Origin of the sequence: Pantoea sp. CCBC3-3-1 (assembly GCF_007981265.1) — a bacterium.
Taxonomy (GTDB): Bacteria; Pseudomonadota; Gammaproteobacteria; order Enterobacterales; family Enterobacteriaceae; genus Erwinia.
The window spans coordinates 1,484,649-1,715,334 of sequence record NZ_CP034363.1 but is presented as its reverse complement, the minus strand read 5'-3'; the positions used below and the strand labels follow the sequence as shown (position 1 = coordinate 1,715,334).

The window sequence follows — 230,686 nt, the reverse complement described above, 5'->3', positions numbered from 1 at the left end:
AAGCCCGCATTGAACAACATATTGAAGAGACGCGTCAGCAGCAGGTGTTGGTTCAGTCCGTTATTGACCGTTACGATACCTCTCACTCCACCCTGAAAGATGCGGTAGGTAAATTAACCGCGCTTGGACAGGCCATGGGTGGCATGCTGGCCGATGATGAAGTCGTGAAAGGCGCGATCAGCGGTTACGTCTTCGAGAATTTCGAAATCGCCAACTACACCTCATTGATTGCGGCGGCCGAGCTGGTCGGCGATACTGAGGGGGCGAAGATCTTTGCACAAATTCGCGAACAGGAAGTGGCAATGGCCGACTGGTGCCTGACTCACTTGCCTGACGTTACCGAGCAGTTTATGGTGCGTTCGGCGGCACCTGGCGTGGAAGCGAAAGTCTAGCCGCCTCACGTAACTCTTTGTTGTTGACATAAAAAAACCGGGAACCCTTGTTCCCGGTTTTTGTTGCTGATGGCCCTTCACGGGCCAAAAGAACCTACAGTTTCGTTGACTGGATCGCCAGAGGATTCATTTTCAGCGACCGGTAATAATCAAACCAGTCGTGATACTTGTCGGCATTTTGCCACAAGCGGTAATGCATCCGCGACAACGTTACCGGGTCGCTGATCAGCGCCAGGCGACGATCCCGATCCAGTTTAGCTGGCGATTCGCTCAGCGCCTGTTCAACACGGCGATCGCGGGCAAACTCAAGAATCTCGCTTTTCAGGTGACGCGACGTTGCCATTGCGCTTGCCAGGGCGTTAAACGATGGGTTAAACAACGCATGCATAAAGCCATCTTTCAGCGCACGCTCGCGATTCAGCTGATTGTAACGCTCGGTATCAACCAGCTCTCTTGGCGGCTCAAACTCTTCCGGGATCAGGAACAGTTTTGCGCGCTTAGAGGCCAAACCGGTTGTTGACCGGCTGGAAAATACCGACACGAATGGCGACAGGATCAGTGAGAAGACGATCGGTGCCAGCCACCACAGGAAGTTCAGATCCAGCCAGCCCATGCCTGCGGCCCAAACAATGCCCAATGCCATCTGTGAACCGTGGCGTTTAAAAGCCTCGCTCCATGGCGTTGCATCATCATCACGCTGCGGAGAGTTCCAGACCACTTCCCAACCGAGAAACGCGCTGACCACAAACACGGTATGGAACAGCATACGTACCGGTGCCAGCAGGACTGAGAACAGGACTTCCAGGAACAGAGAAAGGGTCACGCGCAGGATCCCGCCATAAGGTTTTGCGCCCTTGAACCAGATCAGAATGATACTGAGCAGCTTCGGCAGGAACAGCAGAACCATGGTGGTGGAGAACAGCGCTATCGCCAGTTCCGGACGCCACTGCGGCCAGACCGGGAACAACTGTCTCGGCTGCAGGAAGTAGGTCGGTTCCATTAGCGTATGCACCACCTGTAAGGCAGTAGAAAGCGCCAGGAACATAAACCACAAGGGTGCAGACAGATAGGACATTACGCCGGTCAGGAACACCGCACGGTGTACCGGGTGCATCCCTTTTACCAGGAACAGACGGAAGTTCATCAGGTTGCCGTGACACCAGCGACGGTCGCGCTTCAGCTCGTCCAGCAGGTTTGGCGGCAGTTCCTCGTAGGAACCCGGCAGATCGTAAGCAATCCATACGCCCCAGCCAGCACGACGCATCAGCGCGGCTTCCACGAAGTCATGCGACAATATCGAACCGGCAAAAGAACCTTCACCAGGCAGCGGCGCTAAGGCACAGTGCTCAATGAACGGCTTCACGCGGATAATAGCGTTATGACCCCAGTAGTGCGATTCACCCAACTGCCAGAAGTGCAGACCCGCCGTAAACAGCGGACCGTAGACGCGCGTGGCGAACTGCTGGCAACGCGCATACAGCGTATCCATGCCTGACGCTTTTGGCGAAGACTGGATAATACCGGCGTTCGGATTGGCTTCCATCATGCGCACCAGACCGGTGAGACACTCACCGCTCATCACGCTGTCCGCATCCAGCACCACCATATAGCTGTACTGGCTGCCCCAACGGCGGCAGAAGTCATCGATATTACCGCTCTTACGCTTCACACGACGACGACGACGGCGATAGAAGATACGCCCTTCCCCGCCGACATCACGCACCAGCTCCATCCAGGCTTTTTGTTCAGCCAGGGCGATATCCGGATTGTAGCTGTCGCTGAGAATGTAGACGTCAAAGTGCTGCTGTTCACCCGTTCTGACCACGGATTCCCAGGTAGCACGCAGGCCCGCAAATACGCGCTCAACGTCTTCATTACAGATTGGCATAATCAGCGCGGTGCGGTGTTCCGGGTTAATCGGATCCTGATCGTTACTGTTATATGAAATGCTGTATTTATCTTTACCTATCAGCAGTTGCAGGAAGCCCATCAGCGCGGTCCAGAACCCCGCTGAGACCCAGCAGAACAGCACGGCAAACAGGAACAGGATCCCCGTTTGCAGCACGTAAGGCAGGATCTGCAATACGGATTGCTGCCAGTTCTGGTTGATCATTTCCATCGGATCGATCAGCGCCCAGCCCTGATAAGGCAAAATGGTTTTCATGTACCAGGTGGCGATCACCGTCTGTGCAATGGTCAGAAGCAGCAGAATATAGCGACGAATCGAACCGACATGACGCCATTTTTCTTCCGAACGCTGCTCTTCCGCATTGGCATAGCGAGGCTTCGATTTACGACCACGCAGGGAGTCCCAGGCGCGACCAACAGGGTTAGTGCGCCAGGCTTCCGGGTACATGGAAGAACGGGTGTGCTTCGGCATAGCCTTCAGCGTAGTGCGATGCAGCGGGTCTTCAGCGAACTGTTCCCCTTTGCCCACGGAGTCTGGCCACGTCATCTCAATACGTGATTTGACCGACTCCAGAGGCGCGTCGTCGGGACGCTCCACCGCCGAATCTTTTCCACTCAGCGACTGATGTAGCTCGCTGAAGGCATTATCCGACTGCGTGGACAGCGTCTCGCGCAGCGCCCCTTTCCGCGGCTCGGAAAGGGGCAACGCATCAATGTATTCAGTGGGTAGAGCAGTAGACTTATTCATTGGCAGGCAACTGATAGCTCCAGGTTTCCGTCAGCGTCTTGTCACCGTTAACCAGCGCAGCACGCATTTCCGTAGGCTGTTTGTTGTCTTTCACGCGCAGGCGCATGATCAGACGCCACCCTTTGGTAACAGGGTTGTAACGCACGCTGTTTTCCACCAGCTCGCCGTTGTTACCGATGCTCACCTGTGGCGTTACCGGCGTATTCTCCGGCAGTTTACTCATATCCTGACCGGTAAAGTCGACGACAAAGGCCACGGTGCCGTCCGGCTGGCGAACCAGGTTGGACTGCTTCACGTCGCCAGTTGAACGCAGCGTATCTTTCACAAAGGCGGTGTCCGCCGAGTGCAGCTGGTTCTCATCACGCGTGAAATGCAGGCGGTATTTGAAGTTCATCTCTTTGCCTGGTTCAGGCAGGGTTTCCGGCGTCCAGAAAGCCACGATGTTGTCGTTGGTTTCATCTGCCGTTGGGATTTCAACCAGTTCGATATGGCCTTTACCCCATTTACCCTGCGGTTCGATCCAGCCGCTTGGGCGCAGATCGTAACGATCGTCCAGATCCTGATATTTGGCAAAATCACGGCCGCGTTGCAGCAAACCAAAGCCTTGTGGATTCTCAACGGTAAAGGTGCTCACCGCCAGATGCCTTGGGTTGTTCAGCGGACGCCAGATCCACTCACCGTTACCGGCGTGAATAGAAAGCCCGTTAGAGTCATGCAGCGCCGGACGGTAGTTCACCTGCGTGGATGGCTGGCTTGGACCAAACAGGAACATGCTGGTGAGTGGCGCTACGCCCAGCTTGCCCACTTTATCGCGCAGGTAGACTTTAGACTGCACGTCAACAGTCGATTCTTTGCCTGGCGTGATGGTAAAGCGATAGGCACCGGAGGCACGTGGCGAATCCAGCAGCGCATAGATAACCAGATGCTTGTCAGACGGTTTAGGCCGTTCCACCCAAAATGCTTTAAAGCGTGGGAACTCTTCGCCGGACGGCAGCGCCGTATCAATAGCCAGACCACGAGAAGAAAGGCCATATACCTGACCCGCGCCGATAACGCGGAAGTAGCTGGCGCCCAGGAAGCTGGTAATCTCGTCGTCTTTCTTGTTTTTACTGTTTAACGGATAGAGAACTTTAAATCCGGCAAAGCCCAGATTTTTGACCGTTTCAGGATCGTGCTTAACGTTGCCGAAATTAAAATAATCCGGCGAGTATTTAATCTCGTGCACGCTGGTGGCGGTCACTTCATTAATTTGCACTGGCGTATCGAAATACATGCCCTGATGGTAAAACTCCAGCTTGAACGGGGTCTTCAGCTTACTCCACCAGGCTTTATCGCGATTGAACTGGATCTGCTGATAATCAGCATATTTCATATCGCGCAATTGGGAAGGCAAATTGCTTTTTGGCGCTTCGTACCCTTTCCCTGCCAAATCTTTCGCCTGTTTTGCGACGTCATCAATGCTAAAAGCCCAGCTTGAACTGGCATACATTGACAGCAAAACTGTTGCACCAAGTAAGCGCAATTTCATCAGTTCTGGCTTATTTTTCATTTTAATCAGCACATCCCCCCCTTTCGTGTGCTTAAATCAATCCCATCCATCTTAATGGATAATTCAGCATTCCGACAGCTCAACAACGTTTTTGTTCCTCTCATTTGTTGCTTTTAGCGCCCTGTTCTCAAGTGCTTAGCGGATACAGATTCCCCTGATAGTATACCCGTGTTTTCTCAACTAGAGTAAGCGGTAAGCTTTAGCGTGGCTCAGGGCGAGCAAACGCTGTAACACGTTGAATATGGGATGAATATGACGGAAAAAACACAGCAACGAGAATATTTTTTTGATTCGATCCGGGCTTATCTGATGCTTTTGGGCGTGCCGTTTCACGTCTCCCTGATTTATTCGAGCCAGGCATGGTCAGTAAATAGCCTGGCGTCCTCCGAATGGCTGACGTTGTTAAATGATTTTATTCATGCTTTTCGCATGCAGGTCTTCTTTGTCATTTCCGGTTATTTTTCCTATATGCTTTTTTTGAAATATGCGTCGAGGCACTGGCTGAAAGTGCGTCTGGAGCGTGTTGGCATTCCTATGCTGGCGGCGATACCGCTGCTGACAGTACCTCAATTTTTTATGATAAAAGCCTGGACGACGAAGATCGGCGACTGGAGCAACCTGACGCTTTATCAAAAGTTCAATGCCCTCTCCTGGGATTTAATTTCTCATCTCTGGTTTTTACTGGTGCTGGTGGTCCTGACTGTTGCCGGAATGGCGATGTTTAAATGGCTGCGGGATGCTCAGCGCCCGGCAAAAGATTATGCCGATATTAACTGGACCAAACTCAGCTTCGCTATTTTGCTTTGTAGCCTTGGCTGGGGTGCAGTACGTCGTTTTCTGTTTATATTCGAGCCGCAGCTGTTGAGTAATGGCTTGTTTAACTATGCCTTTATGCAATCACTGTTCTTCTTACCCTTCTTTGTACTTGGCGCAATGGCATGGAAATATCCGGCGATTAAAGCATTGCTGGTTAAACCTGTCCCCTGGACATTTATCGGCTCGGCGCTGGCTTTCGTTGCCTATGTGGCAAATCAGACCTGGAGTAAAGGAGAGGGCTGGCTGTATGAAATCGATGCGATAGTGTCGATGATGATGGGATTGTGGATGGTGAATGTGGTGTTCTCGTTGGGCCACCGCTTTCTGAATTCTCATTCACCGCGCGTAACCTATCTGGTTAATGCCTCGCTGTTTATCTATCTGGTACACCATCCGCTGACCATCCTGTACGGAATTTTCGTGGTGCCGCACATCGGTAATAACACGCTGGGCTTTTTCACTGGCCTGGCCTTTGTTTTCGGTATTGCCTTTATTCTTTACGAGATCCATCTGCGCATCCCGTTGCTGCGCTTCCTGTTTTCCGGGAAGCCGCAAAGGTAAAATACGGCACTCTGCTTCTGCCCGGTTCAGACCGGGCAGGATCAGAGCAGCCACTCTATCGGCAGTCGCCACACCAAACGCACGAGTAACCGCTGAATAAAACGGGTGCGGGGTTCATGCCGGTGTACCCATTCTTTTTCTCCTTCGCCCGGATACTCCACCCAGTTTACCCTTCCCCATTTGTCCAGCCGCAGCGTCCATGCACGATCGCGCATCCTGCTGACAAAACGCTGGTGAATGCTGGCGGCAAGTTTTTCACTCTCGATCACAAAGCCCATTTCGGTGTTTAACATCGCCGAGCGCGGATCGAAGTTGAAGGAGCCAATAAAAACCTTCTCGTTATCCACGCTGAAGGTTTTGGCGTGTAAACTTGACCCTGAATTACCGGTCAAGCCCCGGTCGTGTGGCGTATCGCGCGTGTCGGAATGGGGCTTCAGCTCGTAAAGCGTTACGCCATGGCGCAGCAGTTTTTTCCGCCACTTGGCATAGCCCGCATGGACGACTGAAACATCATTTGCTGCCAGAGAATTGGTCAGGATGGCAATTTTGACCCCTTTTCTTCTTAAAGCCAGCAGCTGCGCCACGCCCGCACGAGTGGGGACAAAATAGGCGGAAATAATGTCGAACTGCTTCTCGGGTTTGCCGATGACTTCCAGCATACGTTGCGGTAAGAGCGAGGAGGCTTTTGCACGGCCCAGCCCTTTACGCGGATCGTCGCTTAACAGGCGGGTGCGTGCCCAGGTCAGTTCCAGTTCGCCTTTCGCCAGCTGCGTGGCAAAAGAAGAGGCTTCAATACGCTGAAGATAGCGCTCGACCTGAGGATCGCTGCGCCACTCATCAGGCAGGGTAATCGCGGCGCGATCCGCTTTTTGCTCAATATCCACCACTTTGCTGAAGGGTTTTACGGCCCGACTTTGCCAGTAACGTTCAAAGTCGTCAGTCACTTCTTCAACCACCGGCCCAATGGCCAGCACGTCGAGATCGGAAAACAGCGGCTCTTCCCCTGCGCCAAAATACTCATCGCCGATATTGCGACCACCCACAATCGTCGCTTCCCGATCGACGGTAAAGCTTTTGTTGTGCATTCTCCGATTTAAACGTGCAAAATCAGAAAGATAACCTAACATTCGCAGCGTACGAAACGAGAACGGGTTAAACAGCCGCACCTGAATATTGCGGTGGCGGCTCAGTTCGCTCAGCGTTTTATCCAGCCCCATGGTGTTGTTGTCATCCAGCAGCAGACGCACTTTCACGCCGCGATCGGCCGCATCAAGCACGGCGCTGAATAGCAAACGCCCGGACATATCGTTCTGCCAAATATAGTACTGGATATCCAGGGTATGCTCCGCCATCGTCATCAGTTGATAACGGGCGGCGAACGCGTTCAATCCCTCTTCCAGCGGATGAATCCCACTGTCTTCAGGATGGTTTTGCACCAGCGAGGCGACAGCACGGGTCAGGGTTGTCTCTTCATCAGGGGTGCCGCCAACTTCTGCGGTAAAAGCTTCGGTCACATGGGATCCTTAGTGCATTCAACATTATTGGGCGTTCACCCGCTTCCGTCTTGAAACGAACGGCGAAGACCAGTCTACCGGATGCATTATCGTTCCGGTTGCGTTTAATTGTCATGCGACAGTTCTGATTGCGGCGCTCTTAACGTTTCTTTAACCAACCTGCCGGTGAAAAAAGGCCTGCGGGAGCATTTGGACTAGACTTAGCCCATATCCAGGCCGAGCGCCTCCGTCATGAGGAAAGCATCATGAAGCATCAACCGCATGAAATGTTGCCTCAAGGGCATCACGCACCGCTGTTTAAAAGCTTCTTTCAGGGCAGTTTCGCCTGCTCCACCGCCTGCCGTGGCGAAGGTAAACGGGTCGATCTGGTGATTAACAGCGGCCACGATACCCTGCTGGACAAAGACTACGCGCTGTTAGCGACTCATCAGCTGTTAACCGCCCGGGACAGCGCTCGCTGGTATCTGATTGAGCAAAAACCTGGCGAATACGACTGGTCGACATTTTTATCTATGCTGCACGCCGCCGAAAACAATGGTCTGGAGGTCATCTGGGAGCTGGCCCACTTTGGCTGGCCGGCGCAGCTTGATATCTGGCAGCCTGCGTTTGTCGATCGTTTTGCGCATTTCGCCCGGGCGCTGGCAAAACTGATGCGTGATGAGGGCTATTCTGCGCCCTTCTTTACGCCAATGAATCAAATCTCTTTCTGGTCGTGGGCGGGAGCGGAAGTCGCCCTGTTTAATCCCGGCGTTACGGCCCGTGGCCGGGAGTTGAAACTGCAACTGGTCAGGGCCTCGGTCGCCGCAATGCATGCGATACGTGAGGAACTGCCCGGTGCCCGCTTCGTACTGACCGATCCGCTGGTGCATATTGCTGCACCGGACATGATGAAAGAGCATCTGGCTGAAGCCAGCCGCCAGCATGAAGCGCAATATGAAGCCTGGGATATGATTGGCGGCCGTCTGCATCCTGAACTGGGCGGCAACGACAGCCTGCTGGATATTATTGGATTAAATTATTATCCAGATAATCAATGGTATACCAACGGCGACCCGCTGGATGAACAGCAGGCCGAATACCGCCCTCTTGCCAGCCTGCTGCTGGAAGTCTGGCTGCGTTATCAGCGCCCGATGTTGATTGCAGAAACCGGGGCTGAAGGCACGATGCGAGCCCCATGGCTGGGACGCGTAGTTGAACAGGTTAACCAGGCGCGCGCTCAGGGAGCGGATATTCAGGGTATCTCCATTTTCCCCGCCGTTGATTACCCGTCGTGGGCTGACGACCGACGTTTGCCTGGCGGCCTGTTTGGCCTGGCGGATGCCAATGGTAATCGCACTATCAACGAACCCTACGCACTGGAAATTCGCAGCCAGCAAATCAGGATGAAGAATGCGGTTGGGGAGAAGTAAGCGTTTGTGGGATACAGGTTTCGGACCAGTTTTCGGCCGGCGCGCGGCGAACGTCCGACAACCAGGTCAGGGTGAAAAGCACCACCACAGTAATCAGGCCAGCAGCCAGCAACCCAACCAAAGCCAGCAATCTGTCTTCTTTGGTTTCCATACTCGTCTTTCTCCCTTCAGGTGAAAACAGCAAGGCTCGGGACTACTACGTCATCAGTAAAGTAATGATGAGAACAAAGATTATAAGAGTAAAAGAGGTGACTGCAAGCACCACAATGGCGAAATGGGCGTCATCAAGGAGGTAACGTGAATCTTTTGGAATATCGTTTTCAGGACGTTCAGTCATCTTAACCACGGTCTTGCTGGCGAAACGTCCTGTCTTAAACCGCCAGTCTCAATCGGTCAAATCGCAGCGCTAAATCAGGCGCGGCGCAATAAAGCTGAATTCACATCGGGGCTAAGGTAATAAAATATATTTATACTTCGACCGTTCCTTGTCTGCCCGGCTTCCTGCACCTGAAATTCAGGAAAGCGCAATGATAGCACAGGCCCCTCTGAAAATATTGATTCTTATCCAGTTGCGGCAGATTTTTAATAATACTTTCGTCTCATCAAGTCGTCGGCGGAAACAGCCAATAACAGTAAACAATTGATCCCGTCCGGTCTGGACGGGATGCGTTTAAAGATGGCAGAGGTAACGATAGACTTCGGCATCCTGTTCGCCAAGATTAAACCGTTCGCTTAGCGTTTCCTCATGATAAAAAGATTTAAATTCGGCCAGTAAACCCAGTCCATGCAATATCCTGAGCCATCCTTTTGCGCCATAGCATTGCTGTTCGTAGATCTTTTCCCGCAGATTTTTCACATCGGCTCTGAGCAATGAAGCTTGCAGGTTACGGTAGTCGGGATGTGTTTTCGCTGTACCCACCTTTTCAAACAGCAAATTATTAATGTAAAACGAGGCGGTTTTTTCTTTGACCTGAATAAAAATATCGTCGACCTGTTCGATAAAAATGGCATGCATCATGATCGACAGGTAAAGCCTGAAGACAACATTTTCCGCGGCCGGCGTTTTTTTTACCGACAACGTTCCCACCTCAACAACCTTCCTGTTATGCAGATTCAGTGCGGCGATCTCTTGAGCAAAAAGTTTCTCACTGGGCATCGGGTTGTTGGTGCTGGAAAGCAGGCTAACCGTGCCAATGATTTCCTCACCTTTCCGCGCTAAAAACAGCGTGCTTTCTGTATCAATAAGCCCTTCGTTATAGAGAAAAGGCGCTCGGGTTTGCCGGGTTATCCCATTTCTGACGTATTCATCATTCAGCATTTCCATACCCTTGAGGAAATCAACAAATCCCTGTACCGGTGAGACTGTTGTATCCCCGCCAAAAGACCTTACCAAACTGCATATTTTCAAGATCCTCCTGTTCAATAACCCATCAGATACTGCTTTGTCTACGACCGATTTTCTTGTTACAGCCACGTGTTGCTCTCCCAGAGATAAACAAGAAAACATTAAATATAATTAATTATACAAATATTTTACATAAATAAAATTAATATTTATCATGGCGTATAAAATGACATATTGCGACGGCAGTCCCATAAGTCGTATAAAAATAAGGGTTATGCTGCATAAAAAAATGGCAATCAATAATAAATAAATAAAATCCTAATGCTTATCATGGCTTAATGTTAAATAAAATTTACTTTATGATGAGAGTAACCCTGTCATAAGAGCGGTGCGATGAGTGGACAGTGAAACAGTCAGAGATCGGGACAGGGGGAAAACCATTAAGATGTGGCAATGATGAAAAGAGATATTCTAAAAGCAACGGCACGGGAACCCGTGCCGTAAAGTGAGCAGGCATCGTGATAAAGCCTGCCTTAACAGTAAGAATGAGCGATTAAAAATCGTAAGACATTGACAGCTTCAGCTCACGCGGATCGCCCTGATAAATGTAGGTTCCGTAGCTTTCCACGCCTGACCAGTATTTCTTGTTGGTGACGTTTTCCACGCCGAGACGCCAGGTCATGTCGTTTTCCTGTACCTTCGTGCGGTAGCGCAGGCCCAGATCCAGCGTGGTATAACCGTCGAGTTTTTTGGTGTTCGCACTGTCAGCATATTGAGAGCCGGAATGGGTTACGCGGGCCAGTGCGGTTAATCCCTCAACCGGTTTGATGTCATATTCCGCACTCAGCACGGTATAAAAGTTTGCCACGCCGATGGCATTTTTACCGTCGTTGGTGCCGTTAACCGTTTTGGTCATTTTGGGATCCAGCCAGGTCGCGCTGCCGTTCAGCCGCACGCCGTAAACCGGCTCACCGAAGACGTTCAGTTCCACGCCACGGTTACGCTGTTCGCCATACATGCCAAACATACCCGTCTGCTGATCGATAATGCCTGCTGGCTTTTTGATCTCAAACAGCGCCAGCGAGCCGCCAATCCGGCCGGTGTCCAGCTTCATCCCCACTTCGTTTTGCTTCGAGAGCGAAATACCGGTGACTTTACCTACGTTCAGCGCGCCCGTTGAGGCGGTTTCACCCGGTTGCAGCGCTTCAATGTGGTTGGCATACAGGGAAACCGCTTCCCATGGCTTAACGACCAGGCCATAACCCGGCGTCCAGCGCGACTTGGTGAAGCGTGAGTCGGTATCCTCTACCGCCGTGCCGTAAGCGTAGTTACGCACCACCACTTTTTGATGACGCACGCCCGCCGTCAGCAGCACTTTATCATCCAGGAAGCCCAGCGTATCGGCCAGCAACAGGCCTTCCGTACGGATCCGGCTTGTGGGCTTAGGATTGTCAAGATCGCCGCCAAAATAGGTGTTCTCAGGTGCCGCGACAGCAGAAGTGTTGTAAACGTTGGTGCCGGCTGAAGTCAGTGCCATACCGTAAGACGTTTTCTCACGCTTAGTCTGCGCGGCATAACCCACATTCACGCTGTGGCTGACGAAGCCGGTATTGAACTTGCCGCGCACGCCGGTCTGGCCGCTAAATGCATCAACGATTTTGTTAGTATCCATGCGGCCAATCGTTGCGGAGCCGTCTGCACTGGTCAATTTCGGTGACGCATAGGCGCCCATTTCATGAGAGTGCTGTCCGCCCATACCGGCGTAAGCCGTCCAGTTTGGCGCAAAATCGTACTCTGCACGCGCCATACCAAACTCGCTTTCGATATCGCTGTAAACCCAGTTCTGGCTGTAGTTGCTGGTGGCGCGCGGCACTTCAGGAATGAAATCAACGCCGCTGACATTGATCCCCAGGCGCCCACCGTGATAAGCCTGTTTCTGATATCCCAGATCCAGCGAGGTACGCAACTTATCGCCCCGATAATCCAGGCCAAGGGATGCGACCGTTGCGCGACGCTTCTCGTTATCGACGGCGGTTTCGCCTTCACGGTGCAGCACGTTGGCGCGTACGCCCCACTGATTATTGTCACCAAAGCGACGCCCTACATCCAGCGAAGTGCCGACCTGAGAGGCAGACGTGTAATCCACCCCCAGCCGCGTCAGTGGCGTGTCATCCGCATGTTTGGGTTCCAGGTTGATCATGCCGCCAACGCCGCTGGCAGCAGAGCCATTAACCAGCGCATTCGATCCTTTAAACACTTCAACGCGATCCACTATCTGCGTGGAAACGACCTGCCGCGGCATCACGCCCGGCAGGCCGCCGAAGGTCATGTCGTCGCCATCAAGATCGAAACCACGAATACGGTAGGTTTCCGCAAAGTTGCCATAGCCCTGCACGTTCTGAACAGAGGCGTCGTTAGCGACAACCTCTTTCAGGGTGGTGGCCTGCTGATCCTGGATCATTTTTGCGGTGTAGCCGATGACGTTGAACGGCACATTATGCGCGTCCTGCTCGCCAAGCAGCCCCATCCGGCCGCCGTTGGCGATCTGGCCATCCAGATAGGCAGGCACCAGCCGATCGCCGCCCGGCGTGAAATTGTTTTCTGGCGTTGCAACAACCGTCATGGTTTTTTCGCTGGTGCTGGCCTCGGTGGTCGCAGCCAGCGCTGGCGCGGCGGCAGAACTAATCAGCGCGGCAAGCACGGTCATTTTGAAGTGCTGAGGGGTTGAAAGCAGGTGGCTCATTACGTTTCCCTGATAAAAATACAAGTGATAATCATTATTATTCGGATTGCGATTATCGACACGGTAACAGGAATTGCAAGCGCTATATTCGCCCCTTTCGCCGCAGGATAAGCAGGCAGACAAACGCCTCCTGCTACAGGAACAGATAAAAAGATGTGAAAACGTGAACTTAGCGCATCAGGGTTTACTGAGCGCGCCAGCCGCCGCCCAGGGCACGGTAAAGATCGATCTGCGCCAGCAGTAAATTATTTTTTACCTGAACCACATTCAGCTGAGTACTGAACAGGGTTCGCTGGGCGTCCAGTTCATCCAGATAAGACGCATAGCCGTTCTGATAGCGGTTACGTGAGATACGCAATGCTTCGCTGACCACCTGTTCCTGCTGCTGTAGTTCACTCAGCTGCTGCTGGTAGCGCATGATGGCATCCAGATCGTTATTCACTTCACTGAAGGCATTGCGTACCACTTTTTCATAGTTATAGAGCGCCTGGTTGCGCGAGGCCATGGAAACATCGACCTGGGCAGTCAGCGCTTCCCGATTAAGAATGGGCGCTAGCACGCTGCCGCCAATGCTCCATAAGCGAAACGGATTATCCACCAGCTGATGCAGCACGCCGCTTTGTACCGTACCGCTGGCAGTCAGGTTTAATGACGGCAAAAGCTTTGCCCTTGACGCGATCAGCGAGTCATCGGCGGCCAGCAGCAGACGCTCGGCCTGCACGATATCCGGACGACGCTGCAATAGTTCTGAAGGGAGCAGCGCAGGAAGCTGCTGTGGCAGCACATGTTCAAAACGGCTCTGGCGGGCAATTTCTCGTGGATTCATGCCGACCAGAATACTGAGCGCGTTCTCCTGCTGGGCGATCTGATGTTGTAATACCGGGATCTGCGCTTTCGCAGTTTGGTATTCCGATTGGGACTGCACCCATTCCAGTTTGGAGGTATAGCCGGTTTCAAACTGACGCTGAGCAAGCTTGAGTGAGTTTTCCCGGGACGACAGCGTTGCCTCCGTTACCCGCAGCTGTTCATCAAGGGCGATCAAGGTCATATAGCCCGATGCCACCGAACTGGCTATCGTCAGTTCAGCCGCAGACGCGGCCGCCTGCACCGCTGCCAGCGACGCTTGTGCGGCATCAATGCTGCTGCTGCGCGCCCCCCACAGATCGACATCGTAGTTAGCCTGCAACAGGCCCTGGAAAACCGCATATTCATAAGGCTGTCCACTGACCGAGGACAAAGCTCGGGCGTGTGAAGCCGCAACGCCTGCATCAAGCGTCGGGAAGTTATCGCCCTGCGCGGCGCGCAGTTCGGCGCGATACTGATCGACGCGTGAACGCGCGGTCAGGATGTCCAGATTATTGCGTAGCGCCTGCGCAACCAGCTGATTCAGATTTTCATCGCCGAACGCGCGCCACCAGCCGGCTTCTGGCGGGGCTGACGGCCCAACCTGATTACGCCACTGCACCGGCACCGGCAGCGAGCCGGGAGCTTTTTCAACCTGCGTGGAACAACCGGCAGCGCTAAGAACCAGCGCCAGAAACAGGGTCCGGCGCATCATTTTTTCTCCTGACGATCGTCTTTGGCAGAGGTGTCAATATTCACCTCAACGGACATGCCCGGCCGCAAATGTTGAACATTTTCGCTGGTGATATTGATCCGCACTGGAATACGCTGAGCGATCTTCACAAAGTTGCCGGTAGCATTGTCCGGTGAAATAGCGCTAAATTCCGATCCTGCGGCAGGTGAAATATATTCCACGACGCCATGAAACTGCTCATTATCCAGCGCATCAACGGTAAACGTCACCGGCAGGCCCGGCCTGATACGCGCCATCTGCGTTTCTTTCATATTTGCCACAACCCACATCTGCTGCGGTACCAGCGAGGTGAGTCGCGTGCCGGCAGTAACATATGCGCCCTGCCGCACGGCTATTTGCCCCAGCTGGCCGTCGCGCGGCGCAATAATTCGCGTGTTTTGCAGGTCAATCTGCGCCAGTTCCAGCGCGGCCTGCGCGTTGGCGACATCGGCTTCCATCGAAGCACGGTTGACGATGGCAGTTTGTAAATCCTGCCGGGAAACTTCCAGCGTCGCTTTTGCCTGCTGGACATCTGCCAGGGTCTGGCTGTTGCTGGCACGCGAAGCATCCCGCTCACGTACGGACAGCGAGCCGTCAGAAACCAGATTCTCAACTCGCTTCAGATCCAGAGCACTTTTTACCGCCTGGGCCTGTGCGTTTTCCAGCGCGGCCTGGTTCCGTGCAATGACCGCCTGCGCGCTGCGTCGCTGCTGAATATTATTCGCCAGCGCCGCTTTTTTCATCGCCAGCTGTGCCTGTGCCTGATGCACTCGCTGTTTATAAATACGGTCATCAATGGTCATCATCACCTCGCCTTTGCGTACCGGTTGATAATCCAGCACGTTTACCGCAGTAACATAACCGTTAACCTGAGGGCTGATAAAAGTGACCTGACCGCGCACATAGGCATTTTCGGTCGACTGAATTTGGCTGGTGAAGGGCGGCAGCTGCCAGGCAAAAAGAATGATCAATACGCCAACAATCGCAATGCCTGCACCAAAAGCGATGGAAATAATACGTAGCTTGTTGTTTCTTTCCTGGGTTTGAAGCTGGTTCTGTTCCTGCTGACTCATTGTTTCCCCGTACCGATCGGTGTTGTCGGTTGTTGCATTGCCTGTTGTTCTGCCAGCGCTTCACGCTTCGCCTGTTGCCAGTTAAGATAGCGCAGACGCGACAGGCGCCACAGCACCCAGATCAACGTGATAAAGGCCATCCCGGCCGTAAGAAGGTAGGTATCATTATATGCCAGCACGTTGGCCTGTAGCGTAGCGACCGTTTGTAACTGTGAGGTACTTTGCGCGCCAAGCAGGGTGCTGTCGCCAATGAAACTGTTAAACACACTGCTGTATTGTGCCAGCCTTTCCGTGACGTTCGGATCAAGATAAGAGAGCTGGTCGCCCAACAGGCTGGAGTGATATTTTTCCCGCCAGGTCTGGAACGTGCCCAGCAGCGCCGAGCCCATCAGGCCGCCGAGGTTCTGGCTCATGCCAAACAGCACCACCAGGCTTACCAAATTTTTCGGCTGCGTGACAACGCTACCAATGTTCAGCAACAGGGCGGGAGCGATAAAAAAGGTACTGCTGAATCCCAGCAGAAACTGGCTGAAGTACATATTGTTTGCGCGCGTCAGCGGACTGGAATGCGCATCCATTAGCGAAGCAATCATAATCAGCAGGAGCGACATCACTATTGGCCAGCTGAGATGCTTAACATTAATCGTTAAGGCGCTGGTAACAATGCCGGCGATTACGCCCGCCAGGATCGCCAGCGCCAGACCTTGCAGCTGATCGTTAAGTAATCCTACCTGCTGTAAATAACCAATGGCGCCAGTGTTCTGCTCGGCGAGGGTGACTCGCAGCATGATCATCACAATACCTAAGCGGAATATGGCCCCGGTTCGCAGCCAGCGGGTATTGATCAGCGGATTACTGCGGTTATGCTCCACCACTACGGCAGCGATCACCAGCACCAAACCTAAAGCAAGGCAAATCCCGAGCCACGGCGTACTGGTCCACCATTCTATTCGGCCCAGCGACAGCACGCCGCAGAACAGTGCCATGCCGGGTGCCATCAGCATAAACGTCAAAAAATCCTTCTTTTCAAAGACTTTCATGCGATCGCCGGGCGGTAGTTTCAGTATCAGAACCGCACCAAGACAGACCATCGCCAGGCCCAGCTCAAACAGGTAAAGCCCACGCCATTCATCCAGCTGGAGCAGCTCGCTGGAAAACAGCCGCGCCAGCGGAATTGCCAGCTGAGACGCACCCAGTCCAATGGTCAACGCTTTTAAACGATGTTTCGCGGGCCACGCCTGCACCTGATAATAGATGCCGAGCGAACTCAGCGCCGCACCCACCATGCCATGCGCGGCACGAACGATAATGGCCGAGCTAAGATCGTTAACCAGAAGATGAAAAAAAGAGACCAGCGCATAGAGGACGAGGAATGCTTCGGTAAACGCACGCAGCCCAAACTGCTGGCGGAATTTGACCAGCAGCAGGTTAATCGAAATATTACCCATAACGTAAACCGCAGGCAGCCAGGCAATTTCATTGGTATAAGCACCAAATACCCCCTGCAAACTGGTCAGATTAGCCGTTACCAGCGCATTGCTTAAGGCGCCCGTAATTGAGATCAGCAGCCCAATCAGCCCAAAAGCGATGCGTTTGTGGGTGGGATGAAGCGGTGTTGACGGCGAGCCGGGCAGCATCGGCTTTTCGCCTGGCCCCCATTCGCGTGGGACGAAAGGATCGGGACGGTTGCGCGGCACGCTATTTCGCCTCGGTCGCTTTCAGTAGCTTTTGCAGCACTCGCTGAGTTACTGCCAGTTCATCACGGCTAATATTAACCAGCAGTTCGTCACGCAGTTTATCCGACTCTACGGAGAGCTTCTTAAAGAGTTCGATACCCTTCGGCGTAATGAGGAGCAGCCGCTTGCGCCGATCTTCGGCTGGCTGAAAGCGCTCGACCAGCTGCTGTTTAACCAGGCGTTCAATGATTGGCACAACGGTAGCGTCTTCCAGGCCCAGTACCTGAGCGAGCTCTTTTTGATTCATCGGCTCACTTTGCCTTGCCAGCGTCGCCACGGCCATCCAGCTGCTCATACTCAGCCCGTCATCTTTCATACGGCGATCGATGGCCTGACGCCATGCCAACGCCGTCAGATGGAGCAGCCGCGAGAAGTTAAGTTCCTGTGAATTCAAGATTCAAAAGCCTGATAATTAGGTTGCTAATTAATTAGAGTCAGCGAGTATACTGAAGGAGCATAGTCGAAGGGAAGACGATTGCTAAATCCGCGTGACGAATTATGTCTTATTGCAAATTTACTTTATCGTGACGACGTGAGATTAACGTCCAGCCATCAGTAAAGCCATTGAGACAGGAATTTCAGGCACAAAAAAACCGCCCGTGGGCGGTTTCGACGACATTGCACAACGTGCTTGTTTTTATTCGTTTTAATCGGCAGTAAAAATAGGGTGCCCGGGGCGGGACTTGAACCCGCACAGCCATAAGCCGGGAGGTTTTAAAAAAATCAGTTATTCAATATGCAGACTCACTCTTTTACCCGTATTGCCCAGCATGCCAACCAGCGTATCCAGAGTAAATTTATCCGTTTTTTGATTAACTAAGTCCGAAATCCGGGGACGAGAAACATGCAGGATTTTGGCAGCGTCCAACTGTCTGTGACCGTTAGCCTTCATCCATCCGGAGATTACCTCCATAAGCTGTTTTTTCAATTCATCGGCACGGGCAATTTCGGCATTTGATTGCGCCAGAAGACGGGTTGCTTCTTCTGGTTCAAATCCGAGGTCAGCAAAAACGTTACCGCCTGCCCTGGTCACATGAGTTGTTCCGGTCTTCATTTTATCAATCATTGTTTATTCTCCGTTCATGCTCCAAATCTTTGTAGCGCTGCTTGATGGCCGTAACATCCCTGGGACTCGTTTTTTGAGTTTTCTTCTGGAAGCTGTGGAGCACATAAATAGCCTCCTCAAATTTTGCAACGTACATCACACGGTAGATGCCATCTTCGCCCCGAATCCTGATTTCAGTCACGCCCGGCCCCCAGTCAGTGATGATTTTGAAATCACTGGGATCTTGACCTTGCTGTACTTTGTGCAACTCAAAACCCGCCTGCCTGATAACATCCATCGGAAAACGCTTCAAATCAGACAAAGCAGTGCTACGCCACCTGATTTCTTTTTCTGCCATCCGTTAGCTCTCTCTGACCACTCCTGTGTATAAAATTTTATACCTCACTACAGGTGATATCAAGTCCGGTTAGCTTCAACCCAAATAAACCAGTCTGGAGATATGATAGCTGTACGTATGGCCCGCACCAAAAGTGACTTTTTAGTGCAGATAGTTCCTGTGGCAGGTAATGAAAAATAATAGCCAGGCACATACATAAAAATGATGCCAGCGGCATGTCAGGAAGGAATTTCAGGCACAAAAAAACCGCCCGTGGGCGGTTTCGACGACATTGCACAAAGTGCTTGTTTTTATTCGTTTTAATCGGCAGTAAAAATATGGTGCCCGGGGCGGGACTTGAACCCGCACAGCCATAAGCCGAGGGATTTTAAATCCCTTGTGTCTACCGATTTCACCACCCGGGCATGGGTGTAAATTGGAGGCGCGTCCCGGAGTCGAACCGAGGTAGGCGGATTTGCAATCCGCTGCATGGCCACTCTGCCAACGCGCCTTAATTCCGTCTGCATCAGATCATTCTGCTGACTAAATTTGGAGCGGGAAACGAGACTCGAACTCGCGACCCCGACCTTGGCAAGGTCGTGCTCTACCAACTGAGCTATTCCCGCTTTTTCAACTCGCTTCGTTGAAGCTGCTGATTTACTTTATCTTCTGGCAACCCAGCTGCCTTTCGATGCGTTGCATTCTACTGACCTGGAGAAATGAGTCAACACAAATATCCTCACTTTTCGTTTGTTTGCTGCTTTTTGAATCGTATCGATCACCCTTCGAACAGATCGCCCCGCGCAGCGCTCAAATACTGATACATAGACCAGAATGTCAGTACGGCAGCGATGTATAAAGCGACGATGCCGATACCCTGAATGAGGTCATCAGGACGCCACAGCAGAGCAAACAAGGCCAACATTTGGGCCGTTGTTTTCACTTTGCCGATCCAGGAAACCGCCACGCTGCTGCGCTTACCAATTTCAGCCATCCATTCACGCAGCGCCGAAATAATAATTTCACGGGCGATCATCGTTGCCGCAGGTAGCGTAACCCACCAGGAGTGAAAATGTTCTGCCACCAGCACCAGAGCGATTGCGACCATGACTTTATCCGCCACCGGATCGAGGAAAGCCCCAAAGCGGGTCGTTTGCTTCCAGCGGCGCGCCAGATAACCATCGAACCAGTCGGTAATCGCGGCAAAAATGAAAATTAGCGCGCAGGCCAGAGGTGCCCATTGGAATGGCAAATAGAACGCCAGCACAAAGAACGGGATCAAAAAGACACGAAACAGGGTGAGCAACGTCGGAATGTTAAAATGCATAGGTAGGCTAACTGTCTGGGCAGAGTAGAATTTGTCCCTATGTTCCTACAATGCCACGAGGGTTGCAATGCCTAGTGTTTCAGCGAATAAAAGATTTTCTCTGCCAGCAGCCGGGAAATTCCCGGAACTTTAGCGATTTCATCCACGGAAGCGTTCATCAGCGGTTGCAGGCCTCCCATATACTTAAGCAACATCTGACGCCGTTTTGGCCCTATCCCTTCAATCGCCTCCAGCGAACTGGTGTTCTTCACTTTTGCCCGTTTATTACGATGTCCCGTAATTGCATGATTGTGAGAGTCATCACGAATATGCTGAATAACATGCAGCGCAGGCGAATCTGGCGGCAGGGAAAAGCCCTCCCCTTCCGGTTCAAAGAACAGCGTCTCCAGACCGGCTTTACGATCGCTTCCTTTCGCCACGCCCAACAGGATCGGCCGGTCTTTGTCCCAGCTGACCTCAAGTTCAGCGAAAACGTTCTTTGCCTGTGCCAGCTGCCCTTTGCCACCATCAATCAAAATGACGTCCGGGATTTTACCGTCGAGCAGTTCTTTGCCATAGCGACGGCGCAACACCTGATTCATCGCCGCATAATCGTCACCTGGCGTAATGCCGGTGATGTTATAGCGTCGATATTCCGCTCGCAGCGGCCCGTTACTGTCGAAAACGACGCAGGAAGCGACCGTTTGTTCACCCATAGTATGACTGATATCGAAGCATTCCATTCGTTTGATTTCAGGAAGATCCAATACCTCGCTCAGCGCCTGCAAACGCTGATGAATAGTCGATTGCTGCGATAAACGGCTGACCAGCGCCGTGCTGGCATTAGTACGCGCCAGTTTAAGATATCGCGCGCGGTCGCCGCGCGGTTTGCTCTGAATCGTCACGCGACGTCCAGCCAGCCCGGTCAACGATTCGGCCAGCAGATCTTTTTCCGGCAGCGTAAAGTCCAGCAGGATATCGGAGGGCAGCGTACGAGCCTGACTGCCCTGCAGGTAAAACTGCCCAACAAAGGTTTGCACCACTTCAGCCAGCTCGGTGTCGCCCGGCACTTTCGGGAAATAGCTGCGGCTACCTAACACCTTGCCCTGACGGATGAAAAGGACATGCAGACAGGCCATACCGGAATCGAAGGCCACACCGATGACGTCCAGATCATCGCCGTTATTAGAGACAAACTGGCGTTCCGTGACGCGGCGAACCGCCTGCACCTGATCGCGCAGCCGGGCCGCTTCTTCAAATTTCAGCGCCTGACTGGCAGACTCCATGCGCGCAACCAGCTGATTTAGTACCTGATCGTCCTTGCCCGACAAAAACAGACGTACGTACTCAATCTGCTGGGCATACTCCTCTTCACTCACCAGACCCGCAACACACGGCCCCAGGCAGCGGCCAATTTGATATTGCAAACAGGGGCGAGTGCGATTGCGATAGACGCTGTTTTCACACTGGCGCACCGGAAAGATTTTTTGCAGTAGCGACAGCGTTTCCCGCACCGCATAGCCGTTTGGGAACGGGCCAAAATATTCCCCTTTCGCGTGTTTGGCACCACGATGGCTGGCCAGCCGCGGATGCTCATCGGCGCTGAGGAAAATATAAGGATAAGATTTGTCATCACGCAACAGCACGTTGTAACGCGGCTGATAAAGCTTGATGTAGTTATGCTCAAGCAGCAGCGCTTCCGTTTCGGTATGGGTCACCGTCACGTCAATTTGGCGAATGCTGTCGACCAACGCTTCGGTTTTACGGCTGGCCAGATTGCCCCGGAAGTAGCTCGATAAGCGTTTTTTTAAATCTTTGGCTTTACCGACATAGATGACTGTACCGCCAGCATCGTACATGCGATAAACGCCCGGCTGGCTGGTGACAGATTTCAGGAAAGATTTGGCATCAAAAACATCACTCACTACTGATTAACGACTCCGCATTGAACAGGCCATGCCGGATGGCCAGGTGCGTTAATTCCACGTCACCGCTGATGTTGAGCTTGCTGAACATGCGATAACGATAGCTATTAACGGTTTTAGGACTCAGATTAAGCTGTTCGGAAATTTCCGCCACTTTCTGACCTTTAGTGATCATCAGCATAATCTGTAATTCCCGTTCCGACAAACAATCGAAAGGCGAGTCGGTATTTTGCGGCTCAATCTGGCTCAGGGCCATCTGCTGGGCAATATCAGAAGCGATATAGCGCTGGCCAGCGTTGACCTGGCGGATCGCACTGACCACTTCCTGCGGCGCGGCACCTTTGCTCAGATAACCCGAAGCACCCGCCTGCATTACCCGAGTCGGGAGCGGATTTTCCGTGTGAATGGTCAGCATGATAATTTTGATATCAGGGCTGTAACGAACGATTTTACGGGTCGCTTCCAGACCGCCAATGCCGGGCATGTTCATATCCATCAGCACCACATCCACGCTGTTGCTGCGGCACCATTTTACCGCGTCCTCGCCACAGCTGACTTCACCGATAACCTGAAAACCTTTGATGTCTTCCAGTATGCGGCGGATGCCTGCTCGCACCAGTTCGTGGTCATCAACAAGAAGAACGCTAATCAAAAAGGTCTCTCCAAATGAGTAATACCGGGGTCGTTCGGGATGTAATTCTGACCCGCGATCTTACCTCTTTTTACCGGGGGTTAGAACAGAAATAAACAGCGACGCGGACATGAGGCATTCGCGTCCGCCGGTCTCCGTCAGGCCGATATGTGATATACTTGTAACTAAGTTACGTTTTCAGCGCTAAAAATTCAGGTGCTGTTTTGTCGATAAGGACCAAGGAGAAATTATGAGCAATACTGACTTTTCAACCAGCAAAGAGACGCAGACGCTTTCCGAAGAAATGGCTTGTATGAAAGCGCTGGTAACATTTATGTTGAAAGGAATGGGTCAGGCAGACGCCGGGAAAGTCATTATTAACATGGAAAAGTATATTGCCCAGCTGACCGACCAGCAGCAGGCTGACGTGTTCAGCAGCACGATTAGTCAAATCAAGCAGGCTTATCGCCAGTAATTCCTTCTTCTTTGCAACAAGCCCATTGCTTTTTTGTCACCAGTATCACATGGTCATGTTTTTATTCTGACCGGTTGACACAATGGGCTTACTTTTCAAAGCGGTACTTGGGGCATTCGTTGTCGTGCTCATCGGTATTCTGTCTAAAACCCGTAACTACTATCTCGCAGGCCTCCTGCCACTCTTTCCCACTTTTGCCTTAATCGCGCATTATGTTGTCGCCAGCGAAAGAGGGATTGAGGCATTACGCGCCACTATCGTATTTGGCATGTGGGCCATTATTCCCTATTTTCTTTACCTGCTGTCGCTCTGGTATTTTGTTGGGATGATGAGACTTTCTTTGGCGCTGGGCAGCGCCGTGGGATGCTGGTGCGTGGCAGCGTGGTTGTTAATCACGCTGTGGGCAAAATGGCAGGCTTAACGTCCTCTGGCTCCCCAACTGACGGACACACCCAACGTTGGCAAAACTTCTTCAGGGCTAAAGCGACGCGCCCCGCGAAACTTCTCGGCAAGGTTAGGCTGGGTCACCGGAATCCGGACGGCAAACAGGTTATCTTCCGACTGGATAACGCCAGCCGTCAGCGGTTCATAAGCAACAAGATGCTGTTCGAACATTTGTTCAAGCATCGGTGTCGCCGCACTGTATAGAAACTCGATTCCTGACTGTTCAGCCAGCTGTACGCTGTGCCAGAGAATACTGAGCGGCAATTCCGGGTCAACATCCAGTCTGGCGGAAAAGCGCGACATCTCCCATACAGGAAGCAGTTTTTTTTCTTTGGTCGCATTCGCCTCATCTGAGGTTGTCGTTTCAGGTGACTGCCATTGCATCAGGCGAGCACAGCCGCAGATGCCCTGCTGCGCGGTCCAGGCCAGCAGCCAGATCACATCGGAACGGTCAAAACGGTCATATTCCTGGCCCGGCGTACTTAAGCGGGACGGGATAGACCAGCCTTCGCCACGGGCGAAAACGCTGTAACGGTAACTTCCCAGTTCTGCCAGCAAAGAGGAAGGCATGTCTCTTAGCTTGGTCTGAATAATTTTCATCATTGATCCTCAGTCGCATTCCGTCGTGAATGCCCGTTCGCACGTCCAGATCAGGACTGTCACCCCGGGCGCAGGGTAGACAACTGATAAATAATACGGAACTACCAAATCTGGTAGTGGTTACTTACTCAAAGCATACCTGTTGCGGCTGCATAAGAGGCCACTTGCGTTTTATTGGGGGCATTGAACCTCTTTTGCATCTTTTTTTGGTGAAAATTTACAGTATTTTCCGAAATACCGAGAATCAGTGATATTTCCGCAGAGGTTTTCCCTTCTGCCGTCCATTTGAGAATTTCAGATTCTCGCTGGCTTAATGTCATCTTCATTATCGACATCGAAATATCATTCACCCGTTGCAACGCTTCCAAAGCAAGATCCGTTAAATACTGGAGCTTAAGGTGTTTTTCATGGGTTAAGCCAATCTTTTCAAAAGATTTACCTGATGCCATTGATAATATCCCAACGGCTCTGTTCGTCACCATCTTTGAGTATGAAAAACCCGATCTGATGCCATACTCTTTTGCCGCGACGAAAACCGGGTTGCTCTCCGGCACGCGCGGATCATTCCACAATAATAAGGTTCCAGGCGTCTGGCAATAACCGATAACCGGATCGGATTCCGCAAAGTTCTCTGCCTGCCAGATTTTAAGCCAGTTCTTAGGGTAATTACTGAAAACAAATATTTTTGGCCGGGTAAACGGCACCGGATGCCGAATATACAGTGCATAGAATGTTAACCCCAGCTTAATGGTTTGCTGCTCGAGAAGCAGGGTTATTTCTGCCGTCCCGGCGCACTGCAGAAAAGCAGAATGCACATCATTGCGCCAACTAAAATAATTTTCTGCAGTCATTAGCTTCTCGTCAGGATGAACCATCAGCCCCACCCTGTTTTCAGATTAATTGTTAATACAGAAAAAATGAACGGTTGACTTCAAAGTAATAACTCACATTTATTTTTCCGCTATCTGATAATAACAAAAAAGAAAGCTTTTTTTCATCTGGCTCTTTATCACATCGCGTCAACTGAATAAATTTTCGGTCAATTGATCAATAAACGGTCACACCTCGAAGGCGCATGGCAACCCAGCCTCAACGAGAAAAAACCGAAGATTAGAGAGGTTTTTTTGATGATAAGAATAGGATTTTTCCTGGAAATATTCAATGCATTTAAACATCGTATTATTTACTGAAATTTTACTTTAAACGGCTGCCAGATCCGATTAAATCGTCAACGGCAAACGCACGATATCCCTCACCTTATTGATTAAAATAATTTTTTCCCTCTTTCCTCCTCAATTTGCCTTTAACAAAATTGTTTAATTAAAGGAAGCATTATCGGCGAAAGCCTGCCCAATGGTCTTCAGATACAGAAGCGCCAGACAAGATGTTTTTCACCACCCATAAAGAGTGTGGATGATAAATTTCATCTGCCCTGTCGCCGGTTTTTATATGTCATTTTTTGGCAGGCTAGCCTGCCGACTGTTCACCCGAAACCCTGCCGAATATTTCGTTTCCTCAGCTAATGCTCCTCCGCCCCCTGAAATTAGAGCGCTTTTTCCACTATCTGGCAGAGCAGAGATTAAACCCGCGCATGCCCAGGTGAAAATGATTCGCATGCGCGCTGTTATAACCAGGTCCAAGAGCGTTGCCATAATAGTCACAACTTTGCTGGAAAACAGCCTGTAACCAATGGGACTGTGGTTGCTGCCGGGGCCAGTCTTGCAGTACGCTAATCCGTCTGCCGTTCTGTAACCTGAAACCCGCAATATCGAGCGCATCGGCTGTTGCATGTTCGCTTAATCGCCCCTGAGCGCGATGATAGATATTTCGGCAGGCATAACTCCCCAAATGATCAATCTGCGCTAAAGATGAGCCTAACTCCGCAGCCGCCAGCGGCTTGGCTACCTGCGTAACAAACATCGTGGTGCTCAGTGCCAGCGAACAGCTGGCCAGAAAGCTGGCGCTAAGGCGCACATCACCAAAACTTTGTACGCGTATGGGGACGGCAATTGGACAGGCGCCAGAAACGGGTGGCGGCTGGCTGAAGCGGATGTAGCCCGCCTCCCGGGCATTTTGCAGGATAGCAATGCAGCCAGCGGTATCTCCCTGCAAGCGTTTCAACTTATAGCGGGTGACGACTGTTGGTGCGTCCGTCACACGCAGTGGCGTAAACGGATTCCATTCAGACGGCAAATTTTTTTCCAGAAAGGGCGTTACCAGTAGTACCAGCAAAATGACCACGCCCACGGCGATCAAACCTTTCATCAGGAAGTTATCCTCCGCCTTTTATCGCTGTAACCATTTGACGCAAATACTGCGGGGTTCGGGATAAAAAAGTGTAGCGGTGTTTTTGCGCAGTCAGGCCTGCTTTCCATAACTTTACCTGTAAGCGTTGCGCTTTTACGTTAAGATTTGCGCCCTTAAGGCAGAAAGAGGCTTTACCGTGACGCCTTGTCACGCCCTCTTTCCCCCAATGAAAAAGCGTTAGCGGTAAGCGGCATAAGTGCACTATCTTATGCAGGCAAACATCTCCAACTCACTAAAAGCCTTCAGAGCTGACACAACATCACTACAGGACAAGAATTTCGTTATGGTTGACCAATCCAGTAACACCACTTCTACCGGACAAGCGCCGGGTGAGCTCCGGCGTAACTTACATAACCGACATATCCAGCTGATTGCTATCGGCGGCGCTATCGGCACCGGGCTGTTTATGGGCTCGGGTAAAACCATTAGCCTGGCCGGGCCTTCCATTATTTTTGTGTATATGATCATCGGGTTTATGCTGTTTTTCGTCATGCGCGCCATGGGCGAATTATTGCTTTCTAATCTCGAATATAAATCGTTCAGCGATTTTGCTGCCGATCTGCTCGGCCCATGGGCGGGATATTTTACTGGCTGGACCTACTGGTTCTGCTGGGTCGTTACCGGAATTGCTGACGTGGTGGCCATTAGCTCCTACTTCCAGCTCTGGTTCCCTAATTTTTCGATTGGGATGAGCGCCCTGCTCTGCATCGTGGTTTTCCTGTCGTTAAATATTGCGACGGTAAAACTTTTTGGCGAGATGGAGTTTTGGTTTGCCATTATCAAGATCATTGCCATCGTTGCGCTGATTGTCACCGGTATTGTACTGGTTGCAATGCATTATCCCTCTCCGGGCGGCGGAACGGCCTCGCTAAGTAATATCTGGGATCATGGCGGCATGTTCCCGAAAGGATTGAGTGGCTTCTTTGCAGGCTTCCAGATTGCGGTTTTCGCCTTTGTCGGCATTGAACTGGTCGGGACGGCAGCGGCAGAAACGCACGATCCTAAGAAGGTTCTTCCACGCGCCATCAATGCCATCCCGCTGCGTATTATTATGTTCTACGTGCTCGCGCTGCTGGTGATCATGGCCGTCACGCCATGGAATCACGTGGTGGCAGACCGCAGTCCGTTTGTTGAAATGTTTATGCTGATTGGCTTGCCAGCGGCGGCCAGTATTGTGAACTTTGTGGTGCTGACTTCGGCCGCTTCTTCTGCCAACAGCGGCATCTTTTCAACCAGCCGGATGCTGTACGGTCTGGCTCAGCAAGGGGTGGCACATCCTCGTTTCGGTCGGCTTTCACGCCGTGCGGTGCCAACAGCCGGGCTGTTTTTCTCCTGCCTGTGCCTGTTAGGCGGCGTAGCGTTGATTTACCTGATCCCTAACGTGATGAAGGTGTTCACGCTGGTGACGACCGTTTCCGCCATTCTGTTTATGTTTGTCTGGACGATTATTCTCTGTTCATATCTGGCTTACCGTAAGCAGCGTCCGCAGCTGCATGCAGAGTCCGTCTATAAAATGCCGCTCGGCAAATTTATGTGCTGGGTGTGTATCGCCTTCTTTGCCTTCGTGCTGGTGTTACTGTCCTTGCAGGAAGACACGCGCCAGGCGCTGATGGTGACGCCGCTGTGGTTTATCATGCTGGCGGTCGGCTGGTGGCTGCGCCAGCGTAAAAAAACGGCTTAATAAACTGAGAAACGGGCCTTTATGGCCCGTTTTTTTAACGAACGCGAATCCCCTCTATTACCATCCGCTGCACGTTCTCCAACGTCTGGTTAAAAAAGTCTTCGTCGCTGAGCGTCCGCCCCGTGACGGCTTCCACCTGCGTGGCAAAATCGGCATAGTGCTGGGTGGTAGCCCACAGCATAAAGATCAGATGATGCGGCTCAACCGCAGCCAGCTTGCCTTCCCGAATCCAACCTTCAATTACCGCCGACTTCTCATCCACCAGCGTCCGCAAATCCCCTTCCAGCTCGCCTTTTAATAAAGGCGCACCTTGCAGCATCTCCATGCAAAACAGGCGGGAAGCCTGGGGATGATCGCGGGAGACCTCCAGCTTTAAGCGTATGTAGTCCCTGATGGCCGTCAGCGGCTGCTGATCGTCTCGCAGCGCTCGCAGCGGCGCCAGCCAGACATCCAAAATATTTTTCAGGACGGCAATGTAAAGCGCTTCCTTCGAGGGAAAGTAATAAAGCAGGTTAGTCTTCGAGACGTCCGCACCTTCCGCCACCTTATCCAAACTGGTGCCGTGCATGCCGTACAGTGAAAACAGTTCCAGTGCCGCTGTGAGGATGGCAGTACGTTTGGCGGCAACAGCTCTTGTACGCCGTGAAGGCGCTTTTGCGGGTATTTTTTCGGCAGACTTCACCTTGACTCCCTGATCCATGTGGTGTGTCGGGATAATAACAAAGCTCGTGATAACAGCCTATGCACTTTTAGTGACCATCTCTGCATGCTTTTTGTGCACAAATTTTTTACCAAATGGTCTGTTTTGGACCAATTGCTCCACAGGATTTTAACACAAATTTTTCAACGCATTGAATAGTCATCATTTTTCAGGAGCTGGCACGCCCTTTGCAATGTCTTTAGCGAGCGCCGCCTCAATGGAACCGCAGGACGCACCGCAGCGCGGGAAATGTAGTCACCGACAATAATGAGGTCATCCTATGAAAATTGGTGTTTTTATCCCGATCGGCAATAACGGCTGGTTAATTTCAACCGCTGCGCCGCAGTACAAACCGACTTTTGAACTGAATAAAGCCATTGTGCTGAAGGCCGAGCACTATCACTTCGATTTCGCCCTGTCGATGATTAAGCTGCGTGGTTTTGGCGGCAAAACCGAGTTCTGGGATCACAACCTGGAATCCTTCACGCTAATGGCCGGTCTTGCAGCAGTCACCTCACGCATTGAGATCTACGCCACTGCGGCCGCGCTCACTTTGCCACCGGCCATCGTGGCGCGTATGGCCGCCACCGTCGATTCCATTTCCAATGGCCGTTTTGGCGTCAACCTGGTTACAGGCTGGCAGAAGCCGGAATACGATCAGATGGGGATCTGGCCTGGCGATGACTATTTCGCCCGCCGCTACGATTATCTCACCGAGTATGTTTCCGTTCTGCGTGACCTGTGGGGTACCGGAAAATCTGATTTAAAAGGCGAGTTCTTTACCATGAACGACTGCCGGGTCAGTCCGCAACCGCAAAAACCGATGAAGGTGATCTGTGCAGGCCAGAGCGATGCCGGTATGGCTTTCTCGGCGAAATATGCCGATTACAACTTCTGCTTCGGCAAAGGCGTGAACACCCCAACCGCTTTCGCACCCACTGCGGAAAGAATGAAAAACGCGGCCGACGAAGCGGGCCGTGATGTCGGTTCTTACGTGCTGTTTATGATTATCGCTGACGAAACAGACGACGCCGCGCGAGCGAAATGGGAAAGTTATAAAGAAGGCGCGGACGAAGATGCGCTGGCCTGGCTGACCACGCAAAGCCAGCAGGATAAGCGTTCCGGCAGCGACACCAATGTGCGCCAGATGGCCGATCCTACTTCTGCGGTGAATATCAATATGGGGACGCTGGTTGGCTCTTACGCCAACGTGGCGCGGATGCTGGATGAAGTCGCGACCGTGGAAGGCACGCAAGGCGTTCTGCTGACTTTCGACGATTTCCTGGAAGGCATTGAGAACTTTGGACAGCGCATTCAGCCGCTGATGACCTGCCGTAGCCACATTATTGATGCCGCAAAAGAGGTGGCCTGATGAATAAGAAAGAACCTGTCGTTTGTACTACTGCCTCAACGAAAAACAGCATCACGCTGGATGCGCGCCCGGAAGCCATTGCCTTTCCGCCGGAGCAGACCGCGCTGATTGTGGTTGATATGCAGAATGCCTACGCCACCCGCGGTGGCTATCTGGATCTGGCCGGTTTTGATGTTTCCGCTACCCGACCGGTAATCGATAAGATCAATATCGCGGTGAAAGCCGCACGTGAAGCCGGTATTCAGATTATCTGGTTCCAGAACGGCTGGGATGAGCGCTACGTCGAGGCTGGCGGCCCGGGATCGCCAAACTGGCATAAATCGAACGCGCTGAAGACCATGCGTTCAAACCCGGAGCTGGAAGGCAAACTGCTGGCGAAAGGCGGCTGGGATTATGAACTGGTCGATCAGCTTCAGCCACAGCCGGGCGACATCGTGCTGCCTAAACCTCGCTATAGCGGCTTCTTTAATACCCCTCTCGACAGCATGTTGCGTAGCCGCGGCATCCGTCATCTGGTGTTTACCGGCATCGCGACTAACGTCTGCGTCGAATCGACCCTGCGCGACGGCTTTTTCCTTGAATATTTCGGCATCGTGTTGGAAGACGCCACTTATCAGGCAGGTCCGGCGTTTGCGCAACAGGCGGCGCTGTTCAATATCGAAACGTTTTTTGGCTGGGTGTCCGACGTAACGACTTTTTGCCAAAGCCTGCAAACCACCGATGCGCCGCTGAAACAAACGGCATAAAACAGCCCGTCAGACTGGAGAAAGTGCAATGCCAAAAACGATCGTTACTCCACCCGGAACCAGTATTCCGATTGCGCCCTTTGTTCCGGGTACGCTTGCCGATGGCGTGGTGTATGTCTCCGGCACCTTACCTTTTGATAAAGATAATAATGTTGTCCACGTTGGTGACGCGGCGGCACAAACGCGTCACGTGCTGGAAACCATCAAAAGCGTGATCGAAACGGCCGGCGGCACAATGGACGATGTGACTTTCAATTCCATCTTTATCACTGACTGGAACAACTACGGCGAGGTCAATAACGTGTATGCCGAGTATTTCCCCGGGGAAAAACCGGCCCGTTTCTGCATTCAGTGTGGTCTGGTCAAGCCCGATGCGCTGATAGAGATCGCCAGCGTTGCGCATATCGGAAAGGAGTAAAGAATGCATATTGACGTATCGGGTCTGCCGCATCCGGGGGCGAGAACGCTGGTGCTTTCCGCCGGGCTTGGCGGCCTGGGCAGCTTCTGGCTGCCGCAGTTAGAGGCGCTGCGTAAGCAGTATCGGGTTGTCACTTATGACCAGCGCGGTACCGGCCGGAGCGCGGGCAGCGTGCCTGATGGTTACAGCATGCGCGACATGGCTGGCGAGCTGGCTGCGGCGCTGGCTGAAAAGGGCATCGATCGCTATGAAATCCTTGGTCATGCACTGGGCGGTATGATCGCCATGCAGCTGGCGCTGGATTTCCCCAAACGCGTCACGAAACTGGTGATTGTGAACGGCTGGCTGCGGCTAAATGCCCATACCCGTCGCTGCTTTAGCGTCAGGCAGGAACTGCTGCTGAACGTGGGCGTTGAGGCTTTTGTGCGGGCGCAGCCGCTGTTTCTCTACCCTGCCGACTGGCTGGCGGCGCATCAGGAACGGATTGAAGCAGAAGATAAACTGCATGCCGCACATTTCCAGGGAACTGAAAATCTCCTTCGTCGCCTGAATGCCCTGATGGCCTGTGATTTTACGCAACAGGCCGCCACGATTACTCAGCCGGTACTGCTGGTGTGCTCGCAGGATGATTTGCTGGTGCCCTGGACCTGCTCAGAAGCGCTTTACCAGGCGCTGCCAAACGCCACGTTAAAAAAGATGACGTGGGGTGGGCATGCCATGAGCGTGACCGACAGCGCGGGCTTTAATTCACTTGTACTGGACTGGCTCGCCGATACCACGGCGGCCTCTCTCACTGCTTAACTGGAGCCGTTATGGCAGAAGCCCTCAATTCACTGGCGTTAGAGACGCTGTTTACCGCAGCGCGCACGCACAATGGCTGGCAGGATCGGCCGGTTACCGATGACCAGCTCCTTAAACTCTATGAGCTGGTCAAAATGGGACCAACCTCGGCTAACTGTAGCCCGGCCCGATTTTGCTTTGTCAAAAGCCCCGAAGGCAAGGCCAAACTCCGGCCCACGCTCTCCAGCGGCAATCTGGAAAAAACCCTGTCCGCGCCGGTTACGGCAATCGTTGCCTGGGATCCCGCCTTCTACGACAGGCTGCCCGCGCTTTTTCCGCATGCGGATGCGAAAGCCTGGTTTACCAGTAGCCCTGCACTGGCCGAAGAAACCGCCTTTCGCAACAGCTCGCTACAGGCTGCCTATTTGATCGCCGCCTGCCGGGCATCAGGGCTGGATGCCGGCCCCATGTCCGGCTTCGATCGCGCGGCGGTCGATGCGGCTTTCTTTGCCGACAGCGGCTGGAAAAGCAATCTGCTGATCAATATCGGCTACGGCGATATGCAAAAAGTCTACGCCCGCCTGCCACGGCTAAATTTCACCGATGCCTGTACGATTGAATAAGGAAACAGTTATGTCACTGGATACGCTATTACCGGTTTCGGAAAGCCGTGTGGAAAAACAAGATTTCCGTAATGCGATGGCGCGCCTTGGCGCAGCGGTCAATATCATCACTACAGATGGCCCGGCCGGACGCGCTGGCTTTACGGCTTCTGCGGTATGCAGCGTCACCGATACGCCGCCAACGCTGCTGGTGTGCCTGAACCGTTCCGCTTCGGTCTATGAGATTTTTAATGCGAACCGCCAGCTGTGCATCAATACCCTGGCGTCGGGCCATGAAACGCTCTCCAACCTGTTTGGCGGTAAAACAGCGATGGCCGAACGCTTCCAGGCGGCGGACTGGTCAACGCTGGTGACCGGTTCACCCATCCTGACCGGCGCTATAGCCTCTTTCGACTGCAAAGTCACGCAGGTGATGAGCGTTGGCACCCACGATATTTTACTTTGCGAGGCGCAGGCGCTGGTTTGCAACGACGACACGCACGGTCTGATCTATTTCGACCGCGGCTATCATCAGCTGATGCGGCAGGAAGCCTGATCCCCCGCCCCGGCGGTTAATGACTCACTTCTCTGGAGAAGACGATGGCAATGTCCTGGTTTCCAAAATGGCGTAAACAGTCAGCCTCGGCTGAGGGTATAGTCGCACCTGATGAAAGGTTGCCGCTGGGTCAAACGATGATTATGGGGCTTCAGCATGCGGTGGCAATGTTTGGCGCCACGGTGCTGATGCCGTTGCTGATGGGGCTGGATCCGAATCTGTCGGTGCTGATGTCGGGCATTGGCACTTTGTTATTTTTCCTGATAACCGGCGGCCGGGTTCCCAGCTATCTCGGCTCCAGCGCCGCCTTCGTTGGCGTGGTCATTGCCGTCACCGGATTTACCGGCCAGGGCCTGAACCCGAACCTCGGCGTGGCGCTGGGCGGCATTATCGCCTGCGGGTTGGTTTATACCCTGGTTGGCCTGATTGTGATGAAGGCCGGTACGCGCTGGATTGAGAAGCTGATGCCACCTGTCGTCACGGGTGCCGTGGTGATGGCTATCGGTCTGAATCTTGCGCCTATCGCAGTACACAGCGTTTCCGCTTCCATGTTCGACAGCTGGACGGCGGTAATGACCGTTGTCTGCATTGGTTTGGTGGCGGTGTTTACGCGCGGGATGGTTCAACGTTTACTGATTTTAGTCGGACTGATCGTCGCCTGGGCGCTTTATGCGCTGCTCACTAATGGCCTGGGTTTGGGTAAACCTGTCGATTTCAGCCTGGTCACTCATGCGGCCTGGTTCGGCTTGCCGTTGACAACCGGCCCGGTATTTAACACTCAGGCAATATTTATGATTGCGCCCGTCGCCATCATTCTGATCGCTGAAAATCTCGGCCATATCAAGGCGGTGGCAGGGATGACCGGAAGAAATATGGATCCGTGGATGGGGCGTGCTTTCGTGGGTGACGGACTGGCAACCATGCTTTCCGGCAGCGTCGGCGGCAGCGGCGTCACCACCTATGCAGAAAATATCGGGGTGATGGCAGTCACCAAAGTTTATTCAACGCTGGTGTTTGTCGCCGCAGCCGCCATCGCAATTTTGCTGGGCTTTTCGCCAAAGTTTGGCGCATTGATCCATACCATCCCCGCGCCGGTGATTGGCGGCGCATCTATCGTCGTGTTTGGCCTGATTGCCGTAGCCGGCGCCCGTATCTGGGTGCAGAATAATGTTGATCTGGGCCAGAACGGCAATCTGATTACGGTAGCCGTTACGCTGGTGTTAGGAGCGGGCGATTTCGCGTTGAAAATCGGTAACTTCACCATGGGCGGCATCGGCACCGCGACATTCGGTGCGATCGCCCTCAATGCCCTGCTCAGCCATCGCCGCGCCTCGGCGCTGACCGGCGGCAGCGTGGCGCGGCAAGACAGTTAGCCAATCTCAATGTTCTCTGGCGAAGACGTTGTCTTCGCCTTCTTGCGTTTAAGTTTCAGTTCACTCACTAAAACGCCCGCCACAATCAGCGCACCGCCCAGTAACGCGACAGCGGGCAATCTCTCGCCTGCGATTCGCCCAACCAGCCCAGCCCATACCGGTTCACCTGAGTAAATGACCGTTGCACGGGTTGCCGAAACGCTACGCTGTGCCCAGTTCATTGTTACCTGAATTACCGCGCTGGCAAGGCCCAATCCCACGGCGCTACAAAGCAGATAAGGGGTGAGCGGCGGGACCGATTCGCCGTTGGGTAGCATCAGCAGAAACGCCATCAGCGAAGCAACGGCCAGCTGTACAACAGTTACCCTTTTAACATCCACTTTCCCGGCACTGGCGCTGATTAAAATAATTTCTGCGGCAATAGCGAGCGTGCTGAGCAGCGTAGCAGTTTCGCCAACGTTAAACGCCAGCGCGTTGCCCTCAGGCCCGGCCAGCAGCAGCAGCCCGCTGAAGGCCAGCACAATGCCGATCCACGCCATCAGCCCCGGCAGACGCCGTAAAAAAATCCATTGTAATAACGGCACCAGCGGCACGTACATGGCGGTGATAAAGGCGGATTTACTGCTGGAGATGGTCTGCATCCCCCAGGTTTGCAGGCCATAACCACAGGCAATAGCCACGCCTGTCGCCGCGCCTGCTTTGATTTCATTCAGCGTCAGGCCTCGCAAAGCGCGCCATGAAATGAACGCCAGCAACCCCGCTGCGGTAGCAAAACGCGCACCGACAAAAAAGAAGGGGCCGCTAACGGCCATCGCCTTATGGACGGCCAGAAACGTACCGCCCCAGACCATGGTAATCAGCACCAGAACCCGTTCCTGAGAACTGAATGAGAGTTTATAACGCGAGAAGAAAGCTGGCATAAAGAAGGCTCAGAGCAAAAGTTGGCGCTAGTGTGCAGGGGGAAAGGAATGGGGTCAACCGCCGGAACCAGCCCGGCGGTTTCAGGGACGTATCAGCTTATTCCGTCTTGTCACGACTGCCGCGGCTGTTACGTCCGCCCTTTTCGCCTGCCAGTGAAGCGCGCTGAGGGTCATTTTTAAAATTCCCCCCACTGGCTTTACCGCCTTTACGGCCCGCTTCTGATGCTCGCTTACGGTCTTCAGCGAAATTTCCAGATCCACCACGATGTTCTGCCATTTCTTACCTCCGAATAGTTAAGCTGTCATACTGTATTCTCGCAGTAAGCGCAGGGCTTACCGCTGCGACATTTTCGGAAACCCAGACTCCTGGCCGCGTTAATAAGCATAGATTACCCGTCCGGTCATGGTAATTATTTATGTCTGTCATTGCACTTTACCGCTCTCGCACTGTATGAAGCGGCTGAATAATAACATTATTACTACTAATACTTTTCGTAAAAAAACGTCATTACTGGCGATGTTTTAAGCAGCTAAAGCCACCTTCCCGGCAGGCTTCGTTAGCCTCATCTATACTTTTCTCTCAGGTCAATCTGGCGACGATCTCAAACCAATCAAGGAGTGACTGATGGCGAAAGTCTTAGTGCTTTATTATTCAATGTACGGCCATGTGGAAACCATGGCGAATGCCGTGGCCGAAGGTGCGCGTCGCGTTACCGGGGCAGAGGTGACGATCAAGCGCGTTCCGGAAACCATGGATGCCGAGCGCTTTGCGCAGGTTGGCGGCAAAACCCAGCAGACGGCCGCAGAGGCGACGCCGGATGAACTTCCGCAATATGACGCTATCCTGCTTGGTACCCCGACCCGTTTTGGCAACATGTCCGGTCAGATGCGTAACTTCCTCGATCGGACTGGCGGTCTGTGGGCATCAGGTGCGCTTTACGGCAAACTTGCCAGCGTCTTTTCCTCTACCGGGACCGGTGGCGGCCAGGAACAGACCATTACGTCGACCTGGACCACCCTCGCTCATCACGGCATGGTGATCGTGCCTATCGGCTACGGTACTAAAGAACTCTTTGATATTTCTCAGGTTCGTGGCGGCACACCTTACGGTGCGACAACGCTTGCCGGGGGTGACGGATCGCGCCAACCCAGCGAAGAAGAGCTGAATATTGCTCGCTATCAGGGCGAATATGTCGCCGGACTTGCAGTAAAACTGAACGGATAATCTCAATTCACAGGAGACAATTATGGCAACGCAACAATCGAAAGAACATCACGTGGGAGAATGGGCCAGTCTGCGTGGAACCTCCCCGGAAATTGCCGAAGCCATTTTTGAAGTGGCGAACTACGATGAAAAACTCGCCGAAGCGATCTGGGAGCAACAGGGCAATGACGACGTATTGCTGCGTGCTTTCGACAAAACGGATCAGGATGTGCTGACCTGGGACAACAAGGTTGTCGAGCGTAAAAACGTCTAGCTAACCGAGCGTATCAGGGCGGAAATTTCCGCCCTTTTTCATGCCTGCTGACATGTCCTGATAAAAGTTAAGCCTTTTCAAACGAGTGAAGCTTTCTCCAGGATTCGTCCGGTAAAGGCCTTCGTGCCTGGCTAATCTGCCGTCTGGCTGCCAGGCTTACCTTCACGTTCATTAAGCCTGACAATCAGGCCGGAGACTTAATAAGGAGTCCGCATGTCATATAAGACAATTAATCCCGCTAACAACAAACTTATTAAAAACTGGCCAGACCATAACGAACAGCAGGTCGAGCAGGCGTTAACCGTTGCTGACGATCTTTATCACTCATCCTGGTCGAAAGGCCCCATCCAGCCACGCGTTCAGGTACTAAAAAAGCTAGCCGACCTGATCGACAGTCGTGCTGAAGAGCTGGCAAAAGCGGCCAGCGTTGAGATGGGTAAGCTGATCGGTCAAAGCCGTGGGGAAGTAAAACTCTGCGCGCAAATTGCCCGTTATTATGCAGAAAATGCCGAGCGTTTTCTGGCGCCGACCCGTTATCCAAGCGAGCTTGGTGAAGCATGGGTCGAAAATCATCCTGTTGGCGTGCTGGTTGCCGTTGAACCCTGGAACTTCCCATTCTATCAGCTGATGCGCGTTCTGGCCCCTAACCTGGCCGCCGGTAATCCAGTGCTGGCTAAGCATGCCGCCAACGTACCGCACTGCGCCACGCTGTTTGAAGAACTGGTGCTGGAAGCCGGTGCACCAAAAGGTGCCTGGACCAATCTTTTCGTCAGTAACGATCAGATTGCGTCACTGATCGCGGATGACCGCGTACAGGGTGCGGCGCTAACCGGCTCCGAGCGTGCGGGCAGTGCTGTTGCACAGCAGGCCGGTAAATACCTGAAGAAAACCACTCTTGAGTTAGGCGGCAACGACGTGTTTGTCGTGCTGGATGACAGCGATCTGGATAAAGCAGTGAAAGCGGGTGTTGGCGCTCGCCTGAGCAACTGTGGTCAGGTCTGTACCGCTGCCAAGCGTTTTCTTGTTCATGAGAAAGTGGCCGACGCTTTCCTGGAGAAATTTACCCAGGCATTCCGTGAAGTCAAAATTGGCGATCCGTTGGATGAAAGCACCACCCTTGGCCCTCTTTCATCCTCAAGCGCGCGTGATACGCTGGTGAAACAGGTTGACGAGGCTGTGGCAAAAGGTGCCAAACTGCATTTAGGCGGCAAGGCAGTGGAAGGTGAAGGTTGCTTCTATCAGCCAACTATTCTTTCGGGTATCACTCGCGATAACCCGGCTTATTTTGAAGAGTTCTTTGGCCCGGTTGCGCAGATCTACATCGTCAAAAATGATGATGAGGTAGTGAAGCTGGCTAACGATTCTCACTACGGACTTGGCGGCTCGGTATTCACCCGCGATATCGAACGCGGCAAGCAGCTGGCCTCCCGTATTGAGACAGGTATGGTTTACATTAACTCGTCTACCGACACTTCCGCCGAGCTGCCGTTTGGCGGCGTGAAGCGTTCAGGTTACGGTCGTGAACTGTCCGATCTGGGCATTAAAGAGTTTGTTAACCAGAAACTGGTCGTCGTCAGCAGCGAAAGTTAATTTTGCCGACTGGTGATAAAAAGGCCGACGACTGTCGGCCTTTTTGCTGTCAAAAAAAGCCAACACAATGTTGGCTTGAAGTTTTAACACGGTGCTGGCGTGATGAGTGCGTTAACAGCCAGGAGCCAAAATAATATTGGCTTTTTACTACGCTGTTAAACGTTAACCCGCAGCAGGCTGAGGCTGAGCAGCATTGGCCTTCGCTTTTTCGGACTCGACGTTTGCAGCATTTTTGTCCGCTGCGGCTTTTGCCGCTGGAGCAGCTTTTTCTTTGCCGGCTTTTTCTTTAGTCGCTTTATCCGTAGCGGCTTTCTCTTTTGCCGCCTGCTCCTCAGCAGCTTTGTCTGCCGCGGCCTTAGCTTCCGCAGCTTTCTGCGCAGCCGCCTTATCCGCAGCGGCTTTTTCAGCTGATGCTTTTGCCTGAGCCGCCTTTTCTGCCGCAATCTTATCCGCAGCAGCCTTATCGGCTAAGGCTTTTGCTGTAGCACGGTCGTTTTCCGCCGGAGCGGCGACTGGCGCTGGGGGCGTCTGCGGTTGAGCAGCGGCCATCGGCGTTCCCGCAATCGCTTTATTCAGTACCTGAGTGAACTGATCCCATGGGCAGAAACCATTGGCATCCGTCTGACAGCCGTTCATCTGTAGCGTCACGCGTTTCGGTGGCGTATCCAGCGACAGCGGCGTGGCGTCACGAAGCTGTTCGCTGCTTTGATAAACGTACTCGACTTTTACCAGCTCCTGATTATTTTTCTTGTCGTGCCAGCGCTGGAACTGAATCATGCCGCCAATTGGCGTGCGCTCATTTTGATCGGGCAACGTGTACGCTTTGAAATCCAGCGCGGTAAGTAAGGAAGCAATATTGGAGTCGTGACCAACCATTAACGTGACTTTGGGTGCCGTTGCCTTGTCTTCATCCACCAGCATGCTGCGGATGTAGTCGACTAACGGTGCGGCGACATCACGGGCAACGTCAGGCGAGGTAAACAGCGTATCCTGATAGCCATTTTTGATGGCCGACAGCTCTTTCCACTGCTCTGGCGTCTTGATCTGCCCCCAGGCAACCTGCTCCATTGGCAAGCCTTCATAATATTGCAGGGTAAAGGCATCGACCAGCGAGTTACCGATTTTTAGCGGGCCAGTAACGCCAGGCTCTTTGCCGTTTTCGGCGCTAAACTGGTTCTGGTTATCGCTGGAGAGATCGCACTGTTTTTTACCATTACAGGCTGGCGCATTTTTATAGTCGATGATTTTTTCAAGACGCTGAAACGCTGGCTTCAACGACAGTTTTTCAGCTGCGCTGTTCATGGCCGTCAGCGCCTGCTTATTAAAGGCTTCACTGCCATCAGTGATAACGGGATTAAAGACCGGATCCATGGTTCCCATTTCATCCTGGTGAGAAACAGGGATATCACAGCCAGGGAAAGCGCCGGTGATAAAGAACTGCGCGGTCGCTACGGTGCGTTGCAGGCTGTTGGCATAGGCATAAATATCATCGCTGGTTGGGCATTCACCCTCTTTCACCAATCCCTGCTGCGCCAGCCATTCACGGGTATAACGCCCCATGTACACTTCCAGCACGCCGCCTTTCGTTGTGAGCTGTCCACCCGGGACATCCCACTGCGGCCAGTTTTTTTTCGTAGCCTGAGCAAGGACGCTGCCGTTATCAGCCAGGGGCGCGCGGAGATTATGGCGACTCATCATTAACACTTGCTCAAGCTGATAATTGTCGTCGGCTGCATAGGCTGTGATCCCGGAAAGTGCCGAGCAAACCGCTAACGCGCAGAGACTATACTTTTTAATCATGTGTTTTTTCCATTGATTCAAGGGTAAATCACCCGGCCTCGAAATGGTGATATGACAGGAACAAGGCCCACACCCACACTGAGACGGCAACGGCATGTCTGGAAAACAGGCCAGGTATAGGGTCAGTCATTAGTGTTGAGAATATAGCAGACTATCGCCTTTGCGGTTGAGACGCATCAGGAGTTTGAAAAGAAACAGGATGTTTAGGAATGCTCTAATCATCTCTCCAAACGAAGCCGGAATAAAAATGACTGGGCAGAAAGCAAAACGGGCCAGCTTTCGCTGACCCGTTAAATTTGATGGTGGAGGAGGAGAGATTCGAACTCTCGAACGGTTTCCCGTCGCCGGTTTTCAAGACCGGTGCCTTCAGCCACTCGGCCACCCCTCCACACTTTTATCAGCTACAACGCTTGTTGAAACGTCTTGGGTAACTGATGGCGCGCAGTATAGGGGATGGAGTGAAGCTTGCCAAGCAAAATATTACCTATTTTATTGAATTTAGGTGCTTTTATTCATTATTTGAGCAATTTGTTCGGAAACACGCCACCTGCGCTGAAAAAACGACCGGAACAGGCTGGAAAACGGATAAGTTTCAGAAGCAGAAGCAGAAGCAGAAGCAGAAGCAGAAGCAGAAGCAGAAGCAGAAGCAGAAGCAGAAGCAGAAGCAGAAGCAGAAGCAGAAGCAGAAATGTTATCAGCGAGTTTGCTGAAGCACAAAGCAAAACGGGCCAGCTTTCGCTGACCCGTTAAATTTGATGGTGGAGGAGGAGAGATTCGAACTCTCGAACGGTTTCCCGTCGCCGGTTTTCAAGACCGGTGCCTTCAGCCACTCGGCCACCCCTCCACAATGAGGCGAACTATAAACATCCTCTTTCACGATGTAAAGTGGGTTTTGATTCGACTGCTGAATAAACAACCAATTAAGATTCTTTTGCTGCTATTAACGCCAACTTACTCACAAAAGCAGCGGCATAACGAGTAAAGAAGGGTAAAACGTCTTCCCCCGCTCCGCCTCGCTCCTTATTCTCACTGCTATTCTGATGACCCTGAGAGGCATTTTATGGAACGCATTGTATCAAGCACACGCGAACGTTCGTTGCTTTCAACCCACAAAGTTTTGCGTAATACCTATTTTTTGCTGGGCCTGACGCTGGCTTTCTCTGCGGTCACCGCCACGCTCAGTACCGTATTCGCCCTCCCCGCGCCGGGCCTGCTTCTGATGCTGGCGGGCTTTTATGGCCTGATGTTCTTAACGTATCGTCTGGCTGACAGTCCGGCCGGTATTTTAGCGGCCTTCGCCTTTACCGGCTTTTTAGGTTACAGCCTGGGGCCCATCCTTAATACGCTGCTTTCAGCCGGGATGGGCGATGTAATTGGTATGGCGCTCGGCGGCACGGCGCTGGTGTTTTTCTGCTGCTCCGCCTATGTACTGACGACCCGCAAAGATATGTCCTTCCTTGGCGGGATGATGATGGCGGGCTTCGTTGTGCTGTTAGTTGCCGTCGTCGCTAATCTGTTCCTGCATATTCCGGCGCTGCACCTGGCCATCAGCGTAATGTTTGTTCTGTTCTCCTCTGGCGCTATCCTGTGGGAAACCAGCAACATCATTCACGGCGGCGAAACCAACTATATTCGCGCTACCGTTAGCCTTTATGTTTCTCTCTATAACATCTTTGTCAGTCTGCTGAGCATTCTCGGTATGTCCCGCAGTAATTAATATCAATCCTCACAATAAGGCTCCGTATAGCGGGGCCTTATTTTTTTGTAGCGGGGAAATTTGCTAGACTGGAAATCAAATGCGGTAAACGAGGCAACAAGGTGTTTTTTGACGGTAAAGAAATTGAACGCGACGCTCAGGGCTATCTGATGAACACGGCCGACTGGCATGAAGCGTTGGCGCCGCTGCTGGCGGAAGAAGAAGATATCGCACTGAGCGAGGCGCATTGGGAAGTGGTGCGCTTCGTACGTGAATTCTATCTGGAATTCAATACTTCGCCTGCCGTGCGCATGCTGGTGAAAGCAATGGCGAAAAAATATGGCGAAGAAAAAGGCAACAGCCGCTACCTGTTTCGTCTTTTCCCAAAAGGTCCGGCGAAGCAAGCCACTAAAATTGCCGGGCTGCCCAAGCCAGCAAAATGCCTTTAGCAGCCGCCTTCACTTTTCAGCCCGTCGTGAAGCCTGTAAGTTCTTCACGCGGCTGAAAAGGCTCAGCCAACACTTTTTCTACTTTTGCCGATCGTGGCCCGCCCGCTTTCAGCCAGGCAATCAACGCCTCAACCTCTTTTTCTTCCCCGTAAGCCAGGACTTCAACACTGCCGTCATCAAGGTTACGGGCGTAACCCTTCAGCCCCTGTGATTTTGCCTGCTGCTGAGTGTGGTAGCGAAAACCGACCCCTTGCACCACCCCGTGTACCCAGATTCGCTTTGCGATAGCCGTCATGATTTCCTCCTGCACAGACAGATTGCATTTTGCCGGTAGGCACCGGACAATAACGCCTGATTTTCTGACTTTAAGCATAGCAAATATGACTGTTCGTTTAATTCTTGCCAAAGGACGTGAAAAGTCCTTACTTCGTCGCCATCCATGGGTCTTTTCCGGTGCGGTCGCCCGCCTGGAAGGCAAAGCCCAATCAGGTGAAACCATTGACGTTTGCGACAGCCAGGGTAAATGGCTGGCCCGTGCAGCCTGGTCTCCCGCTTCTCAGATCCGTGCCCGCGTCTGGAGCTGGGAGCAGGATGAGTCAATCGACATTGAATTCTTTATTAAACGCCTGAAGGCGGCGCAGCAACTGCGCGACTGGCTGGCCGTGCGTGACGATCTGGACAGCTACCGCCTGATCGCCGGTGAATCTGATGGCCTGCCGGGCATAACCATCGACCGCTTCGGTAACTTTTTAGTCTTGCAGCTGCTGTCGGCCGGTGCCGAATATCAGCGCGCGCCGCTGATCTCCGCGCTTCAGAGCTGCTACCCAGACTGTGCTATTTACGATCGCTCTGACGTGGCGGTGCGTAAAAAAGAAGGCCTGGAACTTGCCCAGGGCGTGGTATTGGGTGATACGCCTCCGGAACTGCTGCCGATTACCGAGCACGGTATGAAGCTGCTGGTCGATATCCAGACCGGCCACAAAACCGGTTATTATCTGGATCAGCGCGACAGCCGTCTGGCAACTCGCCGCTATGCAAAAGGTAAGCGCGTACTGAACTGCTTCTCCTATACTGGCGGTTTCGCCGTCTCGGCTCTGATGGGTGGCTGCGAACAGGTTATCAGCGTTGATACCTCTCAGGCCGCGCTGGACGTAGCAAAACAGAACGTCGAGTTAAACGGGCTGGATCTGTCTAAGGCTGAGTTCCTGCGTGATGACGTTTTCAAACTGCTGCGTCGTTATCGCGATAGCGGAGAGAAATTCGATCTCATCGTTATGGATCCGCCAAAGTTTGTTGAAAACAAAAATCAGCTGATGGGCGCCTGCCGCGGTTATAAAGATATCAATATGCTCGCGATGCAGCTGTTGAATCCGGGTGGAACCTTGCTGACGTTTTCCTGTTCCGGCCTGATGCCGACTGAACTGTTCCAGAAAATCATCGCCGATGCCGCACTGGATGCCCAGCGTGAAGTACAATTTATAGAGCAGTTCCGGCAGGCCGCCGATCACCCGGTGATCGCCAGCTATCCGGAAGGGTTATACCTGAAAGGATTTGCCTGTCGCGTACTGTGACTTGAAAACGCTGTCCCTGCCCCCATCTTGGTAGCAGGGCAAGGTTTCTGAGGAGGTCACAATGATTGCCAGCAAATTTGGATTGGGCCAACAGGTACGCCACCAGCTGCTTGGTTTTTTAGGCGTAGTGGTGGATGTCGATCCTGAGTATTCACTTGAGGATCCACAAATTGATGACGTTGCTGACGGCGGCTCGTTACGCAATGCGCCCTGGTACCACGTCGTTATGGAAAACGAAGAGGGCGAAACGGTGCATACTTATCTCGCAGAAGCTCAACTGAGTTGGGAACTGCCGGGCGAGCACCCGGAACATCCCTCAATGGATGAGCTTGCGGCTTCTATTCGTGAACAGTTGCAGGCCCCGCGCCTCAGAAATTGATAAAACCCCGCAGAGCGGGGTTTTTTATTTCTTCTCCAGCCCCAGTCGTGGGATTTCAATTTTAGGACAGCGATCCATTACCACCTTCAGCCCCGCTTCTGCCGCCAGCACTGCCGCTTGTTCATTGATTACCCCCAGCTGTAGCCATAACGATTTTGCGCCGATGGCAATAGCTTCCTGCGCTACGCCATAAGCAGCTTCTGCATTACGAAATACGTCTACCATATCTACCGGCTCTGGAATCTGGTCCAGGCTGGCATATACTGGCTGGCCAAGCAGAGTTTGTCCGGCCAGTTTTGGGCTAACAGGCGTGACTTTGTAACCCTGCCCCAGCAAATAGGCCATTACGCCGTAGCTGGCTCTGGTCGGTTTATCACTGGCTCCGACCAGCGCGATATGTTGCGTAGTGCTTAAAACCTCTGCAATTGTTTGATCAGACATACCTTTTGCTCCTTACGACGATAATTTACTGACAGGATCCAGGTCAGGATAGAGACGGCTGATGCTAATAATGTCCGAAGCAAAATATTTAGCACGAAAAATATGTTAAAATGTTACTATGCTGCCATACTGAAAGACTTTGATACATTAGTTGTTTTCGCGTCCTGCGTCTCTGGAGAATGAATGAAGCTGGGTTTGGTCATAACAGGTTTGCTGACAATGTTGATGGCGGCCCCAGTCACGGCGACCACCTTAAAGCTATCGTCTGATATCGAGCTGTTGGTGCTTGATGGACGCAAAATTTCAGGTTCGCTTCTTAAAGGTGCAGAAGGTTTGGAGCTCGAACGTGGACAGCATCAGGTGTTGTTTCGCGTAGAAAAAAACCTTCTAAATAAACATCAACTAGCCTCTCCGTGGCTTTCTACGCCGCTGGTCGCCACTTTCACTGCGCGAGTACAGGCTATTACCATAACCTTGCCGGCATTAAATACGATGCAACAAGGGCACGCTTTTAATAAACATCCTGAATTTCAGCTTTACGACGAACAGGGTAATAAAATTGAAAGCTTGCAGGACCGATTAACGACCACCAGCGAAAACTACGAACAGGCGATGATCGCCTTCAATTTGCAGGGTAAAGCCGCATCGGTTCCCCGTTTTGCACAGCCTCATACGTCGGCCAATCCGACCAGCATTTCTGATTCTGCTGTTGCCCAGAGAAATTCGCCAGGCACGCGCGTTTTACAATTATGGTATCAACAGGTTGATTCTGCCACGCGCCAGCGTTTTGTTCTGTTAATGAGAGCGTTGCATACCAGCTGATCCCTGGCCGCGTCCACCGGTCTGTAAATAGCGGTCATGCAGCTTCAAGCGGGCTCTCCCATTCTCAACGTTATTTACCGCAATACCTGAAGTAAGGGATGCGCCGGTTTCAGGGCTTGCGTAACACCGGCACGCCGAGCCGTTTGAACTCATCAACGAAAACGGACGGGTTGTCAGCATCGAACAATAACCAGGCCTGCTGCTTCGCTCGGGTTATTGCTACGTAAGCCAGTCGCCGCTCTTCCGCATCCGGAAAATCTTCAGGTTCAGGCAGCAACGCCTGTTCCATTACTGACTCCCTCGCCGGTGCAGGGAAACCTTCTGCCCCGCACTGCAAGCCTGTCAGCAGAACATAGTCTGCCTGCTGACCTTTGCTGGCATGCACGGTCGCGAAATCGAGGTGTAGCCTGGGCCAGCGCGTTGCCGCTTTATCCAACAGAACCGGCCGCAGATGATGGTAGCGCGCGAGAATTAATATCCGCTCATCGGCAGCTGCATAACCGCTAAGTTTATCCAGTAGTGCTTCTAACTGCGACTGAGGTAACAGCGATATCGCTTTTTTGTTGCCTTTACGCAGGCTGTTCAACGATTTCTTTAACTGGTGAGGATTGCTCTGAACGAAGTTGCTCGCTATCTCGCCGATGCGATCGTTGAAACGATAGGTTGTGTCCAGTACACAACGATCCCCTTCCCCGAAATAAGGATGGAAAGCGGTAGTCAGGCTCATTTCAGCGCCGTTAAAACGGTAAATTGCCTGCCAGTCATCCCCTACGGCAAACAGCGATGTCTGACTGTTCTGCCGTCTTAATGCTGCAAGTAGCGCAGCTCGCTGAGGCGAAATATCCTGAAACTCATCGACCAGGATATGCTTCCACGGGCTGATAAAGCGCCCTTTCTCAACAAGATTCACCGCCTGATGAATCAGCCCTGAAAAATCAGTTGCCCCTTCTTCCTTCAATGCACTTTTCCAGGCTTTAAGCAGAGGCGCCATTAGCTTTACTCGTTTGGAAAAAAGATCGCGGATTTCTTCCGGGGCCGACTCAATCATCGCGGCCTGCGCACCACCATGCATACGCATTAACTCCAGCCAGCGTTCAAGACGACTGGCAAGACGTTTCGCCAGGTGCTCGTCTTTCCAGTAATCGCCTTCGCTCAGTTCCCAGCCCAGTTCGTCCTGCAACCACTGCTTCCAGCCATTTGCGTGCGCTTTTTTCTCACTGCACTGCTGCCGCCAGACGTCAATTAATAGCTTATGACGTAGCGAAGTGTCCGTTTCCAGCTTGCTGATGACAGGTGATTTGTTACTCGCCTGCTGGATAATACTCAGGGCCAGCGAGTGGAAGGTACGCGCCTCAATACCGCCGGTATCCAGTCGGGCTTTGATACGCCCGTTCATTTCCTCTGCGGCCTGACGACTAAAAGCTAACAACAGGATCTGTTCTGCCGAGGCCTGCTTACGCATCATCAGCCAGCCCGCCCGAGCAATCAGCACCGAGGTTTTACCGCTCCCTGCCCCCGCAAGGACCAATACAACATCTTCCCCATTGACGATAGCTTTAGCCTGAGAAGTATTCAGCGGCGAGCTTTCAACCTTAGTGAAAAAATCCGCATACGCCACCAGCATTTTTTCTGACCACTGTGCATTGCGTTTTTCCCGCAGGCTTTCGCTGTTTTCCAGCCATGACTGACAGAACAGCCACGCTTCACAGCAGTTATCAAACGCCTGAAGCCTCGCCACGGGCAAAGGAAGTGCGGAAAACGCATCCAGAATGGCCGTCCGCCAACCTGCGGTGTCGTTCTTTTTTAGCCAGCGATCTTGTTGCGATAAGGCTTCAAGCCCCGCAACCTGTTGCTGAAGAACCTGCGCTGAGATAACGCTCATCTCCTCACTCCAGGCCTGCCATGCCTGATTGAGATAATGAAAGAATCGCTGGGTCTCCTGCCACTCCGTGCCGTGTAGCCGCACAACTTTATCGTCTGGCAGAGAAAACTCCAGCTCTCCCCAAACTAAACCTCGCTTACAGCGAATCGCTAAGAGCTGATTAAACGGGATAAGGTATTCATGCTTTTCACCGCTGACTTCCACACCTGCGTTCAGCAACCGTACCCGGTTGTAGGGATGCTGCGCCAGATGCCTCCCCAGCGATGTTGCTTTCAGTTCCATGACCGGCCCCTGGCTCTGGTTATTTTAGTGCTGTCAGTTTAACTGCGAGCGATGTACCGCTCCAGCCTTAAAACACGGTACAATCAACACATTGACCTGTCTCTGATCCTTCGCACCGAGAGGAATAACTGATGCGTACCGTTTTAAACATTCTGAACTTTATTATGGGTGGCTTTCTTACCACGCTTTCCTGGCTTATCGTCACTTTGCTCAGCATTGTGTTTATTTTCACTCTCCCGCTAACCCGTTCCTGCTGGGAGATCACGAAGCTCTCTCTGCTGCCTTATGGTAATGAAGCGATGCACGTTGATGAGTTATATCCGGGTAAAAAGAATGCCCTGATGAACTCAGGCGGCACGCTGCTAAATATTATCTGGCTGATTTTTTGCGGCTGGTGGCTGTGCGTTATGCATATTATTGCAGGCATTGGACAATGTCTGACGATCATCGGTATTCCCACCGGCATCGCCAATCTTAAAATTGCCGCCATTGCGCTTTGGCCGGTGGGACGGCGGGTTGTCAGCGTTGAAGTGGCTAAAGCCGCACGCGAAGCCAATGCCCGTAGTCGTTTCAACTGAGTAAAATCATGCGATTAACGTTAACGCCTGGATTACGCCGCTATGCCTATAACAGCGCGGTGTTATACAACCTGCGCATTTTCTTTGCTCTGGCAGGCACCACCAGTGTGCCCTGGCTGCTTGGTCAGATAACCTGGACTATCCCGCTTACGCTGGGTGTCGTTGCGGCCGCGTTGGCCGATCTTGACGATCGCCTTAGCGGCCGCCTTCGTAATTTGCTGATTACGCTGGTTTGCTTTTGCGTAGCCTCGGTTTCCGTAGAGTTGCTTGTGCCGTTCCCCTGGCTGTTTATTTTCGGGCTGGCGCTTTCCACTTGGGGATTTATCCTGCTTGGCGCGCTGGGCCAGCGTTATGCCACTATCGCTTTTGGTGCTCTGCTGATTGCCATCTATACCCTTTTAGGCGTGCAGCTTTTCCCCCAATGGTATTTGCAGCCGGTGCTTCTGCTGCTCGGCGCGGTCTGGTACAACCTGCTGACGCTGACCGGCCACGTTATTTTTCCTATTCGTCCTTTACAGGAAAATATTGCTCGCTGTTTTGAAGGACTGGCGACCTATCTGGAAGCCAAGGCAAACCTGTTCGATCCCGATATAGAAGAAAACGACGATACGTCATTGATTGAAACAGCCATGGCTAACAGCAACTTAGTCGCTACGCTGAATCAGACAAAAATTTCTATTCAGTCTCGTTTACGGGGCGACCGGGGGCAACGAGGAACGCGACGCACGCTGCACTATTACTTCGTTGCTCAGGATATTCATGAGCGCGCCAGTTCGTCCCATGCGCAGTACCATGCCTTGCGCAAAGAATATCGTTACAGCGATATTCTGTTCCGCTTTCAGCGCCTTCTGACAATGCAGGCAAAAGCCTGTCAGCAGTTAGCAAACTGCATACTGATGCGGGAACCCTGGCAACATGATGCGCGTTTCGAACGGGCGTTTTTGCACTTACAGGACGCGCTGGATCGCCTGACGGCCGCTCAACCTCAAAGTAGCGAGGTAAAGGCTATGAAATATCTTCTGCATAATCTTAAAGCAATTGACGCGCAGCTGGCGACGATTGAATCTGAGCAGGTTTTAGAAGAAAACAGCGCGGGTAATAACCAGACGTTATCCAGCGAAGGGCTGACTGGCTGGGCGGATATTCGTCTGCGTCTGAGTCGTCATTTATCACCGCAATCGCCGCTTTTCCGTCATGCAGTACGTATGTCACTGCTGCTCTGCACAGGTTATGGTTTTATTCAGCTGACCGGTCTCGAACATGGCTACTGGATCCTGCTTACCAGCCTGTTTGTCTGTCAGCCAAACTATAACGCGACCAAACGACGCTTAGCGCTGCGTATTGTAGGCACGGTCGCCGGCATTATTATTGGTCTGCCGCTTTTGTGGTTGATTCCTTCGGTGGAAGGCCAGCTGATCCTGATGGTTGTCAGTGGCGTGCTATTTTTTGCTTTCCGGCAATCTCAATACGCCAACGCCACGCTGTTTATCACCTTACTGGTTCTGTTCTGTTTCAACCTGTTAGGAGAGGGATTCGAAATTGCCCTTCCGCGTATTGTCGACACATTAATTGGCTGTGGTATCGCCTGGCTGGCCGTAGCCTTTATCTGGCCGGACTGGCGTTTTCGTCGCTTATCAGCCGTTGCGGAACGTTCGCTTGATGCTAACTGCCGTTATCTGGATGCAATTCTGGTGCAGTATCATCAGGGTAAAGATAACCGTCTTGAATATCGAATCGCCCGTCGGGATGCCCATAACAGTGATGCAGAACTGGCTTCGGTCGTCTCCAACATTTCCGCCGAAAAGAATGCCACCCCGGGTCTGCGGGAAGATGCCTTTCGTTTGCTGTGCTTAAACCATTCTTTTCTCAGCTATATCTCTGCACTGGGCGCACATCGTGAAAAAATCGCTAACCAGACGGTTCTGTTACTTTTAGACGATGCCGTTTGCTATGTTGATGACCTGTTGCATACAGATACCGCTAATGACGAGAAGGCCGTGAGGCTGCTGAGCCAGCTTTCAGTTCGAATCGCCGCTATCGAAGCTGACCCGGCAACGAAAGAGCCTCTGGTTCTGCAACAGATCGGACTGCTTGTTGCGTTATTGCCAGAAATTGCCCTGTTGAAAAAAAAGGTCATGGATGCCGGTTAAGGCTTCTGTTGTTTCGCCTGAGCGCGCAGAGTTTCGCTGTACCAATGGCGCAACTCTGCTTTAACCGCTTCGGGCAATGCCTCATGATGTCGTTCAAGGATTGCTCCCTCCAGTGCGAAGAGCACGTTAATACTCAAATTTTTATTGAATTCTCGTAGTTTAAGCCAGGTTCGTCTGGCGCCCTGTTCTTTTAACATAGCAATGGTGCAAACCCCGACCTGTCTCAGCAACGTTTCCATACGGACAGTGAGATTCGGCAGATCTTTTAAACGGCGGTTTTGCTTTTGCAGCAGTCGATTCTGGCGAGCACCATTAAGACAAAGCTTCGACAGCGCCACCAGTTGCTCATGTTCATTCCATAACGGCTCGTCAACCCGATAATACTCAAGTTCAACCGGCAGTCCGCGTTTGTAATAGCACAGCGGCTCCATTTTCCGCTCCGCCAGGTAAGGTCTGACTTGCTCGCAGGCGCGCAGATAAAGTTCACCCTCAGAGACCAAAGCAAAAACCACCTCTTCAACCGAAAGGCTGTAACCGCCAAACTGACTTCTGCTGCCAATTTTCCCCAGTTCCGCAAGATGATGCTTCGCAGTTTCAATCCTTTTTTTCGAATCGTACATGATGCTATTCCTTTAAGAAAAACAATAGGTCGGATACTTTTTTTGCCAGAAGGAAAGCTATGCAATTGCGGTAACAGGTTCAATTAATAATTGCCGTTACGGTCAGTTGCATTCAGATTTTGCGAGGCGTTATCAGAAAAATAAGGTTGATCTTTATGCACCGCCCTTATACTGTATATCCATACAGTGACCTGCGAGCGACGCCAATTATGCATACTCATTTCCTGAAATCTCCTTCTGCTAACGCCAGTTTCCGCCAGGCTTCTGCCTGTACCGCATCGGCACAGGCCACAGGCTTAATCAGCGAACTGATTTACTGCGATGATCAGCCTGCCCTCACGCAAATGCTGTTATTACCCCTTCTGCAGCAGCTGGGTACCCAGTCCCGCTGGCAGCTATGGCTGACCCCGCCACAAAAATTAAGCCGTAGCTGGCTACGTCAGTCGGGTTTACCGCTCGATAAAGTGATGCAGGTACAATCGACTGAAGCCATTACGACTGTCGAAGCAATGATTAAAGCTTTACAGACAGGAAATTACAGCGTGGTGTTAGGTTGGTTGCCTGGCGAAATGACGCCGGACGAGCGTCGCAGACTTCAGGAAGCGGCATCTTGTGGCCAGGCTTTAGGACTGATCATGCGCCCGAATTCGAACAATATTGCCGGGCAGAGACCCTTTAACGGACTAAAAATTCACTCAAGTTTGTATCATTAAGTAAAAATAGGACCTTTCTCATGAGAAAGGTCTCCTGAGCACGTGATAACCGTCTGATTATGCTATGACGCGGCGGGACAACGGGTTAGCTCACTTCCGCAGTCACCTTTTTTGCCATTTAGTTCGTTGTGAATGTGTAAAATTGTGTATAAATCCCTGTTTTTTTGCTGGCGCCCCTCACATCTTACTTGTAAGTTTGCTGGTACGTTGTAGACTTTACGTCGCCAGGGTGCTCAATAATCTCCCTTTTTTGGATGAGTCATAATCGAGCGTCATAACCCGGCGAAGGATTAATCAAAGAGCTAATGAAAGCTCATTGCCTATTTGGATGATAACGAGGCGCAAAAATGAAAAAGACAGCTATCGCAATTGCAGTGGCACTGGCTGGCTTCGCTACCGTAGCGCAGGCCGCCCCTAAAGATGACACCTGGTACACCGGTGCAAAACTGGGCTGGTCTCAGTATCACGACACTGGTTACTACGGTAACGGTTATGCAAACAACGACGGCCCAACTCACGAAAGCCAGCTGGGCGCTGGTGCATTCGGTGGCTATCAGGCTAACCAGTACCTGGGCTTCGAACTGGGTTATGACTGGTTAGGTCGTATGCCTAACAAAGGCAACAACGTAAACGGCGCATTCAAAGCACAGGGCGTTCAGCTGGCTGCTAAACTGAGCTACCCAATCTATGACGATCTGGACGTGTACACTCGTCTGGGCGGCATGGTATGGCGCGCTGACTCCACGCAAAACAACAACGGTGTTCGCATCAGCGATCACGACACCGGTGTTTCTCCGCTGGCAGCCGTTGGTGTTGAATACGCAGTAACCAAAAACTGGGCTACCCGTCTGGATTACCAGTGGGTTAACAACATTGGTGATGCGAACACCGTTGGTGCGCGTCCAGACAACGCCATGCTGAGCGTAGGTGTTTCCTACCGCTTTGGCCAGGACGAAGCTGCTCCAGTAGTAGCGCCGGCTCCGGCTCCAGCTCCAGTTGTTGAAACCAAGCGTTTCACTCTGAAATCAGACGTTCTGTTCACCTTCAACAAGGCAACTCTGAAGCCAGAAGGTCAGCAGGCTCTGGATCAGCTGTACACCCAGCTGAGCTCCCTGGATCCTAAAGACGGCAACGTTGTCGTTCTGGGCTTCACTGACCGTATCGGTTCAGAGCAGTACAACCAGAAACTGTCTGAGAAACGTGCACAGTCTGTTGTTGACTACCTCGTTTCTAAAGGCATCCCTTCTAACAAGATCTCTGCACGTGGCATGGGTGAATCTAACCCAGTTACCGGCAACACCTGTGACAGCGTGAAAGGCCGTAATGCCCTGATCGAATGTCTGGGTCCAGACCGTCGTGTAGAAATTCAGGTTAAAGGCATCAAAGACGTTGTAACTCAGCCACAGGGCTAAGTTTCGCTTTGATAAAAAAACCTCGCTTCGGCGAGGTTTTTTTTGGTCAGGGCATGGGGAAATATTGCCGTAGCCCAGCTAATCTGGCTTACCTAAAATAGCCTGCAAATCCTGTTTCAGGGAAGACATCTGACTGGCATACTGCTCTTTACGCTCGGCATCTTCAATGAGCTGAACAATCGTTTCCGATAAGGTACTGTGTCGGCGCTGCGCAAGACCGGCCAGACGTTGCCAAACCAGATATTCCAAATCGATCGATTTTTTTCGCGTATGCTGATGTTCCGCATTGAAATGGCGCTTACGTCGAGCACGAATCGTTTGCTTCATGCGGTTTTCAAGAGCAGGATTCATGTGCTGGCTAATCCACTGCACCACCTCAACCGGCCGATTCTCTATTGCCAGCAGTTCCCCAACAGCAACCTCCGCAGCGCTGCGCTCGGGATAACGCGTAATCGCCTCACCTTCCCGGTGCTTTTTTACGAGGTATTTCCATTTCCACCCGCTTTCCAGATTTTCCAGTTGCTGATATTTCATCGGGATCTCATGCCGCTCACATAACTTATTTAGAATAACAGCTTTTTTATCGGTGCCGCACAGAAAACGGGGCTTATCTCATAAACTCTGTTACAGAGTGCAGGGTAATGCATGTCTGCGGTGCTTAACAGGCTGAAATCTTGTATAATGCCGCATTTACTCCTTTGAAGAATAATACGATAACTTTGACCAACAACCGACTTGAATGGCGCGCCCTGCAGCCCGATACCGACAGCATTCAGCCCTTTTTTTCACAGGTTCCTGAAGACGATTTCAATTTTTCTGCAGTACAGTCGAGGCTGTACAGCGGCCTGAGTTTATTGCTGGATACGCCAGCTAAAACCCCGCTAATGCTGGTAAAAATGCCAGAAAACGTGGAATACCAGGCGTTACTGCAAGAAGTGATGTCCGGCATCGATGACAGTGAAGACGTCACGCTCTACGGTGGTCATTATCTGATTGACGGCGCATCGATTAGCTGGCGACCTGCCACATCGTTGCAGGACAATTTTGCCAGCGAGGGCGGTATCCATCGCGCTGACTGGATTGAAACTGAACAGCTTTTTGGTTGTTTCCGTCAGTTTAATAACGTTATAACGCTGGAGCCTGGTCTGGTTCACAAAGCTAACGGCGGGACGCTGATCCTTTCGCTGCGAGCTTTGCTGGCCCAACCACTCCTGTGGCTTCGTTTAAAGAAAATCCTGACGACTCAACGCTTCGAGTGGCACTCTCAGGATGATACGCGACCGCTGCCGGTTGCTATTCCGTCTATGCCGCTGCAACTTCGCCTGATATTAACGGGTGAACGCGATGCGCTGGCAGATTTTCAGGAAATGGAGCCGGAACTCGCTTCGCTGGTGCTCTATTCAGAGTATGAAGATAACATCCAGATTGTTGATGGCGACGCTTTCAGCCTGTGGGTTAAGTGGATACGCACTATCGCAGCCGCGGAGGGTCATGGCGAGATTGCCGAAGACTTTTGGCCAGTACTGATCCGTGAAGCGGTGCGTTACACCGGCGATCAGGATACGCTGCCGCTCTGCCCTGCATGGATAGCCCGCCAGTTGCAAGAGGCGTCCATGTACAGTCCTGATGAGGCGATCGGCGGTGAACATCTGCAAACCGCACTGGAAACGCGCGAATGGCGTGAAGGTTTCCTTGCCGAGCGCGTACGGGACGAAATCCTGCTTGAACAGATCTTAATTGAGACTGAAGGCGAGATGGTTGGGCAAATTAATGCCCTGTCGGTAATTGAATTTCCGGGTCATCCTCGCGCCTTTGGAGAACCTTCAAGAATTAGCTGCGTCGTTCACGTCGGCGACGGCGAGTTTCATGACGTTGAGCGCAAGGCCGAACTTGGCGGCAACATCCATGCTAAAGGCATGATGATTATGCAGGCGTGGTTGATTGCAGAACTTGAATTAGAGCAGCAGCTTCCCTTCTCGGCGTCATTAGTGTTTGAGCAATCTTATTCTGAAGTAGACGGTGACAGCGCCTCTCTTGCGGAGCTTTGCGCACTGATTAGCGCGCTGTCAGGTCAACCAATTACTCAACAAATTGCTGTCACCGGCTCGGTTGATCAGTTTGGTCGCGTACAACCGGTGGGCGGCCTTAACGAAAAAATTGAAGGCTTCTTCCATATTTGTCATCAGCGCGAGCTTAACGGTAAACAGGGCGTTATTATTCCTGTAGCCAACGTTCGCCATCTTTCGTTACAGCAGGAAGTGGTGGATGCCGTACGAGAAGGTACCTTCCATATCTGGGCGGTGGAAAGCGTTGAAGAGGCCCTTCCGCTTCTGACTGGCGCAGAGTGGGATAAAGAAGAAGGTTCCTGTTTGCTACGATCAATACAGGAACGTATTACGCAAATTACTCAGCAGGACGGGCGCCAGCGTGCCTGGCCGCTGCGCTGGTTAAACTGGTTCAACCAGCGCTGATCGGACTTGTTCAGCTTACAGCTGTAAGCTAACCTTCGTGATTCATTAAAATAAGGCTTATTGAGAACATGGTAGATAAACGCGAATCCTATACAAAAGAAGACCTGATTGCTTCCGGTCGTGGTGAACTTTTCGGCGCTGAAGGCCCACCGTTGCCATCTGGTAATATGCTGATGATGGACCGCGTAGTGAAAATGACCGAAGACGGCGGCAACTATGGTAAAGGCTTCGTGGAAGCTGAACTGGATATCAATCCAGACCTGTGGTTCTTTGGCTGTCATTTTATCGGCGATCCGGTTATGCCGGGCTGTCTGGGTCTGGATGCGATGTGGCAGCTGGTTGGATTCTACCTCGGCTGGTTAGGCGCTGAAGGTAAAGGCCGTGCGCTGGGCGTGGGCGAAGTGAAATTTACCGGTCAGGTTTTGCCTGACGCGAAAAAAGTTTCCTACCGCATTCATTTTAAGCGCGTAATTAACCGTAAGCTGGTGATGGGTGTGGCAGATGGTGAAGTGCTGGTAGACGGCCATGTTATTTATAACGCTACCGATCTGAAAGTCGGTCTGTTTAAAGATACGACCGCTTTCTAAGTCGCTAAAACAGAAACCTCCGCTGCGGCGGAGGTCCTCGTCCTTTTTTACACTGAACAATCGGGTTACGCAGTAACCGTCCTGTCCTCCATAGCTTGTCGCCAACCTCCCAACCAGTGAGACCTCGCGTCTATCATTTGATAGGGACACATCTCTTTGGGACGCCCGGTAATACCGGCCTGATAACCTCGTGAATGTGCCCGTTCGAGCCGATCTCGTTTCTGTCTCTTCATCATGCCTGTAATCCCCTCTTCAGGTCAGGTGGAATCTGGTGGAAAGAAATCAGTGAGTGCATACGCAATCACAATTTAGTTCTAACGCCATTTGACATTAATTTCAATGCGCAAAATTCACGCCAATGTCATAAAAATGCATAAGCACCTTCACGATGCATTCTCTGAATTCACCCGAGGAATTTTGATAAGCTGCTGTAAAAGCATAAAAAAAGCCCCGATTACGCATAAATCTGAATTGCGATAATCAAGGGCTTAGCGGATAGATTAATTTTCCTTAATTATTACTGCGGACGGCGTTGGCCATCTCCCGGGCTTCCTGCTGCCACCCCTGAGCCAGCGTTTTGACCAGCGCATCATAGCCGTCCTCTTTCTGTGGGATATCCAGCGCAAAAGAACGCTTCAGGATTTGTCCCTGATGTTCCAGTACCCAGTCACCACTCAGAACGGCATGACCATCATAGCGTCCGTGAAAGCCCGTAACGTTTACGGTGAGCGTATCTTGCTGCTGCCCCAGCGGCGAAGCAGAGACCAACCAGCCCGGCAACGCCTCGCTGAGATTAGCCACTAAGGTCTGCTGTAGCTGTTGATCCAGCGGGCTGGCCCAGAGATTATTACTGGCAATCACATATTTCACTTCACTGGCCTGATACACCAGGCCGTTACCGGCCAGATAGTCAGGCACGGAAACATGCTGCACAAACACCGAAGGACGCAGCGCGTTGGCACTGCTGCTTGCTACCGTGCTTTTCGCAGCTGAAGGTAGTTGATAATAGGTCGTCTCAGGCGTGCTACTACAGGCGCTCAGCGCCAGCGCCAGGGCAACGGGGATCCATTTCATCATTATTTCGCCCTCTTCGGCTGTGGGTCCTGTCCGGGTTTCGCTTCAAACACCAGCGCATTACTTTTGGCATTCAGCGTTTTCAGGACCGGCTGAAGCTCCCGTAATACCTGATCCAGACGTTGCATATCGCCAACCAGTTTACTGTAAGCAGGCGCGCCAGGCTGGAAGCCCTTCATGCTGTTATTCAGCTCGCGTAGCGTTTTCTGCATATCCTGCGGCAGCTCTTTCATCGACTGGCTACCGGTAATCTGATTAATGTTATCCAACGTTTTTTGCAGCTCCCGAATAGTACGCTGGCTCTCTTTCAGCGTGCCGGTTGCCTGATTAATCATTGGATTCAGCGGCAGATTATTAATTTTATCCAGCGTATCCATTAGCTTCTGCTGAATCTGCGCCAGACCCCCGCTTGTCGTTGGGATGAGCTCATAGCCAGCAAACGATGTTGGGCCGGTAACGGGCTTCGCATTTTCATTGAAGTCCAGATCGATATAAAGCGAACCGGTGAGCAGGTTAGCTGACTTCAATGACGCTCTTAAACCGGCCTTAATACCGTCTTTCAGATGCTGTTCGATATCAAAGTCTTTGCCCAGCATGCTCTGGAAACGATCGGGCTCAATGCGGATCAGCACAGGAATACGATAATCGTTACCCAGCTGCTGTCTGACTTTGGTCGATTTAAACGGCACCTCTGCAACGGTTCCCAGACGGATGCCACGGAACTCAACCGGTGCGCCGGGTTGCAGGCCACGAATTGAATCGCTGAAGAACATCAGGAAGTCTCTGTGCACGGTGTAGAGGGAATCCTGGATGCTGCGCTGATCGTCAAACAGTTTATATTCAGATTTGTTGTCGGCGATTTTCCCGAGTTCCCAGCCGTCCGGCACGTCAAAACTGACGCCGCCACTAAACAGCGTGGTCAGTGAACCCATTTCCACACGCATTCCTGAGGCCGACATATCCACTGCGATACCGCTGTCTTTCCAGAAGCGAACGTTGGTGGTCACCAGACGATCGTAAGGCGCAGCAACAAACAGCTGATACGTCATCATGCGTTTATCCGCATCGAAATGACTGGTCTCCACTGAACCCACCCGGTAGCCACGGAACAGTACCGGATCGCCGGGATTCAGCTGGCCGGCTTTCGCGCTGTCGAGGGTAATCCTGATGCCTTTAGCATCCGGCGGGGCAAGAGGAGGCGCATCCAGCAGCTTATATTGCTCCGGCTTGTCACCTTTATTGCCCGGTTGCAGCTCAATATAGGCGCCAGAAAGCAAGGTGCCCAGTCCGGTCACGCCTTCGCGGCCGATAGTCGGTTTAACCACCCAGAATGCGCTGTCGCCTTTGAGCAGCTTTTCCATCCCGGAATTCAGGCGAGCGGTGATTTCAACATGATGCAGGTCATCGGTCAGCACCGCGCTTTCGACCACGCCAACATCGACGCTGCGGCTTTTAATCGCCGTTTTTCCGCCCTCAATGCCTTCAGCATTGGTGGTGATCAGCGTAACCAGCGGCCCCTGATGGCTGAAGTGATAATAAAGGATCCATGCACCGATCAATAAGGTGACAATGGGGATGATCCAGACGGGTGACCAGCGTTTGATTTGATCAACCTTCGCTACGCCGTGATTATTTTCCTGCAATGCTCGGCTCCTCAATACTGTTTTCACGTACACGATCCCAGGTCAAACGAGGGTCAAAGACCATGGCAGCAAACATCGTCAGGATGACTACCAGAGCGAAAAGCAACGCCCCCGTCGCGGGATAAATACTCATCAATTGCCCCATCCGCACCAGTGCAGAAAGTACCGCAATCACAAATACGTCAATCATTGACCAGCGGCCAACAAATTCCACTACTTCATAAATTTTGTGCATTTTTTCGCTGTCGTGATGCGGTGTGCCTTTGCCATTGGCATCCCAACATAACCAGCCTATGGCCAGCATTTTCAACGAAGGCACCATGATACTGGCAATAAAAATGACCAGCGCAATGGGATATGATCCCTCGCTCCACAGTAAAACTACGCCAGCCATAATCGTTGATGTCATCTTCGTCCCCAGCGATTCGGTAATCATGATTGGCATCACATTAGCGGGGATATAGAGCAATATGGAGGTCATCAGCAGCGCCAGCGTCCATTGCAGGCTGTTTTTGCGACGGACGTGGCCACCTGTACCACAGCGTGGGCAGGTAAACCGATCGGCTGAAAGAATGGCGGTGCAGCAACTACAGGAGCGCATACCCTGTCGAAGCCCACTGATTGCCGGCACCGGTTTGGCCGGCAACTCCGGAACCGGGGCTATTCGCTGCCACATCCAGCGCCTGTCCACACACTGAAAAGCCCGAACCTGTAACAGACAAAACAGGCACCACGGAATGAAACTGGTGCCGATGCCGACATCGCCATAGGCCATCAGCTTGACGAAGCTCACCAGAACGCCAGCAAGAAAAATCTCTGCCATTCCCCAGCTTTTAATTTGAAACAAAATACGTGCCATTACGCGTTTCAGCGGTAACGGGATTCTGACGGGATTCACCAACAGCAAGATCGCTACCATGCAGACGGCAGGCACGGCCTGCACAAACAGCATAAACAGCGTTGCCAGGCTATTGTAGTCCTCAGAAACCATCACCTGAGGGATCCGCATCAGGGTTATTTCACTGCTCAGCCCAGCCACATGCATATTGACGAAGGGAAACAGATTAGCCAGAACCAGCATAAACAACGCGGCAAGCGCATAGCCGGTTGGCCGCTTGCGCGGCTCATCCCAGTTAACCACCAGCGTGGTTTCGCAGCGCGGGCAGCTGGCTTTGCTGCCCGGCTTTAGTTCCGGTAACTGTGTCATCAGGTCACACTGCGGGCAGAGCATCCACTTGTCGGCCTGGTGCGATGAACACATACATTACCTCATGGTTTTAACCGTTTTTCAGCGATTCCAGATATTCCCAGCGCTCAAACGCCACTTCCAGCTCCTGCTCGGCGCTGGCTAAGGCATCCAGGACCGGTTGCGTCACGTCATGAGGCTGATTAAAGAAGCTGGCATCCGCCACTTTAGCCTGCAATGCAGCCAGCTGTGCTTCCAGCTGCTCCATTTTCTGCGGCAGCTGTTCCAGTTCCCGTTGCAGGTTATAACTCATTTTAGCGGCGGGACGTTTTGCCGGTTCGTTTTTTACGGTTTCCTGACGTTGCGATGCTGGCGTATTTTGCGCCGCACTACGGGTATGCTTGTAAGCCGTCCGTTGCAGCTGGGCATCGTGATAACCGCCAACAAAGGCACCGATTTCACCCTGACCTTCAAAGATCCAACATTCGGTTACGGTGTTATCAACAAACTGACGATCGTGGCTGACCAGCAGTACCGTGCCCTGATAGCCGTCGATCAGCTCCTCCAGCAGCTCCAGCGTTTCAACGTCCAGATCGTTGGTCGGTTCATCGAGGATCAGCAGGTTGCTGGGCTTCAGGAACAGACGCGCCAGCAGCAGGCGGTTACGTTCTCCGCCAGACAGCGCTCGCACCGGCGTCATCGCGCGTTTAGGATGGAACAGGAAATCCTGGAGATAACCCAGAACGTGACGCGGCTTGCCGTTAACCATCACTTCCTGTTTGCCTTCCGCGAGGTTGTCCATCACCGTCCGATCGGGATCCAGTTCGGTGCGGTGCTGATCGAAATAAGCCACTTCAAGTTTGGTACCAATATGTACACGACCGCTGTCCGGTTTCAGCTGATCCAACATCAGTTTCAGCAGCGTGGACTTGCCGCAGCCGTTCGGGCCAATTAGCGCAATTTTATCGCCACGCTGTACCTGGCGGGAGAAACCTTTTACCAGCTGCTTGCCTGCAACGCCGTAGCTAACGTCTTCCAGCTCAAAGACGATCTTACCGGAGCGGCTCGCCTCTTCTACCTGCATATTGGCTTTGCCCATCACTTCACGACGCTCGGCACGCTCGTTACGCAACGCTTTCAGCGCGCGCACACGTCCTTCGTTACGGGTACGCCGAGCCTTGATGCCCTGACGGATCCAGACTTCTTCCTGCGCCAGCTTGCGGTCAAACTCTGCATTCTGCATCTCTTCCACGCGCAGCGCTTCTTCTTTGCCCAGCAGGAACTGATCGTAATCGCCCGGCCAGGAGACCAGCTTGCCGCGATCCAGGTCGACAATGCGCGTCGCCATATTGCGAATAAACGAACGGTCGTGCGAGATAAAGATAATGCTGCCCTGGAACGTTTTCAGGAACGTTTCCAGCCAGTCGATAGTTTCGATATCCAGGTGGTTAGTTGGCTCATCCAGCATTAAAACGCGTGGATTGCTGACCAGCGCACGGCCCAGCGCCGCTTTACGCAGCCAGCCGCCGGAAAGCGAGGAAAGTGGCGCATCGCCGTCCAGGCCAATCTGTTTCAGCACGTCCTGGATACGCGTTTCCAGCTGCCAGAGGTTCTGATGATCGAGAATGCTTTGCAGCCTTCCCATCTCGTTCAGGTTCTTGTCGCTCGGGTCGCTCATGACCAGATGCGAGATGGCGTGATAGGCCTTCAGGTACTCGGCCTGCTCGTTAACACCTTCGGCAACAAAATCATAAACCGAGCCTTTCACATTCCGCGGCGGATCCTGTTGCAGACGCGCAATGACCAGGTCCTGCTCATAAATGATGCGGCCGTCATCCAGCGGCTGCTCGCGGTTGATGATTTTCATCAGCGTGGATTTGCCTGCGCCGTTACGGCCAACCAGACAGACGCGCTCGTTTTCTTCGATATGCAGTTCGGTGTTATCCAGCAGCGGTGCATCGCTGAAGGAGAGGTAAGCACCATGAATACTGATCAGTGACATAAAAACTTATTCCTTACCGGCGTGAGTAATCAGCCAGCAGTTATGAATTTGACGGTTGCGGGCAAAATCCTGCGACTGGGTTTTGGCGGTGATTTCCTGCGCAGCAAGATTCAGCTCAGCCAGCCCGTCGTGGTCCATTTTGAAGCCGCGTTTGTTGTTGGAGAACATCACGGTGCCGCCTTTACGCAGCAGCCTTTTCAGATCTTTCATCAACAATAAATGATCGCGCTGCACGTCAAAACTCTCTTCCATACGTTTGGAGTTTGAGAACGTTGGCGGATCGATAAAGATCAGATCGAACTGCTCGTCGGAGTCACGCAGCCAGCTCAGGCAGTCGGCCTGCATCAGGCGGTGTTGACGTCCGGTCAATCCGTTCAGGCGCAGGTTACGCTCGGCCCATTCCAGATAGGTGCGGGACATATCTACAGTCGTGGTACTGCGCGCGCCGCCGAGGCCTGCGTGAACGCTGGCGCTGCCGGTATAAGCAAACAGGTTAAGGAAATCTTTTCCTTTGCTCATCTGGCCCAGCATTTTGCGGGCAACACGGTGATCGAGGAACAGACCGGTATCCAGATAGTCAGTCAGGTTCACCCACAGCTTTGCGTTAAATTCGGAAACTTCAAAGAAGTCGCCCTTCTCGCCCAGCTTCTGATACTGGCTTTTGCCTTTCTGACGCTCGCGGGTTTTCATGACCAGCTTGTTTGCTGGCAGATCCAGCACGCTGAGCGTGGCGGAAATCACGTCGAACAGGCGCTGACGGGCTTTGGTTGGGTCGATGGTTTTTGGCGGCGCGTATTCCTGCACCACGACCCACTCGCCATAACGATCGACCGCGACATTATAATCCGGCAGATCGGCGTCATAAATACGGTAGCATTCGATGCCTTCCTGACGCGCCCATTTCTCCAGCTTCTTCAAGTTTTTACGCAGGCGGTTAGCGTAGTCTTCAGCGATCTGCCCAGCCGGGTTTGGCGAAGCGCTGACCGCCAGCTGGTAGTTTTTCTGCACGCAGTCCAGCGGACCATTTTTGGCTTTGAACTGGCGCTCTGCACGCAGTTGCAGGCAGCTCAACAGTTCTGGTGACGCGCTGAACAGCGACAGGTTCCAGCCGCCGAAGTGATTCTTCATAATACGGCCGAGCTGGCTGTGCAGAGCAATCAGCGCGGGTTCGCTTTCCAGACGCTCACCGTAAGGCGGGTTGCTCAGCACGGTGCCCACCGGCCCTTCAGGCAGTGGATTAGTCAGTTTCAGCACGTCCTGTACGGTGAAACCGATAATGTCCGCCAGGCCTGCGCGACGGGCGTTGGCACGCGCACGTTCAATCACGCGGGAGTCGTTGTCGTAGCCAAAGAAACGTGAAGTCGTTTCCTGCACGCCCCGGCGAGCACGAACTTGTGCTTCGCTGGTCACTTCACGCCACAGCGCGTCATCAAATTTATTCCAGCCGGTAAAGCCCCAGTGGGTGCGATGCAGGCCAGGCGCACGATCGCTGGCAATCATCGCCGCTTCGATCAGCAAGGTTCCCGAACCGCACATCGGATCCACCAGCGGCGTACCCGCCTGCCAGCCGGAACGCAGCACGATTGCCGCGGCCAGGTTCTCTTTTAAAGGTGCCTGGCCAGTCTGCTGGCGATAGCCGCGCTGATGCAGACCTTCTCCGCTCAGATCAAGCGCAATGCTCGCGGTGTCTTTATTCAGCCAGACGTTAACGCGAATATCGGGCTGCTCGCGATCCACATCCGGGCGCGGCAGGTTTTTACGCGTGAAGCTGTCCACGATGGCGTCTTTGACTTTCAGCGCACCGTACTGGCTGTTGCGAATCACTTCATTCAGGCCGCTGAAATGCACGGCAAAGGTTTTATCGCTGCCGAACATGGCCGGCCAGTCGATCGCCTGCACGCCCAGATAGAGATCCAGGTCGCTATAGACGCCACACTCGGTCAGCGGCAGCAGGATGCGGGAAGCCAGACGGCTCCACATCAGGCTCTGGTACATCAGACGATCGTCACCCTGATAATGTACGCCGCCCTGGACAACCTGGCAGGCTTGCGCCCCCATCGCTTCCAGTTCACTTTTTAACAGCTCTTCGAGCCCACGCGCCGTACTGGCAAACAGAGAATTCATACCGTCACTTATCGTCTTCAGAAAATTGCTGCGCATTATAGCTAATCGCAGGCACATGTCATAAAGTTAGCTTCTTTTCGTCAGCTCCCCCGGCAGTTTTTCGCGCTGGCATCCCTTTTTCTGCCCGGAGATCTTATGATCGGCCTGTCTCGTCTGTTTATTCACCCGGTAAAATCCATGCGCGGCACCCAGGTTTCCCATGCTCAGGTGCTGGCAAGCGGTCTGGCTTTCGATCGCGTGTTTATGCTGACTGACCCGGACGGGACATTTATCACTGCCCGCCAGTATCCTGAAATGGTGCTTTTCACCCCCGCGCTGACTCCTGAAGGTTTGTATCTGGCCGCGCCGGACGGCAGCAGCGCGACAATTCGCTTTGCCGATTTTGCCAACGTTGCTGCGCCAACAGAAGTCTGGGGCAATAGTTTCACTTCATCGATCGCCCCTGACGCTATTAATGAATGGCTGAGCGGCTTTTTTCCTCGCGCCGTGCAGCTACGCTGGGTTGGCCCGGAAATGACCCGCCGGGTAAAACGGTTTCAGCAGGTGCCGCTGGGATTCGCCGATGGCTTCCCTTTTCTGCTGGTTAATGAAGCGTCCCTTCAGGATTTACGCCAGCGCTGTCCGGCAGGGGTCAAACTGGAACAGTTCAGGCCCAACCTGGTGGTAACCGGCGCAACGCCCTGGGCGGAAGACAGCTGGTCACGGGTCAAGATCGGCAGCGTTGAATTTGATGTCCCCAAACCGTGCAGCCGCTGTATTTTTACGACCGTCAGTCCCGAGCGCGGCCGAAAACATCCCACTGGCGAACCTCTGAGCACGCTGCAAAAATTTCGTACCGCAGCGGATGGCAGCGGAGATGTCGATTTTGGTTTGAATCTTATCGCCCGCAACAGCGGGATTCTACGGGTGGGCGATGAGCTTGAGGTGTTGGAAACAAGCGCACCACGTGCCTATGGCGCGGGCGTGATTGCTGAAGCATTAGAAGTGGTTAATGAGGCGGCCGAGAGCGTGACGATCTGTTGGCAGGGAGAAACATTCCGCGGCAACAATCAACAGGTGTTGCTGGAGCAGTTGGAAATGCAGGGTTATCGCATTCCCTACTCATGCCGCGCCGGAATTTGTGGCAGTTGCCGCGTCAGGCTGGAAGCGGGCCAGGTTCGCGCTATGAAAAAAGGGGCGGTTCGTGAGGATCAATCCATCCTGACCTGTAGCTGCATTCCCACAGGCAATATCGTCATTAGCCAGCGATGACGCCAGCCCAAACGCTGTTACCGGGCGCGGATAACGATTCGGTTACACCGCGCGAGCAAAAGAGAAATGGTACTGCGAAATAGCCGGAAGCAGGCGATCGTTCATCACCTTGATGGCATCGCCAAGCATCATGGTGCGACCTGCCAGCGCCAGTTGCGGCTGCGCCAGCAGACAGAGCGCCGCGCTTTCTCCGGCTTCAACCACCAGCAGCGTCGCTTCTTCGCCGTTTTCACACAGGCGTACCGCTACCATCTCACCCTCAACAGGGGTTTTATTTTGCAGATGCGTTTCGAAATGCCAGCTTTTGGGCATCAGCGGCTTAAGAAAGCGTTGTGCCACCAGCGCGTTTAATATCAGCTCGGTACGCTGCTCATCGTTCAAATCGCCATTACGACTGTTCTCTTCAAAGCTGTTAAACAGCGCGGCATCATCAACACAGAATCCCGAAGGCGTGAAGGCATCTGGCGTGAGCATCTTACGCGGGAAGCGTGAGCAGAATAGCGTCCCGTCGGCCATATCCAGCATCATGCGGTCGTTTTCAGCATCGAAAAACCAGCGCCAGCTGTTGTCAGGTTTAATCCTCATAGGGCGTCCTGTAATGAATAAAGGTAAGCACGCTATATGTTGATGACGGCCAACGCCATCACAATAGTCTGAATAATGGGTAAACAGGACAAAATATAAACGAGCCAGAGGCGAAAATAAAGCCCCTGGCTAAGTTAAGTCGGTTTCAGATCAAATTCGTGACAATTTCTTTTATCAAAGGCGGCCCTTTATAAATAAAGCCGGAATATATTTGCACCAGCGACGCGCCAGCGGCCATTTTTTCTCTGGCAGAGACCAGGGAATCTATTCCACCTACGCCAATTATCGGTAGCCGTCCCTGAAGTTCATGTGAAAGTCGGCGAACAATTTCCGTACTGCGCAATTGCAGCGGGCGACCACTCAGCCCGCCCATTTCATCGCTGTGTTTTAAGCCGTTAACCAGAGAACGGTCCAGCGTTGTATTGGTCGCAATAACACCATCAATGTTGTGCCGCACTAAACTATCCGCGATCTGGATAAGTTCTTCTTCTGTGAGGTCCGGCGCAATTTTTACCGCAACGGGGACATATTTATGATGTAGTTTTTCAAGCTCTTGCTGTTTTTGTTTTATCGCTAACAGCAAATCGTCCAATGCTTCGCCATATTGCAGCGTACGTAATCCAGGCGTATTTGGTGAAGAGATATTAATCGCAATATATCCCGCCCAGGGATAAACCTTTTCCATACAGATTAAATAATCTTCTTTGCCCAGTTCGACCGGCGTATCTTTATTTTTCCCGATATTAATGCCCAGGACACCATCGAAATGCGCTTTTTTTACGTTTTCGACCAAATGGTCTACGCCGAGGTTATTGAAACCCATGCGGTTAATGATCCCTTCCGCCTCCAGAATACGAAACATTCTTGGCTTGTCATTACCCGGCTGCGGGCGCGGCGTTACCGTACCAATTTCAATCGATCCAAAGCCCATTGCGCCAAAGGCATCAATACATTCACCGTTTTTATCCAGTCCTGCGGCCAGGCCAAGGGGATTTTTAAATACCAGCCCCATACAGTTTACCGGTTTGAAAGGCAGCGTTTGACGAGCCAGATGAAGCAGTGGCGTACCGGTTATGCGGTGCAGCTGCTGTAAAGTCAGTTCATGCGCACGTTCAGCATCCAGCTGAAACAGCGCCTTACGGACCAGATTGTACATGTTCGCTCCTGAATGGCCGGCGATACCGGACCCGGGAAAAAGCTAACGGTGGTATCGCAACGATACCTACCCTGAAAATGCGTGCGGTACCCTGACCTTTCCCGCCTTTATTATGGACATGTTGCGGAAGAAGATACGGGTTGAAGACGACGCAGTGACGCTGCAGGCGCGGGGGAAAATGGTAAGGTCGTTTGACCGGAAAGTAAAACGTTTGCGTCCGGTTTCGCTGCTGCATCCTGCTCTTTTTTCACTGTTTCTCCTCAGGCCCGCCTTTCTTATCTAAAAATCGACTTAAATATGCCGGATAAATCATTTAAGCCTCTCTGCACACTCTGTCAGGATAGTTCCATCGGTTTGAAAATAAGCTTAATCAATAACTTTTAGTTATAAGGAGTGGTGATGCGCGTTATTACTTTGGCAGGAAGTCCTCGCTATCCTTCCCGGTCTACAGCTCTGCTGACGCTCTGCCAGCAGGCCCTTGAACAGCGCGGCGTCGAAGTCATACCCTGGAACCTGCATAATTTTCATCCTGAAGATCTGCTTTATGCGCGTTTTGATTCCCCTGCCCTGCTGGCACTGCGGGAGGATTTGGAGAACGCGGATGGCCTGATCGTGGCAACCCCGGTCTATAAAGCCTCGTTTTCCGGCGCATTGAAAACGCTGCTGGATTTACTGCCCGAGCGCGCACTGGAACATAAAGTGGTGCTGCCGCTGGCGACTGGCGGGACGCTTGCTCATATGCTGGCCGTTGACTATGCCCTCAAGCCGGTTCTGAACGCCCTGAAAGCTCAGGAAGTGCTGCACGGTGTCTTCGCTGACGACAGTCAGATCGCAAACTACGACCGGCAGCCGGAGCTTTCCCCACTCCTGGCGGACCGTATTGCTGAGTCGGTGGAGACGTTCTGGCATGCGCTTGCGCGTCGACACCAGCCACTGGCTACTGCCGTATAAGGAAGAAAGCATGAGTTTGTTTACGCGTTTCGTATCGGCACTGGCAGTCACTGGTTTGTTAATGGGCAGCACTTTTGCTGCCGAACCCGCCGCACCCAAAACTTTCCGTATTGGTTATCAGAAAGGTTCAGTCAGTATGGCGCTGGCCCGTTCCCACCAGCTGCTGGAAAAGCGTTTCCCCGGTACGCAGATCAAATGGGTTGAGTTCCCTGCTGGCCCACAAATGCTGGAAGCCTTAAACGTTAACAGCATTGATTTAGGCAGTACCGGCGATATCCCGCCAATCTTTGCTCAGGCGGCAGGTGCGGATCTGCTGTATGTCGGCTCTGAGCCACCGAAGCCGCAGTCCGAAGTGATTTTGGTACCGGAAAACAGCCCGATTAAAACCGTAGCTGACCTGAAAGGCCATAAGGTCGCCTTCCAGAAAGGCTCCAGTTCACACAATTTACTGCTGCGTGCATTGACGAAAGCGGGCCTGACGTTCAGCGATATCAAACCAACCTATCTGACACCTGCTGACGCGCGTGCAGCCTTCCAGCAGGGCGATGTGGATGCGTGGGCGATTTGGGATCCTTACTACTCCGCCGCGTTGCTTCAAGGGGGCGTCCGGGTGCTGGCAGACGGCAGCGGTTTGAACCTGACAGGTTCTTTTTACCTGGCGACCCGCTCGTTTACCGAAGCCAACGGTCCCTTTGTCAATGCGGTATTGGATACCTTTAGCCAGGCCGACGAGCTAACGCGCAGCGATCGCACGCAAAGTATCGCCCTCCTCTCTAAAACCATTGGCCTGCCTGAACCGGTTATTGCCAGTTATCTTGACCACCGTCCGCCAACGATTATTGGCCCGGTAAGTGAGAAAACGGCCAAAGCCCAACAGCATACTGCCGATCTGTTTTATACCAATCATTTAATGCCGGTAAAAGTCGACGTAGCCAGCCGTATCTGGCACGCCACTTCCGTGACTGAATAAGGAGTGACACGATGAGCCTTTCTGTTTTCTGGTTTCTGCCAACCCACGGTGATGGTCATTATTTAGGGACTGCCGAAGGCGCACGTCCGGTCGATCATGGTTATCTGCAACAAATTGCTCAGGCGGCCGATCGTTTAGGCTTTGGCGGCGTGTTAATTCCAACCGGTCGCTCCTGCGAAGATGCCTGGCTGGTTGCAGCGTCGCTGATCCCGGTTACGCAGCGCCTGCGTTTTTTGGTCGCGCTGCGCCCTGGCGTTATCTCCCCTACTCAGGCCGCGCGCCAGGCGGCAACGCTGGATCGCCTCTCTAACGGCCGCGCACTGTTCAACCTGGTAACGGGCGGTGATGCAGAAGAACTGGCCGGTGATGGCGTTTTCCTCGATCACAAAGAACGGTATGACGAATCTGCCGAATTTACCCGCGTATGGCGACGTGTGCTCGAAGGCGAAACGGTTGATTACGAAGGCAAACATGTGCACGTCCGTGGCGCACGTCTGATGTTCAAACCGGTACAACAGCCGCGCCCACCGCTGTGGTTTGGCGGTTCTTCTGAACCCGCGCAGGATCTGGCCGCTGAACAGGTCGACGTTTATCTGACCTGGGGCGAGCCTCCGGCGCAGGTTAAAGAGAAAATTGAACAGGTGCGCTCCAAAGCCGCCGCACAGGGCCGCAAGGTAAAATTCGGCATTCGTTTGCACGTTATCGTGCGTGAAACCAATGAAGAAGCGTGGAAAGCGGCCGATCGTCTGATCTCACATCTGGATGATGCCACCATTGCTAAAGCTCAGGCCGCGCTGGCGAAGACCGATTCCGTTGGCCAGCACCGTATGGCCGCGCTGCACGGCGGTCGCCGCGACAAGCTGGAAATCAGCCCGAATCTGTGGGCAGGCGTTGGCCTGGTGCGCGGTGGTGCGGGTACGGCACTGGTTGGCGATGGCGAAACGGTAGCAGCAAGAATGCAGGAATATGCCGATCTGGGCATTGAAACCTTTATTCTGTCGGGCTATCCGCATCTGGAAGAGGCTTACCGCGTGGGAGAACTGCTGTTCCCGCATCTCGATCTGAACGTGCCGGAAGTGCCCAGGCCGCATGCCATTACCGCGCATGGCGAAGCGGTAGCGCATGACTTCGCGCCACAAAAAGTTTCGCAGAGCTGAGGTCACTATGAAAAAACAACTTAACCGCATCGGAAATCAGCTTATCCCCTGGGCGTTACCTGTCCTGCTGATCGTGGTCTGGCAAATTGCCTCACAAACGGGTTGGCTTTCAACCCGTATCCTGCCGTCGCCGGAAGCCATTGTGGTCACTTTCTGGAACCTTTCCGCCAGCGGTGAGTTGTGGCAGCACCTGGCTATCAGCAGCTGGCGTGCCGCTATTGGTTTCAGTATTGGCGGGTCAATTGGGCTGATTCTGGGACTGATTACCGGTATGTCACGCCTTGGCGAACGCCTGCTGGATACCTCAGTGCAGATGCTGCGTAACGTACCGCACCTGGCGCTTATCCCGCTGGTGATCCTCTGGTTCGGCATTGACGAATCCGCCAAGATTTTCCTGGTGGCGCTGGGGACGCTGTTCCCGATTTATCTCAATACTTATCACGGCATCCGCAATATCGATCGCGGACTGGTAGAAATGGCGCGCAGCTATGGTCTTTCCGGCTGGAGCCTGTTTATTCAGGTAGTGCTGCCGGGAGCGCTGCCTTCCATTATGGTCGGCGTGCGTTTTGCACTGGGTTTGATGTGGCTGACGCTGATTGTTGCAGAAACCATTTCCGCGAATTCAGGTATTGGCTATCTGGCAATGAACGCTCGCGAATTCTTACAAACGGATGTGGTGGTAGTCGCCATTATCCTTTATGCCCTGCTCGGTAAACTGGCTGACGTCAGCGCGCTGTTACTCGAACGCGTCTGGCTGCGCTGGCACCCGGCTTATCAACTGAAAGAGGAAAATGCATGAGTGAAGTAAAAACCGCTCCGGCGCGTCTCAATGCCGGCACGCCTCTGGTGATTAACGGCGTCAGCAAGCAGTATAACGGCAGGACAGTACTGAATAACATCGATCTGCATATTCCTTCCGGCCAGTTTGTGGCGGTGGTGGGACGCAGCGGCTGCGGCAAAAGTACGCTTCTCCGCCTGCTGGCCGGGCTGGAAAAGACCTCAACCGGTGAGCTACTGGCCGGAAGCGCATCGCTGAGTGAAGCAAGAGACGATACCCGCCTGATGTTTCAGGATGCACGTTTGCTGCCCTGGAAAAGTATTATCGATAACGTCGGTCTGGGCTTAAAAGGCAAAGCCTGGAAAACCGCGGCGCTGGAAGCGCTTGAAGCGGTCGGCCTGGCTGACCGGGCGAAAGAGTGGCCTGCGGCGCTTTCCGGTGGTCAGAAACAGCGTGTCGCGCTGGCGCGTGCGCTGATCCACCGTCCGGGCCTGCTGTTGCTTGATGAACCCTTAGGCGCGCTGGATGCGCTAACCCGCATTGAGATGCAGGATTTGATTGAATCTCTCTGGCAACGCCATCATTTCACCGTGCTGCTGGTGACGCACGATGTGAGCGAAGCCGTCGCCATGGCCGATCGCGTCCTGTTAATTGAAGAAGGTCAGATTGGACTGGATTTGACGATTGATTTGCCGCGTCCGCGCCGTAAAGGTTCAGTGCGTCTGGCCGAGCTGGAAGCGGAAGTGCTGGATCGCGTGATGAAGCGCTCGCCGGTAGAAGTGGAAAAGCGTTACGCTCAACGATAGTTTTTTCTTATAAAATGGCCCGACGCCTTATCAGCGCCGGGCCATTTTTATGGCTAAAGGTTAGTTATTTAGGGCTTTAGCGATCTTCTCATACAGATCGCCGGAGAGGTTCTCCAGCCCTTTTAACTGCTCCAGCGCGCTGCGCATCAATGCCTGACGGTCGGCATCATAGCGTTTCAGGCGGATCAGCGGCTCAATCATTCGCGCGGCTACCTGAGGATTACGCGTATTCAAATCCGTCAGGATTTCCACCAGGAACTGATAGCCGCTGCCGTCTTTCGCGTGGAAAGCCGCAGGATTGCCAGACGCGAATGCGCCAACCAGCGAGCGGATGCGGTTTGGATTACTCAGAGTAAACGAGCGATGGCTTAACAGCGCCCGTACACGGCTAAGCACGTCGTCCGCCGGGCTTGTCGCCTGGAGGCTAAACCACTTATCCATCACCAGTCCGTCCCGATGCCAGCGCTCGTCGAACTCAGTTAACAGTTCATCACGGCAAGGCAACTGTGCCGCGACAGAAGCCACCATCGCCGCCAGCGAATCGGTCATGTTGTTGGCCTTGTTAAACTGGGAAACAATCAGTTTTTCCGCCAGCTTAGCGTCGCCAAATGCCAGATAGGTCAGGCAAACGTTTTTCAATGCACGCTTGCCGATATCCGCATGATCGATGCGATATTCCGTGCTGTGATGCGCGTGATAAACCGCCAGCCACTCATCAGCCAGTTCTGTCGCCAGCGTGCGCAGCAGCGACTCCCTGACTTCTGCAATCGCTTCCGGATCGATAACATCAAACAGCTCGGCTATTTCATTCTCCGTCGGCAATGTCAGGATCAGCGCCATCAACGCGGGATCGCTGTTCTCTTCCAGCAGCACCGCGCGGAAAGCATCCGCCACGTGCAGCGGCAGAGAGAGCGGCTGCCCCTGCTGGTAACGCGCCACGTTGAGTTTGATGTAGGTAGCAAGCAGACTCTGAGCGGCGTCCCAGCGAGAAAAATCATTGCGGGCATAACGCATCAGGAAGGTCAGCTGAGCATCACTCCAGTTGTAATCCAGCTTCACTGGCGCAGAAAATTCACGCAGCAAAGAAGGCACCGGCTGGAAGTAAACGTTATCGAAAACGAAGCTCTGGAACTCTTCCGTCACGTTCAGCACGTGATGCACAGGATGACCGTTGTGCTGCAAAGGAATCACGTTGCCTTCGCCGTCGTAAAGCTCGATATCAAGCGGAATATGCAGCGGCAGCTTCTGCTTTTGATCGGCAGTCGGTGGCGTCATTTGCGTGACGTGCAGCGTATATTGTTCCAGCTCAGGATTGTAATCATCCCGGATTGAGAGCACTGGCGTGCCCGACTGGCTGTACCAGCGGCGGAACTGTGAGAGATCGACATTAGAGGCATCTTCCATCGCCTGAACGAAATCATCACAGGTTGCCGCACTGCCGTCGTGACGCTCGAAGTAGAGCTGAATGCCTTTCTGGAAGTTTTCTTCGCCTAACAGCGTGTGCATCATGCGGATCACTTCCGAACCCTTTTCATACACGGTCAGGGTGTAGAAGTTATTCATTTCGATAACTTGTTCAGGACGGATTGGATGCGCCATCGGGCTGGCATCTTCCGCAAACTGCGCGCCACGCATAATGCGTACGTTATCAATACGGTTAACCGCGCGGGAACCCAAATCAGAGCTGAACTCCTGATCGCGGAAAACGGTCAAACCTTCTTTCAGGCTTAACTGGAACCAGTCGCGGCAGGTGACGCGGTTACCGGTCCAGTTATGGAAATATTCATGACCAATTACAGCTTCAATGCCGAGATAGTCTTTGTCCGTCGCGGTTTCCGCTTTAGCCAGCACGTATTTGGCGTTAAAGACGTTCAGGCCTTTGTTTTCCATTGCGCCCATGTTGAAGAAATCAACGGCGACGATCATGAAAATGTCCAGGTCGTATTCCAGCCCGAAGCGTTCTTCATCCCACTTCATGCTGTTTTTCAACGAGGTCATGGCCCAGTCAGCGCGATCGAGATTGCCGCGATCGACAAATATCTCCAGCGCCACATCGCGGCCTGAACGCGTTTTGAAACTGTCGCGTAATACATCAAAATCGCCTGCGACCAGCGCGAACAGATAGCAAGGTTTCGGGAAGGGATCTTCCCATTTGGTCCAGTGACGGCCATCTCCCACCTCGCCGCCATCGATCCGGTTGCCGTTCGACAACAGATAGGGGTAGAGATGCTTTTCTGCGATTAGCGTCGTCGTAAAACGGGCGAGCACGTCGGGCCGATCGAGATACCAGGTAATATGGCGGAAGCCTTCAGCTTCACACTGCGTGCACAGCGCTTCGCCAGACTTATACAGCCCTTCCAGCGCGGTGTTCTTGTCCGGATGAATATCGTTGACGATCTTCAACGAGAAAGTTTCCGGTAAATTGGTCAGGGTAAGCGCCCCGTCTTCCAGCTGATAATGCGACCACGCCTGGCCATCCACTTCCAGAGAAACCAGCGTCAGGTCGCCGCTGTCGAGACGCAACGGCGCGCCGGGGTTTCCTAAGCGCTTTACCCGGCTCTCAGCCGTGACTCGGGTGGTGGCGGCATCAAGGACAAAGGTGAGGTCAATATCGGTAATAGTATAATCCGGCGCACGATAATCATGGCGATGCTTGGCTTGCGGCAATTGCGTCATAAGTCCTTCTCACGTCGATAATTAGTTAACCGTTTCAAGTCTATTCCTGTTGTCGTAATGTTGCCACGGAGAATGCGGTTCTGCGGTGAATAATGCGGTTAAAATATACATTCCATTAACAAGCGCACAGATTGCCCTCGACCTGCCCTGCTGAATTGTGCTGTGATCGGGTTCAATAAATGAGTATTCAAGTTATACTCCTGCGTCTTTTCCTTTTTTTTAACCAGGGATAACGCTCTTCGCCAGAGGATGCTGAAACGCACCATGACACGACATGCTTCCCCGATACTGACCACATTGCTGGACACCGATGCCTACAAGTTGCATATGCAACAGGCGGTATTTCATCGTTATCAGAAGGTTTCCGTCGTAGCGGAGTTTCGCTGCCGGGGTGACGATCTTCTCGGCATCTACGCTGATGAAATTTCGAGTCAGATTAGTATGATGCAGTCGCTGGCGCTCACCAGCGAAGAAGCTGAATACCTTTCCGGGCTGCCCTTTTTTACGCCGGATTACCTCCAGTGGCTACGGCAATTCCGTTACGACCCCTCTCAGGTCCGCGTGCGTAATCATCAGGGCAAGCTCGATATCCGTATTGCCGGCCCCTGGCTGGAAGTGATTCTGTGGGAAGTCCCTCTGCTGGCGCTGATCAGTGAAGTGGTTCACCGCCATCGCTCGCCAACCGTGCAGCCAGAGATGGCCGTCGAACGATTGCAAAGCAAGCTGGCTGGTTTCAGCACGCTGACCAACGATTTAGATATGTCACGCTTTAAGCTGATGGATTTTGGGACGCGCCGCCGTTTTTCACGCGATGTGCAGATGGCAATTGTCAGCACGCTGAAAGCAGATTTTCCGTGGCTGGTTGGTTCCAGCAATTATGATGTTGCCCGTCAGTTACAGCTGGCGCCGGTGGGGACTCAGGCTCACGAATGGTTCCAGGCACATCAACAAATCAGCCCGGTGTTGGCGAACAGCCAGCGCGCAGCGCTTCAGGCATGGCTGGAGGAATATCCTGACAGCCTGGGCATTGCCCTGACTGACTGTATCACCATGGACGCTTTCCTGCGTGATTTCGGCCAGCACTTCGCCAGCAGCTATCAGGGTTTGCGCCATGATTCGGGCGATCCGGTTGAATGGGGCGAAAAAGCTATCGCCCATTACCAAAAGCTGGGCATTGATCCTCAAAGCAAGACGCTGGTCTTTTCCGATAATCTTGATTTGGATAAAGCGCTCGACCTCTATCGCCACTTTGGACAGCGGGCCAACGTCATCTTTGGTATCGGTACGCGTCTGACCTGCGATATCCCTCAGGTCAAGCCGCTTAATATCGTGATCAAGCTGGTGGAATGTAACGGCAAGCCGGTTGCTAAACTCTCCGACAGCCCGGGCAAAACAATTTGTCAGGATAAAGCTTTCGTCCGCGCTTTGCGAAAAGCCTTTGATTTGCCGCTGGTGAAAAAAGCCAGCTAGTGAATAGCTCAGGGAGAAGAGGCGCCCCCCCTCTTCTCCTCTCTTCCGCTTTGACGCAATAAATCTCCCTCATTACAACGAATTCTGCTTGTGTCTCGTCCGTCGGCAAGTAACATAGCCATACCCCGATTTTCGGGGATATTTCTAATTCTGATGAAAAGAGAGACTTTATATGAGCGTTGTGCCTGTAGCGGATTTACTGCACGGCCGGGTCGCGGTTGACAGCGAAGTCACCGTTCGCGGTTGGGTACGTACCCGAAGAGATTCAAAAGCCGGTATTTCCTTTATCGCCGTATATGACGGCTCCTGCTTTAATCCCGTCCAGGCTGTCGTCAATAATTCTCTGAATAATTATCAGGAAGAAGTGCTGCGTCTGACTACCGGCTGTTCCGTGATGATTACCGGTAAAGTGGTTGAATCTCCGGGCGAAGGCCAGAGCTTCGAGATTCAGGCCACGGCCGTTGAAGTTGTCGGCTGGGTTGACGATCCTGATACCTATCCAATGGCTGCCAAGCGTCACAGCATTGAATACCTGCGTGAAGTGGCTCACCTGCGCCCGCGCACCAACCTGATTGGTGCTGTTGCTCGCGTTCGTCACACGCTGGCTCAGGCGCTGCATCGTTTCTTTGATGAGCAAGGCTTTTTCTGGGTTTCCACACCGCTGATTACCGCCTCCGATACCGAAGGTGCTGGCGAAATGTTCCGCGTTTCTACGCTGGATATGGAAAACCTGCCGCGCACGCCGGAAGGCAAAGTCAATTATGACGAAGACTTTTTTGGCAAAGAAGCCTTCCTGACCGTTTCCGGTCAGCTGAACGGCGAAACCTATGCCAGCGCAATTTCTAAAATCTATACCTTTGGCCCCACCTTCCGTGCGGAAAACTCAAATACCAGCCGCCATCTGGCCGAATTCTGGATGCTTGAACCGGAAGTCGCCTTTGCCGATCTGGAAGATAATGCCGCATTAGCGGAAGCGATGCTGAAGTATGTGTTCAAAGCCGTTCTGGAAGAGCGTGCTGACGATATGGCCTTCTTCGCTGAGCGCGTAGACAAAGAAGCCATTTCACGCCTTGAGCAATTTGTAACCACAGACTTTGCTCAGGTGGATTACACCGAAGCCGTCGAAATTCTGAAAGCCTGTGGCGAAAAGTTTGAAAATGCGGTTTCCTGGGGCATCGATCTCTCTTCTGAACACGAGCGTTATCTGGCAGAGAAACACTTCAAAGCGCCGGTGGTTGTTAAAAACTATCCAAAAGACATCAAGGCCTTTTACATGCGCCTGAACGACGATGGTAAAACCGTGGCTGCTATGGATGTTCTTGCACCTGGCATTGGTGAAATCATCGGCGGTTCACAGCGTGAAGAGCGTCTGGATGTATTGGATGCGCGACTGGCTGAAATGGGTCTGAATAAAGAAGATTATTGGTGGTATCGCGATCTGCGTCGCTATGGCACAGTCCCTCATTCAGGATTTGGCTTAGGGTTCGAACGCCTGATTGCTTATGTTACTGGCGTGCAAAATGTTCGTGACGTGATTGCATTCCCAAGAACACCGCGTAATGCCAGCTTCTGATTTTCGGCATTAAATATAAGAAATTCATATATATAACAAAGGTCAGCCTCGCTGGCCTTTTTTTATTTTTGTAAATTATGAGATGCTTCACAAAGTTCCCTGTATTTTACATTTTGAAATACATATTTTCCTCCTGTAACCAGAATAGGAGATTAGTAGCATTTTCGGAGTAGATTAACCGACCGCTGAATGGAAAGATGCGTGCAGACACAGGAAGACACCAAACTCGGTTCAGGGTTCTGTAAAGAATTGTTGACGGCAGTGGCAGGTGTCCAAATAACTCCAATGAGGGTAATAAATAATGATGAAGCGCAACATTCTGGCACTGGTTATCCCAGCACTTTTAGCCGCTGGTGCAGCCAATGCAGCAGAAATTTATAATAAAGACGGCAATAAGCTGGACCTCTATGGCAAAGCAGTTGGTCTGCATTACTTCTCTGATAATGACGGCAACGACGGCGACCAGAGTTATGTGCGCTTTGGTTTCAAAGGTGAAACCCAGATTAACGACCAGCTGACCGGTTACGGCCAGTGGGAATACAATGCTAACGCTTCTAATTCAGAAGGTTCAGACGCGCAGGACGGTAACAAAACGCGTCTGGGCTTCGCCGGTCTGAAATTCGCTGAATTTGGCTCTATTGACTACGGCCGTAACTACAGCCTGCTGTACGATCCAATGGGCTGGACCGATATGCTGCCAGAATTCGGTGGCGACTCTGCTTATACTGACCTGGGCGTCCTGGGCGGCCGTACTACCGGCGTTCTGACCTACCGTAACACCAACTTCTTCGGCCTGGTTGACGGCTGGGACTTCGCTGTACAGTACCAGGGCAAGAACGATCGTGATGATACCCGTCGTGCTAACGGCGACGGCTATGCGTTGTCTACCAGCTACACCTCTCCAATCGGTGTAGGCGTATCGGGTGCTTACGGTTCTTATGACCGTACTAATGCACAGGCAGCTGGTGTTCGTACCGCAGTGAACTCTAAAGATAGTGCTGATACCATTACTATTAACAACAGCGGCGCAGGCAAACGTGCTGAAGCATGGGCAACCGCGCTGAAATATGACGCTAACAGCGTTTACCTGGCGGCAATGTACGGCGAAACCCGTAACGCAACGCCAATCTCTTACAGCGGAACCTTCTCTGACGGCAGCGATGCGTCAATCGCATCGTTCGCTAACAAAGCGCAGAACATTGAATTAGTCGCTCAGTATCAGTTTGACTTCGGTCTGCGTCCATCCGTTGCCTACGTGCAGTCTAAAGGCAAGGATATTGAAGGCGTTGGCGATGCTGACCTGATCAAATACGTTGATGTGGGCGCAACCTACTACTTCAACAAAAACATGTCTACCTACGTTGACTATCAGATCAACCTGCTGGATGACAACAATCCACTGGGTCTGAACACCGACGACACCGTGGCAGTAGGTCTGGTTTACCAGTTCTAATTGCGGGCCTGAGGATTTATCCTCCGGCCAACACGAAAAACGGGGCTTCGGCCCCGTTTTTTTATCTCTGAAATAAATGTCGCTCGCCTGCCTGTCCTCAAAACTTCCTGCTATTAATCCACTTTTTCACGCAAACGGTTGGCAATTTTGTTACGGCGGCGGTAATCTGAAAACCCACTTCGTTTCAGATTAAGCTAACGGACTTCCATTATGTTTGAACGCATTGCAGCTGCTGCCGCAGATCCTATCCTTGGCCTTGCCGACCTTTTCCGCGCCGATGAACGCCCTAATAAAATCAATCTCGGCATTGGCGTGTATAAAGACGAAACCGGGCAAACCCCGGTGCTGACCAGCGTAAAAAAAGCCGAGCAGTACCTGCTGGAAAATGAAACGACTAAAAATTATCTGAGCATCGACGGCATCGCCGATTTTGGCAAATGTACTCAGGCGCTGCTGTTCGGTAAAGAGAATGCCATTCTGCAAGACAAGCGTGCACGTACTGCACAGACGCCTGGCGGTACGGGTGCTCTGCGTATTGCTGCCGATTTCATCGCCACCCAGACCAGCGCTAAACGCATCTGGGTCAGTAATCCAAGCTGGCCAAACCACAAAAACGTTTTTGCCGCTGCCGGTCTGGAAGTCGTTGAATATCAGTATTACGACGCCGCCGCTCATGGACTGGATTTTGACGGCATGCTGAACTCGCTGCGTGAAGCTAAAGCGGGTGACGTTGTGCTGTTTCACGGCTGCTGCCATAACCCAACCGGCATCGACCCTACTGCTGAGCAGTGGGCGCAGCTGGCTGAGCTGTCGCTGGCTAACGGCTGGCTACCGCTGTTCGATTTCGCCTACCAGGGCTTTGCCCGTGGGCTGGAAGAGGACGCCGAAGGCCTGCGCATTTTCGCGGCAAGTCATCAGGAACTGATCGTGGCCAGCTCTTATTCAAAAAACTTTGGTTTGTATAACGAGCGCGTGGGTGCTTTTACGCTGGTAGCCAGTGAAGCCAGCATTGCTGATACCGCTTTCAGCCAGGTCAAAGCCACCATCCGCGCCAACTATTCAAACCCACCGGCGCACGGTGCGGCCGTTGTCGCCACCATCCTCAGCAACGAGACGTTACGTACGCTCTGGGAGCAGGAGCTGACCGATATGCGTCAGCGCATTCACCGCATGCGTCAGCTGTTTGTTAATACGTTGCAGGAGAAAGGAGCTAAGGGCGATTTCAGCTTCATTATTAACCAAAACGGCATGTTCTCGTTCAGCGGGCTGAGCAAGGATCAGGTCATCAGATTACGTGAAGAATTTGGTGTGTATGCCGTTAATTCAGGCCGTGTGAATGTCGCAGGCATGACGCCAGATAATATGTCGCCACTGTGCGAAGCCATCGTCGCCGTGCTGTAAATTGCGTGCAAAAAAAAGCCTGCTCAATGCAGGCTTTTTTATTTCATGCTGTCCCGTTACTGCAAAAAAGGATTCGCTATTCTTTCGCGGCCCAGCGTCGACATCGGACCGTGGCCCGGCAGGAACGTCACGTCATCTCCTAACGGGAGAAGTTTGTGTTTGATGGCATGAATCAGATCATCGTGGCTGCCCTGCGGGAAGTCTGTTCGTCCTACGCCGCCGTTAAAGATCACATCTCCTGATATCAAAATCCGCGAAGCCGGATCGAAAAAGACGATGTGCCCCGGCGTGTGTCCCGGGCAGAGCAGAACCTCAAAAGTGATATTTCCTGTCTGGACTTTTTCGCCCTCCTCCAGCCAGCGATCGGGCAATAGCGGAGCGCACTCAGGAAAGCCAAACATCTGGCTTTGCGCAGGCAGGTTTTCCAGCCAGAAAGCGTCAGCTTTATGGGGCCCAATAATCGGAACATTATAGAAAGCAGCCAGTTCTGCTGCTGCGCCAACATGGTCAAGATGGCCATGGGTCAACAAAATTTGAGTGACCGCCACGCCCTTTGCTTTCACGCTGGCCTGAATTTTTTCTGCATCACCGCCCGGATCGACGATTGCGGCCTGCAACGTTTCCGAACACCAGATTAACGAACAGTTCTGTGAGAATGCCGTTACCGGTATGATTTGATATTCCATAATGCTCCATTACCACCAGCCCACGGGCCGGAATTTCATCTTACCAGTGCCGCGCCGGCCCGGTATCAATATGCACAAAGTTACTGCTTGGGTAGTATCCTACACCACCCGCTTTCATGGAAAGCGCCGCTTTGCGTACATTGCTCAGGGCGATGCCCTCGATATGAAAATCCATTGCCTGGCCCCGCGTATGATAACTGTGTTTTGCTACGCCAGAGCCGTGTGAACGGAGAGAATTATTGGTTGCCAGCGTGCGGTAGCCTGAAATCAGCTGCACTGGCTTGCGCGTATTCAGCATGGCCTGGAGCAGGTAAAGCTGATCGAACAGGTGCGGATCGATGCTTTTGATCTGGTTGGCACGATAATCACGGAAAAAATGGTTTAGGCGCGTTAACTCGTCCTTGTCATAGCTTTTACCGTTAAAGAATTCCGTTTTGAGGTTTTCTCCGGTGTGCAAGTTATTCAGCGTTAAAACCCTTGGACGAGAGGTGGACAGCGAAGCGAACGCCTGTCCCGGAAGCAGCGACAAACCTAACGCGCAACCGCCCAGGGCCAGCAATTTGCGGCGATGAGAGTCGAATTTATCCATTAATCTGTATTACCCGGCTAAAATGTTCTGAAAGGGTGAAAATAGTCACCGTCCCGAACCTTAACTGGGTAAAAATGCTGCGTCAACCGACGAAGTGTGACGGGCACGGCATTTCCTAAAGTCCCTGCCGTGCCCGTTCCGATGCAGGACGCAATCGGAGAAAAGTAAAGCGTGAAGAATCAAAAACTAGAGTAACAGCTGGCCCGCCTTTGCTAACACCTGTGCGCCTGAACGCGCCGTCATGTCATAATTGTAAATATCTGTACGAAACTGCGTTTTACCATCGTCAGCGACCCAGGCGGTCAGGTAATAAAGGTTCACCGGGATGCGATGGCGAATAGAGACGTAGCGCGTGTCGCCCTCTTTCAGGGTGTTTGAAATACGTGAATCGTTCCAACCCGCATCCTGCAGCAGTAGATTTGCCAGATCGGAAGCCTTATTTACCCTCACGCATCCGGAACTGAGCGCCCGAATATCTTTCTGGAACAGATTATGATTTGGCGTGTCGTGCAGATAAATAGCGTCTGAACTTGGCATATTAAACTTGTAGCGGCCGAGCGAGTTGGTCGCGCCTGGCGCCTGGCGAACCCGGTAAGGGAAAGAGGCTGCCGAAACCATATGCCAGTCGATCATTGAAGGATCGATCACCTCTGCATCACTGCTCCAGCCAGAAAGCAGCGTATAGTTGTGTTTGAACAGGTAAGCCGGATCCTGCTTAACCTTCGGAATAATGTCCTGACGAACCAGTGAAGTCGGCACGTTCCACGGCGGATTCAGTACCACATTATTCAACGCACTGCGCATCAACGGCGTTTTTCGATCGGGACGGCCAACAATCACTCTCGATGCCAGAATCTGACTTCCGTTCAGATAATAGATCAACGAAAAGTTGGGAATATTAACCATAATCCCGTTGTGCATATCATCCGGCAGCAGCCGCAAGCGCTGGATATTCAGTGCCAGCAGAGAGGCCCGTAGCTGTGGCGAAACGTTCAGCCATTCCCGCGTACGTGGACCAATAGCGCCATCCGCTTCCAATCCCTGCCAGCGCTGGAAACGCTTCACGCCTTCCACCAGTTCAGCGGAATAGATCTGCCCCGGATTTGCTGGCAGAGCACTGCCGTTCACCTCTCCGGCAGGTTCTGGCGTGTTTGCCTGCGTGCTTTCAGCTACTGGCGCGGCAGAAGGGCTCACTACCGCATCCTCATCGACTACAGAAGCCGGTACCGCAGTCGTTGGCACCGCATCGTCATCAGGTTTAGGGGCGTCGTTGCCCGGCGTCAGCATGTTGGTTCGCTGCAAAATTTCGCGTAAGGCAGGCATGTCGTCACTGATCTGACCGGGACGCAGCGTTTGACGGCTGGCGAGCTGCGGCCATGGCCGGTTATCAGCCAGCAGCTTTTTTAACGCCTGATGCATTAACGCATACTGGGGATGCTGCGGCACCAGCGAAGCGACAAATACGCTGGTTGCACCGTGCTGTACTGCCTGCTGCCATTGATTAATGATGGATAATGCAGGGACGTCCAGTTTGTAAGGGACGTTGCTGTAGAGCCAGGTTTCCCCTTTTGCTGGCACTGTCGAAACAAACTGCAGGTATCCCAGCATGGCATCTGACAACACCACATCGCGAGCAAGCCCGGTAACGGATGGGTCGGTTAGCAGCCTCACCCATTGGGTAAACTGCGGCTGAACGCCTGAGATAGCAACCTCGGCCAGCTGCTGCTGAAATTGCTGCACGGCTTCACGATCCTGCCACATAGGCTGCATATCATAAGCCGCATACAGTGGCGCGAGCGTTTTCAAATAAAATGGACGATAGCCGGTCGCAAATAACGCCTGTAACCGTGACTGGGCATGAGAAACAGAGACGATAGTGTTTACCGGCGCAGCATAGGAAGGCGTAGCCGCAGCTGCCGGTAGCGTCTGTCCGAGTAACAGTGTCAGGCAACAGCCCGACCATAACCTTATAGCGTGTTTTGTCAGCAACATCCCTTGCCTCCTTAGCGTGTCGGAACAGACGATGACCATCTGTTGATTAGTCATTGTTAACAGTATAGAAAAGAAAACGGCACTTGCCGCGGTGCAGCAAATGCCGTGTAACAGATTAATCGCTGTGGCCGCTTTTTACTATCAATACTGCTGTAAAAACCGGACCATTTTTATCACAGAGTGAGCGGCTGCTCCTCTGACTCTTCCAGCGTATTTCTTGTTGCCGGTTCCGCCGCAAATCCACGCAGTCCAACGACATGCACGTGCTCGGTATTATTAATCACCTTACGCACCAGCTTGTAGGTGGTACCTTTTTCCGGACTGATATTTTCCGGCGCAGCAATGATTAACTGCATCTCAAGCCGATCGCAAAGTTCAAACAGCGTAGCGATAGATTTCGCATCCAGACGCGCGGCTTCATCGAGGAATAGCAGTCGGCAAGGAGAGATATCTTTGCCGCGCAGACGGCGAGACTCTTCTTCCCAGCTTTGCACCACCATCACCAGAATCGACATCCCGGTACCAATCGCTTCGCCCGTTGAAAGCGCCCCGCTTTCCGCACGCAGCCAGCCGTCTGAACCGCGATTAACCTCAACTTCCATTTCCAGATAGTTGCGGTAATCCAGCAGTTCCTCGCCGATCGTTTGCGGCGTACGCTGCCCCATATCGATCTGCGGATTCAGACGCTGATAGAGCTTAGCCAGTGCCTCAGAGAAGGTCAGACGATTGCTGTTAAACAGGTCCTGATGCTGTTCGTGCTGTTCCGACAGCACGTCCAGCAGCGTTGAATGCGACTCCCTCACGTTTACGTTAAGACGTACGCTTTGCACCTGACCGAAGCTCACGCTTTGCAGGCCCTGGTTCAGCTGGCGAATCCGGTTCTGCTCGCGCTGAATCGTTTTGCGAATGATGTTGGCGGCGCTGCGTGAGCTGATAGCCAACGTTTTTTCACGCGCCGTGAGCTCCTCGCTCAGGCGGTTCAGCTCGATTTCCATCTGCTCGATCGCTTCGACCGGATCGTCGGTGCGAATAATATCCTGACGAATACGTTCACGCAGATGCTGGTAAACGGCAATGAAGAATTCAATTTTTCGTTCAGGACGCTTAGGATCTTCGGACATCCGCAGGATATCGCGCAGATGTTCGTTATCCGCAACCGCCAGGCGTAGCGCACCTAACGCCTTATCCGACATGGAACGGAGTTCATCACCGCCCAGATAAGCCAGCTCGCGGCGATGCAGACGACGTTCCACTCCATTGTCTTTCACCATGCGCAGCACTGCCACCCATCCGGCTTTGGCGTTCACCACCTGCTCACGGCTCTGATGGTAGTCGCGCTCTACGCGCTTCAGTTTTTTCTGCAGTGCATCCATTTCTGCTTCGCAGAAGGTCAGTTGCTTCTCCAGCTGATTGCGGCGGGCGCGGTTGTTAGTCAGCGAGGAGTAGAGTTCGTCGCGTCGCAGACGGGCACGTTCTTCGGCGCTGGCATCCGCCTGCACGCCGATATCCTGCATTTCCTGCTGCAACTCTTTCAGCATGTCGCGCTTGGCATCATACGAACTTTTCAGCGAGGCCAGCACCTGAGAATATTGCGTAAGCTGCGCCTGATGGCCTTTCAATCGTTCACGGGCACGGGCACGCTCCGATTCGGCCTGCTCAAGACGACGACGCAGTTTTTCATTCAGATCGCTGTTGCCGTCCAGCATTCCGGCAGAATCAACGTAGCTAAAGTGCGTGCGGCGCTGAACAACTTCGGTAATGGCGAATGCCTGCTGGCGCGCTTCGCGCTGGGTCTGCTGCGCCTGCTGATAGTCCATCTTCAGCTGTTCGTGCTGCTCGGGATCGCTCTGCAATACTGACAGTAAAGGCTCAAGTTTTGCCAGGTGAGCCGCATGCTGTTGCAGGAAACGTGCGGCTTCCTGTGCCTCATCCAGACGCTCGAGGATTTCATCGTAGCGATCCTGTAAGGTCTCATCCAGCAGCAGACTGATACGCGGCATCAGGCGGTTCAGCTGAGCCACGCCCTCTTTGGCCTGCTCAAACTGCTGACGCTGCTGCTGATTTTCACTTTCATGAGCGCTGAGGGCGCGCTCCAGCTCGTTACGGCGGCCGTTAAGCTGACGCATTTCCGCTTCAGGATCTGCCTCAAACGCCACGCCAAGATGGCTACCGATAAAGCGGCTGAACGATTGATGCAGTCGCTGCGTTTTTTGCACGTCAAAGGACAAGGTGGCATAACGCTCGGCCAGCATTTCACGCTCCGCGTGCAGCAGTTCGAGCTGGTTTTCACGGGCAGCGCGGCCAAACAGCGGCACCTTTGGAAAACGTGAATAGCGCCACTGACGGTCGCCCGCCTTGACCACCACGGCCCGTTGCAGCTCTTCAACGTTGAAGACGCTGTCGTCAAAGGATTGCGGATCGCCTTCGATCAGGTAAAGATCTTCCGGGCACTCTTCCAGGCCATCCAGCTGCTCACGCACCAGCGAGAGATCGGGCACCACGATAGCGTGACGCGACGGACCGTAAAGCGCGGAGAAATAAGGCGCATCTTCAATCGTCACATCATCGTAGATTTCAGAAAGCAGCACGCCGCCAAAACGTTCAGCCAGGTTGTTCAGGCGGCTGTCATCCGCACCGCCCGGCTGGCTCAGACGCTCAATCTGATTTTCAATCTCGCGTTTGCGCGCGGAGACTTCGTCACGTTCAACAGTAGTTTCGCGTTCACGCTCCAGCAATTGCTGCATGAATTCAGTGACCTGCTGGCTGTTTTCCAGCGCCTGGCCCGTCTGTTCACTCAGCTGCGTTAGCGTTTCCTGCGCCGCCAGCCACTGTGGCGCCTGCCTGGTCAGGCGAGCGATACGGTCGCTGACCTGTTCCAGCTCCTGACGCATTGCCATCCGACGTTCGCCAGCGTCCGAGACGCTTTCCGTCAGTTGCTCAATTCGCGCTTCCAGCTCGTGCTGCAACGCTTCCAGATCTTCCGGCTCATACTGCTGACCGTGACGCTTGCAGAACTCGTTCAGCAAACGCTCGGCTTCCTGCTGTTCACGCAGGCGCTGCTCCATTTCTGCCAGGCGCGAACGCAGCGATTGCAGCTGTTCAGCGTGATAGCGCTGGTTGCTGGCATCACGCAGCAATTCGCGCCCGGTTTGATACGCATCGCTGCGGCTGACCGATCCGCCAATGCGCGTGACTAAATCAAATGCCTGTTCAAACTGGCTGTGCGCGGCTTCTGCCACGCTCATCTTCTGCTCAAGCATCAGCAGCCGGTCGGTGGCCTCCTGCTCACGTGCCTGGAAGGTTTCCTGCCACTCATCTGCATTATCAATATTCAGATCGCGGATCTGACAAATTTCCTGCGCGCGTTTTAAGGCACCCAGCGCCTGTTGATACTGAATTGCACGGGTTTGCTGGACGTCCAGCGCCTGCTGATAATCCGCCAGCTGGCTTTTCAGCTCATCCACTTCCAGCTCGGCGGCTTCCGCACGGGCTTCATTGTCTTCCTGCACTTCTCGTGCTTCGGCTACGACCTCGTTTTGCTCTTCCAGACGGTAGGTCAGCTCATCGATATCGCCTTCGTAGCGTTCGATTTTTTCCTGCTGACGCATTGCGGTTTGCACAAGATTGAGATGGTCGCTGGCGCTCTGGTAATCCGTTTCCAGATCGTTTTCCGCACCGTTATGCTCGGCCAGTTCGCGAGCCATCTCAATGTGACGATACTGCTCGCTCGCCAGCTGCTTACGGCTGCCGAACAGCTCGCTGCGTTGTTGGATGGCGCCATCGAGATGGATGCGTCGTTCATTGGCATGACGCATATAGTCGGCGGCCACATAGTTGGTCGCTTCGGTAATCAGATGCTTAAACAGATCGCGGTCGGACTGGGTGACGCGAATCGCTTCCAGCGTCATGCGGTTTTCACGCAGTGCGGCTTCCATGTCCTGGAACGCCTTGCGCACGCCGCCATTTTCCGGCAACAGGTAGTCACGCAGCGAGCGGGTGATGGCACTGGAGATACCGCCGTAGAGCGACGCTTCAATCAGGCGGTAATATTTGCTGCGGTCAGAAGCCGTACGAAGGCGACGCGCGACGATGCCCAGATCGAACATCACCGAGTGATAATCGGCAATCGAGTTGTACTGTTTAAACTGCACGCTTTCCATCGCTTCGAACTTATCTTTCAGTTCGCTAAGCGGTAAAACGCGCGCCTGACGCGCGTTGACCGTTTCAGTCAGCACTTCGGTCGGGTTGAGCGACATTGGCAGGCCATGGATACTGAAAGGCTTAATATCCACTTTGCGATCGCGGCCGGCAACCTGCTGTAACCGTACCCCAACGATAACGCGCTGATGAAGCGAGTTCACTACGTCAAGCGCGGCATAACAGACGCCCGGCCGTAATTTACCGTGCAGGCCTTTGTCTCGCGAACCCGAGGTCGCGCCCGCTTCCGTGGTGTTACGGAAATGCAGCAGTGTCAGGTCTGGGATCAGTGCAGTAACAAACGCCGCCATGGTCGTGGATTTACCGGCACCGTTACCGCCAGAGAGCGTGGTCACCAGCTCGTCCAGATCGAAGGTGCGGGCAAAAAAACCGTTCCAGTTAACCAGCGTCAGGGAGCGAAACTTTCCGCGTTCAATCATTTACTCATTCTCCGCGTTATCGGACCCGTTGCTGTCCTCTTCGCTGTCATCTTGTAATGCACGCGCGCTTTCGGTCGGCATTGCTTCGCCGTCTCTGATCATGCGAAGCTGCGCTTCACGGACATCGTCGCCACTGCGGACATCGGCCCCAAAGCGGAAAACGGATTCCATAATGCGAAATTTACTGCTGTCATTACCCATAAACCACACCATGCCCAGACGGCGCAGGCGGCTTAGCGAGGCACGCATTTTTTCCTGTAGCTTCTGTCGATCGAGGTCAGAACCCGTTGAGCGCTGGTTCACCAGCTTCAGCAGTTTGTTTTCGTCCGCCAGCGACAGCAGTTCGTCATACAGTTCCTGCTGGGTAAAAATCCCTTCATTGGCCAGGCGCTCAGGGCTGAGATAGAGGTAGCAGAGGATTTTTCCCACCATCATGTCCAGCTCGGAAAGCACCGAACGCGGGATCAGCGTGGTGGAACGCGGACGCAAATAAAAGAAACCTTCCGGCGCGCGGATCAGCTCCACGTTATAGCGGTGATAGAACTCTTCCAGGTACTCCTGGTAGTCCATCAAAAAGGCATGATTGTCTAATTCTTCAATGCCAATATGGCGACCGGCGCGAAGCTGACTGTCCAGCGCCGGAAAAATCGGATTAGCCAGCGCCATCGCCAGCTTAACCGGCATTACTTGTTCAATATTTATCGATGACATGCGCCTGTACCTTGGCTCCGTAATCATTAATGACCTGCCACTCTGCGGGCAGGCCGGAGAAATCTGCTTCGGCCACGCCTAAACGCACGGCCTGATCGACGACAATTCTTGCGACATCAAAATGACGCGCACGGGGATACTGGGCCAGATAGTCACGCATTACCATGCCCAGGTTGAGGGGTTTTTGCTGCGCCTTATAGATAGCCAGCGCCTCTTCAATCATGGCTGCCAGCTGTTCACGAATTTCATTAAATTCTTCGTATTCAAGCTCGGACGGCAGCTCGCCGGTGACTTCTTCATTACGCAGCGTCAGTTCTTCATCGCGCACGTCAAACAGGCGATCGGCGTTGGCATAAGTCAGCGCCCATGGATTATCGAAATAGTTTTGCACCGACTGACGCAGCCGCTGAGCGAACACGCGGTTTTTATCCATATCAATCGCGGTACGGATAAATTTATGCACGTGACGGTCATAGCCGATCCACAGGTCAATCGCCTGCTGGCCCCAGCTGATAATGCGGTCAAGTTTGTTTTGCAGATCGAACACCAGCTTGTCGATAAAGCCCAGATCCGGGCTGTTCAGCGTGGCATCCTGAATGCGCAGCAGATTGGCCTGGAGCTTGTCGCCAGCCGCTTCAAGCGTATCCTGTAGCTCGCGCAGCGTACCTGACGTTTCGTTCAGCAACAGTTCACAGCTGGAGATCGCTGCACGCCAGTCTTTGTTTAAAAGCTGGGCGATATCGTCTTTCACCGCCTGCTGCTGCTCATCCATGATGCGCTGCGTGATATCGATGCTGTCGAAAATTTCCGCGACGGAATATTTCAATGGCGCAAAAACGTTACGATGCCAGTGAAAATCATCACCATCTTCATCGGCGGCATCGGCCGCGCGTTTGAGTTCACCGGCCACAATCGACAGCTGCATGGAAAGTCGCAACGTGGAGAATTCGCGCTGGCGGATGTAATAATCCGTAATGCCGATGGCCAGCGGCGTCAGTCGATAAATCGCATGACCTTCCGCATGTTCGCTGGTGAAACGGTTAAGTAAACGCTGACGTACCATATCGTTGATCGCGTTATTAGCACGAACGCCAACGGTTTCACTGGTCTGCTCAAAACCTTCACTGACATGGCGGAAAGCATCTGTCAGTTCGCCCTCGCTCATTTCGCCATCCATGCGCTCGCCGTTGAGGGTGGCTACTGCCAGCAAAAATGCCAGACGTTCGGTGGGCAACGAGACGGAAAAGTCATTTTTTCGCGCCCAGGCAACCAGTTCCGGTACTGTCTGGGAAAATTCACTCATGGTTCGTCCTGTTTATGGGCTTCCGCGCGGTAACGTGGATATAACGGCCCAAACTTAAAAAAGGTTCCTGACGGCAGAAGCGTTTTTCCAGCGCCAGAATTTCTTCGAATCTTTCGGTTTGCTTGTTTTTGTCACGCATGTAATCGTGAAAAACCCGCACGCCAGCTTTATTTTCAATTTCAAAGCCGGCCTCGCTTAACCAGCGATAAACCTGCTCCGGTTCTCGCGGATAGTCAGGCGACAGCGTTTTGCGTTTGCGCTTACGTAAATCGGCCTGCATATAGCCAAAATTGCCCAGCACCAGCGTTTGCATCATCAGTCCGTTGAGGTTGTAAAACATCAGCGAAAGAACGCCGCCGGGTGCCAGCGTGTTGTATAACGCAGCCAGCACGGCTTCAGGATCGGCGACCCATTCCAGCACAGCGTGAAACAATACCAGATCGACAGGCTGATCCAAATGTTGACCCACCTGTTGCGCGCTAATTTGTTTAAATTGCATGTGCTCGCTCACACCTTTTTCTTCGGCATTGAGGCGCGCGCGCTGTAGCATTTCTTCAGATAAATCGCAGAGCAAGACCTGGTGTCCGAGGCTGGCAAGGCCGCAGGCAATTTGCCCCTCGCCGCCACCAGCATCCAGTACCTTAAGGGGACCCGTAGGCAGAGTGGCTAAAATCGCTTCCAGCTCCTGCCAGACAATGGCCTGGCGGATGCGGCCTTTGGTGGTACCGTAGATATTCTGCGAAAATTTTTCCGCGATATCATCAAAGTTGCGGTCCTGCATAAAGGTCTCCGGGCTGGGCAAAAGGTGAATCCGGCGGCTATTTTGGCATACACTGGCGGAGAATGAACCTTTCCGTCACTGCTTCGCTCTCGGGTGGCGTTTTTTCGGACAAAAGGAACCCGTTTCCATGCTTTTTGCGTTAAAAAAAGTGACCGGTAGCCTGTTACTGCCCCTGCCCTTGCTGCTGATAGTGATGGCGAGTGGTCTTTTATTGCTCTGGTTCAGTCGCTGGCAGAAAACCGGCAAAATAATCCTTTCTTCCGCCTGGCTGTTATCGCTGCTCATCAGCCTGCAACCGATTGCCGACAGCATGCTTGCGCCGATTGAAAACCGCTATGCCACCTGGACGGATCGGCAAAAAGTCGATTATGTGGTGGTGCTGGGCGGCGGCTATACGTGGAATCCGAATTGGGCGCCGGGGTCAAATATGATCGGTAACAGCTTGCCGAGGTTGGTGGAAGGCATTCGCCTGTGGCGGGAAAATCCAGGTTCAAAAATGATTTTTACCGGCGCTGCGGCTCAGCGCAACCCGGTCAGTTCGGCAGACGTTAGTACGCGCGTAGCACAGTCGCTGGGCGTGCCAGACTCAGACATTATTACTCTTGATAAGCCACGCGATACGCGTCAGGAAGCGAGGGAAGTGGCTCACGTTGTCGGCAATCGCCCTTTTCTGCTGGTGACATCGGCTTCGCATTTACCGCGCGCCATGATCTTCTTTCAGGCGCAAGGTTTGCATCCGCTGCCTGCACCGGCTAACCAGCTGGCGATTACCTCGCCGCTTAACTTCTGGGAGAAAGCGATCCCTTCCGCTATGTGGCTTAGCCACAGCGAACGCGCCATTTACGAGTCGCTGGGCCGCCTGTGGCAAAGCCTGACCGCACAAGAAGCCTCACTCTCCGAGCCAGGGGCCGATTGAGCGGGCAGCAACATCGAAGCGCTGCCGGTTAAACTGGCCGGTATGGAGCAAACGGTCAGTTTCATCCCACAGCGTGTAGAGCCAGCGACGGGCAATAAAACCCTCATCAACGGGCGCCTGTTTGAGATAATGGAACAGCAGCGCCTCGCCCGCCCCCTCTTCACAAAGGCGGAAAAGATCGTATTCACGCGGAGCCCAAAGCATTGGGCCCGGGCTTACCATCGACAATAGCTGATCGCTCCAGGCTTCTTTTAGCATGCTGCGCAGGGTGACGTTACCGTGCACCAGCACACAAGGATCGTCAAAATCTTCAAACAGCGTGGCAAGATTTTGGCGGCAGCGAAACAGCAGGCGGTGATCGTCCATGGACAGCAGATCCGGACGCATAAAGCCCAGCGTCGACCACAAAACCTCAACCCGCTGCTTATACCACGTCGGCCAGTCGTTTTCCTGCGAGCTGTCCACGTTGCCGACCAGACCATGGCTGTCAATACGATGCCAGGCCAGCAACGCCTCGACTATCTGCTCCTGAAGCTGGAGCCAGCGGCCGGGCGTCCGGGTTGGCGCTTCTACCGAAACGCCGCCCATTCTTTCAAGCAGCAATACCTCATGAACCGGCGGCTCCTGGCTGACCATCATACCGTATACCGTAGGCATGCGGATGGTGCTGTCGCGAGCCAGCATTGAAAGCTTGTAGGCTTCCTGCGAAGCGATCCCTTTGATATTAAAATATTTTGCTACCAGCGGCAGCGAATGGCCGTGGCGGTCATAAAGCGAGTAAAGACTGGCATAAGGTTGTTCACTGACACACTCAAGGCGGCTCAGCGTTTCGCCAAGCACCAGTGAAAGTTCCGAACGAAGTTGTTCCATCTTCTGCTCCTCTGTCGCACTCTGTTAAGCATGGACCCATTGACCCATTTTTACCCTGGCGGATCGCAAAGAGCAGAAAAAAAGGGCCCGCAGCGGCCCTTTAAAATTTACTTCATCGCGGTACGAACGCGGGCCAGATCTTCTGGCGTGTCGACGCCCACACTGGGGATCGCTTTGGCGACATCTACATGGATTTTTTCGCCGTACCACAGCACACGAAGCTGCTCCAGCAGCTCAATTTGCTCCAGCGGGCTGGGTTGCCAGCTTACGTAGCGACGAATAAAACCCGCGCGATAACCGTAAATACCAATGTGGCGCAGAAAATGGTCGCCGATGGTTTCACGCGAGGCGGTAAAGCGTTCGCGATCCCAGGGGATAGTGGCGCGCGAAAAATAGAGTGCATAACCTTTCGCATCCATCACTACCTTCACCGCGTTCGGATTGAAAGCTTCTTCAGCCGACTCGATGGGTACCGCCAGCGTGGCCATACCGGCTTCGCTTTTTGCCAAATTCTCAGCCACCTGGCGAATAATAACCGGCGGGATCATCGGCTCATCACCCTGAACGTTAACAATTACCGTATCGTCGGCAAACTGATAGCGCTCAATCACTTCAGCCAGGCGCTCGGTTCCCGACTGATGATCGGCGCGGGTCATACAAACTTCCCCGCCTGCCGCTTCAACCGCTCGCGCTACTTCATCGTTATCGGTGGCGACAATGACGCGCTCGGCACCTGATTCAAGCGCTCGCGCCATTACATGCACAACCATTGGCTTGCCATGAATATCTACCAACGGTTTTCCCGGCAAACGCGTGGAGGCGAAACGCGCAGGAATGATAGCGACAAAACTCATGGATGGCTCTCTTCCAGTGACAGCGAGCGCGCTTCTACTTCCAGCAGGACAGGAATGCCGTCACGAAACGGGTAAGCCAGACCGTCAGGTTTGCAAATAAGCTCCTGCTGATCTTTGTTGTAATACAGCTTGCCGTGACAAACCGGACAAGCAACGATTTCAAGTAAACGATGATCCATGATATCTCCGTGGTGGACCCGGTCAGACAGATTATTAGAATATCATAGCTCGACGCAGAGCAGTTAACCTCCCCGTCGCGGTTATAGCAACCAGCTTTTATGCCAGACGGTGGCAAGCTCAGGCGGCAGTCTGTTCAGCTCGACTTTTTCCGCCGCCTGCCAGCGTGCAAAACGAGAGATCGCCTGCTGCAAATCGTCCCGCAGCGACTGCGTTATTTTGACGCCCGGTTCCAGCCAGAGCTGTTTGATCAGCAGGACTTTTTCCTGTCGCAGCATTTTCGCGTCCAGTCGCCCTTTCAGTTCGCCACGGTGCAGGATCGGCAGAACAAAATAGCCATATTGCCGCTTCGCTGCTGGGGTGTAACATTCCAGACGATAGTCAAAGCCGAACAGCTCAAGCGCACGCCTGCGATCCCAGACAACAGGATCAAAAGGAGAAAGCACGGCCGTATGCGTGGCGGCCGGCAAGTTCTCAAGCAGGGGTAACAGCGAGGAATGTACATAGCCTTGCCCTAACTGTTCTATCTCAACGTCCACGACTTCCCCTGAAGCAAGCCATTCTGCTAGCGTCTCTTTAACCGGTGCGCGCTTAAGACGATAATAGTCCGGTAACCAGCCGGCACGGAATACGCCAAGACTTGCCGCACTGTTGCGCAGCAGCTGCTGCACCGCTTCCGATTCCGCCACCGCATGAACCGCATCATCCCAGTCAGGTAAAACCCGTTGACGAAGATCGTAAACCCGCTGGAAGTTACGCCGTTCTGTCACCATTAATTCCCCCGCGCTAAACAAATTTTCCAGATGCCGCTTATGGGGTTTCCAGGCCCACCAGCCCGGTTTCTGGCCGGGTGGCGCGGCGAAATCCGCTGCTCTAACCGGGCCTTTTTCACGGATATAGTCAATCAGTTGCGCAATTTCCTGCTGCCAGGTGTTTACCCATTCACTGTTATATTTCCAGCCAAGATGCTGTGGGTTAAGCATACGATGCCGCAGCAGCGGGTAGTCTTCCGCGGGAATAAAACAGGCTTCGTGCGCCCAGTACTCAAACAGTTTTCCCTGACTCAGCGCGTCGCCCAGCCATTGCTGCGGATAATCGCCAAGACGGCTGAACAGCACCAGATAAGGGCTGCGGGCAACAACGTGAATTGTGTCGATTTGCAATAAAGCGATCTGGCGGATGGTGCGGGTAATATCAGCAAATTGTGCTTTACGCCTGGCCGGACGCAACAGGCCCTGAGCCGCCAGATGAAGGTGACGAGCCTGCTTTAGCGAAAGGCAAAGAGAGGTCATAATGCATCCCAATTAATAAGATGCATTAAGTTTAGCGCCTTTTTTCAGCGTATTAACGCGTAGATTTTAGTGCGGCAATACGACTTAGCAGATCGTCGCTTTGTGCAGGCGGAAAATCGGCGTTAACCGGTAAATACCACCAGTTGGCCGCTGCAAAATGCCTGGCCTTAACAGCATCTTTCTCGGTCATCAGCAGCGTTTGTTCGGGTGTTACCAGCGATGTCAGTTGAGATTCACTGTAGGCATGGTGATCGGCAAAGGGGACTTCCTTTTCCAGAATAACGCCCTGCTGACGCAGCGTGGCAAAGAAGCGTGGCGGATGACCAATGCCAGCCATTGCCACGACGCCGGTAAGCGAAGAGACGGGCTGAGTTATCCCGGTTTTAAGATTTACCGCCCGGGCCGGAACCAGCTGCATAGATATTTCATTTTCTAACGCCTCTCCGCCATTAGTAATGACTGCGTTAACGCTACGCAGACGAGAAGCCCGCTCGCGCATTGGTCCGGCGGGCAGCCACCAGCCATTACCGAAACGGCGCTTGCCATCAATGACGACGATTTCAAAGTCTCTCGCCAGCGCATAATGTTGCAGGCCATCATCAGTGATGATGATGTCGATATCATCCTGCTGAAGCAGTGCCTGCACCGCTTCTTTTCTGCGAGGTGACACGGCGACGGCTGCCCCGGTCCGCTGATAAATCAGTACCGGTTCGTCGCCTGCTTGTGCTGTGGTTGTCTGCGCATTCAGCACCAATGGATAGCGGTCTGCTTTGCCGCCATAACCTCTGGAAACAACGCCCGGTTTAAATCCGCGCTGTTGCAAAGCCTGCACCAGCCAGATGACAACGGGCGTTTTCCCGTTGCCTCCTGCCGTCAAATTTCCTACGACAACAACCGGTACAGGCGCCCGCCAGGCTTTCCGCCAGCCCCAACGATAGCTCAGGCGGATCAGATTAGCGATCAGCCCATACAGCCAGCTCAGCGGCAGAAGCAGCAGCCAAAGCGCAGAGCGCCCGCTCCAGATACGTTCAATCATTGACCAAACTGCATCTTGTGAAGCTGCGCGTAAGCACCGTTTTTCTCCAGCAGCTCTGCGTGGCTGCCGCGTTCAACGATATGGCCATCTTCCACCACCACAATCTCATCGGCTTTTTCAATCGTAGAAAGGCGGTGAGCAATAACCAGCGAAGTGCGGTTTTTTTGCAGTTCATCGAGCGCAGACTGGATTGCACGCTCTGATTCAGTATCGAGCGCTGAAGTTGCCTCATCAAGGATCAGAATTGGGCAATCTCGCAGAAGGGCGCGCGCAATAGCGATACGCTGGCGCTGGCCACCTGATAGCAATACGCCATTTTCACCAATCACCGTATCCAGACCCTGATCCATTTTATTGATGAAATCCATCGCATGCGCCATTTCGGCTGCCTTTTCTATCTGCTCGCGACTGTATTTTTCATGGCGGGCGTAGGCGATGTTATTGGCAACCGTGTCGTTAAACAGGTGAACGTTCTGCGAAACCAGCGCAACCTGATTACGTAGCGAACTGAGCGTATATTCCCGCAAATCATGGCCATCCATCAGGATTTCTCCCTGTTGGATATCGTAGAAGCGCGTCATCAGGCTCGCGATAGTCGATTTGCCGGAACCAGAACGGCCTACCAGCGCGACCGTTTTCCCTTCAGGGATCGACAGGTTGATATTGTGTAACGCAGGCGTTTCGCGTCCCGGATAGGTAAAGGTCACGTTGCGGAACTCTATGTCTCCACGCGCACGTTCGATCGTACGGCTACCGGTATCCGTTTCCTGCTCGCTATCCAGAATGGAGAACAGCGTCTGACAGGCTGCCATGCCGCGCTGGAACTGAGCGTTAACGTTGGTCAATGACTTCAGCGGACGCATCAGGCCAAACATCGAGGTAAAGACCACGGTAATAGTACCGGCGGTCAGCGTCGCCATTACGCTCGGGAAACTGGCGGCATACAAGACAAAGGCCAGCGCCAGGGAGGCAATCAGCTGAATAATTGGATCGGAAATGGAGGAGGCAGAAACCAGCTTCATGCCCTGCTGGCGCATGCGGTTACTGACGCGCTCAAAACGCTCGCTCTCAATCTGCTGTCCACCAAAAATCAGCACTTCTTTATGCCCTTTCAGCATCTGCTCGGCGCTGGTTGTGACCTGCCCCATGGTGTTCTGCATGCCTTTACTGATATTACGAAAGCGCTTAGAGACCGTGCGAATAGCAAAAGAGACCACCGGCGCGAGTAAAATCAGGATCAGAGACAGCTGCCAGCTGTAATAGAACATCATGATAAACAGGCCAATAATAGAGGCACCTTCACGAACAACCGTTACCAGCGCGCTGGAAGAGGAAGAAGCGACCTGTTCAGAATCGTAAGTAATTCGTGAAAGCAGCGTACCTGTCGACTGTTGATCAAAAAACGCTACAGGCATGCCCATCATATGGCTGAACAAACGACGCCGCATGCTCATGACCACGTTGCCGGAAACCCACGAGATGCAGTAGCTTGAGATATAGCTTGATACACCACGTACCAGCATTAAGCCGATGACCACCAGCGGCATCCAGATCAGTACAGAAGTATCCGCTTTACCAAAACCGTCATCCAGTAATGGCTTCAGCAACGACATCATCAGCACATCACCCGCCGCGTTAATAATGAGTGCAACGGACGATACAGCCAGTCCTGCTTTAAATGGTTTGATCATCGGCCAGAGGCGTTGAAAAGTCTGCCAGGTGGAGAGATCTTTATCCTGATGCATTATTTAACCAGCTTTAATTGAAATAGCCGCTTATTCTACCTGGATTAACGTGGTACGCCAAACCACTGATGATACCAACGGGACATTATTTGCGCTCTTAACCGCAAAACACGCCAGTTTTCATTGAAAAATTCTATGCGGACTTGCCCATCCGCTGCCGTGTCATACCATTGGTAACCATTCTCTTTATAACGAGAAATGATACGATCGGCAGGAAATTTCCATGCGCTATAACGCGCCGCCGAGGCCAGTGCCGCTTTTCCGCCCACGCTTCTCAGCAAAGGCGGCATTGACGATGTTCCGCTGCCATGATGAGGAACCTGAATGACCTCAGCCTGCAATGCTGAGCGGTACAATTTCACTATTTCCAACTCGGCAGGCGCTTCAATATCGCCGGTTAATAACACGCGCCATTTGCCATCCGTCACCGCAACGACACACGACTGATTGTTGCCTGCCTGAGGCTCCTGATGCCGTGGCCAAATGGCCTGAAATCTCAAGGATTGCCAGCGCCAGCTAACACCCTGATGGCAAGGCAAATGCCCTGACTTGTTTAATCCGCTATGAATAACGGCCTGTGGGAAAGCAGTCTGTAAACTTTCCAGGCCGCCAATATGATCTAAGTGCCCGTGACTGAGAACAATATGCTGCACTGTTAGCCCCTGCCAGCGTAACCAGGGCAGAATGTGGCTAAGCGCCGCGTCTCCTCCAATCCACTGATTGCCGGTATCATACAGGGTAGCTTTTCCCTGCTGTGAAATGGCCACCGCAAGGCCATGCCCAACGTCCAGCATATCAAGGCGCCATTCCGGCTGGCGGATATTCAGCCGCCAGCATCCCACGGAAAGACAAAGCCCAATCACGGCGAAGGGTGACGTTCGCCACCAGCCGAAGCGCCCCGTCGCCAGAATCAGCCAGGCGAGCATACTCAACCATAGCCCTTCGCGGTCAACAAAGATCCAACCGGCTGGCAGCGCCTGAAGCGGCCGAAATACCAGCATCAGCGTCTGGTCGACAGCCCACCACAGCAAGGAACTCAGCGGATTAAAATAGTCCAGTAAAATAGCGCAAAGGATTAATGGTACTGTCAGTAGAGTAACCAGGGGTACGGCCCACAGATTAGCCAGCAGCGCGCTCAGGCTGATACCATGAAATATCATTATTTGCACCGGCATGAGCAGCAAAAAAAGTCCTGCCTGTAAATGCAGCAGGCGCAGTAGTAACCAGCGTTTTTTTGCCATAAAGCGTGCTGGCAATGGAAACCATTGATACCAGAATAGCAGACCCGCTACCGCTACTGCCGACAGCCAAAGGCTGTCTGAAAGCATACTCAGCGGATCGAAAAACACGATGACCGCAATGCAGAGTGCCCAAACCTGCCAGTTTGTACAGCATCGCCCCTTCAGCCGTAGCAAACTCCAGGTAATGAGTGCCAGAATTGCCCGCATTGCAGGCGCGCTGCCACCTGACATCCAGCTGTAAATCAGCGCCATTACCAGGCTTCCTGCCAGAGGTAAGCGATAGCCTATCCAGTGCGCACGAAAACACAGTTGTAATAGTCGTGTTATAAGCCAGCCCAGACTGGCTGCCAGGCCGATATGCATGCCGGATATCGCCATCAGATGCGCGGTGCCAGTTTCTCGCAGAAGGGTTTTTATCTCTGTGCTCATCTCTCCTCTGTCACCAAAGGCGAGCGCTGAGATAACGGCTTGCCATGGCAAACCATCATATTTCTGTCGGCGACTTTCTATAATTTTCTCACGCCAGCCACAACTGCTGTTAACTGGCTGCATGCTAAGGATTTTACCGGTCAATGGCATGCTGTTTGCCAGAGCAAAACGTTGGGAATCAAAGCCGCCTTCGTTGAGCCTTGCATGCACGGGACGAAGCCGTAGCCGCATTTTCCAGCGCTGGCCGCCACAAAATTTTTGTGGGATATTTTTCAGGCTTAACTGAGCATAAATCGGAGAAAAAAAGGGCTGTTCAGCGGCCTGAACAATCCTTACCCTCATCCTCTCTGTTAACGGCTGCACCTGGTCAATAATCACCGTAGCTTCAAGAGGGCGTGCGGAGAGGAAATGAATTTGCCGCACGAGTTCTCTTCCTGGCGTGATCATCCAGAGAAAAAGTAATAACAGGATTGCGCCTTCTTTAAGCCATTGCTGACGACAGGCCAGAAATATCGTGCCTGTTGCCATCAAAACCCAGTCGTACTTTGCGTCGGGTAACTGGGAAAGAAAGGTAAGCGGTAGCGCTGCGATGATCGTCCACATCGACAGCCTGCTAAGGCTGTAAGGCATAGTTAACTCTCCATGTTGTCTGTTACGGAGAGTGTGGCGCATTATCTATGAGGTAACCGCAAGCTGATATTTTGTTTCAGAGCCAATGCGCAAAGTTTTTCGCGATTTACTGCATGCGGCAAAATATTTTGTGAAACACCTTCCAGCTTTGGCTGCACGAAATTATGGCAAAAAAAAACGACACCGAAGTGTCGTTTTATTGCTGTAATGCGTAAGCTCTAGCCGTAAATATTCGCGCGATCGCGCAGCTCTTTACCTGGCTTAAAGTGTGGAACGTATTTACCTTCCAACTCTACTTTGTCACCCGTTTTCGGGTTACGGCCAGTTCGAGGTGCACGATAGTGCAAAGAAAAACTGCCGAAGCCCCGGATTTCGATGCGTTCACCCTGCGCCAATGTGGTCGCCATGTGCTCAAGCATCTCTTTTACCGCATCCTCAACGACTTTCGCCGGAATATGAGAGTGCTGGCCAGCAAGTCTTTCAATCAGTTCTGACTTGGTCATAAATCCTCCGGTTAATCCCTTTAGGAAAAAGCTCTGACAGTGATGGCTATTTCAGGGCAACCTGAGCTGCCCTGATGCAAGCGCAATTACTCGCCTTTAGCTGCTTTAAATGCTTCAGCCATAGCGTTAGAGAAGTTACCGTCTTCCTGTTTAGCGTTCACAGTATTGATGGCTTCTTTCTCGTCTGCCTGGTCTTTAGCACGTACAGACAGGCTAACAACGCGGTTTTTACGATCAACACCGGTGAATTTAGCTTCAACATCGTCGCCAACATTCAGAACCAGAGTTGCGTCTTCTACGCGGTCAACAGAAGCTTCTGAAGCGCGCAGGTAACCTTCAACGCCGTCAGCTAATTCAACTGTAGCACCTTTAGCGTCAACTGCAGTCACTTTACCGTTAACAATTGCACCTTTCTTGTTCAGAGAGATGTAGTTGTTGAACGGATCTTCTGCCAGCTGCTTAACGCCCAGGGAGATACGCTCGCGCTCTGCGTCAACCTGCAGAACCACCGCAGCGATTTCGTCGCCTTTCTTGTATTCACGAACTGCTTCTTCTCCGGTAGCGTTCCAGGAGATGTCAGACAGGTGAACCAGGCCGTCGATGCCGCCGTCCAGGCCGATGAAGATACCGAAGTCAGTGATTGACTTGATTTTACCTTCAACACGGTCGCCCTTGTTGTGGGTTTCCGCGAACTGCTGCCATGGGTTAGATTTGCACTGCTTCAGACCCAGGGAGATACGACGACGTTCTTCATCGATGTCCAGAACCATAACTTCAACAACATCGCCAACGTTAACAACTTTAGACGGATGAATGTTTTTGTTGGTCCAGTCCATTTCTGAAACGTGTACCAGGCCTTCAACGCCTTCTTCGATTTCAACGAAGCAGCCGTAGTCGGTCAGGTTAGTTACACGGCCAGTCAGACGAGTGCCTTCTGGGTAACGCTTAGCGATAGCGACCCATGGATCTTCGCCCAGCTGTTTCAGACCCAGAGAAACACGGGTGCGCTCGCGGTCGAACTTCAGCACTTTAACTGTGATTTCGTCGCCAACATTCACGATTTCGCTTGGATGCTTAACGCGTTTCCATGCCATATCAGTGATGTGCAGCAGGCCGTCAACGCCGCCCAGATCAACGAATGCACCGTAGTCAGTCAGGTTCTTAACGATACCTTTAACTTCCATGCCTTCCTGCAGGTTTTCCAGCAGCTGATCGCGCTCTGCGCTGTTTTCGGATTCGATAACCGCACGACGTGAAACCACCACGTTGTTACGTTTCTGATCCAGCTTGATTACTTTGAACTCAAGCTCTTTGCCTTCCAGGTGCAGCGTGTCACGTACTGGACGCACATCAACCAGAGAACCTGGCAGGAACGCACGAATACCGTTCAGCTCAACAGTGAAGCCACCTTTAACTTTGCCGTTGATAACACCGGTAACAGTTTCAGCGTCTTCGTAAGCTTTTTCCAGCGTGATCCAAGCTTCATGACGTTTAGCTTTCTCACGGGACAGCAGGGTTTCACCGAAGCCGTCTTCTACTGCATCCAGAGCAACGTCAACTTCGTCGCCAACCTGGATTTCCAGTTCGCCGGCTGCGTTTTTGAACTGCTCTGCAGGAATTGCAGATTCAGATTTCAGGCCCGCATCAACCAGAACAACGTCTTTGTCGATAGAGACAACAACGCCACGAACGATGGAACCCGGGCGGGTTTCGATTGTTTTTAAGGATTCTTCAAATAGTTGAGCAAAAGATTCAGTCATATTGATAATCTTCAGGATTCTTCAATTTAACGTCCACCTGACTTCCTGCCGGATGGGGTTGTTTCACATGCCCCATGACATCCATATCAAAGGGTTAAGAAAATCGGTTACTGCGATGCTACAGCGACAGAGCGAGTTTTTCACGCGCATGATTAAGCGAAATTTCAATCACTTGCTCAATGGACATGCTGGTTGAATCCAGTACTAACGCATCCTCTGCCGGCCTTAAAGGCGCAATCGAACGATTCCGATCGCGCTCATCGCGCTCTTTTATCTCGGATAAAAGGCGTTCAAAGTTAACATTAAAGCCTTTCTCCTGCAACTGTAGCATACGGCGGTTAGCACGCTCTTCAGAGCTGGCATCCAGGAAAATCTTTACTGGCGCATCTGGAAACACGACTGTTCCCATATCTCGGCCGTCTGCAATCAGACCGGGTGCCTCGCGAAAAGCGCGTTGACGACGCAGCAGCGCTTCACGAACGCGAGGGAAAGCAGCAACTTTAGATGCAGTGTTGCTGACATCCTGAGTACGAATTTCACCGGAGACGTTTTCGCCTTCCAGGATCACTTCCATCTCGCCGTTGATGGATACAAAACGCACGTCAAGATGAGCGGCGATTGGCACCAGCGCCTCTTCCGAAGTGATGTCCACCTGATGATGCAACGCCGCAAGTGCCAGAACACGATAGATGGCGCCTGAATCCAGCAGATGCCACCGCAGCGCCTCAGCCATCGCTTTACACAAGGTCCCTTTACCGGCACCGCTAGGGCCATCAATAGTGATCACCGGGGCTATAGCCGTCATATCATTCTCCTGTCGGTGGATGTCTGTTGACTTACTCAGACAAAGATCGCCGCGCATTATACGCTGCTCTCGCCCCGATCGTTACCCCCTAAGCATAGACGTCCCCAAATTAATCGGTCAGCGTCAGATGATTTTGATGATAGTTATGCTCTGGAGCGTGAGGAGTCTCGCAAGTCTGCTGTACATGACGACAGCAGACTTGCAAAGTTATGCTGGCTGGCTGAGCCGGGCAAACTGCTCAAAATAGTCTGGGAAAGTTTTTGCCGTACAGCCTGGGTCAAGAATCGTGACGGCTGTAGAAGAAAGGGCTACCAGCGAGAAACACATCGCCATACGATGATCGTTATAAGTACCGATTTCAGCAAACAGGATCTTTTCTGGCGGGGTGACACGAATGTAGTCGTGTCCTTCTTCAACTTCCGCACCAACTTTACGTAACTCAGTTGCCATCGCAGCCAAACGATCGGTTTCTTTCACACGCCAGTTATAGATATTTCTCATTACCGTTGTCCCTTTAGCAAAGAGAGCAGCGGTAGCGATAGTCATAGCAGCGTCAGGGATATGATTCATATCCAAATCAATTGCATTTAGCTCTCCACGCGTACAGGCAATATAATCATCACCCCACTCTACGGTAGCCCCCATCTTTTCCAGTACGTCAGCAAAGCGGATATCGCCCTGCATACTGTTGCGGCCAATTCCGGTCACTTTTATCGTACCGCCCTTAATTGCCGCCGCGGCCAGGAAGTAGGAAGCAGAAGAGGCGTCACCTTCGACAAGATACTCGCCAGGCGAAACATACTGCTGGTTGCCCGCAATATGGAATACGCCGTAGCTGTCGTTCTGTACGTTAACGCCGAAGGTTTTCATCAGATTAAGGGTGATATCAATATAAGGTTTAGAAACCAGATCGCCCTTAATAACGATTTTCGTATCGGCAGACGCAAGGGGTGCCGTCATTAACAACGCGGTGAGGAACTGACTTGATACGCTACCGTCAACGGTAACTTCACCACCGATAAAACCACCTTTAAGACGCAGCGGCGGATAGTTTTCCTGTTCCAGATAGTCAATTTGCGCGCCGCCCTGACGCAAAGCATCAACCAGATGGCCAATAGGACGCTCTTTCATGCGCGGCTCGCCAGTCAGGACAATATTATTGCTTCCCAGACATAGTGCAGCAGCCAACGGACGCATAGCCGTACCTGCATTTCCCAGGAATAATTCCAGCGACTGGTCTGCATGCAACGGGCCACCCTGTCCGGTAATTTCGCAGACGGTACGCTGTTCTGACAGCGTGTAGCTCACGCCTAATGCCTCAAGAGCAGTGAGCATATGGCGTACATCGTCACTGTCTAACAGATTAGTCAGGCGAGTCGTACCTTTTGCGAGGGCAGCCAGAAGCAGTGCACGGTTAGAAACGCTTTTAGACCCGGGAAGATTAACGGTACCATCCACCAGCGCGACAGGTTGTAGTGTCAGAGATTCCTGCATGTGAAACTTATTCTCCAAATAAAATGCAATAAAACCCCGCAAAGCTGCAGGGTTTTCAATTTTAGAACCGCACCACCGCTTTAGCCGTGACGACGTTCAAAATCAATCATAAAATCAGTTAACGCCTGCACGCCTTCGAGCGGCATAGCATTGTAAATCGACGCACGCATCCCGCCTACCGCGCGATGCCCTTTCAGCGAATGCAGACCCGCTGCTACCGACTCTTCGATAAACACGCTGTCCAATGTGGCATCCGCCAGCTGGAACGGAATGTTCATCCGCGAGCGGTTACGCCCGGCGACATCATTACGATAAAAATCACTGTTATCGATAGTGCCATATAAGAGGTCAGCTTTAGCCTGATTACGCTTATTCAGTTCACCTACCCCGCCCTGCTCTTTTAGCCATTTAAAGACCAGACCAGAAAGGTACCATGCAAAAGTAGGCGGCGTGTTGAACATAGAATCGTTGTCGCTTAATACCTTGTAATCAAGAATTGATGGCAAGGCTTGCTGGGCTTTACCCAATAAGTCTTCGCGGACGACAACAAGCGTCAGGCCTGCAGGGCCGATATTTTTTTGCGCTCCCGCGTAAATTACGCCGTAACGGTTAATATCCAGAGGGCGAGAAAGGATGGTCGATGATAAATCAGCTACCGCAATTTTGTCGCCGAAATCAGGCTCTTCATCAATAGCGATACCATCAATAGTTTCATTGGGGCAGTAGTGCACATAGGCCGCTTCGTCTGACAACGACCAGCTGCTCATTGGGGTAATCGCCCGCAACCCATCAAGCGTTGTTTTGGCATCAATAACGTTAGGAGTGCAATATTTTGTCGCTTCTTTAATAGCGCTTTGTGCCCAGTAGCCGCCATCGACATAATCTGCTGTTGAGTGGTTACCCAGCAGATTCATCGGCACTGCCGCAAACTGCGCGCGCGCGCCACCGTGACAGAATAATACTTTGTAGTTGGCGGGGATTTTCAGCAGATCGCGAAAATCTTTCTCTGCCTCTTCAGCAACCTGAGTGAATTCTTTACTACGATGACTGACCTCCATAACGGAGGTTCCTAAACCCTGCCAGTTGCAGAGTTCCTGTTCGGCACGACGCAGCACTTCTACCGGCAGCATCGCTGGACCGGAGCTAAAATTGAAAACCTGGCTCATTTCCCCTCACCACTTTCTGTTCAATCGGTTCGATTCTGCTATCGGTTTTATCATCGCCATCCGTTAGCTGCAATGTTTAATCCGGTAAGCCGACCAGTTCCGGATGACATCCCGCAACAGCTTGTAAGGGTTAATGTAATGATAGCGATATTTTGTGAGGCAATATCCGCAATGGCTTTTTCTCGCTAACACAGCAGGATAAAAATGCCATGATAGGGACCATGAAATTATCCAGGTCGGATAGCGAATCAGGTGGAAACACCGTATCATTGCGCGCTTTCGGCACAACCCAAAACGAGTGGGCTTTACCTATGACGCAAACTTATATTCCAGGCAAAGATGCCGCGTTGGAAGACTCAATTACACGCTTTCAGCAAAAACTACAGGATCTGGGCTTCAATATTGAAGAAGCGTCCTGGCTGAATCCCGTTCCGCATGTCTGGTCAGTCCATATTCGCGATCGTGACTGCCCACTGTGTTTTACCAATGGTAAAGGTGCCAGTAAAAAAGCTGCGCTGGCTTCTGCCCTGGGCGAATACTTTGAACGCCTGTCGACCAACTACTTTTTTGCGGACTTCTGGCTGGGCAAATCCATTGCAAAGGGTGACTTTGTCCATTATCCCAATGAAAAATGGTTTCCGCTGCCGGAGGACGACAGCCTTCCTGAAGGCATTCTCGATGCTCGCCTGACGGCTTTTTACGATCCAGAACAGTCGGTCAGCGCCAGCGATTTAATTGACCTTCAGTCGGGCAATGCCGCCCGCGGGATTTGCGGTCTGCCCTTTACCCGCCAGTCCGATCAGCAAACGGTTTATATTCCGATGAATATCATCGGCAATTTGTACGTGTCGAACGGCATGTCAGCGGGCAATACGGCGAACGAAGCGCGGGTTCAGGGGCTCTCAGAAGTTTTTGAACGTTATATTAAAAACCGCATTATTGCCGAATCCATTAGTCTCCCAGAAATTCCTCAGGAAGTGCTTAACCGCTATCCGGGTGTTGTAGAGTCAATTAACAAACTGGAAGCCGAAGGTTTTCCGATCTTCTCTTACGATGCCTCATTAGGTGGCAAGTATCCCGTGATCTGCGTGGTACTTTTCAATCCTGAAAATGGTACCTGCTTTGCTTCCTTTGGTGCACATCCTGATTTTGGCGTTGCGCTTGAGCGCACCGTGACCGAGCTATTGCAGGGTCGTAGCCTGAAAGATCTCGACGTATTTACGCCACCGACTTTCGACGATGAAGAAGTGGCTGAACACGCTAATCTGGAAACACACTTCATTGATTCCAGCGGCTTGATCTCCTGGGATATGTTTAAGGATGAAGCAGATTATCCGTTTGCAGACTGGAGCTTTGCCGGCACTACTGAAGAAGAATTCGCCACGCTGATGGCCATCTTTAAGGCAGAGGACCAGGAAGTCTATATTGCGGATTATCAGCATCTTGACGTGTATGCCTGTCGAATCATCGTACCTGGCATGTCTGATATTTATCCAGCTGAAGATTTACTGTTAGCAAACAACAGTATGGGCGCTTATCTGCGCGATACGCTGCTCTCTTTACCAGAAAGCCAGTGGGAAAAAGAAGACTATTTAGCGTTAATTGAGCGGCTGGACGAAGACGGCCATGATGATTTCACACGTGTTCGTGAACTTTTAGGCCTGGCAACCGGAAAAGATAACGGTTGGTATACACTGCGCATTGGTGAACTGAAGGCTATGCTGGCCCTTGCCGGTGGTGATATTGATCAAGCGCTGATTTGGACTGAATGGACCATGGAGTTCAATGCGTCAATCTTTACACCTGCTCGCGCGAACTACTATCGCTGCTTACAAACCCTGCTGCTACTGAGCCTGGAAGAGGAACGCGATCCTGTTCAGTATCATCATGCTTTTGTACGTATGTATGGACAGGATGCGGTGGATGCGGCATCAGCAGCCATTAGTGGCGAAGCGCCATTCTATGGACTGCAGAATGTGGATGATGAATTGTTGGCCTTCCCGGCGCATCAATCACTACTTGCCGCTTATGAAAAACTCCAGCAGGCAAAACGCCGCTACTGGAAATAATCTTTTGATGGCCTGCATATTATTGCAGGCCATCGTTTAATAATTAGATCCATTTCTTTTATCCAGAACAAAAAAGCGTAAGCCGCGCAAAGTTAATAAAAGGTGATCTAAATATTTCCATTAATTACCATTATTACACTCTAGCTACAACAACCTCCTGGTTTTCATCCTGAACAATACAAATCGTGCCGAAAAAGCAATTTTATTTTATATTTTAAAATTTATTTATTATTTATAAATCAAAGGTTTAATGTTAATAAGCCTACATTCTTGAGGCTTTATACCCTCTCCATTCTGACGCAATATGATCCATATCAAATTCTCCCCTATACTCCTTTGTTAGTATTTAATTGTTGAATAATTTTGGGAGACGTTAGTGTGAAAGCTGGCAACCCGTTTGATTTGAGAGTACCGTCTGAAATGGCCCTCTTCGCTGAAGAGGCTGGCGTCTATAAGGCGACGAAACATCCCTTCACCACTTTTTTCCTTGCAATTACTGCTGGCGTTTTTATTTCAATTGCTTTTGTTTTTTATATTACGGCAACCACAGGGACAGAAACCGTTCCGTGGGGGCTGGCAAAACTGGTTGGCGGTATCTGTTTCTCACTGGGACTGATGCTGGTGGTCGTTTGTGGTGCAGACTTGTTTACCTCAACCGTTCTCACTATGGTAGCAAAAGCCAGTGGACGCATTACCTGGAGCCAGTTAGCTAAAAACTGGATTAACGTTTATATCGGAAATTTCTTCGGCGCAATGTTCTTCGTTGGGCTGATTTGGTTTGCCGGCCAATATATGGTGGCTAATGGTGCATGGGGATTAAATGTTCTGCAAACGGCTGATCATAAAATGCACCATACTTTTATTGAAGCACTGTGTCTGGGTACGCTTGCTAACCTGATGGTATGCATGGCGGTCTGGATGAGCTATTCGGGGCGAACGCTGACCGACAAAATGTTGGCGATGGTCTTACCCGTTGGCATGTTTGTTGCGAGTGGTTTCGAGCACAGTATTGCTAACATGTTCATGATTCCGCTGGCCATCGTTATTAAGGATTTTGCTGCCCCAGAGTTCTGGCAAGCGACAGGAACCACAGCAGCACACTTCTCAAGCCTGACCGTCAGCAATTTTGTTATCGACAATCTCATTCCAGTCACTCTCGGTAACATTATCGGCGGCGGCCTGCTGGTAGGCTTGACCTACTGGGTTATTTATCTGCGAGAAGGCGATCATCATTGATTGCCAGCAATGTAATTTGGCCCCGCTGCGCAACGACGGTGGGAACGAAAAAAATTCTAGTCATTAAGGTAGGTATCAAATGAGCGACCACAATGAAAAACAGGCCATTGCCTGGGAAAGCTTTGCAGCAGGTGAGTGGCAGAACAGCATTAATGTTCGTGATTTTATCCAAAAAAACTATACGCCTTATGAAGGTGACGAAACGTTCCTGAGCGGCGCTACCGCAGCCACCACGGCGTTGTGGGATAAGGTTATGGAAGGCATTAAGCTGGAAAACCGCACCCATGCGCCAGTCGATTTTGATACCGATCTGGCATCCACTATCACTTCACATGATGCTGGTTATATAGATAAAAAGCTGGAAACCATTGTTGGTTTACAAACTGAAGCACCTCTGAAACGCGCGCTGATCCCTTTTGGCGGCATCAAGATGGTAGAAGGTTCCTGTAAAGTTTACGGTCGCGAGTTAGATGCTGGCCTGAAAAAAGTTTTTACTGATTATCGTAAAACCCATAACCAGGGCGTGTTTGATGTTTACACGCCCGATATCCTGCGCTGCCGCAAATCAGGCGTACTGACCGGTTTACCAGATGCTTATGGTCGTGGTCGCATCATTGGTGATTATCGTCGCGTTGCGTTATACGGCATTGACTTACTGATGAAAGATAAATTCGCTCAGTTCACCTCACTGCAGAGCGATATGGAAAACGGCGTAAACCTTGAAGCGACAATCCGTCTGCGTGAAGAGATTGCCGATCAGCATCGTGCGCTACAACAGATTAAAGAGATGGCAGCCAAATACGGTTGCGATATCTCCGGGCCAGCTAAAACCGCTCAGGAAGCAGTACAGTGGACTTACTTCGGTTATCTGGCTGCGGTGAAATCACAGAATGGCGCAGCAATGTCCTTTGGGCGCGTATCAACATTCCTTGATATCTATATCGAACGCGATCTGAAAGAGGGCAAAATTACCGAGGAAGCCGCTCAGGAGCTTATCGATCATCTGGTAATGAAGCTGCGTATGGTTCGCTTCCTGCGTACGCCGGAATATGACGAACTCTTCTCTGGCGACCCAATCTGGGCCACAGAGTCTCTGGCTGGTATGGGTGTAGACGGCCGTACGCTGGTGACAAAAAACAGCTTCCGCTTCCTCAATACCCTTTACACAATGGGTCCATCACCTGAACCTAACATGACCATTTTGTGGTCAGAGAAATTGCCACTTAACTTCAAAAAGTATGCGGCAAAAGTCTCAATTGATACGTCATCCGTTCAGTATGAAAATGACGATCTGATGCGTCCAGACTTTAACAACGATGATTATGCTATCGCCTGTTGCGTAAGCCCAATGATTGTTGGCAAACAAATGCAGTTCTTCGGTGCACGAGCAAACCTCGCTAAAACCATGCTTTACGCTATTAATGGCGGCGTGGATGAGAAGTTAAAAATGCAGGTTGGCCCTAAAGAAGCGCCAATGATGGATGAAGTGCTGGACTATGAGAAAGTCATGGCTCGCATGGATCACTTTATGGACTGGCTGGCCAAACAGTATGTTACCGCGCTTAACGTCATCCACTATATGCATGATAAATATAGTTATGAAGCCTCACTGATGGCGCTGCACGATCGCGATGTGTATCGCACTATGGCATGTGGTATTGCTGGTCTGTCAGTTGCTGCTGACTCACTTTCCGCAATTAAATATGCAAAAGTTTCCACCATCCGTGATGAAGACGGTCTTGCCGTTGATTTCAAAATCGAAGGTGAATATCCGCAGTTTGGTAATAATGATGCTCGCGTCGATGATATCGCCTGCGACCTTGTTGAACGTTTCATGAAGAAAATTCAGAAACTGCAGACTTACCGTAATGCGGTGCCAACACAATCAGTACTGACTATCACTTCAAACGTGGTTTACGGCAAAAAAACAGGTAACACACCAGATGGTCGCCGCGCCGGTGCACCATTCGGACCTGGGGCTAACCCAATGCACGGTCGTGACCAGAAGGGTGCTGTCGCTTCTCTGACGTCAGTAGCAAAACTCCCGTTTGCTTACGCGAAAGACGGCATCTCTTACACCTTCTCCATCGTACCAAACGCGTTGGGTAAAGATGATGACGTACGTAAAGCTAACCTTGCGGGGCTGATGGATGGTTACTTCCACCATGAATCCAGCATTGAAGGCGGTCAACATCTGAATGTAAACGTAATGAACCGTGAGATGCTGCTTGATGCGATGAATGACCCTGAGAAATATCCTCAGCTGACTATTCGTGTTTCAGGCTATGCAGTACGTTTCAACTCACTGACCAAAGAGCAACAGCAGGACGTTATTACCCGCACCTTCACTCAGACTATGTAACTTCATCTCTCTGAGAAGCAAAGGCTCCACGCCGCTGGAGCCTTTTCTCAGTCTGATTTGCCAGCCTTCTCAGGCCATTCGCCTCAGGCGGCTGGCAAAACAGATTTAACGCAGCTAAGACTGCGTCCCTGCCAGCAACGCAGGTCTACTATGGAGAATTCATCGCAATGTCAGTCACTGGTCGTATTCACTCATTTGAATCCTGTGGGACCGTTGATGGTCCCGGCATCCGTTTTATCACCTTCTTTCAGGGTTGCCTGATGCGCTGCCTGTATTGCCATAATCGTGATACATGGGATACGCACGGCGGCAAGGAAATTACTGTTGAAGAGCTGATGAAGGATGTTGTCTCCTACCGTCACTTCATGAATGCTTCCGGCGGCGGCGTAACGGCATCCGGCGGAGAGGCTATCCTGCAAGCCGAATTCGTGCGTGACTGGTTCCGCGCCTGTCATGCAGAAGGGATTAATACCTGTCTGGATACCAATGGTTTTGTACGCCGTTACGACCCGGTTATTGATGAATTACTGGACGTTACCGATCTGGTGATGTTAGATCTGAAACAGATAAATGATGACGTTCACCAGATACTTGTCGGGGTCTCGAACCGGCGTACGCTGGATTTTGCGCGTTACCTTGCGAAGAAAAATATTCGTACCTGGATACGTTACGTGGTGGTCCCGGGCTATTCAGATGATGATGAGTCTGCCCATCGCCTTGGTGAATTTACCCGAGATATGGGAAACGTCGAAAAAATTGAGCTTTTGCCCTATCACGAACTGGGTAAGCACAAATGGATAGCGATGGGAGAGGAATATAAGCTGGACGGCGTTCATCCGCCGAAAGCCGAAACCATGGAACGGGTAAAGCATATACTCGAAGGCTACGGCCACAAGGTTATGTATTAAACCAGGGCGGATTTCTCCGCCCTGCTCTTTTAAACCGTCGGCTTTATTTTTAGCACTTATGCATGGGCAATCGGTGTGGCATGCTGATCGGCCTTACGCAACAGCATAACCAGATAGATAAATGCTACGGCGGCAATCATGACAAACAACACCCGATCGGAGTAATTTTGCATCAGTAACGATGTCAGCGCGGGGCCGGCAAGGCTTCCCAACGTGTAGCTGAGCAACAGTGCCTGATTCATAGACACCAGCTCATGATGCGACACTTTCTCACAGGCCCATGACATAGCGACGGGATAAAGTGTAAAACCTGCACAGCCTAAAACGAATAATGCTGGTGCCATGGCAGTATTACTGAGCATGGCCAGTGCGCCCAGAATGACGCCAAAAACCTGCACGCGAAGCACCAGCAAACGACCATAACGGTCGGCAAGTCGTCCGACCGGCCATTGCCCGATAATACCCGCGCTAATAAGCAGCGCCATCCAGTATCCGACGTTCGCGTCGCTCATGCCCTGATGGGAAAGATAAAGCGGCATCAGGCCGTACAGCGAGCCCAACAGAATCCCAGAAATAATGCAGCCGTTAATGCCAAGACGTGCACTGCGACGACGCAACATAGACCACATACGGCCTGACGTTTCTTCATCCTCAGACTTTGCCGTAATCTGAGTAAAAATCAGAGGTAAAATGGCCGCAACAATAAAACCGGTCACCCAGGGCAGGACATGCAGCAGGCCGGTAGACATTTTACTAACCAGGAGCTGTCCGGCAACCGTTCCCAGGTAATAAACGATCATATAGGCAGCCAGTAGCTGGCCGCGATTACGAAGCGTTCCGCTGCACAGTAAAGCACTTTCCACCACTACCCAAATTAGCGCGCAACCAATTCCTGCAACAAAGCGCCATAAAGACCACGAAAGAAATCCGCTTTCCAGTCCTAAAGCTGCCGTAGCCAGAGCAAAAGTAATCGAGGCGATATAATAAGCGCGATTAAAACCGAGTCGCTTAATCAACCAGCCTGCGAGTAATGCCCCCACCAGGTTGCCCGTAAAATAAGATGAACTTACGCCACCCACTTGCCAGGTTGGCAACGCATCATGGGTAAGCCACAGCGGCACCAGCGTATTCAGCACGGCGATAGAAATGGTCAATAGCAGCAGGCCGCAAAGCAGCATAATTACGGGACGGGACCAGGTTGACATAGTCAGGAAACTACCAAAACAGCAGAGGATTTGGCGCGCATAATGCCACTCGCCAGATTAAAGTCAACGGCCAAAAATCGCATGCAGCACGATTTGCTGCGAACCGATTTAATTTTTTTATCTTCAATAAGTTAACGCAACAACGTTGCCAGGCTGTAATTACGTTATCTCTATGAAAAATGAGCGTATTAACAAAAATACCGCTTTCATTATCGATGATTTTTATTGCTGATAAAGAAACGAATTTCAGATGTTTTTAAAGGCTTACGGATAAAAAAACCTGCAGACAAAGCCGCAGGTTTTTTATAACGCGCTGAGCGTCAGCCAATAAATTCAAGGCCTTTCATATACGGACGCAGTACTTCAGGAACAGCAATACGGCCATCAGCCTGCTGATAGTTCTCCAACACCGCGACCAGGGTACGCCCTACAGCCAAACCTGAACCATTCAGAGTATGAACAAGGCGCGGCTTTTTCTCGGTTTTACTGCGGCAGCGAGCCTGCATGCGACGTGCCTGGAAATCACCCATATTGGAACAGGATGAAATTTCACGGTAAGTGTCCTGAGCCGGGAGCCACACTTCCAGATCGTAGGTTTTGCAGGAACCAAAGCCCATATCACCGGTACACAGCAGCACTTTACGGTAAGGCAATTCCAGCAGCTGCAGCACTTTTTCTGCGTGCCCAACCAGCTCTTCCAGCGCCTGCATGGAATCTTCCGGACGCGTGATTTGCACCATTTCAACTTTGTCGAACTGATGCATGCGGATCAGACCGCGGGTATCACGACCGTAAGCGCCCGCTTCAGAACGGAAGCACGGAGTATGAGCAGTCAGTTTTAACGGCAGGGACTCTTCTTCAAGGATTTCATCGCGAACCAGGTTAGTCAGCGGGACTTCAGACGTTGGGATCAACGCATAATCACTGGCAGAAGCTTCTTCTGCCAGTGGACGAGTATGGAACAGATCTTCACCAAACTTCGGCAGCTGTCCGGTACCGTACAGAGAAGTATGGTTGACCAGGTAAGGAACATAAGTTTCCAGATAGCCATGCTGCTCAGTATGCAGATCCAGCATAAACTGGCTGAGCGCACGGTGCATCAGCGCAATCTGCCCTTTCATGACCACAAAACGTGAACCGGTTAGCTTCACCGCAGCGGCAAAGTCCAGCCCGGCAGCCATTTCGCCCAGTTCAACATGATCGCGTACTGCAAAATCATAGTGGCGCGGCTCGCCCCAGCGACTCACTTCCAGGTTATCGCTATCGTCTTTACCGAGAGGGACTTCATCAACCGGAATGTTCGGTATAGCTAAGGCAACGTCACGAATTTGGTTCTGTAATAGATCAAGTTCCGCTTTGGCCGCATCCAGGCGTTCGCCCAGCACGTTCACTTCCTGACGTAACGGCTCGATGTCTTCCCCACGCGCTTTGGCCTGCCCGATAGATTTGGATCGGGAGTTACGTTCTGCCTGCAGGGTTTCCGTTTCGACCTGGAGGACTTTGCGGCGTTCTTCCTGCGAGCGCAGCGTGTCAACGTCCAGCTTAAAGCCCCGGCGTGCCAGTTTTTCAGCGACTGCGTCTGGCTCATTACGCAGCAGATTAGGATCGAGCATGCTTGTCCTGTGATAAGTATTTAATTAAAGAAGGGCGCATCCGCACGGCGAATACGTTGAATTCCTTGCTAACCTTACCGCAACGTTAATGTTAGCGATAGCGTTTTGTCGGGCTATTTTGATCCTGCTCAGCGAGCCAGGTGAGCTTTTCACCAATCTTCCCTTCCAGCCCTCGCGAGGTGGGACGGTAATAGCGAGTCATCGCCATTTCAGCCGGGAAATAGTCCTCGCCTGCCGCATAAGCATTCGGTTCATCGTGAGCGTAACGATACTCTGCACCCAGCCCCATCTCTTTCATCAATTTAGTTGGCGCATTGCGCAAGTGCTCAGGAACATCGTAGTCCGGGTTATCGCGAGCATCACGCATTGCTGCTTTAAAAGCGGTATAAACAGCGTTACTTTTCGGTGCGCAAGCCAGGTAAACGATCGCCTGTGCAATTGCCCGCTCGCCTTCAGCCGGGCCAACACGGGTAAAACAATCCCATGCTGAAATCGCCACCTGCATACCGCGAGGATCGGCATTACCGACATCTTCAGAAGCAATAGCAAGCAACCGACGGGCAACATACAAAGGATCGCCGCCTGCGGTAATAATGCGGGCATACCAGTACAAAGCCGCATCGGGCGCGGAGCCTCGGACAGATTTATGCAGCGCAGAGATCAGATCGTAATAACGATCGCCTTTATTGTCGAATCTGGCGCTACGCTCGCCTGATACTTCATTCAGGAGTTGCACCGTGAGCGTGCGCAGGCCTTTGCTGTCCACTTCGGCCATATCGGCCATCATTTCCAACGTATTTAAAGCTCGCCGGGCATCACCGCTAACTAATTCAGCTACCATCCGCCGGGTTTCGTCTGGCAGAACAATATTTTGCTTGCCGTAACCCCGCGCCTCATCCTTCATCGCCTGATCCAGCACGGTTTCAATATCTTCGCGGGTAAGGGACTTCAGCAAATAGACACGTGCCCGGGAAAGTAACGCCGAATTCAATTCAAAGGAGGGATTTTCAGTAGTCGCGCCAATGAACGTGATAGTGCCATCTTCAATGTGCGGTAAAAAAGCATCCTGCTGGCTTTTGTTGAAGCGATGCACCTCGTCCACAAACAGAATCGTGCGTCGTCCTGCATTGCGGTTTTGACGTGCACGTTCAATAGCCTCACGAATTTCTTTAACGCCAGAGGTCACCGCGGAGATACGTTCAACGTCAGCCTGGCCATAATGACCAATAATTTCGGCCAGCGTCGTCTTTCCGGTGCCCGGCGGCCCCCAGAGGATCATCGAGTGCAGATGCCCCGCTTCAATTGCCCGGGGCAAAGGTTTACCCGCTGCCAGAAGATGCTGCTGACCAATATATTCGGCAAGCTTACGGGGCCGCATGCGTGCGGCCAATGGCTGAAATTCGTTGTGGGAGAAATCCAGAGACAGACTGCTCACGCTAACCTCACTGACGTTGATCGTCCAGCGTCACGCCTTTTGGCGGCGTAAACTTGAACTTATCGGCTGCGACAGCACCATTCTGCTGACTTTTGAGCGCATAGCTGCTGCGCTGGCCATCTTGTTCTACCGCACTGAACTGGTTAATGGTTCCGCTTTTGGAAACGTTAATGGTGAACTGCTTCAAATTGCCATCGGCCGATTTCGGCGTCAGTTCAAAATTATCACCCAGCTGCGTGATGTTGTATTGTTTCCAGTCATTACCCTGATTACGGGCAATCAGCATAAACGGCGTATTGCTGGTGGCATTCTTCAGCCAGGTAGCGCTGACCTGCTCAACAAAAGGGTTATAGAACCACAGCGTTTCGCCATCTGAAATCAGGATACTTTCATCAGGGGCGGTCATATGCCAGTTGAAAAGATTAGGGCGTTTAACCCACAGTTCACCTTCACCATCCTGGACGGATTGGCCGCTGCCGTCAGTCACTTTTTGCGTAAAGCTGGCATGGAAGCTTTTCACTTTGTCCAGACGCTGCTGCAGATCGGAAGAGGCGTCAGCCAGCACGCTGGCAGAAGAGAAAGCAGCAAGCAGACAGCAGGAAATCATTAATTTTTTCATCAGGGCATCCTTATTGAAACTATTTTATCCCGGTTAGCGGGTAAACCTGTGTGGATAACTGTAGCCGGACTGCAACGATTGCAACAGGAGATTAACCTTAATCCCCTGACGGACAGAGTAGATATGGGGATATCGCGTGCAAACTCAACGGGCCGGATTATCCCGGCCCGCTGCTTAGCGTTTGCTGCTATTACATTTCATGGGGCGGTGGCGAGAGGACTTCCCGGTTACCGTTATGACCCGGCGTCGACACAATACTTTGTGCTTCCATCTGCTCAATAATTCGGGCCGCACGGTTATAACCGATACGGAACTGGCGTTGCACCCCAGAAATGGAAGCCCGTCGTTTTTCAACCACGAACGACACTGCCTGATCGAACAGAGGATCCAGTTCTTCATCAGCATCAAGACCGAGCGCACCGCTTTCGCTTTCCTCACCAGCAGTAATGCTTTCGATATACTGAGGGCGCCCGCGTGCTTTCCAATCCTGTACGACCGCATGAACCTCCTGATCAAGGACAAATGCGCCATGAACACGCATTGGCATTGAGGAGTTCGGCGGCATATACAGCATGTCCCCCATTCCCAACAGCGATTCGGCTCCGCCCTGATCGAGGATCGTGCGGGAGTCGATTTTACTGGAAACGGTAAAGGCAATACGCGTTGGTATGTTCGCCTTAATCAACCCGGTAATAACATCAACAGAAGGACGCTGTGTAGCCAGAACCAGATGGATACCGGCAGCACGCGCTTTCTGCGCCAGACGAGCAATCAGCTCTTCCACTTTCTTACCAACCGCCATCATCAGATCGGCGAACTCATCAACCAATACAACAATGTAAGGCAGTTTTTCCAGCACCGGCGGCGTAGTATCCATGCTGTCACCCGGTTTCCAGAAAGGATCCGGAATAGGACGACCCATCGCTTCAGCCAGCTTCACTTTCTCGTTATAGCCAGCCAGATTACGCACGCCCAGTGCGGACATCAGCTTATAGCGTCGCTCCATCTCACCGACACTCCAGCGCAGCGCGTTCGCCGCATCCTTCATATCGGTGACCACTTCAGTCAGCAAATGCGGAATACCTTCGTAAACCGACAGCTCCAGCATTTTTGGATCGATCATGATAAAGCGAACTTCTTCCGGCGTAGCTTTATAAAGCATGCTGATGATCATGGCGTTCACGCCAACAGACTTACCGGAGCCCGTTGTACCGGCAACCAGCAAGTGTGGCATTTTTGCCAGATCCGCCACGACTGGCTGTCCTGCAATATCTTTACCCAGCACAACAGCTAGCGGTGAAGGATTGTCACGGAACTTATCGCACTCAAGTACTTCACGCATGTAAACCGTCTGACGATGCTTATTAGGCAGCTCAAGACCCACGTATGGCTTACCTGGAATAACTTCCACTACACGTACCGCTACGGCAGAGAGTGAACGAGCAAGGTCACGTGAAAGATTAGAAATACGAGCCGCTTTAACACCCGGTGCCAAATCCAGTTCAAAACGTGTGATCACCGGCCCCGGCGAAATACCGACTACTTCAGCTTTAACGCGATAGTCAGCCAGGCGAGCTTCAACCAGTCGAGCGGTTTGCTCCAGGGCAAACATGTCTACGGGCTCAGCTTCTGCTGGCGGTGCCGTCAACAAATCAAGCGTTGGCAATGGCGTAGTCGGTTTTTCCAACGGCTGTTCATGTCGTACCAGGAACGGATGAAACAGGCTGTCGGCCATTGGATTGGCGGCTTCTGGCTGCTGAACCGGGGCTTCCGGCTGGGCAGCCTGCCATGACGGCGCAGCTTGCTGAACCGGGGCTTCCGGCTGAGCGGCCTGCCATGACGGCGCAGCTTGCTGAACCGGGGCTTCCGGCCGAGCGGCCTGCCACGATGGCGCAGCTTGCTGAACCGGGGCTTCCGGCTGAGCGGCCTGCCACGATGGCGCAGCTTGCTGAACCGGGGCTTCCGGCTGGGCAGTCTGCCATGACGGGGCAGCTTGCTGAACCGGGGCTTCCGGCCGAGCGGCCTGCCACGATGGCGCAGCTTGCTGAGCCTGCGTCTGTTGTGGAGCCTGGCTGTGTTGCTGCCACTGGGGCTGCTCAACAGGCTTAACAGTTTCTTCCGCTACGGCAGATAAGGTAAACAGCGGCTCACTTGGGCCATCGTCGACCAGATCGTCCATTGGTGAAAAATCGAATGCGCCCGCAGTATCCAGTTTCAGCGCAGCATTATTTTCCGGCTCTGGCTGCCCGTAACGTTGATTCTGCTGTCCGGCAAACTGACGTGCAAGCTCAGCCTGATGCTGTGCTTCCTCTTCATCTTCCTCAGCGTAACTTTCACCGTAGCGCGTCTGTTGCTGAGCCATGAAAGCCTCGCGCAAATGCGCTTCCTCCTGTACCTGAGCATCCGTATTAGTTTCAACGGCGGCCTGCTGCTGGCGCAGTTCCTCTTCTTTAGCCTTCTCTTCGGCAATGCGCTGTGAAGGAAGTTTGATGCCATAAGAAGCGAGCTCACGGCGTGTAGGAAGCTTTACCGGATTAGGACGAGGTAACTCAGGCCCGATACCTTGCTTAACCTGCGGATTAGCCGCTTCACTGGTTGCGCTGAAGCCCGGCATAAAGGCGCCGGATGCCGCCGCCGCTTTCGCTGCTTCAGCCGTCATGCTGCCCGCCACAATATCTGCTGGCTGAGAAGATGCTGAGGAAGAGAAATCAAACGGTGAGCCTGACGCTTCACGCCAGTTGCCCATGCTCGGACCTTCATCTTCTGCAACCGGCACGGATGGCGCAGGCGTTTCCGCTGGCACTTCAAACCGGTAAAGCTCTGGCGGCACACTTGCCGTCGCGACCGGAGTCGTTGACGCAGGTTGTTGCGTCGCGACCTGCGTTGGGATCGAGGCAGAGACAGGTGGAGAGACAGCCTGAGACGCGGGCAGAGTAGGCGCTTCAGGTGCCAGAGGCCGAGCCGTGATAATGGCCGGGGCTTCCGAAGAACGCTGAGCAACAGCCGCAGCAACGGGTTTGCTCAGCAACGGATCGTGGTCATCCTCTTCATATTCTTCTTTATCATCATGAACTTTTTTCGGCGCTGATAACAAAATATCGTGCTCATCGTCATCATGTGCCTGAAGTTTTAATGATGAAGCCGCTTCGTCATGTTCTTGCTCCTCATCATCTTCATGCCACCGCTCGTCATGACGAGACCGGTTGCTGGCAAAGGTCAGAACGCCCATAACCGCAGCGCCGATCTTTTCAGCAATCGTCAACCATGACCAGCCGGTGTAAAGCGTCAGCCCAGCGGCCCAAACGCACAACAGCGTTAACGTCCCGCCTGCGCCATTGAACCAGGGAGCCATAGCATTACTCAGCAGGCTGCCGATGACGCCGCCAGAAGCGAAATACCAGATATCATCTGCATTCAGCGCGGCCAGGCCGCAGGAAGTCACCACTAATGCCAGCACGCCAATCAAACGCAACGCCACGGCAAAATAGTCGATGTAATCCTGAGAATGTCGCTGACGGAACGTGATCCAGCACAGCCCCAGAATAACGGGAGGGATGGCATAGGCCATGACGCCAAAAATGAAAAACAGCGTATCCGCAAGCCAGGCGCCAACGCCGCCGCCCAAATTATGGATAGGTTCATGCCAGGCGGTTTGCGACCAGCTGGGATCGGAAGGATTGAAGCTCAGCAATGCTACCATCAGGTAAACGGCGAAAAGAGCAACAATGATTAATAACGCTTCCAGCAGACGACGCCCACTGCTCAGCGGTTGTAACGAAACTTCTTTATCTTCTGTGTATTCCTGGCTCAAGAGTACTCTCCAGGTGCCTGTAAACTATGAAGGCAACAGCGCCGGGTATGCCCGACGCTGAACCTGTATGAATTCACAGGAGTGTACCGAAAACTACCAGGTTTTGCACCTGCCCTGTGTTACCGCGTTTTAATGACTAAGCGGTTACTTTGCTTCACTTCTTCCATGACCACGTAGGTCCGCGTATCGTTCACGCCAGGCAGGCGTAGCAGGGTTTCCCCCAACAATTTACGGTAGGCAGACATATCGGGTACGCGGGTTTTCAGCAGATAGTCAAAATCGCCTGAAACAAGATGACACTCTTGAGTTTCCTCAAGTTTTTGTACGGCGGCGTTAAATTGCTCAAACACGTCGGGTGCGCCACGATTCAGAGTAATCTCAACGAATACCAGTAGCGATGCATCCAGATAATGCGGGTTCAACTGGGCAGTATAGCCAAGAATAAACCCCTGCCTTTCAAGACGACGCACACGCTCAAGACACGGCGTAGGTGATAAGCCCACTCGTTTCGAAAGCTCGACGTTGGAGATGCGGCCATCCTTCTGCAACTCATTAAGGATATTACGATCGATCCTGTCGAGATCTTTTCCAGGTCGTTTTTTATTGTCTACCATTATTATTGTCTCTCTTAATGCCTTCCCTTTACCTGCCATACTCTGGACGTATTCACTGTACAGAGTTGTTCTAAGTGAAGTCTGGAGCCTGTTGCGAAATAAAACGCCCATCCGCCTGACGCATGCTGTCTGTCCACACCATGCGTCATGACCAATGACAGACTGAGTTTATTCGGCTGATGCGCCAAAACAGGGAAAACCTGCGTTTGCCAGCCTGAATCCTCTCCGCTTCCTACACTGTTTTCGCAAAAGCGCAGCCGATTGTCAAAGCAAAACAACTAAAATCAGTACAACATGCCAGATGTGTCGCTGCGTGACTGTTTTTTAATGGGTATTTTCGCTGGGCTGCACCATCATCTCGCGTTATATGCCCTGTTTTAGCGCAAATTTCCCCGTGATGGGTCAACGGTGAATTGGTTAAACCTTTTGCAATCATCGTTAACAAAATTGCAGAATGCTTTTTTTGCCGCAGTAAATTCCCTACAATCAAAACAAATGCCAGTCAATCAATGAGGGTCTCATGAGCGTGGCCAAACACAGTAAATTACTTATCCTGGGTTCCGGCCCAGCGGGCTACACGGCTGCCGTCTATGCGGCACGCGCTAACTTAAATCCGGTGCTGATTACCGGTTTGGAAAAAGGCGGTCAGTTGACCACCACGACCGAAGTTGAAAACTGGCCTGGCGATCCGCACGATTTGACCGGGCCGGCGTTGATGGAGCGCATGCAGGAGCATGCGGAAAAATTCAACACCGAGATTATCTTTGACCATATCCATAGCGTCGATTTACAAAATCGTCCGTTTCGCCTGACGGGTGATAGCGGTGAATATACCGCCGACGCGCTGATTATCGCAACCGGCGCTTCTGCGCGCTATCTTGGCCTGCCATCGGAAGACGCCTTTAAGGGCCGCGGCGTTTCCGCCTGTGCGACCTGTGATGGTTTCTTCTATCGCAATCAAAAAGTTGCGGTAATTGGCGGCGGCAACACCGCTGTGGAAGAAGCGCTTTATCTGGCGAATATTGCAGCTGAAGTGCACCTTATCCATCGCCGTGACAGCTTCCGTGCAGAAAAAATCCTTATTGACCGCCTGATGGAAAAAGTGCGCAACGGCAACATCGTTCTGCATACCAATCAGACGCTGGATGAAGTATTGGGTGACCAGATGGGCGTCAGCGCTTTGCGTTTGCGTTCAGCGCTGGATGATGCACAGACTGAAGAACTTAACGTTGCTGGCCTGTTTGTTGCTATCGGCCACAGCCCTAATACTGCGATTTTTAAAGATCAGCTGGAACTGGAAAATGGTTACATCAAGGTTCAGTCTGGTCTGCACGGCAACGCTACGCAAACCAGCATTCCAGGCGTGTTTGCCGCTGGCGACGTGATGGATCATATCTATCGCCAGGCGATCACTTCTGCGGGAACAGGCTGTATGGCCGCGCTGGATGCTGAACGTTATCTTGACGGGCTAGTTAAAGATTCTCAGTAAGTTGTTAAACGTCTGATTCAATCTTGCCTGAGGCGACCTTCACAGGTCGCCTTTTTCATTTGCAGACTGTATTATCGCCGGTCATTTCCCCTGTTAATTACAAGGTCGTTCGGCGTTTCCCGCGCTAAACTTCCGGCAATGCGGTAAGGCATGGATAAGTCACGACAGCAACAGTTGCTCCGCTGGTTGAAAGACCAGAGCATATACAGCCAGGGCTGGCTTCAGCTTTCACTGTTCTTAGGCATCATCAGCGCGTTGCTGATTCTGTTACAAGCCTGGCTGATGGCTACGCTACTTCAGCGGTTGATCGCCGATCACCTTCCCCGCGAATCCGTTATCCCGCAGCTTATCCTGCTTTTTTCCTGCTTTTTGTTACGCGCCCTTCTCGCCTGGCTACGAGAAAAAGTGGGCTTCGCCTGTGGCAACGTCATCAGAAAAGCGCTGCGGCGTCAGATCCTCGATCGTCTCGACGCTACAGGCCCGGCTATGATCCACGGCAAGCCAGCCGGGAGTTGGGCCACGCTGCTGCTGGAACAAATTGAAGATATGCAGGATTACTATGCGCGCTATCTTCCTCAAATGCGGCTGGCCGCTATCGTTCCCTGCTTTATTCTGATTGGCCTTGCACCGGTCAACTGGGCAGCCGCCATGATTTTGCTGGTCGCAGCCCCTCTGATTCCCTTATTTATGGTGATGGTTGGTATTGGCGCTGCTGAGGCGAACAGGCGCAATTTCCAGGCGCTGGCAAGATTGAGCGGCCACTTTCTCGATCGCCTTCGTGGTCTGGATACGTTGCGCCTTTTTCACCGTGCTGAAGCAGAAACAGCACAAATTGGCACGGCTTCTGGCGAATTTCGTCAACGTACGATGGAAGTGTTACGGCTGGCTTTTCTCTCTTCCGCTGTACTGGAGTTTTTCGCTTCCATTTCTATCGCGGTCGTGGCGGTTTATTTCGGCTTCTCTTATCTGGGCGAATTAAATTTCGGGCATTACGGTACGGGCGTGACTTTATTTGCTGGTTTCTTTGCGCTGCTGCTGGCACCCGAATTTTTCCAGCCGTTACGGGATCTGGGGACCTATTATCATGCCAAAGCCCAGGCGGTAGGCGCAGCGGATGCGCTTGAACAATTTTTATGTTCGGAAACAAGCGCTGAAGTACCGCAGGGCGTGAGTATTCCAGACTTTAGCCCGGGCCTGAATATCACCGCAGAAGCGCTGGTTATTACTACAGGCGATGGCGTCGTCCTTGCCGGCCCGATGAGCTTCATCTGGCCACACGGGAAACGAATTGCTTTAGTAGGCAAAAGTGGTGCCGGGAAAACCTCTCTGCTTAATGTACTGCTTGGACATCTTCCCTATCGCGGATCGCTACGAATCAACGGCACAGAGTTGCGGGATATCCAGCCGGAATACTGGCAGCAGCAGCTGGCATGGGTTGGACAAAATCCGCATTTACCTGCCGCGACGATAGAAGAGAATATTGCGCTGAATGGCACTGTTGATAGTCAAAAAATGCAGCACGTTTGCCAGCTGGCTGGCGTCAGTGAATTTATTGGCCGGTTTGGTGCCAATACAACGGCGGAGCTTGCTGCTTCACTCTCCGTTGGTCAGGCGCAGCGTATTGCTGTTGCCCGCGCACTGTATAAATCTTGCAGGCTCCTGCTGTTGGATGAACCCAATGCCAGCCTGGACCGCAGCAGCGAACAACGCGTTAATCAGGCTTTACATTATGCCTCTTTTAACCAGAGCACGCTGCTGATCACCCACCAGCTGAACGAGCTGCATCGTTGGGATGAAATTTGGGTAATGCAGGAAGGCAAAATTGTCCAGCATGGTGTCAGAGAGCAACTGCTACAGGCGTCAGGGCCTTTTGCGGCGCTGGCGTCACGACGTGAGGAGAAAGCTGAATGAGGACGCTTCTGCCCTTTCTGCGGCTCTACCGTCGCCATGTATTTCTTTTGACGCTGGGGGTCGCACTGGCCGTGCTTACGCTGTTAGCCAGTATCGGTCTGCTGACGCTGTCAGGCTGGTTTCTGGCGGCCTGTTCAACAGCTGGCGCCGCAGGGCTGTTTAGCTTTAACTATCTGCTGCCCGCCGCTGGCGTGCGGGGCGCAGCAATAATTCGCACCGCAGCGCGCTATGCCGAACGTCTGGTAAGTCATGAAGGAACGTTTCGCGTACTGGAACACCTGCGGGTATTTACCTTTAGCAAATTCATCCCGCTCTCTCCTGCCGGACTACGCCGTTTCAGTCAGGGCGATCTCCTTAACCGACTGGTTGCTGATGTCGATACGCTTGACCATCTCTATCTGCGAATACTTTCACCGTTGACTGGCGCTTTTGTGGTAATTGTAGCGGTGACAGCGGGCCTGAGCTGCTTTGACGGGCAGCTGGCGATGATCATTGGCGGCATCATGCTGCTGACGCTGCTGCTACTGCCGCCGCTATTTTATTGCGCGGGTCGTAATGCAGGGAACGATCTTACCCATCTGCGAGCGCAGTATCGAAGTCAGTTGACTGGCTGGCTACAAAGTCAGGCTGAACTGAAAATTTATGGCGCAGCGTCCCGCTTTCGTCTTGAGCTGGATAAGACCGAAACGTTATGGCAGCAGGCGCAACGGAAACAGGCGGGCCTGGCGGGCCTGTCGCAAGCTTTGCTGCTGCTCATAACGGGTTTAGTGGTGGTGGTGGTGTTCTGGCTGAGTGCTGGCACTACAGCGAACGCTAATGAACCTGGTGCATTAATCGCGCTCTTTGTGTTTTGTTCTTTGGCTGCTTTTGAAGCATTAGCCCCGGTTGGCAGCGCTTTTCTGCATCTCGGTCAGGTTATGACTTCAGCACGTCGTGTGGCACAGATCCTGGCGCAAAAACCTGCGGTAACGTTTTCTCGCCCGTTTACTCATAAAACTCACGGTGCCGCTCTTAGCCTGCGTAACCTGAGTTTCCGCTACGATTCCGGCGTCTCTGCAATAGAAAATTTTTCGCTGGAAATTGCCTCAGGCGAACACATTGCGCTGCTGGGCCGAACAGGTTGCGGTAAATCAACTTTACTTCAGCTGTTAACCCGCGCATGGGATCCCAGTCAGGGTGAAATCTGGCTTAACGGGCATTTGCTGCCAACATGGGATGAAGCCTCGTTGCGAAAACTGACCAGCGTTGTAACGCAGCGGGTGCATATTTTTAGCAATACGCTGCGTGACAATCTGTTGCTGGCATCGCCTGACAGCAGCGACTCGCAACTGACAGAGGTCTTGCAGCGCGTCGGATTGCACACCCTGCTGGAAGATGGTCAGGGTTTGAATAGCTGGTTAGGCGATGGGGGACGCCAGCTGTCAGGCGGAGAACAGCGGCGGCTGGGGCTTGCCCGTGCGTTGCTGCATAATGGTTCCCTGCTATTGCTGGATGAACCTACAGAAGGCCTGGATGCCGAAACAGAGCAGCAAATTCTACAGCTGTTGCAGGAAATAGCGCAGGATAAAACGCTGATTATGGTAACGCATCGCCTGCAGGGATTGCATCGCTTTGACAGAATCTGCGTCATGGATGGCGGCAGGCTGGTGGAGCAAGGAAATCATCTCGAATTAATCTCAAAAGAGAGCCATTACAGCGCCTTCCATCAACGGATTGCGCTATAGTCTACCCTCTCGTTTGACAGAGACAGTGACTATGCGACTGATCCAGCTATCCAGGGAATCACTCAATTTCCCGCCGCCAGAGATGGCGCTGCGTGAACCTAACGGGCTGCTGGCAATGGGCGGCGACCTTAGCGTGCCACGGCTGCTCAGTGCTTACCACCGCGGTATTTTTCCCTGGTTTTCTCCCGGGGATCCTATTCTGTGGTGGTCGCCCGATCCCCGTGCCGTGCTTTATCCGGAAAAATTTCACCTCAGCCGCAGCATGAAACGTTTTCATCAGCGTTCGCCCTACCGCGTCACGCTAAATCAAAACTTTCAGGACGTTATTGAGGGCTGTGCTGCCGATCGCGATGAGGGCACCTGGATTACCCATGACGTCAGGCGCGCATGGATGAAGCTGTTTGATGCTGGTGATGCGCAGTCTGTTGAAGTCTGGCGGGATAATGAGTTGGTGGGCGGCATGTACGGCCTGGCGCTGGGGCAGATTTTTTGTGGCGAGTCGATGTTTAGCCGCAGTGAAAATGCGTCTAAAACGGCGTTACTGGTTTTCAGCCGCTATTTTCAGCAACAGGGCGGCAAGCTGATTGACTGTCAGGTTTTGAATCCTCATACCGCCTCGCTGGGTGCGGAAGAGATTGCCCGGACAAATTATCTGCAACTGGTCAATTCGCTATCAGATTTGGCGCTATCAGCCGACTGCTGGCGGCCACAAACCCTTTTTTAGGGCGATTGCGCGATGTTTTCCACGCAAGTTGGCATAACAGTGATATAATATGCGCGTTTGGTATGTCGTCCGCCCATCGCCTCCTGTTACTGGCGAGCCGGGAGTGGCCTGGCTGGGAATACTTAAGCCCTTGTCTTTTGGTTTTCATTACGCGCAGGAGCGAATGTAGAACCCATTCTTAGCCCGCAACTCTCTCACGCAGACGCCAATACACTACTCAGTTTTAATCGTGAGCTTCTCTGCGCAAAGCGCGTAACAGAGCGGCTGATGCTGGTGAAATCACCAACAATTCTTTACATAATACTTGAAATTCGGCATTATTTGCCGGTTCAAAACTAAGGTTGTAACACCCAGAGGATTCGATGGCCAAAGAAGACAATATTGAAATGCAGGGTACCGTACTGGATACGTTACCTAACACCATGTTTCGCGTTGAACTAGAAAACGGACACGTGGTTACCGCTCACATCTCCGGTAAAATGCGCAAAAACTATATCCGCATCCTGACGGGCGACAAAGTCACTGTTGAGCTGACCCCGTACGACCTGAGCAAAGGCCGCATTGTCTTCCGTAGTCGCTAATTAGCTTATCTGTCGTGTAGCCTGATGTTGAGTCTGCACCTGTAAAAAAGGCCGGAGAATCTCCGGCCTTTCGCATTTTAGCGCTCAGGCTTAATGCACTGAACCTTCCGTTTTACGCTTCTCCGCACTGAGGAACTGATAGGTCAGCTGGTTCTTCTCTTTATCGAGCGCCACCGCAACCGATCCGCCATCTACCAGAGAACCGAACAGCAACTCGTTCGCCAACGGTTTTTTCAGGTTTTCCTGCACGGTACGCGCCATTGGGCGTGCGCCCATCGCTTTATCGTAACCTTTATCAGCCAGCCAGTTACGCGCTTCATCAGTAACTTCCAGCGAAACGCCCTTCGCATCCAGCTGTGCCTGTAGCTCAACAATAAACTTATCGACAACCTGATGAATAACCACGGCATCGAGGTGTTTGAACCAAATGATATTGTCGAGACGGTTACGGAACTCTGGCGTAAAGATTTTTTTGATCTCTTCCATGGCATCGGTACTGTTGTCCTGTTGGATCAAGCCAATAGACTTACGTTCGGTTTCACGAACACCGGCGTTCGTCGTCATTACCAATACCACGTTACGGAAATCGGCTTTACGACCATTGTTATCGGTCAGCATACCGTTATCCATCACCTGTAACAGCAGGTTAAATACGTCCGGATGCGCTTTCTCGATTTCATCAAGCAGCACTACGGCGTGAGGATGCTTGATGACTGCATCCGTCAGCAAACCGCCCTGATCGAAACCGACATAGCCTGGAGGCGCACCAATCAGGCGACTGACGGTGTGGCGCTCCATATACTCGGACATATCAAAGCGCAGCAGTTCGATGCCCAGTGCTTTAGCCAGCTGAACGGTAACTTCTGTTTTACCGACGCCCGTTGGGCCAGCAAACAGGAAAGAACCGACAGGCTTACGATCCTGGCCCAATCCCGCACGACTCATTTTAATCGCTTCGGTTAAGGCTTCGATCGCATTGTCCTGACCGAACACCAGCATTTTCAGGCGATCGCCAAGCGTTTTGAGCGTATCGCGATCGGTTGCAGAAACACTCTTCTCAGGAATACGCGCGATGCGGGCAACAACAGATTCAATATCCGCAACGTTAACCGTTTTTTTGCGTTTACTGACCGGCATCAGACGCGCGCGAGCGCCAGCCTCATCGATCACGTCAATAGCTTTGTCAGGCAAGTGACGATCGTTGATATATTTGACTGCCAGCTCCACGGCAGCACGAACCGCTTTGGCGGTATAGCGAACGTCGTGGTGCGCTTCGTATTTCGGCTTCAGGCCGTTAAGGATCTGTACCGTTTCGTCGACCGAAGGTTCAGTAATATCAATTTTCTGGAAACGACGCGCCAGCGCGCGGTCTTTTTCAAAAATGTTGCTGAACTCCTGATAGGTGGTTGAACCCATCACGCGGATTTTACCGCTGGAGAGCAGCGGCTTGATCAGGTTAGCGGCATCCACCTGCCCGCCGGACGCGGCACCTGCGCCGATGATCGTATGAATTTCATCGATAAACAGAATGCTGCTGTTGTCCTGTTCAAGCTGTTTTAGCAGCGCTTTAAAACGTTTTTCAAAATCGCCGCGGTATTTGGTACCGGCTAACAGCGAGCCAATATCCAGCGAATAAATCGTGGCGTCCTTCATCACTTCCGGCACGTCGCCCTGCACGATACGCCATGCCAGACCTTCAGCAATGGCCGTTTTACCCACGCCGGACTCACCCACCAGCAGCGGGTTGTTTTTGCGGCGGCGGCAAAGAACCTGAATCGTCCGTTCCAGCTCTTTATCGCGCCCGATCAGCGGATCGATACCGCCTACGCGAGCAAGCTGATTAAGATTGGTGGTGAAGTTTTCCATACGTTCCTCCCCGCCTGCTTGCTCTTCGTTAACTGGATTTTCTGCACCCGGTGCCTGACCGGGTTCATCTTTGCGCGTGCCGTGCGAAATAAAGTTCACCACATCAAGACGGCTGACTTCATGTTTGCGCAGCAGATAAGCGGCCTGCGATTCCTGTTCGCTAAAGATCGCGACCAGGACGTTAGCGCCAGCGACTTCACTGCGTCCGGACGACTGCACATGGAATACGGCACGTTGCAGAACGCGTTGGAAACTCAGCGTGGGTTGAGTATCGCGCTCTTCTTCGCTAACCGGTAACACTGGCGTTGTCTGTTCGATGAAGGCTTCAAGTTCCTGTCGCAGAGCAACAATATCAACCGTGCAGGCTTCAAGTGCCTCACGGGCCGATGGGTTACTGAGCAGCGCCAGTAACAAATGCTCCACGGTCATAAACTCGTGTCGGTGCTCGCGCGCTCTGGCGAAAGCCATATTTAAACTGAGTTCCAGTTCTTGATTGAGCATAGACACTTCCCCCAATAGATCGCCTTATTCAGGCTTTTTCCAGCGTACACAGCAACGGATGTTCATTTTCCCTGGCGTACTTGTTTACGTGAGCGACTTTGGTCTCTGCCACTTCGGCAGTAAAAACACCGCAGATCGCCTTTCCCTGATAGTGGACCGTGAGCATCAGTTGCGTTGCACGTTCAACATCATAAGAAAAGAACTTTTGCAGCACGTCAATAACAAATTCCATAGGTGTATAATCGTCATTATTAAGAATAACTTTATACATCGAAGGTGGCTTAAGGCCTTCCCGAAGTTTGTCATCTGCAAGATGTTCAAAATTAAGCCAATCGTTAGTGTTTCCCATACATACCCGATCTGAAAACGTTGCTCGCTTGCGCCAGACTAACACTACTAAGGGTAAGTTTAACACGCCCAAAATGCTGGTCAGCGCCAATGAATTTCTGACTCAAAGTGCCACTACGCGACCTTCATCACAAAAACGGCAATAGCGTTAACTGCCTCAAATTTTGGTGATTTCGTCCTCGCCTGGACACGCCATTTGCTTGACGCTCAATGCCATTTCTCTACAGTACAGGCATAAGCTGAATGCGTTGTAACCAGCTTTGAGGCTAACGCCTCGCCAACCCACTCATTTGAATGTCTTGCGAGGGATGTAGAAGCATGGAGACGGGTACTGTTAAATGGTTCAATAACGCCAAAGGCTTCGGCTTTATCTGTCCGGTCGGTGGCGGCGAAGATATTTTCGCTCATTATTCCACTATCCAGATGGACGGCTACAGAACGCTGAAAGCCGGGCAGCAAGTCCAGTTTGATGTGCATCAGGGGCCGAAAGGCAATCACGCCAGCCTTATCGTTCCTGTGGAGACCGCGGTGGCAGTCAGTGCCTGACCGTCTCTTCACTCATTCTGACCAACCTTGCGATAAAATGCCAGCCAACCGCGCTGGCATTTTTATGGGTAACAATTACCAACACTAGTAAAATGGAGCCGTCCTGTCATTTTTCAAGGCGTGTTTACATGAAATTAATTTCCTTAAAATTTTTTCATACGGCGTCAGGACGGCCCGCGATGAAGCCTTTACTCAATAAAAAAACTCCGCGAGAATAGCGCCTTACCTTCCTTTTGCCATGGATGACCCGCCGCATGTACTCCGGATTACTGATCATTCTGATTCCGCTGATCGTTGGCTATTTATTACCGAAAAATGCTGCCCTGATTACCATGGTCAACAAAGTATTGAGCTGGATGGTTTATATCATCCTGTTTTTCATGGGGATCAGCCTGGCTTTTCTGGACAATCTGGCCCATAACCTGCTTTCAATAGTGCAATATTGCCTGGTGAGCGCAGCCTGTATCCTGCTATGTAACCTGTTAGCGCTGCGCCTGTTGGAAAATCGCCGTCCATGGCAGCACAATCATCGTCTGGAAGTGCTTCCTTCAAGATTACAGATGGCGCTGGAATCGCTGAAACTCTGCGGCGTCGTCGTTCTCGGTTTCGTCATGGGTCTCAGTCACTGGGGACCGTTGTCTTACGCCTCCACCGCCAGTGAATATGCGCTGCTTTTTCTGCTGTTTCTGGTGGGTGTGCAGCTGCGTGGAAGTGGCATGACACTCAAACAAATTGTGCTCAACCGGCGCGGAATGATTGTGGCCTTTATGGTCTTTATGAGCGCGCTGGTCGGCGGCGTCATTGCCGCGCTAATGCTGAATTTACCGCTCAGGACTGGTCTGGCGATGGCCTCCGGCTTTGGCTGGTATTCCCTTTCCGGTATTATGATGAGCGGCGCTTTCGGCCCGGTCATTGGCAGCGCGGCATTTTTCAACGATCTGTTGCGCGAGCTGATGGCGATTATGTTTATTCCAGCGCTCATCTCCCGGCATCGCTCAACCGCGCTGGGCCTGTGTGGGGCAACCTCAATGGATTTCACGCTGCCGGTGCTACAGCGTAGCGGTGGCATGGAAATTGTCCCAGCGGCTATCGTACATGGCTTCATTCTCAGCCTGCTGGCCCCGGTGTTAATTGCGTTCTTTGCAGCTTAACGCGTTTAGTTTTACGCCAGGTTACACTTCTTTTACCCACTCGTGCAGAGCGGTGGGTTCATTGTTGCAAAACCAGAGCCACCTGGCGTGGCTTTGGGAGAGTTGCACTCTTTACCGGGAAACTGTCCGTTCGCATCCGCTCGCCCTTCTCTCAGCCTCGACTATGCTTTTTGCTGAAGATCATCTTGCCATCGGGACGATGACCCTTTCACTGCATAAAAAGGAGCCAGAGATGAAACAAACTGTAGCTGCACTGGTAGCAAAAACACTTGAAAACGCCGGCGTTAAACGCATTTGGGGCGTCACCGGGGATTCACTTAACGGCCTGAGCGACAGTCTGAATCGCATGGGCACCATCGAATGGATGCCAACTCGTCATGAAGAAGTGGCCGCTTTCGCCGCGGGCGCTGAGGCGCAGATCAGCGGTGAGCTGGCCGTTTGCGCCGGGTCCTGTGGGCCGGGCAACCTGCATCTGATCAACGGGCTGTTTGACTGCCATCGTAACAACGTGCCGGTACTGGCCATTGCCGCCCACATTCCTTCCAGCGAAATCGGCAGCGGCTATTTTCAGGAAACGCATCCGCAGGAGCTGTTCAAAGAGTGCAGCCATTACTGTGAACTGGTATCCAATCCGGAACAGTTGCCGCAGGTGTTAGGCATTGCGATGCGCAAAGCTATCCTGAACCGTGGCGTTTCCGTGGTGGTCCTGCCCGGCGATATAGCGCTGCAACCGGCTCCTGAGGGCGCCAGCGCCGAATGGTATCCGCCTCAGCAGCCGTTAGTTTTACCGGCTACAGGCGAGCTGACCAAGCTGGCGCAACTGCTCAATGAATCAAAAAACATCACCCTGATGTGCGGCTGTGGCTGCGCAGGCGCTCATCCTGAACTGGTGAAGCTGGCGGAAACGTTAAAAGCACCCATTGTTCATGCGCTGCGTGGCAAAGAACACGTTGAATATGACAATCCTTACGATGTGGGAATGACCGGGCTGATTGGCTTCTCTTCCGGTTTTCAGGCCATGATGAACGCTGATACCGTCGTGCTGCTTGGCACGCGCTTCCCCTATCGCGCTTTTTATCCTGAAAAAGCGAAGATCATTCAGATCGATATCGATCCCGGCGGCCTCGGCTCTCACTGCCATGTCGATATGGCACTGATTGGCGATATCCGAACCACGCTGCTTGCCTTGCAGCCGCTGCTGGAAGTGAAACAGGATCGGGATTTCCTCGACAAAGCGCTGAAGCACTATCAGGAAGCCAGGAAGGATCTTGATGACCTGGCCACGGCCAATGATAAACAGGCGATTCACCCGCAGTATCTGGCGCAGCAGCTCAGCACGTTTGCCAGTGACGACGCGATCTTCACCTGTGACGTCGGCACACCGACCGTCTGGGCTGCACGTTATCTGAAAATGAACGGCAAGCGCCGCCTGATCGGATCGTTCAACCATGGCTCGATGGCCAACGCAATGCCGCAGGCGCTCGGTGCGCAGTCAATTGACAGACAGCGCCAGGTTATCGCGATGTGCGGTGATGGCGGTTTTTCAATGCTGATGGGCGATTTTCTCTCCGTCGCTCAGCTGAAACTGCCGGTCAAGCTGGTGGTCTTTAATAATAGCGTACTGGGCTTTGTAGCGATGGAGATGCAGTCCGGCGGCTATCTGACCGACGGTACAGCGTTGCAAAACCCAAGCTTTGCTGCCATTGCCAATGCCTGCGGCGTGAAAGGCATTCGTGTGGAGCGTGCTTCCGATCTGGATGCCGCAATCCAGGAGATGCTGGCCCACGACGGCCCGGTATTACTGGACGTGGTGACGGCGAGTGAAGAGCTGGTGATGCCGCCGCAGATTAAAATGGAGCAGGCAAAAGGCTTTAGCCTGTATATGCTGCGCGCGTTGATCAACGGCAGGGGTAATGAAGTCGTTGAGCTGGCAAAAACCAACTGGCTACGGTAAAACCATTGTGGGTCTTTTGTTACGGGCGCTGCGGCGTCCGTTTTTATAAGAGGAACGCAATGGTGATCGATTTACGCAGTGATACAGTTACTCGTCCCAGCGCCGCGATGCTGTCAGCAATGATGTCGGCGGAAACGGGCGACGATGTGTACGGCGATGACCCGACGGTCAACGCGCTGGAAGCGAAAGCGGCAACGCTCAGCGGCAAAGCCGCAGCCCTGTTTTTACCTACCGGTACACAAGCTAATCTTGTCGCCCTGCTCTGCCACTGCCAGCGTGGCGAAGAATATATCGTTGGGCAACTGGCCCATAACTACAAATACGAAGCGGGCGGCGCAGCCGTATTGGGCAGTATCCAGCCGCAGCCAATCCTTGCCGCAGCAGACGGCACCTTGCCGCTGGACGTTGTCGCGCAGTTTATCAAACCCGATGATTTTCATTTCGCTATGACAAAGCTGCTCAGTCTGGAAAACACCCATAACGGCAAAGTTTTGCCACTCAATTATTTACGGGATGCCTGGAACTTTACCCGTGAACGCAAGCTTGCGCTGCACGTTGACGGCGCACGCATTTTCAATGCTGCGGTTGAGCTGGGCGTCGAACTGGAAGAACTAACCCGTTATTGCGACACGCTAACTATTTGCCTGTCAAAAGGATTGGGTACCTCAGCCGGTTCGCTGCTGTGCGGCTCTGAAGCGTATATTCAGCGGGCACGGCGCTGGCGCAAGATGACCGGCGGCGCAATGCGTCAGACGGGCATTCTCGCTGCCGGTGGCCTGTACGCGCTGGAACACCATATTGCGCGACTAAAAGATGACCATAACAATGCCGCCTGGCTGGCCGGACAGCTGAGAGAGATTGGCGTCGATGTTTCCCGTCAGGATACCAATATGGTGTTTGTACGCCTGCCGGAATCACAGGTCGCACCGCTGAAAGAATGGATGCACAGCAAAAACATTTTGCTCAGTACCGGTTCGGTGACTCGCCTGGTAACGCATCTGGACGTGGATCGTCATGCGCTGGAAACGCTGGTAAGCGAATGGGAAGCATTTTTGGCTAGTCCGAACCGTACTTCTCCAGCAGCGCGCGCGCAATAGCCTCGCTTTCGGCATCGGCCAGACCGCAATAATCCGCCGGACGGAAATGCATTTGAAATGCCGCAATGACTTTTTGCTGCTGTTTTGCGCTCATGTCCGGCGTGACTTCATAGCCATAACGCGCCAGTAATGATAACAATACCGCCGGATCGATCGGCTGCTCCGGCGCTCTTCCTGCCAGATAATAATCAACGCGCTTGCCGTCAGGCCAGGCACCGATGCCCTGCTGAGACAGCCAGTGCCAGGGAAACAGCGGCCCGGGATCCTGCTTACGCTGCGGCGCAATATCGCTGTGACCCACAACGTTCTGCGGCAGTAAAGCATAGCGCTGTACGATGTCGCGCATTAACGGAAGCAGCACGCTCATCTGCGGCGCGCTGAAGGGATACCAGACGCGTTCACCGGCGTGCCCCCTGTATCCGCGGTTTTCCAGCTCAATGCCAACAGAAGTATCGTTCAACCGCGTTGCGCCTCGCCAAAAGCTGATCCCTGCATGCCATGCAAGCTGAGATTCTGGCACCAGACGTAATACCACAGGCAGCTTGCCCTGCTCTTGTGGCTGCGCCGGAATCAGATAATGCGCGCTCACTTCACGATCGGTCAGCGTTGCCAGCGAACTGGGAAAATCTTCCGCCGTGTAATGGATGACCAGCACTTTTATGCGCGGTCGTGCGCCCCAGGCGGGATGGGTGGTATCCACCACGTAGCCGTGATGTTTTTCCAGTCCTGACGGCGCACAGGCGCTTAGCAGCAGGGCGGCTGCAAGCGCGAACATCAGACGCATCAGCGACGCGTTTTTACAGCAGTGCCGCTGACGCTGACCATCAGCATGCTGCTGTCTTTGCCAACCGTCTCGTAATCGATATCAATACCGACCACCGCATCCGCCCCTAACGCTTTTGCCTGGTCTTCCAGTTCCGCAAAGGCGATTTGGCGTGCTTTACGCAATTCTTTCTCATAGGCGCCAGAGCGGCCACCAACGATATCGCGGATCCCGGCAAAAAAATCGCGAAAGATGTTCGCGCCAAGAATCGCTTCACCGGTGACAACGCCGCAGTATTCGGTAATCGGCTGGCCTTCCAGCGTTGGGGTAGTAGAAAATTTCATCGCGTTTCCTCCTGAAAGTTGAGTGTAGCCCTTGTAGTCAAGCAGAGCGGCTATACTTTATGCTAAAAATCGTCATCCAGAAACCATAAGGAAATCAAGATGAAAATCCAGCTTGCCGCACTGGCTCCGCTGGCGCTGCTGCTCAGCGCCTGTACCACGGTACAACCCGCTTACAAGGACATTGGTAGCCGTACCGGCCCGTGCGTCGATGGCGGCCCGGATTCTGTTGCACAACAGTTTTACGATTTACGCACTGAACAGCCGACACAAGGACTGCCAAATGCTCAACAGCTGGCAAAATATCGCCCTTACCTGAGCGGTAAACTTTATCAAACGCTGCTGGCCGCCAATAGCGATCCGAAAAAGGAAAGCCAGTTAAATCAGGGCGATCTTTTTTCCAGCCTGGCAGCCGGACCTGACTCAGCCAGCGTAGCGGATTCATCGACCATTCCTAATACTGACGCGCGTAATATTCCCCTGCGGGTGAACCTGAGCCGCGATGGCAACCCACCGTGGCAGGATGAAGTGCTGATGGTACGGGAAGGGACGTGCTGGACCGTAGATGATATCCGTTATGCCAGCCCGAACCCGCATCTTGACGGCGGCTCCCTGAGTCAGCGTTTGCTGAAGTAAGAGACTCGGCACGGGCTATCCAGGGCCCGTGTCGCTTTTTTCCCGTCTCGTCTCGCGCGCGTCTTAACATTTTTGTCGCCTGACAAACCACTACTTATACCGTTGTGCTCACCTTAGCTGATGTATTTTCACCCGATTCACGCCATTTTGTGCTAGCCTTTAACAATATTCACGGTCAGAAACGAATTTTTCGCCACGATGATTGCATAAGTATGCCGTCAACGTTACCATTCGCAGCATCAATTGCTATTCACTTTTTGCGCATGAGTATTCAACTTAACGGTATTAACTGCTTTTATGGCGCCCATCAGGCGCTGTTTGACATTCAACTGGCGTGCCCCGAAGGCGAAACGCTGGTTCTGCTGGGTCCAAGCGGTGCCGGTAAGAGCTCTCTGCTGCGCGTTTTAAACCTGCTTGAGATGCCGCGATCCGGTACGTTGGGCATTGCGGGTCATCATTTTGACTTCAGCAAAAAGCCAGGCGACGCCGCCATCCGTGAACTGCGTCAAAACGTCGGCATGGTCTTTCAGCAATACAATCTCTGGCCTCACCTGACGGTGAAGCAAAACCTGATTGAAGCGCCCTGCCGCGTACTGGGTCTGAATAAAGAGTTAGCCCATGCCCGCGCCGATAAACTGTTGGACCGTTTGCGTCTGACCAAATTTGCCGATCGTTTTCCACTGCATCTTTCGGGTGGTCAGCAGCAGCGCGTCGCCATTGCCCGTGCGTTGATGATGGAGCCTGCGGTGTTGCTGTTCGATGAACCTACCGCCGCGCTGGATCCTGAGATCACCGCTCAGATTGTTTCGATCATTCAGGAACTGGCCCAGACAAATATTACTCAGGTGATTGTCACCCACGAAGTCGAAGTGGCGCGTAAAACCGCCAGCCGCGTAGTGTATATGGAAAATGGTTACGTGGTTGAACAGGGTGATGCCAGCCGCTTTACACAGCCGCAAACCGACGCGTTTGCTAATTATCTATCGCACTGATGCAGGACATAATGATGAAAAAAATCGTACTTGCCGCGCTGTTAGCCGGATTAAGCCTGAGCGCAAGCGCTGCCCAGACCATCCGTTTTGCGACCGAAGCATCCTATCCCCCGTTTGAATTTGTTGATTCCGATAACAAAATTCAGGGCTTCGATGTTGATTTAGCCAATGCGCTGTGCCGTGAAATAGACGCGACCTGTACCTTTACCAATCAGGCGTTTGACAGCCTGATCCCCAGCCTGAAATTCCGCCGCTTCGATGCGGTAATGGCGGGGATGGACGTTACGCCTGAACGTGAGAAACAGGTGCTGTTCTCTAAAACTTATTACGACAACTCCGCGCTGTTTATTGCGCAGAAAGGCAAAGTTGCCAGCGTGGACGCGCTGAAGGGCAAGCGCGTTGGCGTGCAGAACGGAACGACTCACCAGAAATACCTGACTGAAAAAATGTCAGGTGTCAGCATGGTGCCGTATGACAGCTATCAAAATGCCATTCTGGATTTGAAAAATGGCCGTATCGATGCCGTCTTCGGCGACACGGCGGTGGTTAACGAATGGCTGAAGCAAAACGCTACGCTGGCACCGGTTGGTGAAAAAGTCACGGACAAAGCCTACTTCGGCACCGGTCTCGGCATCGCGGTTCGTCAGGGTAATACCGACCTGCAAAACAAGTTCAACACCGCACTGGATAAAGTAAAGGCCAACGGCACTTACAAAACTATCTACAGCAAATGGTTCCAGCAGTAATTCCTGAATGAACGAACTTTATCCTCTTGCAAGCGCCGCCGGTATGACCGTCGGCCTTGCCGTTTCTGCGCTGGTGGTTGGCCTGATTCTGGCGATGCTGTTTGCCGTCTGGGAGTCAGCACGCTGGCGGCCAATTGCCTGGCTCGGCACCGGTCTGGTGACGATGTTTCGTGGCCTGCCGGAAATTCTGGTGGTGCTTTTCGTCTATTTCGGTGCCTCTCAGCTGCTGCTAACGCTTTCCGATGGCTTCACGATCCATCTTGGGTTCACTGATGTTCCGGTGCAAATAGCCATTGAGAATTTTGACGTCAGCCCGTTCCTGTGCGGCGTGATTGCGTTATCGATACTCTATTCCTCCTACGCTTCCCAAACCTTACGTGGCGCATTAAAAGCGGTACCGCAAGGCCAGTGGGAGTCGGGCCAGGCGCTGGGGATGAAAACGGCGGCGATTTTTTTCCGTTTGATTCTGCCGCAGATGTGGCGACATGCCCTGCCGGGTTTGGGAAATCAGTGGCTGGTGCTGCTGAAGGATACCGCGTTGGTTTCGTTGATTAGCGTTAATGACATTATGTTGCAGACCAAAAGCATTGCAGCGCGCACTCAGGAACCTTTTACCTGGTACGTCTGTGCTGCGGCTATCTATCTGATTATCACCCTGTTGAGCCAGCAGATCCTTAAACGTATTGAAGCGCGGACGACGCGTTTTGAGCAGGGGAATAACGGATGCTGAGCTATTTGCCTGAGCTGCTAAAAGGCCTGCACACCAGCCTGACGTTAACGGTCGCTTCGCTGATTTTGGCGCTGCTGCTCTCACTGTTGTTTACCGTCATCCTGTCGCTTAAAGTGCCAGGCCTGAATGCGCTGGTGCGTGTCTATATCACCTTGTTTACCGGCACGCCGCTGCTGGTGCAGATTTTCCTGATCTACTACGGTCCGGGCCAGTTCCCATCCATTCAATCCGTTCCCTGGCTGTGGCATCTGCTTTCTCAGCCCTGGCTTTGTGCGCTGCTGGCGCTGTCGCTAAACAGTGCCGCCTACACCACTCAGCTGTTTTATGGTGCGGTGCGGGCGATTCCTGCCGGCCAGTGGCAATCCTGTGCCGCGCTGGGCATGAACCGAAAAGATACGCTGCGCATTCTTTTACCCTATGCTTTTAAACGCGCCCTCTCTTCCTATTCGAATGAGGTGGTGCTGGTGTTTAAAAGTACCTCGCTGGCTTACACCATCACGCTGATGGAGGTGATGGGACACGGGCAGCTGCTGTATGGCCGTACCTATGACGTAACGGTCTTTGCGGCAGCAGGGGTAATTTATCTTTGTGTAAACGGTTTGCTGACGCTGATGATGCGATTAATTGAACGCCGTGCGCTGGCCTTCGAGCGCCGTAACTGACGGATAACAGCCCTTCTTTACTGGTTAATCAACGGATAACATCGCAGCGGGAGCAGACATACTAATCGGGTTTTTTCGATCGCAAGGACTCGAATGATGCTCAGATTTGTACTGCCCCTGCTGCTGATTGGTTTCAGCATACCTGTATTTGCATCGCCCCCCATTCGTATCGCAACAGCCGCGATCAATCCTCCTTTTGAATATCTCAACGATGACAATCAGCTGGCAGGATTTGATATCGATCTGGCAAATGCCGTCTGTGCACGGATGCAGCGTACCTGTGTCTTCACCAACAATGATTTTGACCGGCTGCTGCCTTCACTGAAGTTTCAACGCTACGATGTGGTTATTTCCGGTATCGACGTTACCGCCGAGCGTCAGGAACAGGTCGATTTTACCCAGCCCTACTTTATCAATTCCGCCACGCTGATTGCCGTTAAAGGCCGTTACGCTGCGATTGAGCAGTTAAAGGGAAAGCGCATCGGCGTGGGTAGCGAAACGACCCATCAGGCGTGGCTGACCTTAAAGTGGCCGGATATGGTCGCCGTCAGTTATGACAACTATCAGAACGCGCTGCTGGACATTCGAAACAGTCGGATTGACGCGATCCTTGGCGATACGCCTTCGATGCACGAAGTACTGAAATCGCATCCCGAGCTGGCTGCTGTCGGCCAGCCCGTCCGCGACAGCCATTTTTTTGGCTACGGTGTGGCGATGGCCGTGCGCAAAGATAATAACGCGCTGAAGAGCAGCCTAAACGCCGCGCTGCAAAGCCTGAGTGACGACGGTACGTTACGCCAGCTCAGGCTTCGCTGGTTTGGCAGCAACAGCGGGCAGCCTTCAAAGTCGTCGCAGTAGAACCAGCACTTCGCTGTGCGCGGTGTGCGGGAACATGTCGAACAGCTGCACTTTTTCGACGGCATACGCGTTCAGGCGAGCAATATCGCTGGCCATAGTCTGCGCGTTGCAGCTGGAATAGAGGATAAATGCAGGGGCCATTTGGCTAAGATAGTCGCACAGCCCGACGCCAATTCCGCGGCGCGGCGGATTCACCAGCACCAGATCGGGCACTTCACCTTCGCCAGTGGCAAAGGCGGTAGAATCGAGCGCGGCAAAACTCACTTTTTTCATGCCCATCAATTCAGCAGAGCGTGTGGCGCAGGCAATGGCTTCGGCACTGATTTCAATCCCGGTCAGCGCCATCTCCGGCGTGGCGCAATGCAGACCAAAGCCTCCCACGCCGCAGAACAGATCCCACATGCTGCTGATATTCAGCTCGCTAACCCACTGCCGTGCCGTAGCGTACAGTGAAGAAGCCACGGCCGGATTCGTCTGGAAGAAGCTTTGCGGACGGATCCACAGCGGTACATCGTTTAACTGCTCGGCAAGCGTCTGGTTTTCGCTCAGCGGGATCTCCTCCTCACCTTCCAGAATAGCCATATGCACCGGCTGAATATTCGCCGAAATGACGCTCAGCTGTGGTAGCTGCTCGCGCAGCCCAGGCAATGCACGCACCAGCTGCGCCAGCTTCTCTTTAGAGCGCAAGACAAATCGCAGCATCATTTCGCCGCTGTGCATACTTTGCGTCAGCAGGATAAATTTTAACTCGCCACGTCTGCGTGCCACGTTATAGGGCGTCAGGCCAGCCTGAGCAATAAAAGGCTTCAGCCGGGAAAATACCTCAGCAAAAGTCGACGGATATAACGGACATTCACAGAGATCAACTGGCGTGCCGTCACGATGTACGATGCCAAAAATTGGGCGCTCGACGCTACCGCTAACCACCATCTTCGCTTTGTTACGAAATGCCTGCTGAGCAGAAATGACCGGAGGCAACCACTGCCTGACCGGCTGTTCATTAAGCAGCTGGCGCAGGTTTTCCTGCTTGCGATCGAGTTGATGAGGGTATGGGGTGTCCAGCCACTGGCATGAGCGGCAGCGGTCGGCATCATAAAGGGCGCAGTGCATGTAGAGGCCTGTTTATTCCGTAAAGCGAAAAGCGGGCAAAGATTGTATCACTGTACGTTTAGCGTTGCCGAAAAAAATCCCGGCTGCTCGCAGGGACAAACAACAGCAGCAGAACCAGCAAATCGGGCAGCTTTTGAGAAATCAGCAGGTGGAGGATCTGCTGGCCGTTCTCGCCGCTGACGCTGAAAAGCTCAGGGTAGACCCAGCCCATTGAGGCGATAAAAAGATAAAATACGACCGCTAACTGCGACAGCCCGAATCCCCACCGTCCCAAGTTGCGGCCACGCATTACCGCTATAGCGCAGCGCAATTCAAAAAAGAACAACAGCTGGCTGGCGATAAAAATCAGCGTGGAATCCCAGGCCTGCGCGCTGCGATGCACGAATCTGAGCACCTCGTCTAAACCCAGCTCATGCGCCTGGAGCGCAACGCCTAATAATCGGGTAGCAATGATAGCCGTCCCCGCGACCAGTACGGGAACCGGTACGGATGAACTTGATTTCAGGGCCGCCTGCCCTTCTTTCAGCACCTCTGACATCGCTTTCTCCTGCTGAAGATGTTGATGCACTTAATGAGTGCATCGCCACCCGATCGTGACCGGTTCCGAACGGCTGCAACAGAAAATACGCCCAGGCTGTTGTTCCCTGACGGCAACACGCCTTCTGCAAGGACGGCGAAAATCCGTGCCAGCCGACATGAAAGCGGCTTTTTCTCGTTTTCCGGCCTGTTTCCGTTTTCTGGCACGATACCTGCTTGTTCCTGAGAAATAGCCGTTAGCTATTTTTAGCGCAGATTAGGCAATCTTTCCACCTTCGGAAACCTTTGCTGCGCAATTACCAAAAGTTATTCAGGGAGTTTCAAATGATGCCAAATGAGAAGGTCAATCCCCCGCAACAATGGTCTCCTGGTCTGGGGGCGTATCTTGCCCTGATTGTGGCAGTACTGTTTTTCTCCGGGCTGTTTTTTAATATTGAGGGCATGAAATGGCTGGGAGCCTTTGATTTCACCACCCTCGGCGGAAAGTTTGGGGCGATTAAAGATGCCGCTCACGCCACCTTTTTAGGCGAAGGCGGCACGGGCGCAAAAGCGGGATTTCTGTTCGCCCTTTCACTGATACCGACCGTAATGCTGGCGCTGGGTCTGCTGGAAATCTTTACCCACTACGGCGCTATCCGCGCTGCGCATAAGCTACTGACCCCGCTCCTCAAACCGATTTTAGGCATTCCTGGCCGCTGTGGCCTTGCGCTGATTACCGATCTGCAAAGTACCGATGCGGGTGCCGCCCTGACCAAAGAGCTGTATGACGAGAAACAGATTACTAAAAAAGAGGTGGTGATTATGGCGGCCTGGCAATATTCCGGCGCGGGCCTGATCAATAACTATTTCGCTATCGGCTCGGCGCTGTTTATTTCGCTTTCACTGCCGGTGCTGGTGCCGCTGGTGGTGATGTTCGTGCTGAAATTTGTTGGGGCCGCCTTCGTCCGGCTGGCGCTGAATACCGTTTATAAAAAGGATTTTACCTGTGCAGAATAAACCGCAGGTTGCGCTCAGCAGCAACCCTTTTGATATCTTCGTTGTGGGGGCCAGGAAAGGGTTTCATATTGCCACACATAACCTGATGCCCAACGTGGTGATGGCCTATGTCATTGCCGAAATGCTCAATTTGCTTGGCGTCATGGGCTTTATCGGTAAGGTTTTTGCGCCGGTTATGGGACTTTTTGGCCTGCCCGGCGAAGCGATCACCGTTTTATTAACCGCCTGGCTCTCTTCTTCCGCCGGAACCGGCGTGGCGGTCAGCCTGCTGGCAAAGGGCGTGCTAACGGGTATTGATATTACTATTCTGGCTCCCGCTATTTTTCTGATGGGTTCTCAACTGCAATATATGGGACGCCTGCTGGGCGTTTCTGATGTACCGAAAAAATACTGGCCGCTGCTGATGCTGACGAGCATTGTTAACGCAGTTATCGCTATGCTGGTGATGCGCCTGATCGCCTGATCGCCGCCTGATGGAGACTCAACGTGTTAAAAGTTTTAGAACATTACGCTTATCTGCATGAAATTCCGGAACTGGGTTTTCAGGAATTCAAAACCTCTGCCTATATCAGCCAGCAGTTGAAAGCCGCTGGCTATCGGGTTGCGGACAATTTTAATGGCACAACGGGCATCGTGGCCGTGCTGGACAGCGGCGTGCCGGGGCCGACGCTGGCGCTACGCGCTGATATGGATGCCCTCGGCCATATCATCAACGGTGAAGCCTGCGCACGCCATACCTGTGGTCATGACGGGCATTCCTCGGTAGTACTGACGGCGGCGCAGGAGCTGATGGCGGAAAAAGCGGTGAAAAAAGGCCGGCTGAAGCTTATTTTCCAGCCTGCTGAAGAGTTGGGTACCGGCGCGCTGGCGATGATTGCCGGAGGCGCGGTTGATGATGTGGATATGATACTGGGCTTCCATGTGCGTCCGGCAGAAGAGTGTGCGGTCGGAACCGCTATTCCTGCCGTCCGCTATTCTGCCTGCCTGACTATCGAAGTAACCGTGCGTGGTCAGACGGCCCATGCCGCACGCCCGCATCTGGGCATCAACGCACTGGACGCGGCCGTGAGCGCAGTGCAGGCCGTCAATGCCATCCATCTGCCACCAGGCAAAAGCTGGAGCGCAAAAGCCACCCGCTTTTTATGCGATGCTGGCGTCACCAATTCGGTACCTGATGAGGCTCGTGTCATATTCGATCTGCGCGCGGCAGAAAACGAAGATATGACGCTGCTGCAATCCCGGGTTGAACGCGCCGTTTTGCAGAGCGTGGCCGCATTCGGCGCAACCGCTGAAATCGAGATAGTGAAGTCGATGCCCGCCGCCGAGATCGACGATGAGATGACCACGCTGATTGCAGGAGCGATTACCGAAGTACTGGGCGAAGAGGCGTTGATGTCGGTTCGATCAACGCCGGGCAGCGAGGACTTCTTCCACTATCCGGTTCAGCGTCCACAGGTTAAAGCGGGCTTTTGGGGCTTAGGCACAGGGCTGGTACCCGGCCTGCACCATCCCGATATGCGTTTCGATCTGAACTCGCTGCCGGTTGGCGTAAAAATCTTTAAAGCCTGCGTGAATAAAGTGTTGGGCTAATACTGGCGCAAGTACAAAACCTTTGGAGTTAACCTGGAGGGCTGACACCTCTGCTGGTTAAGGTTTCAGGCAAGGGAAAAATACAAAAGAGACGCCAGGAGAATATCCAGCCCTCCGGGAATGACTCGTCATATTCTTCAGCAGTGAACAATCTCAACATAAAAAATGCCCGGCCCCTCTTTACAGGCACCGGACATTTTCATATCAACTGGTGAGGAAGAACAAATTAATGTCCGCCACGGGCCTTGCGAATATCCCTTAGTCGCTGCTTCTCTTCGTGCGCCATAAATCGCCAGGCGATAAAGCCGACGATGCCAACCACGAACAGGATCAGTGACGCCAGCGCGTTGATTTCCGGATTAACGCCGCGACGCACGGTGGCAAAGATCTGCATTGGCAAGGTTGTCGCGCCCGGCCCGGTGACGAAGCTTGCAATAACCAGGTCGTCCAGCGAGAGCGTAAAGGCCAGCAACCAGCCGGTGACAATCGCCGGCGCGATCATTGGCAGGGTAATGACGAAAAAGACCTTCAGCGGCGTTGCGCCAAGATCCATCGCGGCTTCCTCAATTGAGCGATCCAGCTCGCGCAGTCGCGAATTGATCACCACCGCCACATAAGCCGTACAGAAGGTCACATGTGCCAGCCAGATAGTCAGCATGCCGCGATCGCCCGGCCAGCCAAAGGTGTTGCCCATCGCCACAAACAGCAGCAGCAGCGACAGACCGGTGATCACATCCGGCATCACCAGCGGTGCCGTCAGCATAAAAGCAAAACCGGTTGAGCCTTTAAAACGCCCAAACCGTACGATGACCACCGCCGCAATCGTTCCCAACACCACCGCTGCGGTAGCGGCCAGTGCGGCAATACTCAGACTTAGCGTTACGGCACTAATCATTGCATCATCATGAAATAATACGTTGTACCAGTACAGCGAGAAGCTTTCCCACGCGGCCAGCTGAGAAGAGTTAAAGGAGTAAATCACCAGCAGCGCCATCGGCGCGTACAGGAAGAAGAAACAAAACACCAGAATAACGATACGCCAGGGCGAACGGACAACGGGTAAACTCATGCCTTCTCTCCCATCTCTTTATTCTGATGCTTGTGGAACCAGATAATCGGCAGGATCAGGATTAACAGAATAATCACCGCCAGCGCCGAGGCGACCGGCCAGTCGCGGTTATTAAAGAACTCCTGCCAGAGCACGCGTCCAATCATAATGCTGTCCGGGCCGCCAAGCAGTTCCGGGATGACGTATTCGCCTACCGCAGGAATAAATACCAGCATGGAACCGGCGATAATACCGCCTTTGGTGAGTGGCACAATCACGCTGAAAAAGGTTTTCAGCGGACGAGCGCCCAAATCCAGTGCCGCTTCCACCAGCGAGTAATCGATACGCGTCAGCGCGGTATAGATCGGCAACACCATAAACGGCAGATAGCAGTAAACGATACCGATGTAGACCGCCAGGTTGGTGTACAGAATCGCTATCGGATGATCGATAACACCCGTCCACAGCAAAAAGCGGTTCAGAATGCCGTTGTCATTAAGGATGCCCATCCAGGCGTAGACGCGTACCAAAAACGACGTCCAGGAAGGCAGGATCACCAACAGCAGCAGAATGTTGCGTGTGGAACGCGGGCTGTGCGCGATTGCCCAGGCAAGTGGATAGCCAATTAGCAGGCAGATGACGGTAGAAATCGCGGCGACCTGTAATGAATGCAGATAAGCATCGATATACAGCGGGTCGTCGGTCAGCGTCAGGTAGTTGCCCAGGTTCATCACCATGGTCAGCTGGCCATCGGCCCATGTCACCAGATCCGTATAAGGCGGAATGGCACGCGCGATATCTGAAAAACTGATTTTCAGTACGATTAAAAACGGCAGCAGGAACAGCAGCACCAGCCACAGGTAAGGCAGCGCGATAACCAGCTTGCGGCCCTGTCTTGATTGTAACGTGCTAAACAGGCCGGGACGTTTTTGCTTCATCCGAACGGGCGGAGAAGCGGTATCAGAACGTTGATTCATGGCTCCCCCACTACACCGTCAGAACCACGCAGCTGTCCGCATCCCAGCAAAGACGAACTTCGTCTCCCCAGGTCGGCGCACCTTTGCGGAAACGATGAGCATTTTGCAACTGTGCGCTGATCATCTGACCGCTATGCAGTCGCACATGGTAAATCGACAGGTCGCCAAGATAGGCAATATGCACCACTTCGCCAACGGCAAAGTTATTGCCGTCCGCCGGGATCTCTTCGCACAGCATCACCTTCTCCGGGCGCAACGCGACATGGACCGGTACGCCTTCCATTACCGAGGCATCCGAATCCACTTTTAGCGGATGCAGCAAGCCCGGACTGTCGATAATCAAACCCTCGGCGCGACGTTCACGCAGCAGGCCTTCAAACAGGTTTACCGAACCAATAAATTCGGCGCTGTAGCGCGTGGTGGGATGCTCGTAGATTTCTTCCGGCTCGCCAATCTGCACAAACTTGCCCCGGTTCATAATGGCGATACGTCCGGCCATGGTCATTGCTTCTTCCTGGTCGTGCGTCACCATAACGCAGGTTGCGCCGACGCGTTCCAGGATATCGACAACCTCAAGCTGCATACGATCGCGCAGCTTTTTATCCAGCGCGCCCATTGGCTCATCCAGCAGCAGCAGTTTCGGACGCTTGGCAAGACTGCGAGCTAACGCCACACGCTGGCGCTGCCCGCCTGAGAGCTGGTGCGGTTTACGCTTTGCGTACTCCGTCATATGCACCAGGGTCAGCATCTCGGCCACGCGGCTGGCAATTTCATCTTTAGGCAGGCGATCCTGCTTCAGCCCAAAGGCGATATTCTGTTCAACCGTCATGTGCGGGAACAGCGCGTAGGACTGAAACATCATATTGATCGGACGCTGATAAGGCGGAACATGAGACAGATCCTGACCATCAAGCAGGATCTGACCGGAAGTTGGCGGCTCGAATCCGGCCAGCATACGCAGCAGCGTTGACTTTCCACAGCCGGATGCACCCAGCAGCGCAAAGATTTCGCCATTGAAGATAGTCAGATTAATGTCATCAACCGCATGTTGTCCGTCGAAAGACTTGGTCAGATTGCGGATTTCCAGCAATGGCGTGACCGCCTTGCTAACTTTTTTTTGCGGGCGAGGGATCGCGTCGTTCACTTCCATTACACTCCGGCGCTTAACAGTTGGCATAGCCATAAAAAAACAAAACAGAGGCCGGACAAGCACCTCTGTTGCAGATTGACAAAGCGGAGGTCAGTTACTTGCCACTTTTAACTTTAGTCCATGCTCGGGTACGCACACGATCAAGTTTGGGATCCTGTACTTTCAGCACGAACAGCTTAGCCATCACTTCTGCTGGCGGGAAGATGCCAGGATTGTTACGAATGTCGGCATTAATCAGTGGTACTGAAGCTTTGTTGCCGTTGGCATAAAACACTTTATTAGAAACATCCGCGATCACCTTCGGCTCCAGCAGATAATTAAGGAACTGATAGGCCTCATCAAGATTTTTGGCATCTTTTGGAATAGCCAGCGTATCGAAGAACGCCAGTGCCCCCTCTTTCGGAATGGTATAACTGATATTGACGCCGTTTTTAGCGGTGGCCGCGCGGTTCTTCGCCTGAATAATGTCGCCCGCCCAGCCAATCGCCACACAGGTACTGCCGTTAGCCAGATCGTTAATGTACTGCGAGGAGTGGAAGTAGCGAATATTTGGACGCAGCTTCAACAGTAGATCGGTAGCCGCGCCTGAATAATCTTTGGGATCGCTGCTGTTAGGATCCTTACCCAGATAATTCAGTACGGTGGCAAAAATTTCTTCAGGCGCATCGAGGAACGAAACGCCGCAGCTTTTCAGCTTCTCAAGGTTTTCCGGTTTCAGCACCAGATCCCAGCTGTCTACCGGCGCATCTTTGCCTAACGCCGCTTTGACTTTCTCAACGTTGTAGCCAATGCCGGTGGTCGCCCACAGATAAGGGATGGCGTATTTGTTGCCCGGATCGTGCTGTTCCAGCTTTTTCAACAAGTCGGGATCGAGGTTTTTATAGTTTGGCAGCTTGCTCTTATCGAGCGGCTGAAATACGCCCGACTGTAGCTGACGGGCAAGGAAGCTGGAGGATGGCACCACAACATCATAGCCGGTACTGCCGGCCATCAGTTTGCCTTCGAGCACTTCATTCGAATCGAAGACGTCGTAAACCACTTTGATGCCGCTTTGCTTCTCAAAATTCGGCACGGTATCCGGCGAAATATAATCTGACCAGTTATAAACGTGCAGCGTCTTATCAGCAGCCATTGAGCTGGCGGAAACCGCCATTACCACGCCCGCAACCACACCTGACAACCATTTTTTGCGCTGGCTGAACATTTTCCATCCTCCTGAACAGGGATAATCACCGCTTCCACAGGACAAGCAAATAACTGCGGATAAGTTTCATATAATGAATGATTATTCATTACGCTGTTAATAGAAAAAATCGATATCTACAGCGACGTTGCACGCGAAATGCGCCCACGCAAGGATAGACCCACACGCCGCCTCAGGCCAGAGGTGCAGGTAAAAAACGCCTTTTATCGACGTTTTGCCGCCTTTGGTTTATATGACAGGCTAAACGGCAGGTAAAGCCGATGAAAATAGGGATAATCAGGCATTAATACAGCATAAAAATTTGCGGGGATAGGGGTTGGACTGGTTGAAATAGCAGCAAAGGCTGATGCGAGGAAAGAATGTGCGTCGGGTTGAGCGGGCCAACATGAGTTGACCCGAACAGGGAGATTAGTGCAGCACAGACTGAGCAACGACGAACTCGCCGCGATCTTCATCTTCGCCCATCATCAGCAGGTGATTAGCAAAAGCTTCAAGAACCACCATCGAAATCTGTTCTTCGCTCTGCTTCATAAAGTGTACGAACTGGCCAAAGGTCAGGCCTGCCGTCACGCTGAGTGACTGACAAACAATCAGCTTCGGCAAATTGTCATCCTGAATATCCACAAACGCCTTAACGGTCAGCGAGCTGGCATTGATTTGTGATAACTCTCCCACCAGCGGGATCAGTGCGGTCGGTTTAACTTCAGCCAGCGCTGAGAACAAAATGACATCGTCAACGAGGTCCAGCTTGGCATCGAACACCCCGTCGAAATTTTGCATATGCGGCAGGTGAAGGGCCTGACAGGAGTCACACTCAAACCAGGTGATGCTTTGCTGATCCAGCCAACGTCGTAGTAAATCGATATCCGGAACGACGAGTGAATCCATTTATTCAATCTCATACTGCCTTAAAATTGCGCCCTAGCTTACGGAAAAAAGCGTCTAAATACCACGATTGTGAAAGAAATATCGGGTTAGCCACCCGTTTTCAGACAGAAGCCAGGGCGCGCCTGCTGCTCAATCCATGCAATCATCATGGTGGCAATATCCAATCCCGTGGTTTTCTCGACGCCTTCCAGTCCTGGCGATGCATTCACCTCCATCACCAGCGGCCCGCGGTTGGCGCGTAAAATATCCACGCCCGCAACGTCCAAACCCAGCGTAGCTGCTGCCCGGATGGCAATTTCACGTTCTCTTTCGGTAATGTCCACCAGACGAGCCGTACCGCCGCGATGCAGGTTTGAACGAAAGTCGCCTTCTCGCGCTTTGCGTTCAATGGCCGCTACAACGTTTCCGCCAACAACCAGGCAGCGGATGTCTTTTCCCTGCGCTTCCTTGATAAATTCCTGCACCAGAATATGCGCGTTCAGCCCCCGAAAGGCATCGATAACGCTTTCCGCTGCCTGCCGGGTTTCCGCCAGCACGACGCCAATGCCCTGTGTGCCTTCCAGCAGCTTTACCACCAGCGGCGCACCGCCTACCATGTCGATTAAATCGCTGGTATCGTCCGGCGAATGCGCAAACCCCGTCACCGGCATCGCGATGCCCTGCCGGACCAACAGCTGTAGCGAACGGAGCTTATCGCGGGCACGAGTGATCGCGACTGACTCATTTAGCGGAAAACTGCCGCAAACTTCAAACTGGCGCAGCACGGCCGTGCCATAAAAAGTAATGGCTGAGCCGATGCGTGGGATCACCGCATCGTAATGGCCCAGCTGCTTGCCGCGATAGTGGATCGCTGAGGAACCCGGATTAATATTCATATAGCACGAGAGAGGATCGATAACCTCAATGCTATGGCCTCGTGCTTTTGCCGCCTGTAACAGCCGCTTACAGGAATAGAGCGAACCGTCTCGGGAAAGAATCGCTATTTTCACCAGGTGCCTCCGCAGGGATCCTAACGCGTTGCCCAACCCTGCTTATGCAGGTAATCCAGCATAAACGGTCGATTTTCTTTGATGATGGTTTTCTGGATATGCTCGCTCCAGTTTTCACGGCGAGGGTTGCTCTCCCGCGACAGATAATACTCTTCCTGCTCGCGATCATAGGTAGCCAGCACGTCTGGATCGAGGGGCTGATAGCGGTTTTCATGCACCAGCATCGCCGCGGGCATACGTGGCTTAACCTGTGGCGTTTGTGCCGGCCAGCCGAGGCAGAGGCCAAACAGCGGCAGCACAAATTTTGGCAGACCAAGCAGTTCGGTAACCTCGGCAATGCCGTTACGGATACCGCCAATAAACACGCCGCCCAGCCCCAGTGATTCGGCCGCAACCATCGCGTTTTGCCCCATCAGCGCGGTATCCACGCAGCCCAGTAAAAGCTGTTCGGCCAGCCCTAACTGGGCTTCAGGACAAATCTGCAAATGGCGGTTAAAATCGGCGCAAAATACCCAGAACTCAGCAGCCTGAGCAACATACTTCTGCCCCCCGCTCAGCGTTACCAGCTTTGCGCGCAGCTCCGGGTCGGTAATACGGATGATTGAGGAACACTGTAAAAAACTGGAGCTGGAAGCCGACTGTGCAGCGGCAAGGATTGCCTTGCGTTGCGCATCGCTCACAGGCTGGTCAGTAAAAGTTCGAATAGAGCGATGAGAGCAAAGTAGCTCAATGGTCGGCGTCATGTTTGTCTCCTGGTGTACGTTTACGCAAATAAAACAGTTCCGGCGCCATCACTTTTGCTGTCCGCCACATCATGACAATCGCGGCGGGTAGCATCAGCGCGATCCCCGCAAAAAGCATTACGGTGGCAGCTAATGGCGCGGAAAAAGAAGCCGGCAAGGGTAGCATCTGATGCAGCGTGAGGTAAGAGAGAACCAGCATAATTCCTCCTGACGCCTCAAGAACCAGGATTGGGACGGGCATTTTACTGAAAGCACGCATGGCATCTCCCCCGTTGGCTTGTGCTGCTTGCCTGTCATTTATCGACAGGCTTCGCCGGGATTATAGACAACACGAATTAAACCAACAGGTAAATCCTTCTTTCTTTCACCTGATGAAGCGGGCATCATAAGCGCCAGCGAGTGATGAGTTGTGATGTACATCACAGAAAGAACTGACCTTTGAGGAGAAACCTATGTTTGCAGTAATTTTTGGACGTCCTGGCTGTCCTTATTGTGTCCGTGCAAAAGAGCTGGCTGAAAAGCTGACTGAAGAACGCGAAGATTTCAACTTCCGCTATGTCGATATCCATGCGGAAGGCATCACCAAAGCCGATCTGGAAAAAACCGTCGGTAAGCCTGTTGAAACCGTGCCACAGATCTTCCTGGATCAGAACCACATTGGTGGCTGCACGGATTTCGAAGCCTATGCCAAAGAAAATCTGGGCCTGTTCCAGTAATTTCTCAAACAGAATAATGGCGTGAGCCAGCAAGAAGAGGATCGATATTTATCGGTCCTCTTTTTTTATGGCCACCCTGTTGTGTCCCAAAGCGTTTAGCTGTGGGGATGCCAGAACAGCGTGCGGCAAAGCATGATACCCAGCGCCCCAGAGCCGCACCAGAAAATGGCGCTGGTATCGAAAGCCAGCTCCATAAAGAAACCGGGATAATGCATATTGTAGAGATGCAGGATTAGCAGGCATACAGGCATTGCCAATAGGGCTCCCAGTAATGCCACGGTCAGCGGCGACTCTTTGGACGTCAGCGCAGCAATCGCGCCAGGAATGGTAAACATCAGCAAACCCGGCCGCGCTTGTACATAGCCTGAGCCTTCAGCGACCATATCGTAGCGTACCGCCAAAAAGACGATACTAAAGAGAACAAGACTGAACACCAGGTTCGTCCAGGACATACCCTTAAACACCATAGGATCTTCTCTCGGTAATTGATGTTGTCACCTGGCCGGATGATACCGGGCCATTTTCCTCTGCTATTGATAAACAAAAGACCGTTACAAACGTCAACGGCTTTTTACTGGCTGAAAAAGAATGAAGCGATTAAAATGACGACCGTTTTATATGGCGCTGGGCTGTAATTCGCGGATAATCCTGAACGTTGCCGCTGCTCTGCTGGCAGTACAGTAAACTTAGCGCAAAACACCCATTATTTCAACATGTTACTCGTAAACAAGAAGTTAAACCGTGAATATAAACGTCGCAGATTTGTTAAGTGGAAATGACATTCTGTTATTATTTGTCGTGCTTGCGTTGGGGTTATGCCTGGGTAAATTACGACTGGGTTCTGTCCAACTGGGTAATTCTATTGGCGTTTTAGTCGTCTCATTGCTATTGGGTCAGCAGCATTTCGGCATTAATCCTAACGCCCTTAATTTGGGCTTTATGTTATTTATTTTTTGTGTGGGTGTGGAAGCTGGGCCAAACTTTTTTTCAATCTTCTTCCGCGACGGTAAAAATTACCTCTTACTTGCGCTGGTGATGGTCGGCAGCGCCGTGATCGTTGCGCTGGCGCTGGGGAAACTTTTTGGTTGGGATATTGGCCTGACGGCCGGGATGCTGGCCGGATCGATGACTTCAACGCCGGTTCTGGTAGGGGCAGGCGATACGCTGCGGCAAACTTATCCTGCGGGCAGCACGCTGGCTCAGGCGCAGAGTAACCTGAGCCTGGGCTACGCCCTCACCTATCTTATCGGGCTGGTCAGCCTGATCTTTGGCGCACGCTATTTGCCAAAATTACAGCATCAGGACCTGCCCACCAGCGCGCAACAAATCGCCCGCGAACGCGGACTGGACCCCGACAGCCAGCGTAAAGTCTATCTGCCCGTTATACGCGCCTATCGCGTTGGGCCGGAACTTGTCGCCTGGACCGACGGCAAAAACCTGCGCGAGCTGGGGATATATCGCCAGACCGGCTGCTACATTGAGCGAATCCGGCGCAACGGCATTTTGGCGAATCCCGACGGCGATGCGGTATTGCAGCAGGGCGATGAGATCTCGCTGGTCGGTTATCCAGACGCCCATTCCCGCCTCGATCCCAGCTTCCGTAACGGTAAAGAAGTTTTCGACCGCGATTTACTCGACATGCGCATTATTAATGAAGAGATCGTGGTTAAAAATAATAACGCGGTAAATAAACGCCTGAGCCAGCTGAAACTGACCGATCACGGCTGTTTTCTTAACCGGGTTATCCGCAGTCAAATCGAAATGCCGATTGATGACAGCATCATCCTGAATAAAGGCGACGTATTACAAATTAGCGGAGAAGCCCGTCGGGTTAAATCCGTTGCCGACCGGATTGGCTTTATCTCTATCCACAGTCAGGTTACCGATTTGTTGGCTTTTTGCGCCTTCTTTATTATTGGCCTGATGGTCGGCATGATTACTTTTCAGTTCAGCAGCTTTAGTTTCAGCATTGGCAATGCGGCTGGCCTGTTGTTTGCCGGGATCATGCTGGGTTTCCTGCGCGCAAACCACCCGACCTTTGGCTATATCCCACAAGGGGCATTGACCATGGTGAAAGAATTTGGCCTGATGGTGTTTATGGCGGGTGTGGGTTTAAGCGCGGGCAGCGGCCTGTCTCATGGGCTGGGTGATACCGGACTGTTGATGCTGGCGGCGGGTTTAATCGTCAGCCTGTTGCCGGTAGTTATTAGCTTTATATTTGGCGCGTGGGTATTAAAAATGAATCGTGCCTTGCTGTTTGGCGCCATTATGGGAGCACGTACCTGTGCGCCAGCAATGGAGATTATCAGCGATACGGCACGCAGTAATATCCCCGCACTGGGCTATGCCGGAACTTACGCTATCGCTAACGTACTGCTTACGCTGGCCGGGACGCTGATTGTGTTAATCTGGCCAATGTTTGGTGGGTAAAAAAATATTTTGGCTGCTTTGAGAACTTTTATATTGTCGTGCAGTCTTAATTAGTGCCACTGCTTTTCTTTGAAATCCCAAATTGTGGAGCCCGTTAATCTGATGATTAGCGGGTTTTTTTCTTTCAGCCCCTCTCCTGCCTTTTTTAACGCTTATGCATCCTCTTGCCTGGCGGATTTTTCATCGTATTAACATAAAATCTTCATTTAATCTTAACGAAACGACAACCGCCTGCCGAATTAGGAGCGGGACTATTTAACTTGTGCCGTCTCGATTCTATGTTATCCGCCTGATATTACTGACGATATATAGCTACGGCTCAGTTTATGGCCTGCCGATGTCGCTGGCCGCCATTTTTGCATACGACACTTTCTGCTGAACCCGACGAGGAGACATACCATGATGGAAGCGCTGAACCGGACGCTGTTTTTGTGGATTAACGCCACACCCGACACGCCCGGCTGGCTCATCTCACTGGCGATATTTATAGCCAAAGATTTGATTGCCGTTGTCCCTGTACTGATTGTGGCTATGTGGTTTTGGGGCGCGCAAAGTCAGGTGAAATCGCAGCGTGAACTGGTGTTGAAAACGGCAATTGCGCTTGCATACGGCATGGCTATCTCATGGTGTATCGGCAATTTATATCCTCATCCACGACCGTTTGTTATTGGCTTTGGTCATCAATTTTTGGCCCACACGCCGAGTGATTCCTATCCCAGCAATCATGGCACCATCATTTTTACTTTTGCTATTGCCTTCCTGTGTTGGCACCGGGCCTGGTCCGGCGCGGTACTGATGCTGGCTGGCATACTGATTGCCTGGTCACGAATTTTCCTGGGTGTTCACTGGCCGCTGGATATGCTGGGCGGCCTGCTGCTGGGAATGCTCTCCTGCCTGTTTGCTCAGGTCGCCTGGCATTTCTGTGGCCGACGTTTACTACAAAATATCTCTGCGCTTTACCGCTTGCTGTTTGCTTTACCTATTCGTAAAGGCTGGGTAAGAGATTGAATAACGTCTTTATTGCGTAAACATACGGCAGCGTCTATTTTCACCAGCTGCCAGAAAGCGCGTCATCTTATTGCGCAACAGTCGAAATCTGCCGCCTATTTTATTTCGAATGTTGCGCAACGGGTTAAAGCGGCAACAAACCCATACGGCCTTATAACTTAATTCATTGATATTATTATATTTAAATCACCAATATGAGCATTTTTCACCCTGAAAGGTCGATATTTAACCAATTAAACAAACCTATAATATAGTCCTAATCACTGCCTTACCGCCCCTTCCCCAGAAGATACCGCCAGATAAAAAAAACCTTCCAGCGCATAACTCTAAAAAAAATGCCACCTTACTTATTGCTGCGGTCACAAAGCTGTCATCTTCCTCTTTCTTCTTCTTTTCCAGATGGTAGAGTGTCGCTCGCCTTATTCAGAGTCGTAAATTAAATAACGCTTCCTTCTTTTTAACGCTTATTTAATTTACTACTTTCAACCGGGAGATTTTCAATGGAATCAACGAAAACGGCTACGCTGTCGCAGACAGCTGCCGGCGCTGCGACAGGCTGGCGCAAGAGTGACACGATGTGGATGTTGGGCCTTTACGGTACCGCTATTGGCGCAGGCGTGCTGTTTTTACCCATTAACGCCGGTATTGGTGGTCTGATCCCCTTGCTGATTATGGCCGTGCTGGCGTTTCCAATGACCTTTTTTGCTCACCGTGGCCTGTGCCGTTTTGTGCTTTCGGGGCGGAAAGATCAGGATATCACCGGCGTAGTGGAAGAACATTTCGGCAAGGGCGCAGGCACGCTGCTGACGCTGCTTTATTTCTTTGCTATCTATCCTATTTTGCTGGTCTACAGCGTCGCGATCACCAATACGGTCGAGAGCTTTATGACCCACCAGCTTCATCTTCAGGCACCGCCGAGGGCGCTGCTCTCCCTGGTACTGATTGTCGGCCTGATGACTATCGTACGTTTTGGTAAAGAGATGATCGTCAAAACGATGAGCGTGCTGGTTTATCCTTTTGTGCTGGTGCTGATGGCGCTGGCGCTGTTCCTGATCCCTCACTGGAACAGTTCCATATTCCAGAACGTCACTCTTGCGGGTACAGGCAACGGTCTGTGGATGACGTTGTGGCTGGCTATTCCGGTAATGGTGTTCTCGTTTAACCACTCTCCGATTATCTCTGCTTTTGCGGTAGCCAAGAGTCAGGAATATGGCCCGGATGCTGAACCGAAATGTTCGCGTATCCTGGCTTTCAGTCATCTGATGATGGTTGTCACGGTGATGTTCTTCGTGTTCAGCTGCGTGCTCAGCCTTTCACCCGAAAACCTGGCGGAAGCCAAAGAACAGAATATTTCTATTCTCTCTTATCTTGCGAACCACTTTAATACGCCGCTAATGGCCTGGATGGCACCGATCATTGCCATGGTAGCCATTACCAAATCTTTCCTTGGCCATTACCTGGGCGCACGCGAAGGATTTAACGGACTGATTGTTAAAACGCTGGGCGAAAAAGGCAAAGCAATGTCAGAGAACAAGCTCAACCGTATGACGGCGGTGTTTATGTTCTTTACCACCTGGCTGGTAGCGACATTGAACCCAAGCATTTTGGGTATGATTGAGTCGCTGGGCGGGCCGATTATCGCCGTTCTGCTGTTCCTGATGCCGATGTACGCGATCAATAAAGTGCCCGCGATGCGTCAGTACAGCGGCAAACTCAGCAATGTTTTTGTGGTGCTGGTTGGGCTGATTGCTATTTCAGCCATTGCTTACGATTTCTTCTAAGTGGATTATTTAAGGGCAGACAGCCAGTCTGCCCTCAGGCTTTTCAGGAAAACCATTTACCAAACCAGCCGTTCATTTTCATCATCACAAAATCCCATATCCGACTGAAAAATCCGCCTTCATTAACCTCATCCATGACCACCAACGGGCGCTGCTCTATGGTTTTTCCCTCAAGCTGAAAATCAATGTTGCCTACAACCTGATTTTTCTTCAGTGGGGCGGTGAGCTGAGGCTGCGAAAGCGTAAAACTGGCCTTCAGGTTTTTCATTTGCCCTTTTGGCACGGTAATCGACGCATCGCTGGCTACGCCCAGGTTAACCTCTTTTTTGTCGCCATACCAAACGCGCTGGGTAGCAAAAGGTTTATCGGTTTTGATCGGTGTTACCGTTTCGTAAAAGCGAAAACCCCAGGTCAGCAGCTTTTCACTTTCGCGAAAGCGTACTGCATCCGTCGCGGCACCCAGCACGACTGAAATCAAACGCTGATCGCCGTCGGTTGCTGAAGCAACAAGATTATTTCCTGCGCCGTCGGTATGGCCGGTTTTAATGCCATCGACATGCAGGTTGGTACTCCACAACAGCCGGTTACGGTTATGCTGCCTGATGCGGTTAAAGGTAAACTCTTTTTCCTGGTGCAGCGCATACTCTTCGGGCACATCCCGAATCAACGCCTGTCCCAACAGGGCCATATCCCTGGCGGTACTGTATTGCCCGTCAGAATCCAGTCCGTGAACGGTTTTGAAATGCGTGTTTTTCAGCCCCAGTACCCGTACGTAATTGTTCATCAGCCCGACAAATGCGTCCTGGCTGCCGGCAACGTAATCGGCCAGCGCAATACTGGCATCGTTACCGGACTGGATAATGATCCCTTTATTGAGTTCAGAAACCGGAATGCGATCGCCCGGCTTCAAAAACATCAGCGACGATCCTTTCAGCACGGGATTACCGGTAGCCCAGGCGTCTTTGCCAACGGTCACCAGATCGTCGTTATGAATTTTTCCGGCCTTTAACGCCTGCCCAATCACGTAGCTGGACATCATTTTAGTCAGGCTGGCAGGATCGAGACGATCGTCGGCGTGTGATTCCGCCAGCACCTTGCCGCTGTGATAATCCATCAGAACCCAGGCTTTGGCTTCAATCTGCGGCGCAGCAGGTGCCTCTACGGCATAAACGGGGGAAGCGACAATCAGGAAAAGGGCAGAAAGCGTGCCGGCAGCGACAGAATGGCGTATTTTATTCATGGTGATACCCAAGTATCCTTTTGAAAAACAATATTTTTATTAATTAAGGCAAATCCTGTTTACGCTATCGTTTATCAGCCGAAAATTGAACCGCCCGACCGTAAAGTTTTTTAGAGTTTAATAGAGAATTCTGTATAGCACGGGCCAGAACCCCTTTTTTTCCGCAGACTTACCCGCAAGGTACGGGTAATTCTGATTTTGTCCTGAACTGCTACTTCCGTCACAAAACTCCACTAATCTCAATTAAACCCGGCTGAGGAGTAATGACGATGGATTTAGCTCTGTTCGATCTTGATAAAACGCTTATCTGTGAAGACAGTACTGGCCTGTGGTTACGCTGGCTGGTTTCGCAAGGTTTTGCTCCAGCCGCACTGATTGAGCAGGAACGCGCGTTGATGGTGCAGTACCACCAGGGGTCGCTTTCAATTGAGGAATACATGAACATGACCCTCTCGCCGATCGCCGGGATGGGTACGCTGACGGTTTCGGGTTGGGTGAGACGTTTTATTCAGCGCGACGTGATGCCAAGGGTTTATCCCTGCGCACGTAAAAGAATGAACTGGCATCTGGAACGCGGTGATCGGGTGATGGTGGTCTCAGCCACCGGTGAGCATCTGGTCACGCCTATCGCTCAGCAACTGGGCGCACATGGTGCACTGGCCATCGATGTGGAGATCGTAGACGATCGTTATAGCGGCCAGACATATGGCACAATGACTCACCCGCACGGGAAAGTCAGACAGCTAAAAGAGTGGCTGTTGCTGCAAGAAAGCGCGGGTTTTGCACAGACCTGGGCCTACAGCGATTCGATGAATGATTTACCGTTGCTGGAACATGCCGACCATGCCTGGGTAATCAATCCGGCTGAACCCCTGCATCAGCTGGCACAACAGCGCGGTTGGGAAGTGTGCCAGTGGCTTAAATAAGGGAATCGGGCTGCCGGGCAGCCCCTTTATTTTTCCAGCCCAACCTTCAGTAATTTTCCATCCGATTCATCCGTCAGTACATACAGATAACCATCTGGTCCCGTGCGGACATCGCGAATGCGTTCACCGCGATCGCCCAACAGACGTTCTTTTTCCACAATACGATCGCCATTGACCGTCAGATGAATAAGGTTCTTTTCCTTTAATGAACCGATAAACAATGAATCCTTCCACTGAGGGAAACGTTGGCTGTTATAAAACGCCATGCCGCTGATGGCGGGAGAAACTTTCCAGTAAAAAACAGGTTGCTCAGTCCCTGGCACTGTCCCACCTTTTGAACCCGGGACTTTTTCACCGCTGTAATCCACGCCCCAAGTTGCCAGCGGCCAGCCATAATTCTTCCCTTTACGCGGAATATTGACCTCATCGCCGCCGCGCGGGCCATGCTCACTTTCCCATATTTCGTGAGTCCAGGGATTTAGCGCCAGCCCTTGTGGATTGCGCATCCCATAAGTCCAGATTTCGCCTCTTGCACCCTGCTGGTTAACAAAAGGGTTATCTTTTGGCACGCTGCCATCGGCATTCAGACGGATAATCTTGCCGGTCAGCGCGTTTAGCTGTTGTGCAGTAGCGGCCTGAAAATTGTCCCCAAAGCTGATATAGAGATAGCCCTTCTCGTCGAAAAGCAGCCTCGACCCCAGATTTGCGCCACTCGAGAGTTTCGGCTCTTGTCGAAGGATCACTTTAAAATCAGTTAACCGGCTGTTTTCCTGATTCAGGGTGCCGTAACCCACTACCGCACCAGCGCGCCCGCTGCTGTCAGCTTCGGTATAGCTAAGATAAACGTGACGGTTCTGCACAAAATCGGGGGATAGCGCAATATCCAGCAGCCCGCCCTGCCGCTCGGCCCAGACTTCGGGCACACCGGCGAGCGGTTCGGAAAGCGTGCCGTTTTGCCAGTGCCGCAGCTGGCCGGAACGTTCAGCGATCAACATGCCCTGATTCCCTGGCAAAAAAGCGACCGCCCAGGGGTGATTTAATCCGTTTTGCAGCTGTTCAACGGTCGTTTTTGCGGCCAGAACCGGGCAGTTCATTAAAAGGAGACCAGCCAGTAAGCTGCCGTGCAGTAATCGGAACATGCTTTCTCTCCTGAAGGGGATCGCTGTTGATCCTGAGCTGCCGCCCCTTAATGGCGGTCAGCTTCAGGGCTGCGGCGGGAAAGCCGCCACATCCTGAACCATTTCATCTACGGCCTGTTTTAAATCATCCAGCGTTACCGGCGCGCTGCTGTTTGCCACGCTCTTACCGTAGGCTTTCCGGACTGCCACCAGCACCGGGTTACCCGTTTTGGTATCAATTAACTGGGTTTCAAGATAGAGCACGCTGTTTTGCGTACGGTGCCCTGAGGCCGCCATCGTGCTGGCGATCACCGCGGCCACCGGCACCACTTCATAAAATTTCATATCCTGATTTTCTGCGTTAACGGCGGTAATGGCCGTTTTCATCATCAGCGTGCCCGGGCCGCCGGAACTCACCAGGGGTTTATGTTTCGCGACGGCAGCCTGCATCCGGCTATCAACATATCTACGCAAGCCGTCGAGCGTGGTCTGATTTACGCGCGCCGTCGGTCGGGCTGGCGGGTAATAGACCACCGGCATATAAAAGATGCCGTGATAATCCGCAGAATGAAAATCGGGGGAGATCCAGCGAAGCGTAGGATGCCCGCTCGGGGAACGGGTAGGTTTTAATTGGGAGTAATCGGACAGAAAACCCGAAAAATTTTGCTTTTCGGTGACTTTAGAAGCACAGCCAGTGAGGGTTATAGCCATCACCCCGACAACCAGACACATACGCAGCGCGTGCATAGATTCTTCCTTTTTAGCGGGAAAATGCAGAGACATCTGAAGCATAGCGGCTTGTTGCGACATTACCATTTAGCCTAAAAATTATGCGAAGAAGTTATCACTTCGCGTTAAAAATTTGACTAAAAAAAGTACTGGATATTTAAACAGGCAATTGTATACTATTTCTACTGCCCAACAGGGCATTGTTATCCGACAGTAAGGGGTAAAGACCATGATGATGCCAGTAGAAACCCGTCATTCGCTGAATCAGTCGAACGCCATGAGCAGCCGCGACATCGCTAAGATGATCGGCATTACCCATGGTGAAGTGAAACGGTTAATTAAAAGTCTGGAAACCACCCAGCGCCTTTCACAGCCCCTGTCGGTCAACCTTTATGAACGTGAAGGCGAGACACGCCAGGAATATTTTCTGAACAAGCGTGATTCGTTACAGGCGATCGCGCGCCTTGCACCGGCCTTTATCGCTCAGGCGCTGGATAACTGGCAGGAACGCGAACAGCATGCGCATTTGCCTGACTTTACCAATCCGGCTGTCGCGGCACGCGCATGGGCAGAGGAATTTGAACGACGCCAAACCGCTGAAAAGCAGCTGGCGCTGACGGCGCCAAAGGCGGACTTTTTTGATCGCTATATGCAGGTCGATGACTCACTGGGTTTTCGCCAGCTTTGTAAGATGCTTAAAGTCAAAGAACCGGAGTTTCGGCAGTTCCTGTTTGAGCGCAATATCATGTATCGCGCTAATGGCGTACTAACGCCACAGCAGCATCATCTCCAGGCGGGCTATTTCGTGGTCCATGCCAGCGTGGGAGAAAATCAGCATGCTTTCTCTCAGGCGCGGTTTACCGCCAAAGGCGTCAAGTGGATTGCAGAACTGTGGGCAGGACACCTTGCCACGCAACGCAGAGGTGCGGCGGCCTGAAGCAACCACGGCAGCATGGTAGAGCAGCCTCAGCCATATTTCGCCTGATGCTGTTTCTTGCGGGCCAGATAATCCTGATCTTCGCGAATTTTGTCCCACCAGGCCTTAAAAATGGCCGCTGAGGCGGCTTTCTCTTCGTTTACGTGATAGGGCAGGATCTGCCGATCGTCATCGTATTTACGGCCGCCTTTATGATTGGCGTAGCGTCTGGCGCGGGTATATCCCATCTGGATAAATTTACGCGCCATATCCATACCGACAAAATCATCCTGCTCGCGATACCCCTCAAACAGCTTCATTATTTCCTTTGCCGACACCTCGGCAATGGCAGGCGTTTTAAAGCGCCAGTGCGGTAGAATTTCACTTTTATAAGGCTCGACCATCAGTACGCCCTGCTCACCGCGCCCAACCTGATAAAGCTCGGGCTGCTGACGAAAATCGATGGTTTTAAAGTCCTGCTGGTAATCGAATTCCTTCACGGCCTGATCTCCTGTTAAAAGAGTAAGCCTGGCACAGGAAAAGAGAATTCGCGCCTGCCAACAGGCAAACGCGCAGCCCCGTGTAATCAGCTTTTTAACTTTGGATCGAGGGCATCACGCAAACCATCGCCCAACAGATTAAAAGCCAGAACGGTAAGAAAAATCGCCAGACTCGGGAAAATCGCCACATGCGGCGCCATCACCATGTCGGCACGGGCTTCGTTCAGCATTGCCCCCCACTCCGGCGTCGGCGGCTGTGCGCCCAGCCCCAGAAAAGAAAGGCTGGCTGCGGTGATAATCGAAGTGCCGATACGCATGGTGAAATAGACCACGATGGAAGAGAGAGTGCCTGGCAGGATATGGCGCATGATAATGGTGAAATCCGATGCGCCAATACTGCGGGCAGATTCAATAAAGGTCATCTGCTTCAACACCAGCGTATTACCACGGACCAGGCGGGCGAAAGCGGGAATACTGAAAATGGCGACGGCAATCACCACGTTCGCCATACCCGTGCCCATAATCGCCACCACGGCGATAGCCAGCAGGATGCCGGGGAAGGCAAACAACACGTCGCTGATACGCATAATAATGCGATCCCACCAGCCTTCGTAGTAACCCGCCAGCAACCCAAGCGCAGTACCGATAGCCGCCCCAATTGCCACGGAGACAAAGCCTGAGATCAGCGATAAACGCGTCCCCAGCAAAACGCGGCTAAAAATATCGCGGCCGAGTGAATCCACGCCAAACCAGTGCATCGCAGACGGCCCTTCCGTCAGGCGGTCATAATCGAAATAGTTTTCCGCATCAAAAGGCGCAATCCATGGCGCAAAAACGGCCAGCAAAATAAGCAGCACCACAAAGATGCCGGCTATCATCGCCACCGGCTGACGGCGAAAACGCCGCCAGAATTCCCGCCAGGGAGTGCGCACGCGGTGTACAGTTGGCATCGCGGAGAGAGCCGCGCTACGTCGCCAGTTTTTCATCGCGGGTCCTTATTTGTAGCGAATCGCGGGGTTGATCGCGGCATAGAGCATATCGACAATCAGGTTGATAAGAATAAACTCCAGGGAGAACAGCAGCACTTCAGCCTGTACCACCGGATAATCACGCATTTCTACCGAGTCCACGAGCAGGCGTCCCAGTCCCGGCCAGTTAAACACCACCTCCACCACAATAGAGCCGCCCAGCAGAAAACCAAACTGCAAGCCCATCATAGTGACAACCGGGATCATGGCGTTACGCAGGCCATGTTTGATGACAACGAAGGTTTCGCGCACGCCTTTTGCCCGCGCGGTACGCATATAGTCTTCCTGCATCACCTCGACGAAGGAGGCTCGGGTAAAGCGCGCCATTACCGCCGCCACCGCCGCCCCCAGGGTAAGGGAAGGCAGAATATAGTGCCGCCAGCTGTCCGCACCGACGGTAGGCAGCCAGCCCAGCTCGACGGAGAAAACCTGCATCAGCAACATCCCCAGCGCAAACGCGGGGAATGAGATGCCGGAAACGGCCAGCGTCATTCCCAGACGGTCAGGCCAGCGGTTACGCCAGACGGCAGAAACGATCCCGATCGACATGCCAAAAATCACCGACCACACCATGCTGCTGAGCGTCAGCCACAACGTTGGCAAAAAGCGCTGGGCAATTTCTGTTGAGACCGGGCGTTTTGACACCATTGACTGGCCAAAATCACCCTGCACGGCATGGCTGATAAAATGCCAGAACTGATGAAACAGCGGCTGATCCAGGCCAAGCTGCTGACGCACCATGGCGACCACGGTGGCATCTGCTTCCGGGCCCGCCACCAGCCTTGCCGGATCGCCCGGCAGCATATGCACAAACAGGAACACCAGCACCGCCACGATCAACAACGTGGGGATCAGTCCCAGCAAGCGTTTAATAAAATAATTGAGCATAGGTTATCCTGCGCCTCGCCACCGTGGCCACAGAGGCGCACGGCGGCGAACAAGCGTAGTTACTTCAGATCGGCATCATCAAAGCTGAACGAGGTATCCGGCATCACGTAGAAACCGGTAAGATTTTTGGTATTGGCGGAAACCAGTTTTTCAACCACCAACGGTGCCCAGGGCTGATCTTTCCAAATTTTATCCTGAGCGTCTTTATACAACGCGGCTTTCTTCTCGCCATCAGTGGTGTTCAGTGCGTCAGTCAAATCTTTATCCACCTGGGTGTTGCTGTAGAAAGCGGTGTTAAAGATGGTTGGCGGCCAGGACTGCGTGGCGAACAGCGGCGTCAATGCCCAGTTAGCTTCACCGGTAGACGCAGACCAGCCGGTATAAAACATCCGCACGCCGCTCTCTTTTTGCCCTTTGTCTTCCACTTCCGCCGCACGCTGTCCGGCATCCATTGCCGTGACGGTCGCTTTAATACCAATCTGTGCCAGCTGCTGCTGGGTGAACTGCAACACTTTCTGCGCGGTACTGTGGTTGTGCGAAGACCACAGCGTGGTGCTAAAGCCGTTTGGATAACCCGCTTCTTTCAGCAATTCACGTGCTTTAGCCGGGTTGTATTCCGGGGCCGGATAGCTTTGTGAATACTGGATAGCAGGCGGCACAATGCCGGTTGCCGGCGTGGCATAACCGGCGAAAGCAACCTTAACCAGCGCCTGACGGTTGATGGCTAAGTTGATCGCCTCACGCACTTTCGGATTATCAAAAGGCTTTTGCGTAACGTTAAAACTGATGTAGCGCTGCATGATTGACGGCGACGTCACCAGATCCAGCTTGCTGTTTTTCTCCAGCAGTTTGGCCTGCTCATAAGGGATTGGGAAAGCAAAGTTAGCCTCACCGGTTTGCAGCATGGCGGCACGAGTGTTGTTATCGACAACCGGACGCCAGGTAATGGTATCCAGCTTCGGATAGCCTTTGTGCCAGTAGCCAGCGAATTTCTTCACCTTAACAAAATCGGTCTGATTCCAGGTTTCCAGCTCATAAGGGCCGGTGCCGACCGGATGGAAACCAATCTCTTTTCCATATTTTTTCAGCGCCGTCGGTGAAATCATCGCGGCTGCCGGGCTGGCGAGCGTATTGATAAAGGCGGAGAACGGCGCTTTCAGCGTAATTTTCACCGTTTTCGGGTCTACGACTTCCGTGGTAGCGATGGATTTGAACAGGTTATAGCGTTTGAGATGGCTGTCAGGATTGCTGGCACGATCGAGGTTGACCTTTACCGCTTCGGCATTAAAATCGCTGCCGTCCTGGAACTTAATGCCGCTGCGCAACTTGATGGTATAAGTCAGGCCATCTTTGCTGGCATCAACGCTTTCAGCCAGCACATTGGTCAGTTTCATCTCCTTATCAAAGCCAAACAGACCCTGATAGAACGATTTCGCCACCGCCTGCGACAGGGTGTCGTTAGCGTCATAAGGGTCAAGCGTAGTGAAGTTGGATCCTACAGCGATCACCGCATCTTTCGCCGCCCAGGCTGGCACCGCCGCAAAGCTGCCCAGTAATCCGGCGGTTAACAGTAACTTACGTTTCATCATTTTGCGTTTTTCTCCTGTAATCCCTTGTTGTTTTGCACAGCTAATTCAGGCGCCGCCTACGGCATGACGAGCGACATAATGACCGGCGCTGACTTCAAGCAGCGGTGCTACCTGTGGCTCATCGCCTAATGCTCTGACAGGACTTGGGATCTCTTCCACCAGCAGCGGCCGTTCACGCCGACGGTGAGCGGGATCGGCAACCGGTACCGCAGCCATCAGCTTACGCGTGTAAGGATGCTGAGGATGTTCAAAAACGGACTGTCGCGGGCCGATTTCCACAATCTGACCGAGATACATGACCGCCACGCGATGGCTGATCCGCTCGACAACCGCCATATCATGCGAAATAAACAGGAAAGCGATACCGAATTCGCGCTGTAAATCCATCATTAGATTAACGATTTGAGCCTGAATGGAAACGTCCAGCGCCGAAACGGATTCGTCGGCAATCACCACTTTTGGATTCAGCGCCAGCGCTCTGGCAATGCAGATGCGCTGACGCTGACCACCCGAAAACTCATGGGGATAACGCCGTGCATGTTCCGGCAGTAGCCCCACGCGCTCCAGCAGCCAGGCCACTCGCTTTTCAGCTTCGTCACCCCGGGCAATACCGTGAACCAGCAGCGGCTCCATAATGGAGAAACCCACGGTCAGTCGCGGATCGAGAGAGGCGTAGGGATCCTGAAAAATAAACTGAATATCGCGGCGCAGATGCGAAAGCGCGGCACCGGTAAGGTTATCGATGCGCTGCCCGTTGAAGGTGATGGTTCCCCCCTGGCTGGCAACCAGACGCAGCAGGGAACGGCCGGTAGTGGATTTGCCGCAGCCGGACTCGCCCACCAGCGCCAGCGTTTCACCGGGATGCAGATCGAAGCTGACCTTTTCGACCGCATGCACGCGGCGCTTAACCCGATTGAGAATGCCGCCGCGAATATCAAAACGGGTCACTAAATCGCGCACCTGCAACACCGGTTTAGCCTCCGGCGGAACAGTATCCTGAGGCAGAGAAATATCGTCATTGCCGCCGGGCGTGAGCACCGGAAATTTCGCCGGGTAAAGCGTGCCGGTCATTGCGCCCAGTTTTGGCACGGCCGCCAGCAGCGCTTTAGTGTAATCACGCTGCGGTGCCTGAAAAATCGCTTCAACCGACCCGGTTTCCACCACTTCTCCGCGATACATCACCTGCACGCGGTCGGCCATTTCGGCTACCACGCCCATATCGTGCGTGATAAAAATGACGCCCATTTCCATCTCTTTTTGCAGCACGCGGATCAGTTGCAGAATTTGCGCCTGAATGGTGACGTCCAGCGCGGTAGTCGGTTCATCCGCAATCAGCAGCGCGGGTCGGCAGGAGAGCGCCATCGCAATCATTACCCGCTGACGCATGCCGCCAGAGAGCTGATGGGGAAAACGCGACAGCACGCTGCGCGCTTCGGGGATCCGCACCAGATCCAGCATGCGTTCCGCTTCTTTCATCGCCTCACGGTGGCTTTTTCCCTGATGCAGCAGGATCGACTCGGCAATCTGATCGCCAATCGTAAAAACGGGGTTAAGCGAGGTCATCGGTTCCTGAAAGATCATCGCCATATCGGCACCGCGCACGGTGCGCAGCGTTGACTGCCGCGCACGCGAAAGATCGATAACATCACCGCTTCTGCGCCGCAGCCACATTTCTCCGCTGTCGATCTGGCCTCCGCCCTGCTCAATAAGCCGCATCAGCGCTAAAGAGGTCACGGATTTTCCCGAGCCGGATTCACCAACAATGGCCAGCGTTTCGCCACGCTTAACCTCGAGGGAGAGATTTTTTACCGCATGGATAGTCTCCCCCTGCTGGCTGAAACTGACGTTAAGATCCCTGACCGAAAGCACCTGTCCGGCAGATAAACCTGACGTTGGGGTCGTAGCCATGCTGCCTCCTTTATGCTTCGCGATAGATACCCACGTTTGGCGCGTCACCGACGTAGCCAAAACCGCGGTACATGCCTTCGCTGTTAAACGGCAGCGCCACGTTGCCATCGCGGTCTACGGCAATTGCTCCGCCGCTGCCGCCAAGTACCTTAATTTTTTCCATAATCACGCGATTGCTGGCTTCCTGTAGCGAAAGACCGCCATATTCCATCAGTGCAGCAATATCATAGGCTGCCAGCGTACGCATAAAGACTTCACCTGTGCCGGTGCAGGAGACCGCCACATTGGCATTATTTGCATAGCAGCCCGCCCCAATAATTGGCGAGTCGCCGACGCGTCCTGCCTGTTTATTGGTCATGCCGCCTGTCGAAGTGGCCGCCGCCAGATTACCGTACTGATCCAGTGCCACCGCGCCTACCGTGCCAAATTTGCGATCCGGATCGAGCGGATCATCCGGCGTTTGCGAGGCACCGTCATGATCCAGCAGCATTTGCTGCGTGGAGAGGGCGCGTTGCAGCTGATCCCAACGTTCCTGCGTGTAAAAAAAGTCCGCGCCAACCTGCTCAAGCCCATGGTCTGAAGCAAAGGATTCAGCCCCTTCGCCAATCAAAAGTACGTGCGGACTGTTCTCTAACACGGCCCGCGCCGCCAAAACGGGATTACGCACGCGTTTGACGCCCGCCACGGCTCCGGCCTGTAGCGAATGACCGTCCATTACGCAGGCATCAAGTTCATGGGTGCCCTGATGAGTAAAGACCGCGCCTTTTCCGGCGTTGAACAGCGGACACTCCTCCAGCAAACGCACGGCTTCGGTAACGGCATCCAGCGCGCTGCCGCCATCGGCTAAGATTGTTTGGCCTTGAGTAATAATGGCTGAAAGCGCCTGAATATAGAGCTGCTCTTTTTCCACACTCATGCTGGCACGAGCGATCGCACCCGCTCCGCCGTGAATGGCGATAACTGCCTTGACCATAATCCGTTCTCCCGGTGCCAAATCGGCATGAAAAACACTAAGTTAGATTTTTTTTATTAAATTTCTGATCGTTTTTGACTATAGGCAGGCGGTAAAGTGATGTAAAGCGGAAAGTTTACACAGTGCTCATAACAAAAGGTTATATAACATAACACTGACATGGGTTTACGTGACCCTCAGGTTAATTCACGCCATAATAGCGTATTGATTGTACGCCTGCCCTCGCGTCAGGCACGCTGGAGACATTATGGAATCCTTTACTGCGGGACTTATCTCCCTTGAAGATGCGCTGGCAACGATGCTCGCGCAAATCGTCCCTGTTGCTGAAACTGAAACGCTTTCACTGGTTACAGCACCGGGCCGGATCACCGCCACAGCGGTCATTTCCCCCATTGACGTCCCCCCTTTTGCTAACTCGGCGATGGATGGCTATGCCGTACGCCTGGTCGATATTCAGGAAGGAAAACCGCTGAATATTGCCGGAAAAGCTTTCGCCGGTGCGCCTTTTACGGGCGAATGGCCAGGCGGAAGCGCGATTCGTATTATGACCGGCGCGCCAGTGCCCGACGGCTGTGATGCCGTGGTGATGCAGGAAGAGACAGAAAAAGTCGGTGAGGCCGTCTTTATTCGTGCCGATGTTGTTAAAGGTCAGAATATTCGGCTGGCTGGAGAAGACATTGTTGCCGGTGCCAGCGTATTAGTCCCCGGCGTTCGCCTCGGTGCCGCCGAGCTCCCTCTGCTCGCCTCGCTTGGGGTAGCGAAGGTGGAAGTAAAGCGCAAGCTGCGCGTAGCCGTTTTCTCTACAGGCGATGAATTGCAGCCGGTGGGCCAGCCGCTGGCAGCAGGCCAGATTTATGATACTAACCGCTTCGCCGTGCAATTGATGTTGAATAAACTGGGCTGTGAAGTGATCGACCTCGGCATTATTCCTGACGATCGGGCCGCTTTACGGGCTGCTTTTATGCAGGCGGATGAACAGGCGGATGTGGTAATCAGCAGCGGCGGCGTTTCCGTCGGCGAGGCTGACTACACCAAAGCGATGCTGGAAGAATTGGGTGAAATCAGTTTCTGGAAGCTGGCGATCAAGCCGGGGAAACCTTTCGCCTTTGGTCGTCTGCAAAGCAGCTGGTTCTGCGGCCTGCCTGGCAATCCCGTTTCCGCTGCACTGACCTTTTATCAGCTGGTACAGCCGCTGCTGGCGAAGCTTAGCGGCCAGCAAGGCGCAGCGCTTCCGCCACGCCAGCGGGTAAAAGTGGCTGATAATCTGAAAAAGACGCCCGGCCGACTGGATTTTCAGCGCGGCAGGCTACAGCGTAATGCAGCCGGCGAACTGGAAGTTCATAGTACTGGCGCGCAGGGATCTCATGTATTCAGTTCCTTTAGTCTGGCGAACTGTTTTATCGTACTTGAGCGCGAACGCGGCAACGTGCAGGCCGGAGAATGGGTTGAGGTTGAGCCGTTTAACCCTTTGCTGGAGGGCTAATGCTACCGGAACTTAGCGACGAAGAGATGCTACGCTATAACCGCCAGATCGTTTTACGCGGGTTTGACTTTGAGGGTCAGGAGAAGCTGAAAGCATCAAAAGTGCTGGTGGTTGGACTGGGCGGCCTGGGCTGTGCCGCCACGCCTTATCTGGCTTCGGCTGGCGTGGGCCAGCTGACGTTGCTGGATTTCGATACGATTTCCCTCTCCAACCTGCAACGTCAGATCCTGCATCGTGACGCGCAAATCGGCATGGCAAAAGTGGAGTCCGCCCGGCAACAGCTAAACGAAATCAACCCCCATCTGACGGTGCAGGCTATTAACAAGCAGCTTGATGACGAGGCGTTGGGCGCACTGATTAGTGACCACGATCTGGTACTGGACTGCACCGATAACGTTGACACGCGTGAACAACTCAACCGGCTGTGCTTTGCCAGTAAAATCCCGCTGGTTTCCGGCGCGGCAATCCGCATGGAAGGGCAAATCAGCGTCTTTAGCTGGCAGGAAAATGATCCCTGCTACCGCTGCCTGAGCCGCCTGTTTGGCGCTGGCACGCTAAGCTGCGTGGAAGCAGGCGTCATGGCGCCGCTGGTTGGGGTAATAGGCTCGCTACAGGCGATGGAAGCCATTCGCTTACTGACCCATTATGGCGAAAGCGTAGCGGGTAAGCTGCTGATCTATGATGCTATGACGCTGCAATTTCGTAGCCTGACGCTGGCAAAAGATCCGGCTTGCGAAGTTTGCGGCGGCTGATTTCCTCTCCAGATCGACTTTTATTCGCGCGCTGTTTTTGCTACGGCGCGCACATTCACTCACACCTTTTCTACGTAAAAACAACAGATTCTTCGCATCCCCACTATAGTTACAGGACTGCGATTTTACGCAAGGGAGCGTTTTCATGACTGGGGAATTTCGCCCGCAACCCGATGTCAGCATGCTAAAACTGCGTCGATCGCTGATCGTCTCTTTGCTGGTGATCGGCTGTGCCGTCCTGCTGGTAAACGGTTGGATTGTGTATAACAGCTGGCAACGTATGTTAAATGAGACCCAGAGCGACGCGCATAACCTGTCCCAATCGGTCTCGCGCCAGGCCGAAGACTCTTTTTTGCCGATAGAGCTTACGCTACAGGATTTGCGTGACCGTATTACGCTGGTAGGACTGGATGCGGAAAGGCAGACCTATCTGCGTAATCTGCTGGTTGAGCGTAAAGCCTCGCTCCCACAGCTGCATGGGCTGTTTGTTTACGATGCCCAGGGCAATTGGGTTATTACCTCCGGCGGACCGCTGCAACAGCATCGAAGCAACAGCGATCGGGCTTATTTTCGCTATCACCAACAGCACAATGATTCTGAAATGCTGATAAGCCAGGTGATTCACAGCCGCAGTACCGGTGACCTGGTTGTTCCGCTTTCAATGCGTCTGAATAACCGTGATGGCTCTTTCCGGGGCGTGCTGCTGGCTACGTTGCGGATTGACTATTTCCGGCAAATTTTTGGTTACTACGATCTTGGCGACCGTGGGCTGCTGGCGTTAATGACCAACAGCGGTAATATCCTGTATGCCAGCCCGTTCCCCGACAGCACCATTAACCGTAATATTTCCGGTAGCCCGTTGTTCACCAGCCTGTTGAAAAAGTCCAACAGCGGCACGGCGATCTATGCCGCAGCCCTGGACGGCGTCGAACGCGTCTTTGGCTACGCCAGCTTAAAGCGTTATCCGCTGGTGGTGACGGTGGGATATGACAAAAAACAGCTGATCCATGCCTGGCTAACGGAGCTGCTGGTCTATGTCGCGCTGTGTATTTTACTGCTGGCAGTGATTGCCGTGCTGGGATCTTTATTACTGCGTAATATCGGCTACAGCATTCGCAATCAGGAGGAGCTGGCGCGAACACGCGACCAGCTGGCGGCGATGAATCGCACGTTGCAAACGCTGGCGCTGGTAGACAGCCTTACCGGGCTGGCAAACCGCCGCCAGTTCGATCTTTATCTGGATCACTGCCTGGAGCGCTCGCAGCAATGGCGAACCCCGCTGGCGCTGTTAATGGTCGATGTCGACTCCTTTAAGCGATTCAACGATACCTACGGCCATCTGGCGGGTGATGATTGTCTGAGGCGCATAGGGGGTGCTTTACAAAACGTTGTTCACCAGTCTGAAGATCTTGTTGCGCGGTACGGCGGGGAAGAATTTGCAGTTATCCTTGTCGGATGGGAGCAGGAGAGCGCGCTACGCTTCGCTGAAGCAGCAAAAGAAGCGATTGCGACTCTGGCTATTCCTCACGAAAACAGTGAAAACGCGGCCAAAGTGGTGACCGTCAGTATCGGGCTGCATGTGACGCCAGGAAGCGAAGCTGAAAATAACCGCCAGAAACTTATCGGGCAGGCAGATAAGGCGCTGTATCAGGCGAAATCATCCGGGCGGAATCGGGTAGAAATCGTGTAGAAATCGTGTAGGACGGCTGGGAAAAGCGTCGACGCAGAACGAGGAAGGGGAAGCTTTCGCCTCCCCTTCCAGCACTATCAGACGATACCTTTGCTGCGCAGATAGTCTTCGTAGTTGCCGGTGAAGTCGTTGAGTTTACCCGGCGTCATTTCAATCACGCGCGTGGCCAGCGAGCTGACAAATTCACGGTCGTGAGAAACGAAAATCAGCGTGCCTTCATACATCTCCAGCGCCATGTTGATCGCTTCGATGGATTCCATATCCAGGTGGTTAGTCGGTTCATCCATAATTAGCACGTTTGGCTTCTGCATCATCAGCTTACCAAACAGCATGCGTCCTTTTTCCCCACCGGAGAGCACCTTAGCTGGCTTTTTGATGTCGTCCTGGCTGAACAGCAGGCGTCCCAGAATGCCGCGAACGGCCTGCTCGTCGTCACTTTCCTGCTTCCACTGGCTCATCCAGTCAAAGACCGTCAGGTCATCGGCAAAATCATGCGCGTGGTCCTGCGCATAGTAGCCAATTTGGGCATTCTCAGACCATTTGACCTCACCGCTATCAGGCTGAAGCTCACCCACCAGCGTTTTTAGCAGCGTGGTTTTACCGATACCGTTCGGGCCGATAATTGCCAGCTTTTCACCGACCTCCAGCAGCAGATTCACGTTTTTAAACAGCGGCCCCTGATCAAAACCTTTGGTCAGGGATTCCAGCTGGAGCGCATTACGGAACAGCTTCTTATCCTGTTCAAAACGGATAAACGGATTCTGGCGGCTGGAGGCCTTCACTTCTTCCAGCTTGATTTTATCAATCTGCTTGGCACGAGAAGTCGCCTGGCGAGATTTGGAGGCGTTGGCGCTGAAGCGACTAACGAAAGATTGCAGTTCGTTGATCTGCGCTTTCTTCTTCGCGTTATCTGCCAGCAGACGCTCACGAGACTGCGTCGCCGCCGTCATATATTCATCGTAGTTGCCCGGATAAACACGCAGCTCGCCGTAGTCCAGATCCGCCATGTGCGTGCACACCATATTCAGGAAGTGACGGTCATGCGAAATGATGATCATGGTGCTGTTACGTTCGTTCAGCACCTGCTCCAGCCAGCGAATGGTATCGATGTCCAGGTTGTTGGTTGGTTCGTCGAGCAGCAGGATCTCCGGGTTGGAGAACAGCGCCTGCGCCAGCAGGACACGCAGTTTCCAGCCGGGTGCAACTTCGCTCATTGGGCCGTAATGCTGCTCCAGCGGAATGCCCACGCCCAACAGCAGTTCACCGGCACGCGCTTCGGCGGTGTAACCGTCCATTTCACCGTATTGCACTTCCAGATCGGCAACTTTATAGCCGTCTTCTTCGCTCATTTCCGGCAGCGCGTAAATACGGTCACGCTCTTCTTTCACTTCCCACAGCTCGCCGTGGCCCATGATCACCGTATCCAGCACGCTATATTGTTCAAAAGCGAACTGATCCTGACGCAATTTACCAATGCGTTCATTAGGATCGAGCGAGACGTTCCCGGCGCTTGGCACCAGATCGCCGCCGAGAATTTTCATAAAGGTGGATTTGCCGCTACCGTTGGCACCGATCAGGCCATAGCGGTTGCCGCCGCCAAATTTGACAGAGATGTTTTCGAACAGCGGCTTACTGCCAAACTGCATGGTGACGTTGCTGGAAACTAGCACAGGATTGCCTTTCGTTTACGATGGGAGAATAAATCAGCGCGCATTATGCCAAAAAAAAGGGGCGGCGAATACACCGCTGCCCCAGGGAAAATCATACCATCGTCTTAGTGACTCTCTGCTTTACGCTCCCGCGTTGAAATTGAACGCGTTTCGGCGTCATTGCTTAACCAGTCGTGCAGATAGTGCTCAATCTGTTCCAGGCTACGGTTGCGGGTTTCCGGCACGCATTTGACCACAAAAATCGCGCCAAATACGCCAATCAGCGCAAAGATAAAGAACGCGCCTGACAGGCCCACGCTGGCCAGCAGCATCGGGAAAGCAAGTGAAATTAAGAAATTCGCAATCCACATGGCAAAGACCGCGCCGCCCATGAATATTCCGCGCATCCGCGTTGGGAACATTTCAGAAAGCAGCAGCCAGGTAACGGGTGAAAGCGCGCCCTGTTGAAAACTTAAAAACATCAGCATGCCCAGCAGTACCAGATAGCTGCGTACTATATCAACCTGCCCGTTAATGGTTTCCGGCATAAAGTAGCAAACACAGCCAATAAACAGCAGGCAGGCGGTACAGCCGAACTGGCCGATCATCGTCATCGTACGACGGCCGATTTTTCCCAGCAGCCAGATGCCGAAAAAGGTCATCATTACCGAAATGGCGCCGTTAGCAATGGTGGCGAATAGCGCAGCATCGGTACTCATGCCCACCGCTTTAAGCATGGTGGGCGCGTAATACATAATGGTATTCACGCCCGAAAGCTGCTGAATAACAGCCACGCCGATGCCAATCAAAAATAGCTTGAATAACCAGGGTTTACGCAGCTCACGCAGCCGAGGTTTAGCTTTATTTTCTTCTTCGGAGAGGGTTTCTTCAATTTCAGTCATTTCCCACTCAACATCGCTCTTTGCCCGGGTACGCTCCAGCACCCGACGCGCCTCGGCCAGACGCCCTTTCATCGCATACCAGCGTGGCGTATCAGGCATAAACATCATGCCAAACCAAAGAGCAACCGCAGGAATAGTCGCAATCGCCAGCATCCAGCGCCAGGTACTTTCACCGCCCCAGGCAGCATTGAACCCGGCATTAGAGATATAGGCCAGCATCTGTCCGGAAACTATCATGAGCTCCTGCAACGTGACCAGCTGCCCGCGCTTATTCGCTGGCGCAATTTCAGCAATGTAAACCGGTACGGTCGCCGATGCGCCGCCCACCGCCACGCCTAACACCAGGCGGAAGAAAATCATCCAGTGGACATCAGGAGCCATCGCGGTTCCTAACGCTCCGATAGCGAAGATCGCTGCAAGAACAATAATGATTTTCTTCCGCCCGGCTGCCGCAGCAAAGTGTCCGGAAAGCAATGCACCAAAGGCCGCACCAAATAGCAGAGAACTGGTTACCAGGCCGGTGGTAAAGGGCGTGAGATGCAGCTCATCGCCCATAAACAATAATGCGCCAGAGATAACGCCGGTGTCGTACCCAAACAGCAATCCGCCGAGCGTGGCGATCACGGCAATGATCTTCACGAAGGGCTCCGTTCGCGATGCGCTGTTCGGGCCTGAAGCCCGATTGGGGGTGAGATATTGTTCTTTAGCCATAATGGTGACAAACCTCTTGGAATGATATGCAGGATGAAAGCGTCTGGCAGGTGCATACGGCACGGCCTTATAGCATCCTAACTTAGTCCATTTTTTTCATTTAAAATAACAATGAAAATTAAATTTTGCGGCACAGCTCTCAACAGTCATCTCATTTTGTGACGGGAGTATCATATAACAGGTAATAATATTGTCTCCGGTCATTATGCATGCTCCAGAAGGCGTTAGAGAGGTCAGCAAAGAATTAAAACGTTTATTTCAAATTAAGATAAAAAGGGGAAAAAAACCGATAACCTGCGGGAGCCGTTTCATTCCCTGTGGCAGTTGTAGAGTGCGTAAACTAAAAAATGGAAAAAACGGGGGATGAGCAGGATGAGAGGGGAACAAACAGGCAGGCTCATCGCTGGCAGAGCATCCCTGCCACCAGCGGTGAGCGTTAACGCAACTTATCGGACGGGTGCATCGCCGGTTTCGGCTGGACCGAAGACGGAATATTCGGGCAGCGTTACGTTTTGATATAGCTCCCAGCCGCCGCCAAGGGCTTTATACAGGGCCACCAGATCGAGGCTGCTTTGAACCCTTGCCGAGGCGGCCTGCTGCTTCGCCTGCGCCAGCTGGCGCTGCGCATCAAGCGCTTCAATAAAGGAGGAAAGCCCCTGCTTATAGCTGTCGCTTGCCAGATCGAAGGCGTTTTGCAACGCTTCTACCGTATGATCCAGCCCCTCAACCTGTTGCTGATCGTTACGGTAGCTGACCAGCGCGTTTTCCACATCCTGCAATGCAGTCAGGACAGTCTGCCGATAGCCCAGCGCCGCACTGGCCTGTTCGGCTCTGGCCACTTTCACACTTGAAACCAGCCTGCCGCCCTGGAAGATTGGAATAGAGAGCGAAGCGCCGTAGCTGTAGAAGTGGCTGCTCCAGTTATCCAGATAGCTGGCATCGGTATTCCGCATGCCAAACTGGCCGGTGAGGGAAAGATCCGGGAACAGCTGGGCGACAGAAACCCCGATATTGGCGGTAGCCTGGTGCAGTCTGGCCTCGGCCTGGCGCACATCCGGGCGGCGGCGAGCCAGGGTCGAAGGCAGGCCAACCGGAATCGCTTTTGGCAGCGCAGGCATCGGTTTACTTACCGCCAGTTCGCCATCCAGCATGCCCGGCGGCTTGCCGATTAACACCGCCAGCCCGTTCATGGCCTGATGAATTTGCGACTGATACTGCGGCAGCTGCGCCCGCAGAGAATTAAGCTGCGCCCGGGCATTTTCCACGTCCATCTGCGGTGCCAGGCCATTACGCTGCTGGCTCTGCGTCAGTTCCAGCGTCTGTTGCGCCACCTCAATCTGGGTTTCCAACGTCTGGCTGATCGACTGCGCGCCGCGAAGCTGCAACCAGGTACGGGCAACTTCGGCCTCCAGCGAGACCAGCGCATCATTGCGGCTCTCTACAGATTCTTGCTGCTGCGCGCCAGCCATTTCTACCTGGCGACGCACTTTGCCCCACAGATCCAGTTCCCAGGCCGCATCAAAACTCCCCTGATAAAGCCCGACCGGCTTCGTCAGGCTATTCAGTGCGGAAGAGAGATCGGTATCGGTGCCGGTGTCAACGTCATCCAGCTGCTGATAAATGCCCTTCGACTCCAGCTGTCCCTTTAGCCCAAGCTGCTGGCGCTGCGCCGAAGCGCTGCCGTTTAGCGTCGGAAACCATGCGCCTCGCGCCTGATTCAGCTGCTGGCGAGAACCCGCAATACGCAATACCGCCTGCTGTAAGCTCAGGTTCCCGGCAATTGCCCGATCGATCAGGCTGTTGAGTTGGGGATCGTTAAACGATTTCCACCAGCCAGGATTGGTTGCCGTTGCCTGAGGTCGGGAAGCGCTGTCCGATTGCAGGCTGTTAAAAGAAGCCGGCGTCACCGGTTTCGGCGGCCGGTAATCCGGGCCAACGGAACAGGCCGATAAAGTCAGACCCGCGACCAGCAGCACGCTGAGTCGCAAACGTGCATCAAGAGAAACGTTCATGTCAGTGTGCTCCTGCACTGCCCTCGCTCTTAATCGGCGCAAGCAGTAAACAAAATGGAATAAGAACCAGGGCGACAATGCTGAGGCCCATAAAGACATCGATATAGGCGAGAATTCGCGCCTGCACGATCATCTGCTGATAGAGCTGACCAGTCGCTATCGTCACCGGATCGCCCACCGCGGAGGTAAAGTCCCTCACGCCCTGCGCCCAGCGCTCTACCGTCAGGTTAAACGGTTCATTTAGCGGCGTCATGTTATGCACCATACTGGCGCTGCGTGCCTGTTCGCGTTCGGTAATCATCGCGGTTGAAAGCGAGATCCCTATCGAACCGGCGACGTTACGACACATCGTAAACAACGCCGAGGCATCCGCATTCAGCCTCTGTGGGATGGTGACAAACGCGATGGTGGTCAGCGGCACAAACAGGAAGCCCAGCCCGATAGTCTGCGCGCTGCGCATCATTACCAGCGTGGTAAAGTCGATATCCGGCGTCAGTTTGGCGGAATAGATAAAGGAGACAAACAGGCAGGTGAAGCCAAAGGCGATGATCCACCGCGTCTGCACAATTGGCATCAGCTTCAGCACTAACGGGATGGTCAGTACAATCAATACCGCACCGGGCGAAAGCACCAGCCCCGACCAGGTTGCGGTGTAGCCTAAATCCTGTTGCGCCAGCTGTGGGATCACCACGGAACTGCCGTAGAGAATAGCGGCCATACCGGACATCAGCACGCTGGCAACCGCGAAGTTGCGATCTTTCAGCACGTGCAGGTCGACCACCGGCTTTTTGGCATACAGCAGCCAGTAAACTGCCCCAACCAACCCGATGGCGCTCAGAATGGCAAAGGTGACGATAAACGGCGAGCTGAACCAGTCATCATCCTCACCGCGGTCGAGAAACACCTGTAAGCATCCTAAACCCAGGGTAATCAAACCGATACCGATATAGTCGATATTGAGCTTGCCCTTCGCCCATTTGCGCTCCCACGGCGGATCTTCCAGCAGCTGGTAAATAGCCAGCACGCTGATAATGCCAACCGGGATATTGATAAAGAACACCCAGCGCCAGCTGTAGTTATCGGTGATCCAGCCGCCCAGCGTGGGACCGAGTACCGGCGCAACGATAATCGCAATGGACGAGAGTCCAAATGCCTTACCGCGATCTTCCGGTTTGAAATAATCCAGCAGCACCGATTGCTGTACCGGCTGCAGCCCGCCGCCAAAGAAGCCCTGAAGCACCCTAAAGAGGATGATTTGCCAGAGTTCGGTAGCAATACCGCAGAGGAAAGAGCAAATTGTGAACATCACAATGCAGATCAAAAAGAACTGCTTGCGGCCAAACATACGGCTAAGGAAGGCGGAAATGGGCAGCACGATCCCGTTGGCGACCAGATAGGAGGTCAGCACCCAGGTTGACTCATCGTAGCTGGAGGAGAGCGAACCTGCGACGTGCGGTAACGCCACGTTAACGATGGTGGTGTCGAGGATCTCCATAAACACCGCCAGCGTTACCGTCATGGCGACCAGCCAGGGATTACTGGCCGGTTTCCAGCTTTCGCTGTGACTCATTCCACCGTCACCTTAGGCTCCACCGAAAGCCCCAGCGGCAGCGGCTTGTTCGGATCCAGCCCTTTATCAATGACAATTTTTACCGGCACGCGCTGAACAATTTTCACATAGTTACCGGTGGCGTTCTCTGACGGGAAGGTCGAGAAGCGCGAACCCGAGCCCATCTGAATACTGTCCACATGGCCTTCCAGCTTAATATCTGGCCAGGCATCGACGGTAATCTCAACATTGTCGCCTGGATTCATTCGTTCCAACTGGGATTCTTTGAAGTTTGCCGTTACCCAGACATCAGGCGAGACCAGGGAAAAAAGGGAGCTTCCGGCCTGAACCAGCGTACCGACCTGCACGTTACGCTTAGTGACGAAACCGTCATAAGGCGCACGGACTTCGGTATAGGAAAGGTTAAGGTTTGCGGTATTCAACTGTGCCTTAGCCTGCTCAACCTGCTGTTGGCGGGCTTCAACATTGGTTTCCTGCTGACGAATTTGCAGCTGAATTTGTGAGGCGACTTCCACCTGCGCTTTGGCGCTTTGCAGTTCCGCTCTGGCGCTTCTTAACTGTGCGCTGGCGGCATCGATATTACGCTGCGAGGTTGCTCGCGGATCGACACCGCGCTGACGTTTATCATCTTCCTGCGCGTTCACAAGGTTCGCTTCAGCTTTCGCCTGCTGTGCCAAAGCCTGGTCTTTTTGCGCGGGATACTGTACGCGAGAAAGCGCCAGCTGTGCCTGGGCCTGATGAAGCTGGGCCGTGGCCAGTCCAAGCTGCGCCTGGGCCTGATCGCGCTGGGCCTGATTATCCTGCGGATCGATCACCACCAGCAGATCGCCCTTTTTCACGCGCTGATTATCTTTCACCAGCAGTTGCGTGACATAGCCAGATGCCTTAGGCGCAATGGTCACCGCATCCGACTCGGTAAAAGCATCGTCAGTGGTTTCAATGTTGCGGCTGGTAAACCAGAAATAAAAGCCGACAATCACCATCACCACGACCACCACAGCCAGAATGATCAGCGGCTTCTTACCCGGGCGCTTGCGCTCAGGCTGCTCGTCGTTTTGTTGTGGGTTTTTATCCTGTTGCGGATTGTCGTCCTGCTGCTCAGCGGAGTGCTGATGACTTTTGTCATCATCCGAGGAAGAAGTAGATTGATTAGCCATAGTTCTCATCAGGTTACGGCAGGCTCAAACCGAGCCCGCAAGATTTACTCTGCTATAAACATAGGACGTAAACTGACAAATGCCAGCGTTTCTTTACGAAGTCAGAATAGACTCACGTTAGACCGCATTTATAACTAAAAGCAGTCCCCATCCGAGCGCCATCGCCCACAACAGCATCGGCAACGAGTAGAAATGGAATCGCAGCCAGACGGTACGATCTTTCGCCATTCGTAAGGCAATCAGGTTTGCCAGCGAGCCGGGAAGTAGCCCAAATCCCCCGATATTGACCGCCCAGGCTAATAATGTTGACGCGGGCAGGCTGCCGATTAGCAGGATGGTGGCGGGTACGTTGCTGATAATCTGCGACAGCCCAATCGCCAGCAGATATTTACCGCCAGCGGAGAGCTGGACCATTTGCTGTAGCAGATCCTGAGACGCGGGCAATTTTGTCAGCAGAAAGACGTCGATAAACATGGCGATAAAAACTGCCAGCAGGCTCCAGTCTATCGCCAGCAAAATATGACGGGCCATCAGCAGATAAACGGCGAATATCAGCAAAACTCCCCAGCCAGCGTAGCCCAGCTCCAGCGCCGTCACGAAAAACAGGTAAAGCAGCACGCTAACCACTAACAAGGAACGTTGCCATTTCACCGCCGATCGCCCTTCTGCACGCTCAATACGCCGGCCGGGGAAGCTAAAAGCGGTGAGGATCAGCAGGCTAGCCAGCAACGCACCGGCCAGCGGCAGCATTTGCCAGATAAAATGGCCAAAGCCTGCGCCGCCGTGCTGCCATAACAGGATATTTTGCGGATTACCGATAGGCGTAAGCAGCGAACCTGCGTTAACCGCCAGCGCTTCAAAGATAATCAGACGAGTGACGGGCAATGAAGAATAGTGACGCAAGGTCAGGGTCAGCGGCACCAGAATGAACAATGCGACATCGTTGGTAAGAAAAGTTGAGAGTAGCGCGGCAGCGGCGATTAAAAACAGCGCCAGCGCGCGCTGCGACTGAAAGCGCTGAACCAGCCTTCGTCCCAGAACGTCAAAATAGCCGCTGGCCTCGATGCCTTTGGTGAGCATCAGCAGGCCACCCAGGGTGAGAATGGTGGGCCAGTCCACGGCGGCAGGCAATTGCCGCAGCGTGAAAGGCGCAAAGCAGGCCAGCAGCAGGCCCAGCAAAACTAACAGATGCAGGAAGCGATCGTGCAGGAAAGGCCGGAGCAACGTTGCCATGGGGTTCCACCAGAGGGATAAGTTTACTGACGGCTTTCGTAAAATTTCTGGAATATAGCCAGCGTTTCATCACTGACGTGATGCTCCAAACCTTCTGCATCGCGGCGGGCAGTATCGGGACTGATCCCCAGCGCCAGCAAAAAAGTTTCCACAATGTGGTGACGCTTGCGGCTCTCTTCAGCCAGCGATTCCCCTTCTGCGGTTAAGAACACGCCTCGATAGGGAACCTGCTCAACCAGGCCGGCCACGGCCAGTCTTTTCAACATCTTAGCGACGGTAGGCTGTGAAACCCCCAGACGCGCCGCCATATCAACCTGGCGGGCTTCACCGAACTCACGGATGAGGTCGGAAATCAGCTCAACATAGTCATCAATCAGCTCACGACGATGGGCTTCCCGAACCTGACGAAAGCCTTCGACATGCTCTTCAATTTCTTTCAGTGGCGCGGGCACTGAATTTTTTGCGCGACGACTCATTAAGCTTCCTCTTTTTATTATCACTGATGCATAACAAACACTGCACCAGTCTGTTGGTGCCACATTGTAAACGAAGCTCAAAGAAGCACAAATTTTCGCATAATAGCGCTGGCTACACATTATAGCCTGTGCTATACCTGTTTAATAAGTGAACGGAGGAAACGAGATGAAAAAGCCACTTTTACTTCAGCTGCTCTGTCGCTCTCCCTTTACGCTGCGGCTGATGCTGCTGGAAATGGTGATGGCGAGAAAAGCGCCCCATTCCTGATTCAGCCATAAAAAAATCCGCCTCGAAGGGCGGATTTTTTTCATCAGACAGCCAAAGCTGAATGAGGCGATACTTAGAAGCTGTAGCCTACGCCAGCAATCCAGGTACCTACGTCAACGCTACGGATACGGCTCTGCTCGTAGCCAACGTCCAGGGCAACGTTTTCGATGCCTGGGTTGAACTGCAGGCCAGCACCGTAAGAGAAGCCAACGTCGCTTGAATCAGACTTAACGCGGTCTGGTGCGTTCTGCTGGAATTTGCCGTAGCCGATACCAACAACACCATAGATGCTTGCCCAGTCGTTCAGACGGTAAGCTGGACCACCGGTGATTCCGTAGTACTGGCCTTTGTTATAAACGCTGGCGTCAGTACGATCTTTCTCGGTGTAGGTGAAAGAGCCAATCCAACCCAGTGGATCGCTGCCGTTTTCGTAACGATATTTCAGGTTGAAACCGTTAGCTTTGTTAGCCACGCCCTGCATATCGCTTTGTGCGTAACCGCCGGAAACTGTGCTCTGAGCCATTGCTGAACCAGCAGAAACCGCCAGTACACAAGCCAGTGCTGAAAGACATGCAATTTTTTTCATAACCACCTCAAATGTGAAAGTACTTATCTCCTGACAACGCTGAAAATATAACAAAACTTAGCGAGAAACTCTGCCCCGATTTTGTTGTCCAAGACAATGTTTGGTGTAACAGGACGTTAACGGGTTTATCTATGTCATTATTTTTACTTATCTTTTTACCGTTATCGTTTCGCCTGACTCGTAATGTAAAAAAACGTTCATTGAGATAAATCTTAATTAAACCTGACACTTCTTTACTTCCAACAGCGACTTTTTCCTAAATTCCTACACTTTTTTCATTTTACACAGAGGAAAAACGACCTCTTTACATTACACTCTCGGGAACTTTTTTGCGTGTTAATGGACGAATAAGGTTGGACTGAAGGATGTTTACGTCTGTTCCAAAAGCCACTCCACTCTGGTTACCCATACTGGTTTTATTGATTGCCATGACTTCCATTCAGGGTGGTGCAGCCATGGCCAAAACGTTGTTTCCGCTGGTAGGCGCACCGGGCATCACCGCCCTGCGTCTTGGCTTTGGTACGATTATCCTTTGTATCGTCTTTAAGCCCTGGCGCCTGCGCTTTAGCAGAGAGCAGCGTTTTCCCCTCCTTTGTTACGGCCTTGCGCTGGGCGCCATGAACTATTCCTTTTATCTGGCCATTCGCACGGTACCGTTGGGTATTGCCGTTGCGCTGGAATTTACCGGTCCGCTGGCGCTGGCGCTGGCTGGCTCCCGCAAGCCGCTGGATTTTCTCTGGGTGTTGCTGGCGTTGCTGGGACTCTGGCTTTTATTGCCTCTGGGCAAAGAGATCGCCAGCGTCGATCTTAAAGGCGCGCTGCTCGCGATTCTTGCAGGGGCGTGCTGGGCTGTTTATATCTTAAGCGGTCAACGTGCGGGAGCAGATCACGGCCCTGCGACAGTGGCGGCAGGCTCACTGATTGCCTCGCTGATATTTGTTCCCGTGGGACTGGTTTATGCCGATAGCGGCATCTGGAGCCTGTCGCTGCTTCCGGTAGCGCTGGCGATCGCGGTGCTCTCCAGCGCATTGCCCTATTCACTGGAAATGGTCGCGCTAACCCGTTTACCGGCAAAAACGTTCGGTACGCTAATGAGCCTGGAACCGGCAATGGCGGCGCTTTCCGGGATGTTGTTTCTGGGAGAACGCCTGTCGCTGGTTCAGTGGCTTGGGTTGCTGGCAATTGTGCTGGCCTCAGCAGGCGCAACGCTTACGATCCGCGCGGGCAAGCCCCAAATTTCCCCCGTCAGCGATCGGGTCGACTAATTAATTTGGATCGCTCTGAAAAAGCAGATATGTTTTTTTAAAGCCTGATGTTAAACGGCTGTTTTTCCATCAACATCCAGGCTTTAGCAAATACAGAAATATCCTGGAAACAAAAAGTAATAAAATTAGAAAAAGATGCCTCACGCGGCTCATTAATAATAATATTCATACATATCAATTATTTATAAAACACGGCTGAATGATAATCTTTATTAATCGCATTTATCACCTCAGATTACAGTCGGTTATCTGTAAAAGGCCGTCACTATTCTACCGATAGGTACGACCTTCCCGGCAAAGTTAAAAACCGGTGCTATACTTATTCTCGTACATTCAGGACAACTGACCATTAAGAGGATATTAATGATGAGTACCGCTAAACTGGTAAAAACAACGTCATCCGATCTGCATTACACCCGTAACAATGTGGCCGACGAGGAAAAGAAAGCCACCATTGAGGTGCTGAATCGCCTGGTGACTGAGTTCATTGATTTGTCCCTGATTACTAAGCAAGCGCACTGGAACATGCGTGGCGCAAACTTTATCGGTGTACACGAAATGCTGGATGGTTTCCGTACGACTATCACCGATCATCAGGATACTATCGCCGAGCGTGTAGTACAGCTGGGTGGCGTCGCACTGGGTACGACTCAGGTTGTTAACGACAGAACGCCGCTGAAAAGCTATCCGCTGAACATTCACACCGTGCAGGATCATCTTAAAGCACTGGCAGAACGTTATGCGGTAGTCGCGAATGATACCCGTAAAGCGATTACCGAAGTTGAAGATGAAGATACCGCAGACATTTTCACCGCGGCTTCCCGCGACCTGGATAAATTCCTGTGGTTCATCGAGTCTAATATCGAATAAGGTTTTTAGTGCCTTTTCGTAGAGCATTATTCAGGAGCAGATGAGGCCTTTCATCTGCTCCTTCTGCTTTGGAGGAGAATATGGCCAGTGGCTGGGCACGTGATGATGCAGTTCAGGAGCAAATTGATTCCACGGTAGAAGATGCCGTAAACCGCGCTCGCCGCTCAATGCACAATAGCGGCGTCAGCGCTGAGTATTGTGAACACTGTGGCGAAGCGATCCCCGAAGCTCGACGGCTGGCGTTACCTGGCGTGCAGTATTGCGTGCAGTGTCAGCAACAGCGAGACAAGCAGCAATCCGCTGCGCTTTATAATCGTCGTGGCAGTAAGGATAGCCAGTTGCGCTGATGTTCATCTCTGGTGCAATCCAGAACTCTCCCCTCTTCCTCCTTATATTTGTTTTTATTCTTATTCTGTCTAACATTAAATGCACCATAATGATCGGCATGCACTATTTTGGTGCCCCTTTATGGTGCCTTTACTCCGTTAGCCCTACGTAATGCCCATTAAAATTGACTCAATGTGCTGTTTTCCATATATTTTGAAAACCTGGCATAATTTTTTCATATGGCCAGTGCCACTCGGATAAAAAACGTTGTCCGACTGCTATAAGGATAAAAAGATGAAGTCACTTGTTAAGTTTTCCCTGGCAGCGCTGACGTTGGCGTTTGCCGTCTCTTCTACTGCCGCAGAAAAAAAGCTGGTTGTTGCAACCGATACTGCTTTCGTGCCTTTTGAGTTCAAACAGGGTAACCAATATGTTGGCTTCGATGTGGACCTGTGGGCCGCTATCGCTAAAGAGCTGAAGATTGACTATACCCTGAAGCCTATGGATTTCAGCGGGATCATTCCTGGCCTGCAAACCCGTAACGTTGATTTGGCGCTGGCCGGTATCACCATCACCGAAGAGCGCAAAAAAGCGATCGACTTCTCTGATGGATACTACAAAAGCGGCCTGCTGGTGATGGTGAAAGCCAATAATGACCAGATCAAAGGTATTAATGACCTGACCGGTAAAGTGGTCGCTGTTAAGAGCGGCACCGGATCGGTCGATTATGCTAAGCAGCACATCAAGTCTAAAGATTTACGCCAGTTCCCGAATATCGATAACGCCTATATGGAACTTGGCACTAACCGTGCTGACGCAGTACTGCATGACACGCCAAACATCCTGTACTTCATTAATACCGCTGGCAAAGGCCAGTTCAAAGCGGTAGGCGAGTCTATCGAAGCACAGCAGTACGGCATCGCCTTCCCGAAAGGCAGCGACGAACTGCGTGAAAAAGTGAATGGCGCACTGAAAACACTGCGTGAAAACGGCACCTACAATACGCTTTATAAAAAATGGTTCGGCAGCGAACCTAAATAATTCAACATTTTTACCTTTCGCAGGCGTCCGCGCCTGCGTTTTTCACACCAACACAAGAACGGTTTTCATCCGGAGAAATAATAATGCAGTTTGACTGGAGCGCCATCTGGCCATCTATTCCGGCCCTGCTCGAGGGCGCCCGATTGACGCTGTGGATTTCGGTCCTCGGTCTGATTGGCGGTTTAATTATCGGCCTGGTTGCCGGTTTTGCCCGCGCTTACGGTGGCTGGCTGTCCCGTAATATCGCGCTGGTCTTTATTGAACTTATTCGCGGCACACCCATTGTTGTGCAGGTGATGTTTATCTATTTTGCCCTGCCAATGGCCTTCAACGATTTGCGCATCGATCCGTTCAGCGCAGCCGTGGTCACTATCATGATTAACTCCGGCGCTTACATCGCAGAAATCACGCGTGGCGCGGTACTGTCTATTCATAACGGCTTTCGTGAAGCGGGCCTGGCGCTGGGACTCTCTCGTCGCGAAACGCTGCGCTACGTCATCATGCCGCTGGCATTACGCCGTATGCTGCCGCCGCTGGGCAATCAATGGATCGTCAGTATCAAAGATACTTCCCTGTTTATCGTCATCGGCGTGGCCGAGCTGACCCGTCAGGGACAGGAAATCATTGCCGGAAACTTCCGCGCGCTGGAAATCTGGAGCGCCGTGGCCGTTATCTATCTGTTTATTACGCTGGTGCTGAGCTTTGTTCTGCGTCGCCTTGAAAAAAGGATGAAAATCCTGTGATTGAATTTAAAAACGTCTCCAAGCATTTCGGCCAGACGCAGGTTCTGCACAATATCGATCTGACCATCAAGCAGGGTGAAGTGGTGGTGATTATTGGGCCTTCCGGTTCCGGTAAATCGACGCTGCTGCGCTGCATTAACAAGCTGGAAGAGATCACCAGCGGCGAGCTGATTGTCGATGGGCTGAAAGTCAACGATCCGAAAGTTGACGAGCGCCTGATCCGTCAGGAAGCAGGCATGGTATTTCAGCAGTTCCATCTGTTCCCACAGATGAACGCGCTGGATAACGTCGCCTTTGGTCCGATTCGCGTACGCGGCACCAAAAAAGAGGAAGCGCACCGCCTGGCGAAAGAGCTGCTTGGTAAAGTTGGCCTGGCCGAGCGTGCTCATCACTTCCCTTCTGAGCTGTCAGGCGGACAGCAGCAGCGCGTCGCGATTGCTCGTGCGCTGGCAGTGAAGCCTAAGATGATGTTGTTTGATGAGCCCACCTCCGCGCTGGATCCAGAACTGCGTCATGAAGTGTTGAAAGTGATGCAGGATCTGGCGGAAGAAGGCATGACCATGGTTATCGTGACCCATGAAGTGGGCTTTGCGAAAAAAGTGGCGTCCCGTCTGATCTTCATCGATAAAGGCCGCATTGCGGAAGATGGCGACCCGGCTGAGTTAATTGATAACCCACCAGGCGCCCGCCTGCAGGAATTCTTGCAGCACGTTTCCTGATCCCTTCGGGCGGAGATCCTCCGCCCGTTTTACGTCGTCCTGTTCTTAAAAACCGCCCCTTTCCCTGTGCTGGCACCTTAGCAGACTATACTTTCTGGTCGACGCCCTTTTGCGTCGTAACAGGAGAATAAGATGTTGGGAACCCTTCCACCCTGGCGCCTCGCCGTCCGGTGGCTACTTGCCGTAACTTTTTTACTTTTTGCAGCACAGACTCAGGCCGTATCGTTACCTGCCGCTGCCGTTGCAGCCTCTCAAACCCAGTCCGGTAGCACGCAAGAACCCAGCGTCGATGAAAAAAAAGCTGCGTGGGCCGCGCTGGCTAATATTTTGCAAAACGATCAATCCCGTCAGGAATTAATCACCCAGCTACGTTCCGCTGCCAACAGCCCGTCCGATACCAAAGCGCCGGTGCTGACGCCACCGGCCGAAGAAGAAGATAAAACGGTGCTGGAAAGCGTAACCGACGTCAGCCGCCATTTTGGCGGTGAGTTTTTGAATAAGTTTAAAAAACTCCACCGCAATATTGTTAGTGCGCCTCATAAACCATTCAATCACAATACTTTCTTTAATGCGCTGAGCCACTTCGCTATGCTGGCCGTTGCGCTTTTTGCCTTTTACTGGCTGATTTGCCGGGCAATCACGCCGGTTTATCGCCGCATGGGCCAGTGGGGACGCCAGAAAAATAGCGATCGCACGAACTGGCTGCACCTGCCTGCGATGATTATTGGAGCCTTTATTCTCGATCTGCTGCTGCTGGCTCTGGCGCTGTTTGTCGGACAGATGCTCAGTGACTCACTGAATGCCGGTAGCCGGACTATTGCTTACCAACAGGGGCTGTTCCTCAATGCGTTTGCACTGATTGAATTTTTCAAAGCCATTCTGCGACTCATATTCTGTCCCCGCTACCCACAGCTGCGCTTCTTTCATCTTGCGGATGAACGCGCCTTCTACTGGAACACGCGCCTGAGCTGGCTGAGCAGCGTAATTGGTTATGGTCTGCTGGTGATTGTGCCGATTGTCTCCAATCAGGTAAATGTCCAGGTTGCCGCACTGGTGAATATCGTGCTGATGGGGCTAATTACCGGCTGGGCGCTCTATCTGATCTTCCATAACCGACGCAGTATCCAGCAGGATCTGGGCCGTCTGGCCGATCGCTCAATGAGCTTTTTTTCGCTATTTATCAGAGCATTTGCTGCAATCTGGCACTGGCTGGCGAGTGCCTATTTTATCGCGCTGTTTCTGCTATCCATCTTCAACCCGGGCGACAGCCTGAAATTTATGATGTCTGCGACGGTTCGCTCGCTGGCCATTGTCGGTCTTGGCGCGCTGGTTTCCGGTATTCTCAGCCGCTGGATATCTAAAACTATCATCCTGTCGCCTGACCTGCGCCGCAACTATCCCGAGCTGCAAAAACGGGTCAACAGCTGGATTTCTATGATGCTGAAGCTGGCGCGAACCCTGACGGTATTTGCCGTCAGTCTGCTGCTGCTCAATGCGTGGAACCTGTTCGATCTCTGGCACTGGCTGACCGTCGGCGCTGGCGTAAAAATGGTCGATGTGATTATTCGAATCGTGATGATCCTGTTCTTCTCGGCGGTGGGCTGGACGCTGCTTGCCAGCCTGATTGAAAGTCGGCTGGCCTCGGATTCACACGGCAGGCCGATGCCCAGTGCGCGAACCCGTACGCTTCTCACGCTGTTCCGCAACGCACTGGCGGTGGTGATTAGCACCATTACCATTATGATCCTGCTGTCTGAAATTGGCGTGAATATCGCGCCGCTATTAGCCGGTGCGGGCGCGCTGGGGCTGGCGGTCTCGTTCGGTTCGCAAACGCTGGTGAAGGATATTATCACCGGTATTTTCATTCAGTTTGAAAACGGCATGAACACCGGCGATCTGGTGACCATCGGCGCGATTACCGGCACCGTAGAGCGGATGTCGATTCGCTCGGTGGGGGTCCGCCAGGATACGGGCGCATATCATATTATTCCCTGGTCTTCGATAACCACGTTTGCCAACTTTGTGCGCGGCATCGGCTCGTTTGTCGCTAACTATGATGTCGATCGCAGCGAAGACAGCGAACGCGTGAACGCGACGCTTAGGGAAGCGGTTGAGGAACTGATGCAGGATGACACCATCCGCGGCATGGTGATTGGCGAGCCGAACTTCGCCGGGCTGGTTGGGCTGACGAATCAGGGCTTTACGGTTCGTGTCTCCTTCACCACGCAGCCGCTGAAACAGTGGACCGTACGCTTTGCGCTCGACAACAGGGTGAAGAAGCATTTTGATGCGGCAGGAATTAAAGCGCCGCACCAGACGGTGCAGGTGATGCAAACCGGCAGCGAGCTTGAAGGCGCTGCCAGCCTGCCATCACTGCCCGCGCCGGGACAGTAACGTGACAATTTAAACGCGAGACATCTGACGTTCGCGAGCCGGTTTTTCCAGGAAAGTCCAGGCGATAAACCGGCTCTGTTTCTGTCCCTGCGCCATTTCAACGGTACGGAAGGCGGCCACCTCGGCGTCTTCCAGCGCACGCCAGATTTCCGGCAGGTTTTCTTTGCGTGAGACCAGTGAGGTAAACCAGACAACCTGACGGGCAAAGGTCTGGCTTTCGGCAATCATACGCGCGATAAAGGCTTTTTCGCCCCCTTCGCACCACAGCTCATCCTGCTGGCCGCCAAAGTTCAGCGGCGAATTTTTTGCCAGGCCCAGGTTACGAACTTTACGCTGCGTTCCCTGCTGTGCCTCGCTGGCCGACGCGTGGAACGGCGGATTGCAAATCACCGCGTGATACTGTTCATTTTTATGAATAATGCCGCTGAAGATGGCCTGAGGATCTTTCTGGCGACGCAGGCGAACGCCACGATTCAGACCAGGATTGGCTGCGATAATGGCATTTGCCGAGCGCATTGCCTCTTCGTTAACTTCACTGCCGGTAAAGCGCCAGTCATATTCGCGATAACCAATTAGCGGATAGATGCAGTTCGCGCCACAACCAATGTCCAGCACGTTAATGTTGCGTGGCACAACGGAGCGGTTATCTTCTGCCAGCAAATCCGCCAGATGATGGACGTAATCGGCACGACCCGGCACCGGCGGGCAGAGAAAACCATCGGGAATGCTCCAGTTTTCGACCTGGTAAAAATGGTGCAGCAGCGCCTGATTCAGCATTTTTACCGCCGCCGGATCGGCAAAATTAACTGACTCATCGCCATACTGATTCACTGCCACAAAGGCGGCCAGCGGCGGATGGCTGGCAATCAGCGCAGGAAAATCGTAGCGGCCACGGTGGCGGTTACGGGGATGAAGCTGGCTTTTTTCGGCGATGTTTTTCATGAACGACTCTCTTATCTGAAGGCGCGTAAGATACCTGCTACGGTAAAGATCGTAAACAATTCCCGGCTTTTTTCCTTGTTCAGACCCGCTACTATAAAATAACTGATTTTATTTTAAGGAGTTCCAATGTCGCGTTCACGCCACTCTTATCAACCCCGTCTGGGCCACGGCCTGCCGCACGACCCGCTAAATGCGATTATTGGCCCGCGCCCGATTGGCTGGATCAGCTCACAAAGCGCCGCTGGCGTGCGTAATCTCGCGCCTTACAGTTTCTTTAACTGTTTCAATTATCAGCCGCCAATTATCGGTTTTTCCAGCCAGGGCTGGAAAGACAGCGTGGCGAACATTGCTGAAACCGGTGAGTTCGTCTGGAATCTGGCGACTCGCGAACTGGCCGTGGCGATGAACGAAAGCTCCGCTTCCGTCGCAAGTGACCAGGATGAGTTCGCCCTTGCCGGGCTGACAGCCCTTCCCGGTACGCAGGTGAACGTCAGTATGGTGGCGGAAAGCCCGGTCAATTTCGAATGCAAACTGACCCAGCTTATTCAGTTAGAAGATGCCAGCGGCAAAAAATTAGAGCAATGGATGGTGCTGGGGGAAGCGGTGGCTATTCATATCGATCATCAACTGCTTGAAGAAGGGATTTATCAGACCGCCAAAGCGAACCCTATTTTACGCGCTGGCGGCCCGAGCGCCTACTATGCGATCAGTGAGGATTTACGCTTCGATTTAGTCCGCCCGGATGCCCGTAAATCCTGATGAGCCAAACGATGCCTGCATCATGATATCAGCAGCCAGAAGCACCCGCTTCTGGCTTTTTTGGTATGCTGTCCGTTCACCCTTTCCGCAGTCATGGAGCGATAATGAAAAGAATTGCCATCGATATGGATGAAGTCATCGCCGATTTTCACCCTAAAATGGTCACAACCGTTAACACGCATTTCTCGCTGGAACTGGCGCATCACGATCTGAATTTATTCGATCTGCGTCGGGATAAGCCCGAGATGTTGCAGGAAATATTCACGCTGGTGACGGATGACGAAGATTTCTTTGGCGATCTGGATGTTATCGCCGACAGCCAGCGCGTTATTGCAGAACTCAGCAAGCACTATGAGATATTTATCACCACCGCCGCAATGGAGATCCCCACCTCTTTTAACGCGAAATTTCGCTGGCTGAAAAATCATTTTCCGGCGATCAAACCCAGCAATATTGTATTCTGCGGCAACAAAAGCATTATCAATGCTGACTATATGATCGACGATAACGCGGTGAATTTTGAAAACTTTCGTGGTGAAGGCATTCTCTACACCGCGCCGCATAATGTGCAGGTTACCGGCTATCGCCGGGTAAAGAACTGGCAGGAAATTGAAATGCTGCTGCTTCCGGAGAACGGCTTATCACGATGAGAGGCACCTGTCTTTCTGTGTTACCTTAATTTAGCTTGATTGATTACCGCCAGCAGAGGAGTGAAGGTTTAATGATCCCCGTTTCGCTGATTGAAGAAGCCACCCAGTGGCGCAGGCAGTTTCACGCATGGCCGGAACTGGGCTATTACGAACATCAAACTTCACGTCAGGTGGCGGAACAGCTGCGAGCATTTGGGCTCCAGGTACACACCGGACTCGCCGGAACCGGCGTGGTTGGCACGCTGGAAAATGGCCCGGGTCCGGTTATCGGCTTTCGTGCCGATATGGATGCGCTGCCCATCACCGAACTGGGCGATGCGGCCTGGCGCTCCGCTCAGCCTGGCGTGATGCATGCCTGCGGCCATGACGGCCACACCGCCATGCTGCTGGCAGCGGCCAAACATCTTAGCGCCACGCGTAATTTCAGCGGCACGCTGCATTTTGTGTTCCAGCCTGCGGAAGAGAACCTGGGTGGCGCACGTAAAATGGTTGAAGACGGTCTGTTTACGCTGTTTCCTATGGACGCCATCTACGGCCTGCACAACTGGCCCGGACTGCCGGTTGGGCATCTGGCGGTCAACAGCGGTGCAATGATGGCCTCGCTGGATGCGTTCGAAATCATCCTGCGCGGCAAAAGCTGCCATGCCGCGATGCCGGAAAATGGCGCGGACCCGATCGTTGCCGCTGCGCAACTGATTCTGGCGCTGCAAACCATTCCTGCCCGCCGACTTTCTCCGCTCGCCTCGGCGGTGGTCAGCATCACTCAAATCAACGGCGGCGAAGCGATTAACGTTATCCCGGAAAACGTTGTGCTGCGCGGCACGCTGCGCTGTTTGCAGAGCGATGTCCGGGTCAACGTGCGTAAGATGATTGATGAGTTCGTGACGACCTTTACCTCACCGATGGGCATTGAAGGCACTATTCAGTATCTTACTGATTACCCGGTCACCCGTAATCATCAGGCGGAAGCACAAAACGTGCGGGACTGCGCGTTGTCGCTGCTGCCGCCGGAGCGCGTGCACTGGGAAATTAACCCGTCGATGGCTTCAGAAGATTTTGCCTGCATGCTGGAAGTTTGCCCGGGAGCCTACTTCTGGCTGGGTGCCGATGGCGCAACGCCGTCCGCCCCTTTGCATAACGCCCGTTACGACTTTAACGATGCGCTGATTGGCGAAGGGATCGCTATCTGGACACGTCTGGCGGAAAAATTACTGCCGCTAAGATAATGCCCGGGCGGCGAAACTGGCCGCCTGGGGTTTTCGTTGAGTGCATTGATGCGCTCGGAACAACAAAAAATCTGCCGCCTGAAAAATCAAAGGAATGAATGATGTCAGGAATCAAAACCGTTCAGCTCACGATGCTGGCACTCTGTATTGCTACCAGCTCTTCTCTGGTCAACGCCTCGCAAAAAAACCGCACTGAATTATCGCAGGTTCCCACGTTTTCACTGGGTATGAATGGTTTTGCCGGTGAAATATCGCCCGGCGAGCGCATTTATACCGAAATCCTTCGCGGTCCACAGGCAGCAGCTGATTTTAAAAGCATTTTAGAATCTGCCGATGCCACGCCCGAGGCAAAACTTTATGCCCTCTGTGGTCTGAAAAGCCAAAATATCGCCTCAGATTATCTGCGAAAATTTATGGAAAACGCAGCGGATGCCGCCGTGCTCACCGGCGATGTGCTGAGGAGAATGCCTTTTCGGGAATTAGCGGAGCATATTATTGATGATGCTGACAAATGCGGTAAGCAGTAGACATGGCCCTGCCGGGAGTCTCTCGTGCAGGGCATGCAGGCTTGATCTTAGTAACCCGCTTTAGCAATCTGTTCCAGCGCGCTTTCCACATCGCTTGCACGGCCTGTAGCAACGTAGCAGCAGGCGATCTGCTGGCGCAGCGACTGTGGCACCGGGACTTCACGGTTCAGGCAGCGCTTGATCCAGTCAGCGGTGGTCTGTGCATCTTTGGCTTCGGGTAATGCATCACGCGCGATGCCGCTCTCTTCCTGACGGGGCAGCAGCACTTCTGGCTGCTCGCCAGCAATCAGGCTGATTGCCGGGCAGCGCTGCGGATTAGCATAGACTTCGCCTTCGGTGCCGTTCAGCAGCAATGCCCGGCCGCCAATCGCCTGAAAAAATTTTCCGACTCGCGCAATATATTCCGGGTGCGAGACGCTGGAGAGACGCAGCGCAGCGTCTTCGCCAAACGGCGTCACCAGCTTAGCCAGCGTATGAGCACTGTTCCGTACGCCCATCCGCCAGCGCAGCGAGAGCTGTTCAGCCAGCGGCGGACAAAGCGAGGCAACCGACATAAACACCAGCTTTCCCTGCTCCAGACGCTGCTGCGCCTGCTCTGCACCACTACTCGCCGTGATGCCCAGCCCGGCGAACACCGCTTCGCTGGTGACACGCGTCGGGTCATCGCTGACGCCATGCACCACCACCGGAAAGCCTAACGCGGAAAGCAGCAACGCCAGCAGCGGCGTCAGGTTGCCCTGTTTACGGGCGCCGTTATAGCTGGGAATAACAATCGGCATCGGTAAACTGGCCGGCGGCGTTAAGGTGATTACGCGTTCCTGCATCGCCTGATAAAAACCGAGCATCTCCTCCTCGCCTTCTCCCTTGATACGCAGCGCAATCAGGATGCCGCCCATTTCCAGCTCGGGCACCGCACCGTCCAGCATCTGCCGGTAAAGATCGCAGGCGGTAGTGAAATCGAGATCGCGGGCATGATTTTTTCCACGCCCGACTTCTTTGATAATTTTTGTGTATTCCATGCTTCTGCTCTTGGGTTGTTAGCGACGACGGCGCACGGCTTTTTTCGTTTTCAGCAGCGGGCTGGCCTTGGGCAGTTCCCCTGCGGGCATAGCCGGTTGTTCAATCGGAAATACCGGCAGCGCGCCCAGCAGACGCGCACCATAGCTTTTGCTCAACAGGCGTCCGTCGTAAATGATGATTTCGCCAAAACATTCATGACTGCGAATCAGTCGGCCAACCTGCTGAATTAAGTTAAAAGAGGCGCTTGGCAGGCTTTGGACTTCAAACGGATAACGCTTCAGGCTTTTCAGCCATTCGCCCTCGGTCAAAATAACCGGACTGTCCACCGGGGGGAAAGCAATTTTATGAATATGCACCTGCGAAAGCAGATCGCCTTTCAGATCCAGCCCCTCGGCAAACGACTGCAAACCGACCAGCACGCTGGTTTCACCCTGCTGCACTTTTTTACGATGCAGCGCCACCAGCGCCGGACGCGGTTTGTCACCCTGTACCAGCATCATCAGCCGCAGCTCGGGCAGATAAGCAATAAATTGCTGCATTGCCCGGCCGCTGGCAAACAGCACCAGAATGCCTTTGTGTGCGCCCTCTTTGATCTGCTGGCGGAAAAAATGCGCCATTTCAGCCAGATGCGCGACTTCATTAGCCAGCATCGGCTCATAGCGCATCTGAGGAATAATCAGCTTGCCCTGGGTGACGTGGTTAAACGGCGAATCCAGCGCGACGAAACGGTCGCCCACTTTTTCACTCAGGCCAGCCATTTCCTGTAGGCGCTGAAAGCTGTTCAGCGAGCGCAGCGTCGCCGAGGTCAGCACCACATGGGGAATTTTGCGCCACAGCAGTTTTTCCAGCTGGTCGCTAACGCGGATCCCGGCACAGTGGAACAGCAGATGCGGATTGCCTTCGCGCAGCTCTCGGGTCACCCACTTCGATACCGGCGCGCCGGAAGCCTGTTCCATTGCCGAAAGCCGCCACAGCTTGGTGCTGGCTTCAAACCAGCCAAGCGCGCGGTTCATTTGCAGCAGCGTGCGGTGCAGGCGCACCACGTCAAACTGCCCGGTCTTTTCGCTCAAATCGTTCATCAACGCTTCAGCCAGTCCGCGCAGCCCGTCACTAAGCTTAAACAGCCGCGCACAAATCGTCATCACCTCTTCCGGCAGCCGCCCCATTTCAAAACGGTATTCCGCTTCCTGCGGATCTGCCGGCAGGAGCTGGTTGAGGATCTGCGACAGCTGCTGAAGCTGCTCGCGCACCTCTTCACAATGTGCCTTCAGCCGCTCAGGATTACTGAGATTCGGCGGCCTTTTAGGACGGAACTGCGCCATACACTGTTCAACCAGGCGGCAGAACAGGTCAAGCTGAAGCGTGCTCCAGGCGGGCGTAATGTCGCCGCTCATCTCCAGCGCATCACGAGCAACATCCGGCAGATGATGGCCTTCATCCAGCACCAGCAACAGATTCTTCGGCGGCGGCAGTACCGACTCCGTTTCCAGCGCCGCCATCACCAGCGCATGGTTCGCCACTACCACATCGGCATTTTCAATTTCCCGGCGTGCTACATAAAACGGGCATTCCCGGAACCAGTGGCAGTTGCTGCCAAGACAGTTGGCTTTATCGGTACTCAGGCGCTGCCAGAGCGAATCATCAATGGTCTCTTCACAGTGGTCGCGCAGACCGTCCCACTGATGACGATTGAGGTTTTTTTCAAGCGACGTGCAAAGCTCGCGCTCGTCTTTGCTGGCGGTCATACGATCGTCAAGAAACAGCAGCAAATCGCCCTGCTTCTCTTCATCGGTCGCCAGCGCGGAGAGATTCCGGGGACAAACATAGCGCCCGCGCCCAAAGGCCGCGGTGAATTGCAGATCGGGGATGATCTTTTTCAGCAGCGGTAGATCTTTGCTGAAGATTTGATCCTGCAACGCCACGTTTGCGGTACTGACCACCAGCGGCTTCTCCTCCGCACGGCTCACAGCAATTCCCGGAATCAGATAGGAAAGCGTTTTCCCGACGCCCGTGGGCGCTTCAATCGCCAGATGACGGCCATCGTCGCCGGCCAGCGTTTTTGCCACTTCGGCAATCATCTGCCGCTGCGGCGCGCGGGGAATAAAATCGGGAATTTGCTGCTGAAGGGCTTTGTACCACCCAGCGATTTGCGCTTTTAACGCGGCATTTAACGCCATGACGACCACTTTTTTCTAAAACGACCTGTATTTTTACACAGTACGCACTTTACGTCAGCACTTCATGTTTAATCCTTCAGCATGGCATGCAATTTTGCCTCATCACGGAAGGCGCGCAGAAGTGGTTCACGGCTGCGGCCACGCCGGGAGATCAGCGAAAACATTGCCTGATAGCTACATCGTTCGGCTGCAATTTTACGGGCGCTGGTGAAAAAACACGGGCCGGTGGGTCTGATTCATGTTGATGCCCACACCGATACCAACGATGAAATGTTTGGCGAAAAGATCGCTCACGGCACCACCTCGCAGCTGGCCGCCAATATTCTTTATGAAATGCTCTGCGTGCTGCCAGGCGTTAAATTCAACCGCTGACGTCGCTGGCTTTCGCCATGCCCAGACGGCCAATAAAAGGCAAGCGCAGCGCCGGAGAGCGGACATCCACGCCCAGGTTAAAGGCCAGAATGTTGATTTCAACACCTTCCTGCGCGCCAATCGTAAAGCCCAGCGCGCCCAGCAGGGAAACCTGCAAACCTTTACCGGAAGGCGGCAGGCCAATCGGATGGCTTAGCGGGCGGAAGTCCTTGCCAATGGCATTCGCCGGAAGATCCAGCTTCAGCGCGGGCACTTCTCTGCCGATATGCGCTAAAAAGGTGTTGCTGTTAGGGCCTGGCCAGACGCGATAAGTGTGTGGCCAGGGATAGCTGGCAATAGCGGCTTCAATATGCGGGATCATCGCTTCCGCCGCCGCGCCACGGTGTTCCACCAGCAGACCCGGTTTAGCGCCGAACCAAAAACCATCCGGCAGCGCATAGTTCTGGCGTATCACATTGCTGCTTCCCCAGCTGACCACCTCATAACGGTGATATCGCGTCTCGCCCGCTTTCTTAAAAATAATCCACGGATGGACGGCGAGCAGACCACGCCAGCCAAAAGTGGGTGCCGCATAAACCTGCACAATCGCGGTGTCTTTATAGTGCAGTGCATCGGGTGCCAGCCCGGCGGAATCCCGACGAGCCGTTGACCAGTTCTGACCGGTTAACACCACGCCGCTGTGGGTGGCTTTAACATAGCTCTGTGCGAAAGAGAGCAGCAGCACGCAGATAAAGCTGATACTGATGACTTTGAGATAGAACATATTTTTGGGTGTATCCGACGGTAACGAGTGGCATAAAAGGGGATCGGTGGGCAGGCAATCCGCGACAGCACCTGCTCAGGATGTGACCAGAATCACATTACTGGCAACAGATACTGCGTTCAATCATTTTTTACGCAAGACGCACTATTCGCCTGGCGTTAAAAACTTGTACATCACCGTGGTGGCATCCAGTACGCCCTCCGTCGATAACGCATAAGCCGGGATCTGCCCGCTGATTTGCCAACCCTGCGCCAGGTAGAGCTGTTCAGCGACGTCACCGGAACGGGTATCAAGCACCAGCAGCGAGCGGTCTGCCTGGCGAGCAAGATCTTCAGCTCGCTCCAGCAGCGCACGCGCAATGCCCTGTCGCCTGGCGGAAGGATGCACCAGCAGCTTGGCGATTTCGGCGCGATGGCTGCCGTTCGGCATCATGCCCAGCACCACAATCACCGTCGCCACAACTTTTCCCTGCTGGCGCGCCACCAGCAGCTTTTTTTCGCCTGCTGCCAGACTGCTTATTACGCCTTGCCAGAATGCGATCATGGGTTCAGGATCGGTGCTGATAAAGCCTATACTTGCTCCTGTAGCGACACAGCCGCTCAGGACATGAAAGAGCTCGTCGCGCACTGAATCAGCCTGCTCAGCATTTAGTAATAGATAGTCAATGTTGTTCATTAGCGGTCTGCCAGAAGTGCATATGGACGCCGGACGAATCAGACGCATGAAAGCGTTACAGCTTATGAGATATAAAGTTTTTCACGCGTTACATCAACTTGTACAACCAAATAATAGTTGTACAACAATAAAGAGTTCGATACGGTTAAGGGAGTGGAATAAGGTCTGAGGGTATGAATGACATTATACAGTATTGGTGATGTTGCTGAACGATGCAGGATTAATCCGGTCACGCTTCGGGCATGGCAGCGTCGCTACGGCTTGCTGAAACCCGCGCGTACCGAAGGCGGACATCGTCAGTTCGACGATGAGGACATTCAGCGCATTGAAGAGATTAAGCGCTGGATTGAAAGCGGCGTTCCTGTAGGGAAAGTAAAAGCGCTGCTGGAAGGCGAAAACGTCAATATTCATGATGGCTGGGTAACGCTTCAGGAAGAGATGATGACGGTTTTGCGCCACGTAAAACCCTCCAAACTCCGGGCGAAGGTGGCTTCCACCGGGCGGGAGCATCCCGCCGATGCGCTTATCGATCACGTATTTATTCCGATCAGACAGCGGTTGGGCCTGGATCAGAACACGGCAAGAGCGATGTGTAGCCTGCTGGACGGCATCCTGATTGATTATGTCGCCTTCTGTCTGACCGGCAGCAGAAAAAAAGCCGGTAAAGACGCGCTGATTATTGGCTGGGGAACAGATGACCGCACCCGAATCTGGCTGGAAGCCTGGCGGCTGTCGCAGCAGGGATGGCGTATGGACGTGCTGGCCGAACCGCTGGAGCTGCCTCGCCCTGAACTGTTTCCCGGACAGCAGCTGTTTATCTTTACCGGTAAACCGCTGACTCGCCGCCAGCAGGAACAGATGTCGCACTGGCAGGAGCAGGGGTTTTTAGTCACGCACCTGAGCTGATTTCCTCCGTTTATGCCGTTATAAAAGCCAGCAAAGGCTTAACCCTGAGGGGCGAAAAACGTTATACTTCGCGTCTTCCTTTATTTGCAAACGAGCGACGGCATGAACTGGCAAAAAATTGGGGTGGTCTGCATCTTTCTGATGATGGCGCTGGGCGGTATTGGCGGCGTGATGTTAACCGGATACACCATCCTTATTCGTTCCTGAACTGCCTTAACAGGCGCTCAAACAGGCGATCGGTAATCACCGCCAGCAGCGCCATCAGGCAAGCTCCCTGTATAATCCAGGCGGTGTTAAACCCGCTCAGGCCAATAATCACCGGTGAGCCAAGCGTTTTCGCGCCCACCGTTGAGGCTATTGCCGCCGTGCCGATATTCACGATTGTTGAGGTGCGAATGCCAGCAATAATCACCGGTGCGGCCAGCGGCAATTCCACCCTCAATAACACCTGCCAGGGTGTCATTCCAGCGCCTTCTGCGATCTCACGGACGCTGGCCGGAACGGCGGTTATCCCGGCGAGAGTGCCCTGGAGGATCGGCAACAGCCCATAAAGCACCAGCGCAATCACCGCCGGCTCTTTACCAAATCCGATAAGTGGAACGGCGACAGCAAGCACCGCAACCGGTGGAAACGTCTGTCCCGCCGCGACCAGCGTTTCTACCGTGGATCGAAAGGCTTTCCCCGCTGGCCGCGTCACCGCTATTCCGCATCCCATCCCTGCCACAACGGCAATCGTGCCGGAAAGCGCCACCAGTTCAATATGCGCCAGCGTTAGCTGCCAAAAACTGTCCTGCTGATAGACCGGCCTTTCCAGCTCGGGAAACCCACTGGCAAAAAGCGGGCCGCTCAGCGGCAACAGCGTCACAAAAGCGATAAAAAACAGGATCAGCCATATTAGAGGATCGCGTAATAACCGCATCTTAGTCTCTCCGTGGCCGGATAAGATCGGCAAAATGCAAGACGCCAAGCGGCTGGTGTTTAACATCTATCACCGCCAGACGATCGGTTCGCCGCGCAATAAACTGTGACAGTGCTTCACGTAGCGTGGTGGTTTCGACAATCGCCTCCTCCTGAAGCCATTCGCCGCGCCGCGCCGCTGAACCCGCGTTATCAAGCGATAAAAGCCGGATGCCCAGCTCGCTGCGCCCGAAGAAATCCCGCACAAACTCACTGGCTGGCTGCGTCAGCAGCTGTAGCGGCGTGCCCTGCTGCACGATTTTCCCCTGATCCATTAACACCAGCCGATCGGCCAGCGTCAGCGCCTCGTCAACGTCGTGCGTCACCAGTACAATCGTTCGGCCAGAGATCTGGTGAATACGCGTAATTTCCTGCTGTAATGCCGCACGCGTAACCGGATCCAGCGCGCCAAAAGGTTCGTCCATCAGCAGTATTTCGGGATCGGCTGCCAGCGCCCGCGCCACGCCAACACGCTGCTGCTGACCGCCAGAAAGCTGATGCGGATAACGCTGACGTAGCGATTCATCCAGATGCAGCAGCGCCAGCAGTTCACTGACGCGCTGCCGAATCTGTTGCGGCGGCCATTTCAGCAGATTTGGCACCGTGGCGATATTTTTCTCTACCGTCCAGTGAGGAAACAGGCCCGTCGACTGAATGGCATAGCCCATCCGGCGGCGCAGCGTCTGAGGATTGATCCGGCGAATATCCTCTCCCGCCACCTGAATAGAGCCTTCGTCATGGGGAATCAGCCGGTTGATCATTTTCAGCGTGGTGGATTTGCCCGAGCCGGAAGTGCCAATCAGCACCGTAAACTCGCCTTTGGCGATATGCAGCGTCAGTTCACTGACCGCAGCCTTATGCGAAAAATATTTGCTGACCCGGTCAAAGGTAATCATGGGCGAGCCGCCTCCACCGCGGTAATAACGAATTTAAATAAGCCATCGGCAATCACCGCCATTGCCACAACAGGAATGACGCCCAGCAGCACCAGTTCCAGCGCGCTGCTGAACAAGCCCTGAAAAATAATCGCACCGAATCCGCCCGCGCCGATCAGCGCGGCCACCACCGCCATGCCCATTGTTTGCACGGTAAGAACCCGTAATCCTGCCAGCATCACCGGCAGCGCCAGCGGCATTTCGGCTTGCCAAAAAATCTGGCTGCGCGTCATCCCCATTCCCCAGGCGGTTTCCGTCACCTCACGCGGCACATTTTGCAACCCGGCCACCACGCTTCGCACCAGCGGCAACAGCGCGTAAAGCACCAGTGCAATGAGCGCCGGTGCCACCCCAATCCCGCTGACGCCCAGCGTTTTAAGCCAGGGAAATTGTCGCGCAAGCCCGCTTAACGGTGCAATCAGCAGGCCAAACAGCGCCACGGAAGGGACGGTCTGGATGATATTCAGGACGGGAAAAACCGCAGACTGAACGGCCTGAAAGCGATAGCAGCACCAGCCGAGCGGCAGTCCGATAAGCAGCGTTGGCAGCAGCGTACCGAACAGCAGCAGTAAATGACGACTCAGCGCCTGATCGAACACTTCCTGGCGGTTGGCATACTCTTTCAATAGTGCCAGCTGATCGAGCTGGCCGCTGGCAATGATAACGATGACCGGTAGCCAGATTTGTCCATTAAGCAGCAGCCGCCACAGTGCGTGTGAAGTCAGGTGAGAAATCGCCTCGGCAGCAATTAACAGGCTCAGCGCGATGGATAGCCAGAAACCGCTGCCAAATGAGGTTCTCGCCAGCTCACTGCCCCGCTGCGCCAGCAAACCCGCTTCACGGCCGCTGGTGATAAGCAGCGCCATCAACAACAGTTCACTGCATATCAGCATCAGCCCGAGGCTGACTCTGCTCTGAGGCAGAAAAACCAGCGCTATCAGCAATCCGGCCGGGAACAGCAGCAGCAGCCCATTTCCCTCCAGCAATTGCGGCACGAACAGCGGCTGCCCGGAGACCAGGCGATTCGGCGCCCAGTTAAGCAGCGGCAATCCGGCCGCGAGAAGCAGCAGAAGTGCCAGCGTCAGTACAACGCGATTATGAATAGTGAGGCGCAAAATTTCCCCGACGGCTCAGGCTGGTGGTTGCCGCGTTACAGCAATTTTTGCTGCCGGAGGTAGTCCGCCGCGACTTTCTTAGCATCCATCCCTTCTACGGCAATGCGCGCGTTGAGCTGCTGAAGCGTTTTCTCATCCAGCGAGGCGAAAACGGGCTTCAGCCAGTCGCCAATCTGCGGATACGCTTTCAGCACCGCACTGCGGATCACCGGCGCAGGCGCGTAAATTGGCTGCACGCCCTTAGGATCGCTCAGCGTTTGCAGGCCAAGCGCGGCTACCGGGCCATCGGTTCCATAGGCCATGGCCGCATTGACGCCAGAGGTCTGCTGCGCCGCCGCTTTCAGCGTCACCGCGGTATCACCGCCCGCCAACGACAGCAGCTGATCCTGACTCAGCTTAAAGCCGTATGCCTGCTGAAAAGCGGGCAGCGCATCGGCGCGCTCAATAAACTCTGCGGAAGCCGCCAGCTTAAAGGTGCCGCCATTTTTCAAATATGCGCTGAGATCCTGAAGGGAATTAAGATGATTTTTTTGCGCGACGTCGCCACGTACGGCGATCGTCCAGCTGTTATTAGCCGGTGCAGGTGTGAGCCAGATAAGCTGGTTTTTTTCTTCGTCCCGCTGTTTTACTTTCTCATAGCCTGCCTGCGCGTTTTTCCAGGCCGGATCGTGTTCGTCATGGAAAAAGAACGCGCCGTTGCCGGTGTATTCCGGGTAGATATCCAGCTCTCCCGCCGTAATCGCGCCTCTGACCACCTGGGTATTGCCGAGCTGGATTTTGTTAACGGTTTTCACCCCGTGTTTTTCCAACACCTGAAGAATGATATTGCCTAACAGCGAGCCTTCGGTATCAATCTTTGAACCCACTTTTACCGGTTCCGCTGCCTGAGCGCTGCCCGCCATTGCCAGCGCTACCGCCAGCGCCATGCCGGCAACCCTTCCCGTCAATTTAGCCATTTCCTGGTTCCTTTTTGCCTGGTCAGCTTCAAGAATAGCGCAGTAATTAATCACTTAGTACTTTATTATGACGCGGTGAGTCACGACGAAAACCCGTTCCTGCTGATTTGGTTTTAACTTATAACCAGCCGGAATTTAACTCTGTTACAGGCGGGAGTATTCTCAAAAACTATTTTAATAAATCAGAACACAACATCATGACCGACTTAATTTCTTCGGCGCATATCGCCACGGCAGGGAATATCGCCACTGGCGAAGCTGTCGCTATCCGCCGCGCGGCGGACGTCTCGCATCTGGTAAACACCAGCACGCAGGCCAGAAGTAATGCACGGATTGTTATTGGTATTGCGCTCGGCGGCGTTTTTCTGGATGCCTACGATTTAGGTGCGCTCGCCTTCGGCATGAAAGACGTGACGCGCGAATTTGGACTTTCTCCTGCGGGCGCGGGAATGGTGGCTTCGGCGATCGCTTTTGGTGCCATTGTCGGCGCGCTGATCGGCGGCTATCTCACCGATAAAATTGGCCGTTACCGCGTGTTTATGGCCGATATGTTCTTCTTTGTTGTGGCGGCGCTTGCCTGTGCGCTGGCACCCAATGAGTACGTGCTGACCGCTGCACGTTTTGTGATGGGACTGGGCGTGGGTATCGATCTCCCTGTCGCCATGGCCTTCTTAGCCGAGTTCTCAAAGCTGAAAGGCCGGGGAAATAAAGCGGCCAGCATTGCGATGTGGTGTCCGACCTGGTATGCCGCCATTTCGGTTTCCTATCTGCTGGTACTGTTTTTTTACTCGGTGCTGCCCGAGGCGCAGGCGGGCTGGCTGTGGCGAATTATTTTAGGCTTCGGTGCGGTTCCCGCCTTGCTGATCATCGCTATCCGCAGCCGTTATATGAGCGAGTCGCCGGTCTGGGCGGCTAATCAGGGCGATCTGCACGGTGCTGCCGCCATTCTCCGGCACTCTTATGGCATTAATGCGCACGTAGCAAAGGATGCCGATTTAACCCCAGCCACGCCTGCCCGCCGTGCCAGCTGGCGCAACTATGGCGAGCTGCTAAAAGGCGTCTATCTTCGCCGCACCCTGCTCGCCACCGTGACGGCGATTGCTTCCGCTTTCGCTTATAACGCCGTCGCTTTCGGTCTGCCGGTGATTATCTCCAGCTTCCTCGCACAATCCATGCTGACCACCATTTTAGTTTCGCTGGCGCTTAACCTGCTGTTTGCTTTCGTCGGCGGCATGCTTGCTGTGCGTCTGGTGCCGCGCTTCGGGGCATGGAAGATGACCGTGCTGGGCTACTTATGCCAGTTTATTGCGCTGATCGGCCTGGCGCTGATTGGCCGACCGGATGACGGTGGCCAGGCCGCCGTCTCCATCGCCATGCTGGCGCTATTTCTGTTTGGCCAGGGTTTTGGGCCAGGTTCGCATACCATGACTTTCGCCTCGTTAAGCTACCCAACCTCGCTGCGCGGCGTGGGCGTTGGCTTTAACCAGACGCTGATGCGCGGCAGTTCCACCGCTTCCCTGTTCCTGTTCCCACTGCTTTCCGCCACGCTGGGCACCAATGTGTTTTGGGTGATTGGCCTGGCTCCGCTGGCAGGATTAATTGCGCTGATGGCCGTACGCTGGGAGCCTTCCGGTTACGACGTGGATGCGGAAGATTTTGCTACGCAGAAGCAGTGATGGTTGGCAACGCATCCTTTCAGGGGGGGTTGCCAGAGAGGCGTGACGGAGTCGGATAACTACCCAGCCTGCTGATGCGCTAAAAAACGCGCAAAGGCCGGCTGAACGCGCGCAAAGGTCAACAGGAACCAGGGCGTAAACCGTTCGGGATGCTGCTGCATCTCTTGCTGGATCTCAGCCAGTGACGCATAGCGCCAGTCGTCCGCTTCGTCCGGGTTGGGCTGGGGTAAGGCATCGCTGAAGGCAAACCAGACGTGCCCATATTCGTGTTCGATCAGCCCATTGCTGAGCGGCAGGTTGTAGCTGAGTTCAAAAGCTGGATGCAGCGTCAGGCGTAGCCCCATCTCTTCAAAAAGCCGACGTTCGGCGGCATCCTGCGTGCTTTCGTCCGGCAGAGGATGTCCGCAGGTCGTATTACTCCACAGCCCGCCACAGTGATACTTGCCGCTGGCGCGCTGCTGGAGTAACAGTTGATGACGGGAATTGAAGACATACACCGTTACCGCACGATGCAGCAACCCTTTTTGATGAACTTCCAGCTTTTCCATTCTGCCGACAGGACGGTCGTGACGATCGACCAGAATGACTTCAATTGCAGACATGCACACTCCTTCAGGAAACTCCGATAATTGTGGCATATCTTCAGTCAGGATGGCTGCACAAAATCGTGCGGAATTATGACAGTACCGGCAATTATTTTGCCGGTTCAACGATCTGCTGGCGTGGCCGGAAAATATGCCCCGCGCCGTAATCCAGCAGGCGATCGATCAGCTCAAGTCCGCCTTTGTCGTCCGCCTCAGCAAATTCACGCTCTGCGGTGGTGACTGGCGATGCCCACAGCAGGTTCACCTTGTCGCCTTCACGCTTTGGCAGCGCGAACCGATTCTCTTCCCGTGCCAGCGCGTGAGAGAGAATAAATCCCTCAAAACCTACCGGCGCTACGGAAGATTGCAGCGTGTGCCCTTCTCCCAGCCAGCTGAGCCGCGCCCAGGGAAAATGGGCGAAGCTGGCGAGCGCACTTGCCATCTGTACCGCGTTTTCCTCGGTCATTACTTCAGCGTCGATGGCCATTGCCAGCTCAACACGTCGGTATTGTGCAGCCAGATCGTCATAAAGGTAGTCGACCCAGGGCATCGGACGAATACTCATGCCCAGCGTCAGAAAGTACCAGCTGCCCTGATGGTAGTGCTGCGAGATGGCCATCGGCGGCCAGTTGCCCTGATCGATAGCGTAATACTTTAGCGATTCGCCATACTGCGCTTCATAGCATTTCAGCAAATCGCGCTGCATTGGCTCCCAAAGATGCCCATCGTGCCAGTCACGCCAGAAATGACGATGCTTCTCGGCACGGGCGTAATAGTCGTTGGTCGAGGCTGAACCCAACGGCGCGGTCAGGCGGTTTTCCCTGATGCAGCCCGCCGAGAAGCTAACCTGTTTTTGCTGATACAAGCTCCAGCCAGGAATGACGGCCAGCAGCTGCCCCTGATACCACAGCGCCGCGCCATCGTCGCTCGGCTCCCAAATAACCTGTAAACCAGCAGGTACCAGCATCGGTTCGGCTTCTAACGTGCGGCAGAACTCGGCGCTGAGCAACGGCACCCTGCCCTGAGCCATCGCTTCGTTGTCTTCCTGCGCGGGCGCGGGCAGCAGATTTCTCAGCCAGCAGCCGCGCACAGCGAACTCACCGCGAAAAGATTCCGCTGGGCGAATATAGAAATAGGCGGCACGCTCATCCTGTTCAACCGTTGCGATAAGCGTTTGTTGCTGATTGGTAACTTCAGCAATCCGATACGACTGTGTCATAGAGCCTCGACGCTGGGTGTGGAGGGTTCCTGTTTCCTCCGAGAGTAGAGCAGGATCTCCTGTTGTGCCACGTCAGGGCAAGGGAAAGAGTCTCAAAGTTCCCGGCCCATACGCGCCATCGCCCGTGAATAAGCGCCGCGCCGGATACACCAGCGCAGCGCACCCGCCAGCAATTGCATTCGCCAGCGGATTGGCTGACGCGTATAGCCTGAAAAACGAAAGCCGAACTGCTGCTGCGCCCAGGGCGGCAACAGTTCAATACCGGCCATCATCATCGTTTTCATCGCCGGACGAGCCTGCCAGCTCGGTGCAGGAGAATTTAATAACAGGGCAAGGACTTCTTTGGTGCGTTCATCGCAGCGCAGCTGTGGCTGCATCGCCTGGAGATAAATCGCCACGCCGCGCGTCGTTTTTGGCACATTTTCGGCACCCAGCGCTTCAGCCACTAGCGCCGCTTCCGCGTAGTAGCGATCCTGATCTTCCAGGCTCAAAGAGGGATTTTTATAACGCAGGTGAGCGGCGAGAAAACGGCTGGTTTCGGCAACGTGAACCCAGGTGAGTAGCGCTGGATCGCTGGCGGCATAGGCTTTGCCCTGCGCGTCCACGCCTTTCACCCGCAAATGGATCTGCTTAACCCGCTCAATGAGCGTCCAGGCATCGGCGGTGTTACCGAAAGTGGTGACGGCAATAAACTGGCTGGTACGCCGCAGTCTTCCCATCATATCGTCGCGAAAAGTGGAATGATCCCAGACGCCAGCCAGCGCCAGTGGATGCAGCATCTGCATCAGCAATGCAGCGATCCCACCACAGAGCATTGACGAAAAATCGCCATGAACCCGCCAGATGACGCTGTCCGGCCCATACAATCCTGGATCGCCTGGCGGCTGGGAGAGGTCGAAATCACTCATCGCCAAACCGTTGAGGCGAAAGACCTGCTGTTGAACTTTATCCCGAAACGAGAGCATAGCGGTTTCCGATAAAAATTATGGCGTAAAAAAGGGGCGAATTAACGCCCCTGAAATCGTTAGCCTGTCAGGCCAGCGGCTTTACTGATAACTAAACTCTGCCTCGCTGGTGCGCGCCGAATCCAGCCCAATCATCACACTGAATTTGCCCGGCTCGGCAACCTGCTGCATTTTCGCATTCCAGAATTTCAACGCGTTCACATCAACAGGGAAAGTCACGGTTTGCGACTCGCCCGCTTTCAGCATAACCCGTTTAAAGCCTTTCAGCTCTTTAACCGGGCGGCTGATGCTCGCCGTTTGGTCGTGCAGATACATCTGCACCACCGTTGCGCCATCACGGCTGCCGGTATTGGTCAGCGTGATGCTGGCGTTAATTGTGCCGTTCCGCGGCAGGGTTTTAGCCGACAAGCTGACAGGCGACACGTTAAAGGTGGTATAGCTCAATCCATAGCCAAACGGGAACAGTGGACCATTGGCTGCATCGTAATAGTGCGACGTATATTTGTTTGGCTTGCTGGCATTGTAAGGACGGCCGGTATTCAGATGATTATAGTAAATCGGGATCTGACCCACAGAGCGCGGGAACGACATCGGCAGCTTGCCCGACGGGTTGTAGTCGCCAAACAGCACGTCGGCAATCGCATTACCGCCTTCGGTACCGCTAAACCAGGTTTCCAGCAGCGCATCGGCCTGCTGATCCTCTTTAACCAGCGTCAGCGGGCGGCCGTTCATCAGAACCAATACCAGCGGTTTACCGGTGGCTTTGAGTGCGGCAATTAATGCCTGCTGCGAGGCCGGAATAGTCAGTTCGCTGCGGCTGGACGCTTCATGCGCCATGCCCTGCGCTTCCCCGACGACGGCGACAACCACATCGGCTTTTTTCGCCGTTTCGACCGCTTCATCCAGCATCTGCTGCGGCGTGCGGGAATCGACGGTGACCGCTTTTTCATACAGGTTCAGGAAGTCCTGCACGCCTTTGTTGTCGGTTGCATTTGCGCCTTTGGCATACAGAATGGTCGCCTTATCCGCCGTCGCATTTTTCATCCCCTGCAACAGGGTAACGGACTGACCCGCTACGCCTGCACCTGACCAGCTGCCCATAATGTCGCGCTGGCTGTCGGCCAGAGGACCGATCAACGCAATGGTGCCGGATTTTTTCAGCGGCAGCGTCTCCAGACGGTTTTTCAGCAGCACAATACTTTTACGCGCGACGTCACGAGCTTCTGCACGATGTAAGCGGCTTTCCGCGTTGGTATCCGCCGGGTCGCTATTTGCCGGGCCAAGATGGCTGTAAGGATCGTTAAACAAGCCCATATCATATTTGACGTTCAGCACGTGACGCGTGGCATCGTCGATCTCTTTTTCGCTGACCGCGCCGCTTTTCACCAAATTCGGCAGATATTTGCTGTAGTACTCGTCGCTCATGCTCATGTTGACGCCGGACTTGATAGCAATGCGCACCGCGTCCTCGGGATCGCTGGCAACGCCGTGATTCATCAACTCTTTGATGGCACCATGATCGCTGATGGTAATCCCTTTAAATTTCCACTGGTCGCGCAGTAAATCTTTCAGCAGCCAGCTGTCCGCCGTTGCCGGAACGCCGTTCAGGGAGTTGAGCGCGACCATCACGCCGCCGCTACCGGCATCCAGCGCGGCCTTATAGGGCGGTAAATAGTCCTGTGCCAGCCGCTGCGGGCTCATATCGACCGTGTTGTAGTCCCGGCCGCCTTCCACGGCACCATAGGCCGCGAAATGCTTGACGCTGGTCATCACGGAATAACGGTCTGCCGGACTTTTGCCCTGCATTGACGCCACCAGCGTACGGCCCAGTTCCGAGGTCAGATAAGTATCTTCACCAAAACCTTCTGATACCCGTCCCCAGCGCGGCTCACGCGTGACGTCGACCATCGGCGCCCAGGTCATATTCAACCCATCGTCCGCCGCTTCGTAGGCGGAAATCCGCCCCACTTCCGCCACGGCATTCAGATCCCAGCTGGCCGCCAGCCCTAACGGGATGGGGAAGACGGTGCGCTGACCGTGAACCACGTCATAAGCAAAAAACAGCGGAATTTTAAGGCGGCTGAGTTGCATGACCTGGTCCTGCATAGCGCGGATATCCTGCCGCGTGACCGTATTAAAAATCGCGCCAACCTGCTCGTGGGCAATCATCTCGCGGATCGCTTCTTTCGGATTATCCGGCCCAACGCTGATTAAGCGCAGCTGACCGATTTTTTCGTCGAGCGTCATTTTTTTCAGCAAAGCGGTGACATAAGCGTCGCGGGCTGCTGGCGTTAAAGGATGGGCCGCGTTTTCCGCGAAGGCAGGCTGCAGCAGAATGGCGGCAGCAAAGCTAACAGAGCAAATCCATTTCATCGTGTTGGTTTCTCTCAGGTAACGGCAGGGCAAGGATTTATCACGAAAAAATCTCAGGGCAGTCAGTGTGCCATAAGTTGAGGATAGCAGGTAGTTTTCAACCGGTGCGGTTGAATACGCTGACGCTGGCACACCGCATCGTTGTTAAGCGGTGCTAAAGTTATGTCGTGCGAAAAAACAGGACAAAGGACATGCAAACAACCTCCCCGGCCAGCAAAACGCTGGTCAACGAACTGGCCCGCATCGTCGGGCGCAACCATCTTCTTACCGATCCCAGCCAGACTGAACGCTACCGCAAAGGTTTTCGCTCAGGCTCCGGCGACGCGCTGGCGGTGGTCTTCCCCGGTACGCTGCTGGAGCAGTGGCGCATCCTTACCGCCTGCGTGGCGGCCGACGTCATTGTATTAATGCAGGCAGCCAATACCGGCCTGACCGAGGGATCGACGCCAGACGGCAACGATTACGACCGCGACATTGTGATTATCAGCACGCTGAGAATGGACAAAATCCAGCTGCTGGACGAGGGGAAGCAGATATTGGCCTTCCCCGGTAGCACGCTTTATCAGCTGGAGAAAATCCTTAAGCCTCTGGGGCGAGAACCCCACTCGGTGATCGGATCGTCCTGCATTGGCGCATCGGTGCTGGGCGGCATTTGTAATAATTCAGGCGGTTCGCTGATTAAGCGTGGCCCGGCCTTTAGTGAAATGGCGCTGTATGCCCAGCTCGATGCTAACGGCAAACTGACGCTGGTTAATCATCTGGGCATCGACCTTGGCAGCACGCCTGAACAGATCCTTGGCCGTCTCGACGACGAGAACTGGCGGCCAGCCGATGTGAAATACGATAATCGCCACGCCTCCGATCACGACTATGCGCAGCGCGTGCGTGATGTACAGGCCGACACCCCTTCGCGTTTTAACGCCGATCCCCGCCGGCTGTTTGAAGCGTCCGGCTGCGCGGGCAAACTGGCGGTGTTTGCCGTGCGGTTGGATACCTTTCCCGTAGAGCCTGCCCAGCAGGTCTTTTATATCGGCACCAACCAAACTGCGGTGCTGGACGAACTGCGCCGCCATATTCTTAGCGAATTTAAAGAGTTGCCGGTTGCGGGAGAATATCTGCATCGCGATATTTTCGATATTGCCGAAACCTACGGTAAAGATACCTTTGTGATGATCGATAAACTCGGCACCGACAAGATGCCGCTGTTTTTCACGCTCAAAGGCCGTGCCGATGCGCTGTTGCGCCGCGTTTCGTTTATCAAACCGAACCTGATCGATCGCCTGCTGCAAAAGGTGAGTAATGTACTTCCTTCTCATCTTCCGCCGCGGCTGAAACAGTACCGCGATCGTTTTGAGCATCATCTGATGCTGAAGATGTCCGGTGCTGGGGTGGCCGAAGCGCGTGACTATCTGACCCGCTATTTTCAGCAGGCGGACGGCGAATTTTTCGAATGTACGCCGGAAGAAGGGACAAAAGCGTTTCTGCATCGCTTTGCCGCAGCGGGCGCTGCCGTTCGTTATCATGCCGTACATCATCAGGACGTGGAGGATATTCTGGCGCTGGATATCGCCTTGCGCCGTAACGATCGCGACTGGTTTGAGCAACTGCCCGCAGAGTTTGACGATGCGCTGGTACATCGCCTCTATTACGGCCACTTTTTCTGCCATGTCTTCCATCAGGATTACATTGTGAAAAAAGGCGTGGATGTCCATGCGCTGAAAGAGAAGATGCTGGCGATTTTGGCAGAACGCGGCGCGGAATATCCGGCCGAACATAACGTTGGGCATTTATATGTCGCCAAACCCCAGCTGAAGGATTTCTATCGACAGCTCGATCCGACCAACAGTTTCAATCCCGGTATCGGCAAAACCACCAAGGCAAAAAACTGGCTGGAATGCAGCTGCGGCAAGCAGGAAAAATGAGAAATTGCCCTGGCCTTTAGCGCAAAAAACCCGCCATTAAGCGGGTTTTTTGCTTTCAGGTGCTCATTCGGCAGCGCCGTTTTGCGGCGCATCACCAAAGCATCCACACCGGCGGCTAAACGATTAAATCTCGCCGTCCTGCACCACCACCTTCTGCCCGTTACGCTGTTCCACAATCATGGTTTGCGGTGTCGACAGCACGACGCCCTCTTTGCGCAGGCGAGTCAGGATATCGAACAGCAGATCGCTTTTTGCGCCGGAAACCTGACGCGGGCTGGCGACGTTGCCGGTGACAGCCAGTACGATACCTGCCGAAGTGAGATCTTTAAATGAGACCGATGGCTCTGGCATTTCCAGAATGCGCTCATTATCAATGTAAACATCAAGCAGCAGCTGACGAACCAGCACCGGATCGATGTCCAGCGGGAAAGTCAGCGTGATCGTTACCACGCCCTGCGCATTGCCCATCGTCGCGTTACGCACGTTCTGCGAGATAAACTGCGAGTTAGGGACGATTACCGTTGATTTGTCGCCCAGCTGAATTTCGGTGGCGCGCACGTTAATACGACGGATATCACCCTCAATGCCGCTGATGCTCACCAAATCGCCGACCTTAACCGGACGTTCGGTTAGCAGGATCAAACCGGAAATAAAGTTCTTTACGATCTCCTGCAAGCCAAAACCGATACCTACCGACAGCGCACTGACGATCCACGCCAGCTTGTTCCATTGCAGCCCCATGATCGACAGGGCCAGCAGGAAGACCAGCACATAACCCACGTTGCTGAACAGCGTGATCAGCGAGACGCGCATACCGGTATCCATGGTGGTTTTTGGCAGGAAATCCTGATCCAGCCAGCGCTTCACCGAACGCAGCACATAGATGCCGACAATCAGACACAGCAGCGCGTTGAGCACGTGCGCCGGAACAATATTCAGCGACTCCAGCCCTTTTCCACCCCAGAACTCAATGGCTTTTTGTACCAGCTCAATCGGCGTAGCGCTGCCGAAAGTGCCGTTCAGTAACGCCATGGCTGCCGCCAGCACCAGTATCGTTTTACCGAGCGCCCCCAGCAGCACCGCTACCTGGCTGAGATGACGTTCGTCGATATTTAACGAGCGCTGAATGCCCTTGCCGCTGGCGTTGCTGGTGGAAAACAGGCTTTCGCAGCCGTCCGTCACCAGATGACTGAGGATGTAGAAAGAGCCAAAAACAATGCCCATCCAGATCAGCTCATAGCTCAGGAATCGGGCAAAGGTGACATAGCCAATCACCAGCGTAACCATAATGGCGACGCCAATCAGCGTGATCGCCATTTGAATCAGGCCCACCAGCGTCGATTTCGCTTCCGGCTGGGAACCCTCCAGTACCATACGCCGACGAACACGATTGGTACGGAAGCTGATAGAAAGCGCGGTTGCCCCAATCAGGAGTGCAGTAATACCGTTGGCTAACACCGTGGTGCCGACGCTGGTATTGGCGCTGCTGTTCAGGTTTTCCAGCGCCTGGAAAACAAAGACCAGTCCGGCCGTCAGCGGAGGAAAAGGTTTTAACGCCAGTGCCACTTCGTTGGAGATGGTTGGCAGGCGCCAGGAAGGCCGCCGGGTTGAGAGAAACGCCCGGCCAAGGCCGGCGATCAGGCCACACAAAATACTCAGACTGACCAGTTTATCGGCAAAATCCCGCACGTCGTCCGTCACCTCATCATGGCGGGTAAAGGCCAGATCGAGGAAGTTAAATGAGAGCACGATCGCCACCAGCGTGGTCATGGCAATGGCCGCCGCAAGGAAGCTACGACGCAGGCGCCCTTCTGGCAGAAGATGAATGCCTACCCACGCCAAAAACTCCTCGGAGTAGCGACGTCCAAAGGTTGCCACCAGGCCAGCCAGTACGATCCAGAAAGCCGTGCCAAAACGCCAGCCCGGCTGCCAGGAAAGCGCCGCGGTATCGGCCAGCTCGCCGATAAAGTCATGGACTTTGTTATTGTCATCGCTTTGGGTATTAAACAGCGGCGACCAGAAGCGCGGGCCAAAAATACTGCCGGCATTCAGCGCCAGCTGGGTTTTTAGCGCATCACGGCGCAGATTAACAATTTGCGAGGAGAGATTGATGGCGCTGCTTTTGATCGCCTCAGCCTGTTTGATCTGGTCATCCATTTTGCTTTTCTGGCTTTCCAGATTTTTACGCTTGCTGGTGACTTCTGCGGTCTCTTTCACGCCGCTTTCTGCTTTTGGCGCCGGGCCAAGAACCGCCAGCTGCGCCTGTAGCTGCGCACGCTGCGGCGTGATGCTCTGAACTAAGGTGTCGGCATCGCTGGAAAGCTCCAGCGCCAAATCGTTCAGCGCGTTCAGCTTGCTGTCGTTGGTTTCGCCGGAGACCTGCTGCTTAATTTTATCCAGCACTTTCTGCATTTTAGGCAGTTCAACAGCGGCATTGATTTTAGCCGGTGCCTCGCTGCTTTGCTCGCTGGTTTGATCGTCTGCTGCCTGCACCATGACCGGCGAAAAAACCAGCAGTGTCAGCAAACAGACGCGAATAAAGGTGAATAATGTAGACATGAAAATTTCCAGATATCAAACAAGGCCGGACCAGCCAGAGCAAGAAAAGCTTGCCTCAGTCTAAGCTTTTGTCTGGTCCGACACTAGAGGATTTCCTGACTATTCGACGGCTTCCGAGCGACCGTCGTTACTGACCACTTCTGCCGCTTTCTGCTTTTTATAGCTCAGTGCCGCAGCCGGAACCGGTGAAACTTTCCCCGTTTCCATCCAGGTGCGCAGACGGTTAGCATCAGCAAAATGGGTATATTTGCCAAAGGCGTCCATTACCACCAGCGCAACCGGACGCTGATTAATCACGGTACGCATCACCAGGCAGTGGCCCGCCTCGTTGGTAAAGCCGGTTTTGGTCAGCTGAATGCTCCAGTCCGGGCGGTAGACCAGATGGTTAGTGTTGCGGAACGGCAGCGTGTAATTTGGGCTGGTAAAACTGGCCATCTCTTCATGCGTCGTGCTCAGTTGTCCAATCAGCGGATAGCTTCGGGTTGCCATCAGTAGTTTGGTCAAATCACGTGCGGTAGAGACGTTCTGGATCGACAAGCCGGTTGGCTCGACATAATGCGTATGCGTCATGCCCAGGGCACGTGCTTTGGCGTTCATCGCGCGAATAAACGCATCGTAGCCGCCAGGATAATGATGTGCCAGGCTGGCAGCCGCACGATTTTCCGATGACATGAGTGCCAGCAGCATCATGTTTTTACGACTGATTTCGCTGTTCAGCCGGACGCGGGAAAAGACGCCGCGCATTTCAGGCGTGTGGCTGATGTCGACGTTAAGCATTTCGTCCATCGGCAGATGGGCATCCAGCGTCACCATTACCGTCATTAATTTAGTAATGGAAGCCATGGGTCTGACCAGGTCAGGATGACTGGCATAGATCACTTTGTTGTTATTGAGATCGACAACCATGGCACTGCCAGAAGCAATCTGTGGCGCTGCTGGGGCGACTTCCGCCAGACGTGGGCTGGCGACGGCCTGATGCAGAAGAGCCTGACCAGAAAAAAGCAGAGCTAAACTCAGAAGAGACAAGCGGATTTTTGCAGGCATCGTTAAAAACTTAAGCGGGTAGTGATTCAGGTATGGCAATGCCACACGCCGCCACCGCAAACAGCAGGCCTCACGGGGGCTGGCAAGCGCATCATACGATGAAATTTAACTTTTCGCCTACAGGATATTCGTTTCCGGGCGTTACCAGAACGCCGCCGGGAACCCGGCGGCGAATGAAGCTAGAAAAGCCGATAGCCGTAGCCCCACAGCACAACAGTGAGTGCCATCAATACTTCCAAAACCAGGATGCCAATCGCCAGCGTGGAGCCAGAAAAACGCAGGCTCTCTTCACGATCGATATTGAGGAACATGGGAATACCGACGTAGAGCAAATAACCGGTGTAAACCAGCGCCATTGTGCCGACGAACAGACACAGCCAAACCAGTGGGTAGAGCGCAACCAGCCCGCTTAAAAATAGCGGTGTCGCAACATAGCCAGCAAAGACGGTACAACGCTGAAGGCTGGGACGCTGTGGATAGTCGCGCGCCATCCAGTAAATCACCCTGCCCATTACCGCAACGCCCGCCAGGATCAGGGCGTAAAACAGAATAGCCAGGCCAACGCCACTCACCATCGAAAGCTGAACGGTTCGCTGAGCGCCAAAATCCCAGCCAAGCTGCGTTGTGCCAATAAATGCACAGACCACAGGTATAAGCGCCATTAACAGAACATGGTGGGTATAGTGATGCGAGACGGTTTCGTTCTCTTGCTTGATATCACGCATCTCCCGGTCAGGATGCGCAAGAAGTCCCCAAACGTGGTTCATATCTTCTCTCCTCAGCCTTAGCGAGTCGCCCGGGTTGGCGACATGCTGAAGTATAAGTGATGATGAACTGTTTATTTTTTACCCAGCGCAGGTTTCCGGTAAGCGCTTCAGTTTGTTACGAAAAAAAATAGCGAAATTGCCCTCTTTTGACCCGCTTTAAGCCAGAGCGGTTAGACTTAGGGGTTTTAGCGCAACAACCGCAGGAGTTCACACATATGGATGTTAATCACCTCATCTCACAATACGGTTACCTGGCGCTGTTTTTTGGCTGCATTGCCGAAGGGGAAACGTTCACCTTGCTGGGTGGCGTCGCTGCACATGAAGGACTGTTGCATTATGGCTGGGTGGTCGTGGTAGCAATGCTGGGCGGGATTCTGGGCGATACCGCACTGTTTTTCCTTGGTCGCTACTATGGCGACACTATTCTTAAACGCTTTAAAAAGCATCAGACACAAATCGCCAAAGCCAACCGGCTGATCCGCAAGCGTCCGGTGCTGTTTGTGATTGGCGTCAGGTTTATGTATGGCCTGAGGATTGTCGGGCCAATTATCATTGGTGCCAGCCGGTTAAAACCGCACAAGTTTATGCTGCTAAACGTGATCGGTGCCGTTCTGTGGGCGCTGATTTTTGTCTCTTTAGGCTATGTCGGCGGACAGGTTATTGCGCCGTGGCTGCATGCACTGGATCGCCATCTCAAGCAGATTTTCTGGGTGGTGCTGATTCTGGTGCTGGTCTGGGGCGTGCGGATTTGGTTCAAGCGCCGCTCAGCACGGGAAAATGACTGAAAACAAGCTTTTCATTATTTTTCATCAAGCCGCACCCGCCTTGCACCTGATGGATAAAAGGCGGGTGGCAGCCTGAGTCCTGCTTTTACGACTGAATGAAATATTGCGGGTTTGCCAGCGTAAAACCGCCGTCAATCACAAAAGACTGCCCGGTGGTATAGCTTGACCATTCTGAGCAAAGCCAGCCTACCATGCTGGCAATTTCACGCGGATCGCCAGGCCGCCCTGCCGGGATTTCCGGGATGTTGACGTTGTTAGCGTCATCATCGCTCATGTCATTCATCGGCGTCGCGATAGCGCCTGGCGCCACAGAATTTACCAAAATTTTATGCGGGATCAGGCTGAGTGCCATCGCCTTCGTCAAACCTCCCAGTGCATGTTTCGCCGCAGTATAGGAAACCGAACCGGGCAGCGGCGTATGCTCATGCACCGAGGTAATATTAATAATTCTGCCGCCTTCTCCCCGATCGACCATATGCCGTGCGGCAATCTGCCCACAGATAAAAGCGCCATCGACGTCGACAGTAAAAACCTTACGCCAGTCTTCAAAGCGGGTTTCAAGAAAATCCCCTTTGAAGTTCGCACCGGCGTTATTCACCAGCACATCAATACGTCCTAATTTTTTAATTAATGCCTCAAGTGAACGACCGCCCTCTTCAGGATCGGCCAAATCGAGCCGCTCGATCTCCGCTTTCCGGCCCAGCGCACGAACCTGCTCCGCCGTATCCTGAGCGCCCTCTTCATCAGAACGCCAGGTAATGCCAATATCGAAGCCCTGTTCGGCCAGCATGATGGCGCTGGCTTTACCAATGCCGGAATCGGAAGCGGTGATAACGGCCACTTTATTCTCAGATGTACTCATGTCTCTCTCCTCGATGTCGGTGTCAGCCCGTTCAAAGTATAGAAGAGGATATTTCCGGGCCGTTTACACTTCCTTGCGCTTCCCTGACCCGGTTCGCTGATGCGGTAGCTATAGTTAACCGTAACAGCCCCGCACCATCAGACGAGGAAGGGAATGAGCGAGATAAAAAGAAAAATCGAAGACCATGGCGTCATTGGCGATCTGCGTACCTGTGCGCTGATTGCCAATGATGGGGCTATTGACTATTTTTGCTGGCCGAATCTCGACAGTCCGTCGGTCTTTACCGCCTTGCTTGACGGCGATGAAGCGGGTCTGTTTAGCATTGCGCCGGACTGGCCTGAGGCGCGACGCCTGCAATTATATCTGCCTGATACCAATATCCTGCAAACGCGCTGGCTGGATCGCCAGGGCGTGGCGGAGATCACGGACTATATGCCGCTCTGCCAGCGGGAAGATACTCAACCACGCATTATCCGGCGGGTAAAAGTGGTGCAGGGAGAAGCCACCTTTCATCTGCGCTGCGCACCGGTTCATGACTATGCACGCGCCACTACTGTTGCCAGCCTGCAAGAGAATAAAGTGCTGTTCAGTGCGGAAGGAGAGCCGACGCTGTGCTTAACGGGCAAGGCTGATTTCATCGTGGGAGAAAATGCCGCCACGGCCACCTTCACCCTGAAAACGGGTGAACACCGTGAATTTGTTCTGGGCAGCGTGGAAGATGAAAACGTCACCGAAGAGCATACAGAAATCTGTTTTCAGGAAACATTGCAATACTGGCGGCACTGGTCTGCAAAGAGCACCTATCACGGTCGCTGGCAGGAGATGGTCAATCGTTCCGCGCTGACCCTCAAGCTTCTGACCTCCTGGAAGCATGGGTCAATTGCCGCCGCCGCAACGTTTGGTCTGCCGGAAGAGTTGGGCGGCGAACGGAACTGGGACTATCGCGCCTCCTGGCTACGTGATGCGTCGTTCAGCATGTACGCGCTCATGCGGCTGGGCTATGTGGAAGAAGCGCACAGCTTCACCCAGTGGGTAGGTCGCTGCGTTGAAAACAGCCATAACGACGTGGAAAAATTACAGGTCATGTATCGGCTGGACAGCGGCACCGAACTGCATGAAAGCGAATTACTGAATCTGTCCGGCTATGCCAATTCCACGCCGGTGCGTATCGGTAACGATGCCTGGAACCAGTCGCAGCTGGATATCTACGGCGAGTTAATGGATGCGGTTTATCTGGCGAATAAATATGGCGAAGCGATTTCACATCGTGGCTGGGCGCACGTCAGTAAAATGATCGACCACGTTGGCGAGTGCTGGAATCAGCCCGATGCCGGTATTTGGGAAATGCGCGGCGAACCGCAGCATTTTCTGCATTCCCGGCTGATGTGCTGGGTGGCCATGGACAGGGCGATTCGGTTGGGCGAAAAACGTTCGCTCTCCTTCCCTTACGATCGTTGGTGCCGCGTCAGGGACGAAATCCGTGAGGATATCTGGAACAATTTCTGGAATGAAGAACAGGGGCATTTTGTTGCGACAAAAAACGGCAGTTTTGTGGATGCCTCCATGCTGCTGATGCCGCTGGTGCGGTTTGTCGGCGCGACCGATCCCGACTGGCTGTCGACGCTGGATACCATTAAAGAGAAACTGGTTAACGACGGGCTGGTGCGGCGCTACAACATTGAAGAAACGCCGGCTGACGGCTTGCAGGGCAACGAAGGGGCTTTCACAGCCTGTTCGTTCTGGTACGTTGAATGTCTGGCTCGCGCGGGGCGGGTTTACGAGGCGCATTTCGAATTTGAAAAGCTGTTGAACTACGCCAATCCGCTGGGATTGTATGCGGAAGAGTTCGATCATCAGGGCTTTGCGCTCGGCAACACCCCGCAGGCGCTTAGCCATCTGGCGTTAATCAGTGCGGCTTTTTTCCTCAATCGCAAGCTCAACGGCGACGATCCTTTATGGCAACCCTGAGGCCAAACTGGACGTTATCATCGCGCAGGCTAAAATTCTGCGTAAAGTTAGCTCAGATGTAACAAAAGCGGGTTTCTTCCTGAGCGATTATGCCCATATAATGTGCAGCCGGTCACACCCGACCTGTACAGGCTTCTTTATCCACAGTTTACATGGCGCTATACCTGAAAGAATATGAAAAAGAGCATTCGCGCGTTAGCTACTTTAGCCCTGGCCATTACGGCTTACAGCCATTCTGCTTTTGCAGTGGTCTACTCGCTACCGGCGGCTAACAGCCGTGTGGTGGGTGAGAATATTGAAATTACCGTACCGCAGGACAGTAAACTGCCGCTGGAAGCGTTTGCTGCACAGTATCAGATGGGCCTGAGCAATATGCTGGAAGCCAATCCGGGCGTTGACGTTTATCTGCCAAAAGCGGGTTCAAAACTGATTGTTCCACAGCAATTGATTCTGCCGGACGCGCCGCGTGAAGGCATTGTGATTAACAGCGCCGAAATGCGTCTTTATTATTATCCAAAAGGCACCAAAACCGTGGTCGTGCTGCCGGTGGGCGTGGGCGAGCTGGGTAAAGATACGCCGATCAACTGGACCACTACCGTTCAGAGCAAGAAAGATGGCCCAACCTGGACGCCAACCAAGAAAATGCATGAAGATTCCGTCGCCAGCGGTTCGCCGTTGCCGAAAATCTTCCCGGCTGGCCCGGATAACCCGATGGGCCTTTATGCGCTTTATATCGGCCGTCTGTATGCCATTCACGGCACCAACGCCAACTTCGGCATCGGCCTGCGCGTCAGCCATGGCTGCGTTCGCTTACGTGCCGACGACATCAAATGGCTGTTCGACAATGTGCCTGTTGGCACGCGCGTACAGTTTATCGATCAGCCGGTGAAGGCTTCTGTTGAACCCGATGGTTCCCGCATGGTGGAAGTCCACAACCCGCTGTCGCAAACGGAAGAGCAGTTCAACTCACGTGAACCGGTGCCTTTGACCCTGACTCCCGCAGTCAACAAAGTGACCGCAGATGCCAGCGTTGATGCTGCCGCGATGGAAAACGCGTTGAAAGCACGTACCGGGATGCCAACCAAGGTCAATGGCGCCGCTAACGGTTCCAGCGCGCCGATTCCTGTTCAGGAAAACGACGGTGCAGTGCCAAAAGAAGAGCCTGTGACGCCGGTCACGCCACAGGGCGCTAACATCCTGAATCCTGATGCGCCAGCGGCCAGTGCGCCAGCTACGGATACGCCGACGGTAGACGGTCAGGCCCCAGCGGATGCGCCAACAGCAAATGGTCAGACGCCAGATGCGGATGCGGGCCAGAAGCCTCAGGCACCGACCGCCAGCGACAGCACTTTCGTCGCGCCTGTCCAGCCAGGGCCGGTTTATGACAAAAAAGCCGCTGCGCCAGCAAAAGCGGCCACGGTAACGACTCAGTCGTAACTATCAGAACGGGTCAGCACCTTGCTGGCCCGTTTCCTTATCCTCCCGTCATGACAACGCTTACCATTTAACCCCCAGGCCGGTAGTAAAATTACGCTCGTTTAACGTATCCCGCGTTCCGCTGACCAGGCTGTGACCATAAGAGACGTTGAGCGAAGACCAGCTGGTTAACTGATAGCGCAGCCCGACTTCTGCGTCCATGGTAAAAATGCCGGCTTCGTCCAGCGAATGGCCGACATCACCGTGGCTAAATAGCGTGACGGTTCTGCCCTTCAGATAGCGCTGATAATCCCAACGCACCGAAGCGCCAAAATGGTTATCTGAGCTGCCATCGCTGTAACCATAGCTGAATGCGCCGCCCAGCAGCGCCAGCGAAAACGAGCCCAGCTCGTTATCCCAAAACTGATAGCCCGGGCCGGTGCCAGCCAGCGACTGTTCCGACAAATCTTCTACCCAGTCACGCTTGTAGCTGGCTCGTCCCTGCCAGAAAAACTGTTCGCGAAATTTATAATCCAGCGCGTAACGCAAACTGTAGTTTTCGGTATTCATGGTGTCGTCTTCTTTTTCGCGGGTATAAGTGCCGCCAAAATCGTTACGCCATTTACCAATATTGATTTTGTTATTGTAAGAAAAATGGGAATCCTGGGTATGGGTCGAGGCCTTTTTCAGGCTGATGCCCGCATCAATATTGCCGGTCCAGGTCAGCGCATCCGTTTTGGGCTTAGGCTTCATAAACTCTTCAAATTTGCCAACCTGCACCCTTTGCTCATCTGCGCCGCGTCGCACCACGATATAGCCCGGATCCGCGGCTTCCAGCTGCGCTTTAAATACCTGTTTCCCGTTGCCATTTCGCACATCGATAGCTTTTTCGCTGGAGAGCGTACTGACCGCTGTCCAGTTAAGAGAAAGCGTGCCGCCATAGCGGGTATCCATCACCAGCTTTCCATCACTGAGTGAGCGTACTGTCCCGCTGATTCGATCGCCATTTTTCATCCATACCGTATCTGCTTCAGCAAGGGTCGGGGTGAGTATCAGACAAAGAGAGAGACTTGCCAGCGTGCGGGGTGATGGCAGGGGAGCAGAGATAATAATGGGAACATTCCTCGGATAGCGATGCGATGTTTCCTATACCTTAGTCGAAAACAAGCAAGGGATTCAGGGGAAACTGTCTGATAAATAAGGCGATTAACCACAATAACCTTTAGGCGATTTCGCACAGCGTCATCTTTCTGTCATCTGGCAGGCGTAGACCCTCACAGATAGCGCGTGTGCTTTGCTGAAAACAAGCCATGCTAATTCACGAAGCAAAGAGGTTTTATGAGCCACAACAGTGCGATTCGTCAGAGGTCTGCCATCAGCAACCATCCAGGGATTTACCGTAAAAACAGCCGTGGTTCTGTTTTAGCGTTTTTTTTACTGCTCGCGCTGGGCATTGCTTTTGCTGGCGTGAACTTATTTAACGACGTCAGCGATGCAGGCGGCGCCTCGACCAGCTACGTCCCCTATTTGTTGCTGGGCCTGGCGCTGTTAATCGCGCTGGGCTTTGAATTCGTTAACGGCTTTCACGATACGGCAAACGCCGTAGCAACCGTGATTTACACCCATTCGCTCAGCCCCGGCGTTGCGGTCGTCTGGTCCGGTTTCTTTAATTTTTTGGGCGTGCTGCTTTCCAGCGGCGCCGTTGCCTTTGGCATTATTTCGCTGCTGCCGGTTGAACTGATTTTACAGGCGGGTACCGGTACCGGATTCGCCATGATCTACGCCCTGCTGTTTTCGGCGATTATCTGGAATCTGGGGACCTGGTGGTTGGGCCTGCCCGCCTCCTCTTCCCATACGCTGATTGGATCGATTATCGGCGTGGGCGTGGCCAATGCGCTCATTCACGGCCGTAGCGGCACCAGCGGCGTGGATTGGGATCAGGCGCTGAAGGTTGGCTACGCCCTGCTGTTTTCGCCTGTAATCGGCTTTGCCTGTGCCGCGGCGCTGTTGCTGTTGATGAAAAAAGTGATTAAAGATCGCCAGCTCTATGACGCGCCAGAGGGGAATAAAGCGCCCCCAGGATGGATCCGCGGCCTGCTCATCCTGACCTGTACCGGCGTCTCTTTTGCCCACGGCTCGAACGACGGTCAGAAAGGCATGGGGCTGATTATGCTGATTCTGGTAGGCACCATGCCGATGGCTTATGCCTTGAACCGCTCGATTCCTGCCGAACAAAGTCCACGCGTGGCCGCGCTTGCCAGCGTAACGCAGCAGGAACTTCTGCGCCAGTCGCCCGGTATCGAACCCCCCGCTTCACCCGCCAGTGTTTTAACGGCTTACGTCCGTACCGGCACGCTGGTTCCTGAAGTGCTTCCGGCGCTGGCACAGTTAACCGGTGGGATTGGCGAGCAGATCCGTCAGTACGGCACCGTTGATAATATCCCGGCACAGTCAGTTTCCAACACTCGCAACGCGATGTATCTGGCATCCGAAACCATTAAGCATCTGCAAAGCAACTCGCAGCTGAATTTGCCTGTACAGACGAAACAGGATCTTCAGGCGTTAAAAAGCGAGCTGGATAACGCCACGCGCTATATTCCCTGGTGGGTAAAAGTGGTGGTCGCCATCGCGCTCGGGCTGGGCACCATGGTCGGCTGGCGACGCATCGTCGTTACGGTCGGCGAAAAGATTGGTAAAACGCATCTTAGCTACGCGCAGGGTGCCAGCGCAGAGCTGGTTGCCATGGCAACGATTGGTGCGGCGGATGCCTTTGGGCTGCCGGTTTCCACTACCCATGTGCTCTCTTCCGGCGTGGCGGGTACCATGGCGGCAAACCGCTCTGGACTGCAAATGACCACGTTGCGCAATCTGGCGATGGCCTGGGTGCTAACCCTACCCGCCTCAATTCTCCTATCCGCCACGCTTTACTGGGTGTTTACTCGCTTTTGAAGGGGGATGATGGAGCGGGTCCTCTTGATAGCCTGAAAGGAACAACGTACAATTAATAGTCAATGCGTTGCATTCGCTTTTCAAAAGCCAATAGTCTCCTTTCTGCCGGGATATGACACATTGAGTAGTTGTCTGCAAAGCGAACAGAGAAGGAAACAAATATGAAACTTAAAGCTAATTCAGTTCCGATGCGGACTTTTACCAGAGGTAACGGTGTAGCGGCCACGGCACCGTCACGCGCGTCTTTTCACAAGGCGCGCTCTTCGCAAAGAAGGGTAGCTGTAAATCTTAATCCGCAAATTATTTATGTGAACGCAACAGCTCCTGAGCTGCAGCATTCCGTCAAAATCTCTGAGGAATACAGATCTGTACATGGCACGGATGGAGATTTAGTATTTGAAGAGGCCTGAAAAGCTTTGTACTCCTGCCTTTGCAGTTTATCAAACAAAGACGCTAAGCGGCAAACGCAAGCAGAATGATTTGATTAATCAAGCTTGTGCTGATTTAAAAGCTGCCGCTATCGCTGGCTACCTTATTGAATTCCATTCCTGGCCGGAGCAGGAAGCATTCAAGTTATCAGATACTGTTAGTGGCTTCGGTAAAATTGCGCCTTTCAGAAAACCGGCGGCCGCCCTGTCGGAACCTCTTTTGCATATTCATGTCCTGCCAGTAAATTTCGTTTTAAGTAAACATCAGCACCACGCAACTTCCGATGCCTGCATCGTCTATACCGACTTTATTGTGCATAATAAACGTATCATCTTGATGATAGATTATGGCTCAAGCCACAACGGTAATATGCCCGAAGACATTGTTCAGAAATATATTAATGACTTTCATATTTTAAGACCCCGGTTAATTGAAGATGTTAAGCGCAAACTGGAAAAGCAGAAGCAATAAAGCCGCTAAATGCGGCTTTATTATTTTTCCTTTTTCGTCCGGATGAATCCCCGACCGACGTCAACCAGCCGGCGCCTGCACGCCAGCTACCCTCTTCAATCGCCAGGTAATGGCCACTGCAAACAGCACGACAACGGCAGCGGCGAGGTAGATAGAGTCTACGCCCCAATGCCCAATTAGCAGACCGGCGACCGGCCCGGTTATTCCTAAACCGAAATCCAGGAATGCCGAGTAGAGCCCTAATGCCGACCCCTGGTTTTGCGGTGCAACCTGTTTAATGGCTTCCACGCCCAGCGCCGGGAAAATCAGCGAGAAGCCAGAGCCGGTCAGGAAAGCGCCAATATCAACGACAAGCGAAGAGGAACCTTGCCAGATCAGCAGCAGGCCAGCGCATTCAATTGCAAACGAGACCAGCGACACGCGAATACCGCCGAAACGGCTGATGAAGTTACTGAATATCAGCCGCATCATCACAAAGCCCAGGCTGAACAGCGTGAGCGAGAAGGCCGCGCCGTTCCAGCCACGACTGGAAAAGAGCAGCGTGATAAAGGTCGCGATCGTCCCAAATCCAATGGTGCCTAAACCCAGACACAGGCCATACAGCCAGATCCGTGAGAAGACTTGAGTAAAGGGAATCCGCTGCCCAACAGTAACCACCACGGTTGGCCGCTGGGTTGCCATCCAGAAGCCGACTATCGCCATCAACATAATCAGCACGGCAAACCCGGGAATACCAAAAGCGCCATTCAGCATCACGCCCAGCGGCGCACCGATAGCCATGGCCAGATAAGTCGCGACGCCGTTCCAGGAGATCACCCGGGCGCTCTGCGTCGTACCAACAATATTAATGCCCCAGAGAATGGATCCTGTCGCCGTCAGGCTTTCCCCCAGTCCTAACACCACACGACCAACGGCCAGCAGGATCAGGCTTACCAGTGAACTCCCATTAACAGTGACCGCCAGCACGCTGAACAGGCCGCTGGCACCACACAACACCAACCCCAGCAGCACCACCTTCTTTGGCCCCAGCAGATCGGCATAGCGTCCCGCCTGCGGGCGGCTGATCAGGGTGGCAAAGTATTGCAGGCTGATAATCAGACCGGCGATAAAAGAGCTGTAGCCCAGTTGGTTATGCACGTAGCCAGGCAGTACCGCCAGCGGCAAACCAATCGACAGGTAACAGAAAAAGGTGAAAATCACCACTGAGATAATGCGCTTGTTAAGCTGCGCACTGGTTAATGCAGGATTCGCCGTCATGTCAGAGCCGGAATAAAGTTTGTGATATATGTCACATCATACCCTTAGCAGGCTAAGAGATCCTGCGCTGCGCTGGAATTAATGTTACAAAATTGTAACGACAGGCGCTAAACGTCCTGCGCCTGTGCCGTACACATGCTGTAGCTGTCAATAAAGCGCGCGATCTCGCCTGAGGTTTTCAGCGCGCGAATATGGCTGAACAATTCGGTTGCCTCACGGTATTCCTTGCGCAGATAGCCCAGCCACTGTTTTATCCTGGCGACGTGGTATAAACCAGTATCCCCTTGTTTTTCCAGCTGAACGTACTTGTGCAGTAGCGTCACCACCTGCGGCCAGGGCATGCGCGGCTCATGATATTTAATCACGCGGCTGAGATTTGGCACATTTAGCGCGCCGCGGCCAATCATTACCGAGTCACAGCCGGTAACCTGCATGCACGCCTGAGCGCTTTCCCAGTCCCAGATCTCGCCGTTGGCAATGACAGGGATCGTCAGCCGCTGGCGGATTTCGCCAATCGCTTCCCAGTTAATGCGTTCGGCTTTATACCCGTCTTCTTTAGTACGACCATGAACCACCAGTTCGCTCGCCCCCGCCTGCTGCACGGCATCGGCAATTTCAAACTGCTTTGCGTCAGATTCCCATCCCAGCCGCACTTTCACCGTCACTGGTAAATGGTCGGGCACCGCTTCGCGCATGGCTTTTGCGCCACGGTAAATCAGTTCGGGATCTTTTAGTAAGGTTGCGCCGCCGCCGCTG

Annotated in this window: 204 protein-coding genes, 5 tRNA genes and 1 pseudogene (2 of these 210 only partly in view); 92 read left to right on the top strand and 118 right to left on the bottom strand. The window is 53.0% G+C overall.

Going from position 1 to position 230,686, the window contains the following annotated elements; all coding sequences use genetic code 11:
• On the top strand, window positions 1-392 hold the 3' portion of the coding sequence (locus EHV07_RS08155; RefSeq protein WP_147196802.1) for a ferritin-like domain-containing protein. The gene continues 115 nt to the left of window position 1, outside the view; the window shows 392 of its 507 coding nt (coding positions 116-507); its start codon lies beyond the left edge, outside the window; the stop codon is at window positions 390-392.
• Window positions 393-486: 94 nt separating this feature from the next.
• On the opposite strand, the gene mdoH is transcribed toward EHV07_RS08155, so the two are convergent.
• A complete protein-coding gene (gene mdoH / locus EHV07_RS08150) occupies window positions 487-3,048 on the bottom strand; it encodes a glucans biosynthesis glucosyltransferase MdoH (RefSeq protein WP_147196800.1) in 2,562 nt (853 codons plus the stop codon).
• Complete coding sequence (locus EHV07_RS08145) at window positions 3,041-4,579, bottom strand: glucan biosynthesis protein G (RefSeq protein WP_174822382.1); 1,539 nt, start codon at window positions 4,577-4,579, stop codon at window positions 3,041-3,043. The genes mdoH and EHV07_RS08145 overlap by 8 nt, the downstream gene beginning before the upstream one ends.
• Before the next feature lie 270 nt (window positions 4,580-4,849).
• On the opposite strand from EHV07_RS08145, the gene mdoC reads away from it, so the two are divergent.
• On the top strand, window positions 4,850-5,974 hold the full coding sequence (gene mdoC, locus EHV07_RS08140) for a glucans biosynthesis protein MdoC (RefSeq protein WP_147196796.1): 1,125 nt from the start codon (window positions 4,850-4,852) through the stop codon (window positions 5,972-5,974).
• Between the two features lie 41 nt (window positions 5,975-6,015).
• Here mdoC and EHV07_RS08135 read toward each other — a convergent pair whose 3' ends face one another.
• Window positions 6,016-7,488 (bottom strand): phospholipase D family protein, encoded by a 1,473-nt coding sequence (locus EHV07_RS08135; protein ID WP_147196794.1) that lies wholly within the window; start codon window positions 7,486-7,488, stop codon window positions 6,016-6,018.
• 245 nt (window positions 7,489-7,733) lie between these two features.
• On the opposite strand from EHV07_RS08135, the gene EHV07_RS08130 reads away from it, so the two are divergent.
• Window positions 7,734-8,897: a beta-glucosidase gene (locus tag EHV07_RS08130; protein WP_147196792.1), complete on the top strand. Its 1,164-nt coding sequence runs from the start codon at window positions 7,734-7,736 to the stop codon at window positions 8,895-8,897.
• Here the strand turns inward: EHV07_RS08130 and EHV07_RS08125 are convergent.
• The 15 genes from EHV07_RS08125 to uvrY all read right to left on the bottom strand — a co-directional run bounded on the left by EHV07_RS08125 (window position 8,866) and on the right by uvrY (window position 22,635).
• The gene (locus EHV07_RS08125) at window positions 8,866-9,048 is read right to left on the bottom strand and encodes a hypothetical protein (protein ID WP_147196790.1); all 183 of its coding nucleotides are present in this window, start codon (window positions 9,046-9,048) and stop codon (window positions 8,866-8,868) included. The genes EHV07_RS08130 and EHV07_RS08125 overlap by 32 nt on opposite strands.
• 519 nt (window positions 9,049-9,567) lie before the next feature.
• The gene (locus tag EHV07_RS08120; protein ID WP_147196788.1) at window positions 9,568-10,215 is read right to left on the bottom strand and encodes a hypothetical protein; all 648 of its coding nucleotides are present in this window, start codon (window positions 10,213-10,215) and stop codon (window positions 9,568-9,570) included.
• 580 nt (window positions 10,216-10,795) lie between these two features.
• A complete protein-coding gene (locus EHV07_RS08115; RefSeq protein WP_147196786.1) occupies window positions 10,796-12,985 on the bottom strand; it encodes a TonB-dependent siderophore receptor in 2,190 nt (729 codons plus the stop codon).
• A 184-nt stretch (window positions 12,986-13,169) separates the two neighbouring features.
• Window positions 13,170-14,543 (bottom strand): efflux transporter outer membrane subunit, encoded by a 1,374-nt coding sequence (locus EHV07_RS08110; protein ID WP_147196783.1) that lies wholly within the window; start codon window positions 14,541-14,543, stop codon window positions 13,170-13,172.
• Window positions 14,540-15,634, bottom strand: a complete 1,095-nt coding sequence (locus EHV07_RS08105) for an HlyD family secretion protein (RefSeq protein WP_147196780.1) — start codon at window positions 15,632-15,634, stop codon at window positions 14,540-14,542. The genes EHV07_RS08110 and EHV07_RS08105 overlap by 4 nt, the downstream gene beginning before the upstream one ends.
• On the bottom strand, window positions 15,631-17,271 hold the full coding sequence (locus EHV07_RS08100; protein WP_174822381.1) for an MFS transporter: 1,641 nt from the start codon (window positions 17,269-17,271) through the stop codon (window positions 15,631-15,633). The genes EHV07_RS08105 and EHV07_RS08100 overlap by 4 nt, the downstream gene beginning before the upstream one ends.
• A gap of 61 nt (window positions 17,272-17,332) precedes the next feature.
• Window positions 17,333-17,764, bottom strand: coding sequence for a MarR family winged helix-turn-helix transcriptional regulator (locus EHV07_RS08095; RefSeq protein ID WP_147196776.1), 432 nt, complete (start codon window positions 17,762-17,764; stop codon window positions 17,333-17,335).
• Window positions 17,765-18,097: 333 nt separating this feature from the next.
• Window positions 18,098-18,436 carry a helix-turn-helix domain-containing protein gene (locus tag EHV07_RS08090; protein ID WP_147196774.1) on the bottom strand — a complete coding sequence of 113 codons (339 nt, stop codon included), beginning with the start codon at window positions 18,434-18,436 and terminating at the stop codon, window positions 18,098-18,100.
• The gene (locus EHV07_RS08085; RefSeq protein ID WP_147196772.1) at window positions 18,429-18,773 is read right to left on the bottom strand and encodes a type II toxin-antitoxin system RelE/ParE family toxin; all 345 of its coding nucleotides are present in this window, start codon (window positions 18,771-18,773) and stop codon (window positions 18,429-18,431) included. The genes EHV07_RS08090 and EHV07_RS08085 overlap by 8 nt, the downstream gene beginning before the upstream one ends.
• Window positions 18,774-19,091: 318 nt before the next feature.
• Window positions 19,092-19,177, bottom strand: a tRNA-Leu gene (locus tag EHV07_RS08080).
• A gap of 12 nt (window positions 19,178-19,189) precedes the next feature.
• A tRNA-Cys gene (locus EHV07_RS08075) sits at window positions 19,190-19,263 on the bottom strand.
• A gap of 39 nt (window positions 19,264-19,302) precedes the next feature.
• A tRNA-Gly gene (locus EHV07_RS08070) sits at window positions 19,303-19,378 on the bottom strand.
• A 152-nt stretch (window positions 19,379-19,530) separates the two neighbouring features.
• Complete coding sequence (gene pgsA, locus EHV07_RS08065) at window positions 19,531-20,079, bottom strand: CDP-diacylglycerol--glycerol-3-phosphate 3-phosphatidyltransferase (protein WP_147196770.1); 549 nt, start codon at window positions 20,077-20,079, stop codon at window positions 19,531-19,533.
• A 71-nt stretch (window positions 20,080-20,150) separates the two neighbouring features.
• Window positions 20,151-21,983 (bottom strand): excinuclease ABC subunit UvrC, encoded by a 1,833-nt coding sequence (gene uvrC / locus EHV07_RS08060; protein ID WP_147196768.1) that lies wholly within the window; start codon window positions 21,981-21,983, stop codon window positions 20,151-20,153.
• A complete protein-coding gene (gene uvrY / locus EHV07_RS08055; RefSeq protein ID WP_147196766.1) occupies window positions 21,976-22,635 on the bottom strand; it encodes a UvrY/SirA/GacA family response regulator transcription factor in 660 nt (219 codons plus the stop codon). Before uvrY ends, uvrC begins: the two co-directional genes overlap by 8 nt.
• Before the next feature lie 229 nt (window positions 22,636-22,864).
• Here uvrY and EHV07_RS08050 point away from each other — a divergent pair, with 229 nt between their 5' ends.
• Entirely contained in the window at window positions 22,865-23,089 is a 225-nt protein-coding gene (locus EHV07_RS08050) for a DUF2594 family protein (protein WP_147196764.1), read from the top strand.
• An 82-nt stretch (window positions 23,090-23,171) separates the two neighbouring features.
• Window positions 23,172-23,510: a GlpM family protein gene (locus EHV07_RS08045; protein WP_147196762.1), complete on the top strand. Its 339-nt coding sequence runs from the start codon at window positions 23,172-23,174 to the stop codon at window positions 23,508-23,510.
• Here EHV07_RS08045 and EHV07_RS08040 read toward each other — a convergent pair.
• The 3 genes from EHV07_RS08040 to EHV07_RS08030 form a co-directional block, all read right to left on the bottom strand.
• Window positions 23,507-24,133: an acyl-homoserine-lactone synthase gene (locus EHV07_RS08040; protein WP_147200565.1), complete on the bottom strand. Its 627-nt coding sequence runs from the start codon at window positions 24,131-24,133 to the stop codon at window positions 23,507-23,509. The two genes, EHV07_RS08045 and EHV07_RS08040, sit on opposite strands and share 4 nt — an antisense overlap.
• Before the next feature lie 128 nt (window positions 24,134-24,261).
• Window positions 24,262-24,984 carry a transcriptional regulator SdiA gene (sdiA, locus tag EHV07_RS08035; RefSeq protein ID WP_147200564.1) on the bottom strand — a complete coding sequence of 241 codons (723 nt, stop codon included), beginning with the start codon at window positions 24,982-24,984 and terminating at the stop codon, window positions 24,262-24,264.
• A 709-nt stretch (window positions 24,985-25,693) separates the two neighbouring features.
• A complete protein-coding gene (locus tag EHV07_RS08030) occupies window positions 25,694-26,398 on the bottom strand; it encodes an extensin family protein (protein ID WP_147196760.1) in 705 nt (234 codons plus the stop codon).
• Between the two features lie 325 nt (window positions 26,399-26,723).
• Here EHV07_RS08030 and cycA point away from each other — a divergent pair, with 325 nt between their 5' ends.
• Window positions 26,724-28,121, top strand: coding sequence for a D-serine/D-alanine/glycine transporter (gene cycA, locus EHV07_RS08025; RefSeq protein WP_147196758.1), 1,398 nt, complete (start codon window positions 26,724-26,726; stop codon window positions 28,119-28,121).
• 34 nt (window positions 28,122-28,155) lie between these two features.
• Here the strand turns inward: cycA and rutR are convergent, their stop codons facing one another.
• Window positions 28,156-28,821 (bottom strand): HTH-type transcriptional regulator RutR, encoded by a 666-nt coding sequence (rutR, locus tag EHV07_RS08020; protein WP_147196756.1) that lies wholly within the window; start codon window positions 28,819-28,821, stop codon window positions 28,156-28,158.
• Window positions 28,822-29,101: 280 nt separating this feature from the next.
• Between rutR and rutA the strand changes: the two genes are divergently transcribed.
• Genes rutA through rutG form a run of 7 tightly spaced genes read left to right on the top strand, consistent with a single transcriptional unit; the run spans window position 29,102 to window position 34,668 of the window.
• A complete protein-coding gene (gene rutA / locus EHV07_RS08015; RefSeq protein ID WP_147196754.1) occupies window positions 29,102-30,193 on the top strand; it encodes a pyrimidine utilization protein A in 1,092 nt (363 codons plus the stop codon).
• Entirely contained in the window at window positions 30,193-30,939 is a 747-nt protein-coding gene (gene rutB, locus EHV07_RS08010) for a pyrimidine utilization protein B (protein ID WP_147196753.1), read from the top strand. The genes rutA and rutB overlap by 1 nt, the downstream gene beginning before the upstream one ends.
• A 28-nt stretch (window positions 30,940-30,967) precedes the next feature.
• The gene (gene rutC / locus EHV07_RS08005; RefSeq protein ID WP_147196751.1) at window positions 30,968-31,357 is read left to right on the top strand and encodes a pyrimidine utilization protein C; all 390 of its coding nucleotides are present in this window, start codon (window positions 30,968-30,970) and stop codon (window positions 31,355-31,357) included.
• A 3-nt stretch (window positions 31,358-31,360) separates the two neighbouring features.
• On the top strand, window positions 31,361-32,158 hold the full coding sequence (gene rutD, locus EHV07_RS08000) for a pyrimidine utilization protein D (RefSeq protein ID WP_147196749.1): 798 nt from the start codon (window positions 31,361-31,363) through the stop codon (window positions 32,156-32,158).
• Window positions 32,159-32,169: 11 nt separating this feature from the next.
• Window positions 32,170-32,760 carry a malonic semialdehyde reductase gene (locus EHV07_RS07995; protein ID WP_147196747.1) on the top strand — a complete coding sequence of 197 codons (591 nt, stop codon included), beginning with the start codon at window positions 32,170-32,172 and terminating at the stop codon, window positions 32,758-32,760.
• 10 nt (window positions 32,761-32,770) lie between these two features.
• Window positions 32,771-33,295 carry an NADH-dependent FMN reductase RutF gene (gene rutF, locus EHV07_RS07990; protein ID WP_147196745.1) on the top strand — a complete coding sequence of 175 codons (525 nt, stop codon included), beginning with the start codon at window positions 32,771-32,773 and terminating at the stop codon, window positions 33,293-33,295.
• 44 nt (window positions 33,296-33,339) lie between these two features.
• A complete protein-coding gene (rutG, locus tag EHV07_RS07985; RefSeq protein WP_147196742.1) occupies window positions 33,340-34,668 on the top strand; it encodes a pyrimidine utilization transport protein G in 1,329 nt (442 codons plus the stop codon).
• On the opposite strand, the gene EHV07_RS07980 is transcribed toward rutG, so the two are convergent.
• Both EHV07_RS07980 and EHV07_RS07975 read right to left on the bottom strand, forming a co-directional pair.
• Window positions 34,665-35,588, bottom strand: coding sequence for a DMT family transporter (locus EHV07_RS07980; protein ID WP_147196739.1), 924 nt, complete (start codon window positions 35,586-35,588; stop codon window positions 34,665-34,667). The genes rutG and EHV07_RS07980 overlap by 4 nt on opposite strands.
• A 97-nt stretch (window positions 35,589-35,685) precedes the next feature.
• Complete coding sequence (locus EHV07_RS07975; protein WP_147196737.1) at window positions 35,686-35,865, bottom strand: general stress protein; 180 nt, start codon at window positions 35,863-35,865, stop codon at window positions 35,686-35,688.
• Between the two features lie 348 nt (window positions 35,866-36,213).
• On the opposite strand from EHV07_RS07975, the gene wrbA reads away from it, so the two are divergent.
• The 3 genes from wrbA (at window position 36,214) to EHV07_RS07960 (ending at window position 38,656) form a co-directional block, all read left to right on the top strand.
• Window positions 36,214-36,813 carry an NAD(P)H:quinone oxidoreductase gene (gene wrbA / locus EHV07_RS07970; RefSeq protein ID WP_147196735.1) on the top strand — a complete coding sequence of 200 codons (600 nt, stop codon included), beginning with the start codon at window positions 36,214-36,216 and terminating at the stop codon, window positions 36,811-36,813.
• A 22-nt stretch (window positions 36,814-36,835) separates the two neighbouring features.
• Entirely contained in the window at window positions 36,836-37,066 is a 231-nt protein-coding gene (locus EHV07_RS07965) for a YccJ family protein (RefSeq protein ID WP_147196733.1), read from the top strand.
• A gap of 213 nt (window positions 37,067-37,279) precedes the next feature.
• Entirely contained in the window at window positions 37,280-38,656 is a 1,377-nt protein-coding gene (locus EHV07_RS07960) for an NAD-dependent succinate-semialdehyde dehydrogenase (RefSeq protein WP_147196731.1), read from the top strand.
• A 162-nt stretch (window positions 38,657-38,818) separates the two neighbouring features.
• On the opposite strand, the gene agp is transcribed toward EHV07_RS07960, so the two are convergent.
• Complete coding sequence (gene agp / locus EHV07_RS07955; RefSeq protein ID WP_147196728.1) at window positions 38,819-40,456, bottom strand: bifunctional glucose-1-phosphatase/inositol phosphatase; 1,638 nt, start codon at window positions 40,454-40,456, stop codon at window positions 38,819-38,821.
• A 300-nt stretch (window positions 40,457-40,756) separates the two neighbouring features.
• Window positions 40,757-40,844 (bottom strand) — tRNA-Ser (locus EHV07_RS07950).
• Between the two features lie 46 nt (window positions 40,845-40,890).
• Between EHV07_RS07950 and EHV07_RS24680 the strand changes: the two genes are divergently transcribed.
• Window positions 40,891-41,166: a hypothetical protein gene (locus EHV07_RS24680; protein ID WP_174822343.1), complete on the top strand. Its 276-nt coding sequence runs from the start codon at window positions 40,891-40,893 to the stop codon at window positions 41,164-41,166.
• A gap of 46 nt (window positions 41,167-41,212) precedes the next feature.
• Here the strand turns inward: EHV07_RS24680 and EHV07_RS07940 are convergent.
• Window positions 41,213-41,300, bottom strand: a tRNA-Ser gene (locus EHV07_RS07940).
• Between the two features lie 216 nt (window positions 41,301-41,516).
• Here EHV07_RS07940 and yccA point away from each other — a divergent pair.
• Together yccA and EHV07_RS07930 are read left to right on the top strand one after the other, a co-directional pair.
• The gene (yccA, locus tag EHV07_RS07935) at window positions 41,517-42,173 is read left to right on the top strand and encodes an FtsH protease modulator YccA (RefSeq protein WP_147196726.1); all 657 of its coding nucleotides are present in this window, start codon (window positions 41,517-41,519) and stop codon (window positions 42,171-42,173) included.
• Window positions 42,174-42,322: 149 nt separating this feature from the next.
• Window positions 42,323-42,601, top strand: a complete 279-nt coding sequence (locus tag EHV07_RS07930; RefSeq protein ID WP_254446347.1) for a TusE/DsrC/DsvC family sulfur relay protein — start codon at window positions 42,323-42,325, stop codon at window positions 42,599-42,601.
• A 16-nt stretch (window positions 42,602-42,617) separates the two neighbouring features.
• Here EHV07_RS07930 and yccX read toward each other — a convergent pair whose 3' ends face one another.
• Window positions 42,618-42,896, bottom strand: coding sequence for an acylphosphatase (gene yccX, locus EHV07_RS07925; protein ID WP_147196722.1), 279 nt, complete (start codon window positions 42,894-42,896; stop codon window positions 42,618-42,620).
• Between the two features lie 85 nt (window positions 42,897-42,981).
• Here yccX and rlmI point away from each other — a divergent pair, with 85 nt between their 5' ends.
• Window positions 42,982-44,172, top strand: coding sequence for a 23S rRNA (cytosine(1962)-C(5))-methyltransferase RlmI (rlmI, locus tag EHV07_RS07920; protein ID WP_147196720.1), 1,191 nt, complete (start codon window positions 42,982-42,984; stop codon window positions 44,170-44,172).
• Window positions 44,173-44,233: 61 nt separating this feature from the next.
• Window positions 44,234-44,551 carry a heat shock protein HspQ gene (gene hspQ / locus EHV07_RS07915; protein ID WP_147196718.1) on the top strand — a complete coding sequence of 106 codons (318 nt, stop codon included), beginning with the start codon at window positions 44,234-44,236 and terminating at the stop codon, window positions 44,549-44,551.
• A gap of 24 nt (window positions 44,552-44,575) precedes the next feature.
• Here hspQ and EHV07_RS07910 read toward each other — a convergent pair whose 3' ends face one another.
• A complete protein-coding gene (locus EHV07_RS07910; RefSeq protein WP_147196716.1) occupies window positions 44,576-44,992 on the bottom strand; it encodes a CoA-binding protein in 417 nt (138 codons plus the stop codon).
• A gap of 183 nt (window positions 44,993-45,175) precedes the next feature.
• Between EHV07_RS07910 and EHV07_RS07905 the strand changes: the two genes are divergently transcribed.
• Entirely contained in the window at window positions 45,176-45,814 is a 639-nt protein-coding gene (locus EHV07_RS07905; protein WP_147196714.1) for a DUF2057 family protein, read from the top strand.
• 109 nt (window positions 45,815-45,923) lie between these two features.
• Here the strand turns inward: EHV07_RS07905 and helD are convergent, their stop codons facing one another.
• On the bottom strand, window positions 45,924-47,978 hold the full coding sequence (gene helD / locus EHV07_RS07900) for a DNA helicase IV (RefSeq protein ID WP_147196712.1): 2,055 nt from the start codon (window positions 47,976-47,978) through the stop codon (window positions 45,924-45,926).
• 131 nt (window positions 47,979-48,109) lie between these two features.
• Between helD and EHV07_RS07895 the strand changes: the two genes are divergently transcribed.
• A complete protein-coding gene (locus tag EHV07_RS07895) occupies window positions 48,110-48,556 on the top strand; it encodes a YccF domain-containing protein (protein ID WP_147196711.1) in 447 nt (148 codons plus the stop codon).
• Window positions 48,557-48,564: 8 nt separating this feature from the next.
• The gene (gene yccS / locus EHV07_RS07890) at window positions 48,565-50,706 is read left to right on the top strand and encodes a YccS family putative transporter (RefSeq protein ID WP_147196709.1); all 2,142 of its coding nucleotides are present in this window, start codon (window positions 48,565-48,567) and stop codon (window positions 50,704-50,706) included.
• Here yccS and EHV07_RS07885 read toward each other — a convergent pair.
• A complete protein-coding gene (locus EHV07_RS07885; RefSeq protein ID WP_147196707.1) occupies window positions 50,703-51,326 on the bottom strand; it encodes a TfoX/Sxy family DNA transformation protein in 624 nt (207 codons plus the stop codon). The two genes, yccS and EHV07_RS07885, sit on opposite strands and share 4 nt — an antisense overlap.
• A 209-nt stretch (window positions 51,327-51,535) precedes the next feature.
• On the opposite strand from EHV07_RS07885, the gene sulA reads away from it, so the two are divergent.
• Together sulA and ompA are read left to right on the top strand one after the other, a co-directional pair.
• A complete protein-coding gene (gene sulA, locus EHV07_RS07880) occupies window positions 51,536-52,039 on the top strand; it encodes an SOS-induced cell division inhibitor SulA (protein ID WP_147196705.1) in 504 nt (167 codons plus the stop codon).
• Between the two features lie 347 nt (window positions 52,040-52,386).
• Window positions 52,387-53,451, top strand: coding sequence for a porin OmpA (gene ompA / locus EHV07_RS07875; protein ID WP_147196702.1), 1,065 nt, complete (start codon window positions 52,387-52,389; stop codon window positions 53,449-53,451).
• A 78-nt stretch (window positions 53,452-53,529) separates the two neighbouring features.
• Here ompA and matP read toward each other — a convergent pair whose 3' ends face one another.
• Window positions 53,530-53,985, bottom strand: a complete 456-nt coding sequence (matP, locus tag EHV07_RS07870; protein ID WP_147196700.1) for a macrodomain Ter protein MatP — start codon at window positions 53,983-53,985, stop codon at window positions 53,530-53,532.
• A 185-nt stretch (window positions 53,986-54,170) separates the two neighbouring features.
• On the opposite strand from matP, the gene EHV07_RS07865 reads away from it, so the two are divergent.
• Both EHV07_RS07865 and fabA read left to right on the top strand, forming a co-directional pair.
• Entirely contained in the window at window positions 54,171-55,922 is a 1,752-nt protein-coding gene (locus EHV07_RS07865; RefSeq protein ID WP_147196697.1) for a Lon protease family protein, read from the top strand.
• Between the two features lie 68 nt (window positions 55,923-55,990).
• Window positions 55,991-56,509, top strand: a complete 519-nt coding sequence (gene fabA, locus EHV07_RS07860) for a bifunctional 3-hydroxydecanoyl-ACP dehydratase/trans-2-decenoyl-ACP isomerase (RefSeq protein ID WP_147196695.1) — start codon at window positions 55,991-55,993, stop codon at window positions 56,507-56,509.
• Window positions 56,510-56,574: 65 nt separating this feature from the next.
• On the opposite strand, the gene rmf is transcribed toward fabA, so the two are convergent.
• From rmf to rlmKL, 6 genes are all read right to left on the bottom strand, one after another.
• Window positions 56,575-56,742: a ribosome modulation factor gene (rmf, locus tag EHV07_RS07855; RefSeq protein ID WP_125288886.1), complete on the bottom strand. Its 168-nt coding sequence runs from the start codon at window positions 56,740-56,742 to the stop codon at window positions 56,575-56,577.
• A gap of 277 nt (window positions 56,743-57,019) precedes the next feature.
• On the bottom strand, window positions 57,020-57,586 hold the full coding sequence (pqiC, locus tag EHV07_RS07850) for a membrane integrity-associated transporter subunit PqiC (RefSeq protein ID WP_147196693.1): 567 nt from the start codon (window positions 57,584-57,586) through the stop codon (window positions 57,020-57,022).
• The gene (gene pqiB, locus EHV07_RS07845) at window positions 57,586-59,226 is read right to left on the bottom strand and encodes an intermembrane transport protein PqiB (protein ID WP_147196690.1); all 1,641 of its coding nucleotides are present in this window, start codon (window positions 59,224-59,226) and stop codon (window positions 57,586-57,588) included. The genes pqiC and pqiB overlap by 1 nt, the downstream gene beginning before the upstream one ends.
• Window positions 59,213-60,487: a membrane integrity-associated transporter subunit PqiA gene (gene pqiA, locus EHV07_RS07840; RefSeq protein WP_147196688.1), complete on the bottom strand. Its 1,275-nt coding sequence runs from the start codon at window positions 60,485-60,487 to the stop codon at window positions 59,213-59,215. The genes pqiB and pqiA overlap by 14 nt, the downstream gene beginning before the upstream one ends.
• A gap of 16 nt (window positions 60,488-60,503) precedes the next feature.
• Window positions 60,504-62,414 carry an ABC transporter ATP-binding protein gene (locus EHV07_RS07835; protein WP_147196686.1) on the bottom strand — a complete coding sequence of 637 codons (1,911 nt, stop codon included), beginning with the start codon at window positions 62,412-62,414 and terminating at the stop codon, window positions 60,504-60,506.
• Window positions 62,415-62,420: 6 nt separating this feature from the next.
• Entirely contained in the window at window positions 62,421-64,538 is a 2,118-nt protein-coding gene (gene rlmKL, locus EHV07_RS07830; RefSeq protein WP_147196684.1) for a bifunctional 23S rRNA (guanine(2069)-N(7))-methyltransferase RlmK/23S rRNA (guanine(2445)-N(2))-methyltransferase RlmL, read from the bottom strand.
• 135 nt (window positions 64,539-64,673) lie between these two features.
• Between rlmKL and EHV07_RS07825 the strand changes: the two genes are divergently transcribed.
• Window positions 64,674-65,789, top strand: coding sequence for a YcbX family protein (locus tag EHV07_RS07825; protein ID WP_147196682.1), 1,116 nt, complete (start codon window positions 64,674-64,676; stop codon window positions 65,787-65,789).
• A gap of 42 nt (window positions 65,790-65,831) precedes the next feature.
• Here the strand turns inward: EHV07_RS07825 and EHV07_RS07820 are convergent, their stop codons facing one another.
• Window positions 65,832-66,374 carry a cell division protein ZapC gene (locus EHV07_RS07820; RefSeq protein WP_147196680.1) on the bottom strand — a complete coding sequence of 181 codons (543 nt, stop codon included), beginning with the start codon at window positions 66,372-66,374 and terminating at the stop codon, window positions 65,832-65,834.
• A gap of 145 nt (window positions 66,375-66,519) precedes the next feature.
• Window positions 66,520-67,530 carry a quinone-dependent dihydroorotate dehydrogenase gene (gene pyrD / locus EHV07_RS07815; protein ID WP_147196678.1) on the bottom strand — a complete coding sequence of 337 codons (1,011 nt, stop codon included), beginning with the start codon at window positions 67,528-67,530 and terminating at the stop codon, window positions 66,520-66,522.
• 399 nt (window positions 67,531-67,929) lie between these two features.
• Here pyrD and ssuE point away from each other — a divergent pair, with 399 nt between their 5' ends.
• The 5 genes from ssuE to ssuB are packed head-to-tail and all read left to right on the top strand — an operon-like array spanning window position 67,930 to window position 72,192.
• Entirely contained in the window at window positions 67,930-68,481 is a 552-nt protein-coding gene (ssuE, locus tag EHV07_RS07810; RefSeq protein WP_147196676.1) for an NADPH-dependent FMN reductase, read from the top strand.
• 10 nt (window positions 68,482-68,491) lie between these two features.
• A complete protein-coding gene (locus EHV07_RS07805) occupies window positions 68,492-69,451 on the top strand; it encodes a sulfonate ABC transporter substrate-binding protein (protein WP_147196674.1) in 960 nt (319 codons plus the stop codon).
• A gap of 11 nt (window positions 69,452-69,462) precedes the next feature.
• Window positions 69,463-70,608 (top strand): FMNH2-dependent alkanesulfonate monooxygenase, encoded by a 1,146-nt coding sequence (gene ssuD / locus EHV07_RS07800; RefSeq protein WP_147196672.1) that lies wholly within the window; start codon window positions 69,463-69,465, stop codon window positions 70,606-70,608.
• 7 nt (window positions 70,609-70,615) lie between these two features.
• Window positions 70,616-71,407, top strand: a complete 792-nt coding sequence (ssuC, locus tag EHV07_RS07795; RefSeq protein ID WP_147196669.1) for an aliphatic sulfonate ABC transporter permease SsuC — start codon at window positions 70,616-70,618, stop codon at window positions 71,405-71,407.
• Window positions 71,404-72,192 carry an aliphatic sulfonates ABC transporter ATP-binding protein gene (ssuB, locus tag EHV07_RS07790; protein ID WP_147196667.1) on the top strand — a complete coding sequence of 263 codons (789 nt, stop codon included), beginning with the start codon at window positions 71,404-71,406 and terminating at the stop codon, window positions 72,190-72,192. Before ssuC ends, ssuB begins: the two co-directional genes overlap by 4 nt.
• A 60-nt stretch (window positions 72,193-72,252) precedes the next feature.
• Here ssuB and pepN read toward each other — a convergent pair whose 3' ends face one another.
• Entirely contained in the window at window positions 72,253-74,868 is a 2,616-nt protein-coding gene (gene pepN, locus EHV07_RS07785; RefSeq protein ID WP_147196665.1) for an aminopeptidase N, read from the bottom strand.
• 264 nt (window positions 74,869-75,132) lie between these two features.
• Here pepN and pncB point away from each other — a divergent pair, with 264 nt between their 5' ends.
• The 4 genes from pncB (at window position 75,133) to EHV07_RS07765 (ending at window position 80,765) form a co-directional block, all read left to right on the top strand.
• Window positions 75,133-76,338, top strand: a complete 1,206-nt coding sequence (pncB, locus tag EHV07_RS07780; protein ID WP_147196663.1) for a nicotinate phosphoribosyltransferase — start codon at window positions 75,133-75,135, stop codon at window positions 76,336-76,338.
• Between the two features lie 172 nt (window positions 76,339-76,510).
• Window positions 76,511-77,911 carry an asparagine--tRNA ligase gene (gene asnS, locus EHV07_RS07775; RefSeq protein WP_147196661.1) on the top strand — a complete coding sequence of 467 codons (1,401 nt, stop codon included), beginning with the start codon at window positions 76,511-76,513 and terminating at the stop codon, window positions 77,909-77,911.
• A 301-nt stretch (window positions 77,912-78,212) separates the two neighbouring features.
• The gene (gene ompF, locus EHV07_RS07770) at window positions 78,213-79,364 is read left to right on the top strand and encodes a porin OmpF (RefSeq protein WP_305790947.1); all 1,152 of its coding nucleotides are present in this window, start codon (window positions 78,213-78,215) and stop codon (window positions 79,362-79,364) included.
• Window positions 79,365-79,574: 210 nt separating this feature from the next.
• A complete protein-coding gene (locus tag EHV07_RS07765; protein WP_147196659.1) occupies window positions 79,575-80,765 on the top strand; it encodes an amino acid aminotransferase in 1,191 nt (396 codons plus the stop codon).
• 56 nt (window positions 80,766-80,821) lie between these two features.
• Here EHV07_RS07765 and EHV07_RS07760 read toward each other — a convergent pair whose 3' ends face one another.
• From EHV07_RS07760 to cmoM, 7 genes are all read right to left on the bottom strand, one after another.
• Entirely contained in the window at window positions 80,822-81,451 is a 630-nt protein-coding gene (locus tag EHV07_RS07760) for an MBL fold metallo-hydrolase (protein WP_147196656.1), read from the bottom strand.
• Window positions 81,452-81,491: 40 nt separating this feature from the next.
• Window positions 81,492-82,040: a YcbK family protein gene (locus EHV07_RS07755; protein ID WP_147196654.1), complete on the bottom strand. Its 549-nt coding sequence runs from the start codon at window positions 82,038-82,040 to the stop codon at window positions 81,492-81,494.
• 186 nt (window positions 82,041-82,226) lie between these two features.
• Window positions 82,227-84,032, bottom strand: coding sequence for a L,D-transpeptidase (ldtD, locus tag EHV07_RS07750; protein WP_147196652.1), 1,806 nt, complete (start codon window positions 84,030-84,032; stop codon window positions 82,227-82,229).
• Window positions 84,033-84,205: 173 nt separating this feature from the next.
• Window positions 84,206-88,669 carry a chromosome partition protein MukB gene (gene mukB, locus EHV07_RS07745; protein ID WP_147196649.1) on the bottom strand — a complete coding sequence of 1,488 codons (4,464 nt, stop codon included), beginning with the start codon at window positions 88,667-88,669 and terminating at the stop codon, window positions 84,206-84,208.
• Entirely contained in the window at window positions 88,670-89,380 is a 711-nt protein-coding gene (gene mukE / locus EHV07_RS07740; protein WP_147196647.1) for a chromosome partition protein MukE, read from the bottom strand.
• Window positions 89,361-90,683, bottom strand: coding sequence for a chromosome partition protein MukF (gene mukF / locus EHV07_RS07735; RefSeq protein ID WP_147196645.1), 1,323 nt, complete (start codon window positions 90,681-90,683; stop codon window positions 89,361-89,363). Before mukF ends, mukE begins: the two co-directional genes overlap by 20 nt.
• Window positions 90,676-91,464, bottom strand: a complete 789-nt coding sequence (gene cmoM, locus EHV07_RS07730) for a tRNA uridine 5-oxyacetic acid(34) methyltransferase CmoM (protein WP_147196643.1) — start codon at window positions 91,462-91,464, stop codon at window positions 90,676-90,678. Before cmoM ends, mukF begins: the two co-directional genes overlap by 8 nt.
• Before the next feature lie 127 nt (window positions 91,465-91,591).
• Here cmoM and elyC point away from each other — a divergent pair, with 127 nt between their 5' ends.
• Window positions 91,592-92,380, top strand: a complete 789-nt coding sequence (elyC, locus tag EHV07_RS07725; protein WP_147196641.1) for an envelope biogenesis factor ElyC — start codon at window positions 91,592-91,594, stop codon at window positions 92,378-92,380.
• On the opposite strand, the gene EHV07_RS07720 is transcribed toward elyC, so the two are convergent.
• From EHV07_RS07720 to serC, 12 genes are all read right to left on the bottom strand, one after another.
• Entirely contained in the window at window positions 92,354-93,250 is an 897-nt protein-coding gene (locus tag EHV07_RS07720; protein ID WP_147196639.1) for a YcbJ family phosphotransferase, read from the bottom strand. The two genes, elyC and EHV07_RS07720, sit on opposite strands and share 27 nt — an antisense overlap.
• 107 nt (window positions 93,251-93,357) lie before the next feature.
• Entirely contained in the window at window positions 93,358-94,104 is a 747-nt protein-coding gene (kdsB, locus tag EHV07_RS07715) for a 3-deoxy-manno-octulosonate cytidylyltransferase (RefSeq protein WP_147196637.1), read from the bottom strand.
• A complete protein-coding gene (locus EHV07_RS07710) occupies window positions 94,101-94,283 on the bottom strand; it encodes a Trm112 family protein (protein ID WP_147196635.1) in 183 nt (60 codons plus the stop codon). The genes kdsB and EHV07_RS07710 overlap by 4 nt, the downstream gene beginning before the upstream one ends.
• A gap of 81 nt (window positions 94,284-94,364) precedes the next feature.
• Complete coding sequence (locus EHV07_RS07705) at window positions 94,365-95,573, bottom strand: winged helix-turn-helix domain-containing protein (RefSeq protein WP_147196633.1); 1,209 nt, start codon at window positions 95,571-95,573, stop codon at window positions 94,365-94,367.
• Window positions 95,574-95,625: 52 nt separating this feature from the next.
• Window positions 95,626-96,609: a tetraacyldisaccharide 4'-kinase gene (gene lpxK / locus EHV07_RS07700; protein ID WP_147196631.1), complete on the bottom strand. Its 984-nt coding sequence runs from the start codon at window positions 96,607-96,609 to the stop codon at window positions 95,626-95,628.
• A complete protein-coding gene (msbA, locus tag EHV07_RS07695; protein ID WP_147196629.1) occupies window positions 96,606-98,354 on the bottom strand; it encodes a lipid A ABC transporter ATP-binding protein/permease MsbA in 1,749 nt (582 codons plus the stop codon). The genes lpxK and msbA overlap by 4 nt, the downstream gene beginning before the upstream one ends.
• A gap of 44 nt (window positions 98,355-98,398) precedes the next feature.
• Window positions 98,399-100,654 carry a ComEC family protein gene (locus EHV07_RS07690; RefSeq protein WP_147196626.1) on the bottom strand — a complete coding sequence of 752 codons (2,256 nt, stop codon included), beginning with the start codon at window positions 100,652-100,654 and terminating at the stop codon, window positions 98,399-98,401.
• Window positions 100,655-100,872: 218 nt separating this feature from the next.
• Entirely contained in the window at window positions 100,873-101,157 is a 285-nt protein-coding gene (ihfB, locus tag EHV07_RS07685; RefSeq protein ID WP_013201528.1) for an integration host factor subunit beta, read from the bottom strand.
• Window positions 101,158-101,243: 86 nt separating this feature from the next.
• Window positions 101,244-102,917, bottom strand: a complete 1,674-nt coding sequence (gene rpsA, locus EHV07_RS07680) for a 30S ribosomal protein S1 (protein ID WP_147196624.1) — start codon at window positions 102,915-102,917, stop codon at window positions 101,244-101,246.
• Window positions 102,918-103,035: 118 nt separating this feature from the next.
• Window positions 103,036-103,722 (bottom strand): (d)CMP kinase, encoded by a 687-nt coding sequence (gene cmk / locus EHV07_RS07675; protein ID WP_147196621.1) that lies wholly within the window; start codon window positions 103,720-103,722, stop codon window positions 103,036-103,038.
• A 207-nt stretch (window positions 103,723-103,929) separates the two neighbouring features.
• Window positions 103,930-105,216 (bottom strand): 3-phosphoshikimate 1-carboxyvinyltransferase, encoded by a 1,287-nt coding sequence (aroA, locus tag EHV07_RS07670; RefSeq protein WP_147196619.1) that lies wholly within the window; start codon window positions 105,214-105,216, stop codon window positions 103,930-103,932.
• 80 nt (window positions 105,217-105,296) lie between these two features.
• Entirely contained in the window at window positions 105,297-106,382 is a 1,086-nt protein-coding gene (gene serC / locus EHV07_RS07665; protein ID WP_147196617.1) for a 3-phosphoserine/phosphohydroxythreonine transaminase, read from the bottom strand.
• A 311-nt stretch (window positions 106,383-106,693) separates the two neighbouring features.
• Here serC and ycaO point away from each other — a divergent pair, with 311 nt between their 5' ends.
• From ycaO to pflA, 4 genes are all read left to right on the top strand, one after another.
• Entirely contained in the window at window positions 106,694-108,451 is a 1,758-nt protein-coding gene (gene ycaO, locus EHV07_RS07660) for a 30S ribosomal protein S12 methylthiotransferase accessory factor YcaO (protein ID WP_147200562.1), read from the top strand.
• 378 nt (window positions 108,452-108,829) lie between these two features.
• On the top strand, window positions 108,830-109,687 hold the full coding sequence (gene focA, locus EHV07_RS07655) for a formate transporter FocA (protein ID WP_147196615.1): 858 nt from the start codon (window positions 108,830-108,832) through the stop codon (window positions 109,685-109,687).
• A gap of 79 nt (window positions 109,688-109,766) precedes the next feature.
• Window positions 109,767-112,049 (top strand): formate C-acetyltransferase, encoded by a 2,283-nt coding sequence (gene pflB / locus EHV07_RS07650; RefSeq protein ID WP_147196613.1) that lies wholly within the window; start codon window positions 109,767-109,769, stop codon window positions 112,047-112,049.
• Between the two features lie 167 nt (window positions 112,050-112,216).
• Window positions 112,217-112,957 carry a pyruvate formate lyase 1-activating protein gene (gene pflA / locus EHV07_RS07645; protein WP_147196611.1) on the top strand — a complete coding sequence of 247 codons (741 nt, stop codon included), beginning with the start codon at window positions 112,217-112,219 and terminating at the stop codon, window positions 112,955-112,957.
• Between the two features lie 56 nt (window positions 112,958-113,013).
• Here pflA and EHV07_RS07640 read toward each other — a convergent pair whose 3' ends face one another.
• The 6 genes from EHV07_RS07640 to lrp all read right to left on the bottom strand — a co-directional run bounded on the left by EHV07_RS07640 (window position 113,014) and on the right by lrp (window position 122,254).
• Window positions 113,014-114,162: an MFS transporter gene (locus tag EHV07_RS07640; protein ID WP_147196609.1), complete on the bottom strand. Its 1,149-nt coding sequence runs from the start codon at window positions 114,160-114,162 to the stop codon at window positions 113,014-113,016.
• A 320-nt stretch (window positions 114,163-114,482) separates the two neighbouring features.
• The gene (serS, locus tag EHV07_RS07635) at window positions 114,483-115,775 is read right to left on the bottom strand and encodes a serine--tRNA ligase (protein WP_147196607.1); all 1,293 of its coding nucleotides are present in this window, start codon (window positions 115,773-115,775) and stop codon (window positions 114,483-114,485) included.
• Between the two features lie 91 nt (window positions 115,776-115,866).
• Complete coding sequence (locus EHV07_RS07630) at window positions 115,867-117,210, bottom strand: replication-associated recombination protein A (protein ID WP_147196604.1); 1,344 nt, start codon at window positions 117,208-117,210, stop codon at window positions 115,867-115,869.
• A gap of 7 nt (window positions 117,211-117,217) precedes the next feature.
• The gene (gene lolA / locus EHV07_RS07625; protein WP_147196602.1) at window positions 117,218-117,829 is read right to left on the bottom strand and encodes an outer membrane lipoprotein chaperone LolA; all 612 of its coding nucleotides are present in this window, start codon (window positions 117,827-117,829) and stop codon (window positions 117,218-117,220) included.
• A gap of 190 nt (window positions 117,830-118,019) precedes the next feature.
• On the bottom strand, window positions 118,020-121,640 hold the full coding sequence (locus EHV07_RS07620; protein ID WP_147196599.1) for a DNA translocase FtsK 4TM domain-containing protein: 3,621 nt from the start codon (window positions 121,638-121,640) through the stop codon (window positions 118,020-118,022).
• Between the two features lie 119 nt (window positions 121,641-121,759).
• The gene (lrp, locus tag EHV07_RS07615) at window positions 121,760-122,254 is read right to left on the bottom strand and encodes a leucine-responsive transcriptional regulator Lrp (RefSeq protein WP_006118610.1); all 495 of its coding nucleotides are present in this window, start codon (window positions 122,252-122,254) and stop codon (window positions 121,760-121,762) included.
• Between the two features lie 520 nt (window positions 122,255-122,774).
• Here lrp and trxB point away from each other — a divergent pair.
• The 5 genes from trxB to infA all read left to right on the top strand — a co-directional run bounded on the left by trxB (window position 122,775) and on the right by infA (window position 128,683).
• Window positions 122,775-123,743: a thioredoxin-disulfide reductase gene (gene trxB, locus EHV07_RS07610; protein ID WP_147196597.1), complete on the top strand. Its 969-nt coding sequence runs from the start codon at window positions 122,775-122,777 to the stop codon at window positions 123,741-123,743.
• Between the two features lie 150 nt (window positions 123,744-123,893).
• Complete coding sequence (gene cydD / locus EHV07_RS07605; protein WP_147196595.1) at window positions 123,894-125,654, top strand: cysteine/glutathione ABC transporter permease/ATP-binding protein CydD; 1,761 nt, start codon at window positions 123,894-123,896, stop codon at window positions 125,652-125,654.
• Window positions 125,651-127,378 carry a cysteine/glutathione ABC transporter ATP-binding protein/permease CydC gene (gene cydC / locus EHV07_RS07600; RefSeq protein WP_147196593.1) on the top strand — a complete coding sequence of 576 codons (1,728 nt, stop codon included), beginning with the start codon at window positions 125,651-125,653 and terminating at the stop codon, window positions 127,376-127,378. Before cydD ends, cydC begins: the two co-directional genes overlap by 4 nt.
• Before the next feature lie 31 nt (window positions 127,379-127,409).
• Window positions 127,410-128,102 carry a leucyl/phenylalanyl-tRNA--protein transferase gene (gene aat, locus EHV07_RS07595; protein ID WP_147196591.1) on the top strand — a complete coding sequence of 231 codons (693 nt, stop codon included), beginning with the start codon at window positions 127,410-127,412 and terminating at the stop codon, window positions 128,100-128,102.
• A gap of 362 nt (window positions 128,103-128,464) precedes the next feature.
• A complete protein-coding gene (gene infA, locus EHV07_RS07590) occupies window positions 128,465-128,683 on the top strand; it encodes a translation initiation factor IF-1 (RefSeq protein WP_002211347.1) in 219 nt (72 codons plus the stop codon).
• A 90-nt stretch (window positions 128,684-128,773) separates the two neighbouring features.
• On the opposite strand, the gene clpA is transcribed toward infA, so the two are convergent.
• Entirely contained in the window at window positions 128,774-131,050 is a 2,277-nt protein-coding gene (gene clpA, locus EHV07_RS07585) for an ATP-dependent Clp protease ATP-binding subunit ClpA (RefSeq protein WP_147196589.1), read from the bottom strand.
• Between the two features lie 28 nt (window positions 131,051-131,078).
• Complete coding sequence (gene clpS / locus EHV07_RS07580) at window positions 131,079-131,399, bottom strand: ATP-dependent Clp protease adapter ClpS (protein ID WP_147200561.1); 321 nt, start codon at window positions 131,397-131,399, stop codon at window positions 131,079-131,081.
• 317 nt (window positions 131,400-131,716) lie between these two features.
• Between clpS and cspD the strand changes: the two genes are divergently transcribed.
• The 4 genes from cspD (at window position 131,717) to ltaE (ending at window position 136,146) form a co-directional block, all read left to right on the top strand.
• The gene (gene cspD, locus EHV07_RS07575) at window positions 131,717-131,944 is read left to right on the top strand and encodes a cold shock-like protein CspD (RefSeq protein ID WP_147196586.1); all 228 of its coding nucleotides are present in this window, start codon (window positions 131,717-131,719) and stop codon (window positions 131,942-131,944) included.
• 254 nt (window positions 131,945-132,198) lie between these two features.
• Window positions 132,199-133,095: a lysine exporter LysO family protein gene (locus tag EHV07_RS07570; protein WP_147196584.1), complete on the top strand. Its 897-nt coding sequence runs from the start codon at window positions 132,199-132,201 to the stop codon at window positions 133,093-133,095.
• A gap of 232 nt (window positions 133,096-133,327) precedes the next feature.
• On the top strand, window positions 133,328-135,049 hold the full coding sequence (gene poxB, locus EHV07_RS07565) for a ubiquinone-dependent pyruvate dehydrogenase (RefSeq protein WP_147196582.1): 1,722 nt from the start codon (window positions 133,328-133,330) through the stop codon (window positions 135,047-135,049).
• A 62-nt stretch (window positions 135,050-135,111) separates the two neighbouring features.
• Window positions 135,112-136,146 carry a low-specificity L-threonine aldolase gene (gene ltaE / locus EHV07_RS07560; RefSeq protein WP_147200560.1) on the top strand — a complete coding sequence of 345 codons (1,035 nt, stop codon included), beginning with the start codon at window positions 135,112-135,114 and terminating at the stop codon, window positions 136,144-136,146.
• Here ltaE and EHV07_RS07555 read toward each other — a convergent pair.
• Window positions 136,106-136,921, bottom strand: a complete 816-nt coding sequence (locus EHV07_RS07555; protein ID WP_371419668.1) for an N-acetylmuramoyl-L-alanine amidase — start codon at window positions 136,919-136,921, stop codon at window positions 136,106-136,108. The two genes, ltaE and EHV07_RS07555, sit on opposite strands and share 41 nt — an antisense overlap.
• Before the next feature lie 8 nt (window positions 136,922-136,929).
• Window positions 136,930-137,253: a heavy metal-binding domain-containing protein gene (locus tag EHV07_RS07550; protein WP_147196578.1), complete on the bottom strand. Its 324-nt coding sequence runs from the start codon at window positions 137,251-137,253 to the stop codon at window positions 136,930-136,932.
• 99 nt (window positions 137,254-137,352) lie between these two features.
• Here EHV07_RS07550 and EHV07_RS07545 point away from each other — a divergent pair, with 99 nt between their 5' ends.
• The 6 genes from EHV07_RS07545 to EHV07_RS07520 all read left to right on the top strand — a co-directional run bounded on the left by EHV07_RS07545 (window position 137,353) and on the right by EHV07_RS07520 (window position 141,874).
• Complete coding sequence (locus EHV07_RS07545; RefSeq protein ID WP_147196576.1) at window positions 137,353-137,886, top strand: lipoprotein; 534 nt, start codon at window positions 137,353-137,355, stop codon at window positions 137,884-137,886.
• A gap of 263 nt (window positions 137,887-138,149) precedes the next feature.
• On the top strand, window positions 138,150-138,878 hold the full coding sequence (artP, locus tag EHV07_RS07540; protein ID WP_147200559.1) for an arginine ABC transporter ATP-binding protein ArtP: 729 nt from the start codon (window positions 138,150-138,152) through the stop codon (window positions 138,876-138,878).
• 14 nt (window positions 138,879-138,892) lie between these two features.
• Window positions 138,893-139,624: an arginine ABC transporter substrate-binding protein gene (gene artJ / locus EHV07_RS07535; RefSeq protein WP_147196574.1), complete on the top strand. Its 732-nt coding sequence runs from the start codon at window positions 138,893-138,895 to the stop codon at window positions 139,622-139,624.
• Window positions 139,625-139,631: 7 nt separating this feature from the next.
• Entirely contained in the window at window positions 139,632-140,354 is a 723-nt protein-coding gene (gene artQ / locus EHV07_RS07530; protein WP_147196572.1) for an arginine ABC transporter permease ArtQ, read from the top strand.
• Window positions 140,348-141,016: an arginine ABC transporter permease ArtM gene (gene artM / locus EHV07_RS07525; RefSeq protein WP_147196570.1), complete on the top strand. Its 669-nt coding sequence runs from the start codon at window positions 140,348-140,350 to the stop codon at window positions 141,014-141,016. Before artQ ends, artM begins: the two co-directional genes overlap by 7 nt.
• A gap of 96 nt (window positions 141,017-141,112) precedes the next feature.
• Window positions 141,113-141,874 (top strand): transporter substrate-binding domain-containing protein, encoded by a 762-nt coding sequence (locus tag EHV07_RS07520; RefSeq protein ID WP_147200558.1) that lies wholly within the window; start codon window positions 141,113-141,115, stop codon window positions 141,872-141,874.
• Here EHV07_RS07520 and rlmC read toward each other — a convergent pair.
• Both rlmC and EHV07_RS07510 read right to left on the bottom strand, forming a co-directional pair.
• A complete protein-coding gene (rlmC, locus tag EHV07_RS07515) occupies window positions 141,857-142,984 on the bottom strand; it encodes a 23S rRNA (uracil(747)-C(5))-methyltransferase RlmC (protein WP_147196568.1) in 1,128 nt (375 codons plus the stop codon). The two genes, EHV07_RS07520 and rlmC, sit on opposite strands and share 18 nt — an antisense overlap.
• A gap of 58 nt (window positions 142,985-143,042) precedes the next feature.
• A complete protein-coding gene (locus EHV07_RS07510) occupies window positions 143,043-143,522 on the bottom strand; it encodes a YbjO family protein (protein WP_147196566.1) in 480 nt (159 codons plus the stop codon).
• 326 nt (window positions 143,523-143,848) lie between these two features.
• Between EHV07_RS07510 and EHV07_RS07505 the strand changes: the two genes are divergently transcribed.
• From EHV07_RS07505 to EHV07_RS07495, 3 genes are read left to right on the top strand one after another with little or no spacing between them, the layout of a single operon-like run.
• On the top strand, window positions 143,849-144,517 hold the full coding sequence (locus tag EHV07_RS07505; RefSeq protein ID WP_371419683.1) for a nucleoside recognition domain-containing protein: 669 nt from the start codon (window positions 143,849-143,851) through the stop codon (window positions 144,515-144,517).
• Window positions 144,507-144,980, top strand: a complete 474-nt coding sequence (locus tag EHV07_RS07500) for a YjiG family protein (protein WP_147196562.1) — start codon at window positions 144,507-144,509, stop codon at window positions 144,978-144,980. The genes EHV07_RS07505 and EHV07_RS07500 overlap by 11 nt, the downstream gene beginning before the upstream one ends.
• A 23-nt stretch (window positions 144,981-145,003) precedes the next feature.
• Window positions 145,004-146,107 (top strand): amidohydrolase, encoded by a 1,104-nt coding sequence (locus tag EHV07_RS07495; RefSeq protein WP_147196560.1) that lies wholly within the window; start codon window positions 145,004-145,006, stop codon window positions 146,105-146,107.
• 226 nt (window positions 146,108-146,333) lie between these two features.
• Here the strand turns inward: EHV07_RS07495 and potI are convergent, their stop codons facing one another.
• The 8 genes from potI to EHV07_RS07455 all read right to left on the bottom strand — a co-directional run bounded on the left by potI (window position 146,334) and on the right by EHV07_RS07455 (window position 153,365).
• Complete coding sequence (potI, locus tag EHV07_RS07490) at window positions 146,334-147,176, bottom strand: putrescine ABC transporter permease PotI (protein ID WP_147196558.1); 843 nt, start codon at window positions 147,174-147,176, stop codon at window positions 146,334-146,336.
• Window positions 147,173-148,132, bottom strand: a complete 960-nt coding sequence (potH, locus tag EHV07_RS07485) for a putrescine ABC transporter permease PotH (protein WP_147196556.1) — start codon at window positions 148,130-148,132, stop codon at window positions 147,173-147,175. The genes potI and potH overlap by 4 nt, the downstream gene beginning before the upstream one ends.
• A 10-nt stretch (window positions 148,133-148,142) precedes the next feature.
• A complete protein-coding gene (potG, locus tag EHV07_RS07480; RefSeq protein ID WP_174822380.1) occupies window positions 148,143-149,276 on the bottom strand; it encodes a putrescine ABC transporter ATP-binding subunit PotG in 1,134 nt (377 codons plus the stop codon).
• Between the two features lie 100 nt (window positions 149,277-149,376).
• Window positions 149,377-150,486, bottom strand: coding sequence for a spermidine/putrescine ABC transporter substrate-binding protein PotF (potF, locus tag EHV07_RS07475; protein WP_147196552.1), 1,110 nt, complete (start codon window positions 150,484-150,486; stop codon window positions 149,377-149,379).
• 408 nt (window positions 150,487-150,894) lie between these two features.
• Window positions 150,895-151,374, bottom strand: coding sequence for a YbjN domain-containing protein (locus EHV07_RS07470; protein WP_147196550.1), 480 nt, complete (start codon window positions 151,372-151,374; stop codon window positions 150,895-150,897).
• Between the two features lie 86 nt (window positions 151,375-151,460).
• Window positions 151,461-152,363: a 30S ribosomal protein S6--L-glutamate ligase gene (rimK, locus tag EHV07_RS07465; RefSeq protein WP_147196548.1), complete on the bottom strand. Its 903-nt coding sequence runs from the start codon at window positions 152,361-152,363 to the stop codon at window positions 151,461-151,463.
• Between the two features lie 20 nt (window positions 152,364-152,383).
• Entirely contained in the window at window positions 152,384-153,106 is a 723-nt protein-coding gene (gene nfsA, locus EHV07_RS07460) for an oxygen-insensitive NADPH nitroreductase (protein WP_147196547.1), read from the bottom strand.
• Entirely contained in the window at window positions 153,090-153,365 is a 276-nt protein-coding gene (locus EHV07_RS07455) for a YbjC family protein (RefSeq protein ID WP_147196545.1), read from the bottom strand. Before EHV07_RS07455 ends, nfsA begins: the two co-directional genes overlap by 17 nt.
• A 193-nt stretch (window positions 153,366-153,558) precedes the next feature.
• Here EHV07_RS07455 and EHV07_RS07450 point away from each other — a divergent pair, with 193 nt between their 5' ends.
• A complete protein-coding gene (locus EHV07_RS07450) occupies window positions 153,559-153,822 on the top strand; it encodes a GrxA family glutaredoxin (protein WP_147196543.1) in 264 nt (87 codons plus the stop codon).
• A gap of 95 nt (window positions 153,823-153,917) precedes the next feature.
• Here the strand turns inward: EHV07_RS07450 and ybjM are convergent, their stop codons facing one another.
• Window positions 153,918-154,274: an inner membrane protein YbjM gene (gene ybjM, locus EHV07_RS07445; RefSeq protein WP_147196541.1), complete on the bottom strand. Its 357-nt coding sequence runs from the start codon at window positions 154,272-154,274 to the stop codon at window positions 153,918-153,920.
• A gap of 289 nt (window positions 154,275-154,563) precedes the next feature.
• Here ybjM and EHV07_RS07440 point away from each other — a divergent pair, with 289 nt between their 5' ends.
• The 3 genes from EHV07_RS07440 (at window position 154,564) to EHV07_RS07430 (ending at window position 159,041) form a co-directional block, all read left to right on the top strand.
• Window positions 154,564-156,252: an aspartate:alanine antiporter gene (locus tag EHV07_RS07440; RefSeq protein WP_147196540.1), complete on the top strand. Its 1,689-nt coding sequence runs from the start codon at window positions 154,564-154,566 to the stop codon at window positions 156,250-156,252.
• 402 nt (window positions 156,253-156,654) lie between these two features.
• Window positions 156,655-157,260 (top strand): undecaprenyl-diphosphate phosphatase, encoded by a 606-nt coding sequence (gene ybjG / locus EHV07_RS07435; RefSeq protein ID WP_147200557.1) that lies wholly within the window; start codon window positions 156,655-156,657, stop codon window positions 157,258-157,260.
• A gap of 500 nt (window positions 157,261-157,760) precedes the next feature.
• The gene (locus tag EHV07_RS07430) at window positions 157,761-159,041 is read left to right on the top strand and encodes an HAAAP family serine/threonine permease (protein ID WP_147196539.1); all 1,281 of its coding nucleotides are present in this window, start codon (window positions 157,761-157,763) and stop codon (window positions 159,039-159,041) included.
• Window positions 159,042-159,084: 43 nt separating this feature from the next.
• On the opposite strand, the gene EHV07_RS07425 is transcribed toward EHV07_RS07430, so the two are convergent.
• A complete protein-coding gene (locus tag EHV07_RS07425) occupies window positions 159,085-160,281 on the bottom strand; it encodes a serine hydrolase (RefSeq protein ID WP_147196537.1) in 1,197 nt (398 codons plus the stop codon).
• 269 nt (window positions 160,282-160,550) lie between these two features.
• Between EHV07_RS07425 and EHV07_RS07420 the strand changes: the two genes are divergently transcribed.
• Window positions 160,551-161,207, top strand: a complete 657-nt coding sequence (locus tag EHV07_RS07420; protein WP_147196535.1) for an HAD family phosphatase — start codon at window positions 160,551-160,553, stop codon at window positions 161,205-161,207.
• A 26-nt stretch (window positions 161,208-161,233) separates the two neighbouring features.
• Here the strand turns inward: EHV07_RS07420 and EHV07_RS07415 are convergent, their stop codons facing one another.
• Both EHV07_RS07415 and EHV07_RS07410 read right to left on the bottom strand, forming a co-directional pair.
• Window positions 161,234-162,346 carry a PQQ-dependent sugar dehydrogenase gene (locus EHV07_RS07415; RefSeq protein ID WP_147196533.1) on the bottom strand — a complete coding sequence of 371 codons (1,113 nt, stop codon included), beginning with the start codon at window positions 162,344-162,346 and terminating at the stop codon, window positions 161,234-161,236.
• A 63-nt stretch (window positions 162,347-162,409) separates the two neighbouring features.
• Window positions 162,410-163,072, bottom strand: a complete 663-nt coding sequence (locus tag EHV07_RS07410) for a DUF3313 domain-containing protein (RefSeq protein WP_147200556.1) — start codon at window positions 163,070-163,072, stop codon at window positions 162,410-162,412.
• Between the two features lie 211 nt (window positions 163,073-163,283).
• Between EHV07_RS07410 and EHV07_RS07405 the strand changes: the two genes are divergently transcribed.
• Complete coding sequence (locus EHV07_RS07405; RefSeq protein WP_147196531.1) at window positions 163,284-163,991, top strand: phage antirepressor KilAC domain-containing protein; 708 nt, start codon at window positions 163,284-163,286, stop codon at window positions 163,989-163,991.
• A gap of 29 nt (window positions 163,992-164,020) precedes the next feature.
• Here the strand turns inward: EHV07_RS07405 and EHV07_RS07400 are convergent, their stop codons facing one another.
• From EHV07_RS07400 to EHV07_RS07375, 6 genes are all read right to left on the bottom strand, one after another.
• Window positions 164,021-164,470, bottom strand: coding sequence for a DUF4385 domain-containing protein (locus EHV07_RS07400; RefSeq protein ID WP_147196530.1), 450 nt, complete (start codon window positions 164,468-164,470; stop codon window positions 164,021-164,023).
• 86 nt (window positions 164,471-164,556) lie between these two features.
• Window positions 164,557-165,456: a glutathione ABC transporter permease GsiD gene (gene gsiD, locus EHV07_RS07395; RefSeq protein ID WP_147196528.1), complete on the bottom strand. Its 900-nt coding sequence runs from the start codon at window positions 165,454-165,456 to the stop codon at window positions 164,557-164,559.
• Between the two features lie 9 nt (window positions 165,457-165,465).
• On the bottom strand, window positions 165,466-166,386 hold the full coding sequence (gsiC, locus tag EHV07_RS07390) for a glutathione ABC transporter permease GsiC (protein WP_147196526.1): 921 nt from the start codon (window positions 166,384-166,386) through the stop codon (window positions 165,466-165,468).
• 59 nt (window positions 166,387-166,445) lie between these two features.
• Window positions 166,446-167,975 carry a glutathione ABC transporter substrate-binding protein GsiB gene (gsiB, locus tag EHV07_RS07385; protein WP_147196524.1) on the bottom strand — a complete coding sequence of 510 codons (1,530 nt, stop codon included), beginning with the start codon at window positions 167,973-167,975 and terminating at the stop codon, window positions 166,446-166,448.
• Window positions 167,976-168,020: 45 nt separating this feature from the next.
• The gene (gene gsiA, locus EHV07_RS07380) at window positions 168,021-169,883 is read right to left on the bottom strand and encodes a glutathione ABC transporter ATP-binding protein GsiA (RefSeq protein ID WP_147196522.1); all 1,863 of its coding nucleotides are present in this window, start codon (window positions 169,881-169,883) and stop codon (window positions 168,021-168,023) included.
• Window positions 169,884-169,893: 10 nt separating this feature from the next.
• Complete coding sequence (locus tag EHV07_RS07375; RefSeq protein WP_147196520.1) at window positions 169,894-170,856, bottom strand: isoaspartyl peptidase/L-asparaginase; 963 nt, start codon at window positions 170,854-170,856, stop codon at window positions 169,894-169,896.
• Between the two features lie 247 nt (window positions 170,857-171,103).
• On the opposite strand from EHV07_RS07375, the gene moeA reads away from it, so the two are divergent.
• The 3 genes from moeA (at window position 171,104) to EHV07_RS07360 (ending at window position 174,781) form a co-directional block, all read left to right on the top strand.
• Entirely contained in the window at window positions 171,104-172,339 is a 1,236-nt protein-coding gene (moeA, locus tag EHV07_RS07370) for a molybdopterin molybdotransferase MoeA (RefSeq protein WP_147196518.1), read from the top strand.
• On the top strand, window positions 172,339-173,091 hold the full coding sequence (gene moeB, locus EHV07_RS07365) for a molybdopterin-synthase adenylyltransferase MoeB (RefSeq protein ID WP_147196516.1): 753 nt from the start codon (window positions 172,339-172,341) through the stop codon (window positions 173,089-173,091). The genes moeA and moeB overlap by 1 nt, the downstream gene beginning before the upstream one ends.
• Before the next feature lie 145 nt (window positions 173,092-173,236).
• Window positions 173,237-174,781: a sensor domain-containing diguanylate cyclase gene (locus tag EHV07_RS07360; protein WP_147196514.1), complete on the top strand. Its 1,545-nt coding sequence runs from the start codon at window positions 173,237-173,239 to the stop codon at window positions 174,779-174,781.
• Between the two features lie 77 nt (window positions 174,782-174,858).
• Here EHV07_RS07360 and EHV07_RS07355 read toward each other — a convergent pair whose 3' ends face one another.
• The 8 genes from EHV07_RS07355 to ompX form a co-directional block, all read right to left on the bottom strand.
• Window positions 174,859-176,451, bottom strand: a complete 1,593-nt coding sequence (locus EHV07_RS07355) for an ABC-F family ATPase (protein ID WP_147196512.1) — start codon at window positions 176,449-176,451, stop codon at window positions 174,859-174,861.
• Between the two features lie 104 nt (window positions 176,452-176,555).
• The gene (locus EHV07_RS07350; protein WP_147196510.1) at window positions 176,556-178,043 is read right to left on the bottom strand and encodes a sugar porter family MFS transporter; all 1,488 of its coding nucleotides are present in this window, start codon (window positions 178,041-178,043) and stop codon (window positions 176,556-176,558) included.
• Window positions 178,044-178,489: 446 nt separating this feature from the next.
• Window positions 178,490-180,055 (bottom strand): efflux transporter outer membrane subunit, encoded by a 1,566-nt coding sequence (locus tag EHV07_RS07345; protein WP_147196507.1) that lies wholly within the window; start codon window positions 180,053-180,055, stop codon window positions 178,490-178,492.
• A 1-nt stretch (window position 180,056) separates the two neighbouring features.
• Window positions 180,057-181,625, bottom strand: coding sequence for a DHA2 family efflux MFS transporter permease subunit (locus EHV07_RS07340; RefSeq protein WP_147196505.1), 1,569 nt, complete (start codon window positions 181,623-181,625; stop codon window positions 180,057-180,059).
• Window positions 181,622-182,791 (bottom strand): HlyD family secretion protein, encoded by a 1,170-nt coding sequence (locus EHV07_RS07335; protein ID WP_147196503.1) that lies wholly within the window; start codon window positions 182,789-182,791, stop codon window positions 181,622-181,624. The genes EHV07_RS07340 and EHV07_RS07335 overlap by 4 nt, the downstream gene beginning before the upstream one ends.
• Window positions 182,792-182,899: 108 nt before the next feature.
• Window positions 182,900-184,015 carry an SLC13 family permease gene (locus EHV07_RS07330; protein ID WP_147196501.1) on the bottom strand — a complete coding sequence of 372 codons (1,116 nt, stop codon included), beginning with the start codon at window positions 184,013-184,015 and terminating at the stop codon, window positions 182,900-182,902.
• 23 nt (window positions 184,016-184,038) lie between these two features.
• Window positions 184,039-184,491 carry a manganese-binding transcriptional regulator MntR gene (gene mntR, locus EHV07_RS07325; RefSeq protein WP_147196499.1) on the bottom strand — a complete coding sequence of 151 codons (453 nt, stop codon included), beginning with the start codon at window positions 184,489-184,491 and terminating at the stop codon, window positions 184,039-184,041.
• Between the two features lie 341 nt (window positions 184,492-184,832).
• Window positions 184,833-185,345 (bottom strand): outer membrane protein OmpX, encoded by a 513-nt coding sequence (ompX, locus tag EHV07_RS07320; protein WP_147196497.1) that lies wholly within the window; start codon window positions 185,343-185,345, stop codon window positions 184,833-184,835.
• 365 nt (window positions 185,346-185,710) lie between these two features.
• Between ompX and rhtA the strand changes: the two genes are divergently transcribed.
• The 7 genes from rhtA (at window position 185,711) to ybiO (ending at window position 192,704) form a co-directional block, all read left to right on the top strand.
• Window positions 185,711-186,610, top strand: a complete 900-nt coding sequence (gene rhtA / locus EHV07_RS07315; RefSeq protein WP_147196495.1) for a threonine/homoserine exporter RhtA — start codon at window positions 185,711-185,713, stop codon at window positions 186,608-186,610.
• A 366-nt stretch (window positions 186,611-186,976) separates the two neighbouring features.
• Window positions 186,977-187,480: a DNA starvation/stationary phase protection protein Dps gene (gene dps / locus EHV07_RS07310; protein WP_147200555.1), complete on the top strand. Its 504-nt coding sequence runs from the start codon at window positions 186,977-186,979 to the stop codon at window positions 187,478-187,480.
• A gap of 80 nt (window positions 187,481-187,560) precedes the next feature.
• Window positions 187,561-187,827 carry a DksA/TraR family C4-type zinc finger protein gene (locus tag EHV07_RS07305; RefSeq protein WP_147196493.1) on the top strand — a complete coding sequence of 89 codons (267 nt, stop codon included), beginning with the start codon at window positions 187,561-187,563 and terminating at the stop codon, window positions 187,825-187,827.
• A gap of 274 nt (window positions 187,828-188,101) precedes the next feature.
• Window positions 188,102-188,848 carry a glutamine ABC transporter substrate-binding protein GlnH gene (gene glnH / locus EHV07_RS07300; protein ID WP_147196492.1) on the top strand — a complete coding sequence of 249 codons (747 nt, stop codon included), beginning with the start codon at window positions 188,102-188,104 and terminating at the stop codon, window positions 188,846-188,848.
• A gap of 83 nt (window positions 188,849-188,931) precedes the next feature.
• A complete protein-coding gene (glnP, locus tag EHV07_RS07295; protein WP_147196490.1) occupies window positions 188,932-189,591 on the top strand; it encodes a glutamine ABC transporter permease GlnP in 660 nt (219 codons plus the stop codon).
• Entirely contained in the window at window positions 189,588-190,310 is a 723-nt protein-coding gene (gene glnQ, locus EHV07_RS07290) for a glutamine ABC transporter ATP-binding protein GlnQ (protein WP_147196488.1), read from the top strand. The genes glnP and glnQ overlap by 4 nt, the downstream gene beginning before the upstream one ends.
• Before the next feature lie 132 nt (window positions 190,311-190,442).
• Window positions 190,443-192,704: a mechanosensitive channel protein gene (gene ybiO / locus EHV07_RS07285; RefSeq protein WP_147196486.1), complete on the top strand. Its 2,262-nt coding sequence runs from the start codon at window positions 190,443-190,445 to the stop codon at window positions 192,702-192,704.
• 9 nt (window positions 192,705-192,713) lie between these two features.
• Here the strand turns inward: ybiO and rlmF are convergent, their stop codons facing one another.
• Window positions 192,714-193,646, bottom strand: coding sequence for a 23S rRNA (adenine(1618)-N(6))-methyltransferase RlmF (gene rlmF / locus EHV07_RS07280; RefSeq protein ID WP_147196484.1), 933 nt, complete (start codon window positions 193,644-193,646; stop codon window positions 192,714-192,716).
• A 126-nt stretch (window positions 193,647-193,772) separates the two neighbouring features.
• On the opposite strand from rlmF, the gene EHV07_RS07275 reads away from it, so the two are divergent.
• From EHV07_RS07275 to EHV07_RS07260, 4 genes are all read left to right on the top strand, one after another.
• The gene (locus EHV07_RS07275) at window positions 193,773-194,405 is read left to right on the top strand and encodes a flavin reductase family protein (protein WP_147196482.1); all 633 of its coding nucleotides are present in this window, start codon (window positions 193,773-193,775) and stop codon (window positions 194,403-194,405) included.
• Window positions 194,406-194,509: 104 nt separating this feature from the next.
• On the top strand, window positions 194,510-195,055 hold the full coding sequence (locus EHV07_RS07270) for a 5'-3'-deoxyribonucleotidase (protein WP_147196480.1): 546 nt from the start codon (window positions 194,510-194,512) through the stop codon (window positions 195,053-195,055).
• Window positions 195,056-195,126: 71 nt separating this feature from the next.
• Window positions 195,127-196,281: a M20 aminoacylase family protein gene (locus tag EHV07_RS07265; RefSeq protein WP_147196478.1), complete on the top strand. Its 1,155-nt coding sequence runs from the start codon at window positions 195,127-195,129 to the stop codon at window positions 196,279-196,281.
• 98 nt (window positions 196,282-196,379) lie between these two features.
• Complete coding sequence (locus EHV07_RS07260; RefSeq protein ID WP_147196476.1) at window positions 196,380-196,808, top strand: hypothetical protein; 429 nt, start codon at window positions 196,380-196,382, stop codon at window positions 196,806-196,808.
• Between the two features lie 47 nt (window positions 196,809-196,855).
• Here EHV07_RS07260 and ybiB read toward each other — a convergent pair whose 3' ends face one another.
• The gene (gene ybiB, locus EHV07_RS07255; protein WP_147196474.1) at window positions 196,856-197,827 is read right to left on the bottom strand and encodes a DNA-binding protein YbiB; all 972 of its coding nucleotides are present in this window, start codon (window positions 197,825-197,827) and stop codon (window positions 196,856-196,858) included.
• A gap of 18 nt (window positions 197,828-197,845) precedes the next feature.
• A complete protein-coding gene (gene dinG / locus EHV07_RS07250) occupies window positions 197,846-200,005 on the bottom strand; it encodes an ATP-dependent DNA helicase DinG (RefSeq protein WP_147196472.1) in 2,160 nt (719 codons plus the stop codon).
• A gap of 192 nt (window positions 200,006-200,197) precedes the next feature.
• On the opposite strand from dinG, the pseudogene EHV07_RS07240 reads away from it, so the two are divergent.
• Window positions 200,198-200,320 (top strand): annotated as a pseudogene (locus EHV07_RS07240) (arginase family protein); the annotation flags it as partial.
• A gap of 46 nt (window positions 200,321-200,366) precedes the next feature.
• Here the strand turns inward: EHV07_RS07240 and EHV07_RS07235 are convergent.
• Together EHV07_RS07235 and EHV07_RS07230 are read right to left on the bottom strand one after the other, a co-directional pair.
• Entirely contained in the window at window positions 200,367-201,140 is a 774-nt protein-coding gene (locus EHV07_RS07235) for a DUF3750 domain-containing protein (protein ID WP_147196470.1), read from the bottom strand.
• Between the two features lie 144 nt (window positions 201,141-201,284).
• On the bottom strand, window positions 201,285-201,815 hold the full coding sequence (locus EHV07_RS07230) for a GNAT family N-acetyltransferase (RefSeq protein ID WP_147196467.1): 531 nt from the start codon (window positions 201,813-201,815) through the stop codon (window positions 201,285-201,287).
• Between the two features lie 177 nt (window positions 201,816-201,992).
• On the opposite strand from EHV07_RS07230, the gene EHV07_RS07225 reads away from it, so the two are divergent.
• Both EHV07_RS07225 and EHV07_RS07220 read left to right on the top strand, forming a co-directional pair.
• Window positions 201,993-202,721 (top strand): MerR family transcriptional regulator, encoded by a 729-nt coding sequence (locus EHV07_RS07225; RefSeq protein WP_147196465.1) that lies wholly within the window; start codon window positions 201,993-201,995, stop codon window positions 202,719-202,721.
• 102 nt (window positions 202,722-202,823) lie between these two features.
• Complete coding sequence (locus EHV07_RS07220; RefSeq protein ID WP_147196463.1) at window positions 202,824-202,928, top strand: protein YohO; 105 nt, start codon at window positions 202,824-202,826, stop codon at window positions 202,926-202,928.
• On the opposite strand, the gene EHV07_RS07215 is transcribed toward EHV07_RS07220, so the two are convergent.
• From EHV07_RS07215 to EHV07_RS07200, 4 genes are read right to left on the bottom strand one after another with little or no spacing between them, the layout of a single operon-like run.
• On the bottom strand, window positions 202,915-203,640 hold the full coding sequence (locus tag EHV07_RS07215; RefSeq protein WP_147196461.1) for an ABC transporter permease: 726 nt from the start codon (window positions 203,638-203,640) through the stop codon (window positions 202,915-202,917). The two genes, EHV07_RS07220 and EHV07_RS07215, sit on opposite strands and share 14 nt — an antisense overlap.
• A 1-nt stretch (window position 203,641) precedes the next feature.
• Window positions 203,642-204,574 (bottom strand): ABC transporter ATP-binding protein, encoded by a 933-nt coding sequence (locus EHV07_RS07210; protein ID WP_147196459.1) that lies wholly within the window; start codon window positions 204,572-204,574, stop codon window positions 203,642-203,644.
• The gene (locus tag EHV07_RS07205) at window positions 204,571-205,728 is read right to left on the bottom strand and encodes an ABC transporter permease (protein ID WP_147196457.1); all 1,158 of its coding nucleotides are present in this window, start codon (window positions 205,726-205,728) and stop codon (window positions 204,571-204,573) included. Before EHV07_RS07205 ends, EHV07_RS07210 begins: the two co-directional genes overlap by 4 nt.
• A 35-nt stretch (window positions 205,729-205,763) precedes the next feature.
• The gene (locus EHV07_RS07200; RefSeq protein ID WP_371419682.1) at window positions 205,764-206,654 is read right to left on the bottom strand and encodes an ABC transporter substrate-binding protein; all 891 of its coding nucleotides are present in this window, start codon (window positions 206,652-206,654) and stop codon (window positions 205,764-205,766) included.
• A gap of 227 nt (window positions 206,655-206,881) precedes the next feature.
• Between EHV07_RS07200 and EHV07_RS07195 the strand changes: the two genes are divergently transcribed.
• A complete protein-coding gene (locus EHV07_RS07195; RefSeq protein WP_147196453.1) occupies window positions 206,882-208,360 on the top strand; it encodes an MFS transporter in 1,479 nt (492 codons plus the stop codon).
• Between the two features lie 59 nt (window positions 208,361-208,419).
• Here the strand turns inward: EHV07_RS07195 and idi are convergent, their stop codons facing one another.
• The 4 genes from idi to bglX form a co-directional block, all read right to left on the bottom strand.
• Window positions 208,420-208,962 (bottom strand): isopentenyl-diphosphate Delta-isomerase, encoded by a 543-nt coding sequence (idi, locus tag EHV07_RS07190; RefSeq protein ID WP_147196451.1) that lies wholly within the window; start codon window positions 208,960-208,962, stop codon window positions 208,420-208,422.
• Window positions 208,963-209,053: 91 nt separating this feature from the next.
• Entirely contained in the window at window positions 209,054-210,163 is a 1,110-nt protein-coding gene (locus EHV07_RS07185; protein WP_147196449.1) for a suppressor of fused domain protein, read from the bottom strand.
• Window positions 210,164-210,255: 92 nt separating this feature from the next.
• Window positions 210,256-211,128 carry an oxygenase MpaB family protein gene (locus EHV07_RS07180; RefSeq protein ID WP_147196447.1) on the bottom strand — a complete coding sequence of 291 codons (873 nt, stop codon included), beginning with the start codon at window positions 211,126-211,128 and terminating at the stop codon, window positions 210,256-210,258.
• 81 nt (window positions 211,129-211,209) lie between these two features.
• Window positions 211,210-213,501 (bottom strand): beta-glucosidase BglX, encoded by a 2,292-nt coding sequence (gene bglX / locus EHV07_RS07175; RefSeq protein WP_147196445.1) that lies wholly within the window; start codon window positions 213,499-213,501, stop codon window positions 211,210-211,212.
• Window positions 213,502-213,692: 191 nt separating this feature from the next.
• Here bglX and dld point away from each other — a divergent pair, with 191 nt between their 5' ends.
• Window positions 213,693-215,423, top strand: coding sequence for a D-lactate dehydrogenase (gene dld, locus EHV07_RS07170; protein ID WP_147196443.1), 1,731 nt, complete (start codon window positions 213,693-213,695; stop codon window positions 215,421-215,423).
• 123 nt (window positions 215,424-215,546) lie between these two features.
• On the opposite strand, the gene EHV07_RS07165 is transcribed toward dld, so the two are convergent.
• From EHV07_RS07165 to EHV07_RS07155, 3 genes are all read right to left on the bottom strand, one after another.
• Window positions 215,547-217,982 carry a DUF3772 domain-containing protein gene (locus EHV07_RS07165; RefSeq protein ID WP_147196442.1) on the bottom strand — a complete coding sequence of 812 codons (2,436 nt, stop codon included), beginning with the start codon at window positions 217,980-217,982 and terminating at the stop codon, window positions 215,547-215,549.
• Window positions 217,983-218,081: 99 nt separating this feature from the next.
• On the bottom strand, window positions 218,082-219,026 hold the full coding sequence (pbpG, locus tag EHV07_RS07160; RefSeq protein WP_147200554.1) for a D-alanyl-D-alanine endopeptidase: 945 nt from the start codon (window positions 219,024-219,026) through the stop codon (window positions 218,082-218,084).
• A gap of 179 nt (window positions 219,027-219,205) precedes the next feature.
• Window positions 219,206-219,793 (bottom strand): Yip1 family protein, encoded by a 588-nt coding sequence (locus EHV07_RS07155; protein WP_147196440.1) that lies wholly within the window; start codon window positions 219,791-219,793, stop codon window positions 219,206-219,208.
• Window positions 219,794-220,008: 215 nt separating this feature from the next.
• On the opposite strand from EHV07_RS07155, the gene EHV07_RS07150 reads away from it, so the two are divergent.
• A complete protein-coding gene (locus EHV07_RS07150) occupies window positions 220,009-220,578 on the top strand; it encodes a DedA family protein (RefSeq protein WP_147196438.1) in 570 nt (189 codons plus the stop codon).
• Window positions 220,579-220,663: 85 nt separating this feature from the next.
• On the opposite strand, the gene EHV07_RS07145 is transcribed toward EHV07_RS07150, so the two are convergent.
• The gene (locus EHV07_RS07145) at window positions 220,664-221,440 is read right to left on the bottom strand and encodes an SDR family oxidoreductase (RefSeq protein ID WP_147196436.1); all 777 of its coding nucleotides are present in this window, start codon (window positions 221,438-221,440) and stop codon (window positions 220,664-220,666) included.
• A gap of 153 nt (window positions 221,441-221,593) precedes the next feature.
• Here EHV07_RS07145 and EHV07_RS07140 point away from each other — a divergent pair, with 153 nt between their 5' ends.
• Both EHV07_RS07140 and EHV07_RS07135 read left to right on the top strand, forming a co-directional pair.
• Window positions 221,594-223,408 carry a glycoside hydrolase family 15 protein gene (locus tag EHV07_RS07140; protein ID WP_147196434.1) on the top strand — a complete coding sequence of 605 codons (1,815 nt, stop codon included), beginning with the start codon at window positions 221,594-221,596 and terminating at the stop codon, window positions 223,406-223,408.
• 174 nt (window positions 223,409-223,582) lie between these two features.
• Complete coding sequence (locus tag EHV07_RS07135; RefSeq protein ID WP_147196432.1) at window positions 223,583-224,845, top strand: L,D-transpeptidase family protein; 1,263 nt, start codon at window positions 223,583-223,585, stop codon at window positions 224,843-224,845.
• A gap of 60 nt (window positions 224,846-224,905) precedes the next feature.
• Here EHV07_RS07135 and EHV07_RS07130 read toward each other — a convergent pair whose 3' ends face one another.
• Window positions 224,906-225,838, bottom strand: coding sequence for a DUF481 domain-containing protein (locus EHV07_RS07130; RefSeq protein ID WP_147196430.1), 933 nt, complete (start codon window positions 225,836-225,838; stop codon window positions 224,906-224,908).
• Between the two features lie 324 nt (window positions 225,839-226,162).
• On the opposite strand from EHV07_RS07130, the gene EHV07_RS07125 reads away from it, so the two are divergent.
• From EHV07_RS07125 to EHV07_RS07115, 3 genes are all read left to right on the top strand, one after another.
• Window positions 226,163-227,773 carry an inorganic phosphate transporter gene (locus EHV07_RS07125; protein WP_147196429.1) on the top strand — a complete coding sequence of 537 codons (1,611 nt, stop codon included), beginning with the start codon at window positions 226,163-226,165 and terminating at the stop codon, window positions 227,771-227,773.
• A 161-nt stretch (window positions 227,774-227,934) separates the two neighbouring features.
• On the top strand, window positions 227,935-228,183 hold the full coding sequence (locus EHV07_RS07120) for a hypothetical protein (protein WP_147196427.1): 249 nt from the start codon (window positions 227,935-227,937) through the stop codon (window positions 228,181-228,183).
• Window positions 228,170-228,673: a type II toxin-antitoxin system YafO family toxin gene (locus EHV07_RS07115; protein ID WP_147196425.1), complete on the top strand. Its 504-nt coding sequence runs from the start codon at window positions 228,170-228,172 to the stop codon at window positions 228,671-228,673. The genes EHV07_RS07120 and EHV07_RS07115 overlap by 14 nt, the downstream gene beginning before the upstream one ends.
• Window positions 228,674-228,733: 60 nt before the next feature.
• Here EHV07_RS07115 and EHV07_RS07110 read toward each other — a convergent pair whose 3' ends face one another.
• Window positions 228,734-229,930: an MFS transporter gene (locus EHV07_RS07110; protein ID WP_147196423.1), complete on the bottom strand. Its 1,197-nt coding sequence runs from the start codon at window positions 229,928-229,930 to the stop codon at window positions 228,734-228,736.
• 107 nt (window positions 229,931-230,037) lie between these two features.
• Window positions 230,038-230,686, bottom strand: the 3' portion of a protein-coding gene (dusC, locus tag EHV07_RS07105; RefSeq protein ID WP_147196421.1) for a tRNA dihydrouridine(16) synthase DusC. The gene runs 314 nt beyond the window's last position; the window shows 649 of its 963 coding nt (coding positions 315-963); its start codon lies off the right edge, out of view — the gene reads right to left on this strand; its stop codon occupies window positions 230,038-230,040.

Coding starts and splice junctions, on each gene's coding strand:
- mdoH (WP_147196800.1), bottom strand. CDS start 3,048: ATGAATAAGTCTACTGCTCTACCCACTGAATACATTGATGCGTTGCCC.
- mdoC (WP_147196796.1), top strand. CDS start 4,850: ATGACGGAAAAAACACAGCAACGAGAATATTTTTTTGATTCGATCCGG.
- EHV07_RS08130 (WP_147196792.1), top strand. CDS start 7,734: ATGAAGCATCAACCGCATGAAATGTTGCCTCAAGGGCATCACGCACCG.
- EHV07_RS08125 (WP_147196790.1), bottom strand. CDS start 9,048: ATGGAAACCAAAGAAGACAGATTGCTGGCTTTGGTTGGGTTGCTGGCT.
- EHV07_RS08120 (WP_147196788.1), bottom strand. CDS start 10,215: ATGCTGAATGATGAATACGTCAGAAATGGGATAACCCGGCAAACCCGA.
- EHV07_RS08115 (WP_147196786.1), bottom strand. CDS start 12,985: ATGAGCCACCTGCTTTCAACCCCTCAGCACTTCAAAATGACCGTGCTT.
- EHV07_RS08110 (WP_147196783.1), bottom strand. CDS start 14,543: ATGATGCGCCGGACCCTGTTTCTGGCGCTGGTTCTTAGCGCTGCCGGT.
- EHV07_RS08105 (WP_147196780.1), bottom strand. CDS start 15,634: ATGAGTCAGCAGGAACAGAACCAGCTTCAAACCCAGGAAAGAAACAAC.
- EHV07_RS08100 (WP_174822381.1), bottom strand. CDS start 17,271: ATGCTGCCCGGCTCGCCGTCAACACCGCTTCATCCCACCCACAAACGC.
- EHV07_RS08090 (WP_147196774.1), bottom strand. CDS start 18,436: ATGATTGATAAAATGAAGACCGGAACAACTCATGTGACCAGGGCAGGC.
- EHV07_RS08085 (WP_147196772.1), bottom strand. CDS start 18,773: ATGGCAGAAAAAGAAATCAGGTGGCGTAGCACTGCTTTGTCTGATTTG.
- pgsA (WP_147196770.1), bottom strand. CDS start 20,079: ATGCATTTTAACATTCCGACGTTGCTCACCCTGTTTCGTGTCTTTTTG.
- EHV07_RS08050 (WP_147196764.1), top strand. CDS start 22,865: ATGAGCAATACTGACTTTTCAACCAGCAAAGAGACGCAGACGCTTTCC.
- EHV07_RS08045 (WP_147196762.1), top strand. CDS start 23,172: ATGGGCTTACTTTTCAAAGCGGTACTTGGGGCATTCGTTGTCGTGCTC.
- EHV07_RS08040 (WP_147200565.1), bottom strand. CDS start 24,133: ATGAAAATTATTCAGACCAAGCTAAGAGACATGCCTTCCTCTTTGCTG.
- sdiA (WP_147200564.1), bottom strand. CDS start 24,984: ATGACTGCAGAAAATTATTTTAGTTGGCGCAATGATGTGCATTCTGCT.
- EHV07_RS08030 (WP_147196760.1), bottom strand. CDS start 26,398: ATGAAAGGTTTGATCGCCGTGGGCGTGGTCATTTTGCTGGTACTACTG.
- cycA (WP_147196758.1), top strand. CDS start 26,724: ATGGTTGACCAATCCAGTAACACCACTTCTACCGGACAAGCGCCGGGT.
- rutR (WP_147196756.1), bottom strand. CDS start 28,821: ATGGATCAGGGAGTCAAGGTGAAGTCTGCCGAAAAAATACCCGCAAAA.
- rutA (WP_147196754.1), top strand. CDS start 29,102: ATGAAAATTGGTGTTTTTATCCCGATCGGCAATAACGGCTGGTTAATT.
- rutB (WP_147196753.1), top strand. CDS start 30,193: ATGAATAAGAAAGAACCTGTCGTTTGTACTACTGCCTCAACGAAAAAC.
- rutC (WP_147196751.1), top strand. CDS start 30,968: ATGCCAAAAACGATCGTTACTCCACCCGGAACCAGTATTCCGATTGCG.
- rutD (WP_147196749.1), top strand. CDS start 31,361: ATGCATATTGACGTATCGGGTCTGCCGCATCCGGGGGCGAGAACGCTG.
- EHV07_RS07995 (WP_147196747.1), top strand. CDS start 32,170: ATGGCAGAAGCCCTCAATTCACTGGCGTTAGAGACGCTGTTTACCGCA.
- rutF (WP_147196745.1), top strand. CDS start 32,771: ATGTCACTGGATACGCTATTACCGGTTTCGGAAAGCCGTGTGGAAAAA.
- rutG (WP_147196742.1), top strand. CDS start 33,340: ATGGCAATGTCCTGGTTTCCAAAATGGCGTAAACAGTCAGCCTCGGCT.
- EHV07_RS07980 (WP_147196739.1), bottom strand. CDS start 35,588: ATGCCAGCTTTCTTCTCGCGTTATAAACTCTCATTCAGTTCTCAGGAA.
- EHV07_RS07975 (WP_147196737.1), bottom strand. CDS start 35,865: ATGGCAGAACATCGTGGTGGATCTGGAAATTTCGCTGAAGACCGTAAG.
- wrbA (WP_147196735.1), top strand. CDS start 36,214: ATGGCGAAAGTCTTAGTGCTTTATTATTCAATGTACGGCCATGTGGAA.
- EHV07_RS07965 (WP_147196733.1), top strand. CDS start 36,836: ATGGCAACGCAACAATCGAAAGAACATCACGTGGGAGAATGGGCCAGT.
- EHV07_RS07960 (WP_147196731.1), top strand. CDS start 37,280: ATGTCATATAAGACAATTAATCCCGCTAACAACAAACTTATTAAAAAC.
- agp (WP_147196728.1), bottom strand. CDS start 40,456: ATGATTAAAAAGTATAGTCTCTGCGCGTTAGCGGTTTGCTCGGCACTT.
- EHV07_RS24680 (WP_174822343.1), top strand. CDS start 40,891: ATGGCGCGCAGTATAGGGGATGGAGTGAAGCTTGCCAAGCAAAATATT.
- yccA (WP_147196726.1), top strand. CDS start 41,517: ATGGAACGCATTGTATCAAGCACACGCGAACGTTCGTTGCTTTCAACC.
- EHV07_RS07930 (WP_254446347.1), top strand. CDS start 42,323: ATGAACACGGCCGACTGGCATGAAGCGTTGGCGCCGCTGCTGGCGGAA.
- yccX (WP_147196722.1), bottom strand. CDS start 42,896: ATGACGGCTATCGCAAAGCGAATCTGGGTACACGGGGTGGTGCAAGGG.
- rlmI (WP_147196720.1), top strand. CDS start 42,982: ATGACTGTTCGTTTAATTCTTGCCAAAGGACGTGAAAAGTCCTTACTT.
- hspQ (WP_147196718.1), top strand. CDS start 44,234: ATGATTGCCAGCAAATTTGGATTGGGCCAACAGGTACGCCACCAGCTG.
- EHV07_RS07910 (WP_147196716.1), bottom strand. CDS start 44,992: ATGTCTGATCAAACAATTGCAGAGGTTTTAAGCACTACGCAACATATC.
- EHV07_RS07905 (WP_147196714.1), top strand. CDS start 45,176: ATGAAGCTGGGTTTGGTCATAACAGGTTTGCTGACAATGTTGATGGCG.
- helD (WP_147196712.1), bottom strand. CDS start 47,978: ATGGAACTGAAAGCAACATCGCTGGGGAGGCATCTGGCGCAGCATCCC.
- EHV07_RS07895 (WP_147196711.1), top strand. CDS start 48,110: ATGCGTACCGTTTTAAACATTCTGAACTTTATTATGGGTGGCTTTCTT.
- yccS (WP_147196709.1), top strand. CDS start 48,565: ATGCGATTAACGTTAACGCCTGGATTACGCCGCTATGCCTATAACAGC.
- EHV07_RS07885 (WP_147196707.1), bottom strand. CDS start 51,326: ATGTACGATTCGAAAAAAAGGATTGAAACTGCGAAGCATCATCTTGCG.
- sulA (WP_147196705.1), top strand. CDS start 51,536: ATGCATACTCATTTCCTGAAATCTCCTTCTGCTAACGCCAGTTTCCGC.
- ompA (WP_147196702.1), top strand. CDS start 52,387: ATGAAAAAGACAGCTATCGCAATTGCAGTGGCACTGGCTGGCTTCGCT.
- matP (WP_147196700.1), bottom strand. CDS start 53,985: ATGAAATATCAGCAACTGGAAAATCTGGAAAGCGGGTGGAAATGGAAA.
- fabA (WP_147196695.1), top strand. CDS start 55,991: ATGGTAGATAAACGCGAATCCTATACAAAAGAAGACCTGATTGCTTCC.
- rmf (WP_125288886.1), bottom strand. CDS start 56,742: ATGAAGAGACAGAAACGAGATCGGCTCGAACGGGCACATTCACGAGGT.
- pqiC (WP_147196693.1), bottom strand. CDS start 57,586: ATGATGAAATGGATCCCCGTTGCCCTGGCGCTGGCGCTGAGCGCCTGT.
- pqiA (WP_147196688.1), bottom strand. CDS start 60,487: ATGTGTTCATCGCACCAGGCCGACAAGTGGATGCTCTGCCCGCAGTGT.
- EHV07_RS07835 (WP_147196686.1), bottom strand. CDS start 62,414: ATGTCACTGATCAGTATTCATGGTGCTTACCTCTCCTTCAGCGATGCA.
- rlmKL (WP_147196684.1), bottom strand. CDS start 64,538: ATGAATTCTCTGTTTGCCAGTACGGCGCGTGGGCTCGAAGAGCTGTTA.
- EHV07_RS07825 (WP_147196682.1), top strand. CDS start 64,674: ATGATCGGCCTGTCTCGTCTGTTTATTCACCCGGTAAAATCCATGCGC.
- EHV07_RS07820 (WP_147196680.1), bottom strand. CDS start 66,374: ATGAGGATTAAACCTGACAACAGCTGGCGCTGGTTTTTCGATGCTGAA.
- pyrD (WP_147196678.1), bottom strand. CDS start 67,530: ATGTACAATCTGGTCCGTAAGGCGCTGTTTCAGCTGGATGCTGAACGT.
- ssuE (WP_147196676.1), top strand. CDS start 67,930: ATGCGCGTTATTACTTTGGCAGGAAGTCCTCGCTATCCTTCCCGGTCT.
- EHV07_RS07805 (WP_147196674.1), top strand. CDS start 68,492: ATGAGTTTGTTTACGCGTTTCGTATCGGCACTGGCAGTCACTGGTTTG.
- ssuD (WP_147196672.1), top strand. CDS start 69,463: ATGAGCCTTTCTGTTTTCTGGTTTCTGCCAACCCACGGTGATGGTCAT.
- ssuC (WP_147196669.1), top strand. CDS start 70,616: ATGAAAAAACAACTTAACCGCATCGGAAATCAGCTTATCCCCTGGGCG.
- ssuB (WP_147196667.1), top strand. CDS start 71,404: ATGAGTGAAGTAAAAACCGCTCCGGCGCGTCTCAATGCCGGCACGCCT.
- pepN (WP_147196665.1), bottom strand. CDS start 74,868: ATGACGCAATTGCCGCAAGCCAAGCATCGCCATGATTATCGTGCGCCG.
- pncB (WP_147196663.1), top strand. CDS start 75,133: ATGACACGACATGCTTCCCCGATACTGACCACATTGCTGGACACCGAT.
- asnS (WP_147196661.1), top strand. CDS start 76,511: ATGAGCGTTGTGCCTGTAGCGGATTTACTGCACGGCCGGGTCGCGGTT.
- ompF (WP_305790947.1), top strand. CDS start 78,213: ATGATGAAGCGCAACATTCTGGCACTGGTTATCCCAGCACTTTTAGCC.
- EHV07_RS07765 (WP_147196659.1), top strand. CDS start 79,575: ATGTTTGAACGCATTGCAGCTGCTGCCGCAGATCCTATCCTTGGCCTT.
- EHV07_RS07760 (WP_147196656.1), bottom strand. CDS start 81,451: ATGGAATATCAAATCATACCGGTAACGGCATTCTCACAGAACTGTTCG.
- EHV07_RS07755 (WP_147196654.1), bottom strand. CDS start 82,040: ATGGATAAATTCGACTCTCATCGCCGCAAATTGCTGGCCCTGGGCGGT.
- ldtD (WP_147196652.1), bottom strand. CDS start 84,032: ATGTTGCTGACAAAACACGCTATAAGGTTATGGTCGGGCTGTTGCCTG.
- mukB (WP_147196649.1), bottom strand. CDS start 88,669: ATGATTGAACGCGGAAAGTTTCGCTCCCTGACGCTGGTTAACTGGAAC.
- mukE (WP_147196647.1), bottom strand. CDS start 89,380: ATGTCATCGATAAATATTGAACAAGTAATGCCGGTTAAGCTGGCGATG.
- mukF (WP_147196645.1), bottom strand. CDS start 90,683: ATGAGTGAATTTTCCCAGACAGTACCGGAACTGGTTGCCTGGGCGCGA.
- cmoM (WP_147196643.1), bottom strand. CDS start 91,464: ATGCAGGACCGCAACTTTGATGATATCGCGGAAAAATTTTCGCAGAAT.
- elyC (WP_147196641.1), top strand. CDS start 91,592: ATGCTTTTTGCGTTAAAAAAAGTGACCGGTAGCCTGTTACTGCCCCTG.
- EHV07_RS07720 (WP_147196639.1), bottom strand. CDS start 93,250: ATGGAACAACTTCGTTCGGAACTTTCACTGGTGCTTGGCGAAACGCTG.
- kdsB (WP_147196637.1), bottom strand. CDS start 94,104: ATGAGTTTTGTCGCTATCATTCCTGCGCGTTTCGCCTCCACGCGTTTG.
- EHV07_RS07710 (WP_147196635.1), bottom strand. CDS start 94,283: ATGGATCATCGTTTACTTGAAATCGTTGCTTGTCCGGTTTGTCACGGC.
- EHV07_RS07705 (WP_147196633.1), bottom strand. CDS start 95,573: ATGACCTCTCTTTGCCTTTCGCTAAAGCAGGCTCGTCACCTTCATCTG.
- lpxK (WP_147196631.1), bottom strand. CDS start 96,609: ATGATTGAACGTATCTGGAGCGGGCGCTCTGCGCTTTGGCTGCTGCTT.
- msbA (WP_147196629.1), bottom strand. CDS start 98,354: ATGCATCAGGATAAAGATCTCTCCACCTGGCAGACTTTTCAACGCCTC.
- EHV07_RS07690 (WP_147196626.1), bottom strand. CDS start 100,654: ATGCCTTACAGCCTTAGCAGGCTGTCGATGTGGACGATCATCGCAGCG.
- ihfB (WP_013201528.1), bottom strand. CDS start 101,157: ATGACCAAGTCAGAACTGATTGAAAGACTTGCTGGCCAGCACTCTCAT.
- rpsA (WP_147196624.1), bottom strand. CDS start 102,917: ATGACTGAATCTTTTGCTCAACTATTTGAAGAATCCTTAAAAACAATC.
- cmk (WP_147196621.1), bottom strand. CDS start 103,722: ATGACGGCTATAGCCCCGGTGATCACTATTGATGGCCCTAGCGGTGCC.
- aroA (WP_147196619.1), bottom strand. CDS start 105,216: ATGCAGGAATCTCTGACACTACAACCTGTCGCGCTGGTGGATGGTACC.
- serC (WP_147196617.1), bottom strand. CDS start 106,382: ATGAGCCAGGTTTTCAATTTTAGCTCCGGTCCAGCGATGCTGCCGGTA.
- ycaO (WP_147200562.1), top strand. CDS start 106,694: ATGACGCAAACTTATATTCCAGGCAAAGATGCCGCGTTGGAAGACTCA.
- pflB (WP_147196613.1), top strand. CDS start 109,767: ATGAGCGACCACAATGAAAAACAGGCCATTGCCTGGGAAAGCTTTGCA.
- pflA (WP_147196611.1), top strand. CDS start 112,217: ATGTCAGTCACTGGTCGTATTCACTCATTTGAATCCTGTGGGACCGTT.
- EHV07_RS07640 (WP_147196609.1), bottom strand. CDS start 114,162: ATGTCAACCTGGTCCCGTCCCGTAATTATGCTGCTTTGCGGCCTGCTG.
- serS (WP_147196607.1), bottom strand. CDS start 115,775: ATGCTCGATCCTAATCTGCTGCGTAATGAGCCAGACGCAGTCGCTGAA.
- lolA (WP_147196602.1), bottom strand. CDS start 117,829: ATGAAAAAATTAATGATTTCCTGCTGTCTGCTTGCTGCTTTCTCTTCT.
- lrp (WP_006118610.1), bottom strand. CDS start 122,254: ATGGTAGACAATAAAAAACGACCTGGAAAAGATCTCGACAGGATCGAT.
- trxB (WP_147196597.1), top strand. CDS start 122,775: ATGAGCGTGGCCAAACACAGTAAATTACTTATCCTGGGTTCCGGCCCA.
- cydD (WP_147196595.1), top strand. CDS start 123,894: ATGGATAAGTCACGACAGCAACAGTTGCTCCGCTGGTTGAAAGACCAG.
- cydC (WP_147196593.1), top strand. CDS start 125,651: ATGAGGACGCTTCTGCCCTTTCTGCGGCTCTACCGTCGCCATGTATTT.
- aat (WP_147196591.1), top strand. CDS start 127,410: ATGCGACTGATCCAGCTATCCAGGGAATCACTCAATTTCCCGCCGCCA.
- infA (WP_002211347.1), top strand. CDS start 128,465: ATGGCCAAAGAAGACAATATTGAAATGCAGGGTACCGTACTGGATACG.
- clpA (WP_147196589.1), bottom strand. CDS start 131,050: ATGCTCAATCAAGAACTGGAACTCAGTTTAAATATGGCTTTCGCCAGA.
- clpS (WP_147200561.1), bottom strand. CDS start 131,399: ATGGGAAACACTAACGATTGGCTTAATTTTGAACATCTTGCAGATGAC.
- cspD (WP_147196586.1), top strand. CDS start 131,717: ATGGAGACGGGTACTGTTAAATGGTTCAATAACGCCAAAGGCTTCGGC.
- EHV07_RS07570 (WP_147196584.1), top strand. CDS start 132,199: ATGTACTCCGGATTACTGATCATTCTGATTCCGCTGATCGTTGGCTAT.
- poxB (WP_147196582.1), top strand. CDS start 133,328: ATGAAACAAACTGTAGCTGCACTGGTAGCAAAAACACTTGAAAACGCC.
- EHV07_RS07555 (WP_371419668.1), bottom strand. CDS start 136,921: ATGTTCGCGCTTGCAGCCGCCCTGCTGCTAAGCGCCTGTGCGCCGTCA.
- EHV07_RS07550 (WP_147196578.1), bottom strand. CDS start 137,253: ATGAAATTTTCTACTACCCCAACGCTGGAAGGCCAGCCGATTACCGAA.
- EHV07_RS07545 (WP_147196576.1), top strand. CDS start 137,353: ATGAAAATCCAGCTTGCCGCACTGGCTCCGCTGGCGCTGCTGCTCAGC.
- artP (WP_147200559.1), top strand. CDS start 138,150: ATGAGTATTCAACTTAACGGTATTAACTGCTTTTATGGCGCCCATCAG.
- artJ (WP_147196574.1), top strand. CDS start 138,893: ATGAAAAAAATCGTACTTGCCGCGCTGTTAGCCGGATTAAGCCTGAGC.
- artQ (WP_147196572.1), top strand. CDS start 139,632: ATGAACGAACTTTATCCTCTTGCAAGCGCCGCCGGTATGACCGTCGGC.
- artM (WP_147196570.1), top strand. CDS start 140,348: ATGCTGAGCTATTTGCCTGAGCTGCTAAAAGGCCTGCACACCAGCCTG.
- EHV07_RS07520 (WP_147200558.1), top strand. CDS start 141,113: ATGCTCAGATTTGTACTGCCCCTGCTGCTGATTGGTTTCAGCATACCT.
- rlmC (WP_147196568.1), bottom strand. CDS start 142,984: ATGCACTGCGCCCTTTATGATGCCGACCGCTGCCGCTCATGCCAGTGG.
- EHV07_RS07510 (WP_147196566.1), bottom strand. CDS start 143,522: ATGTCAGAGGTGCTGAAAGAAGGGCAGGCGGCCCTGAAATCAAGTTCA.
- EHV07_RS07505 (WP_371419683.1), top strand. CDS start 143,849: ATGCCAAATGAGAAGGTCAATCCCCCGCAACAATGGTCTCCTGGTCTG.
- potI (WP_147196558.1), bottom strand. CDS start 147,176: ATGAGTTTACCCGTTGTCCGTTCGCCCTGGCGTATCGTTATTCTGGTG.
- potH (WP_147196556.1), bottom strand. CDS start 148,132: ATGAATCAACGTTCTGATACCGCTTCTCCGCCCGTTCGGATGAAGCAA.
- potF (WP_147196552.1), bottom strand. CDS start 150,486: ATGTTCAGCCAGCGCAAAAAATGGTTGTCAGGTGTGGTTGCGGGCGTG.
- EHV07_RS07470 (WP_147196550.1), bottom strand. CDS start 151,374: ATGGATTCACTCGTCGTTCCGGATATCGATTTACTACGACGTTGGCTG.
- nfsA (WP_147196547.1), bottom strand. CDS start 153,106: ATGACGCCGACCATTGAGCTACTTTGCTCTCATCGCTCTATTCGAACT.
- EHV07_RS07455 (WP_147196545.1), bottom strand. CDS start 153,365: ATGCGTGCTTTCAGTAAAATGCCCGTCCCAATCCTGGTTCTTGAGGCG.
- EHV07_RS07450 (WP_147196543.1), top strand. CDS start 153,559: ATGTTTGCAGTAATTTTTGGACGTCCTGGCTGTCCTTATTGTGTCCGT.
- ybjM (WP_147196541.1), bottom strand. CDS start 154,274: ATGTCCTGGACGAACCTGGTGTTCAGTCTTGTTCTCTTTAGTATCGTC.
- ybjG (WP_147200557.1), top strand. CDS start 156,655: ATGGAAGCGCTGAACCGGACGCTGTTTTTGTGGATTAACGCCACACCC.
- EHV07_RS07430 (WP_147196539.1), top strand. CDS start 157,761: ATGGAATCAACGAAAACGGCTACGCTGTCGCAGACAGCTGCCGGCGCT.
- EHV07_RS07425 (WP_147196537.1), bottom strand. CDS start 160,281: ATGAATAAAATACGCCATTCTGTCGCTGCCGGCACGCTTTCTGCCCTT.
- EHV07_RS07420 (WP_147196535.1), top strand. CDS start 160,551: ATGGATTTAGCTCTGTTCGATCTTGATAAAACGCTTATCTGTGAAGAC.
- EHV07_RS07415 (WP_147196533.1), bottom strand. CDS start 162,346: ATGTTCCGATTACTGCACGGCAGCTTACTGGCTGGTCTCCTTTTAATG.
- EHV07_RS07410 (WP_147200556.1), bottom strand. CDS start 163,072: ATGCACGCGCTGCGTATGTGTCTGGTTGTCGGGGTGATGGCTATAACC.
- EHV07_RS07405 (WP_147196531.1), top strand. CDS start 163,284: ATGATGATGCCAGTAGAAACCCGTCATTCGCTGAATCAGTCGAACGCC.
- gsiD (WP_147196528.1), bottom strand. CDS start 165,456: ATGAAAAACTGGCGACGTAGCGCGGCTCTCTCCGCGATGCCAACTGTA.
- gsiC (WP_147196526.1), bottom strand. CDS start 166,386: ATGCTCAATTATTTTATTAAACGCTTGCTGGGACTGATCCCCACGTTG.
- gsiB (WP_147196524.1), bottom strand. CDS start 167,975: ATGATGAAACGTAAGTTACTGTTAACCGCCGGATTACTGGGCAGCTTT.
- gsiA (WP_147196522.1), bottom strand. CDS start 169,883: ATGGCTACGACCCCAACGTCAGGTTTATCTGCCGGACAGGTGCTTTCG.
- EHV07_RS07375 (WP_147196520.1), bottom strand. CDS start 170,856: ATGGTCAAGGCAGTTATCGCCATTCACGGCGGAGCGGGTGCGATCGCT.
- moeA (WP_147196518.1), top strand. CDS start 171,104: ATGGAATCCTTTACTGCGGGACTTATCTCCCTTGAAGATGCGCTGGCA.
- moeB (WP_147196516.1), top strand. CDS start 172,339: ATGCTACCGGAACTTAGCGACGAAGAGATGCTACGCTATAACCGCCAG.
- EHV07_RS07360 (WP_147196514.1), top strand. CDS start 173,237: ATGACTGGGGAATTTCGCCCGCAACCCGATGTCAGCATGCTAAAACTG.
- EHV07_RS07350 (WP_147196510.1), bottom strand. CDS start 178,043: ATGGCTAAAGAACAATATCTCACCCCCAATCGGGCTTCAGGCCCGAAC.
- EHV07_RS07345 (WP_147196507.1), bottom strand. CDS start 180,055: ATGAACGTTTCTCTTGATGCACGTTTGCGACTCAGCGTGCTGCTGGTC.
- EHV07_RS07340 (WP_147196505.1), bottom strand. CDS start 181,625: ATGAGTCACAGCGAAAGCTGGAAACCGGCCAGTAATCCCTGGCTGGTC.
- EHV07_RS07335 (WP_147196503.1), bottom strand. CDS start 182,791: ATGAGAACTATGGCTAATCAATCTACTTCTTCCTCGGATGATGACAAA.
- EHV07_RS07330 (WP_147196501.1), bottom strand. CDS start 184,015: ATGGCAACGTTGCTCCGGCCTTTCCTGCACGATCGCTTCCTGCATCTG.
- mntR (WP_147196499.1), bottom strand. CDS start 184,491: ATGAGTCGTCGCGCAAAAAATTCAGTGCCCGCGCCACTGAAAGAAATT.
- ompX (WP_147196497.1), bottom strand. CDS start 185,345: ATGAAAAAAATTGCATGTCTTTCAGCACTGGCTTGTGTACTGGCGGTT.
- rhtA (WP_147196495.1), top strand. CDS start 185,711: ATGTTTACGTCTGTTCCAAAAGCCACTCCACTCTGGTTACCCATACTG.
- dps (WP_147200555.1), top strand. CDS start 186,977: ATGAGTACCGCTAAACTGGTAAAAACAACGTCATCCGATCTGCATTAC.
- EHV07_RS07305 (WP_147196493.1), top strand. CDS start 187,561: ATGGCCAGTGGCTGGGCACGTGATGATGCAGTTCAGGAGCAAATTGAT.
- glnH (WP_147196492.1), top strand. CDS start 188,102: ATGAAGTCACTTGTTAAGTTTTCCCTGGCAGCGCTGACGTTGGCGTTT.
- glnP (WP_147196490.1), top strand. CDS start 188,932: ATGCAGTTTGACTGGAGCGCCATCTGGCCATCTATTCCGGCCCTGCTC.
- ybiO (WP_147196486.1), top strand. CDS start 190,443: ATGTTGGGAACCCTTCCACCCTGGCGCCTCGCCGTCCGGTGGCTACTT.
- rlmF (WP_147196484.1), bottom strand. CDS start 193,646: ATGAAAAACATCGCCGAAAAAAGCCAGCTTCATCCCCGTAACCGCCAC.
- EHV07_RS07275 (WP_147196482.1), top strand. CDS start 193,773: ATGTCGCGTTCACGCCACTCTTATCAACCCCGTCTGGGCCACGGCCTG.
- EHV07_RS07270 (WP_147196480.1), top strand. CDS start 194,510: ATGAAAAGAATTGCCATCGATATGGATGAAGTCATCGCCGATTTTCAC.
- EHV07_RS07265 (WP_147196478.1), top strand. CDS start 195,127: ATGATCCCCGTTTCGCTGATTGAAGAAGCCACCCAGTGGCGCAGGCAG.
- EHV07_RS07260 (WP_147196476.1), top strand. CDS start 196,380: ATGATGTCAGGAATCAAAACCGTTCAGCTCACGATGCTGGCACTCTGT.
- ybiB (WP_147196474.1), bottom strand. CDS start 197,827: ATGGAATACACAAAAATTATCAAAGAAGTCGGGCGTGGAAAAAATCAT.
- dinG (WP_147196472.1), bottom strand. CDS start 200,005: ATGGCGTTAAATGCCGCGTTAAAAGCGCAAATCGCTGGGTGGTACAAA.
- EHV07_RS07235 (WP_147196470.1), bottom strand. CDS start 201,140: ATGTTCTATCTCAAAGTCATCAGTATCAGCTTTATCTGCGTGCTGCTG.
- EHV07_RS07230 (WP_147196467.1), bottom strand. CDS start 201,815: ATGAACAACATTGACTATCTATTACTAAATGCTGAGCAGGCTGATTCA.
- EHV07_RS07225 (WP_147196465.1), top strand. CDS start 201,993: ATGACATTATACAGTATTGGTGATGTTGCTGAACGATGCAGGATTAAT.
- EHV07_RS07220 (WP_147196463.1), top strand. CDS start 202,824: ATGAACTGGCAAAAAATTGGGGTGGTCTGCATCTTTCTGATGATGGCG.
- EHV07_RS07215 (WP_147196461.1), bottom strand. CDS start 203,640: ATGCGGTTATTACGCGATCCTCTAATATGGCTGATCCTGTTTTTTATC.
- EHV07_RS07210 (WP_147196459.1), bottom strand. CDS start 204,574: ATGATTACCTTTGACCGGGTCAGCAAATATTTTTCGCATAAGGCTGCG.
- EHV07_RS07200 (WP_371419682.1), bottom strand. CDS start 206,654: ATGGCGCTGGCGGTAGCGCTGGCAATGGCGGGCAGCGCTCAGGCAGCG.
- EHV07_RS07195 (WP_147196453.1), top strand. CDS start 206,882: ATGACCGACTTAATTTCTTCGGCGCATATCGCCACGGCAGGGAATATC.
- idi (WP_147196451.1), bottom strand. CDS start 208,962: ATGTCTGCAATTGAAGTCATTCTGGTCGATCGTCACGACCGTCCTGTC.
- EHV07_RS07185 (WP_147196449.1), bottom strand. CDS start 210,163: ATGACACAGTCGTATCGGATTGCTGAAGTTACCAATCAGCAACAAACG.
- EHV07_RS07180 (WP_147196447.1), bottom strand. CDS start 211,128: ATGCTCTCGTTTCGGGATAAAGTTCAACAGCAGGTCTTTCGCCTCAAC.
- bglX (WP_147196445.1), bottom strand. CDS start 213,501: ATGAAATGGATTTGCTCTGTTAGCTTTGCTGCCGCCATTCTGCTGCAG.
- dld (WP_147196443.1), top strand. CDS start 213,693: ATGCAAACAACCTCCCCGGCCAGCAAAACGCTGGTCAACGAACTGGCC.
- EHV07_RS07165 (WP_147196442.1), bottom strand. CDS start 217,982: ATGTCTACATTATTCACCTTTATTCGCGTCTGTTTGCTGACACTGCTG.
- pbpG (WP_147200554.1), bottom strand. CDS start 219,026: ATGCCTGCAAAAATCCGCTTGTCTCTTCTGAGTTTAGCTCTGCTTTTT.
- EHV07_RS07155 (WP_147196440.1), bottom strand. CDS start 219,793: ATGAACCACGTTTGGGGACTTCTTGCGCATCCTGACCGGGAGATGCGT.
- EHV07_RS07150 (WP_147196438.1), top strand. CDS start 220,009: ATGGATGTTAATCACCTCATCTCACAATACGGTTACCTGGCGCTGTTT.
- EHV07_RS07145 (WP_147196436.1), bottom strand. CDS start 221,440: ATGAGTACATCTGAGAATAAAGTGGCCGTTATCACCGCTTCCGATTCC.
- EHV07_RS07140 (WP_147196434.1), top strand. CDS start 221,594: ATGAGCGAGATAAAAAGAAAAATCGAAGACCATGGCGTCATTGGCGAT.
- EHV07_RS07135 (WP_147196432.1), top strand. CDS start 223,583: ATGAAAAAGAGCATTCGCGCGTTAGCTACTTTAGCCCTGGCCATTACG.
- EHV07_RS07130 (WP_147196430.1), bottom strand. CDS start 225,838: ATGAAAAATGGCGATCGAATCAGCGGGACAGTACGCTCACTCAGTGAT.
- EHV07_RS07125 (WP_147196429.1), top strand. CDS start 226,163: ATGAGCCACAACAGTGCGATTCGTCAGAGGTCTGCCATCAGCAACCAT.
- EHV07_RS07120 (WP_147196427.1), top strand. CDS start 227,935: ATGAAACTTAAAGCTAATTCAGTTCCGATGCGGACTTTTACCAGAGGT.
- EHV07_RS07110 (WP_147196423.1), bottom strand. CDS start 229,930: ATGACGGCGAATCCTGCATTAACCAGTGCGCAGCTTAACAAGCGCATT.